The sequence below is a fragment of the Catenulispora sp. EB89 genome (assembly GCF_041261445.1).
In the GTDB taxonomy this organism is placed as follows: domain Bacteria; phylum Actinomycetota; class Actinomycetes; order Streptomycetales; family Catenulisporaceae; genus Catenulispora.
Genome location: NZ_JBGCCU010000021.1, coordinates 1 through 219,093, shown reverse-complemented (window position 1 = coordinate 219,093; position 219,093 = coordinate 1). Strand labels below are relative to the sequence as shown.

General features: G+C 70.6%; 187 protein-coding genes, 5 tRNA genes and 3 pseudogenes. 84 read left to right on the top strand and 111 right to left on the bottom strand.

Annotated features, from left to right (window positions below; translation table 11 throughout):
- Positions 1-632 precede the first annotated feature (632 nt).
- Positions 633-1,544 (bottom strand): LLM class flavin-dependent oxidoreductase, encoded by a 912-nt coding sequence (locus ABH920_RS35660; protein WP_370353660.1) that lies wholly within the window; start codon positions 1,542-1,544, stop codon positions 633-635.
- A 61-nt stretch (positions 1,545-1,605) separates the two neighbouring features.
- On the opposite strand from ABH920_RS35660, the gene ABH920_RS35655 reads away from it, so the two are divergent.
- On the top strand, positions 1,606-2,061 hold the full coding sequence (locus ABH920_RS35655; protein WP_370353659.1) for a MarR family winged helix-turn-helix transcriptional regulator: 456 nt from the start codon (positions 1,606-1,608) through the stop codon (positions 2,059-2,061).
- Between the two features lie 48 nt (positions 2,062-2,109).
- Here the strand turns inward: ABH920_RS35655 and ABH920_RS35650 are convergent, their stop codons facing one another.
- A complete protein-coding gene (locus tag ABH920_RS35650) occupies positions 2,110-2,781 on the bottom strand; it encodes an endonuclease V (RefSeq protein WP_370353658.1) in 672 nt (223 codons plus the stop codon).
- A gap of 100 nt (positions 2,782-2,881) precedes the next feature.
- Positions 2,882-4,906, bottom strand: coding sequence for a threonine--tRNA ligase (gene thrS / locus ABH920_RS35645; protein ID WP_370353657.1), 2,025 nt, complete (start codon positions 4,904-4,906; stop codon positions 2,882-2,884).
- A 171-nt stretch (positions 4,907-5,077) separates the two neighbouring features.
- Here thrS and ABH920_RS35640 point away from each other — a divergent pair, with 171 nt between their 5' ends.
- Complete coding sequence (locus ABH920_RS35640; RefSeq protein WP_370353656.1) at positions 5,078-6,385, top strand: hypothetical protein; 1,308 nt, start codon at positions 5,078-5,080, stop codon at positions 6,383-6,385.
- Positions 6,386-6,508: 123 nt separating this feature from the next.
- On the top strand, positions 6,509-7,600 hold the full coding sequence (locus ABH920_RS35635) for a slipin family protein (protein ID WP_370353654.1): 1,092 nt from the start codon (positions 6,509-6,511) through the stop codon (positions 7,598-7,600).
- On the opposite strand, the gene ABH920_RS35630 is transcribed toward ABH920_RS35635, so the two are convergent.
- Entirely contained in the window at positions 7,589-8,527 is a 939-nt protein-coding gene (locus ABH920_RS35630; protein ID WP_370353653.1) for a S1C family serine protease, read from the bottom strand. The genes ABH920_RS35635 and ABH920_RS35630 overlap by 12 nt on opposite strands.
- Before the next feature lie 107 nt (positions 8,528-8,634).
- Here ABH920_RS35630 and ABH920_RS35625 point away from each other — a divergent pair, with 107 nt between their 5' ends.
- Both ABH920_RS35625 and ABH920_RS35620 read left to right on the top strand, forming a co-directional pair.
- Positions 8,635-9,795 (top strand): acyl-CoA dehydrogenase family protein, encoded by a 1,161-nt coding sequence (locus ABH920_RS35625; RefSeq protein ID WP_370353651.1) that lies wholly within the window; start codon positions 8,635-8,637, stop codon positions 9,793-9,795.
- 168 nt (positions 9,796-9,963) lie between these two features.
- Positions 9,964-10,581, top strand: a complete 618-nt coding sequence (locus ABH920_RS35620; protein ID WP_370353650.1) for a hypothetical protein — start codon at positions 9,964-9,966, stop codon at positions 10,579-10,581.
- Here the strand turns inward: ABH920_RS35620 and ABH920_RS35615 are convergent.
- From ABH920_RS35615 to ABH920_RS35590, 6 genes are all read right to left on the bottom strand, one after another.
- Entirely contained in the window at positions 10,559-11,572 is a 1,014-nt protein-coding gene (locus ABH920_RS35615; protein ID WP_370353649.1) for a hypothetical protein, read from the bottom strand. The two genes, ABH920_RS35620 and ABH920_RS35615, sit on opposite strands and share 23 nt — an antisense overlap.
- A gap of 835 nt (positions 11,573-12,407) precedes the next feature.
- On the bottom strand, positions 12,408-12,968 hold the full coding sequence (locus ABH920_RS35610) for a hypothetical protein (RefSeq protein WP_370353648.1): 561 nt from the start codon (positions 12,966-12,968) through the stop codon (positions 12,408-12,410).
- Positions 12,969-13,018: 50 nt separating this feature from the next.
- Positions 13,019-14,392, bottom strand: coding sequence for an MDR family MFS transporter (locus ABH920_RS35605; RefSeq protein WP_370353647.1), 1,374 nt, complete (start codon positions 14,390-14,392; stop codon positions 13,019-13,021).
- Positions 14,393-14,634: 242 nt separating this feature from the next.
- Positions 14,635-14,706, bottom strand: a tRNA-Val gene (locus ABH920_RS35600).
- A gap of 55 nt (positions 14,707-14,761) precedes the next feature.
- Positions 14,762-14,832 (bottom strand) — tRNA-Cys (locus ABH920_RS35595).
- Between the two features lie 55 nt (positions 14,833-14,887).
- Positions 14,888-14,960 (bottom strand) — tRNA-Gly (locus tag ABH920_RS35590).
- A gap of 323 nt (positions 14,961-15,283) precedes the next feature.
- Between ABH920_RS35590 and ABH920_RS35585 the strand changes: the two genes are divergently transcribed.
- From ABH920_RS35585 to ABH920_RS35575, 3 genes are all read left to right on the top strand, one after another.
- On the top strand, positions 15,284-16,201 hold the full coding sequence (locus tag ABH920_RS35585; RefSeq protein ID WP_370353646.1) for a trypsin-like serine protease: 918 nt from the start codon (positions 15,284-15,286) through the stop codon (positions 16,199-16,201).
- A gap of 126 nt (positions 16,202-16,327) precedes the next feature.
- Positions 16,328-17,374, top strand: a complete 1,047-nt coding sequence (locus tag ABH920_RS35580) for a chorismate-binding protein (RefSeq protein ID WP_370353645.1) — start codon at positions 16,328-16,330, stop codon at positions 17,372-17,374.
- Positions 17,375-17,390: 16 nt separating this feature from the next.
- Positions 17,391-18,227, top strand: coding sequence for an aminotransferase class IV (locus tag ABH920_RS35575; RefSeq protein ID WP_370353644.1), 837 nt, complete (start codon positions 17,391-17,393; stop codon positions 18,225-18,227).
- 227 nt (positions 18,228-18,454) lie between these two features.
- Here the strand turns inward: ABH920_RS35575 and ABH920_RS35570 are convergent, their stop codons facing one another.
- Complete coding sequence (locus ABH920_RS35570) at positions 18,455-18,868, bottom strand: SsgA family sporulation/cell division regulator (RefSeq protein ID WP_012786429.1); 414 nt, start codon at positions 18,866-18,868, stop codon at positions 18,455-18,457.
- A 423-nt stretch (positions 18,869-19,291) separates the two neighbouring features.
- On the opposite strand from ABH920_RS35570, the gene ABH920_RS35565 reads away from it, so the two are divergent.
- Positions 19,292-19,363 (top strand) — tRNA-Val (locus ABH920_RS35565).
- A gap of 99 nt (positions 19,364-19,462) precedes the next feature.
- Here ABH920_RS35565 and ABH920_RS35560 read toward each other — a convergent pair.
- Entirely contained in the window at positions 19,463-20,101 is a 639-nt protein-coding gene (locus tag ABH920_RS35560) for an alpha-ketoglutarate-dependent dioxygenase AlkB (RefSeq protein ID WP_370353643.1), read from the bottom strand.
- A gap of 101 nt (positions 20,102-20,202) precedes the next feature.
- On the opposite strand from ABH920_RS35560, the gene ABH920_RS35555 reads away from it, so the two are divergent.
- Positions 20,203-21,840: an ABC-F family ATP-binding cassette domain-containing protein gene (locus ABH920_RS35555; RefSeq protein ID WP_370353642.1), complete on the top strand. Its 1,638-nt coding sequence runs from the start codon at positions 20,203-20,205 to the stop codon at positions 21,838-21,840.
- 23 nt (positions 21,841-21,863) lie between these two features.
- Here ABH920_RS35555 and ABH920_RS35550 read toward each other — a convergent pair whose 3' ends face one another.
- Positions 21,864-22,481, bottom strand: coding sequence for a hypothetical protein (locus ABH920_RS35550; RefSeq protein ID WP_370353641.1), 618 nt, complete (start codon positions 22,479-22,481; stop codon positions 21,864-21,866).
- 83 nt (positions 22,482-22,564) lie between these two features.
- On the opposite strand from ABH920_RS35550, the gene hrpA reads away from it, so the two are divergent.
- The 3 genes from hrpA to ABH920_RS35535 all read left to right on the top strand — a co-directional run bounded on the left by hrpA (position 22,565) and on the right by ABH920_RS35535 (position 30,351).
- Entirely contained in the window at positions 22,565-26,497 is a 3,933-nt protein-coding gene (hrpA, locus tag ABH920_RS35545) for an ATP-dependent RNA helicase HrpA (RefSeq protein ID WP_370353640.1), read from the top strand.
- A 77-nt stretch (positions 26,498-26,574) separates the two neighbouring features.
- Entirely contained in the window at positions 26,575-27,423 is an 849-nt protein-coding gene (locus ABH920_RS35540; RefSeq protein WP_370353638.1) for an SAM-dependent methyltransferase, read from the top strand.
- A 186-nt stretch (positions 27,424-27,609) separates the two neighbouring features.
- A complete protein-coding gene (locus ABH920_RS35535; protein ID WP_370353637.1) occupies positions 27,610-30,351 on the top strand; it encodes an FHA domain-containing protein in 2,742 nt (913 codons plus the stop codon).
- A 213-nt stretch (positions 30,352-30,564) separates the two neighbouring features.
- Here ABH920_RS35535 and ABH920_RS35530 read toward each other — a convergent pair whose 3' ends face one another.
- Complete coding sequence (locus ABH920_RS35530) at positions 30,565-31,053, bottom strand: ATP-binding protein (RefSeq protein WP_370353636.1); 489 nt, start codon at positions 31,051-31,053, stop codon at positions 30,565-30,567.
- A gap of 147 nt (positions 31,054-31,200) precedes the next feature.
- On the opposite strand from ABH920_RS35530, the gene ABH920_RS35525 reads away from it, so the two are divergent.
- Positions 31,201-31,677, top strand: coding sequence for a nuclear transport factor 2 family protein (locus ABH920_RS35525; RefSeq protein WP_370353635.1), 477 nt, complete (start codon positions 31,201-31,203; stop codon positions 31,675-31,677).
- Positions 31,678-31,748: 71 nt separating this feature from the next.
- Here the strand turns inward: ABH920_RS35525 and ABH920_RS35520 are convergent, their stop codons facing one another.
- The gene (locus tag ABH920_RS35520) at positions 31,749-32,819 is read right to left on the bottom strand and encodes a DUF475 domain-containing protein (RefSeq protein ID WP_370353634.1); all 1,071 of its coding nucleotides are present in this window, start codon (positions 32,817-32,819) and stop codon (positions 31,749-31,751) included.
- Between the two features lie 545 nt (positions 32,820-33,364).
- Between ABH920_RS35520 and ABH920_RS35515 the strand changes: the two genes are divergently transcribed.
- The 5 genes from ABH920_RS35515 (at position 33,365) to ABH920_RS35495 (ending at position 38,740) form a co-directional block, all read left to right on the top strand.
- On the top strand, positions 33,365-34,207 hold the full coding sequence (locus ABH920_RS35515; protein ID WP_370353668.1) for a carbohydrate ABC transporter permease: 843 nt from the start codon (positions 33,365-33,367) through the stop codon (positions 34,205-34,207).
- Entirely contained in the window at positions 34,204-35,034 is an 831-nt protein-coding gene (locus tag ABH920_RS35510; RefSeq protein ID WP_370353633.1) for a carbohydrate ABC transporter permease, read from the top strand. The genes ABH920_RS35515 and ABH920_RS35510 overlap by 4 nt, the downstream gene beginning before the upstream one ends.
- 53 nt (positions 35,035-35,087) lie before the next feature.
- A complete protein-coding gene (locus tag ABH920_RS35505) occupies positions 35,088-36,509 on the top strand; it encodes an ABC transporter substrate-binding protein (RefSeq protein ID WP_370353632.1) in 1,422 nt (473 codons plus the stop codon).
- Between the two features lie 170 nt (positions 36,510-36,679).
- Positions 36,680-37,780, top strand: coding sequence for a cytochrome c oxidase assembly protein (locus ABH920_RS35500; RefSeq protein WP_370353631.1), 1,101 nt, complete (start codon positions 36,680-36,682; stop codon positions 37,778-37,780).
- Positions 37,781-37,849: 69 nt separating this feature from the next.
- Positions 37,850-38,740, top strand: a complete 891-nt coding sequence (locus ABH920_RS35495) for an Ig-like domain-containing protein (RefSeq protein WP_370353630.1) — start codon at positions 37,850-37,852, stop codon at positions 38,738-38,740.
- A gap of 17 nt (positions 38,741-38,757) precedes the next feature.
- Here the strand turns inward: ABH920_RS35495 and ABH920_RS35490 are convergent, their stop codons facing one another.
- The 3 genes from ABH920_RS35490 to ABH920_RS35480 are packed head-to-tail and all read right to left on the bottom strand — an operon-like array spanning position 38,758 to position 40,013.
- Positions 38,758-39,498 (bottom strand): MBL fold metallo-hydrolase, encoded by a 741-nt coding sequence (locus ABH920_RS35490; RefSeq protein ID WP_370353629.1) that lies wholly within the window; start codon positions 39,496-39,498, stop codon positions 38,758-38,760.
- Positions 39,489-39,626: a hypothetical protein gene (locus ABH920_RS35485; protein WP_370353628.1), complete on the bottom strand. Its 138-nt coding sequence runs from the start codon at positions 39,624-39,626 to the stop codon at positions 39,489-39,491. The genes ABH920_RS35490 and ABH920_RS35485 overlap by 10 nt, the downstream gene beginning before the upstream one ends.
- A 54-nt stretch (positions 39,627-39,680) precedes the next feature.
- Positions 39,681-40,013 (bottom strand): YnfA family protein, encoded by a 333-nt coding sequence (locus tag ABH920_RS35480; RefSeq protein WP_194915700.1) that lies wholly within the window; start codon positions 40,011-40,013, stop codon positions 39,681-39,683.
- 313 nt (positions 40,014-40,326) lie between these two features.
- On the opposite strand from ABH920_RS35480, the gene ABH920_RS35475 reads away from it, so the two are divergent.
- A complete protein-coding gene (locus ABH920_RS35475; RefSeq protein WP_370353627.1) occupies positions 40,327-42,036 on the top strand; it encodes a YibE/F family protein in 1,710 nt (569 codons plus the stop codon).
- A gap of 47 nt (positions 42,037-42,083) precedes the next feature.
- Here the strand turns inward: ABH920_RS35475 and ABH920_RS35470 are convergent, their stop codons facing one another.
- Both ABH920_RS35470 and ABH920_RS35465 read right to left on the bottom strand, forming a co-directional pair.
- The gene (locus ABH920_RS35470; protein ID WP_370353667.1) at positions 42,084-43,520 is read right to left on the bottom strand and encodes a GuaB1 family IMP dehydrogenase-related protein; all 1,437 of its coding nucleotides are present in this window, start codon (positions 43,518-43,520) and stop codon (positions 42,084-42,086) included.
- A gap of 215 nt (positions 43,521-43,735) precedes the next feature.
- Positions 43,736-44,539, bottom strand: coding sequence for a L,D-transpeptidase (locus ABH920_RS35465; protein ID WP_370353626.1), 804 nt, complete (start codon positions 44,537-44,539; stop codon positions 43,736-43,738).
- A gap of 144 nt (positions 44,540-44,683) precedes the next feature.
- On the opposite strand from ABH920_RS35465, the gene ABH920_RS35460 reads away from it, so the two are divergent.
- Together ABH920_RS35460 and ABH920_RS35455 are read left to right on the top strand one after the other, a co-directional pair.
- Positions 44,684-46,399, top strand: coding sequence for a GMC oxidoreductase (locus ABH920_RS35460; protein ID WP_370353625.1), 1,716 nt, complete (start codon positions 44,684-44,686; stop codon positions 46,397-46,399).
- 153 nt (positions 46,400-46,552) lie between these two features.
- A pseudogene (locus tag ABH920_RS35455) lies at positions 46,553-47,365 on the top strand (glycosyltransferase 87 family protein); the annotation flags it as partial.
- 194 nt (positions 47,366-47,559) lie between these two features.
- Here the strand turns inward: ABH920_RS35455 and ABH920_RS35450 are convergent.
- Positions 47,560-48,222, bottom strand: coding sequence for an acyltransferase (locus ABH920_RS35450; RefSeq protein WP_370353624.1), 663 nt, complete (start codon positions 48,220-48,222; stop codon positions 47,560-47,562).
- A gap of 174 nt (positions 48,223-48,396) precedes the next feature.
- Between ABH920_RS35450 and ABH920_RS35445 the strand changes: the two genes are divergently transcribed.
- Positions 48,397-49,131, top strand: a complete 735-nt coding sequence (locus tag ABH920_RS35445; protein WP_370353623.1) for an MgtC/SapB family protein — start codon at positions 48,397-48,399, stop codon at positions 49,129-49,131.
- A 123-nt stretch (positions 49,132-49,254) separates the two neighbouring features.
- Here the strand turns inward: ABH920_RS35445 and ABH920_RS35440 are convergent, their stop codons facing one another.
- The gene (locus ABH920_RS35440) at positions 49,255-49,482 is read right to left on the bottom strand and encodes a hypothetical protein (RefSeq protein ID WP_370353622.1); all 228 of its coding nucleotides are present in this window, start codon (positions 49,480-49,482) and stop codon (positions 49,255-49,257) included.
- Positions 49,483-49,870: 388 nt separating this feature from the next.
- Here ABH920_RS35440 and ABH920_RS35435 point away from each other — a divergent pair, with 388 nt between their 5' ends.
- Entirely contained in the window at positions 49,871-50,650 is a 780-nt protein-coding gene (locus tag ABH920_RS35435; RefSeq protein WP_370353621.1) for an HAD-IIA family hydrolase, read from the top strand.
- Positions 50,651-50,769: 119 nt separating this feature from the next.
- Positions 50,770-50,931 (top strand): hypothetical protein, encoded by a 162-nt coding sequence (locus tag ABH920_RS35430; protein ID WP_370353620.1) that lies wholly within the window; start codon positions 50,770-50,772, stop codon positions 50,929-50,931.
- Between the two features lie 41 nt (positions 50,932-50,972).
- On the opposite strand, the gene ABH920_RS35425 is transcribed toward ABH920_RS35430, so the two are convergent.
- The 3 genes from ABH920_RS35425 to ABH920_RS35415 all read right to left on the bottom strand — a co-directional run bounded on the left by ABH920_RS35425 (position 50,973) and on the right by ABH920_RS35415 (position 53,870).
- Positions 50,973-51,302, bottom strand: coding sequence for a hypothetical protein (locus ABH920_RS35425; RefSeq protein WP_370353619.1), 330 nt, complete (start codon positions 51,300-51,302; stop codon positions 50,973-50,975).
- Between the two features lie 72 nt (positions 51,303-51,374).
- On the bottom strand, positions 51,375-53,390 hold the full coding sequence (locus ABH920_RS35420; protein ID WP_370353618.1) for an acetoacetate--CoA ligase: 2,016 nt from the start codon (positions 53,388-53,390) through the stop codon (positions 51,375-51,377).
- 75 nt (positions 53,391-53,465) lie between these two features.
- Positions 53,466-53,870, bottom strand: a complete 405-nt coding sequence (locus ABH920_RS35415; RefSeq protein WP_194916109.1) for a helix-turn-helix domain-containing protein — start codon at positions 53,868-53,870, stop codon at positions 53,466-53,468.
- A gap of 184 nt (positions 53,871-54,054) precedes the next feature.
- On the opposite strand from ABH920_RS35415, the gene ABH920_RS35410 reads away from it, so the two are divergent.
- Complete coding sequence (locus ABH920_RS35410; RefSeq protein ID WP_370353617.1) at positions 54,055-54,624, top strand: NADPH-dependent FMN reductase; 570 nt, start codon at positions 54,055-54,057, stop codon at positions 54,622-54,624.
- 89 nt (positions 54,625-54,713) lie between these two features.
- Here the strand turns inward: ABH920_RS35410 and ABH920_RS35405 are convergent, their stop codons facing one another.
- From ABH920_RS35405 to ABH920_RS35385, 5 genes are all read right to left on the bottom strand, one after another.
- Positions 54,714-55,970, bottom strand: a complete 1,257-nt coding sequence (locus tag ABH920_RS35405) for a damage-control phosphatase ARMT1 family protein (RefSeq protein ID WP_370353616.1) — start codon at positions 55,968-55,970, stop codon at positions 54,714-54,716.
- Between the two features lie 109 nt (positions 55,971-56,079).
- Entirely contained in the window at positions 56,080-57,099 is a 1,020-nt protein-coding gene (locus ABH920_RS35400; protein WP_370353615.1) for a carbohydrate kinase family protein, read from the bottom strand.
- A complete protein-coding gene (gene metK / locus ABH920_RS35395) occupies positions 57,096-58,331 on the bottom strand; it encodes a methionine adenosyltransferase (protein ID WP_370353614.1) in 1,236 nt (411 codons plus the stop codon). Before metK ends, ABH920_RS35400 begins: the two co-directional genes overlap by 4 nt.
- Before the next feature lie 6 nt (positions 58,332-58,337).
- Positions 58,338-59,387, bottom strand: a complete 1,050-nt coding sequence (locus ABH920_RS35390) for a methyltransferase (protein WP_370353666.1) — start codon at positions 59,385-59,387, stop codon at positions 58,338-58,340.
- Positions 59,388-59,495: 108 nt separating this feature from the next.
- Positions 59,496-60,560, bottom strand: a complete 1,065-nt coding sequence (locus ABH920_RS35385; RefSeq protein WP_370353613.1) for a methyltransferase — start codon at positions 60,558-60,560, stop codon at positions 59,496-59,498.
- Between the two features lie 101 nt (positions 60,561-60,661).
- Between ABH920_RS35385 and ABH920_RS35380 the strand changes: the two are divergent.
- A pseudogene (locus ABH920_RS35380) lies at positions 60,662-61,618 on the top strand (BTAD domain-containing putative transcriptional regulator); the annotation flags it as partial.
- A gap of 44 nt (positions 61,619-61,662) precedes the next feature.
- On the opposite strand, the gene ABH920_RS35375 reads toward ABH920_RS35380, so the two are convergent.
- The 4 genes from ABH920_RS35375 to ABH920_RS35360 form a co-directional block, all read right to left on the bottom strand.
- Positions 61,663-62,604, bottom strand: coding sequence for a BTAD domain-containing putative transcriptional regulator (locus ABH920_RS35375; RefSeq protein WP_370353612.1), 942 nt, complete (start codon positions 62,602-62,604; stop codon positions 61,663-61,665).
- Between the two features lie 101 nt (positions 62,605-62,705).
- A complete protein-coding gene (locus ABH920_RS35370; RefSeq protein WP_370353611.1) occupies positions 62,706-63,698 on the bottom strand; it encodes a methyltransferase in 993 nt (330 codons plus the stop codon).
- Entirely contained in the window at positions 63,695-64,882 is a 1,188-nt protein-coding gene (locus tag ABH920_RS35365) for a type III polyketide synthase (protein ID WP_370353610.1), read from the bottom strand. Before ABH920_RS35365 ends, ABH920_RS35370 begins: the two co-directional genes overlap by 4 nt.
- 67 nt (positions 64,883-64,949) lie before the next feature.
- Complete coding sequence (locus tag ABH920_RS35360) at positions 64,950-65,450, bottom strand: MarR family winged helix-turn-helix transcriptional regulator (protein WP_370353609.1); 501 nt, start codon at positions 65,448-65,450, stop codon at positions 64,950-64,952.
- A gap of 177 nt (positions 65,451-65,627) precedes the next feature.
- Between ABH920_RS35360 and ABH920_RS35355 the strand changes: the two genes are divergently transcribed.
- Complete coding sequence (locus tag ABH920_RS35355; protein WP_370353608.1) at positions 65,628-67,049, top strand: FAD-binding oxidoreductase; 1,422 nt, start codon at positions 65,628-65,630, stop codon at positions 67,047-67,049.
- An 85-nt stretch (positions 67,050-67,134) separates the two neighbouring features.
- Here ABH920_RS35355 and ABH920_RS35350 read toward each other — a convergent pair whose 3' ends face one another.
- Positions 67,135-68,382, bottom strand: coding sequence for a cytochrome P450 (locus ABH920_RS35350; protein ID WP_370353665.1), 1,248 nt, complete (start codon positions 68,380-68,382; stop codon positions 67,135-67,137).
- A gap of 303 nt (positions 68,383-68,685) precedes the next feature.
- On the opposite strand from ABH920_RS35350, the gene ABH920_RS35345 reads away from it, so the two are divergent.
- Positions 68,686-70,035, top strand: a complete 1,350-nt coding sequence (locus ABH920_RS35345; protein WP_370353607.1) for a hypothetical protein — start codon at positions 68,686-68,688, stop codon at positions 70,033-70,035.
- A 40-nt stretch (positions 70,036-70,075) separates the two neighbouring features.
- Here the strand turns inward: ABH920_RS35345 and ABH920_RS35340 are convergent, their stop codons facing one another.
- The 3 genes from ABH920_RS35340 to ABH920_RS35330 all read right to left on the bottom strand — a co-directional run bounded on the left by ABH920_RS35340 (position 70,076) and on the right by ABH920_RS35330 (position 72,661).
- Complete coding sequence (locus ABH920_RS35340; RefSeq protein ID WP_370353606.1) at positions 70,076-70,924, bottom strand: BTAD domain-containing putative transcriptional regulator; 849 nt, start codon at positions 70,922-70,924, stop codon at positions 70,076-70,078.
- A gap of 16 nt (positions 70,925-70,940) precedes the next feature.
- Positions 70,941-71,621: an O-methyltransferase gene (locus ABH920_RS35335; RefSeq protein ID WP_370353605.1), complete on the bottom strand. Its 681-nt coding sequence runs from the start codon at positions 71,619-71,621 to the stop codon at positions 70,941-70,943.
- 101 nt (positions 71,622-71,722) lie between these two features.
- The gene (locus ABH920_RS35330) at positions 71,723-72,661 is read right to left on the bottom strand and encodes an NADP-dependent oxidoreductase (RefSeq protein WP_370353604.1); all 939 of its coding nucleotides are present in this window, start codon (positions 72,659-72,661) and stop codon (positions 71,723-71,725) included.
- A 142-nt stretch (positions 72,662-72,803) separates the two neighbouring features.
- On the opposite strand from ABH920_RS35330, the gene ABH920_RS35325 reads away from it, so the two are divergent.
- On the top strand, positions 72,804-73,349 hold the full coding sequence (locus ABH920_RS35325) for a MarR family winged helix-turn-helix transcriptional regulator (RefSeq protein WP_370353603.1): 546 nt from the start codon (positions 72,804-72,806) through the stop codon (positions 73,347-73,349).
- Positions 73,350-73,381: 32 nt separating this feature from the next.
- Here ABH920_RS35325 and ABH920_RS35320 read toward each other — a convergent pair whose 3' ends face one another.
- The 6 genes from ABH920_RS35320 to ABH920_RS35295 form a co-directional block, all read right to left on the bottom strand.
- The gene (locus ABH920_RS35320; protein WP_370353602.1) at positions 73,382-74,605 is read right to left on the bottom strand and encodes a cytochrome P450; all 1,224 of its coding nucleotides are present in this window, start codon (positions 74,603-74,605) and stop codon (positions 73,382-73,384) included.
- A gap of 35 nt (positions 74,606-74,640) precedes the next feature.
- Positions 74,641-76,959 (bottom strand): BTAD domain-containing putative transcriptional regulator, encoded by a 2,319-nt coding sequence (locus tag ABH920_RS35315; protein ID WP_370353601.1) that lies wholly within the window; start codon positions 76,957-76,959, stop codon positions 74,641-74,643.
- Positions 76,960-77,121: 162 nt separating this feature from the next.
- The gene (locus tag ABH920_RS35310) at positions 77,122-78,249 is read right to left on the bottom strand and encodes an FAD-dependent monooxygenase (RefSeq protein WP_370353600.1); all 1,128 of its coding nucleotides are present in this window, start codon (positions 78,247-78,249) and stop codon (positions 77,122-77,124) included.
- A 1,791-nt stretch (positions 78,250-80,040) separates the two neighbouring features.
- Positions 80,041-81,198 carry an acyl-CoA dehydrogenase family protein gene (locus ABH920_RS35305; protein ID WP_370353599.1) on the bottom strand — a complete coding sequence of 386 codons (1,158 nt, stop codon included), beginning with the start codon at positions 81,196-81,198 and terminating at the stop codon, positions 80,041-80,043.
- 14 nt (positions 81,199-81,212) lie between these two features.
- Positions 81,213-82,769 (bottom strand): acyl-CoA carboxylase subunit beta, encoded by a 1,557-nt coding sequence (locus ABH920_RS35300; RefSeq protein ID WP_370353598.1) that lies wholly within the window; start codon positions 82,767-82,769, stop codon positions 81,213-81,215.
- A 78-nt stretch (positions 82,770-82,847) separates the two neighbouring features.
- The gene (locus ABH920_RS35295) at positions 82,848-83,906 is read right to left on the bottom strand and encodes an LLM class F420-dependent oxidoreductase (RefSeq protein ID WP_370353597.1); all 1,059 of its coding nucleotides are present in this window, start codon (positions 83,904-83,906) and stop codon (positions 82,848-82,850) included.
- A gap of 120 nt (positions 83,907-84,026) precedes the next feature.
- Here ABH920_RS35295 and ABH920_RS35290 point away from each other — a divergent pair, with 120 nt between their 5' ends.
- Together ABH920_RS35290 and ABH920_RS35285 are read left to right on the top strand one after the other, a co-directional pair.
- Positions 84,027-85,655 (top strand): Rieske 2Fe-2S domain-containing protein, encoded by a 1,629-nt coding sequence (locus ABH920_RS35290; protein ID WP_370353596.1) that lies wholly within the window; start codon positions 84,027-84,029, stop codon positions 85,653-85,655.
- An 87-nt stretch (positions 85,656-85,742) separates the two neighbouring features.
- Positions 85,743-86,627 (top strand): TIGR03619 family F420-dependent LLM class oxidoreductase, encoded by an 885-nt coding sequence (locus tag ABH920_RS35285; RefSeq protein ID WP_370353595.1) that lies wholly within the window; start codon positions 85,743-85,745, stop codon positions 86,625-86,627.
- 99 nt (positions 86,628-86,726) lie between these two features.
- Here the strand turns inward: ABH920_RS35285 and ABH920_RS35280 are convergent, their stop codons facing one another.
- On the bottom strand, positions 86,727-87,449 hold the full coding sequence (locus ABH920_RS35280; RefSeq protein WP_370353594.1) for an SDR family NAD(P)-dependent oxidoreductase: 723 nt from the start codon (positions 87,447-87,449) through the stop codon (positions 86,727-86,729).
- Positions 87,450-87,591: 142 nt separating this feature from the next.
- Here ABH920_RS35280 and ABH920_RS35275 point away from each other — a divergent pair, with 142 nt between their 5' ends.
- Positions 87,592-88,596, top strand: coding sequence for a sigma-70 family RNA polymerase sigma factor (locus ABH920_RS35275; protein WP_370353664.1), 1,005 nt, complete (start codon positions 87,592-87,594; stop codon positions 88,594-88,596).
- 70 nt (positions 88,597-88,666) lie between these two features.
- Here ABH920_RS35275 and ABH920_RS35270 read toward each other — a convergent pair whose 3' ends face one another.
- Positions 88,667-89,653, bottom strand: a complete 987-nt coding sequence (locus ABH920_RS35270) for an oxygenase MpaB family protein (RefSeq protein ID WP_370353593.1) — start codon at positions 89,651-89,653, stop codon at positions 88,667-88,669.
- Positions 89,654-89,680: 27 nt separating this feature from the next.
- On the opposite strand from ABH920_RS35270, the gene ABH920_RS35265 reads away from it, so the two are divergent.
- Positions 89,681-90,136, top strand: coding sequence for a pyridoxamine 5'-phosphate oxidase family protein (locus ABH920_RS35265; RefSeq protein WP_370353592.1), 456 nt, complete (start codon positions 89,681-89,683; stop codon positions 90,134-90,136).
- 8 nt (positions 90,137-90,144) lie between these two features.
- On the opposite strand, the gene ABH920_RS35260 is transcribed toward ABH920_RS35265, so the two are convergent.
- Positions 90,145-90,816, bottom strand: a complete 672-nt coding sequence (locus tag ABH920_RS35260; protein ID WP_370353591.1) for a DUF5336 domain-containing protein — start codon at positions 90,814-90,816, stop codon at positions 90,145-90,147.
- A 188-nt stretch (positions 90,817-91,004) separates the two neighbouring features.
- Here ABH920_RS35260 and ABH920_RS35255 point away from each other — a divergent pair, with 188 nt between their 5' ends.
- The 4 genes from ABH920_RS35255 to ABH920_RS35240 all read left to right on the top strand — a co-directional run bounded on the left by ABH920_RS35255 (position 91,005) and on the right by ABH920_RS35240 (position 96,133).
- Entirely contained in the window at positions 91,005-92,195 is a 1,191-nt protein-coding gene (locus ABH920_RS35255; RefSeq protein WP_370353590.1) for an acyl-CoA dehydrogenase family protein, read from the top strand.
- Positions 92,196-92,204: 9 nt separating this feature from the next.
- A complete protein-coding gene (locus ABH920_RS35250; protein WP_370353589.1) occupies positions 92,205-93,326 on the top strand; it encodes an acyl-CoA dehydrogenase family protein in 1,122 nt (373 codons plus the stop codon).
- Between the two features lie 10 nt (positions 93,327-93,336).
- A complete protein-coding gene (locus ABH920_RS35245) occupies positions 93,337-94,959 on the top strand; it encodes an acyl-CoA synthetase (protein WP_370353588.1) in 1,623 nt (540 codons plus the stop codon).
- Positions 94,960-95,152: 193 nt separating this feature from the next.
- Positions 95,153-96,133, top strand: coding sequence for an acyl-ACP desaturase (locus ABH920_RS35240; RefSeq protein ID WP_370353587.1), 981 nt, complete (start codon positions 95,153-95,155; stop codon positions 96,131-96,133).
- Positions 96,134-96,722: 589 nt separating this feature from the next.
- Here the strand turns inward: ABH920_RS35240 and ABH920_RS35235 are convergent.
- The 5 genes from ABH920_RS35235 to ABH920_RS35215 all read right to left on the bottom strand — a co-directional run bounded on the left by ABH920_RS35235 (position 96,723) and on the right by ABH920_RS35215 (position 101,530).
- Complete coding sequence (locus ABH920_RS35235; RefSeq protein ID WP_370353585.1) at positions 96,723-97,592, bottom strand: NADP-dependent oxidoreductase; 870 nt, start codon at positions 97,590-97,592, stop codon at positions 96,723-96,725.
- Positions 97,593-97,637: 45 nt separating this feature from the next.
- The gene (locus ABH920_RS35230; RefSeq protein WP_370353584.1) at positions 97,638-98,273 is read right to left on the bottom strand and encodes a Crp/Fnr family transcriptional regulator; all 636 of its coding nucleotides are present in this window, start codon (positions 98,271-98,273) and stop codon (positions 97,638-97,640) included.
- A gap of 119 nt (positions 98,274-98,392) precedes the next feature.
- Positions 98,393-99,286 (bottom strand): carbohydrate ABC transporter permease, encoded by an 894-nt coding sequence (locus ABH920_RS35225; RefSeq protein ID WP_370353582.1) that lies wholly within the window; start codon positions 99,284-99,286, stop codon positions 98,393-98,395.
- Positions 99,283-100,221 (bottom strand): carbohydrate ABC transporter permease, encoded by a 939-nt coding sequence (locus tag ABH920_RS35220; RefSeq protein WP_370353581.1) that lies wholly within the window; start codon positions 100,219-100,221, stop codon positions 99,283-99,285. The genes ABH920_RS35225 and ABH920_RS35220 overlap by 4 nt, the downstream gene beginning before the upstream one ends.
- A gap of 22 nt (positions 100,222-100,243) precedes the next feature.
- Positions 100,244-101,530 carry an extracellular solute-binding protein gene (locus tag ABH920_RS35215; RefSeq protein WP_370353580.1) on the bottom strand — a complete coding sequence of 429 codons (1,287 nt, stop codon included), beginning with the start codon at positions 101,528-101,530 and terminating at the stop codon, positions 100,244-100,246.
- Positions 101,531-101,853: 323 nt separating this feature from the next.
- On the opposite strand from ABH920_RS35215, the gene ABH920_RS35210 reads away from it, so the two are divergent.
- The 3 genes from ABH920_RS35210 (at position 101,854) to ABH920_RS35200 (ending at position 105,421) form a co-directional block, all read left to right on the top strand.
- Positions 101,854-102,471 (top strand): isochorismatase family protein, encoded by a 618-nt coding sequence (locus ABH920_RS35210; RefSeq protein WP_370353579.1) that lies wholly within the window; start codon positions 101,854-101,856, stop codon positions 102,469-102,471.
- A 4-nt stretch (positions 102,472-102,475) separates the two neighbouring features.
- Positions 102,476-103,384, top strand: coding sequence for a GlxA family transcriptional regulator (locus ABH920_RS35205; protein ID WP_370353663.1), 909 nt, complete (start codon positions 102,476-102,478; stop codon positions 103,382-103,384).
- A 150-nt stretch (positions 103,385-103,534) separates the two neighbouring features.
- Positions 103,535-105,421, top strand: a complete 1,887-nt coding sequence (locus ABH920_RS35200; protein WP_370353578.1) for a phosphodiester glycosidase family protein — start codon at positions 103,535-103,537, stop codon at positions 105,419-105,421.
- A gap of 203 nt (positions 105,422-105,624) precedes the next feature.
- Here the strand turns inward: ABH920_RS35200 and ABH920_RS35195 are convergent, their stop codons facing one another.
- The 8 genes from ABH920_RS35195 to ABH920_RS35160 all read right to left on the bottom strand — a co-directional run bounded on the left by ABH920_RS35195 (position 105,625) and on the right by ABH920_RS35160 (position 116,198).
- Complete coding sequence (locus ABH920_RS35195; RefSeq protein ID WP_370353577.1) at positions 105,625-106,230, bottom strand: hypothetical protein; 606 nt, start codon at positions 106,228-106,230, stop codon at positions 105,625-105,627.
- Between the two features lie 109 nt (positions 106,231-106,339).
- A complete protein-coding gene (locus tag ABH920_RS35190; protein WP_370353576.1) occupies positions 106,340-107,356 on the bottom strand; it encodes an FHA domain-containing protein in 1,017 nt (338 codons plus the stop codon).
- A gap of 84 nt (positions 107,357-107,440) precedes the next feature.
- Positions 107,441-108,763, bottom strand: a complete 1,323-nt coding sequence (locus tag ABH920_RS35185; protein ID WP_370353575.1) for a VWA domain-containing protein — start codon at positions 108,761-108,763, stop codon at positions 107,441-107,443.
- Positions 108,760-109,995: a protein phosphatase 2C domain-containing protein gene (locus ABH920_RS35180; protein WP_370353574.1), complete on the bottom strand. Its 1,236-nt coding sequence runs from the start codon at positions 109,993-109,995 to the stop codon at positions 108,760-108,762. The genes ABH920_RS35185 and ABH920_RS35180 overlap by 4 nt, the downstream gene beginning before the upstream one ends.
- Entirely contained in the window at positions 109,992-112,286 is a 2,295-nt protein-coding gene (locus tag ABH920_RS35175) for a tetratricopeptide repeat protein (protein ID WP_370353573.1), read from the bottom strand. Before ABH920_RS35175 ends, ABH920_RS35180 begins: the two co-directional genes overlap by 4 nt.
- A gap of 103 nt (positions 112,287-112,389) precedes the next feature.
- Positions 112,390-113,625 (bottom strand): hypothetical protein, encoded by a 1,236-nt coding sequence (locus ABH920_RS35170; protein WP_370353572.1) that lies wholly within the window; start codon positions 113,623-113,625, stop codon positions 112,390-112,392.
- Between the two features lie 57 nt (positions 113,626-113,682).
- Entirely contained in the window at positions 113,683-114,762 is a 1,080-nt protein-coding gene (locus ABH920_RS35165) for a glutamate ABC transporter substrate-binding protein (RefSeq protein WP_370353571.1), read from the bottom strand.
- Between the two features lie 20 nt (positions 114,763-114,782).
- Positions 114,783-116,198 (bottom strand): hypothetical protein, encoded by a 1,416-nt coding sequence (locus ABH920_RS35160; RefSeq protein ID WP_370353570.1) that lies wholly within the window; start codon positions 116,196-116,198, stop codon positions 114,783-114,785.
- A 168-nt stretch (positions 116,199-116,366) separates the two neighbouring features.
- Here ABH920_RS35160 and ABH920_RS35155 point away from each other — a divergent pair, with 168 nt between their 5' ends.
- The 3 genes from ABH920_RS35155 to ABH920_RS35145 all read left to right on the top strand — a co-directional run bounded on the left by ABH920_RS35155 (position 116,367) and on the right by ABH920_RS35145 (position 120,516).
- A complete protein-coding gene (locus ABH920_RS35155) occupies positions 116,367-117,620 on the top strand; it encodes an Ig-like domain-containing protein (protein WP_370353569.1) in 1,254 nt (417 codons plus the stop codon).
- 88 nt (positions 117,621-117,708) lie between these two features.
- Positions 117,709-119,595: a glycoside hydrolase family 15 protein gene (locus ABH920_RS35150; protein ID WP_370353568.1), complete on the top strand. Its 1,887-nt coding sequence runs from the start codon at positions 117,709-117,711 to the stop codon at positions 119,593-119,595.
- Positions 119,596-119,808: 213 nt separating this feature from the next.
- Positions 119,809-120,516 (top strand): HAD family hydrolase, encoded by a 708-nt coding sequence (locus ABH920_RS35145; RefSeq protein ID WP_370353662.1) that lies wholly within the window; start codon positions 119,809-119,811, stop codon positions 120,514-120,516.
- Positions 120,517-120,640: 124 nt separating this feature from the next.
- Here the strand turns inward: ABH920_RS35145 and ABH920_RS35140 are convergent, their stop codons facing one another.
- From ABH920_RS35140 to ABH920_RS35115, 6 genes are all read right to left on the bottom strand, one after another.
- A complete protein-coding gene (locus ABH920_RS35140) occupies positions 120,641-123,451 on the bottom strand; it encodes a hypothetical protein (RefSeq protein ID WP_370353567.1) in 2,811 nt (936 codons plus the stop codon).
- Positions 123,451-126,753 carry an FtsX-like permease family protein gene (locus tag ABH920_RS35135; RefSeq protein ID WP_370353566.1) on the bottom strand — a complete coding sequence of 1,101 codons (3,303 nt, stop codon included), beginning with the start codon at positions 126,751-126,753 and terminating at the stop codon, positions 123,451-123,453. The genes ABH920_RS35140 and ABH920_RS35135 overlap by 1 nt, the downstream gene beginning before the upstream one ends.
- A 92-nt stretch (positions 126,754-126,845) precedes the next feature.
- A complete protein-coding gene (locus ABH920_RS35130; protein WP_370353565.1) occupies positions 126,846-127,931 on the bottom strand; it encodes an ABC transporter ATP-binding protein in 1,086 nt (361 codons plus the stop codon).
- A gap of 40 nt (positions 127,932-127,971) precedes the next feature.
- On the bottom strand, positions 127,972-128,859 hold the full coding sequence (locus ABH920_RS35125) for a carbohydrate ABC transporter permease (protein ID WP_194909939.1): 888 nt from the start codon (positions 128,857-128,859) through the stop codon (positions 127,972-127,974).
- The gene (locus ABH920_RS35120; RefSeq protein ID WP_370353564.1) at positions 128,856-130,283 is read right to left on the bottom strand and encodes a carbohydrate ABC transporter permease; all 1,428 of its coding nucleotides are present in this window, start codon (positions 130,281-130,283) and stop codon (positions 128,856-128,858) included. The genes ABH920_RS35125 and ABH920_RS35120 overlap by 4 nt, the downstream gene beginning before the upstream one ends.
- A gap of 2 nt (positions 130,284-130,285) precedes the next feature.
- On the bottom strand, positions 130,286-131,698 hold the full coding sequence (locus ABH920_RS35115) for an ABC transporter substrate-binding protein (RefSeq protein ID WP_370353563.1): 1,413 nt from the start codon (positions 131,696-131,698) through the stop codon (positions 130,286-130,288).
- A gap of 212 nt (positions 131,699-131,910) precedes the next feature.
- On the opposite strand from ABH920_RS35115, the gene ABH920_RS35110 reads away from it, so the two are divergent.
- Positions 131,911-133,098: an ROK family transcriptional regulator gene (locus tag ABH920_RS35110; protein ID WP_370353562.1), complete on the top strand. Its 1,188-nt coding sequence runs from the start codon at positions 131,911-131,913 to the stop codon at positions 133,096-133,098.
- Between the two features lie 95 nt (positions 133,099-133,193).
- Here ABH920_RS35110 and ABH920_RS35105 read toward each other — a convergent pair whose 3' ends face one another.
- Positions 133,194-134,387, bottom strand: coding sequence for a lipid-transfer protein (locus ABH920_RS35105; RefSeq protein ID WP_370353561.1), 1,194 nt, complete (start codon positions 134,385-134,387; stop codon positions 133,194-133,196).
- 42 nt (positions 134,388-134,429) lie between these two features.
- Positions 134,430-136,637, bottom strand: coding sequence for an acyl-CoA dehydrogenase (locus ABH920_RS35100; RefSeq protein ID WP_370353560.1), 2,208 nt, complete (start codon positions 136,635-136,637; stop codon positions 134,430-134,432).
- 50 nt (positions 136,638-136,687) lie between these two features.
- Between ABH920_RS35100 and ABH920_RS35095 the strand changes: the two genes are divergently transcribed.
- Entirely contained in the window at positions 136,688-137,305 is a 618-nt protein-coding gene (locus ABH920_RS35095; protein ID WP_370353559.1) for a class I SAM-dependent methyltransferase, read from the top strand.
- Here ABH920_RS35095 and ABH920_RS35090 read toward each other — a convergent pair.
- Both ABH920_RS35090 and ABH920_RS35085 read right to left on the bottom strand, forming a co-directional pair.
- Entirely contained in the window at positions 137,283-138,608 is a 1,326-nt protein-coding gene (locus ABH920_RS35090) for an RNA polymerase sigma factor (protein WP_370353558.1), read from the bottom strand. The two genes, ABH920_RS35095 and ABH920_RS35090, sit on opposite strands and share 23 nt — an antisense overlap.
- 35 nt (positions 138,609-138,643) lie before the next feature.
- Positions 138,644-139,063 carry a YciI family protein gene (locus ABH920_RS35085; protein WP_370353557.1) on the bottom strand — a complete coding sequence of 140 codons (420 nt, stop codon included), beginning with the start codon at positions 139,061-139,063 and terminating at the stop codon, positions 138,644-138,646.
- Between the two features lie 171 nt (positions 139,064-139,234).
- Between ABH920_RS35085 and ABH920_RS35080 the strand changes: the two genes are divergently transcribed.
- Positions 139,235-139,954, top strand: coding sequence for a DUF899 family protein (locus ABH920_RS35080; RefSeq protein WP_370353556.1), 720 nt, complete (start codon positions 139,235-139,237; stop codon positions 139,952-139,954).
- A gap of 69 nt (positions 139,955-140,023) precedes the next feature.
- Here the strand turns inward: ABH920_RS35080 and ABH920_RS35075 are convergent, their stop codons facing one another.
- A complete protein-coding gene (locus tag ABH920_RS35075; protein WP_370353555.1) occupies positions 140,024-140,689 on the bottom strand; it encodes a Type 1 glutamine amidotransferase-like domain-containing protein in 666 nt (221 codons plus the stop codon).
- A gap of 11 nt (positions 140,690-140,700) precedes the next feature.
- The gene (locus ABH920_RS35070) at positions 140,701-141,180 is read right to left on the bottom strand and encodes a cupin domain-containing protein (protein ID WP_370353554.1); all 480 of its coding nucleotides are present in this window, start codon (positions 141,178-141,180) and stop codon (positions 140,701-140,703) included.
- 152 nt (positions 141,181-141,332) lie between these two features.
- On the opposite strand from ABH920_RS35070, the gene ABH920_RS35065 reads away from it, so the two are divergent.
- Positions 141,333-142,961 (top strand): protein kinase, encoded by a 1,629-nt coding sequence (locus tag ABH920_RS35065; protein ID WP_370353553.1) that lies wholly within the window; start codon positions 141,333-141,335, stop codon positions 142,959-142,961.
- A 107-nt stretch (positions 142,962-143,068) separates the two neighbouring features.
- On the opposite strand, the gene ABH920_RS35060 is transcribed toward ABH920_RS35065, so the two are convergent.
- The 3 genes from ABH920_RS35060 to ABH920_RS35050 are packed head-to-tail and all read right to left on the bottom strand — an operon-like array spanning position 143,069 to position 146,257.
- Positions 143,069-144,211 (bottom strand): prenyltransferase, encoded by a 1,143-nt coding sequence (locus tag ABH920_RS35060; RefSeq protein WP_370353552.1) that lies wholly within the window; start codon positions 144,209-144,211, stop codon positions 143,069-143,071.
- On the bottom strand, positions 144,208-144,936 hold the full coding sequence (locus ABH920_RS35055) for a class I SAM-dependent methyltransferase (RefSeq protein ID WP_370353551.1): 729 nt from the start codon (positions 144,934-144,936) through the stop codon (positions 144,208-144,210). The genes ABH920_RS35060 and ABH920_RS35055 overlap by 4 nt, the downstream gene beginning before the upstream one ends.
- 1 nt (position 144,937) lies before the next feature.
- A complete protein-coding gene (locus tag ABH920_RS35050) occupies positions 144,938-146,257 on the bottom strand; it encodes a glycosyltransferase family 4 protein (protein ID WP_370353550.1) in 1,320 nt (439 codons plus the stop codon).
- Between the two features lie 257 nt (positions 146,258-146,514).
- On the opposite strand from ABH920_RS35050, the gene ABH920_RS35045 reads away from it, so the two are divergent.
- From ABH920_RS35045 to ABH920_RS35035, 3 genes are all read left to right on the top strand, one after another.
- Complete coding sequence (locus ABH920_RS35045; RefSeq protein ID WP_370353549.1) at positions 146,515-147,198, top strand: TetR family transcriptional regulator; 684 nt, start codon at positions 146,515-146,517, stop codon at positions 147,196-147,198.
- Positions 147,199-147,452: 254 nt separating this feature from the next.
- Positions 147,453-148,577: a DUF6745 domain-containing protein gene (locus ABH920_RS35040; protein WP_370353548.1), complete on the top strand. Its 1,125-nt coding sequence runs from the start codon at positions 147,453-147,455 to the stop codon at positions 148,575-148,577.
- Between the two features lie 53 nt (positions 148,578-148,630).
- Complete coding sequence (locus tag ABH920_RS35035) at positions 148,631-149,101, top strand: hypothetical protein (RefSeq protein ID WP_370353547.1); 471 nt, start codon at positions 148,631-148,633, stop codon at positions 149,099-149,101.
- Here the strand turns inward: ABH920_RS35035 and ABH920_RS35030 are convergent, their stop codons facing one another.
- The 4 genes from ABH920_RS35030 to ABH920_RS35015 form a co-directional block, all read right to left on the bottom strand.
- Positions 149,102-150,136, bottom strand: coding sequence for a small ribosomal subunit Rsm22 family protein (locus tag ABH920_RS35030; RefSeq protein WP_370353546.1), 1,035 nt, complete (start codon positions 150,134-150,136; stop codon positions 149,102-149,104). It lies immediately after the preceding gene.
- Between the two features lie 74 nt (positions 150,137-150,210).
- Positions 150,211-151,182 carry a GNAT family N-acetyltransferase gene (locus tag ABH920_RS35025; RefSeq protein WP_370353545.1) on the bottom strand — a complete coding sequence of 324 codons (972 nt, stop codon included), beginning with the start codon at positions 151,180-151,182 and terminating at the stop codon, positions 150,211-150,213.
- Positions 151,183-151,276: 94 nt separating this feature from the next.
- On the bottom strand, positions 151,277-151,492 hold the full coding sequence (locus ABH920_RS35020) for a ferredoxin (protein ID WP_370353661.1): 216 nt from the start codon (positions 151,490-151,492) through the stop codon (positions 151,277-151,279).
- A gap of 24 nt (positions 151,493-151,516) precedes the next feature.
- A complete protein-coding gene (locus ABH920_RS35015) occupies positions 151,517-152,983 on the bottom strand; it encodes an aldehyde dehydrogenase (protein WP_370353544.1) in 1,467 nt (488 codons plus the stop codon).
- Between the two features lie 198 nt (positions 152,984-153,181).
- On the opposite strand from ABH920_RS35015, the gene ABH920_RS35010 reads away from it, so the two are divergent.
- The 3 genes from ABH920_RS35010 to ABH920_RS35000 all read left to right on the top strand — a co-directional run bounded on the left by ABH920_RS35010 (position 153,182) and on the right by ABH920_RS35000 (position 155,401).
- Entirely contained in the window at positions 153,182-154,234 is a 1,053-nt protein-coding gene (locus ABH920_RS35010; RefSeq protein ID WP_370353543.1) for an MBL fold metallo-hydrolase, read from the top strand.
- A gap of 86 nt (positions 154,235-154,320) precedes the next feature.
- Positions 154,321-154,848, top strand: coding sequence for an NUDIX domain-containing protein (locus ABH920_RS35005; RefSeq protein ID WP_370353542.1), 528 nt, complete (start codon positions 154,321-154,323; stop codon positions 154,846-154,848).
- 343 nt (positions 154,849-155,191) lie between these two features.
- Complete coding sequence (locus ABH920_RS35000) at positions 155,192-155,401, top strand: cold-shock protein (RefSeq protein WP_012786341.1); 210 nt, start codon at positions 155,192-155,194, stop codon at positions 155,399-155,401.
- Positions 155,402-155,697: 296 nt separating this feature from the next.
- Here the strand turns inward: ABH920_RS35000 and ABH920_RS34995 are convergent, their stop codons facing one another.
- Genes ABH920_RS34995 through ABH920_RS34980 form a run of 4 tightly spaced genes read right to left on the bottom strand, consistent with a single transcriptional unit; the run spans position 155,698 to position 159,734 of the window.
- Positions 155,698-156,531 carry a citrate/2-methylcitrate synthase gene (locus ABH920_RS34995; protein WP_370353541.1) on the bottom strand — a complete coding sequence of 278 codons (834 nt, stop codon included), beginning with the start codon at positions 156,529-156,531 and terminating at the stop codon, positions 155,698-155,700.
- Complete coding sequence (locus tag ABH920_RS34990; protein WP_370353540.1) at positions 156,524-157,357, bottom strand: CoA-transferase subunit beta; 834 nt, start codon at positions 157,355-157,357, stop codon at positions 156,524-156,526. The genes ABH920_RS34995 and ABH920_RS34990 overlap by 8 nt, the downstream gene beginning before the upstream one ends.
- On the bottom strand, positions 157,354-158,244 hold the full coding sequence (locus ABH920_RS34985; protein ID WP_370353539.1) for a CoA transferase subunit A: 891 nt from the start codon (positions 158,242-158,244) through the stop codon (positions 157,354-157,356). Before ABH920_RS34985 ends, ABH920_RS34990 begins: the two co-directional genes overlap by 4 nt.
- Positions 158,245-158,267: 23 nt before the next feature.
- Entirely contained in the window at positions 158,268-159,734 is a 1,467-nt protein-coding gene (locus ABH920_RS34980) for an aldehyde dehydrogenase (RefSeq protein ID WP_370353538.1), read from the bottom strand.
- Between the two features lie 439 nt (positions 159,735-160,173).
- On the opposite strand from ABH920_RS34980, the gene ABH920_RS34975 reads away from it, so the two are divergent.
- The 4 genes and pseudogenes from ABH920_RS34975 (at position 160,174) to ABH920_RS34960 (ending at position 164,593) form a co-directional block, all read left to right on the top strand.
- Positions 160,174-161,364: a 2-aminoethylphosphonate ABC transporter substrate-binding protein gene (locus ABH920_RS34975; RefSeq protein ID WP_370353537.1), complete on the top strand. Its 1,191-nt coding sequence runs from the start codon at positions 160,174-160,176 to the stop codon at positions 161,362-161,364.
- 115 nt (positions 161,365-161,479) lie between these two features.
- Positions 161,480-162,631, top strand: a pseudogene (locus tag ABH920_RS34970) (ABC transporter ATP-binding protein); the annotation flags it as partial.
- A 239-nt stretch (positions 162,632-162,870) separates the two neighbouring features.
- Positions 162,871-163,812, top strand: coding sequence for a 2-aminoethylphosphonate ABC transporter permease subunit (locus ABH920_RS34965; RefSeq protein ID WP_370353536.1), 942 nt, complete (start codon positions 162,871-162,873; stop codon positions 163,810-163,812).
- The gene (locus tag ABH920_RS34960; protein WP_370353535.1) at positions 163,793-164,593 is read left to right on the top strand and encodes an ABC transporter permease; all 801 of its coding nucleotides are present in this window, start codon (positions 163,793-163,795) and stop codon (positions 164,591-164,593) included. The genes ABH920_RS34965 and ABH920_RS34960 overlap by 20 nt, the downstream gene beginning before the upstream one ends.
- A gap of 57 nt (positions 164,594-164,650) precedes the next feature.
- Here the strand turns inward: ABH920_RS34960 and ABH920_RS34955 are convergent, their stop codons facing one another.
- Both ABH920_RS34955 and ABH920_RS34950 read right to left on the bottom strand, forming a co-directional pair.
- Complete coding sequence (locus ABH920_RS34955; RefSeq protein ID WP_370353534.1) at positions 164,651-164,905, bottom strand: hypothetical protein; 255 nt, start codon at positions 164,903-164,905, stop codon at positions 164,651-164,653.
- Positions 164,902-165,189, bottom strand: coding sequence for a hypothetical protein (locus ABH920_RS34950; RefSeq protein WP_370353533.1), 288 nt, complete (start codon positions 165,187-165,189; stop codon positions 164,902-164,904). The genes ABH920_RS34955 and ABH920_RS34950 overlap by 4 nt, the downstream gene beginning before the upstream one ends.
- A 124-nt stretch (positions 165,190-165,313) precedes the next feature.
- Between ABH920_RS34950 and ABH920_RS34945 the strand changes: the two genes are divergently transcribed.
- The 3 genes from ABH920_RS34945 to ABH920_RS34935 are packed head-to-tail and all read left to right on the top strand — an operon-like array spanning position 165,314 to position 169,373.
- Positions 165,314-167,047, top strand: coding sequence for an acyl-CoA dehydrogenase family protein (locus tag ABH920_RS34945; RefSeq protein WP_370353532.1), 1,734 nt, complete (start codon positions 165,314-165,316; stop codon positions 167,045-167,047).
- A gap of 29 nt (positions 167,048-167,076) precedes the next feature.
- Positions 167,077-168,822 carry an NAD-binding protein gene (locus tag ABH920_RS34940; RefSeq protein WP_370353531.1) on the top strand — a complete coding sequence of 582 codons (1,746 nt, stop codon included), beginning with the start codon at positions 167,077-167,079 and terminating at the stop codon, positions 168,820-168,822.
- 26 nt (positions 168,823-168,848) lie between these two features.
- Positions 168,849-169,373 carry a DUF4190 domain-containing protein gene (locus tag ABH920_RS34935; protein ID WP_370353530.1) on the top strand — a complete coding sequence of 175 codons (525 nt, stop codon included), beginning with the start codon at positions 168,849-168,851 and terminating at the stop codon, positions 169,371-169,373.
- 8 nt (positions 169,374-169,381) lie between these two features.
- Here the strand turns inward: ABH920_RS34935 and ABH920_RS34930 are convergent, their stop codons facing one another.
- Both ABH920_RS34930 and ABH920_RS34925 read right to left on the bottom strand, forming a co-directional pair.
- Complete coding sequence (locus ABH920_RS34930) at positions 169,382-169,774, bottom strand: SCO5389 family protein (RefSeq protein WP_370353529.1); 393 nt, start codon at positions 169,772-169,774, stop codon at positions 169,382-169,384.
- Between the two features lie 81 nt (positions 169,775-169,855).
- Positions 169,856-170,668 (bottom strand): LuxR C-terminal-related transcriptional regulator, encoded by an 813-nt coding sequence (locus ABH920_RS34925; RefSeq protein WP_370353528.1) that lies wholly within the window; start codon positions 170,666-170,668, stop codon positions 169,856-169,858.
- A 61-nt stretch (positions 170,669-170,729) separates the two neighbouring features.
- On the opposite strand from ABH920_RS34925, the gene ABH920_RS34920 reads away from it, so the two are divergent.
- Positions 170,730-171,566, top strand: coding sequence for an SDR family NAD(P)-dependent oxidoreductase (locus tag ABH920_RS34920; protein ID WP_370353527.1), 837 nt, complete (start codon positions 170,730-170,732; stop codon positions 171,564-171,566).
- 14 nt (positions 171,567-171,580) lie between these two features.
- Here the strand turns inward: ABH920_RS34920 and ABH920_RS34915 are convergent, their stop codons facing one another.
- The 8 genes from ABH920_RS34915 to ABH920_RS34880 all read right to left on the bottom strand — a co-directional run bounded on the left by ABH920_RS34915 (position 171,581) and on the right by ABH920_RS34880 (position 181,595).
- Entirely contained in the window at positions 171,581-172,501 is a 921-nt protein-coding gene (locus ABH920_RS34915; protein ID WP_370353526.1) for a carbohydrate kinase family protein, read from the bottom strand.
- A gap of 203 nt (positions 172,502-172,704) precedes the next feature.
- Positions 172,705-173,757: a LacI family DNA-binding transcriptional regulator gene (locus tag ABH920_RS34910; protein ID WP_370353525.1), complete on the bottom strand. Its 1,053-nt coding sequence runs from the start codon at positions 173,755-173,757 to the stop codon at positions 172,705-172,707.
- Positions 173,758-173,783: 26 nt separating this feature from the next.
- The gene (locus tag ABH920_RS34905; protein WP_370353524.1) at positions 173,784-175,442 is read right to left on the bottom strand and encodes a glycoside hydrolase family 13 protein; all 1,659 of its coding nucleotides are present in this window, start codon (positions 175,440-175,442) and stop codon (positions 173,784-173,786) included.
- Between the two features lie 79 nt (positions 175,443-175,521).
- Positions 175,522-176,472: a sugar ABC transporter permease gene (locus ABH920_RS34900; protein WP_370353523.1), complete on the bottom strand. Its 951-nt coding sequence runs from the start codon at positions 176,470-176,472 to the stop codon at positions 175,522-175,524.
- Positions 176,469-177,404, bottom strand: coding sequence for a carbohydrate ABC transporter permease (locus tag ABH920_RS34895; protein ID WP_370353522.1), 936 nt, complete (start codon positions 177,402-177,404; stop codon positions 176,469-176,471). Before ABH920_RS34895 ends, ABH920_RS34900 begins: the two co-directional genes overlap by 4 nt.
- Positions 177,405-177,502: 98 nt before the next feature.
- Positions 177,503-178,813 carry an extracellular solute-binding protein gene (locus ABH920_RS34890; RefSeq protein ID WP_370353521.1) on the bottom strand — a complete coding sequence of 437 codons (1,311 nt, stop codon included), beginning with the start codon at positions 178,811-178,813 and terminating at the stop codon, positions 177,503-177,505.
- An 853-nt stretch (positions 178,814-179,666) separates the two neighbouring features.
- Positions 179,667-180,458, bottom strand: coding sequence for a DeoR/GlpR family DNA-binding transcription regulator (locus tag ABH920_RS34885; protein ID WP_370353520.1), 792 nt, complete (start codon positions 180,456-180,458; stop codon positions 179,667-179,669).
- 66 nt (positions 180,459-180,524) lie between these two features.
- Positions 180,525-181,595: a class I SAM-dependent methyltransferase gene (locus ABH920_RS34880; RefSeq protein ID WP_370353519.1), complete on the bottom strand. Its 1,071-nt coding sequence runs from the start codon at positions 181,593-181,595 to the stop codon at positions 180,525-180,527.
- A gap of 32 nt (positions 181,596-181,627) precedes the next feature.
- On the opposite strand from ABH920_RS34880, the gene ABH920_RS34875 reads away from it, so the two are divergent.
- The 5 genes from ABH920_RS34875 to ABH920_RS34855 all read left to right on the top strand — a co-directional run bounded on the left by ABH920_RS34875 (position 181,628) and on the right by ABH920_RS34855 (position 186,923).
- Positions 181,628-182,440, top strand: coding sequence for a UbiA family prenyltransferase (locus tag ABH920_RS34875; protein WP_370353518.1), 813 nt, complete (start codon positions 181,628-181,630; stop codon positions 182,438-182,440).
- 106 nt (positions 182,441-182,546) lie between these two features.
- Positions 182,547-183,686, top strand: coding sequence for a type III polyketide synthase (locus ABH920_RS34870; protein ID WP_370353517.1), 1,140 nt, complete (start codon positions 182,547-182,549; stop codon positions 183,684-183,686).
- Positions 183,683-184,192 carry an isoprenylcysteine carboxyl methyltransferase family protein gene (locus ABH920_RS34865; RefSeq protein ID WP_370353516.1) on the top strand — a complete coding sequence of 170 codons (510 nt, stop codon included), beginning with the start codon at positions 183,683-183,685 and terminating at the stop codon, positions 184,190-184,192. Before ABH920_RS34870 ends, ABH920_RS34865 begins: the two co-directional genes overlap by 4 nt.
- Positions 184,177-185,226 carry an NAD(P)/FAD-dependent oxidoreductase gene (locus ABH920_RS34860; protein ID WP_370353514.1) on the top strand — a complete coding sequence of 350 codons (1,050 nt, stop codon included), beginning with the start codon at positions 184,177-184,179 and terminating at the stop codon, positions 185,224-185,226. Before ABH920_RS34865 ends, ABH920_RS34860 begins: the two co-directional genes overlap by 16 nt.
- 236 nt (positions 185,227-185,462) lie before the next feature.
- Complete coding sequence (locus ABH920_RS34855; protein ID WP_370353513.1) at positions 185,463-186,923, top strand: MFS transporter; 1,461 nt, start codon at positions 185,463-185,465, stop codon at positions 186,921-186,923.
- A 75-nt stretch (positions 186,924-186,998) separates the two neighbouring features.
- Here the strand turns inward: ABH920_RS34855 and ABH920_RS34850 are convergent, their stop codons facing one another.
- On the bottom strand, positions 186,999-188,009 hold the full coding sequence (locus ABH920_RS34850) for an LCP family protein (protein ID WP_370353512.1): 1,011 nt from the start codon (positions 188,007-188,009) through the stop codon (positions 186,999-187,001).
- Between the two features lie 419 nt (positions 188,010-188,428).
- Here ABH920_RS34850 and ABH920_RS34845 point away from each other — a divergent pair.
- Positions 188,429-188,501: transfer RNA gene (locus tag ABH920_RS34845), tRNA-Lys, on the top strand.
- Between the two features lie 69 nt (positions 188,502-188,570).
- Here the strand turns inward: ABH920_RS34845 and ABH920_RS34840 are convergent.
- Positions 188,571-189,260 (bottom strand): hypothetical protein, encoded by a 690-nt coding sequence (locus ABH920_RS34840; RefSeq protein WP_370353511.1) that lies wholly within the window; start codon positions 189,258-189,260, stop codon positions 188,571-188,573.
- A 275-nt stretch (positions 189,261-189,535) separates the two neighbouring features.
- On the opposite strand from ABH920_RS34840, the gene ABH920_RS34835 reads away from it, so the two are divergent.
- The gene (locus ABH920_RS34835) at positions 189,536-190,177 is read left to right on the top strand and encodes a hypothetical protein (protein ID WP_370353510.1); all 642 of its coding nucleotides are present in this window, start codon (positions 189,536-189,538) and stop codon (positions 190,175-190,177) included.
- Positions 190,178-190,289: 112 nt separating this feature from the next.
- On the opposite strand, the gene ABH920_RS34830 is transcribed toward ABH920_RS34835, so the two are convergent.
- Positions 190,290-190,637, bottom strand: coding sequence for a hypothetical protein (locus ABH920_RS34830; RefSeq protein WP_370353509.1), 348 nt, complete (start codon positions 190,635-190,637; stop codon positions 190,290-190,292).
- Between the two features lie 474 nt (positions 190,638-191,111).
- Between ABH920_RS34830 and ABH920_RS34825 the strand changes: the two genes are divergently transcribed.
- Positions 191,112-193,523: a lamin tail domain-containing protein gene (locus ABH920_RS34825; protein WP_370353508.1), complete on the top strand. Its 2,412-nt coding sequence runs from the start codon at positions 191,112-191,114 to the stop codon at positions 193,521-193,523.
- A 401-nt stretch (positions 193,524-193,924) separates the two neighbouring features.
- Complete coding sequence (locus ABH920_RS34820; protein ID WP_370353507.1) at positions 193,925-197,824, top strand: glycoside hydrolase family 3 C-terminal domain-containing protein; 3,900 nt, start codon at positions 193,925-193,927, stop codon at positions 197,822-197,824.
- Positions 197,825-197,912: 88 nt separating this feature from the next.
- Here ABH920_RS34820 and ABH920_RS34815 read toward each other — a convergent pair whose 3' ends face one another.
- The 3 genes from ABH920_RS34815 to ABH920_RS34805 form a co-directional block, all read right to left on the bottom strand.
- A complete protein-coding gene (locus ABH920_RS34815; protein WP_370353506.1) occupies positions 197,913-198,326 on the bottom strand; it encodes a hypothetical protein in 414 nt (137 codons plus the stop codon).
- Positions 198,327-198,360: 34 nt separating this feature from the next.
- Positions 198,361-198,537, bottom strand: coding sequence for a hypothetical protein (locus tag ABH920_RS34810; protein WP_370353505.1), 177 nt, complete (start codon positions 198,535-198,537; stop codon positions 198,361-198,363).
- 230 nt (positions 198,538-198,767) lie between these two features.
- Positions 198,768-199,208, bottom strand: coding sequence for an STAS domain-containing protein (locus ABH920_RS34805; protein WP_370353504.1), 441 nt, complete (start codon positions 199,206-199,208; stop codon positions 198,768-198,770).
- Positions 199,209-199,413: 205 nt separating this feature from the next.
- On the opposite strand from ABH920_RS34805, the gene ABH920_RS34800 reads away from it, so the two are divergent.
- Positions 199,414-199,746 (top strand): RNA polymerase-binding protein RbpA, encoded by a 333-nt coding sequence (locus ABH920_RS34800; RefSeq protein WP_370353503.1) that lies wholly within the window; start codon positions 199,414-199,416, stop codon positions 199,744-199,746.
- A 90-nt stretch (positions 199,747-199,836) separates the two neighbouring features.
- Here the strand turns inward: ABH920_RS34800 and ABH920_RS34795 are convergent, their stop codons facing one another.
- The 5 genes from ABH920_RS34795 to ABH920_RS34775 form a co-directional block, all read right to left on the bottom strand.
- On the bottom strand, positions 199,837-200,040 hold the full coding sequence (locus tag ABH920_RS34795; protein ID WP_194908594.1) for a cold-shock protein: 204 nt from the start codon (positions 200,038-200,040) through the stop codon (positions 199,837-199,839).
- Between the two features lie 245 nt (positions 200,041-200,285).
- The gene (locus ABH920_RS34790) at positions 200,286-201,446 is read right to left on the bottom strand and encodes a N(5)-(carboxyethyl)ornithine synthase (protein ID WP_370353502.1); all 1,161 of its coding nucleotides are present in this window, start codon (positions 201,444-201,446) and stop codon (positions 200,286-200,288) included.
- On the bottom strand, positions 201,439-202,545 hold the full coding sequence (locus tag ABH920_RS34785; RefSeq protein WP_370353501.1) for a glycosyltransferase: 1,107 nt from the start codon (positions 202,543-202,545) through the stop codon (positions 201,439-201,441). The genes ABH920_RS34790 and ABH920_RS34785 overlap by 8 nt, the downstream gene beginning before the upstream one ends.
- The gene (locus tag ABH920_RS34780) at positions 202,542-203,705 is read right to left on the bottom strand and encodes a glycosyltransferase (RefSeq protein ID WP_370353500.1); all 1,164 of its coding nucleotides are present in this window, start codon (positions 203,703-203,705) and stop codon (positions 202,542-202,544) included. Before ABH920_RS34780 ends, ABH920_RS34785 begins: the two co-directional genes overlap by 4 nt.
- A gap of 342 nt (positions 203,706-204,047) precedes the next feature.
- On the bottom strand, positions 204,048-204,488 hold the full coding sequence (locus ABH920_RS34775) for a DUF5994 family protein (RefSeq protein WP_370353499.1): 441 nt from the start codon (positions 204,486-204,488) through the stop codon (positions 204,048-204,050).
- Between the two features lie 262 nt (positions 204,489-204,750).
- On the opposite strand from ABH920_RS34775, the gene ABH920_RS34770 reads away from it, so the two are divergent.
- The 9 genes from ABH920_RS34770 to ABH920_RS34730 all read left to right on the top strand — a co-directional run bounded on the left by ABH920_RS34770 (position 204,751) and on the right by ABH920_RS34730 (position 212,087).
- Entirely contained in the window at positions 204,751-205,899 is a 1,149-nt protein-coding gene (locus ABH920_RS34770) for a lactonase family protein (RefSeq protein ID WP_370353498.1), read from the top strand.
- A gap of 248 nt (positions 205,900-206,147) precedes the next feature.
- Positions 206,148-206,945, top strand: a complete 798-nt coding sequence (locus tag ABH920_RS34765; RefSeq protein ID WP_370353497.1) for a hypothetical protein — start codon at positions 206,148-206,150, stop codon at positions 206,943-206,945.
- A gap of 6 nt (positions 206,946-206,951) precedes the next feature.
- The gene (locus tag ABH920_RS34760) at positions 206,952-207,677 is read left to right on the top strand and encodes a class F sortase (RefSeq protein ID WP_370353496.1); all 726 of its coding nucleotides are present in this window, start codon (positions 206,952-206,954) and stop codon (positions 207,675-207,677) included.
- Between the two features lie 20 nt (positions 207,678-207,697).
- Positions 207,698-208,255 carry a hypothetical protein gene (locus ABH920_RS34755; protein WP_370353495.1) on the top strand — a complete coding sequence of 186 codons (558 nt, stop codon included), beginning with the start codon at positions 207,698-207,700 and terminating at the stop codon, positions 208,253-208,255.
- Between the two features lie 13 nt (positions 208,256-208,268).
- Entirely contained in the window at positions 208,269-208,724 is a 456-nt protein-coding gene (locus tag ABH920_RS34750; RefSeq protein WP_370353494.1) for a cupredoxin domain-containing protein, read from the top strand.
- A gap of 10 nt (positions 208,725-208,734) precedes the next feature.
- On the top strand, positions 208,735-209,154 hold the full coding sequence (locus tag ABH920_RS34745; RefSeq protein ID WP_370353493.1) for a hypothetical protein: 420 nt from the start codon (positions 208,735-208,737) through the stop codon (positions 209,152-209,154).
- Between the two features lie 33 nt (positions 209,155-209,187).
- Positions 209,188-209,952, top strand: coding sequence for a YcnI family protein (locus ABH920_RS34740; RefSeq protein ID WP_370353492.1), 765 nt, complete (start codon positions 209,188-209,190; stop codon positions 209,950-209,952).
- A gap of 10 nt (positions 209,953-209,962) precedes the next feature.
- Entirely contained in the window at positions 209,963-211,660 is a 1,698-nt protein-coding gene (locus ABH920_RS34735) for a copper resistance CopC/CopD family protein (RefSeq protein WP_370353491.1), read from the top strand.
- A 61-nt stretch (positions 211,661-211,721) separates the two neighbouring features.
- Positions 211,722-212,087 (top strand): hypothetical protein, encoded by a 366-nt coding sequence (locus tag ABH920_RS34730; protein ID WP_370353490.1) that lies wholly within the window; start codon positions 211,722-211,724, stop codon positions 212,085-212,087.
- Here ABH920_RS34730 and ABH920_RS34725 read toward each other — a convergent pair whose 3' ends face one another.
- From ABH920_RS34725 to ABH920_RS34715, 3 genes are read right to left on the bottom strand one after another with little or no spacing between them, the layout of a single operon-like run.
- Positions 212,088-212,450 carry a phospholipase gene (locus ABH920_RS34725; protein ID WP_370353489.1) on the bottom strand — a complete coding sequence of 121 codons (363 nt, stop codon included), beginning with the start codon at positions 212,448-212,450 and terminating at the stop codon, positions 212,088-212,090.
- A complete protein-coding gene (locus ABH920_RS34720) occupies positions 212,447-213,838 on the bottom strand; it encodes a DUF4331 domain-containing protein (protein ID WP_370353488.1) in 1,392 nt (463 codons plus the stop codon). Before ABH920_RS34720 ends, ABH920_RS34725 begins: the two co-directional genes overlap by 4 nt.
- 50 nt (positions 213,839-213,888) lie before the next feature.
- Positions 213,889-214,185 (bottom strand): twin-arginine translocation signal domain-containing protein, encoded by a 297-nt coding sequence (locus ABH920_RS34715; protein ID WP_370353487.1) that lies wholly within the window; start codon positions 214,183-214,185, stop codon positions 213,889-213,891.
- A 313-nt stretch (positions 214,186-214,498) separates the two neighbouring features.
- Between ABH920_RS34715 and sigK the strand changes: the two genes are divergently transcribed.
- Positions 214,499-215,095 (top strand): ECF RNA polymerase sigma factor SigK, encoded by a 597-nt coding sequence (sigK, locus tag ABH920_RS34710; RefSeq protein WP_370353485.1) that lies wholly within the window; start codon positions 214,499-214,501, stop codon positions 215,093-215,095.
- Positions 215,095-215,895: an anti-sigma factor domain-containing protein gene (locus ABH920_RS34705; protein ID WP_370353484.1), complete on the top strand. Its 801-nt coding sequence runs from the start codon at positions 215,095-215,097 to the stop codon at positions 215,893-215,895. Before sigK ends, ABH920_RS34705 begins: the two co-directional genes overlap by 1 nt.
- A gap of 73 nt (positions 215,896-215,968) precedes the next feature.
- On the opposite strand, the gene ABH920_RS34700 is transcribed toward ABH920_RS34705, so the two are convergent.
- On the bottom strand, positions 215,969-217,924 hold the full coding sequence (locus tag ABH920_RS34700; RefSeq protein WP_370353483.1) for a heavy metal translocating P-type ATPase: 1,956 nt from the start codon (positions 217,922-217,924) through the stop codon (positions 215,969-215,971).
- A gap of 103 nt (positions 217,925-218,027) precedes the next feature.
- Here ABH920_RS34700 and ABH920_RS34695 point away from each other — a divergent pair, with 103 nt between their 5' ends.
- On the top strand, positions 218,028-218,381 hold the full coding sequence (locus ABH920_RS34695) for an ArsR/SmtB family transcription factor (protein WP_370353482.1): 354 nt from the start codon (positions 218,028-218,030) through the stop codon (positions 218,379-218,381).
- Between the two features lie 113 nt (positions 218,382-218,494).
- On the opposite strand, the gene ABH920_RS34690 is transcribed toward ABH920_RS34695, so the two are convergent.
- Positions 218,495-218,635, bottom strand: a complete 141-nt coding sequence (locus tag ABH920_RS34690) for a hypothetical protein (RefSeq protein WP_370353481.1) — start codon at positions 218,633-218,635, stop codon at positions 218,495-218,497.
- Between the last annotated feature and the right edge of the window lie 458 nt (positions 218,636-219,093).

The window sequence follows — 219,093 nt, the reverse complement described above, 5'->3', positions numbered from 1 at the left end:
TGCGCATACCTCACAACGACGACATAGCGCGCCGGCTACTGCATGTCAGCGTGGCGCACCCCAGCGAAACTCCCGAGCCGAGAACTCTCTAGCCGATCCCGACCGCTCCCACCGGCCGCGGCGGTTCTGCAGCGTTCCCCTATTTCGCACCGGCGACCGTGTCCGCCGCGAGATCCTTCACCCCCCCTGCCGCCATCCCACGCCCACCCGGCCCCGTCCCTCCGCGTCCGCTGACGGCCCGAGACTTCCCCTATCCGCTACCAATGCCCGCACTCACCGCCGCCCCAGTGACCCCTCCACTCCACTACCGGCATCCGTGCCCCACCGCCCCATCCCGCCACCGGCGCCGTGCATCTCACCAGTGCGGCCTGCCTGAGGCCTTTCCTACTGGCTGGCAGCACCCATGCCCGTCCCAGTGGAACCTTCTCCGATGCGACCCGTGACTGGCTGCCTCCCAATCACCGGCGCCAGGCGTTTGCTGGTCCCCCGCCGCCATCCATCCGCTACCGGAACCGCGTCCCTTCCCGCGGCCGCCGCCAGCTGCAAAACCAACCAGCGCACCTCCCCTCCACCGTCCAACCACACAACCCACCCAGCGCCGAACCATCTCCCCTGCCGGGCCTGATATCTCGTCACCCGCCCCCAACCTCATACCCAGGCCGTATCACCTCCTCCAACAACCACTTCATCCCATCCGCCCGATACATCCGCCATGACCCCACCACCACGTGCCGGAACCCCACCGCCGCCAAAGCCGCGATCGTCTCCCGCGCCTCGGCGGCGCCGTCCTCCGCCACGATCAGCTGCACCGACCGCTCCACCTCGGCCGGGTCCCGGCCCGCCGCCGCGCAGTGCCGGTCCAGCACTCGCGAGCGCTCCGCGAGTGACTCGACCGAGTTGTGCGGCGGCCCGGGTATGTTCCAGATGTCCGCGTGCTCCGCGACCACGCGCAGCGTCCGGTCGCCCCACGCTCCTATCAACAGTGGCGGGCCCGCCGGCCGGAGCGGCTTCGGGGCGTTCCGGTTGCCGACCAGCGTGGTGAACGGCCCCTCGTAGTCGAAGACGTCCTCGGTCCACATCTTCCGCAGGATGGTCACCGTCTCCACCAGCCGCGCTATCCCTTCGCGCGGGCTGATCAGCGGTATGCCATACGCGGCGTACTCCATCAGTCCGGGATTCTCGCCGGGCACGCCGCCGGCCCCTGCGGGCTGCACTGTGCCGCCCACGCCCAGCCCCATGACCAGGCGGCCTCCCGATATCACGTCGACCGTCGTCGCCATCTTCCCCAGCACCGCCGGGCTGCGGAACCGGTTGCTCGTCACCAGCAGCCCGAGGCCCAGCCTGGTCGTGCTCGCGGCCAGCGCCGCGAGCGTCGTCCAGCCCTCCAGGAGCGGGCCGCCGCGGTCGCCGACCAGCGGCATCATGTGGTCCCAGAGCCAGGCGTCGGCGATCTCCTCCATCTCATCAGCCTGCTGCCAAACCCGGTGGATGTCGTCGTAGGACACGTGCATCGGGGTGGTCTTGATGCCGATCTTCAACTCCATATCGTCACTGTAGCAAATCGTCAGTGCTGCTGACAATCAGTCGGCGGGTAAAGTAACCCGTATGGCCGACCTGCTCACCTCCCGACTCGGCTACCTGCTGAAGCACGCGCAACAGAGCTTCTCGCTGTCCGGCGCCCGGGCCCTGGAGTCACTGGGCATCAGCGGCCGCCAGCTGGCCGTGCTCGTCGTCCTCGACGCCGCCGAGCCCCTGTCGCAGCTCGACGCCGCCAAGGAGCTCGGCGTCGACCGCACGACGATGGTCGCCCTGGTCGACGAGCTCGAGGACAAAGGCCTGGTCGAGCGCCATCGCAGCCCCGACGACCGTCGCAAGAACATCGTCGAGCTCACGGCGCAGGGCAAGAAGACCCTCGCCGAAGGCGAGCGCCGCCATCAGGAGGCGGAGAAGGCGTTTCTCGCCGACCTCACCCCGATCGAGGCCGACCTGTTCGTGCGCATCCTGAAAAAGCTGGCCACCGACACCGAAGTGCATGGTGACCAGCCCGTAGAAACCCCGTAGAGGCCCCATGAAAGCCCCCGAAGAAACCCCCAAGGGGACCTGAAAGACCTACGCCCCCGCCAGCGCCCGCCGCGAAAGCTGGTCGGCCAGCCGCGTGGTCTCCGGCAGCCGGAACTTGGTCGCCAACCGCAGCGCCAGCCGCGTGGCGTCACCCACCGTGATCAAATGCCCGGGCGACACGTACACCGGCTTCGTCGAAAGCTGAGTCCGCAGCACCGCACCGACGACCTCCCCGTCGTGCACCAAGTCAGCAGCCTCACCGCGCTGAATCCCGGGCTCGGCGAACCGCCCCACGAAGGCCGTCTTCGCCACCCCCATCGCCGGTTTCCCGGCCAGCACCCCGAGGTGGCACGCCAGCCCGAACCGCCGTGGATGCGCGATCCCGTACCCGTCGCACACCAGCACGTCCGGCTCCACCGTCAGCCGCCCCAGCGCGCTGATCAGCGCCGGCATCTCCCGGAACGCCAACAGCCCGGACACATACGGGAACTCGACGTCCATCACCGCCGTCGCCATGTCCTCGACCGCGAGCGTGTCCGCGTCGAGCACCACGACCGCCCCCGCGACCCGCGAGGAGTCGATCGCATAGGCCACGTCCAGCCCCGCGACGTACCGGAACGGCGTCAGCGGCGTGGACACGTCCACCCGCCCCGCCAGCCGCGCCTGCTCCGCCTCGGCGTCCTGCGCCGTCCGCGGCCATCTCTCATGCGTGATCAGCACTGCTCATCCCCCTGCTTCCCCGTCCGTGTCCGGCCGGCTGACCGGGGCCCCCGTCGGTCCCGGTCGACCGGACACGCCACGCGGCGCCGCGGATCCGCGTTCAGATCCGCTCCTGCACCGCCTTCACGATCTCGGCGACGGCGTCGTCCACCGGCACCCCGTTGTTCTGCTCCCCACTGCGGTACCGGAACGAAACTGCGGCCTTCGCCACATCCTCGTCACCGGCCAGCAGCATGTAGGGGACCTTCTGCTTCTGCGCGTTGCGGATCTTCTTCTGCATCCGGTCGTCCGAGGAGTCGACCTCCACCCGGACGCCCTGCGCGCGCAGCTTCGCCGCCACCAGCTCCAGGTACGGCACGTGCGTGTCGGTGATCGGGATCCCGACCACCTGCACCGGCGCCAGCCAGGCCGGGAACGCCCCGGCGTAGTGCTCGGTCAGCACCCCGAAGAACCGCTCGATCGACCCGAACAGCGCCCGGTGGATCATGATCGGCCGCTGCCGCGAGCCGTCGGCGGCCTGGTACTCCAGGTCGAAGCGCTGCGGCAGCTGGAAGTCGAGCTGGATGGTCGACATCTGCCAGGTCCGGCCGATGGCGTCGCGCGCCTGCACCGAGATCTTCGGGCCGTAGAACGCCGCACCGCCGGGGTCCATGACCAGTTCCAGGTCCTCGCCCTCCGCGACCTCGCGCAGAGTCTCTGTAGCGAGTTCCCATTCCTCATCGGTACCGACGTACTTCTCCGGGTCCTTAGTGGACAGTTCCAGGTAGAAGTCGTTCAGACCGTAGTCACGCAGCAGGTCCAGCACGAACCGCAGCAGGCTGACGAGCTCGTCACGCATCTGCTCGCGCGTGCAGTAGATGTGCGCGTCGTCCTGGGTAAGCCCACGGACCCGCGTCAGTCCGTGCACCACGCCGGACTTCTCATAGCGGTACACCGTGCCGAACTCGAACAGCCGCAGCGGAAGGTCGCGGTAGGACTTCCCTCGGGCCCGGTAGATCAGGTTGTGCATCGGGCAGTTCATCGGCTTCAGGTAGTACTCCTGCTTGCCGTGTCCCTCGTCCAGAACCATGGGCGGGAACATCCCGTCCTTGTACCAGTCGAGGTGGCCCGAGATCTCGTACAGGTTCCCCTTAGTGATGTGCGGAGTATTGACGAACTCGTACCCCGCCTCTTCATGGCGCTTACGGGAGTAGTCCTCCATGACCCGACGGATGGTCCCGCCCTTGGGGTGGAACACCGGAAGACCGCTACCCAGTTCGTCGGGGAACGAGAACAGGTCGAGCTCCGCACCGATCTTGCGGTGGTCGCGCTTCTCCGCCTCGGCCAGGAACTCCAGGTGCGCCTTGAGCGCGTCCCGGGTCTCCCACGCAGTCCCGTAAATGCGCTGCAACTGCGGGTTCTTCTCGCTACCGCGCCAGTAAGCGGCCGCAGAGCGCATCAGCTTGAACGCCGGGATGAACCGGGTGCTCGGCACGTGCGGACCGCGGCAGAGGTCCTTCCAGCACAGCTCGCCGGTCTTGGCGTCCAGGTTGTCGTAGATCGTGAGCTCGCCGGCGCCGACCTCGACGTCCACGCCCTCGCCGGCGTCGTCGGCGGAGGCCTTGCCCTTGAGCCCGATCAGTTCCAGCTTGTAGGGCTCTGCAGAGAGCTCCTCACGGGCGTCCTCATCCGTCACAGGACGCCGCGAGAACAACTGCCCCTGCTTGATGATCGTCTGCATCCGGCTCTCGAGAGCCTTCAGGTCCTCCGGAGTGAACGGCCGCTCGACGTCGAAGTCGTAGTAGAAGCCGTTGCGGATCGGCGGGCCGATGCCGAGCTTCGCCTCCGGGAACGCCTGCTGCACGGCCTGCGCCAGCACGTGCGCGGTCGAGTGGCGGATGATCGCACGACCGTCCTCGGAGTCGGCGGCGACCGGCTCGACCAGGTCACCGGCCTTGGCCAGGGTGGCCAGGTCGACGAGCCGGGTCCCGGCCGGGTCGGTCAGGCGGGCGGCCACGACGGAGCGGTCGCCGGCGCTGTGTTTGACGTCGCCAGAGGCGAACAGGTCCGCCAGCGTCGTGCCGACCGTGACCGTCCGCTCGTCCCGGCTGGGGCCGTCGGCGATCGTCACTGCGAAGTCGGACACGGGGTGCTCCTTCAAAGGGGGTCAACAGGCGGGGCCGATCAGGAGAAAACTTTACCGACCGCCGCGGGTGCTTCGCGCGACAGTAGTCCCAGGGGCCGTCCGACCGGCCTGTTGAATCAACGTTCTACGTGACGTCGTCATCCGTTCACGAAGGGTGCCTACGGTGGTTCCGTGGGGCGGACAACTGAACGCAGGACACCGACCAGGCTGCAGCTATGGACCGGCGCTGTTGTAGTACTCGCGGCAGCGGCGCTGACCACGGGGACGCTCGCCGTGGCGGACACCCAGCACGGAGTGGCCCGGGTGGGGCAGGAGACCGCGCCGCTGGCGCAGTCCGCCTCCGACCTGTACTTCGCACTCAGCGACCTGGACTCGCAGACCGCGCGCGAGATCCTGACCATCGGCGACAGCGACCTGGACACCGAGCAGGGCGACGCGCAGGCCACCGTGAACAGCCGGGTCACCGAGATCGACGCCGACCTGCGCCAGGCCATCGGCGGGACTTCGGACAAGGCGGTCCAGGGGCAGTTCCAGACCATGCTGGACAAGGTCACCCTTTACCACGACCTGTCCTCTACGGCGCTCTCACTGGACCAGCTCTCCACAACTGCCACCAAGGGCCACCCGGACTCCGTCGCGCTGGCCTATTACAGCCGCGCCACGGACGTTATGCACTTCGACCTCCTACCGGCCGCCGCGCAGATCCGCGACTCCTATGCGAAGCAACTGAACGACTCCGCCAAGAACGAAAACGACGCCTGGACCCTCGACACCATCCTGGTGCTCGTCACCACGCTCCCCCTGCTCGCGGCACTGGTCCTGTTCCAGGTGGTGCTGTCCCGCCGGTTCCGCCGGGCGCTGAACCCGTTCCTGGCCATCGCGACCGTCGCCACGGCCGTCTTCCTCGTCGCCGGACTGAGCATGACCGCGCAGCAAAGCGACCGGATCCAGCAGGCCGTCGACAACGACATGACCCCGTACCTGGGCATCCAGCACGCCCGAGCGGTGTCCTACGACACGGTCGGCGCCATCGTCCGCTACACCGTCGCCCCGAACTTCGGCTACGACCACGGCTACGCCGCCGACCTGGTCTCGCTCAACGGCACCCCCGGCACTCCAGGCCTGCTCAGCACCGGTCTGGCCGGTACCGACCAGGCCCTCTCCCAGCGTGCCCAGAGCGATTGGACAACCGTCCAACGCGACGCGGGTAAAATCAAGAGCGAGGTCGACAGCGGCGACGTTGATTCCGCGCTCACCGAGGCGACCGGCATCGCCGGCGGCCAACTGGGCCAGGACTTCTACGCCCTCGACACCCACCTCGGCCAGGCCGCGGACAAGCAGCTGGGGGCCTTCCAGGCCACCATGGCCGACGCGCGGTCGGGCGCGTCGGGCTGGGCTGCCCTCCCGGCGGTGCTGTTCGGCGCGGTCATCGCGCTGACCTTGGCCGGAGTGTGGCGCCGGCTCGCCGAATACCGCTGAACCGCCGGTCGGCCGCACCGGGACAGGGTCCCCAACGATAAAGAAATTCGTATACTGATCGGCCAGGGTGCGAACGCCGGACGGCGGGGCACCGACATCGCGTCCTTTCTGGGAAGGACCGCCATGATCACTGCGATCGTGAGCGCCATCATCGCCGCCGCGGCGGCCGGGGCGGCGGGCTTCGGCGCCTCGCTCCGCACGGTGAAGCAATACGAGCGGGGCATCGTCTTCCGCTTCGGCCGAGCCCTCGACAGCGTCCGACAACCGGGCCTGACCCGGATCATCCCCGGCGTGGACCGGCTGCGCACGGTCAACATGCAGGTCGTGACCATGCCGGTGCCGGCCCAGGAGGGCATCACCCGGGACAACGTCACGGTGCGAGTGGACGCCGTCGTCTATTTCCGGGTCGTCGACCCGGCCCGCGCGCTCATCTACGTGCAGGACTACAAGTACGCGGTGTCGCTGGTCGCGCAGACCTCGCTGCGCTCCATCATCGGCAAGAGCCTGCTCGACGACCTGCTGTCCAACCGCGAGCCGCTGAACCAGGGCATGGAGCTGATGCTGGAGACCCCGGCGACCGGCTGGGGCGTGGAGATCGACCGCGTCGAGATCAAGGACGTGGCGCTGCCGGAGTCCATGAAGCGGTCGATGGCCCGCCAGGCCGAGGCCGACCGCGAGCGCCGGGCCCGGATCATCACCGCCGACGGCGAGTACCAGGCCTCGGGCAAGCTGGCCGACGCCGCGCGGATCATGGCCGAGACACCGGCGGCCCTGCAGCTGCGCCTTCTGCAGACGATCGTAGAGGTCGCCGCGGAGAAGAACTCGACGCTGGTCCTGCCGTTCCCGGTCGAGCTGCTCCGCTTCCTGGAGAGCGCCGGCGGCGGTGCCGCGACCACCGATGTGGTGAAGGCCGCCTATAAGGCGGTCGACACGGTGACCAAGAGCCAGCCCGACAAGGTGGACGCCGGGCCGGAGCACATCGCGATCGAGGGCGGGGAGTCCGACGACGTGGCCATCCCGCCCCCGGACGAGATCCCCGACGTGGAGCTGGCCTTCGACGAGGAACCTCCCGCCGACGCCATCGCCAGGCCGTTGACCGAACCGCTCATCGAGACGCCGCACTGGCGGGACATCTCGGATTCCCCGGAGCCCTCCTCATCGGAGTCCTCGGAGCCCTCGGAGCCCGCCAATTCCTCCAAGCCGTCAGACTCCTGACAGCTCGGCCAGCACGACCGTCACGTCCACCATCGCGCCGCGCCGGTGCAGGGTCATCGCGACCTGGGCCCCGGCGCGCCGCGCCAGCATGACCCGCTGCAGGTCCTGCGCGTTGTCGATCTCGCGGCCCTCAACGCTCAGCAGCACGTCGCCGACCAGTACCCCGGCCTGCGCCGCAGGGCTGCCCGGCACCACCTGCGCCACTCCGAACCCGGTGCGGCGGCCCAGCTTCCCGCCCAGCGCGGAGGGCAGCGGCGTGGTCGATCCGCCGACCCCGAGCCAGGCCCGACGCACCTTCCCGGCGCTGATCAGCTCGGACAGGATCAGGCGTGTGGTGGCGTTCATCGGCACCGCCAGGCCCAGTCCGACGCCGGCCACCGCGGTGTTCACCCCGACGACCCGGCCGAGGTGGTCGCCGAGCGCACCGCCGGAATTTCCTGAGTTGAGCGCGGCATCGGTCTGGATCACGTCGTCGATGATCGACTGCCCACGCTGGGTCCGGGTCGGCAGCGACCGGCCCAGCGCGCTGACCACGCCGGCGGTCACCGATCCGGCCAGCCCCAGCGGGTTGCCGACGGCGACCACGAGCTGGCCCACGCGCAGTGTGTCCGCGTCGCCGAGGATGGCGGCCTGCACCCGGCCCGGCGGCATGCGCAGCACCGCCAGGTCGGAGAGCCGGTCGCGGCCCACGACGTCGAATCCGTACTCGTCGCCGTCCGAAGTGACGGCCAGCCCCGCGCTCACGCCCTCTACGACGTGCGCACTGGTAGCCAAAAACCCGTCGCCGGTAAAGGCGACGGCAGAACCGGAACCCTCCCCCGTCCGCCCCCGAACCCGCACGCTGAGCACCGAAGGCCGCAGCGTGTCGGCGACGGAGACCACGGTCCGGGAGTAGTCGTCCAACCCGGCGTACATGTCCTCTGTCACAGTTGTCTCCTCACCCCGGCGGTCCCTGGAAACCCAGGCCCCACCGCCGGTGAAAAAACAAACAGGCAGGATTGTTTTTGCATTCCCGGCCTGGCAGGCTGGCAGACATGAGCTTCGTGGAGCCCGAGGAGCGCGTCGCGCTCCGCCAGGCGGTGCGCGACCTGGCCAAGCGGTACGGACCGGACTACGTACGGCGGCAGGCCAAGGCCGGCCTGAAGTCGACCGAGCTGTGGGACGAGGTGGGCCGGGCCGGTTTCCTCGGCGTCAACCTGCCGGAGGAGTACGGCGGCGGGGGCGGCGGCATGGCCGACCTGGCCGCGGTCGGCGAGGAGCTGGCGCGGGCCGGCTGCCCGCTGCTGCTGATCGTGGTCTCCCCGGCCATCTGCGGCACCATCATCAGCCGCTTCGGCACCGAGGAGCAGAAGCGGAAGTGGCTGCCGGGAATCGCCGACGGCTCGTTCAAGATGGCCTTCGGCATCACCGAGCCGGACGCGGGCTCCAACTCGCACAACATCACCACCACGGTGCGCCGCGACGGCGACGAATGGGTCCTGTCCGGGCAGAAGGTCTTCATCTCCGGCGTCGACGAGTCCGACGCGGTCCTAGTCGTTTCCCGCACCAAGGACGCGGCAACCGGCAACCTGAAACCGGCGCTCATGGTGGTCCCCACCGACGCCCCGGGCTTCACCAGAACCATGATCGAGATGGAGATCGCCGGCCCGGAGAAGCAGTTCCAGCTCTTCTTCGACGACGTCCGTCTCCCGGCCGACGCGCTGATCGGCGACGAGGACGCCGGCCTGCTCCAGCTGTTCGCGGGCCTGAACCCGGAACGGATCATGGCCGCGGCGTTCGCGATCGGCACCGCGAAGTACGCCCTGGAACGGGCCGCCTCGTACGCGAAGACCCGGACCGTCTGGCGCGACCGCCCGATCGGCACCCACCAGGGCGTCGCGCACCCGCTGGCCCAGGCCGCGATCCACGTCGAGCTGGCCAAGGTGATGACCCAGAAGGCGGCCTGGCTCTACGACAGCGGCGATGACCTCGGCGCCGGCGAGGCCGCGAACATGGCCAAGTTCGCCGCCGCCGACGCCGCGGTGGAGGCCGTCGACCAGGCGATCCAGACGCACGGCGGCAACGGCCTGGCGACCGAGTACGGCCTGGCCCCGCTGCTCGCGGCGACCCGGGTGACCCGGATCGCACCGGTGAGCCGGGAGATGATCCTGAACTTCGTCGCCCAGCACACGCTGGGCCTCCCCAAGTCCTACTAAGCCGTAAGAGTGACCGGGTTCCACTCCCCCACACCCCATCCCCGCACCTCAGAGCCCGAACACCAGCACACTTTCTCGTAACAGAATGACAGAAACCTCCCATAGTCGGCAATGTCCGATTACAGTGGATTCGAGCACGAAAGTTCGAATCACCCGGGAGGGAACCCCATGTCCACCATCAGCAATCTGCCACACCCCCGCGCCACGCTCCTCGGCCGCCCCGACGGCCCCGGTTTCGCAGACCTCACCGAACGGGTCGACGACCTCGACGCCCTGATCTGGACCGCGGCCCGGACCACGGACGACCCGCAACTGGCGGTCGTCCGGGCCCGGGAGTACGCCGAGTCCGTCTTCATAGGGCTCGTCCTGACCATCGGGAGCGGAGCGCACCGCCTCAACTGCGCGGTGCCGACCGCCGACGGCCCGGTCACCGCGGGCGAAGACCTCAGGATGGACATCGCCACCGAGATCCCGGCGGTCAGCCTGCCCGCATCCGGCGCCGAGCGGGAGCTGTGCGAACTGTTCGCACTGGCGCACGTCAGCGGTGCCGACGCGACGGTGATCCTGCGCTCGCGGCCGCTGCTGGAGCCGGACGCCGCCGACGGCACGCCGGGATACGTCGTCCGCGGCTGGCGCCTGTCCGGCGGCGCGACCACGCCGATCGACGCCGCCGGCATGTTCGCGTTCTGCTGCTCCGAGGCCAGCAGCGGCGAACCACTGCCGCTCGATCCCAACACCCGGTACAAGGACGCCCGAGCGCTGGTCACCCCGCCGGGGCCGGACTGAGCCAGTCGGCACGGTAGGCCGCCCAGTCGGCGGGGGTCGCGGCGAAGTCGACGTACAGGGCGACGCCGAACGGTCGGGCCGGCGGGTGCGCGCCGAGCCCCAGCCGAACACCGTCCAGCGCGGCCGGCATGGTCTCGGCCCGGGTCCAGTGACCGGGGTCCCGGGTGTGGAAGGCCGGGACCCCCATCAGGAGCTCGACGTTCTTGGGTACCGCGCTCAGGGCCACCTGAGTCTGCCGGGCGACATAGCCGCGGTAAGCCCACGCGGTGGGCAGGGAGGTGTCGTAGGCCATCACTGCCACCTGATCGCAGTACCCGGCGACCTGGCGCAGGTAGCTCTGAGACCACCACTTCGGATGCCCGGCCAGGAAGTTCCCGGGGATCCGAAAGCCGGACAGCGGCTCTATCTGCGGCACCGACGCCGACAGCAGAGCATGGTGGGCCCGAGTGACGGTACGCGCCGCACCCAGCACGTCCAGGAAGCCGGGATCGCCGTCGGGCACCGGCTCGAAGTCGAAGTGCACACCGTCGAAGCCCCGGTCCAGCGCGGCACTGACCCCGGCGACTATCCGCCCCCGGGTGGCGGCGTCGTCCAGGTGCAGGGCCTCCCCGCCGACGACCTGCCCGAGCCAGGCCTCGACCCGCACCCCGGGCAGCTCCCGATGCACGGCGTCGAGGAACCACTCGGCCTTCGGACTGCGCGCCGGGTCCAGCGAACCGTCCATCTCGAAGGGCCCGTCGTGCACAAACAGATCCTTGATACCTGAAGAGCGAACGAGAGCCACCAACGCCTGCAGGTCGGCATCGGTCTTGGGCCCACCAGCCACCCCGGCCTGCCATCCGACCCAGGCGTGGCCAAGCCACAAGGCGTCGTCGCCGGTACTGCGCGCGCCCGGCGACGGCGTCCCAGCCCCCTCCGCGTAGAGCGCCGCACCCATAACGCCGACCACCACCGCCAGCACACTGCACAGCGCCACCGCCGACGCCAGCACCCTACGAAGCCAGCGCGCCCGGCGCCGGTACCAGGCCACGAGCCGCCGGACCGGCTTACGACTGCCGCGCTTCCCCCCGGGATCAAATTCCCGCCCGAGCTCCGACTCGGGGCCCGGCACACGCCCAGACTCAAGCCCAGACTCCGGCACGCGCTCGGACTCGAACGCGGGCGCTGGCCCAAGCTCGGACTCCAGCGCACGGTCCGCCCAAGACGCCGGCCCCTTCTCGGATGCACCATCCGGCTTAAGCTCAGGCCTCGGCCCTGGCTCATGCACGCGCCCTGGCTCGGGCTCCAGCACTCGCTCAGGCCCCGACTCCGGCGCACGCTCGGACTCGAACGCGGGCGCTGGCCCTAGCTCGCACTCCGGCGCGCGGCCCGGCTTGAGCGCAGGCCTCAGCTCTGACTCAGGCACACACTCAAGCTCAGATTCCAGCACTCTCTCAGGCTGGGGCTCGGGCCCAGACCTCGGTGTACGCTCCGGCCCGAGCTCTGAACCCTTTCCGGGCGCGCAATCCGGCCCGAGCACAGACCTCGGCGCTGGCTCAGACAAGCGCTCGGGCTCGGATTCCAACACGCGCTCGGACTCCGACTCCCGCTCCAGCCCGGCCCCAGGCTCCGGCACGCGCTCCGGCCCAGACTCCGAACCCTTCCCGGGCGTGCAATCCAGCTCGAGCGCAAACCTCGGCTCTGACTCAGACTCCAGCACTCGTTCGAGCTCAGGCTCCGAACCCTCCCCCGACTCCGGCTCCGGCTCCGGCTCCGGCTCCGGCAAGCTGTCTTCCTTACGATCGCGGCCGAAACTCATGATCCCGGCCCGACCGGATGGCGGGCTATCAGGTCTGAACACCGCCGTCGTTCAGATAGGGACTCTGCGTCGGCAGCGAGGCGATGACATCGAAGTACCCGAGCACGGCGAGCACCAGGCCGACCAGTCCGAGCAGCAACGCTGCCTGCGCCGCCGGGCGCGACCAGCGGGCGTGCCGCTCCGCGCGCCAGCTGTTCACCACGAGGACGGCGACCACCACGGCCGCCCCTGCAAAGATTCCCTGTCCGAGGAAGCGGAGGTGGTTCACGTCGCGGAACGGTGCGTACTGGTCGGGCAGGCTCGAGCCGCTCACGTGGTGTGCGGTGAACGTGAGTTCGCGGTTCTGGCCCAGGATCTCGAACAGGCCGGAGGTCACCAGGCCCACCGTGGACACGGCCAGGGCGAACAGCGCCCCGCCGTCCACGCCGGGCAGGAAGCGCTCTCGGAGTTCGTCGCGGCGTCGGAGTCGTTCCTCCAGACTGTGCAGGTCGGCGTCTGTGAACTCGTCGTCGCTGAACTCGTCGTCGCCGTCCAGGACCAGCTCCATGACCGGCTCGTCCGAATGATCGAAGACTGTCTCGTCCGACATGGAGCCCCCTCGCTCAGACGACGGCGCGGCCGCCACACATGTCGGCGAGCCTAACGCAGCCGTGCGGCGGCTTCGGGACCGGTCGAGGACAGCGCGCACGGGGACGCCGGCTCGGGTGCCGCGTCCCCGACTGCCGCCAACGGCAGTACCGACAGAACAGCCATCGACGCTTCCAGCCTCGCCTCCTCGGCCCGCAAGGCAGCGACCCGCGCCCCCGAGCGTCGGTCAAGCACCAGCCACGCCGGCACCCCGGCCGCGCCGAGCGCCAGGCTGGCCCACAGCACGGCCGAAGCGCCCACCGCGCTCAGTGCCCAGCCGCCCACCAGCGGGCCGACGATGCCGGCCACGCTCCACGCCAGCGTCGACATGCCCTGATACCGCCCACGCAGGTGCGCCGGCGCCAAATCGGCGCCCAATGCCATCTGCGGCGGCGTGTTGCCGATCTCCGCGATGGTCCACACCACCACCGATGCCGCGTAGATCCCCATCGGGTGCCCTGTCACCGAGATGAGCAGCGGCACCGCGAACCCGGCGCCCATCAGCAATGAGGAGGCGGCCAACGCCGTGCCGTGCGTGTAGCGGCGCAACCAGGTCGTCAATGGAAGCTGCAGCACCCCGATGAGGATCCCGTTGAGCGCCGCGACCGCACCGTACGCGCCGGGCCCGAGACCGTCCTGGCCCATCATGATCGGCTGCACCGTCTGCGCCTGCGAATAGATGATCGCGCCCACCAGGACCGCGCCCAGGAACCCCAGGAAGATCCGGTCCCGCAGCACGTCCACGAGGCTGCCCGCCTGGCCGAAAGGCTCAGTGGCGGTGGCCGGGGATCCAGGGGCCGCAGACGCACCGGCATCGAGGACCGGCCGAGTCTCCGGCACCGTGAAGAAGACGACGACAGCGCACCCCAGATTCGCCAGCGCGTCGCCCACGAACAGCAGCGTGTAGCCATGCGACGCCACCGCCCCGGCAGACAGCATCGCCACCGCGAAGCCCAGGTTGATCGCCCAGTAGTTGAGCGAGTAGGCCCGCCCCCGATCCGCCGACGGCACGACGTCGGCGATGATCGCCCCCGTCGCCGGCCGCGTCGCATTGTTGGCCAGGCCCGCCAGGAACGCCAGCCCCGCGATCAGCGCCACCGAGTGCACCAACCCGAGCGCCACCAGCGTCACCGCCGAAGCGACCAGCGCCCCCAACAACGTCGCCCGCCGCCCGACCCGGTCGGCGAGCACCCCGCCCACCACCGCGGACACCGCGGCACCCCCCGCGTTCAAAGCGGCGACGAACCCCGCGAACGCCGCCGAATGCCCCAGCGACCGCGTCAAGTAGTACGAAAGAAAAGGCGCGACAAAAGCCCCCGTCCGCGCCACCAACGTGCTGAACCACACCCACCAGAAGACGCGCGGCAGCCCCCCGACGTCCAGCACGCGCAGCACTCTCGACCGCACAGCCCACCCCAGTCCAAGCCCGCCCCCGCCAAACGCCGGGTAATCACCGCAGCGCCGCGCCAGACATTACCGACCGCTCCTGACAGCCGCACGGGCTTTTCGAGGCCGGGAAAGCGTCTCCGAACGCTGACGGCCGTACGTCGGGAACACGCCACAGAACGCGCCACAGAGGACCAACGAAAAGGCCCCGGACCTTTTCAGGTCCAGGGCCTTTCTTCGTGTGGGCGATACTGGGATTGAACCAGTGACCTCTTCCGTGTCAGGGAAGCGCTCTCCCGCTGAGCTAATCGCCCGTGCTTTGTTTCGTTGTCGTACTGTACAGCTTTACCGCAGCCTTGCCGTCGTGCGAGGTGGTGACGGGATTTGAACCCGTGTAGACGGCTTTGCAGGCCGTTGCCTCGCCTCTCGGCCACACCACCGTGGGAGTGGGCTCGATCAGGCGTGGAACACGGTACCCGACCAGCCTTCCAACCGAGCGGATGACGAGACTCGAACTCGCGACCCTCACCTTGGCAAGGTGATGCTCTACCAACTGAGCCACATCCGCGTGTGCGCTTCCGGGGTGTTCACTCGGTTTCCCTCGTTGCGCCCCCTGGCGACACCATGAACTGTAGCGGATAGGGCCGGGGATCCAAAAACCATTCCCCTCAGGCGTCACAGAGTTGGGTTGAAATCGCCTCGAACTTGGGCAGAACGGTACTCATGGTCTCGGTCCGCGATCATGTCGCTACAATGAGTCGCCATACGTTCGGGTGGTTCGGCGGTCGCGGCGGGTCGTGGCGCCGGTCGGCGCGGCGACGATGGTGCGGGTCGGCGGGCGGGTCCGGCGGCCGGTGTGGGTTTCGGGTGTGAACGGGAAGAGGAGCGGGGATGGCGCGGCGGAGGCGGCGGGTCGCACGGATGGCGGCGTGGGGCGTCGCGGGAGTGCTGACCGTGGCGGGGGTGGCCGCGGCGACCGCGCTGGGGGCACCGGCGAAGCCTGCGACGCTTAGGCCGATTCCGCGGATCGTCGGCGGTGCGCCGGCGCCGGACGGGGCGTATCCCTTCATGGCCGCTTTGCAGCAGTGGGTCGGCAACGGGTACCTCACCATCTGTGGCGGGACGCTCATCGCGCCGGACCAGGTGCTCACCGCGGCGCACTGTGTGGATCAGTGGTCGGTCGGGCAGGCGGCGGCTGACGGGGAGCCCAAGGAGCGCATCATCGTCGGCCGGACCGTGCTGAGCGGCAGCGACGGCGCGATCCGGGTGCCCAACGCCATCCGCGTCGACCCGACCTGGGACTCGGCGACCGAGTCCGACGACGCCGCGGTGGTGCAGCTCGACTCGCCGATCGCCGGCATCGCCCCGCCGACCATGCCGACCTCCGGCAACCAGGCCTACGAGCAGCCCGGGACCCCGGCCCGCGCCATCGGCTGGGGCAGCACCCAGCCGCAGGGCCCGGCTGACGTCGGCGGCGGCGTGTACCCGGACGAGCTGCGCCAGGTGGACCTCCCGCTGGTCGGCGACACCCCTTGCCAGAGCGTGTTCGACGGCGTGCGCAACCCCGCGCTCTACCCGCAGGAGATGCTCTGCGCCGGCGGCGACGGGCACCACGACGCCTGCACCGGCGACAGCGGCGGCCCGCTGCTGAGCCCGCTGCCGGGCGGCACCTGGGAACTGATCGGCGTCACGAGCTGGGGCAACGGCTGCGCGGTCCCGGGCACGCCGGGCGTGTTCACCCGCCTGTCGGCGCCGGACATCCACAGCTTCGTCGCGACGGCGAGCGGCACCTCCGACTTCGGGCCGTGAAGTAGCCGCCAGCACGTGGACCTGCGCTAAGGCGACCCCCGAGCCGGGAGATCCCAAAGCGCGAGACAATGAGACGTGCCCTCCCCCGCCCGACACGCGCCCCTCATAGCCTCCGGCCCCGAGCCAATGGCCCACTTCGCGGGCCGGCTCGCGACCGGGCTGCGTGACGTCACCTCGGACCTGACCGCCCTGGACTCCGCCGGTTTCTGGGCCGTCGTGGGCACCTACGAAGGCGACTGGACCCTCGCGCGCTTCGACGACGTTCGGGACGCTCCGCTCCCCACGCCGGCGACCCCCTGGACCGGCCCCGATCGCGACGCCTGGATCTCCTCCATGGATCAGGACGCATACGTCGGCGCCGTCAAGGCCATCCGCGACGAGATCGCCGCCGGCGAGGTCTACCAGGTGAACCTCTGCCGAGTCCTGTCCTCGCCGATCATTCCGCAGGCCGAACCTCTCGCGCTCGCTGCGCGCCTCCGTATAGGGAACCCCGCTCCGTACGCCGGCATGGTGGACATCCCCGGAACCCGCGTAGTGACCGCCTCTCCTGAGCTCTTCCTGCGCCGCGAGAACCGCACCATCACCTCGGAACCTATTAAGGGCACCGCACGTACTGCGGAGGAATTCCTCCCGAAGGACACCGCCGAGAACGTCATGATCGTCGACCTGGTCCGCAACGACCTGGCCCGGGTCGCCGAGATCGGCACGGTCGAAGTCCCCTCCCTGCTGCGCGTCGAGCCACACCCGGGCCTCGTGCACCTGGTCTCGACCGTGACCGCCGAGCTCGTCCCTGACGCCGGCTGGCCCGAGCTGATCGCGGCGACTTTCCCGGCCGGCTCCATCACCGGGGCGCCGAAAAGCAGCGCCCTGCGCGTCATCGACGAGTTGGAGAACGCCCCGCGCGGCCCCTACTGCGGCGCCGTCGGCTGGGTGGACGCCGACCGGGGGGTCGGGGAGCTGGCCGTGGGCATCCGCACGTTCTGGTGGCAACGCGACCGGCTGTGCTTCGGCACCGGGGCCGGCATCACGTGGGGATCGGATCCGCAGGGAGAATGGGACGAGACCGAGCTGAAGGCCGCACGGCTGCTGGCGGTCGCGTCCGGTCCGGAGCCGGACCCGCGACCAGACCCACAACCAGACCCACAGTCAGCCCCGCAGTCGAACCCGCAGTGAAGGAGACTTGTGAGCCATGAGCACTGACAAAGTCTGGGTCGACTCCGGTCTCGTCGACGCCGCCACCCCGCACATCTCGGTCTTCGACCACGGCTTCACGGTCGGCGACGGCGTGTTCGAGGCGATCAAGGCGGTCGGCGGACGCCCCTTCGCGCTGACCCGGCACCTGCGACGGCTGGCCCGTTCGGCGGCCGGCCTCGGGCTGCCGCCGGTGGACGTCGACGCCGTCCGGCACGCCGTGACCGAGACCCTGCTCGCCAACGACGTGCCGCCGCTGGCCCGCATCCGGATCACCTACTCGGCGGGCATCGCGCCGCTCGGCTCCGAGCGCGGCGACCACGGCCCCACGCTCGTGGTGGCGGTCGGCGCGAGCCGGGCCCACGCCGAGACCACGGCGATCGCCACCGTGCCCTGGCCGCGCAACGAGCGCGGAGCCCTGGCGGGCATCAAGTCGACGTCTTACGCGGAGAACGCTAAAGCGTTGGCGCACGCACAGCGCGCCGGAGCGACCGAAGCGGTGTTCGCCGACACCACCGGACGCCTGTGCGAGGGCACCGGCAGCAACATCTTCGTGGTCCGCGACGGCCGTATCCTCACGCCGACCCTGGACACCGGCTGCCTGGCCGGCGTCACCCGGGCCCTGGTCCTGAAGTGGGTGCCCGGCGCCGAGGAGACGGACCTGCCGGTGGAGACCCTGCTGGACGCCGACGAGATCTTCCTGACCTCGACGCTGCGCGACGTGCAGGGCGTGCACCGCGCCGACGGCCGCGACCTCGCCGCGCCGGGCCCGGTCACCAAGGGCGCGATGGCCGTGTTCGCCGAGCGCTCCGCCGAGGACCACGACCCGGAGTGACCGAGCCCCTGGGCGAACGGGCCCCGGGTGAACAGACTCCGCGGTGAATACGTCCCGGAGTGACCACGACGCAGAGTGACCGCGCCCCGGATCGACCCGAGCCGGCGTGGTGACGGTGCCGGAAACCGAACCGCCCCCGCCGATGGTGATCGCATCGGCGGGGGCGGTTCGGTTCCGGGCTGCGCGCCTGAGCACGTACCTCAGTGGATGCCTTAGGAGAAGGCGCCTCAGTTGTCGGCGAACAGGTGCACGAGCTCGGCGTCCAAGTCGTAGAAGCGGTGCTCGAGACCGGGCGGGACGGCGGTGTTGGTGCGCTTGAGGAAGCTCTCCAGGGCCCGCGCGGGAGCCTCCAGGAGCGCCTCACCCTCCGGTGAACTGAGCGCCAGACACACGATCGCCTGCCCGCGGCTGCGCGAGGGCCACACCCGCACGTCGCCGGTGCCGGTGGGGCGGCGCAGCCCCTCGGCCAGCAACTCCCGGGCGAAGACCCAGTCCACGGTGTCCTGCCCGCCGGTGTGGAACGTGGCGTGCACGGCGTAAGGGTCGGCGGTGTCGTAGCGCAGGCCCGCGGGGACCGGCAGCGAGGAGTCGCCGGAGATGACGAGACGCAGCTGCAGCTCACAGGTGACCGATGAGCTCATGGCGGTCGGCCTTTCGCTAGGAGTGCGCCGAGGCGGGCGGTCCCGAACTCAGCGGTTCACACCCCCGCGTTCCATACGGTCCGCGTCGAGGGGCGCGAAGGAGGAATGCCACGGTCCGGTGGTCGGTAAACCCGTGTGCCCGGTATACGGCGATGTGCGTAGGCCATCAGGTCGAGGACAAGACCTTGACGTGCACGAGCAGGCGCCCCGGTGACCGGCGGCGCAATCCCCCGAATCGGGACAGAACCCACCGTATACCACCAGTGACACAGTGTGACGAATTCCACGCCTTTCCGGCGCGTCGCCGACCCTTACTCCGCAACACCGCGGACCCCTCGGAAAGGCGTGCGCGCGGCACCCTCGGGATGCGGTAAGGTTACGGACGTCGGAACGGCCCTGAAGGGGCACGCGACGATGAGGCACGGGCGATTAGCTCAGCGGGAGAGCACTGCCTTCACACGGCAGGGGTCACTGGTTCGATCCCAGTATCGCCCACACGAAAAATGGCCGCCATCTCAGATGAGATGGCGGTTTTCTCGTTTCCGCACAGTGGCATGGTGAACAGTTCGCACGTTCAGAGAACAACGGACTCCGTCACCGCACACCGCGCGGACGGAACTGAACACTGATCCGAGGCCCCAAGGGCCGCGCCGATTTCGGCACCGCGTGCTCCCACGTCCGTTGGCAGCTGCCGCCCATCACCAGCAGGTCGCCGTGGCCGATCTCGAAACGCAGCGGCGGAGTGCCGCCACCGCGCGGCCGCAGGGCCAGTGTGCGCGGAGTGCCCAGGGACAGGATCGCGACCATCGTGTCCTCGGACGAGCCGCGGCCGATGGTGTCGCCGTGCCAGGCGACGCTGTCGCGGCCGTCGCGGTAGAGGCACAGGCCGGCTGTGGTGAAGGGTTCGCCGAGTTCGGGGGCGTAGTGGTGATCGAGGGTCGCGCGCGCCTCGGTGAGCAGGGGGTCGGGGAGGTCCTCGCCGTCGCCGTAGAAGCAGAGCAGGCGGGGGACGGCGACCACGCGTTCGTACATCATCCGGCGTTCGGCGCGCCAGGGCACCGTCTCCATCAGGCGGGCGAACAGGTCGTCCGCTCCGGTGAGCCAGCCGCGGCGCAGATCCAGCCAGGCGCCGTCGGTCAGCGGCACGCGCTCCACCGCGGCGCCGAGGGCGCCGACGGACTCGGGCGTGTCGACGTCGAGGAGGGATCCCTGGAACCAGGCGTCGTCGAACATGTGTGCAATTCTAAGCGGAGCCGCTGACAGGGCCGCTATCGTCAAGACGCACACATCGCACGCCACCCCCAACGTCACCAGCACTCCAGGAGTCACGCCGCATGAGCGCCACGGTCGTCGCCAAGGAACTCACAGCCGGCCACGGCGACCGCGTCCTGTTCTCCGGCCTGGACCTCGTGGTCTCCCCCGGCGACGTGGTCGGGCTGGTCGGGGTGAACGGCGCCGGCAAGTCCACGCTGCTGCGCCTGCTCGCCGGGCTCGACCGGCCGGAGCACGGCAGCGTCCAGCTCAGTCCGCCGAGCGCCACGATCGGCCATCTGCCGCAGGAGCCCGAGCGGCGGCCCGAGGAGACGGTCCGGCAGTTCCTGGCCCGCCGCACCGGTGTGACCGCCGCACAGGAGGCGCTGGACGCCGCGACGGCCGGTCTGGTGGAGAGCGCGCCCGGCGCCGACGACGCGTACTCCGAGAGCTTGGAGCGCTGGCTGAGCCTCGGCGGCGCCGACCTCGACGAGCGCGCCGAGGCGGTGGCCGCCGATCTCGGGCTGGCCGTGGACCTGGACCAGGCGATGACCTCGCTGTCCGGCGGGCAGGCCGCGCGCGCAGGCCTGGCCTCGCTCCTGCTGAGCCGCTACGACGTCTTCCTGCTCGATGAGCCGACCAACGACCTCGATCTGGACGGCCTGGAGCGCCTGGAGCGCTTCGTCGGCGGCCTGCGCGCCCCGGTGGCCCTGATCAGCCACGACCGCGAGTTCCTGGCGCGCACCGTGAACCGCGTCGTCGAGCTCGACCTCGCGCAGCAGCTGATCCGGCAGGTCGGCGGCGGCTATGAGGACTTCCTGCGGGAGCGGGAGGTCGAGCGGCAGCACGCGCGCGAGGAGTACGAGGAGTACGCCGACACCAAGGCGGGTCTGGAAGCGCGTGTGCATATGCAGCGCAACTGGCTGGAGAAGGGCGTCAAGAACGCTCTGAAGAAGCGGCCGGACAACGACAAAATCCTGGCGAAGGCGCGCGCGGAGGGAACCGAGAAGCAAGCGGCGAAGGCCCGCCAGACGGAGCGGCGCATCGAGCGCCTGGAAGTCGTGGACGAGCCCCGCAAGGAGTGGGAGCTGCGGATGACGATCGCCGCGGCGCCCCGTTCCGGCGCTGTGGTGGCGACGCTAAGGGATGGCGTCGTACGTCGCGGGGACTTCACCCTGGGCCCGGTGAACCTGCAGATCGACTGGGCCGAGAAGGTCGCGATCACCGGCGCGAACGGCTCGGGCAAGACCACCCTGCTGGCCGCCCTGCTCGGCCGCCTCCCACTGGACGAGGGCAGCTCGGCCCTGGGCCCCGGCGTGGTGGTCGGCGAGGTCGACCAGGCCCGCGGGCTCTTCCTCGGCGAGCAGGCCCTGCTGCGGGCGTTCGAGGAGCAGGTGCCGGACATGGAACCGGCCGAGGTCCGCACCCTGCTGGCGAAGTTCGGGCTGAAGGCGGAGCACGTTCTGCGCTCCGCCGCGACGCTCTCCCCCGGCGAGCGCACCCGCGCGGCGCTGGCGCTGCTCCAGGCCAGAGGCGTGAACCTGCTGGTCCTGGACGAGCCGACGAACCACCTGGACCTGGCCGCGATCGAGCAGCTGGAGGCGGCGTTGGCGAACTACCCGGGAACACTGCTGCTGGTGACGCACGACCGGCGGATGCTGGAGGCCGTGCAGACGACGCGCCGGCTGAGCGTGGACGCCGGCAAAGTCACCGAGGTCTAAGAGGCTGAACTCAAGGCTGAGGCTCAGGCGTCCGCAGCCGCTGCCTTCCGCCCCAGTGCGAAGAACTCCGCAACTTCCTCGACAGTCTTTCCCAAAGGCTGCCCGGCCCCGAACGGCGCGTTCCAGAACGCCCCGGTGTGGGGCTTATAGGGCCCGACGTACATATACGGCTCGTCCAGGAAGTCATCCCCAAGAGACACGCCGTAGTTGACCTCATCGAGGCTCACAGCGACGTCGAAGTGCTCCGGCCACAGCACAGGCGTCAGCTGCGGAGCGAAGCGGCGCAGGCTCTGGTCGCCGAGATCCAGCGCGGCGAGAAGCGTCCGGGCCGTGCGCGGGTCCAGAACCGGGCTGTCCGACGGCAGCGCGCCGGAGCCGTTCTCGTACAACCCCTCGGGGGCGCCGGCGACCACCCCCAGACGGGAGCCGATCTCGGCGTAGGTGGCGCCGCGCACCTCCACCGCCGCGTCGTGCGTCCGCACCTTCAGGTGGTCGGCGCGCAGGTCGGGGGCCGCTATCGTGGCGATCGCGCCGGGCAGGACCCGGAGCCTGATCGTGCCGTGCTGACGGTACTGGGGCCCGGCGAGCAGCAGCTCGGCTATCCCGTGCAGGGATGCCCTGGTCGTCTGGTCGGAACCCATCACGTGCTCCCATCCGCCGGCGGCGTGGCCCCAGCGATAACCAGAAGAAGTAAAGCCCGCCGCCACCCTATCCTTGAACTGCCATGGACTCTCAGCTCAAGACGGCTCCGCTCGCCGAGCTCACCGCTCGCCTCGCGGAGCTGACGCCGCATGACCGCCGCCGTTTGTCGCGCCGCATCGACGGTGCCCGCCGCATCCGCAACCCGCAGGCGCTGCAGGCGGTGGCGGCGGAGATCGAGGCCGAGATCCAGGCCGCCTCGGGGCGGGCTCAGGCCCGCCGGGCGAGCATCCCGAAGATCACGTATCCGGAGAACCTTCCGGTCAGCGCCCGCAAGGACGACATCGCCGCGGCGATCCGAGACCACCAGGTCGTGGTGATCGCCGGCGAGACCGGGTCCGGCAAGACCACCCAGATCCCGAAGATCTGCCTGGAGCTGGGCCGCGGGGTCGCCGGGCTGATCGGGCACACGCAGCCGCGCCGCCTGGCCGCGCGCACCGTGGCCGAGCGCATCGCCGAGGAGCTGGGGCAGCCGCTGGGCGAGTCGGTCGGCTACAAGGTCCGCTTCACCGACCATTCGAGCGACAACACGCTGGTCAAGCTGATGACCGACGGCATCCTGCTGGCCGAGATCCAGCAGGACCGGACGCTGAGCCGCTACGACACGATCATCATCGACGAGGCGCACGAGCGGTCGCTCAACATCGACTTCCTGCTCGGCTATCTCAAGAACCTGCTGCCGCGCCGCCCCGACCTGAAGCTGATCATCACCTCGGCCACCATCGACCCGGAGCGCTTCGCCCGGCACTTCGCGGACCGGGACGGCAAAGACGCCCCGATCGTTGAGGTCTCCGGCCGCACCTATCCGGTAGAGGTCCGCTATAGGCCGCTGCTCCTGGACGAGCCCGACGCGGACGGCGACGCCGAGGACCGCGACCAGATCCAGGCGATCAGCGACGCGGTGGACGAACTCGGCCGGGAGGGCCACGGCGACATACTCGTGTTCCTCTCTGGAGAGCGCGAGATCCGCGATACCGCGGACGCCCTGAAGAAGCGCAATCTCCGCACCACGGAGATCGTCCCCCTTTACGCGCGCCTCAGCACTGCCGAGCAGCACAAGGTCTTCGAATCGCACGCCGGGCGCCGCGTCGTCCTCGCGACCAACGTGGCGGAGACCAGTCTCACCGTCCCGGGCATCCGCTACGTGATCGACCCGGGCACCGCGCGCATCTCCCGCTACAGCAACCGCACCAAGGTGCAGCGCCTGCCGATCGAGCCGGTGTCGCAGGCCTCGGCGAACCAGCGCAAGGGCCGCTGTGGCCGCACCAGCGACGGCATCTGCATCCGTCTGTACTCCGAGGACGACTTCCTGTCCCGCCCGGAGTTCACCGAGCCGGAGATCCTACGCACCTCCCTGGCCTCCGTCATCCTGCAGATGAGCGCGCTGGGCCTCGGCGACGTCGCCGCCTTCCCGTTCCTGGACCCGCCGGACGCGCGCAACATCCGCGACGGCGTGAACCTGCTCCACGAGCTCGGCGCGCTGGACCCCGAGGAGCAGGACCACCGCAAGCGCCTGACCCCGGTCGGCCGCAAGCTCGCGCAGCTCCCGGTGGACCCGAAGCTCGGCCGCATGGTCCTGGAGGCGGACCGCAACGGCGCGCTGAAGGAAATAATGATCATCGCCGCCGCGCTGTCGATCCAGGACCCGCGCGAGCGCCCCGCGGACAAGCAGCAGGCCGCCGCCGAGAAGCACGCACGCTTCAAGGAGCAGGGTTCGGACTTCCTGGCGTGGCTGAAGCTGTGGGACTACATCAAGGAGAAACAGAAGGAGCTCTCCTCGAACCAGTTCCGCAAGCTCTGTAAAGCCGAGTTCCTGCATTACCTGCGCATCCGCGAATGGCAGGACGTACACAGCCAGCTCAAGCAGATCGCCAAGCAGCTGGAGCTCACCCCGAACAGCACCGAGGCCGGCCCCGACCAGATCCACATCAGCTTGCTGAGCGGACTGCTGTCGCACATCGGTCTGAAGGACACAGAGTCCTTCGAATACATCGGCGCACGCAGTGCGAAGTTCGCCATCTCCCCCGGCTCTGTCCTCTTTAAGAAGTCGCCGCAGTGGGTCATGGCGGCGGAACTGGTGGAGACGAGCCGCCTATGGGGCCGCGTAGTCGCCATCATCAAGCCGGAATGGGCAGAGCCTCTGGCCCAGCACCTGGTGAAGCGCACCTACAGCGAACCCCATTGGGAGAAGTCCGCAGGCGCCGTCATGGCGTTCGAGAAGGTGACGCTCTACGGCGTCCCTCTCGTCGCCTCCCGCAAGGTGAACTACGGCAGCATCGACCCCGAGGTGTCGCGCGAGCTGTTCATCCGCCACGCCCTAGTCGAAGGCGACTGGCAGACACACCACAAGTTCTTCTCTGAGAACCGCAAGCTGCTGGCCGAAGTAGAGGAACTGGAAAACCGCGCACGCCGCCGCGACATCCTGGTCGACGACGAGACGCTCTTCGTCTTCTACGACGACCGAGTACCTGCCGACGTCGTATCCGCGCGGCACTTCGACTCCTGGTGGAAGAAGACCAGCCGCGACCAGCCGGACCTGCTGAGCTTCGAGAAGTCGATGCTCATCAACGACGGCGCGGGCGCCGTGGTGGAGCAGGACTACCCGGACTCCTGGCGTCAGAACCGCATGAAGTTCCGGCTGACCTACCAGTTCGAGCCGGGTGCGGACGCCGACGGCGTCACCGTGCACATCCCGCTGGCGGTCCTCAACCAGGTCTCCTCCGACGGCTTCGACTGGCTGATCCCGGGTCTGCGCGAGGAACTGCTGACCGCGCTCATCAAGGCGATGCCCAAGCAGCTGCGGGTGAACTTCGTGCCGGCGCCGAACTTCGCCCGGGCGCTGCGCCGGAGCCTGATCCCCAACGAGGGTCCGCTGCTGGACGCGATCGCCCGCGAGCTGCGCGCCGTCTCCGGGCACCGGGTCGAGCCGACGGACTTCGACCTGCAGCGGGTTCCCGAGCACCTGAAGATGACCTTCCGGATCATCGACGACAAGGGCCGCAAGCTCGCCGAGGGCAAGGACCTGGAGGCGCTGAAGCTCCAGCTCAAGGTCAAGACCCGCGACGTCATCAACGACGCCGCCGACGGCCTGGCCCGCGAGGGGCTGAAGACCTGGAGCGTGGGCACGCTGGCCAGGACCTTCGAGCAGAAGCGGCGCGGGCTGACGATGAAGGCGTACCCGGCGCTGGCCGACGCCGGCGACAGCGTCGCCGTCCGGCTCTACGACACCGCCGAGGACCAGCGCCGCGCGATGGCCGCGGGCACCCGCCGGATGCTGCTGCTGAACGTCAACTCGCCGATCAAGTACATCAACGGCCGGCTCAGCAACCCGGCGAAGCTGGCGCTGAGCCACAACCCCTACGGCAACGCCGTGGCGCTGCTCGAAGACTGCGTCGCCTGCGCGGCGGACCACCTGATCGCCCTGAACGGCGGCCCGGCCTGGGACGAGACGGGGTACCAGAAGCTGTTCGACGCGGTCCGTGCCGAGCTGGCCGACACCTCGATGCAGGTGGTGCAGAACGTCGAGCGCATCCTGTCCGTCTCGCACGAGGTGGAGCGCAGGCTCAAGGACACCACCAGCCGCTCCCTGCTGACCGCCCTGGCCGACATCCGCGACCAGCTCAGCGGGCTGATCCACAAGGGCTTCGTGGCCGAGACCGGCTTCGACCAGCTCCCGCACCTGGTCCGCTACCTGCGGGCCATCGACCGGCGCCTGGAGAAACTTCCGGACAACCCGAACCAGGACCAGCTCCTGATGTTCCAGATCCACGACGTCCGGGACGAGTACCAGCTGCTGCTGGACCGGCTGCCCGCCGGCCGGCGCGGCGACCCGGACGTGCGGCGTGTCCGGTGGATGATCGAAGAACTGCGGGTCAGCCTGTTCGCCCAGCAGCTCGGGACGCCGGAGACGGTGTCCGCGAAGCGGATCTACCGGGCCATCGACGCGGTCGAAGGCTGACAGGGACCACACCGGGCTCAACGTCCTCCCCCGTTCGTCGTATCAACACTCGTGCAGCGTCGGTAGAATCCGGCGCCATGAGCTCTGCCGCCGGGACCCCTTGGTCCAACCCCGTGACCCCCGCGTCCGCGAACGACAGCACCACGGACGCCGCGAGCCGGATAGACACCTCGAAGCCGCACCCGGCGCGGATCTACGACTACTGGATCGGCGGCAAGCAGAACTTCCCGGCAGACCGCGAGGTCGCCGAGAAGATCGCCGAGGCGGTGCCGATCATCTCCACACTGGCGCGGGCCAACCGGGCGTTCCTGGGGCGGGCTGTGAAGTACGCGGCCGAGCAGGGAGTGAAGCAGTTCCTGGACATCGGCGCAGGGCTGCCGGCCGCCGGGAACACGCACGAGATCGCACAGTCCGTGCACACCGATGCCTCGGTGGTCTACGTCGACAACGACCCGCTGGTCACCGTGCACGGCCGGGCTCTGCTCGCGGACGAGGCGCGCACCCGGGTCTTCGAAGGCGACCTGCGGGACCCGAAGGCGATCCTGACCCACCCGGACGTCACCGCGCTCATCGACTTCGATCGGCCGGTCGCGCTGCTGATGGTCGCGGTGCTGCACTTCTTCCCGGACGCCAACGACCCGGCCGGCGTGATCGCCACCCTGACCGAGAACCTGGCCCCCGGCAGCTTCCTGGTCATCTCGCACGCGGGCTCCGACCTGCTGCCGGCCGACCAGGAGAAATTGCAGGTCTACCAGAAGGCAGCCGAGGGCGCGGCCCGCGACCGCGCGCAGATCACCTCTTTCTTCGAGGGCTTCGACCTGATCGACCCCGGCGTGGTGCGGCTGCCCGCCTGGCGGCCGACCGGGGAGCTGCCGGCCGACATCGATCAGTACTGGATGTACGCCGGTGTCGGCCGGAAGCGGTGATAACCCCTAACAGGGTTCAGAGCTTTACGTCGTCTTACTGTCCCGACTGTCCCGGAACGCCCCGCCCTGGGACCGGCGCCGGGCCCGGACACACCGCGCAGACCTGCGACATCTCGCATGTCACAGGCACTTCACGGTTCCGGACCCGCGTTGCAGCGCGGGGGGCCGAGCCGAAATGATGGGCCCGTGTCCCAGCAACCGGAACAGGCCGCACCGCTGACCCTGCAGATCCTTCCCGACGGGAACGAGCGGGTCTTCGACGGGACCCGCCGGGTCGTCATCGGCCGCGACCCCAACCAGGCCGACGTGATCGTCGCCGAGCCGCGGGCGTCCCGGGTCCACGCCACGCTCTATGTCCAGGGCGGCGCGTGGATCCTCGAGGACTCGTCGAGTCAGGGCACGTTCGTGCAGAACACCCGCCTGGCGCAGCCGATGGCGCTGCCGGGCCCGGTGGTGGTGCGGCTCGGGCACCCGGTGGACGGCCAGGAAGTACGCCTCGTTCCCGGTGCGCAACGGCCCAATCTGCCGCCGCAGGGATACCAGCAGGGCGGTGCCCAGCCTGCCCAGCCTGCACAACCTGGTCCCGCGCCTCAGCCCGGGCTCGGGTATCAGGGACAGCAGGGACAGCCGTTTCCCGGTCCGCAGGGACAGCCCGGACAGCAAGGGCAGCAAGGGCAGCCGGGACAGCCCGGCCCGCAAGGGCAGCCGGCACAGCCTGGACCGCATAGCCAGCCCGCACCTCAGGGACCTGCGCCAGGTGCTCCGGTGTTCACTCCCATGGGCGCTCCCCACGCAGCCGCGCATATAGGCGGCGGTGTCCCGTCGCAGCAGCCCTGGGGACAGCAGCCCGGCGCCGTCGCGCAGGCCGTCCCGTACGTCCCCCAGCACAACCCCGCGCAGCAGCCGCAGCAACCGCGCCTCGGGGAGTACACCGGCGTCTATCAGGCCTCCAACACACTGCGAATAGGCCGCGACGCCGCCAACGACATCGTCCTGCACGACCTGCAGGCCTCCCGCTTCCACGCGGAACTTCAGTTCAAGGGCGGCCGCTTCGAGATCGTCGACAAGGGCAGCCACAACGGCACGTACCTGAACGGCGTGCGGATCAACCGCGCAGAGGTCCGCGAAGGCGCGATCATCGCTATAGCGCGGCACCTGCTGCGCTTCCACAACGGCGTTCTCCAGGAGTTCGTCGACACCGGCGGGATCACCTTCTCCGCGGCGAACCTCGGCGTGCTGGCCGGGCCCAAGGTCCTGCTGGACAACGTGAGCTTCGCCTTGGAGGGCGGCGACTTCCTGGCGGTGCTCGGCCCGACCGGCGCCGGCAAGTCCACGCTGATGAAGGCTCTGACGGGCAACCGCCCCGCGGACCGTGGCGCCGTCTTCTATAACGGCCGCGACCTCTATGCGAACTACGCAGAGCTCCGCAACCGCGTCGGCTATGTGCCGCAGGACGACATCCTGCACCCGCAACTGAAGGTCCGCGACGCCCTGCGCTACGCCGCGCAGCTCCGCTTCCCGCCGGACGTCCCGGCGGCCGAGCGCAACGCCCGCGTCGACGAGGTCATGGCCGAGCTCGGCCTGACCGAGCGCGGGGATCTGGCCGTGGAGAAGCTCTCCGGCGGCCAGCGCAAGCGCACCTCAGTCGCGATCGAGCTGCTGACCCGGCCCAGCCTGCTGATCCTGGACGAGCCGACCTCCGGCCTGGACCCGGGCTACGAGAAGTCCGTGATGGACCTGCTGCGCAGGCTCGCCGACGGCGGCCGCACGGTCATCACCGTTACGCACAGCATCCAGAGCCTGGACCGCTGCGACCGCATCCTGTTCCTGGCGCCCGGCGGGCAGACCGCGTTCTTCGGTCCGCCGCCGGAGACTCTGCAGTTCTTCAGCAGAAGCACCTACGCAGAGGTGTTCCAGGACCTGGACCGCGCCGCGCCCGGCTTCGCGCAACAGGCCTTCGCCGGTTCTCCGGCGGACCAGCAGTACGTCCAGGCTCCGCTGGGCGCGCAGCTGAACAAGGTGAACGCCACGGCCAACGCCCAGCAGGCCGCGGTCCCGGCGGCGAACCCGCACTGGGGCCATCAGCTGGCCACCCTGTTCAAGCGGTTCAGCTCGGTCGTATGGGCCGACAAGCGCAACACCGCGATGCTGTTCATGCAGGCGCCGATCCTGGGCCTGCTGATGCTCGCGGTGCTGGGCTCCCACGACCTGTCCACGACCGATCCGGTCGCCTCCCGCAAGGCCGGCTCGGTGCTGCTGGCGCTGGTGCTCGGCGCGACCTACCTCGGCGCCTCCAACTCGATCCGCGAGATCGTGAAGGAGAGACCGATCCTCACCCGGGAGAGAGCGATCGGGCTTTCGCCGTCGGCGTATGTGCTGTCGAAGGTGATCCTGCTGGGCCTGCTGACCATCGCCCAGGCCGCGGTCCTGGTGTTCCTGGGCATCGTGCGGCAGGGCGGACCCGGAAACGGCTCGGTGTTCTCCTCCGGCCAGCTCGAACTGTTCGTCGACGTCGCCTTGGCCGGTCTGGCCGCGATGGCCCTGGGCCTGCTGATCTCCGCGTTCGTGTCCAACGCCGACAAGGCGCTGACCATCCTGCCGGTCATCCTGTTCGCCGAGTTCCTGTTCACCGGCTCGGCCTTCCCGGTCAACAAGACCCCGGGTCTGGAGCAGGCCAGCTACCTGGCCTCGGCCAAGTGGGGCTACTCGGCGGCCGCCTCCACGGCGAACGCGGACGTGCTCCTGGGGACCGGCTGCAACGACACCTCTCCGCGCGGTCCGCTGCCCGGCGCCAAATGCGACGCGACGCAGGCCCACAAGGCCGGCACCTGGTACGGCGACATCGCCGCGCTCACCGCGCTGACCATGGTGTGCGTCGCGGGGGCGTGGCTGGCGATCCGGCCGGTGGGCCAGCCGAAGCAGAAGTAGCGCTGAGGTACTGGAACGCAGGGCTGGAACGCGGGGCTGGAAAGCCGGCCCTGCAGAACCGGCCCCTGGAGAACCGGCACTGGAAAGCTGGCATGACTGCTGATACGACAATGGTGCGCTTCCCGGAGAATCGGGGTGCGCACCATTCAGTTCGCTTCAGTTCAGTTCACTTCAGTTCGCTTCGCAGTGGGGGTTCCTATGAGGGAGGCCGACCTAAGCCGCCCCGACAGTACTCTCGAACTCCCAGTACCTGTTCGCGTGCAAAGGCAGCTCGACCCGTACTGTCTTCCCGCCGCCGTCCGGATCGGCCGGCACCTCGGTCCGACCGCCGACCTCCGCCGTCAGATCCCGCACCAGCTGCAGGCCCCAGCCGCCGCTGTCGTCGGGATGCGGACTGAGCAAGGCCTTCGGCCGATGCGGATGGCGGTCGTGGACGGCCACCGTCAGACAGCCGTACTCCAGCGCCAACGTCACCTCGGCCTGGCGGCACAACAGCGCCGCGTGCTTGGCGGTGTTGGTGACGAGCTCGCTGATGATCACGATGGCCGAGTCGACCATCGTCTCGTCCAGGTCCAGGCCCCAGTCGACGAAGACCTCGCGGGCCACCCGGCGTGCCGCCGAGGCCCCCTCGGACCTCGTAGGCACCGCGAAGGTGATCCGGTAGCCGTTCCTCGGCTCCCGCCCGACCCCGAGCACTTCCATCACCTCTCACGTTGTGGCGCGCTACGTTCCGTTTCGGAACGGCTCCCCCGCCGTCGGTACAGTTGCCCTGCTGTCCGTGCCTTGGCAGTCATGCCCCATGCACAACAGGTCTACTCCTGCGGATGCACGTTCATTTGGAGGTTTCCTTTGTACAGCGAGCGCGCTCTGGCCGACCGGTTCGCTCTCGACGACCTGCTTACGGCCTACGCGGTGGCGATCGACACCGACCAAGTGACCGAACTCACACGGCTGTCGACAGAGGACGCGGTCTTCGACTACCAGTCCAGCGGCGGTCCGCGCGGTTCCGTCGAGGACGCCCAGCAGTGGCTGGAGAAGTCCCTGACCCAGGTCCCGGTGCGGGCGCACCTCATCGTCAACCGGCGCTTCGACATCAACGAGGACAGCGCCTGTGCCGAGGCGCACTTCTTCAACCCGATGTCGGTACGGATCCCGGGGCAGAAGGGCGACATGTGGAACCCCGGCGGGGGCTACTACTCCGTCACCTTCCGCCGGACCGGGAAGGGGTGGCGCATTTCAGAGCTCGTCATGCTCCAGACGTGGCGGGTCGCCGTCGCTGTGCACAACGCTGGAAAGGCGGGCGGCGGGCACCACGCGTCCTCCTGAGGGCGCCGGGGTCGCGGCGGGCGGCTCGACGTCGGTTCCGGCGTCGGCCGACGCGCCGCGCGGCGCGTCCGTCAGGATTTCAACGCGCGGTGGTCGGCGCCCGCCCTTTCTTCCCCCTTCGCCTTCACCGCCGAATGGATGAAGGCCGCCACGATCATCGAGGTGCCGGCCAGCGAGGCCAGCCAGTCCGGCACATCCGGGCCGATCTCCACCAGCAGCAGCACCGCGAGCACGCCGATCGAGTAGTACGCGCCGTGTTCGAGGTAGACGTAGCGGTCCAGCGCCTTCTTGCGGACCAGGAACACCGTCAGGCTGCGGACGTACGCGGCGCCGATGCCCAGGCCGATGGTGAACAGCGCGATGTCGACGGTGACCGAGAAGCCGCCCATGACGCTGTCGAAGGAGAAGGTGGCGTCCAGGACTTCCAGGTAGATGAACAGCATCAGGGCCTGGCGGCCGTGCGGTGGTCGCGCGTCGGCCTCCTCGGCCAGCGCCTCGCTGCGGTCCGCCGCGGCCTCCGAGAGCCGTTTGATGGCGAAGTAGGTGACCAGCCCGATGATGCCGGCCACCGGGACGCCCACCGGATGGTCGGTGGCGAAGGTCCGGGAGGCGATCAGCAGGAAGAGGACGACGCCGACCACCTGGAACGTCTCCAGCGCCAGCGGCTTGAACCGCTCGCCGACCGCGGCCAGCCGCCGTTCGAAGAACGGCAGCCAGATCTGGTCGTGGCCGCTGAGGAAGAAGTCCATGAAGATCATCAGCAGGAAGACCCCGCCGAACGCCGCGATCAGCGGCTGCACGCCGAGGATCTCGTGCGCGTACCCGTTCGGATCACTGACCGATCGGCTCACCACGTGCAGCGGATCCTGCCGGGTGACGGCCACCAGGACCACCATCGGGATGATCAACCGCATCCCGAACACCGCGATCAGGACGCCCACGGTGAGGAAGATGCGTTGCCACCGTGCGTCGAACCGGCGCAACACTGTCGCGTTCACCACGGCGTTGTCGAACGACAGCGCCACTTCCAGCACGGCCAGCATCGCGACGACGGTGGCCGATTGGATCCCCCCGAGCCACAACGCGAGCACTAATCCCAGCAGCGTCGCGCCGTAGGCGACGCCGAAGTCCCGTCCGCGCATGTCAACGGCCCTTTCTGCAAAGCACGCAGCCGTCCCGGGAACGCCGGAAACCGACCGCGCCATCGTGATCGGGCCCGCTGACGCGCACCCACCGCCTGTACTTAGGATGCCCTACTCAGACTTCTAATACACGACGAGGGTTGCCGGAAAGGGCTCTCGTCCGTCCGCGCGCTACCACTGCTCGGGCGGGGAACCGGACGCCGGGTTTGGAAGATCCCTAAACATCGCCCCTTTCGGGCCCGCCCTGACAAGCGCACCGTCACGGACGGGATTCACGCGCCTTCTCCGGGGAACTTGTCGCCTGGGGTATTCCTCGGCGCAACCGATCGTTCGACAGCCGCCGCCACGCTGATCTGCGGAACGGGGATCCTCGGGCTGTCAACGGGTTCTCGATTCAAGCACTTGATCAGAGGGGTGGGGTTTTGACCGCGTTGGACGGGGCGTCACAGGACGCTGACGCGATACCGATGGTGACAAGGGGTGGAGGCGCCAGACGCCGGTCCGCTTTCCTGTCGCGCGACCACGGATTGGCCTGGTTGTTCCTCGTGCCGTCGCTCGCGGTATTCGGGATGTTCATCCTGTACCCGCTCGTGGAGTCGTTCGTCCTGAGCACCCACGGCAGCGACATCTTCGGGAACTCCTCGCGCTTCGTCGGGCTGAAGCACTTCCGCGACATGTTCTCCGACTCCGGGTTCTACAAAGTCCTCGGGACCACCGCGCTGTTCACGGTGATGACCGTGATCCCCGGCGTTCTCGGTGCGCTGGCGCTGGTCCTTCTGATGGAGTCGCGGATCCGCGGCATCCGGATCTTCCGCAGCGCGTTCGCCCTGCCCTTCGCCTTCTCCGCGGCGAGCGCCTCGGTGATCTTCGCGGTGATCTACAACCCGGCGGTCGGCATCGCGAACGGGATGCTCGCGCACTTCGGCACCAGGCCGGTGGGCTGGCTGACCGACCCCAGGTGGGTGCTGCTGTCCGTGGTGGTCGTGCAGGTGTGGATGACGCTCGGGTACAACGTGCTCGTGCTGTCCGCCGGCGTGGCGGCGGTCCCCGGCGACATCATCGAGGCGGCGCGCCTGGACGGTGCCACCGGCTGGAGACTGAACCGCTCCATCTTGGTGCCGCTGCTCTCGCCCCAGCTGTTCTTCCTCACCGTGGTCTCGACCATCAACTCCCTCCAGGCGTTCACCGCCATCCGGATCCTCGCTCCGGAGGGCGGCCCCGAGGGCAAGGCGATGACGCTGGTCTACGCCATCTACAACAAGGGCTTCGAGAACGGGAACAGCGACCTCGGCACGGCCAGCGCCTACGCCATCGTGCTGCTGTTCATCGTGCTGGTACTCACCGCGATCCAGTTCGGGGTGCTGGAGCGGAAGGTGTTCTACCGGTGAGCGCGCTCGTGAAGGACCGCATAGCGAAGGTCCTCGTATATCTGGTGCTTATCATCGCGGCGCTCGCGGTGGTGTTCCCGGTCTACTACGCGCTGGCCGGCAGCATCATGCCGACCCGGGACCTGATCAAGGCCCCGCCGGCGCTGGTCCCCTCCGGGATCCACCCAGGGAACTTCGTGGACGTCTTCCACGCGATCCCGCTGGCACGCCAGTACCTGAACAGCGTGGTCGTGGCAGTGATCATCACGGTCGCCCAGCTGGCGACCTCCCTGCTGGCCGCGTACGCGTTCGTCTTCCTGCCGGTGAAGTGGCGCACGGCGGTGTTCGGGCTCTTCCTGGCGACGCTGATGATCCCCTGGGAGGCGATCATCATCCCCAACTACAAGACGATCTCGAACGCGCACCTGGCGAACACCTACTTCGCGCTGGTGCTGCCGTTCCTGGCCTCCGCGTTCGGCACCTTCATGCTGCGGCAGTCGTTCCTGCAGTTCCCGATGGAGCTGCGCGACGCGGCCAAGATCGACGGCTCGGGGCACCTGCGGTTCCTGTGGCGGATCGTCGTGCCGGTGTCGCGGCCGACCATCGCCGCGATCGCCGTGTACTCGTTCCTGTCCGCCTGGAACCAGTACTTCTGGCCGCTGCTGGTGACCGACGACCCCAAGATGCAGACGCTGCAGCTGGGGATGTCGCAGCTGAACAACTCCGAGTCCGCCGACCCGCGGCTGATCCTGGCCGGCGTCGCCTGCTCGGTGCTGCCGACGCTGCTGCTGGTGGTGTTCGGCCAGAAGTTCATCGTCAAGGGCCTGACCAGCGGAGCCGTCAAGTAGCCGCTTCACCCACGCACCATCGCCACCTTCACCATCAACAGGGGAGAACCTCAATGAGGAGAACACTCCGCACGCGCTCGCTGCGTGTGGCCGCCGGCCTGCTGGCCGCCGGAGTCGCGCTGACGGCCTGCAGCTCGTCGTCTTCGAAGGGCGGCTCGTCCGCCGGGGGCGGCGTCCCCGGCGCCGACGCGCTGACCAACGCCAAGGGGGTCGTGAACCTGACCTTCTGGCACAGCATGCAGGGCACCAACCAGAAGGCGGTCACCGCGATCGTCGACGCCTTCAACGCCAAGTACCAGGGCAAGATCCACGTCACGGACAGCTTCCAGGGCTCGTACGACGACGCGATCGCGAAGTACAAGACGGCGGTGTCCTCGCACACCACGCCGTCGATCATGCAGGTCTACGACGTCGGCACCCGGTTCATGGTGGACTCCAAGCAGGCCGTGCCGGTCGCGGACCTCGCGGCCAAGGACGGCTACTCGCTGGCCGACCTGCAGCCGAACATCGCCAACTACTACACGGTCGGCGGCAAGCTGGAGTCGATGCCCTTCAACTCCTCGATGCCGCTGCTGTACATCAACGTCGAGGCGTTCAAGAAGGCCGGGCTGGACCCGTCGAACCCGCCGAAGACCCTGGACGAACTGGCCGCCGACGCGCAGAAGCTGACCGTCAAGGACGGGAGCGGCAAGACCACGCAGTACGGCTTCGGCGCCGCCGACTACGGCTGGTTCGTGGAGCAGCTGGCCGCCGAGTCCGGCTCGCTGTACTGCGACAACGGCAACGGCCGCACCGCGCCGGCGACCAAGCTGAACATCACCTCCGGCGCCCCGCTCACCTACACCAACTGGTGGTCCGGGCTGGTCAAGAGCGGCGAGGCGCTGAACACCGGCCGGCCGACCACGGACGCGCAGGCCGCGTTCAAGGCCGGCAAGGTGGCGATGAACCTGGAGTCCACCGGCGTGCTCGGCGGCTACGTGGACGCCGGTTCCAAGGCGTCCTCGCCGTTCACCGTGGCCACCGCGCCGTTCCCGAAGGTCTCGGCCTCCGACACCGGCGGCCCGATCATCGGCGGCGCCTCGCTGTGGATCGACCGCGTCGGGCACTCCGACGCCGAGGTCCGCGCGTCGTGGGAGTTCGCGAAGTTCGCCGCCTCGGCGCAGCAGCAGGCCGCCTGGCACCAGGCGACCGGCTACTTCCCGGTCAGCGTCTCGGCGCTGCAGGACCCGACGGACGTCGCCTACCGGCAGGCGCACCCGCAGTTCCAGACCGCGATCGACGAGCTGAAGGCCACCCAGCCGAGCGCCGCCACCGCGGGCTGCCTGCTCGGCGTGATGCCGCAGGCGCGGGCCGACCTGGAGCAGGCGATGCTGTCGGTGGCGACCACCGGCACGTCGGCGGACTCGGCGCTGTCCGACGCCTCGACGAAGATCTCGAAGCTGATCAGCGACTACAACTCGGCGGTGAGCGGCTGACGTCCGCTCGGAGGTGAACGCGGCGGGTCCGCGGGACCTGCCCGCCGAGACCGGGAAGCGCAGTCATAAAATGGCTGCGCTTCCCGTCCTTTTCAGGGCGGAACCACCACGCACGTCGATATGAGCAGGGGCCAGGACCCATGGTGACGCCAGCCTTGACGGCCGTTCCGATGCCCGCTCCGCTGGGCGGGGCCCAGGTGGGCTCGGCGTGGCGGCTGAACCCATACGTCGGGGCGATCCTGCTGGTCGTCGCGGCGCTCTACGTGGCCGGGACGGTCGTGGCGCGGCGCCGCGGCACGCGCTGGCCGGTGCACCGCACCGTGGTCTTCGTCATCGGGCTGGCGCTGTTCGCCTGGACGACGATGTCGTTCCTGGCGGTGTACCAACAGGTGATGTTCTGGCCGCGGGCCGTGCAGATCATCACCCTGCTCATGGTGGTGCCGCTGTTCCTGGCGCTCGGGATGCCGCTGACGCTGGCGATCGACGGCGGCCCGCAATGGCTGGCCGGCGCGGTGCGGCGGGTGCTGGCGACGCGGATCGCGGCCCTGCTGACGTTCCCGGCCGTGGTGTCGATCGTGTTCCTGGTGACGCCGTTCACCGTCTACTTCTCGCCGATCTACGAGGACACGCTGCGCTCGCGGGGCGCGGCGTGGGTCCTGAGCTTCGCGCTGAGCGCGCTCGGGTTCTTCTACTACTGGACGCGGCTGCGCCTGGACCCGGTGCCGAAGGAGTACCCGCACCTGGTGTCGGTGTGGATCACGTTCGCGGAGGCGATCGCCGACGGCGCGCTGGGCCTGACGCTGATGCTGGGGCACCACCTGGTCGCCGGGGACTGGTACACGGCGCTGAACCGGCCGGGCGGGCTGTCGCCGAGGCAGGACCAGGTGTGGGGCGGCGGGGCGCTGTGGCTGATCGGGGACCTGGCCGGGGTGCCGTTCCTCGGGGCGCTGTGGCGGCGGATGTTCGACGAGGACCGTGACCGGGCCGCCGAGGTGGACGCGGAGCTGGACGCGTTGGAGGCCGAGGGCGCGATCGTCTACGGGACCGCTTCGACGGCCGCCGCTGGTGTCGCTGCCACTGCCGCTGTCGCAGGCAGCGGAACCGGTGCCGAGACGGATGACGTAGACGCGTCCACGCCCGCGTCTATTTCTCATACTTCTCCGGCCACCGTCGGCGCGGCCGCCAGCGGCGAGGAGGCGAAGCGGACCCGCCCCTGGTGGGAGACCGATCCGGTGCTCGGCCGGCGGATGGGATTCCTCGACGAGGAGTGACCGGGCGGGCCCGTTGTCACCCGTTCGGCCTCGTCTGATCACCGCAGTCTGATCTCAGCAGGATGACGGATGTCCGGTTTGTGGATATCCGGGAGAGTTGTCCTCACCACCGGGAACCGCGCCGACGCCCCGTCGCCGGACCGGATGGTCACCGATCACCACGATCTGGAGGACATCATGTTTCGCACGACTTTGACCACATCCCGCACCCGCCGCTACTCGGGGGCGGTGGTCGCGGCCACAGCGGCCGCGATGGTGCTGACGCCGGGGGTGGCGTTCGCCGCCGGGCAGCCTGCGGGTCCGGGCCCGGGTTCCGGGCACTCCGGGACCACGGCCGGCAGCCACCGGAGTGGACACCCGGGACACGCGACCGGGCACTCCGGACACTCCGCCGGGCACTCCGCCGGGCGCAGCGGCACGGGTCACTCGGGCTCGGGCTCGCGCTCGCCGGGGCACACCGGTGCGGGTCACTCGGCTTCTCACGCGACCGGACATGCCGGCGGCAGCCGGTCCGGCGGGCACGCGGCCGGACACACCGGCTCCGGCTCCTCGACCACCTCGGGCCGGACTGCCGCCCATGGCGCGAAGGTCGCCTCGCACAGCACCGGGTCCGGTTCCTCCGACGGTCGGCAGGATTCCGGCTCCAAGACATCCTCGGCATCCTCTGCGGCCGGCATGTCCGAGACGGTCACCAGGCTGTCCGTATCCAACAGCGACGGCATCGTGACCATGTCGGCCCGGGTGTCGCCGGCCCACCGCGGGAGCGGCGCCTCGGCGGCCACCGGCAGCGTGACCTTCACGGTCGACGACGCCTCCTCCGGCCCGATCCCGATGTCCGCCGGAAAGGCCATGGTGCAGGTCGAGCTCGGCCCGGGCCGGCATACCGCCTCCGCGAAGTACAGCGGCGACGCCGAGCACGCCCCGAGCGATTCCGGGGCGGTGAGCGTGACAGCGGGTTGAGCAGGGCTGCGGCCCGGCTACGCGTCGAAGGACAGCCCGCCGCGCGCGACGTGGGTACGCCCGCCGTACTCCTTCGCCGCCGCGTCGAGGGACTCCCCCGGCTCTGAGCCCGGCCACAGGTGCGTCAGCACCAGCCTGCCGACACCCGCTTCCGATGCCTGCCGTGCCGCCTGCCGGGCGGTCGACAGGTAGGGGGCATCGCCAGCGGCCATCACCTCCGGATACGTGGCCTCGGCGATGAGTGCGTCCGCACCCCGCGCCAACTCGACGAGCGCGGGGTGCGGACCACAGTCCCCGGTGTAGACGACGGCGTGGCCGCCGGCCGCGGCCCGCACCCCCGCGTTGGGTACCCAGTGCGGCAGGAGCGAGGTGCGCAGGTCGAACGGCCCGACCGAGAACGACTCCCCCGGCTCGAAGTCGCGGCGTGCCACGGCGGCGTCGAGCATCCCCGGCCGGTCCAGGGCCAGTACGGCGTTCAGGGCGCCGTGCGGTGCGTAGACGGGCAGGGGGTCGGGGTCGGCGCCGCCCAGCGCCCGAGCTCGAAGCAAAGGATTGAGATCGGCACAGTGGTCGGGATGCCCGTGGCTGATGTAGACGGCGTCCAGCTGCTCCGCCGGCATCAGTTCCAGCAGTCGCGGCAGTACCGCGTAGCCCGCGTCGACCAGGATGGAGAAACCCTCATGAGTTAACAGAAACCCGCTGCACGCGTCGCCTGCCACCGGCCACGCCCCGCTGCCGCCCAGCACCGTCACCCGCATGCGTCGATGATGCCGCGCGCCGGCGCGCGGCGCGACGGAACCGCCAGGATCGCCAGGCCGGCCAGGCCGGCCAGAGCGGCAAGGGCCCGCAGGACCGGCGAAAGCACCGCCACCGACCTCACCGCCATGGCGCGTACATGCGGCAAGGGCCCGCAGGACCGGCGATAGCACCGCCGCCGACCTCAGCGCCGTGGCGCGTACATGATGATCGCCATGCCCACCAGGCAGACCGCCGCGCCGATGACGTCGAAGCGGTCCGGCCGGTAGCCGTCGGCGACCCAGGCCCACAGCAACGAGCCCGCCACGAACACCCCGCCGTAGGCGGCCAGGACCCGCCCGAAGTCCGAGGAGGGCTGCAACGTCGCGACGAACCCGTACAACGCCAGACTCACCGCCCCGCACGCCGTCCACCCCCAGCCGCGGTGCTCCCGCACGCCCTGCCAGATCAGCCACGCGCCGCCGATCTCCAGGACCGCCGCGACCACGAACAATGCGATGGACCGTGCGACCGTCACTGCACCCGACCTCCCGGCTCAGGCGCTCCCGGCGGACCGCCACCGCGCGCCAGCTTAGGGCGTGGTGACGTCGCCAGGCCCTACCGTACCGAGTGATAACACCACAAAGGCCTTTGTCCGACAGTGATTCCGGAGGTGTCCCAACCAGTCCGTAACCAGCCCACGACCAATATCGACACCAGTCAAAAATCCGCAAAGATGTTCACGCCGAAGCGTCGTTCTTACCTTCAGCCGCTATCGTGTGGCGGCAGCCCGGACCCACCTCCAGCGGGCTCCGAGCGCCGTCCCCGCACCACCGACCCACGGAGAGCCGATGGCCGTGAGCAGCCGCCGATCGAGGTCTGCGCAGGAGAGCTCCGGCCGGGGCGGGTCCGGTCACGGACACTCCCACGGGCACTCGCACGGCCACGGCCCGGCGACCCCGGCCTCACCCCGGCTGCGGACCCTGATCACCGCGCTGCTGTTGCCGGTGGCCGCGGCGGCGGTGGCCGGGCTCGTGCTCCTGTGGCCGTCGGCGGCGAAGTCGCCGATCCCGCCGCAGGTGTGGGTGCAGGGCACGGTGACGGCTTCGACGCTGGTGCAGCCCGGACCGAACGGCGGCACCGCGCCGCCGGCCGGCGGCAGCACCACCACCGCGCCGGGCGGGCTGGACACCACCAACGACCAGCTGACCATCCAGATCACCAGCGGGCCCACCAAGGGCTCGACCGCGACGGTGACCGTGGGCGTGGACCCGAGCACTCCCAAGTACTCGGTCGGCGACGGCCTGGTCCTCACCTACGACAAGAGCCAGCCGGCGGACGGCCAGTACAACATCAAGGACTTCCAGCGCGGCCCGCCGCTGATGAGCCTGGCGATCGCGTTCGCGCTGTTCGTCCTGGTGGTCGGGCGCTGGCGCGGGGCCGGGGCGATCGCGGCGCTGGCCGTGTCGTTCGGAGTGCTCGTGAAGTTCACGCTGCCGGCGATCGTCGGCGGCGAGAACTCGATCGAGGTCGCGGCGGTCACCGCGGGTGTCATCCTGTTCGCGGCGCTCTACGCGACGCACGGGGTGTCGGTACGGACATCCGTGGCCGTCCTGGGCACGGCGATCAGCCTGGCGCTGATCGGCGGGCTCGGAGAGGCCGGGACCAAACTGGCCCACCTGACCGGGCTCGGCGACGACAACGCCGCGACCGTCGCGGGCTACTTCCACAAGGTCGACGTCCAAGGGCTGCTGCTGGCCGGCATCATCATCGGCGCGCTCGGCGTGCTCAACGACGTCACCGCCACACAGGTGTCCTCGGTCTGGGAGCTGAAGGCCGCCGACCCGACGATGGGCGCCGCCGAGCTGTTCCGCGTCGGCATGCGCATCGGCCGGGACCACATCGGCTCCACGGTGAACACCCTGGTGCTGGCGTACGCTGGCGGCAGCCTGCCGCTGTTCGTCCTGATGACCACGTCCAGCCAGGGCTGGAGCGGCGCGGCCGGGGCCGAGGTGGTGGCCGAGGAGATCGTGCGCACCCTGGTGGGCTCGATCGGCCTGGCAGCGGCGGTGCCGATCACCACCGCGCTGGCGGCGTACTTCGCCGCCGGCGAGGGCGGGCACGAGGCCGGTCGCGAGAGCGGCCACGGCGACGAGCCGCAGAGCTCGCGCCTGACCTACCCGGACCTGCGCGAGCGCCGCGGCGGCCGGCGCAGCGTGATCGACGACCTCGCCGCGGACGACGCTCTCGCCGAGGACACGCTGCCCGGCGCGCGGCGCGGCGGGGGACGCGCCACGCCGGTCGCGCGCATGCCGGAGAGTCGGCGGAGCGGCGAGTGGAACCTGGACGGGACGCGCGCCGGCAGCGGTCCGCACCGGATGCCGCGTCCCGCGCCGTACCCGGCACCCGCACCGCCCCCACAGCCACAGCCACAGCCACAAACGCAACCTGTGGCGGATCCTTACGGACAGAACCCTTATGGGAGCGACCCGTATGGTGTCGATCCGTATGGAACCGATCCCTATCGTGGGCAGCAGCAGAACCCGCCTTACTACGGCTGATCCAGCACTGAGGTGCGTATCCATACGCACCTCAGTGCTATAGCGAACTACCAGCTGCTGTGCAGCGGCTTCCCTTCCGCGAATCCGGCAGCGCTCTGCACGCCGACCACGGCCCGCTCGTGGAACTGCGCCAGGTCCTTCGCCCCGGCGTAGGTGCACGAGCTGCGCACTCCGGCAATGATGGCGTCGACGAGGTCTTCCACGCCCGGGCGGTCGCGGTCGAGGTACATCCGCGAGCTGGAGATCCCCTCCTCGAACAGCGCCTTGCGGGCGCGGTCGAAGGCGGAGTCCTCGGCGGTGCGCAGGCGCACTGCGCGCGCCGAGGCCATGCCGAAGTTCTCCTTGTAGAGGCGTCCGTCGCCGTCGCGCACGGCGTCGCCCGGGGACTCGTAGGTGCCGGCGAACCAGGAGCCGATCATCACGTTCGACGCGCCGGCGGCCAGGGCCAGCGCCACGTCGCGGGGGTGGCGGACGCCGCCGTCGGCCCACACGTGCTTGCCGAGGCGGTGGGCTTCTGCCGCGCACTCGTAGACGGCCGAGAACTGCGGGCGGCCGACGCCGGTCATCATGCGCGTGGTGCACATGGCGCCGGGGCCGACGCCGACCTTGACGATGTCCGCGCCGGCCTCGATCAGGTCGCGGGTGCCCTCCGGGGACACCACGTTGCCGGCGACCAGCGGGACGCCCGGGTTCAGGGCGCGCACCGCGGTCAGGGCCTCGAACATCTTCTCCTGGTGGCCGTGCGCGGTGTCGATGACGAGCACGTCGGCGCCGGCCGCGAGGAGTTCCTTGGCGCGCGCCGCCACGTCGCCGTTGATGCCGATCGCGGCGCCGACGCGGAGCCGGCCCTGGTCGTCGACCGCCGGCTTGTACAGCGCCGAGCGCAGCGCGCCCTTGCGAGTCCACAGGCCGGTGAGGCGGCCGTCGGCGTCCACGACCGGCGCCAGGCGGTGCTTGCCGTCCAGGGCGTCGAACGCGGCCTCGGCGGAGGTGCCGTCCGGGATGGTGAGCAGGTCGCGGGACATGACGTCGCTGACGTTGGTGAACCGGTCGGTGCCGGCGCAGTCGGCCTCGGTGACGATGCCGGCCGGGCGGCCGTCCCCGTCCACCACGACCAGCGCGCCGTGCGACCGCTTCGGCAGCAGCGCCAGCGCCTCGCCGACGGTGCTGGTGGGCGCGAGCGTGACCGGGGTGTCGTAGACCGGGCTGCGGTCCTTGACCCAGCCGATCACCTCGGCGACCACGTCGAGCGGGATGTCCTGCGGGATGACCGCGATGCCGCCGCGGCGGGCGATGGTCTCGGCCATCCGGCGGCCGGCGACGGCCGTCATGTTGGCCACGACCAGCGGGATCGTGGTCCCGGTGCCGTCGGAGGAACTCAGGTCCACGGCCAGGCGGGAACCCACCTGGGATCGCGCGGGGACCATGAAAACGTCGTCGTACGTGAGGTCGTACGGAGGTGAGTACTGGTTGAGGAAACGCACGTAGTAAGACTGTATCAAAACGGTCACGGGCGCCTCCTCACCTGGTGACCGGAGTCACGACAGCAGGAGACGCCCGAACTGCGCGCTCAGTACCTCGTAGCCGAGATACCTCGGCGCCGAGGTATCTCGGCTACGAGGTATACCGCAGGCGCGAAGTGCTGCGGGTGCGAAGTGCTGCGGGTGCGAAGTGCTGCGGGTACGAGGGATCGCGAAGCTCAGTAAACGACCACGCTGTCCCCGAGCCGGGTGTCGGCGAACAGCTTCGCCACGGCCGCCCGGTCGCGGACGTTCACACAGCCGTGCGAGTGGTGCGCGTAGCCGTAGGTCGCGAAGTCGATGGAGAAGTGCACGGCCTCGCCGCCGCTGAAGAACATCGCATCCGGCATCGACGTGTGGTAGATCGTCGAGATGCAGTGCTCCATCTTCAGGTAGATGTCGAACTTGCCCTTGCGGGTCGGGTTGTTCTCGTCGCCGAAGCGGACGTCCATCCCGTACTGCACCTTGCCGTTGACCACCCAGAGCAGGGTGCGGGTGCTCATGTCGATGCAGATGACGCGGCCGGTCTTGCAGCGCGGGTCCAGGGCGCCGGGGGTGTTGTGGCCCAGCGGCACGCCGGACAGCCAGTTGGAGCCGGTGGTCTTGGGCGGCGCGGGCGTGGTCGGCGCCGTCGGCTTGGTCGGGTGCAGGATCGGCTGCGGCTTGGTCGTCAGCTTGGGCACCGGGTTGGTGTTCCGGGCCGCCGCCGGGGCGGCGCCGGGGACGGCCGCGGGACCGCTGTTCGCCGCGCCGCCGGCCGGCCGGTTGGGCACGGAAGACGTCAGATCGTCCGCGGCCGCGTGCGCGGCGGCCGGCGCCGACGACGTCCCGGCCACGGCCGCCGCCTGCTGCACCGCGTCAGTGGTGGAGGTCTTGCTCTCGCCCGAATTCGCGGAGTTCGACGCGCACCCCGTCACGCCGAGCGCCACCGCGCCGGCCACGGCGATCAAAGCGCCGCCCTTCCCCGCCCCTGAAGTCCTCATGCCCTTATCGACGCACAAAACCCGGCTCTCGTTGCGTCGGAAACGCCGCGAAAACCCACTCGTTATAGAAGCTCTCGGAGAAGCCGCCATCGAGCGGCCCGCTACTACTGGATCGGGTGTCAAATAGGGGCTACTCTACCCGCCATGGGAGCTGCGGTGGACTACGACGTGCTGGTCATCGGCTCGGGCTTCGGCGGTTCGGTGACCGCCCTGCGGCTCACCGAGAAGGGCTACAGGGTCGGGGTGCTGGAGGCCGGCCGCCGGTTCGCCGACGGCGACTTCCCCAAGACCTCCTGGCGGCTGCGCTCCTTCCTGTGGGCGCCGAAGCTCGGCTGCAAGGGCATCCAGCGCATCCACCGGCTCAAGGATGTCGTCGTGCTCGCCGGAGCTGGCGTCGGCGGCGGATCGCTCGTATACGCGAACACGCTCTACGAGCCGCTGGACCCCTTCTACGACGACCCGCACTGGCGCGACGTGGCCGACTGGCGCGGGGAGCTCGCGCCGTTCTACGACCAGGCCAAGCGGATGCTCGGCGTGGTGCAGAACCCGACGATGACGCCGGCGGACGTGCAGATGAAGGCCGTTGCCGAGGAGATGGGCGTCGGGGACACCTTCCACCTGACGCCGGTCGGCGTGTTCTTCGGCGACCCGGACGCCACGCCGAACACCACCGTCTCCGACCCCTTCTTCGGCGGCGCGGGCCCGGACCGCAACCCGTGTCTCCAGTGCGGCGCGTGCATGACCGGCTGCCGCCACAACGCCAAGAACACCCTCGTGAAGAACTACCTCTACCTCGCCGAGAAGCTGGGCGCCGAGGTCCACCCGCTGACCACGGTCGAGAGCGTGACCCCGCTCCCCGACGGCGGTGGATACCGCGTGACGACGTCCTCGACCGGCAAGTGGTTCGCCAAGGGCCGCCGCGCACTCACCGCCGAACACGTCGTCTTCAGCGCCGGCGCCCTGGGAACCCAGCGCCTGCTGCACAAGCTGGCCGGTGACGGATCGCTGCCGGCGCTGTCCCCGCGCCTGGGCGAACTGACCCGCACCAACTCCGAATCCCTCCTCGGCGCGATGGCCAAGAAGCCGCGGCAGTACGACTTCACGGAAGGCGTGGCCATCACTTCCTCCTTCCACCCCGACGAGCACACCCACATCGAGCCGGTGCGCTACGGCCGGGGCAGCGGCGCCATGGGGTTGCTGAAGACCGGGCTGACCGACGGCGAGGGCCGCACCCCGCGCTGGATCAAACTGCTCGGCATCGGCGTCAAGCACCCTTCCTGGGTCCCGCGCATGCTGCCCAGCCGCAAGTTCGCGGAGCGGTCGATCATCCTGCTGGTCATGCAGGCCCTCGACAACTCGCTGACCGTGTCCCGCAAGCGCGGCCTGTTCGGCAAGAACAAGCTCACCACCCGCCAGGGCCACGGCCTGCCGAACCCGACGTGGATCCCGGCCGGCAACGAGGCGGTCGCCCGCACCGCGGCCCGCATCGACGGCATCCCCGGCGGCACCGTCGGCGACCTGTTCAACATCCCGATGACCGCGCACATCATCGGCGGCTGCGTCATCGGCCGGGACCGCGACCACGGCGTGGTGGACCCCTACCACCGCGTGTTCGGGCACCCGGGTCTGTATGTCGCCGACGGCTCGACCGTCTCGGCGAACCTCGGCGTGAACCCGTCCCTGACCATCACGGCGATGGCCGAGCGCGCCGCGGCGTTCTGGCCGAACAAGGGCGAGCAGGACACGCGGCCCGCGATGGGGGAACCGTACAAGCGGATCCCGTATGTGCGGCCGAAACAGCCCGCCGTTCCGGAAGCGGCGCCGGGCGCGCTGCGGCTGCCGATCGTGGAGATCCGGTAGCGACCGGGTCATCGGGGAGACCAGCGCTGATCCCGTAAGGTCTCCTGCGTGGTGCGCCTCCCGGATCGACGACGACTCACCGTGCTGCTCGGCGTCTTCGCCGCCCTGAGCCTGGCCGGCTACCTCGTCATCCGTACGCTCGCGCACCCGACGATGATCGACATGGTCGTGTACCGGTTCGAGGGGCAGGCCGTCCTGCACGGCCGCGACCTCTACGGCGACGGGGTCGAAGTCGCGACGGCGGGAGGCAACCAGCTGCCCGCGACCTATCCCCCCTTCGCCGCCCTGCTCTTCGCCGCGATCAGCTGGATCCCGGTCGGCGTCCTGAAGGTCCTGGTGACCGCCGCCAACATCGCGTTGCTGGCGCTCGTCGTCCACCTGGCGGCGAAGCTCGTCGGCGGCTGGCTGGACCGGCCGACGTTCGCGCAGCGCTGGGCCCTGATCGCCGCGCTCGCCGGACTCGGGCTGTGGTTCGAGCCGGTGTGGACCACGCTGCGCTACGGCCAGATCAACCTCGCGTTGATCGCGCTGGTCCTCTTCGACCTCACCCGGGCACCGGGCAGCAGATGGCCGCGCGGCCTGGGCATCGGGCTGGCCACCGGCATCAAGCTGACGCCCGGCGTCTTCATCCTGTGGTTCCTGCTGGCCGGCCGGCGGCGCGAGGCAGCGGTCTCGGCGCTCAGCGCGGTCGGGACCATGGCGGTCGGTTTCCTGTTGCTCCCCCACGCGTCCGTGAAGTTCTGGCTGCACAAGGTCTTCGAGACCGACAAGGTCGGCAAGACCTACATCACCGACAACCAGTCGCTGTCCGGGATGATCGCGCGGATCACGCACATCGACGATCCCAAGGCGCTGTGGGCGGTCGCGGCGGTCGTCGTGCTCGCGGCGGGATTGTGGGTGGCCGCTCAGAACTCGAAGCGGGGCGACAACGCCCTCGGCGCGCTGACGTGTGCCGTCACCGGCCTGCTGATCTCGCCGATCAGCTGGTCCCACCACTGGGTGTGGGCGGTTCCGGTGGCGATGCTGCTCGCCGTCCGCGCGCCGAAGCTCGCGGTGGCGTGGTGCGCGGTGTTCCTGTCGTTCCTGATCTGGGCCGTCCCGCACAAGGTGGTCGGGCCCTCCCCCGACCTGAACCCGCTGCAGATGCTGCTCAGCTCGCTCTATCCGTTGGCGGGGCTGGCGTTCCTGGTCTGGGCCTGGAGCGAGTCCACCCGCGCCCAGCCGGTCTCGGCCTCGTACCGGCGCAGCATCCTGGCCGGGACGCCGCCGACCACGCAGTGATCGGGGAACTCCCCGCGGACCACGCTGCCAGCCGCCACGACCACGTTGCGGCCCAGGACCGTGCCCGGCAGGATCACCGCGTTGGTGCCGATCCAACAGCCGGGGCCGATGCGCACCGGCGCCTCGCTGGGCCACTGCTTGCCGATCGGGACGTCGGGGTCGTCGTAGCCGTGGTTCTGGTCGGTGATGTACACGTTGGGGCCGGTGTACACGTCGTCGCCGATGTCGATCGAGCGGTGGCCGACCACGTGGCTGCCGCGGCCCAGCACCACGCCGCTGCCGATCCGCACCAGGGTGTCCGGGCCGAGGTCCAGGCCGGGGACGAAGCCGGCGGAGATGGTGACGTTGGCACCGATCAGTACGTGCGCGCCGACGGATATGTAGCGCTCCCCGAAGACCGTGCCCGGCGGGAACGCCATCGTCGACCCCTCGCCGAACGCGGCGAAACGGCGGGCGGCCGGCGAGCCCGCGTGCACCTTCCCGGCCTTGGCCAGCCAGCCCCACACGCCGGCGGCCAGCCGGTTGCCCAGCGCTGACACCATGGCCGCTACGGTACCCCCTGCCTGTGATCTTCCAGCAGCGGTATCGTGCGGCATCGCGTTGCATAACTGTTCGATCACGGCCGGCAAGTGTTCAGACATCGGGTACCGGCCCCGGGCCGCGTACCTCTATCGTTCCGTTGGATCGGCAGAGGAAATCAGGGGAGGACGACAGAAATGCACGCAGTGGGGGCCGTCCTACTGGCGGCCGTACCTTCGGCCGACAACATCCACGTCCCGACCCACTGGGACGCGGTCGGCCGCATCGCCATGGCCTGGGTTCTCACCTTCGCGCTGGGCTTCGAGCGGCAGATCCGCGGCGCGATGGCCGGCGACCGGACCTTCTCGCTGCTGGGCGCGGCCACCGCGCTGATAGGCGTGCTGGCCGGCAACGGCGCCAGCACGATCCTGGCCGGCGCGGTCACCGGCATCGGCTTCATCGGCGGCGGGCTGTGCTTCCGGCAGACCGTCGAGGAGCACGAGGTGCTGCACGGCATCACGACCGCGGCGAGCATCTTCGCCTGTTCCGCGATCGGCGCCGCGTGCGGCCTGGGACTGGTGAAGGAGTCGATCGCGGCGACTGCGGCCACGCTGCTCACCCTGGAGCTGCGCCACATCCCGCTGATCCGCACGCTCGACGCCCGCCGCTGGGACGGCCTGGTGCACCACGACGAGCATGTGCACTCGCACTTCTTCCGGCACGGCACCGGGATCCCCTCGGAGCTGGTCGAGGCCCGGGTGGCGACCGCGGACACCGCGGACAGCGACGCGGTGGTGTTGGTGAACCCGGTGATCGCCGCGCAGCAGGCGGCCGCGGCCACCGCCGCGACGGTCGCGCCGGACGTGTCCGGGGCGGTGACCGACGTCTCCCCGGCCGACGCGGGCGTGCCGGCCCCGGCCGGGAAGCAGTGAACGGGCCGACAGGCAAAGCAGAGTTCTGACAAGCACGGCGGGGCCGGACGACGCGATGTCGTCCGGCCCCGGTCGTCCGTTGCGGTGGAAACCCCGTGACCCCTCAACGGATTCGGTCGGTTTTTAGAGGTTGATGCACAGGACCGGGCCGAGCAGGTCGATCTGGCACCAGGGCCACCAGTGCGGCTGGTGGACCGAGATCGGGGCACTCATCGGCACGGTGGCCGAGTGCGTCACGACGGCGGCAGGCGAGGTCGCCGCGGAGGCGGATGTGGCCGCTACCGCGCCGAAGCCGGCGAGCAGTGCGGTGGCACCCGCGGTCGCGGTGAGTTTCACGAGACGGCTCTTCATAGTCGTGCTCCTCCTGATACGGCCCGCGATGCGCGGGACACTTCAGTAGGTTCTGCAAGATCAACCCGGGGCGCGAACGGTCCTGCGCTGTTCGGTTGATCACGTTCGCGGCGATCGCCGTCCGCGGGCGTTTCGCCGGACCTGTTCAGCAACCCTGTGACCTGGCGCTTTGGACAATATGCTGATCGTCCGTGCTACCCTCGTGCTCGCCGGTGCGTAGAAGATGTCCCCGGGCCTCAATTTACGCCGTCGCGGAATACCGTTCGGCTGGAGCTGCGGCGAGCTTTCCGCCGCGAGGCGACACGCGCACCGGCGCTAAACCTTTTCACTTCTGGAATGATGGTCACCACCATCGCAATGTTCCCTTCCATTCCAGGAGCAGATCGAAGTGCATGACCGCAAGCCAGTCGAGTGCTGGATGACCGACATGGACGGCGTCCTGATCCGCGAGGGACACATGATCCCCGGCGCGGACGAGTTCATCCGCCGGCTGCGGGCCAAGGACCGGCCGTTCCTGGTGCTGACCAACAACTCCATCTACACCCCGCACGACCTGTCGGCGCGCCTGACGAACCTGGGCATCCCGCTGCCGCAGGAGCACATCTGGACCTCGGCGCTGGCCACCGCGCAGTTCCTGGACAACCAGCGGCCCAACGGGACCGCCTACGTCATAGGGGAAGCCGGGCTGACCACGGCGCTGTACGACGTCGGATACACCCTGTCCGAGGCCGAGCCGGACTACGTGGTCCTGGGCGAGACCCGGGCCTACAGCATCGACGCCATCACCCGGGCCATCCGCCTGGTGACCAACGGCGCGCGCTTCATCGCCACCAACCCCGACGCGACCGGCCCGACGCCGGACGGCCCGCAGCCGGCCTGCGGCGCGGTTGCGGCGCTCATCACAAAGGCGACCGGTGTGGAGCCCTACTTCGTGGGTAAGCCCAACCCGCTGATGATGCGCGAGGGTCTGAACCAGATCAAGGCGCACTCGGAAGTGACCGCGATGATCGGTGACCGGATGGACACCGACGTGCTGTGCGGCATCGAGGCGGGTCTGGAGACCTTCCTGGTGCTGTCCGGCGTGACCCAGGCCGACGAGATCGAGCGCTTCCCCTTCCGGCCCTCCCGGATCGTGAAGTCGATCGCCGACCTGGTCGACGAGGTCTGAGCAAGAGCAGGGTCCCGACGGTGAACACCTTCGTTCCCGCCGCACGTCGGCCGGAAGACAGTGGTTTGACAATGTATGAGAACAGCAGGGGCGGCGCCGGCAGGGCGGCCGCAGCATCCATGAGCGGTACACCGGTCTTCGACGCGCTGGTCGGCGAGTTCCGGGCCAACTTCCGCACGGTGCCCGGGGATCCGTGGTCGCCGGCGCCCGCGCCGCGGTTCGCCGAGCTCTCGGTGACCTCGGACCGGTACGGGCTGCCGGCGGGCCGCGGCGGGCTCTGAGAGCATCGCGCTGTAGACCGGGCTCATGCGTGAGACCGGGCTCATGCGTGCCGGCTGACCTCGACGGCCACCACGACGGTCAGCACCGGCAGCGGCACTGATGTCCACGCCCAGAACCAGCGCCACGCGCGCCGGCATCTGCGGTGCAGCGCCAGGACCACGGCCAGCGCACCGCCGAACCCCACGGCGCCGAAAAGCCAGCCCGCGTAAAGGCCGTTCGTCGTGAGGCCGCGGCCGCCGACGAGCACGCTCAGGACCGTCAGCGCGGTCGCGGGGATCCCGAGTGCCGCCGCGACGGCCAGGGCTCGCCAGGCGGCCGGGTCATGCTGCGGCGTGCTCTCGGGCTCCCGCTCGTCCCCTGTGTTCGGCATGGGACGAGCGTCCCGCCGCGGGGCTGCCGGCCGTATCCGCGCCGGTACTCAAGTGCCCGCCGACGCGGGTACTCAGTCCCCTGCGTCACGCTGCTTCGCGTACTCAACGAACCACGCGATCAGCGCCGGGTCGTCGACCGTCCCGAGGTTCACCGCCTTCGCCGGGTCGGCTCCGGTCAGCAGCCGCTTCACCGGGATCTCCAGCCGCTTGCCGGTGCGGGTGTGCGGGACGCCGGGGATCTCGACGAGTTCGTCGGGGACGTGGCGGGGCGTGAGTTCGGCGCGGATCGCGGCGGCCACGCGGGCCTTGAGCGCGTCGTCCAGGACCGCGTCGGCGGCCAGGTGGACGAACAGCGGCATCCAGTAGCCGCCGTCGGGGAGATCGACGCCGATCACCAGCGCTTCGCGGATCTCCGGCAGCTTCTCCACGACCTCGTAGATGTCCGCGGAACCCATGCGGACGCCCTGCTTGTTCAGCGTCGAGTCCGAGCGGCCATGGATGATGACGCCGCCGCGCTCGGTGATCGTGCACCAGTCGCCGTGCCGCCAGACGCCGGGGAACACGTCGAAGTAGGCGTCGTGGTACTTGTGGCCGTCCGGGTCGTTCCAGAACTTCACCGGCATCGACGGCGTCGGCGCGGTCAGGACCAGTTCGCCGACCTCGCCGACGTGCGGGTGCCCCTCGGGGTCCCAGGACTCCACGCGGCAGCCGAGCGCCCGGCACTGGATCTCGCCGGAGTAGACCGGCAGGAGCGGGTTGCCGGCGACGAAGGCGGTGCAGACGTCGGTGCCGCCGGACAGCGAGTTCAGCCAGATGTCCGAGCCCACGGCGTCGTAGACCCAGCGGAAGCCGGTCGGGGGCAGCGGGGAGCCGGTGGAGCCGATCGCGCGCAGGGCCGAGAGGTCCAGGTCGCGGCCCGGGTGCAGTTCCGCCTTCTGCGAGGCCATCAGGTAGCCGGCGCTGGTGCCCAGCAGGGTCGCGCCGGTCTTCTCAGCGAGCTGCCACAGTCCGCTGACGTCCGGGTAGGCCGGGCTGCCGTCGTAGAGGACGGCGGTCGCGCCGAGCAGGAGCGAGCCCAGGACGATGTTCCACATCATCCAGCTCGTGGAGGAGTACCAGAAGAACCGGTCGCCCTCCTCGACGCCCATGTGGAAGGCGATGGCCTTGTAGTGCTCCAGCAGGATGCCGCCGTGGCCGTGGACGATGCCCTTCGGCAGGCCGGTGGTGCCGGAGGAGTAGAGGATCCAGAGCGGGTGGTCGAAGGGGACGGCTGCGAAGTCCAGCTCCGGCTCCGGCTGCGCGCTCGCTTCGCCTTCCGGCCCGGCGACGGCCTCGGCCCAGCGGATGCTCTCCGCGCACGCCGGGCCGTCCGGGAACTGGTAGTCCACCCAGACGGTGTGCTCGACCGTCGGCAGCGCGTCGCGGCTTTCCATGCACTCGGCGCGGCGGTCGATGCGCTTGCCGCCGTAGCGGTAGCCGTCGACGCCGATGAAGACCTTCGGCTCGATCTGCGCGAAGCGGTCCAGGACGCCCTGGGTGCCGAAGTCGGGGCCGCAGGCGGACCACACCGCGCCGAGCGAGGCGACGGCAAGCTGCGCGACGATCGCGTGCGGGGTGTTGGGCAGGAAGGCCGCGACGGTGTCGCCGACGCCGACGCCCCAGGCGCGCAGCGTGGCGGCCAGTCCGGCCACCTGGCGGCGCAGCTCGGCCCAGGAGATCTCGGCCGGCTCGGCGCCCTCCTCGACGAACAGCAGGGCCGGGCGGTCGTCGGAGGCGGCGCGGAAGACGTGCTCGGCGAAGTTCAGGGTGGCGCCGGGGAACCAGCGCGCGCCGGGCATCGCGGCGTCGGGGAGGACGGCCGTGTAGGGGGTCGCGGCGTGGACGTCGAAGTAGCGCCACAGGCTCTCCCAGAACTCCGCCGGATGATCGACGGACCACTGCCAGGCGTCGGCGTAGGCCGGGAAGGGGCCGACGCCCTGCTTGGGGAGCCAGTCCAGGTACCGCTGGAGGGGCGAGCCCAGACGCTGCGCCTCGGTCGGCGTCCAGAGGAGTTCCCCGAACGCGGCGGGCTGGTCGGCTGCGGACATCGTCGTCCCCCAACTTCGCGGTGGCTGCTGCGTGCGGCCGGCTTGTGGCCGTGATCACGCCTGACAAGCGTCAGATTAGCGTCCCTCGCCGGGCTCCAAAAACGACTCCTGGCACTCGACGCCCTCGGGCAGCGGCGGGAGCTCGATCCACTTCTCGGCCCACTCCGCGAGCTGCTGGAACGCCGGCTCCAGCTCCGCGCCCTTCTGGGTGAGGTGGTACTCGACGCGGACCGGGGTCTCGGGGATCACGACGCGCTCGACGAGGCCGACCTGCTCGAACTCCTTGAGGCGTTCGGACAGGAGGCGGTCGGACAGCTTGGGGACGGAGCACGCGATGTCGGTGTAGCGGGTGGAGCCGGCCAGCATGGCCCGGAGGATCGCCCCGGACCAGCGTCGCCCGATGATCTCCACCGCGGTGTGGAAGCGCGGACAGAAGGAGCTCAGGTGCTCCTCGTGCTGCTTCGCGGTGTTGTCGGCCATGACCCCAGCTTACCTTCCGTAGGCAACTTGACAACCGTAAGCGCGCCGCCTACCTTCAACCTTACGAAAGGTAACCGGCTCACGCAGGGTTACCGACGTACTCCGATGCGGACCCTCCCCGGCCCGCGTCGGCCCAAGTCAGACGTGTAAGAACCCCCAGAACCCACACCCCGGGAGCTCAGAAGTGACCACCAAGATCCTCGCCTTCTCCGGCGCCCTCCGTAAGGCCTCCACGAACACCGCGCTGGTCCGCGCCGCCAAGCAGCTGGCGCCCGAAGGCGTCGAGATCGAGATCTACGACGGCATCGGCCAGCTGCCCTTCTTCGACCAGGACCTGGAGGCCGACGTCCCGGCGTCGGTGGCCGAGTTCCGCGCGAAGATCGCCGCCGCCGACGGCGTCCTGATCGCCAGCCCGGAGTACAACTACTCGATCCCCGGCGTCCTGAAGAACGCCCTGGACTGGGCCTCCCGCCCCTACGGCGAGTCGGTCCTGACCGGCAAGCCGGTCGCCGTCATGGGCGCCTCCGGCAGCGGCTTCGGCACCGTCCGCGCCCAGAACCACCTCCGCGACGTCTTCCACTGGCTGGACGCGAAGGTCGTCACCAAGCCCGAGGTGCACGTCGGCAACAACTGGGAGCGCTTCGACGGCGACGGCAACCTGGTCGACGAGACCTCGCGCAACCTGGTCGCCGGCCTCATCGCGGCGCTGGTGGTGCTGATCGAGGAGACCGAGAAGGTCAAGGCGAACGCCTGACGCTGAGGTTTTGAGGGTGGGCCCTGCCGCGGGTGCGGCGGGGCCTTTTTTGGTGCTCCGGGAGACTGCGCCGGCGGCCACGCCGCCGGCTATGGCCGCATCTGGATCAGGGCGTGCTCCCCGCTCGTCCGCCATGGGCTGCCGGTGGCGTCGAGCTTGGCGACGGTTTCCGGGGTGAGGCCGACGGCGACGTCGGACTTCAGGGTGCGGAGGGCTGCCACCGGTGATGGGAAGTAGGCGGTCAGTTCGGCGAAGGGGGTGGTCGGGGGCCAGGCTCGGTCGCCGATGAGGCGGCGGTAGTTCAGGTCGCCCTTCAGGATGGTCAGGGTTGCTGGGGACAGGTCGGCGGCCAGGTCGGGTGGCAGGTGGCGGAATGACAGGGGTGCGCACCAGAACGCGTGGGTGCGCAGGGTGATGGTGCCGTCTGTGAGGGCTTTCCAGAGGCGGTTGCCGGTGGTGGCTGCGGTGCCGGGGGCGGCGATGATGCGGCGGAGGACGGCTGCCACGTCGGAGCCGGTCGCGTCTGAGACGTAGTACGGCTGCGGCTTCACGTGGAGCACCACGCGGGTGGCGGTCCCGGTGGTCAGCAGGTGGTCGACGAGGATGAGGTCGGCGAGGAGTTCGCGGCCGGCGTTGTCGGTGATGATGTGCACGGTCGGGCCGGTCGGGCCGGTCGGCGCGGGCAAGCCGGTCGGCGTGGGCGAGGCAGCCGGCGCCGGCAAGCCGGTCGGCTCGGGCGAGCCGGCAGCCCCGCTCCCCCGAGCCGCGTCCAGCAGCGACCAGATCCGCGCGCTGTCGTCGGCCACCAGATCGGTCGCGGGGCCCTCCGGCGAGGCGGTGATCCGGAACCCGAGGTCGGCCCGGTTGCCCCACAGCGCCGCCGCCAGCAGTGCGCGCCGCTGCGCCGCGAGCGGCATCGCGGCCACGTCGTCCAGCGCCGCCAGCTCCGAGGCGACGACCGGCGTCGTCAGTTCCGCCTGCTTCGCCGGGCCGAAGGGGTCGACGCCGTGCCACGGTCCCGGGCGGAAGTAGCCGACCGCCTCCAGCAGCCTGCGGTAGAAGTACGACTCGGCCCACAGGAACGGCGCCGACAGCCACGAGCCGCCGTACCAGCCGCGGTCCCAGTCCTGCCAGAGCGCGTGGTCGTGCGCGTCGGGCGGCAGGCGCTCGATGTCGCCGGAGATCGTCTCCTGCAGCAGGGCCTCAAGCGCCCGCTGGATCTCCGCCGGGTAGGGGTACGCGTCGCGGATCTGCTTGATCAGGATCGGGTGCCGCTTGTTCCACACGCCCCACGCGAAAGACCCGGGCTGGTCCGACACGATCGCCGCCGCCGCACCGTTCGTCACCTGTGGGGCTCCTCTCGCAAGAGCGCCGGTCGGTCGAACCGGTGCTCCAGCAATGGAAACACCGAAACAGGTGCTCCCGCATCACAGCCTCAGCATCGCGCTCACCCCATCACACCCGCTGCGCCACCACCGCCAACCAAGGCTCCACCTCGGCCCGCGCCGCCACCCCGTACTCCGCACCGAACCGTTCCAGGAACCGCCGCCGGTCCACCTCGTACTCCTGCGGCCCCGTCGTCTCGACCACGACCGTCGCCAACATGCACCCCACCTGTGCGGAGCGCTCCAGCCCGAGCCCCCACGTCCGCCCGGCGAGGAATCCCGCGCGGAACGCATCGCCGACCCCGGTGGGATCGACCCGCGCGTCCTCCTTCGGACACGGCACGTGCAGCGGCGCCGCGTCGCCGGCCTCGATCCGGGCGCCGCGGGCGCCGAGCGTCGTCACCCGCACGCCGACCCGCGCCAGGATCTCCGCCGCCGACCATCCGGTCTTCTGCTCGATCAGCGCCGCCTCGTACTCGTTCGTGAACAGGTACGCCGCCCCGGAGACCAGCCGGCGCAGATCCTCGCCGCTCAGCCGCGCGGCCTGCTGCGACGGATCCGCGGCGAACGGATACCCCCGCTCGCGGCATTCATCCGTGTGAGCGAGCATCGCCTCCGGGTCGTTCGCGCCGATCAGCACCAGCTCCAGGCCGCCGGCCCGGGCGGCCAGCGGCGCGAGCGCGATGGCCCGCGCCTGGCTCATCGCGCCGGAGAAGAACGACGCGATCTGGTTCCCGTCGGCGTCGGTCGTGCAGAGGAACCGCGCCGTGTGCAGCGACGGCGAGATGTGCACCCCGGACGTGTCCACGCCCCGCTCGGCCAACCGGCCGCTGTGCGCCGCGAAGTCCGCCCCGGCCGCGCCGACCAGCAGCGGACGCACGCCGAGCGCGGCCAGGCCGACGCAGATGTTCGGCGCCACGCCGCCGGGCCGGATGTCCAGCGTGTCCACGAGGAAGGACAGCGACACCGCGTGCAGCTTGTCCGCGACCAGCTGGTCGGCGAACCGGCCGGGGAAGGTCATGAGATGGTCGGTCGCGATCGACCCGGTCACCGCCAGACCGGCAGTGCGGGTTCCCGTACTGCGATTCATGGTCCTGATCCCGGTTCGTAGCTCACACCTGCCGCCGCGGCCAGGGCCTCGGCGCGGTCGGTCCGCTCCCACGTGAAGTCCGGCAGCTCCCGGCCGAAGTGGCCGTAGGCCGCGGTCGCCGAGTAGATCGGCCGCAGCAGGTCCAGGTCGCGGATGATCGCGGCGGGCCGCAGATCGAACACCCGCAGCACCGCCTCCTGGATCTTGACGTCCGGCACCACGCCGGTGCCATACGTCTCCACGAACACCCCCACCGGCTCGGCCATCCCGATCGCGTACGCGACCTGCACCTCGCAGCGCCGGGCCAGCCCTGCGGCGACCACGTTCTTGGCCACCCACCGCATCGCGTACGCCGCCGAGCGGTCCACCTTCGACGGGTCCTTGCCCGAGAACGCCCCACCGCCGTGCCGGGCCATCCCGCCGTACGTGTCGACGATGATCTTCCGCCCGGTCAGGCCCGCGTCGCCCATCGGCCCGCCGACCTCGAACCGGCCGGTCGGGTTCACCAGCAACCGGTAGCTGGACACGTCGAGCCCGAGACCCGCCGGCGCCAGTCCCGCCAACTCCGGCTCGACCACGAACTCCCGCACGTCCGGCGTCAGCAGCCCGTCCAGGTCGACGTCCGCCGCGTGCTGCGTCGACACCACCACCGTGTCCAGCCGCACCGGCTCGGTCCCGCGGTACTCGACGGTGACCTGCGTCTTGCCGTCCGGCCGCAGGTACGGCAGCACGCCGTCCTTCCGCACGTCGGCCAGCCGCCGCGCCAACCGGTGCGCCAGCGCGATCGGCAGCGGCATCAGCTCCGGGGTCTCGCCGCACGCGTAGCCGAACATCAGCCCCTGGTCCCCGGCGCCCTGCCAGTCCAGCTCCTCCGGCACGATCCCGTCCAGCCGGGCCTCGTACGAGCGCGCCAGCCCGAGCGCGATGTCAGGGGACTGCGACCCGAGCGAGACCGACACCCCGCACGAGGAACCGTCGAATCCCTTCTTCGACGAGTCGTACCCGATGGAGAGGATCTTCTCCCGGACCACAGCCGTCAGGTCGGCGTAGCCCTCGGTGGTCACCTCCCCCGCGACGTGCACCTGCCCGGTGGTGATCAGCGTCTCCACCGCGACCCGCGAATCCGGGTCCTGTTTCAGCAGCTCGTCCAGGATCGCGTCGCTGATCTGGTCGGCGATCTTGTCGGGGTGTCCCTCGGTCACCGACTCGGACGTGAACAAGCGCGCGGTCATGCCGCGTCACCCGGTCTCGGCCGCGGAAGAGGCCTTGGTCGCGGAGAGGATGCCCTGCACCGGCAGCGCGTACCGCGGCAGGTCGGCGGGGTCCTTCGCGAGCGTCTGGGTGACCGTGAACCCGGCCTCCTCCAGCCACCCGCGGTACGTCGACAGCTTCTGCGGCCCGCCGTACCCCATCGAGCAGCCCAGGAAGAAGCTCGGGAAGAAGTCGATGGTGTAGTTGTCGGTGTCCGCGATGTTCTCCGGGTAGATCGGCACCAGGATGTGCACCTGGCCGCCGGCCGGCAGCGAGGCGTGCACGCCCTCGAAGATCCGCAGCACCTCGGCCTTGTCCCACATGTCGATGAAGTGCTTGATCAGCACCACGTCGAAGCCCTTCGGCACGCCGTCGAAGACGTCGCCGCCGATGAACGAGCAGTGCTCGGCCACCCCGGCCTCGCGGAAGTTCTTCAGGCACTCCTCCTCCCGCTCCGGGAGGTCGAAGGTGGTGACGCGCAGCCCCGGCGAGTTCTTGTGCTGGAAGGTGTGGATCGCGCCGAGGCCGGTGTTGCCGGCCAGATCCAGCACCTGCGCGCCGGCGGGGACGTCGATGTTCTCGAAGAACCAGGGGTCGATGCGCTGCGTCGTGGTGTTCATCGCCAGCGCCCAGGCCTCGCCGAGGTCCTTGTGCGTGGCCGCGGCCTCGTACAGCGTGCCGTCGAAGCCGTAGTACTCCTTCAGCCCGACCAGCGAGCCGGTCTGGATGCTCTCGGTCAGGTAGAACAGCTGGCGCAGGGTGACCGTCTTGATGAAGTGCATCAGGGCCATGACCCCGCTGAGCTGAGCGTCCGACAGCTCGGCGAGCGCGTCGAGCCGGTAGGCGCCGGTGGCCTCGTCGTAGGCGACGAAGCCCTCCTTGATCAGTAGGAACAGCAGCTGCTCGATCGCGTCCGGCTTGGCCCCGACCGCGGCGCCGAGGCCGGCCGCGGTCAGGCCGGGAGCGTCCCGGAGGGCGTCGACGACGCCGAGTTCGTAGCAGGACAGCAGGTTCATGAACCGCGTCGGTCCCACCATGTATTCACGGAACCGCGCGAGGGTGGTTTCGGAGCTCAAGGAACTGATCCCTTCGATTGTCGCAACCGGGTCAGGCGCGCTTGGCGGACATCAGGGGGCTGGCGGACGTCACGCGGGCTTGGCGGCGGTAAGGATGCCGTGCAGCGGAAGCGCGTCCGGCGGCAGCTCGGCGAGGTCCTGGGTGATCGCCTTGGTGACCGTGAAACCGCATTCGGCCAGCCAGGCGCTGAACGTCGACATCTTCTGCGGCCCGCCCTGAGCGATGGCCGCGCCGAGGAAGAACGCCGGGTAGTAGTCGACGGTCCGCGACTGCGTGAGGTCCTCGGTGTACACCGGCACCAGGATGTGGACCTGGCCGCCCGGCTTCAGCGCCGCGTGGACGGCCTGCAGGATCTTCACCGCCTCCGACTTGTCGAACATGTTCAGGAAGTGCTTGACCAGCACCACGTCGAAGCCCGTGGGCACGCTGACGAACACGTCGCCCCCGACGAACGCGGTCTGCTCGGCGACGCCGGCCTCCCGGAAGTTCTTCAGGCACTCCGCTTCCTTGTCCGGCAGGTCGAAGGTCGTGACGTGCAGCCCGGTGGCGCCGGTCAGCGTCAGCGTGTGGACGGCGCCGAGCCCGGTGTTGCCGGCCAGGTCCAGCACCCGCGATCCGGAGGGGACGTCGATGTTCTGGAAGAACCACGGGTCGATGCGCTCGGTGACCGTGTCCATCAGGCGCGACCACGACTCGCGCAGCTCGGCGTGCACACCCATGGCCGCGTACAGGTCGCCGTCGAAGCCGTACAGCTCGCGCAGCCCGACCACGGTCCCGGTCTGCACGCTCTCGGTGAGCCAGAACAGCTGCCGCAGCGTGGTGACCTTGATCTTGTCCATGAACTCCAGGACCCGGCGCAGATCCAGGTCCGTCAGCTCGGCCAGCGCGGCCAGGCGGTAGCCGCCGGTGGCCGGGTCGTGGCCGATGAAGCCCTCCTTGACCGGCAGGAACAACAGCTGCTCGATCGCGTCCGGCTTGGCACCGACCGCGGCGCCGAGGCCGGCGGCGGTCAGGCCGGGCTCGGCCCGCAGCGCGTCGACCACGCCGAGTTCGAAGCAGGACAGCAGATTCATGAACCGGGCCGGTCCCACCATGTACTCACGGAACCGGGCGAGCGTGGCTTCAGCGGACATGCACCCATCCCTTCCAAGTCTGTTCCGGCCCAGCGTCGGGCACCGGCCTTGGCCCGGACCCCGGCGCCCGCTTGGGATCGGCTTGGGGCGTGCCGGAGCGGATGGGCGAATCCTCGCGCCAAGCAAAGGTCAAGCACCTTGACGGCGCGATGAGCTGCGACTTAGTATCAGTACCCTCACATACTTCTCAGTACGGGTGGGCGCGGGCCGGTTCGATCCGCGCCGGCGACGGGGCACCGAAGAGCGCGGACAAACACACAGCGGACGGCACACCGGATCGCCTGTGGCGATCCGTGTTTCGGGGGACGCTTCTCCGGCACATGCCGTCGCACCGTGTGGTGCGCGCGCGTGACGAGAGGAGCATCAGCATGCGGGTTCGGCTGCTGGGGCCACTCCATGTCTCCCACGCGGGAATCGCGATCACCCCGGTGGCCCGGCGACCGCAACAGATCCTCGCGCTGCTTTTGCTCAACCACGCGCAGGTGGTCCCGCTGTCCACGCTGATCGACGAGCTGTGGGACGGCCACACCCCGAAGACCGCGCGCGCCGCGGTCCAGACCTACGTCTTCGAGCTCCGCAAGAAGTTCGCCCGGGCCACCGGCCGCAGCACGGACGCCGTCGGCGAGCAGATCCTGCGCACCACCCGCAACGGCTACGTCTTCGTCGCCGACCTGTCCCAGTTCGACCTGCGCGCCTTCCGCTGGCTGGAGCAGACCGGCGCGGTCGCGATGGCCGACGGCGACCTGGCCACCGCGGCCCACAACTTCCGCGCCGCGCTCGCCCTGTGGCAGGGCCCTGCTTTGGCCGACGTCGACCCGGGCCCGAGCATCCGCGCGGAACTGGCGGGGTTGCAGCAGTCCCGGGCCATGATGCTGGGCCACCGGATCGAGCTGGAGCTGCGCGCCGGCCGGCACCGCGAGATCCTGGGCGAGCTGGCCGACCTGGCCTCCCACGACCGGTTCAACGAGGAGCTCCAGGCGCAGTTCATCATCGCGCTGTACCGCTCCGGGGAACGGACCCGCGCGCTGGAGGCGTTCCACGGCCTGCGCCGGGAGATGGTCGGCAAGTTCGGCCTGGAACCCTCCCCCAAACTGCAGCAGTGCTACCAGGCGGTGCTCAACTCCGAGCCGCTGCCGGACAGGATGCCGGTGCTGCCGCTGCCCGGCGAGCCCAGCGTGCCGCCACCGCAGCGCGAGCTCTCCTGGGGGCCGTGGAGCACGTGGAGCACGTCGGCCTGATCGCCAGCCGCGTCGCCGTCCTCGTCCCCGGCCGCCGGATCGGCCGCCACCCGGGCCCGCAGCCGCGCGATCGACGCCGAGGGGCGCACGCCGAGGTCGTTGTGCATGTTCCGGCACAGCTCCTCGTACACCTCCAGGGCCCGGACCCGGTATCCCGACCGGTACAGGGCCAGCATCAGGCGGGCGTGCAGGTCCTCGTGGTGCGGATGGCGGACCACCAGGCGTGTCAGCTCACTGAGGATCTCGCGGTGCCGGTTCATGCTCAGCCGGGTGTCGAAGAACAGCACCAGCGTCTCCAGCCGGGCCCGGTCGAGCTCGGCGGCCGCGGCGTGCAGGAGCCGGCCGTGCTCGACGTCGGCCAGGACCGGTCCGCGCCACAGGCCCAGCGCCTCGCTCAGCACCCGGCTGGCGACCAGCGAGTCGCCGGCGTTGAGCGCGGCCTGCGCCATCGCCCGCAGGCGGTGGAACTCCGGCAGGTCGAACTCCGCGGCGCCCAGGGCGAGGCGGTAGCCGCCGTCGTGGGTCTGGAGCAGATCCCGGGCGACGGTGTCGCGGCTGACGCCGAGGTTGCGCGCGAGCTCTTTGCGCAGCTGGAGGACGTGCGTCTGCAAGGTGGTCATGGCCCGCCGCGGCGGCGCGTCGTCCCAGAGCTCGGTGATCAGCGACTTGGCCGACACCCGGTGCGGCCCGTTGATCAGCAGCAGGGCCAGCACCTGGCGCGGTTTGCCGATGGCGTGGACCAGCTCCGCACCGTCCTGCCGCACCGACACCGATCCCAACACCCGGAATTCCATGTCACCGCGCATACTCAGTACGGTGCACCACAGAAGTCCCGTGCGCCACTTTGTCAGCGGCCTGCGATGTGAGCGGTCCGCCGCCGGACGGAAACCCGTCCGGCGGTGCGGGGTCACCGGGCCAGGACGATGGTGGTCGGCGAGGGCGTCAGGTGGAAGGAGACGTCGGTGAATCCGGCCGCCTGGAGCCAGGCCGTGTAGTCGGCCCGCCGCCAGGTCCCGCCCTTCCGGCTCTTGAGCAGCATCTCCGAGGCGAAGGCGAGCGCGAAGGGCGGTCCGCCGCGGTCGTCGTCGACCACGTAGTCGCAGATGACCAGTGTGCCGCCGGGCTTGAGGGCGGCGCGCAGCTTCAGGAAGTTCGCGGCGTTGTCCTGCGGCCCTTCCTGGTGCGCGACGTGGGAGTAGACGATGACGTCGTACGCCGCGGCGGCGAGCTCGACGGTGTGGAAGTCGCCGTCGATGAAGTCGAAGCGGTCAGCCACCTCCGGCCCCACCAGGCGGCGCGCGATCGCGTTGATCGGCGCCCAGTCGAGCTGGGTGGCGTGCGCGGCCGGGTTCGCGGCGAGCCAGGTCCCGGAGAAGATGCCGGAGCCGCCGCCGACGTCCAGGATCGAGATCGCGCCGGCGTCGGCGAGCTTCAGCAGCTTCGCGGCCGTATGCGCGACCGGCACGGACTGCGCGGCGATGGCCGGGACGACGTGCTCCCAGTGCGGGTTGTCGACGACCTCGACCATCGGCTCGGTGAGCGGCCCGCCGCCGGAGAAGACCTCGGGCAGCACCGTCATCTTCACCATCTCGCCGAGCTTGAGCCCGGCGTAGCCGACCAGGCTCGCGGGCTCGCCGTCGACCAGGAAGGCGGACGCCTCGGGGCTGTTGCGGTAGCCGTCGCGCACCTGGACCAGGCCGAGCCCGACGAGGGCGTCGAGCAGCGTCTGGGTGCCGCGCTCGGCCAGGCCGGTCTTGGCGGCCAGCGCCTCGGCGGTGTCCACGCCGGCTTCGAGGTGGGTGAAGACCGAATACCGCGCCGCGACGCCGAGGACGCCGGTGGCCCAGTAGCCGTTCGCGATCTCCATGATCCGGTCGGGGCGCAACTGCTCGTCGCTCACGCTGTCTCCAAGGGCTGGACATGGTTCGGCTGGACGTGGGTGGGCCGGGAGTGGTTCGGCCGGCCGTGATTGGGCTGTCCGTGGTTGGGCTGCCCGTGGCTCGACTGGACACGCGCCGTCGAAACCGGCGGCGTCCCGGCCACGGACCACCGGCCCACCGCCATCTCCGCGGTGATCCCGGGGCCGAACCCGGCGATCACGCCGGTGGCGCCCGGCGACATCGACTGCTCCTCGAACAGCCGGCGCAGCGCATCGAAGACCACGGCGCTGGCGATGTTGCCGTACTCGACCAGGGTGGACCAGCTGTGCCGGAACATCTTGTCGTCGACGCCGAGGAACTTGCTCAGGTCGCCGAGGATCCGCGGACCGCCGGCGTGGATGATGTAGAAGTCGAGGTTCGCGATGTCCCAGCCGTGCGCGGTGGCCAGGCTGCTCAGCACCGGGGCGAGGGGTTCCATGGTGCCGGGCACGCGGCGGTCCAGCTGGAAGTGGAAGCCGGTCGAGCGCACCGCGTAGGAGATCCAGCTCTCCGTGTCCGGGATGAGGTAGGCGGCGTTGCGCTCCAGCCGCACCCCGACCCCGCCGCTGCCCCGGACCACGGCGGCCGCGACGGCGTCGCCGAACAGCCCGTCGGACAGCAGGTTGCCGACCGCGTCGTCGGTGGGCTGGTAGCACAGCGAGCACAGCTCGCAGGAGACGATCAGCACATTGCTGCCGGGGTAGGCGGTGCAGAAGTCCTGCGCACGGTTGATCGCGGCCCCGCCGGCGGCGCATCCCAGCTGCGCTATGGGGATCTGCCGGGTGTCGTAGCGGAAGCCCATCGTGTTGATCAGCCAGGCGGTGTGCGAGGGCATCAGGAAGCCGGTGCAGGACACGAAGATGATCGCGTCGATGTCCGGCGCCGTCAGCTCGGCGTTGGCCAGCGCCTCGGCGATGACCGGCGGAAGCATCCGCTTGGACTCGACCTCGAAGATGCGGTTGCGCTCCTCGAACCCGGGATGGCGCAGCGTGTCGGCGATCGGCTGGACGATGTGGCGCTTCTGCACGCCGGTGTTCCTGATCAGCCGCAGTGCCAGGCCCAGCTGCGGTTTGCCGGCGTGCGCCTGCTCGGCGAACGCGAGGGTGTCCGCCAGGGTGATGACATGTTCCGGCACGCTCACCGAAGGTTTGCAAAGCGTGGACATATGACAGCCTTCTGTCGAAGTTGTCTGCAAGGTGCTCGGACGACACCTTCGTCCATCCCGCTTGCCGTCAGCTTGGCGCGGACTGGTCTTCCCACCGGCCGTGTAACGCGATGATGTCCTGCACCGTGCGCCGCAGCTCGACGATGCGCTCCGCGCCGAGGTGCGCGGCCCATTCCTGTTCGATGCCGGTGACGATCGCCGCCGCCGCGGCCTGGCCCTGCGCACCGCGCTCGGTGAGCCGGATGATTTTCGCCCGGCGGTCGCGCGGATCCGGGGCCCGCTCGACGTAGCCGAGCCGTTCGAGCTCGTCGACCAGCTCGCCGACGGCCTGCTTGCTCAGCTTCGAGCGCTCCGCCAGCTCGGTCAGGCGCGAGCCTTCGGGGTCGATGAAGCGGAAGACGGAGCCGTGGCGGTAGCGGATGCCGGCGAATCCCTGCTCGGCGAGGCGGCGGTGCAGGAGCTCGACGGTGAGGTCCTTGGCCTGGGTCAGCAGGGTGGGCAGCGGCGGGCGGGGCTCGGCCTCGGCGCGGTCGGCCGTCTCGCCCGGGTCATCGGTTCGCTTCGTCACCTGGAGCGGCCTTTCTGCTCGACATCGGTGTGCTCGGTACCGGCGTGCACGCTGTGTGCTCGATATTGGTCAGGGTGCTTGACTATCAGGTGTCCGGGACGTACGGTTACCTTACTACTCTTCGTGATCACCCGGAACCGCGACAGTGCCGGCCACCCGGCACGGACAAGGGCAGCCATGAGCAGTGTGGACCGAGCCGCCACGATTGATCCGCCGATCGACCCCGAGACGGTCACGGAGCTGGCCACACGGATCCAGGGTCCCGTTCTGACCCCCGCCGACGAGGCATATGACGCCGAGCGCAGCGGCAACCAGACCGCACGCCGACACCACCCCGACCTCATCGTCGGCGCCACCGGCGCGGCCGATGTGCAGGCGGCCGTGACCTTCGCCAGGGAACACGGCCTCCCAGTCGCGGTCCAGGGCACCGGCCACGCCTCGGCCGCGGTCGCCGCCGACGGCGGTCTACTCATCACCACCTCCCGTATGCAGGGCGTCCGCGTGAGCCCGGGCACCGGCACCGCGTGGGTGGCCGCCGGGACGCGCTGGGACCAGGTCATCCACGAGGCCGCGGCCGCCGGCCTGGCCCCGCTGTCCGGCTCGGCCCCGGGCGTCGGCGTGGTCTCCTACACCCTCGGCGGCGGCCTGGGCCTGCTCTCCCGACGCTACGGCTTCGCCGCCGACCACGTGCGCAGCATCGACGTGGTCACCGCGGACGGCCGGCTGCGCCAGGTGAGCGCCGAGGCCGACCCGGACCTGTTCTGGGCGCTGCGCGGCGGCCGGGACAACTTCGGCGTGGTGACCGGCATCGAACTCGACCTGATGCCGGTCACCACGATCTACGGCGGCGGCCTGTTCTTCCCGGCGGACTCCATCACCGAGGTCTTCGACGCCTACGTCCGCTGGACCGCCCACCTGCCCGACGAGATGACCTCCTCGATCGCGATGATCGCCTTCCCCGACGCGCCGATGCTCCCGCCGCCGCTGCGCGGCCGCTACGTGGCCCATGTGCGCATCACCTACTCCGCCGACGACCTGCGTCCCGGCGCGGACCTGGTGGCCCCGCTGCGCGAGCTGGAGCCCTTCATCGACACGGTGAAGGAGATGCCTTACACCGCGGGCGGCACGATCCACAACGACCCCCCGGTCCCGGGCGCCTTCGAGTCCTTCACGGCCCTGCTGCACGACTTCGACAGCACCGGAGTGCACGCGCTGTTCGCGCTGGCCGGCCCGCAAGCCGCGGTCCCGCACGTCATCGAGCTGCGGCACCTCGGCGGCCGACTCGCGAACCCGCCGGCGGTCGGCAACGCGGTCGGCGGCCGGCACGCCCGGTACGCGATCAACGTCATCTCCCGCCTGGAGCGCGCCGAACTGAGCGAGATCCGGCCGGCGCACGAGCGCATCTTCGCCGCGCTGGAGCCCTGGGTCGTCGGCCGCACGCTGAACTTCCTGAACGGCGCGGACGACGCGAAGTACGTGCGCTCCGCCTACGAGCCGAAGGACTACCAGCGGCTGACCGAGATCAAGGCCGCGTACGACCCGGAGAACCTGTTCCGTCTGAACCACAACATCCCGCCCGCGGGTTCGCAGGGCTCATAGACCGGCGGGTGCCGCCGCCGGGATCGGTGGCCGCCTCTTGCGGGGCGGCCACCGATCCACTTGTTTCGGCGCTGTTTCAGCTGCTCTACGCCTGAGCCTGCGCCCCGAGGAACACCGGCAACCCGACCACCGAGTTGGAGAAGATCGACGGCACCGCGGTCAGCGCGTCGTCCTCGACCGCGAGCCGCAGCTCCGGGAACCGCGCGAACAGCGCCGGCAGCGCGATCGCCGCCTCCAGCCGCGCCAGGTTCGGGCCGATGCACACGTGCGGCCCGGCCCCGAACGCCATGTGCTTGCCGGCCGACCGGTCGATGTCGAACTGGTCGGCGTCCTCGCCGTAGCGCGCCGGGTCGCGGTTGACGCCGCTCCAGGGCGCGAGAATCGCCTCGCCCTTGGGGATCGTCACCCCGGCGACGGTGACGTCCTCGGTCGGGAAGCGGGCCGGGAAGTTCCCGACCGGCGAGTCGAAGCGCAGCGTCTCCTCGATGACCTTCGCCCAGACCTCGTCACCGCCCTCGTCGACCTTGGCGCGCTGCTCGGGGTGGGTGAGAAGAGCCCGCGTGGCGTTGACGATCAGGCTGATCGAGGTCTCGTGGCCGGCGCCGATGAGCATCCACAGCGTGTCTTCGAGCTCTTCGTCGGTGAGCGGCTCGCCGTCCTCGCCGTTGATCGCGAGCAGCGCGCTGGTCAGGTCGTCGGCCGGCTCGGCGCGCCGCATGGCGAACAGCTTCTGCCACAGCTCGTGCCGCTCCTGCTGCGTGGCCATGTACTCCTCGGCCGTGGTGTCGGCGCGCACCACGGTGTCGATCAGCTGGCGGAACCTCGGCCACCACTCCTCCGGCACGCCGATCAGCTCGCAGATCACCTGCATCGGGAACGGATAGGCGTAGTGCTTGCGCAGGTCGACGACGCCGTCGGCGTCCGCCAGCGCGGGCAGCTCGTCCAGCATCCGCGCCACGATCTCGCCGATCCGCGGCCGCAGCGCCTCGACCCGGTTCCGGGTGAACGTCCTGGTCAGCGGACGCCGCAGCCGGCGGTGCTCCCCGCCGTCCCGGGCCATCGCGTTGTTCAGCCGGATCATGCTCAGCAGCGGCCAGTCCTCGGGCACCTCGCCGCGGCTCAGCGCGTCCCAGTTGCGCCAGTCCCGGCCCACGCGCGGGTCGGCGGCCAGCTCGGCGAGCAGGCCGTAGTCGGTGATGACCCACATCTGCACACCGCCGGGCAGCTCGGCCCGGATCACCTGGCCGGCCTCGCGCATCCGCGCGGCCTCGCCGTGGCGGTCGGCCCCGGACGGATCGATGCGGATCACCGGCGGAACGGTCTCGGCGACCATGGAGTCGGACACGGGAACTCCTCCCCCGGGCCGGTTCGGCCATCGGCGGAGCCGGCCCATCAGATGTCAAGAGAAATGACGCCGGCAAGGCGGCCGACGGCTCACTGGAATACCATCACGGCACACTTGAGAATCGACTAAATACGGCTCATAGACCAGCTCAGAGCCATGACGCCTTATTATCATCGGGAATTCATGGTGTCCACCCCGCGCTATTTGCTAGCATCATCGCGAGCGGGTTTCCGATGATCGGTTCCGGTATTCACACATCGCATTTCACGCAATGATGGGGGTCGAGGCGAAATGAGCATTCCGGGCACCTCGCGGGCGCTGAGCCCGGCGGAGCGCTGGTACTGGATCATCGATCAGCTCTCCACGCTGAACGTCTGCGCGCGGGTCCGCGTCGAGGGCGCGGTGTCCACCGACGCGCTGCTCGGCGGGCTGCGCGCGCTCCAGGCCCGGCAGCCGTTGCTGCGCCTGGCGATAGCGACCGAGCCCTCGGGCATCGACCCGCGCTTCGTCCCGACGAGCGCGACGATCCCGCTGCGCGAGGTCACGGTGACCCGGCTGGAGGAAGAACGCTGGGCGCAGGAGATCGACGCCCACGAGTTCGCCGAGTCCGTCGACTGGCGGACCGGACCGCTGGCGCGCGCGGTCGTGATCCGGCAGCCGGGCGGGATCAATGATCTGATTCTCTCGGTCCCGCACTACATCTCGGACGGGACGACCGCGCTGGCCCTGCTGCGGCAGTGGGTACTGCTTGCGGCCGAGCCGGGCGCCGCCGACGCCACTGACACAACCGACACGGTTGAAGCTGCCGAAACGCCGATCCCCGTCCCGGTGGAAGACCTCTTCCCGGAACGTCACCGCACCACCGCCGGCGCGCTCCCCGACCGCGAGGCCGCCGACCCCACGGCGGACGAGTCCGCGGAGGCCGGTCGCCTCGAACCAGAATTCTTCGTCCCCTTCGACCAGCGCCGGACCCGGCTCCTGCACCGTTTCCTGCCCGCCGACGCGCTGGCGGACCTGACGGCGGCCTGCAAGCGCGAAGGCGTCACGCTGCACGGCGTGCTGGCCGCCGCGCTGGCCAGCGCGGTCGCCCGGGACGCCGAGGCGGCGCCCGGCTCGCACTTCGCGGTCGGCTCCCCGGTCTCCTTCCGCGACGAGCTCGAACGCCCGGTGTCCGAGGACGAAGTCGGCTGCTTCGTCTCGGCCGTGCACTCGGTCGTCGCCTACCAGCCCGACGACCTGTGGTCGATGGCGCGCTTCGTCAACCGCGACCTCACCGAGCGCCGCGAGCGCGGCGACCAGTACCCGGTGTTCGCGCTGCTGGCCACACAGGGCCCGGCCGGCATCGTCGACAGCGAACCGCTGGTCCGGTACATCGAGGAGCACGGCTCGTTCAACTTCTTCATCTCCAACATCGGCCGCTTCGACTTCCCGGCGCAGGCCGGCGGCTGGCAGCTGTCCGGAGCGCAGTTCGTCGGCGGCATCTCAGTGGTCGGATACCTGGCCTCGTCGGTCAGCACCAGCCACGGGCAGCTCTCGTGGAACTTCACGCACATCGCCGATGCGGTGTCCCGCGAGCGTGCCGAGCGCATCGCCGACGACAGCGTGAAGACCGTGCTCACCGCTGCTGTCTCAGGCTCCTGATCTGTCTGGCCGCCTGGCCGCCTCAAGAGCCTGATCCGGCTCAGAACGAGCTCGCCAGCGACGGCGCCTCCAGCAGGTCCGCTGCCGATCCCCGCGGCAGCGGCACCACTTCGGCCTCGTCGAGCACCGGATCCTGGGTCAGCACCGCCTGGTGGAACCTCTTGAGCTTGCCGGAGGGCTCCAGCCCGAACTCGGTGCGCAGGTTGTGCCGCACCTGGTGGAACGCTTCCAGCGCGCGGATGCGGTAGCCCGACCGGTACAGCGCGATGACGAACTGCGCGTGCAGGTTCTCGTGGAAGCGGTTGCGCGAGGTCAGCACCGCCAGCTCGCCGAGAATCTGGCGGTGCAGCCCCAGGCGCAGATCCAGCTCGATGCGGTAGTCCAGCATCGTCATCCGCGACTGTTCCAGCGCCGCCGCCTCGGCGCGGATCCGCGTGCCCGGCTCCACGTCGGCGACCGCGGGCCCGCGCCACAGGTTCAGGGCGTGCCGGAAGTCCCGGGCCGCCGAGTGGTAGTCCCCGGCGTCCATGGCCTTGATCCCCGTGCGCTGGAGCCGGTGGTAGACCTGCAGGTCCAGCTGGCCCTGCTCGACGACGAAGCGGTAGCCGTTGTGCACCGTCTGCAGCACGTGCTCGGACACCTCGGCCAGGGTGAGCCCGGTGGCCCAGGTCAGCTTCTTGCGGAGCTGGAGCACGTAGATCTGCAGCGCGGCGCGTGCGCTCTTCGGCGGCGCCTCGCGCCACAGCTCGTCCATCAGCACCGGCACGGGTACCACGCGCATCGCGTTCAGCAGCAGCAGCGCCAGCGCGGTGCCCGGCTTCTGGGCGACCGGGGTGGCCGCGGCGGCGCCGTGCTGGATCGACAGCGGACCCAGGACCTTGATGTCCATCGGCTCGTCAGGCGCCTCAGCCGAGCTTGAGGCACACCTGGACGCCCATGTGGACCGGGAGCCGCACGGAGAAGTACCCGTTGGCCGGATCGGTCACGTGGTCCAGGAACTCCTGGTAGACGCCGCGGCCGATCTCCAGGTCCACGTCGTCCACGACCACCAGCGCGCCGGGCCGCAGCCGCGGCGCGACCAGCTCCAGGATCGGCAGCCGCAGGTCCAGCCAGCCGTCCAGGAGCAGCAGGTCCACCGGCCCGGGCAGCTCGCGCAGGGTCTCGCGGGCGTCGCCGAGCCGCAGCTCGATCAGGTCGTCCAGGCCCGCCTCGGCGAAGTTCTTCTCGGCGGCGAGCGCCTTGTCGGCCTGCAGCTCGGTGGTGATGACGGTGCCGCCGCCGTTGTCGCGGACCGCGCTGGCCAGGTAGAGCGTCGATATACCGAAGGAGGTGCCGAACTCGACCACGGTGCGGGCCTGAGCCGAGCGTGCGAGCAGGTAAAGCAGGCGCCCGCCGTCCTGGCTCACCGACATGATCAGGTCTTTGGTGCGCTCGGCCAGCTCGTCGGCGGGCAGGTCGACCGGGTACTCTCCGGCCATGTCGACCCCGGCCGCCTTGAAGGCGGCCACCAGGTCCTGCTTCTCCTCGGCGGCCTGCAGCCGGCTCAGCGTCGCGGCGACCGCCTCGGAGGACAACGTCGAATGCATGGGGGGAACTCTCCTCAGGCTCGTGACGGCGAACTGACGACAGACGATCGGCGGAACGGAGAACCGGGCCGGCCACGGTACGGCCGGCCCGGCGGAGCGGGTCAGGGCACGAGGACGGTGCGGCCGGGCAGCCGGCCGGCGGCGGCGTCGTCGTGCACGGCGCGCAGCTCGGTCAGGGGGCGGCGCTGGGCGACGTGGATCTTCAGCTCTCCGGCGTCGACGCGCGCGGTCAGCTCGGCGAGCTGCGCGGCGTCGCTGCGCCCGAACACGACCAGGTTCCGCACGCCGCGCCCGATCTCCTTGCGCAGCCCGGGCGGCACGATGGTGGCGAAGACCCCGCCGTCGGCGACCAGCTCGGCCAGCGGTGCCAGCTCGGCCTCGCCGGCCGAGGCCACGACGTTCACCACCACGTCGAACTGCTCCCCGGCCAGCGCCTCGGTGACGGGTTCGACGGTGTAGTCGACGATCCGGTCGGCCCCGTAGGACTCGACGCGCTGCCGGCTTTCCGGGCTCGCGGTCGCGGTGACCACGGCCCCGGCGGCCGCCGCCAGCTGGACCAGGTAGCCGCCGACCGCGCCGCCGGCCCCGTTGACCAGGATGGTCTGGCCGGGCTTGAGCGCCGCGTGCTCGACCACGATCTGCAGCGCGACCAGCGCCACCGACGGCAGCGCCGCGGCGTCGGCCAGCTCGCCGGAGCTCGGGGCCGGGGCCAGGGTGTCGGCCTCGACCACGGCGTACTCGGCGGCCGCGCCGGGCGCCGGGATCGGCAGCCAGGCCACGACCGGGTCCCCGACGCTCCAGCCGGCGACGTCCGCGCCGATCTCGGCGACGGTCCCGGACAGGTCGTAGAGCGGGATGTGCGGCAGCACGATCGGGAACGCCTCGGTCACGAAGCCCTCGCGGATCGGCAGGTCGACCGGGTTGAACGCGGCGCCCGCCACCTTCACCACGACCTGGCCCGGGCCGGCCGCCGGGCGGTCCACGTCTTCGTGGACCAGGACGTCAGAGGCGCCGTAGGAGTGGAAGCGCACCGCTTTCATGATCAACCTCTCTCTCGCGTTCTTCGTCGCTCAGATGCTTCAAGATCGAAACAGATGCTTCGACCTTGAAGCTTCACTGTAGCTGCTTCGATTTCGAAGCACAACCGCTGTCCTTCTCGCCGGTTCCCTGTACGCTCGAGGAATGGACGGCTCGGATCCGGCAGACGTGGACGGCGTTCAGGGCCTCGAACCCCAGCAGCTCGGCGCCTACTTCGCGCTGATGGAAGCCGTCAGCGTGCTCCAGCACCAGGTCGCACGACAGCTGCGGGCCGAGGGCGACATCAGCTACGTGCAGTTCGAGGTGCTGGCGCGCCTGACCACCGTGGACGGCCCGCTGACCATGACGCAGCTCGCCGACGGCGTCGTGTACAGCCGCAGCGGCCTGACGTACCAGGCCGGCCTGCTGGAGCAGGCGGGCCTGATCACCCGCGTCCCGAGCCTGGACGACGAGCGCGCCACCCTGGTGTCGATCACCGAGGCCGGCGCCGCCCTGGTCGGCCGGGTGCTGCCGGGGCACGTCGAGGTCATCAGGCGGCTGCTGTTCGAACCGCTGTCCGACGAGGACGTGAAGCAGCTCGGCGACATCATGCCCCGGGTGCGCGACCACATGCGGGCTCAGCCGCCGCGCTCGGCGGCGCCGCGCAAGCGCCGGCGGGAGGCAGTGCCCGAGGTACCGCGGGAGTCCTGACCCGACCGCTGCCCCGGCGCCCGCCGATCTGTTCAGGACCGGGCGGCGAAACGCAGCGGCAGCTCGTTCGGGCCGTGGATCCCGGTCGGCGGCCGCCAGCTCACCGAGCCCGCCAGCGACGGCGGGCCCAGGCGCCGGGCGAGCGCGGCCAGCGCCTCGACCATCTCGGTGCGCGCCAGCGGGGCGCCGAGGCAGTAGTGCGGGCCCGCGCCGAACAGCAGCGGGGAGGGCAGTCCGGTCGCGGTGACGTCGAAGGTCGCGCCGGTGGCGAACACGCGCGGGTCGCGCTGGGCGGTCTGCGCGCACATCGTCAGGAACGTGCCCTTGGCGACCTCCAGGCCCTGATACTCGAAGTCCTCGGTCGCGCAGCGGTAGATGATCGGTGTGGAGGGGACCCAGCGGATGATCTCCTCGACCGCCTGCGCCGCCAGCTCCGGGCGCTCGCCGAGCAGGTTCCACTGCTCGGGATGGTCGGCGAAGACCACCATGGCGTTGGAGAGCTGGTGGCAGGTGGTGTCGTGCGCTGCGAACACCAGCGTGACCAGCAGGTTGCGCAGCTCCTCGGTGCTGACCTGGCCCTCGGTCCGCTGCGCGGTGACCAGGGTGGAGATCAGGTCGTCGCCGGGGTCCTTCGCCTTCTCCTCCATCAGGCCTGAGACGTACTCGTTGAGCCCCAGGACGCTCTTCTCCACCCGGTCCACGATGTCGCCGCCGTGCACCAGGCTGAAGACCAGGCCGATGTCGCTGGTCCAGAGCTTGAAGGTGTCGTAGTCCTCGGTCGGCACGCCGAGCAGTTCGCACATCACGGCCAGCGGCAGCGGATCGGCGAAGCTCTCGACGAACTCGTGCACCTCGCCGCCGGCCATCGCGTCGGCCATGCGCTCGGCCGCGGCGCGCACGAACGGCCGGACGCGCTCGATCATGCGCGGGGTGAAGGCCTTGGAGACCAGGTTGCGCAGCCGGCGGTGGTCCTCGCCGTCGTGGTTGTTGATCATCGGCACGAACCACTCGTAGATGGGGCCCGCGACCACGCCGCTCTGCTCCATGTAGCCGCGGCCGTTGTGGTCCAGGCGCTGGTCCCGCAGGAGTTCCTGGGCCTCGGCGTAACGCAGGACCAGAAGGCCGATCGGGCTCTCGGCGTACCAGCTCTGGTCCTGGGCCGCCATCGCCTGCGGCGAGCCGAAGTCGAAGTCGGGGTCCAGGACGTTCAGGAACGGGATGTCGGTGGATGTGGGTGAAGTGTTCTGGGCCGTCACCGTACTCACTTCCTTCGATCAGTCGTGGGGAGACGTCATCGGGCGCGGGCAATTGCGGTGATCGCCGCCGCGCGCCGCGGGCGGCACCCGGGGTTCGGCGCGGCGGCGGGGTCCTGGGGGAGCTGCGCGACGGGGTGCAGCGGTTCGGAGGGGTGCACGCGGGGATGCGGCCAGCGGACCGTCGGCGGATTGGGCGCCGACGGGTTGAGCGCTGGCGGATTGGGTGTCGGCGGATTGGGTGTCGGCGGATCGGGCGCCGGCAGGTTGGGCGCCGGCAGGTGGTCGGCCATCGCGCCGATCCGCCGGTGCAGCCGAGCCCGCCGCAGGTGGCCGGTGGTCTCGCAGAGCACCTCGGCGACCAGGGCGTGCGCGAAGCGGAACCAGCCCAGGCGCGTCCGGTCCTCCACGACCACGCCGGCCGCGACCGCCGCGTCCAGGAGCTCCAGCGCGGCGTCGATCTCGATGCCCAGCACCCCGGCCACGACCTCGATCTCGAAGTGCCGGCCGACCACGGCCGCCACGGACAGCGCCTCCCCCACCGGATGCGGCAGTTGCGCCACGCGTCGCAGCACGACCTCCCGGACCGAGGTCGGCACCGGCACCGCACCGGGATCTTCGAGGGCGTGCTCGGTGGTCAGGGCTTTGATGAACTCGCGCAGGAAGAACGGGTTGCCGTCGGTCCGGGCACACAACACCTCGGCGGCGCGCTCGCTGATGCCCCGCCGCAGGATCGCGCCGGCCATACGCTGCGCGTCCCGGGCGGTCAGACCGGCCACGGCGATGCGGGTGGTCTCGCGGCGGGCCAGCGCCGCCAGGGTCTCGGCCAGCACCGGCGCCTCGTCGGAGCGGTAGGACACGACCAGCAGCAGCCGGCTCGCGGCCACCGACTCGGCGAGGTGCGCAAGCAGCCGCAGTGAGCAGGCGTCGGCGCGGTGGAGGTTGTCGAGCACCACCACCAGCGGTTCGGTGCGGGTGGCGCCGGTCAGATAGTGGACGATCGCTTCGAAGCTGCGGAGGGTCGCGGTGGCTGCGACCTCCACGCCGTCGCTCTGGTCCGGCCCGTCGATCAGTTCGCCGACGAGCGCGGGTACCGGGCGTTGCGGGAGGGCGTCGGCGGTCGCGCGGAGGACCTGTTCCCAGGGCCAGAGCGGCGGCGCGGTGACGTGCTCGGGGCAGGTGCCCCAGAGGACCGGGACGCCGGCGAGGTCGGCGAGGTCGGCGAAACGATTCAGCAGCCGGGTTTTCCCGACCGCCGGCTCGCCGGACACCGCCGCGACCCGGCCGCGGCCGGCGCGGGCTGCGGCCAGGGCTTCGGTGAGTTGCGCGAGGAGCGGTTCGCGGCCGACGAAGACGTCGCCGTCGGGGTCTGTTTCGGGTGTGGGCTGTGGAGGATGCTCGGCGAAAGGCCGCTCGGGCACGGTCTCGGCGGGATCGGGTATCGCAGGAGGCTGTGTCGTAAGCGTTTGCGCCGACGGCACCAGCGACGGCGGCGGCGACGGCGTCAGCAGCGCCGTCGACGTCGACGGGATCGGCTCGGCGGCGGTAGGGCGCCGGTCCAATGTCGGGGCCTGATTCAGGATCTCGACCTTGAGCTGTTGCAGGTTCGGGCTGGGGTCCAGGCCCAGTTCCTCGGTGAGCTGGACCTCGATGGCCCGCAGCACGTCGAGCGCTTCAGCCTGGCGTCCCGAGCGGTACAGCGCGCGGCTCAGGAGTTCGCATCCGTACTCGCGCAGGGGATGCGCCTTCATGAAAGCGCCCAGTTCGGCCACGGCGCGCGCGTGCGCTCCGACCGCCAGCAGCGCCGCGCAGCGCATCTCGAAGACCGCCAGCTGGAGCTCTTCGAGGCGTGCCACGTCCGGTGCGACGCCGAGCGCGCCGGCCACGTCCTCGTACGCCTGGCCGCGCCACAGGGCCAGCGCGGCCTCGAACTCGCGCAGCGCGCGCCGCGGGTCGTCGCGGTCCCAGGCCTGCCAGCCGGCCGTGGCGTGCTCGGTGAAGCGGCTGACGTCGACGTCGACGACGCCGCCGTCGAGCAGGTAGCCGCGGGGCGAGGTGCGCAGGACGGTGGCGGGCGCGCGCGGCGGGCGGTCCGGCTCCAGAAGGCGCCGCAGGTTGGCGACGTACGCCTGGAGCGAGGCCATCGGCGAGGCCGGCGGGTGGTCGGCCCACAGCGTGTCCAGGATCAGGTCCACCGCCACCGGCTGGCCGACGCGGCTCACGAGCAGCGCGGCCAGCGCCCGCTGTTTGGGCGCCCCGAGGTCCACCGGGCGGTCGGCGACGGTCGCCTCGATGGGGCCCAACGCGCGGATCCGCACCGGATGCGAGGGGCCGACAGCTGACGCGCCGGTCGACATCGAGCCTCCCGATTCTCGTCGTTCTCATCGCCGCCCGTCACACTCCGAACACGGTCGGCGCCGGTTCGAATCTAGGAACGACTGCTCAAAATTCCCTTAACTCTCCCCCTGACACACGGGACATGTCATAGCCCTGAGTCAGTCCGCTGAGGCCGGCACGCCTCAGATGGGCTCGACGAGTTTGGCGAGCGCGCGCTCCACGACCGCCGTCTGCTCCTGCGGCGGCGCCTGCTCCTGCTCCAGCCGCCCGATCTCGATCGAGCTCTCGACGACGAACCGGCACCGCTCGCCGCGCCGCGCGGTGAACGCCGCGAAGACCTCGGCGACACTGCCGCGCGCGCCGACCTCCTCGCCGAGCACCAGCGCGTCCTCCACCGCCATCCCGGCCCCGGAGGCCAGCTGCGGCGTGGTGGGATGCGCGGCGTCGCCGATGACGATGACCCGGCCGACGTGCCAGGGGCTGGGCAGATGGAAGGACTCCAGCGGCCGGTAGACGATCGCGGTGGCCTCGTCGATCGACTCCCGGATCCGCCGCACGTGGCCGCCGTAGGGCGTGAGCAGATCGACCAGGCCGCGCCGCAGCTCAGAAGGCTCGCGCATCCGGCGCGGCGTCCGCTCGACCGCGAACAGGTACATCTGCGTGTCCGAGATCGGAGTCCACCCGACCTTCGCGACCCCACCGAGGAAGTAGTGGCGCTGATGCACCCACGACGGCCGCGGCACGATGATGCGGAACACGCTCTGCCCGGTGTACACGGGCCCGGGCGCGTCGGGCAGGATCTGCGCGCGGGTGCGCGAACCAATGCCGTCGGCCCCGACGACCATGGCGTAGCGGCCGGCGGAGCCGTCGTCGAAGGCGACGTCGACCCCCTCCGCGTCCTGGTCGAGACGCCCGACGCCGACCCCGAGGCGCGGCTTGACCCCGGCGGCGAGCACGCGCGCGGACAGGATGCCGTGCAACACCGGCCGCGCAATCCCGCCGGAGCCGCACACCCCGGAGCCGGGCGGCATCGCCGTGGGGACGTCGCGCAACGGCTCCCCGTCGACGCCACAGACCCGGATGCCCTCCCCGACATAGCCCTGCGCGGCGACCTCGTCGTAAACACCGAGCTGCCGAAACGCCCGCAACGTCGGCCCGGTAATGGTCAACCCGGCCCCGCTGACCTTCCACTCCGGATCGACATCGACCAGGTCGACCTCGGCCCCCACCCGCCGCAACGAGATCGCCGCCGCCATCCCCGCGATCCCCGCCCCGACGATCAAAACCCGACCCACCAGCTCGGACGCCATACGAGTCCCCTCAAGCTCGAGCAGGCCGCGCCCGGCGAATCCGGGTGTAGGAGGCAAGACGCGCAACCCGCACTTACGGTCGTTCTCGGCGCGGTCCAGCATAGCCAGTGAGTCAGGGGACGAAGTTGGTCGCGGGTAGCGAATCAGGTTACGTATATGTGTCGCGGGAGCGACGGGGAACTAAAGGGGCGCTCCTGCTTGATGTGTGGGTGTGGGTGTGGGTGTGGGTGTGGGTGTGGGTGTGGGTGGGCTGGGGTGTGGTGGGTGCGGTTTGTTGGTGGGTTTTAAGAGCTTTTTACGGCTTCGCCTAAGGTTTGGTGACCTCGCGGGGGGACGCAGTTCGGTGGTGCCCGGCTGGTTGCGCTGGCGGCCGGCGGGTAATGCTGGACACGACCGCGCACCGGTCCGAGTCACTGCGCACACGTCAGGTCGGCGGCTGGCGGCCGCGTTTGGTGGGCACCTGAAAGTCAAGAGCAGGCGCCTCCGGCGGGGGCACTCGAGACTCTGAGGGATCCCCAACCCCCCGCCTCGGCGGCGGTCCGAATGTTGGTCGCCTCGTCCCGGATCCCTCGTCGCTGTCGTCGCCCTAAAGGGAACCATCCCGGCCTGGCGGGGTAAAGCCGGATCGCACGCTGCTGTGGTCGGGTTTCGTTCGGCTTGACCCCGCCAGTCCGGGCCAATGCCGCGTAGTTAAGGAATCTGCGGCCCTGTCAACTAGGACAATTTGACCTCAACGCTCGTTCAATACGCTCGACTTGTCACAGCCTGGCGGCGGCGAGGGCACCGTATCCGAAGCCCACCTGGTCAAATTCAGCGCAGTTGACAACGGGCCAGAACTCTTAACTACGCGGCATTGCAGTCCGGGCTGGTTGTGCAAGCACCGCCGACAGCGACGAGGGATCCGGGACAACCCCACTGTGGTGTGGACGGGGTCCACTCGGGTGCGTGCACGTGCGGGTGGTGACGTGGCGTGCCCAAGACGAGGGAATCCTTCCCACAGGCGGGGTTGTCCCGGGTTCCCCGTCGCGTCGGCGGGCGTAGCCAAGCTGACCGGGCCGGTGGTGTCAAGTCGCACGGAACCCGACCCAAGCAGCGTGTGATCCGACTTGATACCACCGGACCGGCCCAATGCCGCGTAGTTAAGGAATCTGCGGCCCTGTCAACTAGGACAATTTGACCTCAACGCTCGTTCAATACGCTCGACTTGTCACAGCCTGGCGGCGGCGAGGGCACCGTATCCGAAGCCCACCTGGTCAAATTCAGCGCAGTTGACAACGGGCCAGAACTCTTAACTACGCGGCATTGCGGACCGGCCTGCTTCCGTGAGGCGACGATGCGACGGGGAACCCGGGACACAGGCGACCACAAGCAGCATCCGGCAGCAGACAGCGCGACCCCCCCTCCCCGGAGCGAGTGCCGCTCGCCGCGCAGGCGCCGCCGGAGGCCCTGTCTTTGACTTTCAGGCACCCACCAAACGCGGCCGCCACCCGCCCACCTGACGTGTGCGCAGTGACTCGGACCGGTGCGCGGTCGTGGACACGGACACCGCCGGCCGCCAGCGCCGCCCGCAGCACACCACCGAACTGCGCCACCCAGCGAGGTCACCAAACCTTAGGCGAAGCCGTAAAAAGCTCTTAAAAACCCACCAAAAAACCGCACCACCACACCCCAGCCCACCCACACCCACACCCACACATCAAGCAGAAGCGCACAAAAGGCGCCCCCCAGCCGCCGCCGATCGACTCGGCGGCGGCTGAGGACCGCCTTAGTAATCGCGCTCGACGTGAAGCCTCAGGCGTTGGGCAGCCCCATGTCCCGCGCGATCAGCATGCGCTGGACTTCCGAGGTCCCCTCCCCGATCTCCAGGATCTTCGAGTCCCGCCACATCCGCGCGACCGGGAACTCGTTCATGAACCCGTACCCGCCGTGGATCTGCGTCGCCTCGCGCGCGTTCGTGACCGCCGCCTCGGAGCAGTACAGCTTCGCCATGGCCGCTTCGGCCTTGAACGGCTCTCCGACCAGCATGCGGCTGGCGGCGTCGTAGTACGACAGGCGCGAGGTGTGGGCGCGCAGGCGCATGTCCGCGAGCTTGAACTGGATCGCCTGGTTGGCGCCGATCGGGCGGCCGAAGGCTTCGCGTTCTTGGGCGTACTTCACCGATTCGTCGACGCAGCCTTGGGACAGGCCGGTGGACAGGGCTGCGATGGCGATGCGGCCTTCGTCCAGGGTGCGGAGGAAGTTCGCGTAGCCGCGGCCTCGTTCGCCGAGGAGGTTCGCCGCCGGGACGCGGACGTTCGCGAACGACAGTTCGCGGGTGTCCGAGGCGTTCCAGCCGACCTTGCTGTACTTCGGGGCCACCGTCAGGCCGGGGGTGCCGGAGGGGACGATGATCGTGCTGATCTCCTTGCCGCCATTGGATTTCGTGCCGGTGACCGCCGTGACGGTGATCAGGCCCGTGATGTCGGTGCCGGAGTTGGTGATGAAGCACTTCGTGCCGTTGATCACCCACTCGTCGCCCTCCAGCACCGCGGTGGTGCGGGTGGCGCCGGCGTCGGAGCCGCCGCCGGGTTCGGTGAGGCCGAAGGCGCCGAGCATCTCGCCGGAGCAGAGGCGGGGCAGCCACTCCTGCTTCTGCTCCTCGGTTCCGAAGCGGTGGATCGGCATCGCGCCGAGCGAGACGCCCGCCTCCAGCGTGATGGCCACCGAGGAGTCGACGCGCGCCAACTCCTCCAGGGCCAGGCACAGGGCGAAATAGTCGCCGCCCATGCCGCCGTACTCCTCGGGGAACGGCAGGCCGAACAGGCCCATGCGGCCCATCTGGGCCACGATCTCGTAGGGGAACTCCTCGCGCTCGTAGAACGCGCCGATCTTGGGCGCGACGACGTCGTGGGCGAACTCCTCGACGGTGGCGCGCAGTGCTTCGTACTCTTCGCTCAGACGGTGATCCATGGGAGTTCCTCCGCTCAGACGGGGGTGACGCCGTGACGGCGGCGGGAGAAGAAACGGTCCTTGCCCTCGGCCGCGCGGTAGCGCGCCACGAGCGAGGACCGCAGGGCGGCCGGCTCGACGATGTCGTCGATCACCAGCTCGCTGGCCAGGCGCACGAAGTCGATGTCGGTCTCGTACTCGGCCCGCTTGTCGGCGACGAAGGCCTCGCGCTCGGCGGGGTCCTCGATGGCCGCGATCTTGTTCGCGTAGACGGCGTTCACCGCGGCCTCGGCGCCCATCACCGCGATCTTCGCGGTGGGCAGCGCGATCGTGGCGTCCGGTTCGAAGCCGGGGCCGGCCATCGCGTACAGGCCGGCGCCGTAGGCCTTGCGGACCACGACGCAGATCTTCGGCACGGTGGCCTCGGAGACGGCGGTGATCATCTTCGCGCCGTGCCGGATGATGCCCTGCTTCTCCACGGCCGTGCCGACCATGAAGCCCGGCACGTCGGACAGGAACAGCAGCGGCACGTTGAACGCGTCGCAGAGCTGGATGAACCGCGTGGCCTTGTCGGCGGAGTCGACGAAGAGCACGCCGCCCTTGAACATCGGGTTGTTCGCCACGATGCCGACCGGCTTGCCGTCCAGCCGCGCGAAGCCGACGGTGAGCTCCCGGGCCCACAGCGCGTGGATCTCGAAGAACGAGTCGGCGTCGACCAGGCCCTTGATGAAGCGCCGCATGTCGAACGCCTGGCGCTCGCTGACCGGCACCAGCGCCGCGAGGTCGATGTTCGCCGGCGAGTCGGCGGCCTCGGCCGAGGGCGCGTCCTGCTGCCAGTTCGAAGGCAGGTAGGACAGGTACCGCTTGACGGTGTCCAGCGCGTCCTGCTCGGTCTTGACCAGGAAGTGCCCGACGCCGGACTCGGCGCAGTGCACCCGCGCGCCGCCCATCTCCTCCAGCGTGGTCTTCTCCCCGGTCACCATCTCGACCATCCGGTCGCTGCCCAGGTACATCGAGGCGTTGCCCTCGACCATGACCACCACGTCGCAGAACGCCGGGATGTACGCCCCGCCGGCCGCCGAGGGCCCGAACAGCGCGCACACCTGCGGGATCGAGCCGGAGGCCCGGACCTGGGTGTGGAAGATCTTGCCCGCGCCGCGCCGGCCCGGGAACAGGTCCACCTGGTCGGTGATGCGCGCGCCGGCGGAGTCCACCAGATAGACCATCGGCACGCCGGTGCGGTACGCGGTCTCGATGATCCGGATGATCTTCTCGACGGTGCGCGCGCCCCAGGACCCGGCCTTCACGGTCGAGTCGTTGGCCATCAGGCACACCGGCCGGCCGGCGATCCGGGCGGTCCCGGTGACCACGCCGTCGGCGGGCAGGTCGCCGGCCATGGCGTTGGCGAACCGGCCGTCCTCGACGAACGACCCCTCGTCGACCAGCAGCGCGACCCGCTCGCGGGCGAACAGCTTGCCCTTTTTCTCGTTCGCCGCGTGGTACTTCTCCGCCCCGCCGCGCAGGATCTCCGCGGTCAGCTCGGGCAGGTCATGGTGCGGAAGGGTGTGCGGTGGCACGCCTGGTTCCGTCATATGTGGCAACTCCTTTGTTGCTATTTGTGCACGTGTGCGCAAGGACACGCTCGCATCAAAGATTCTGCCAGCGAGTCTCTACTTCGCTAGTGCCCGGATGGTGTGCTCGATCACACCTGCGTCATATGACTCCGGAAGCATCACGATCTCGTCGACCCCGGCCTGCCGGTAGTCCTCGAACGCCGAGCACACCTGGTTCAGGTCGCCGATCGCAGCGATGGAACGCAGCACGTCAAGCGGCATGGCCGCGAGCAGCGACCGCTCGTGGGCCCCGCCGCGCGCCAGGTCGATCAGCTCGCCGTGCCCGGCCTCGGCGAACATCCGGCCGAAGCCGTCCGCGTCCAGGTAGGGCAGCAGCGAGCGCCGGATCCAGTCCAGCGACTCGGCGTCGGGGTCGACGACGGTCGGCAGGAAGACGGCCAAACGGGGCACCGCCCGGTTCATCCGGTCCGAGGTCAGCGCCAGGCGCGCCTTGATCCGCGCGGCGTGCTCGACCGTGGCCAGCGGGACGGCCACCCGGTCGGCGCGGCCGACGGCGACCTCGCAGGCCTCCAGCCCGAAGGCCAGCACGGTCAGCGAGGCGTGCGAGGGCTCCAGCCGGGAGCGGAAGCCCCGGGAGCGGACCGACACACCCTGGAAACTGACCGGCTCGCCCCGGGTCAGCGGGCCCAGCACCGACAGGCTCTCGGCCAGCGCGGTCGCCGGATCGGTGCGCGGCCGGCCGTGCCAGTCCACGACCACCAGGCCGGTGGAGGCGGTCAGCGCCAGGCCGATGTCCCGGCCGGTGAGCGCGGCCACGCTGGCGGCGCCCCGGGCCGCGGTGACCGGGTCGCGGACGGCCGCGGGCAGCGGCCCGAGCGTGAGCGAGGCGCGCGGCCGGACCGGATTCGCGCGGTGGAACTCGCCGGCCGTGGCCGGGCTCGCGCCGGGCGGCCGGGCCCTGGAGCCGGCGTCCGGATCGGCCGACGGCAGCTCCCCGGCGGCCGCGGCGACCGCCACGGCCAGCGCGAAGGCGTCGTGCCCGGTCGACTCCCCCAGCCAGATCTCCTGGTAGCCGAGCTCGTCGGCGAGGCCGGCCAGCCGTACGGTCAGCGCCGGGTCGCTGTCCGTGCGGTTGCCGAGAAGAACCCCGTCCACGATCACTTGACTCACTGCCCCCTGGTGTAGCCCGCTATAGCCCGCTCGAGCCGACCGCCTATGATCCGCCCCGGTGGCAGAGTACCGTTCGGGGGTCTCGCGGTGCGATACGTTGGATCGATGCGCATCACGTCGATTGGTCACGCCGGAATGCTGGTGGAGACCGCCGCCGGCCGGATCGTCTGCGACCCGTGGTTCACCCCGGCGTACTTCGCTTCCTGGTTCCCCTTCCCGGACAACTCCGCCTTCGGCTCCCAGGCCGACCCGGCCGGGATCCGGGACGCCGAGTACCTGTTCGTCTCGCACCTGCACCACGACCACTTCGACCCGCACTGGCTGTCCGCCAACATGTCGAAGGACACCACGGTCCTGCTGCCCGACTACCAGGTCCCGGACCTGCGCGACGAGTTGGAGAAGCTGGGCTTCCGGAACTTCGTGCAGACCCGCAACCGCGAGGTCACCGAGCTCCCCGGCGGCCTGAAGATCCTCATCGACGCGCTGATCACCCCGACCGACGGCCCGCTCGGCGACAGCGGCATCGCCATCGACGACGGCGAGGTCCGCATCTTCAACCAGAACGACGCCCGGCCGGTCGAGGACGGCCCGGTGGCGGCGTTCGGTCCGTACGACGCGCACTTCCTGCAGTACTCCGGCGCCATCTGGTACCCGATGGTCTACGACTTCCCGGACCGGATGAAGGCCACGGTCGGCCGCCGCAAGCGCGAGAACGGCATGGCGCGCGCGCTGCGCTACGTCGAGCAGTACGGCGCCGGGCAGGTCTTCCCCTTCGCCGGCCCGCCCTGCTTCCTGGACGAGCGCGACGGCCTGTTCGCCATCAACGACTTCGACGACGACCCGACGAACGTCTTCCCCAGCCAGCTGGCGTTCCTGGAGTTCATGCGCGAGCAGGGCCACGACAACGGCCACCTGTTCGTCCCCGGCACCACCGTGGTCCTCGGCGCCGACGGCAAGTGCGAGATCGAGCAGGTCCCGCAGGCGCAGATCGACGAGATCTACGGCGACCGCCGCACCTACCTGACGAACTACCAGAAGCGCGCGCAGCCGCAGATCGACGCGATGCACGCGGGTCTGCCGCAGGACAAGTCCGACCTGGTCGCCCAGCTCAAGGAGTGGATCGAGCCGCTGCTGGAGTGGGCCGACCACACCTGCGCCGGGCTGAACGGCCGGATCCTGCTGGAGACCGCGGACCCGGCGAGCGGCGAAGTCGACGACCACATCGTCTTCGACTTCCTCACCCGCACGATCGGGACGTGGGACGGCGAGGCGGAGTGCCGCTACAAGTTCCGCACCGAGCGTCCGCTGATCGAGCACCTGGTGCGGACCCGGACCCCGGACTGGGTGAACGAGCTGTTCCTGTCCTGCCGGTTCCAGGCCTCTCGCAAGGGCCCTTACAACGAGTACATCTACACGTTCTTCAAGTCGCTCTCCGAAGAGCACATGACGTACGTCGAGGGGTACTACGCCGAGTCCAGCGACGTCACCGACCTGGCCCAGGCCGAGGGCTACGCGGTGCAGCGGCACTGCCCGCACCTGAAGGCGGACCTGACCCGCTTCGGGACGGTCGCGGACGGGGTGCTGACCTGCTCGATGCACGGCTGGCAGTTCGACCTGACGTCCGGGCGCTGCCTGACCAGCGACGACCGCAAGCTGGTGGCGCGGCCGCTGACCGCCGAGGACGGGGAGCTTCCGGAGATTCCGAAACAGACACAGATTCCCGCCGAAGTCTGAGCTCGCACGGGAACAGTGGCCCCCGGCGCGGTAGTTTGCATGACTGGTCCGGCGAACGGACCGTAGGCGAACGGAAGGAACAGGCCCGTGCGGCTGGGGGTCAACGTCCCGAATTTCGGACCGGCCACATCGGTGGACGTGTTGGAGCGCTGGGCGCACGTCGCCGAGGGTCTCGGCTTCGACCTGCTGATGGTGTCGGATCACGTGCTGGTCACTCCGGACTTCGCCGACCGCTATCCGGCGCCGTTCCAGGACCCGCTCACCACGCTGGCCTGGCTGGCCGGCCGCACCTCACGGATCCGGCTGGGCACCACCGTGCTGATCATGCCGTACCGGCAGCCGGCCCTGACCGCGCAGATGGCGGCGAGCCTGCACCGCCTGTCGCGCGGGCGCTTCGTGCTCGGCGTGGGCGTCGGCTGGTCCCGGCAGGAGTTCGCAGCGCTCGGCGTGCCGCATGAGCGCCGCGGCCGGCTGACCGACGAATACCTGGACGAGATACACCAGATCTGGGGCGGCGGCATCGAAGGCGTGGCTCCGGCCCTGCTGCCGGAGGAACTGCCCGGACCGCCGGTGTGGATCGGCGGCAACAGCGACGCGGGCATCCGGCGCGCGGTGGTGTCCGGCAACGGCTGGCACCCGCTGGGCTTCACGATGGACTGGATCACGGACGCGGTCGGGCGGCTGAAGGCGTTCGCCGACGAGGCCGGGCGCGCGGTGCCGACGCTGGCGCCGCGGATCAAGCTGCGGGTGACGGCCGAGGCGGTCGCGGACCCGGAGCGGCAGGCCGGGATCGGCAGCCTGGAGCAGGTGCTCGACGACCTGGACCGGCTGCGTGCGCTGGGGTCGGAGGTCGTGGTGCTGGATCCGTACCACGGGGATCCGGCGGAGTTGGAGCGGCCGGAGCAGGCTTGGCGGGACTTGGCCGTCGTGGCTGCGGCTTGGGATGACTTCTCTGCGGCGTCCGGCGCTTAGCGGCTTACGGCTTGAGCCATGTGTGCCGCACCGCCGCCCTCGGCGTGAAGGTCCGAGGGCGGCGGCGCGGCTGTTTCCAGCGGGTACTTCGGCTCAGGTTCAGGCCGCGATCATCCCGGCCAGCTCCCGCTGCAGGGCCGTGACCGGCGCGTCGAACCACCCCGCGGCCAGGGACGCGGCCAACGGGTCCGGGAAGATGTCCTCGACCCCGTCGGCCACCGCGGCCATGATTTCGGCCGCGACCGCGTCGGGCGCGGCCTTGGCGATGTCCAGGTCCTTCGACATCTCGGTGTCGAGCGGCCCGGCCAGCACCGCGTGCACCCGCATCCCCCTCGGTGCCAGCATCGCCCGCAGCACCTGCGTGAACGAGTACGCCGCCGCCTTCGAGATCGAGTAGGCCGGCATCAGCGGGACCGCCGCGACCGAGCTGGTGGACAGCACGTTCACCAGCGTGCCGCGGGAGGCGCCGAGCTGGTGCCGGAAGGCGTGCGAGACGTCGTACGGTCCGTAGAGGTTGACCGCGAGCAGCCGCTCCAGCTCGGCCCGGTCGTCGAGCGCGGCGTAGGAGGCGACGCCGGCGTTGTTGACCAGCATGTCCAGCTCCTCGACCGTCTTGGCCGCGAGCTCGATCTGCGCGGCGTCGGTGATGTCCAGCGCCAGCGGGACGACGCGGCTGTCCGGGTGCGGCACGGGCCGGCGCGCCCCGGCGTAGACACGCTTGGCGCCGTGCCCCAGGGCGGCGTTGACCAGGGCCCGGCCCAGGCCGCGGTTGGAGCCGGTGACCAGGACGGTCTTGTCGGTGAGGAAGTCGTTGGTGGTCATGGTGTCTCACTCCGATCGGAGTCGTTCTTTCGTTGACACCCCCACTGACACGGGCCCGGCCGGAAACTGGGTGCCCGCGGACCGCCCAGTTTCCGGGCCGCACGGTGTCGGATCAGAGTGAGAGGAGGTGGCGAGCATGGAGATGTCCGCCGATCTGCTGCACCGCGCCCGCTCCGGCGACCGCGACGCGTTCGCCGAACTGGTCGGGCCGTACCGGGGTGAGCTGCACCTGCTGTGCTACCGCATGCTCGGGTCCTTCCAGGACGCCGAGGACACGCTCCAGGAGGTGCTGCTGGCGGCGTGGCTCGGCCTGGCCGGGTACGAGGAGCGCGCCTCGCTGCGGACCTGGCTGCACCGCATCGCGACGAACCGGTGTCTCAACGCCCTGCGGTCGGCCGGGCGGCGGCCGCAGCCCACGGCGGGGTTCTCCCAGCCGGTGCCGGAGCCGTCGGGACGCAACGAGGTGCTGTGGCTCCAGCCGTACCCGGACCTGCTGCTCGACCGGCTGCCCGACGGGGAGCCGGGGCCGGAGGCGAGGTATGAGTCAGCCGAGGCGATCTCGCTGGCGTTCCTGACCGCGCTCCAGCTGCTGCCGCCGAATCAGCGCGCGGTGTTGCTGCTTCGGGACGTGCTCGGGTACCGCGCCGCCGAGGCCGCGGACCTGTTGGGGCTGACGGAGAGCGCCGTGACGAGTGCTTTGAAGCGCGCGCGGGCGACGCTGGACGCCACGGCGCGGGGGCCGAAGCGTCCGGGGCCGGTGCCCGGGAGCGAGGAGGAGCGGGAGCTGACCGAGCGGTTCGTCGCGGCGTTCACGTCGCACGACGTCGAGGCGCTGCTCGCGCTGATGACGGACGACATCTGGGTACGGATGCCCCCGATGCCGTTCGAGTACCACGGGATCGCGACCGTCCGGGACTTCTTCACGGCCATCGAGGCGCACCGGCGGGCGATCTGCCGTTTGGTGCCGACGCGCGCGAACGGCCAGCCGGCGTGGGGCGAGTACGCGCGGGACCGGATGACCGACCAGCTGCACTGCGTCGGGATCCTGGTGGCGCGGTACTGCGGGGACCGGGTCGACGAGCTGACGCACTTCGAGGCCGGGATCGCGGCGTCGTTCGGGTTGCCGCGGGTTTTGGGGGACGGGTGATTCGGAGTGACTATCGGTCGGTAGTCGATAGTCGGTAGTCGGGTGGTCGGTGGTCGGTGGTCGGTAGTCGTTAGTCGCGGGACGTGCCGGGCGCCGACCGCCACCCGAGGTGCTGGGGCGGCGGCGTCATGCCCATCCGCTCGTAGGCCGTGCCGACGATCTCCGAGGGCTGCAACGCCCACCGGATGAAGCGCCCGGCGGTCTGCGCGAGCGGACGGTCGATGAGGATGCGTACGGCGTCGGGGCGGCCCAGCCGCAGCGGCTCGCGGGCCCAGTCCGGGAGCAGCGCGGCGGCGCCGTTCATCAGGAGCCGGACCGCCGCGCGCTCCCCCGGCGTTTCGCCGTAGGTCCGGATGAAGTGGATGCCCTCGATCGCGGCCTCGGTGGCCTGGAGCTCGGGGCGCATGTCGCGCAGGTACCGCGCGACCTCCGACGCCGACTCCGGCACGTCCTCCGCGCCGAGCATGCGCGCCGGGACCGCGACCTCGCGGTAGTAGCGGTCGCGTTCGGCGGGGGTCAGCGGCGGCGCGCCGAAGCGCTCGTACCCGGCCAGGAAGCAGCGGACCTCGGCGACGTGGACCCAGGTCAGCAGGTGCGGGTCGGCGGCGCTGTAGGGGCGGCCGTCGGGGGCGGTGCCGTTGATGCGGGGGTGGACGCGGTCGCGGACGTGCGCGACCGCCGCCTCGGCCACTTCGGTGGAGCCGAAGCTCGTGGACATCACGTAGGCGGCGGTCCGGTTGAGCCGCGAGATCGCGTCGGTGCGGAAGTCGGAGTGCTGGTCGACGCCGGCCATCGCCAGCGGATGCAGCGACTGGAGCATCAGCGAGGCGAAGCCGCCCATCAGCATGCCCGGCGCGTCCGAGTGCACGCGCCAGGTCACGGAGCCCGGGCCGAACAGCCCCGGATCGCCGGGCGGGTTGGCGTAGCGCTCCTGGAGCCGGAGGCCGCGCGCGCCGTGGACGCTGGTGTTCACTTCGCGCCGGACGAACGCCTTCAGCCCGCGGGCCGGGTTGGGGACCGCGGGGCGGGCGGTGAGCGCGGTGAGCCTTGCCGTCATCAATCGAAACCTGTTCTACTTTTCCCCATGAGCCAGCGGGACCGCATCCGGATGTCCGATGATGAGATCGAAACCTTTTTCGCCGCCGCACGCAAGCTCCAGATCGCCTCGGCGAACCCCGACGGTACGCCGCACCTGGTGACGATGTACTACGCGCTACTGGACGGCGACCTGGCGTTCTGGACGTACGGGAAGTCGCAGAAGGCGCTGAACCTGCGGCGCGATCCGCGGATCACGTGCCTGCTGGAGGACGGGATCGCCTACGACGAGCTGCGCGGCGTCACGATCTACGGCGAGGTGGAGCTGATCGAGGACTTCGACCGGGTCGTGGCCTTCGGCATGCACCTCACGGCACGCTACCCGGAGGTCTTCGGCCCCGACGCCGAGGCGATGCGGCCCTTCGTGGAACAGCAGGCGGCCAAGCGCGTGGTGGTGCGGGTGCGGGCGAAGCGGACGGCGTCCTGGGACCACTCGAAGATGTGAGGTAGCGCCTACCGGCGCGCGCCGATGATGCCGACGTCGAACACATACGCCAACCAAGCGAGCACGAACTGCACGGCCCCGAAGACGAGGAACAGCGTCTGCAGGTCACCGGCCCCGTCGGAGCTGATCGCGGAGAGCACCAGCGTGACGAAGATGGCCGTGGTGATCATCGCCGGCAACGCCCCCGGCGCCCGCTCCCGAGGCAGGAACTCGCGCACCGCGACCAGCCCGGCGAGGAAGAACATGGTCGGCGCGAGCGCGTAGATGGCGACCCCGACCTTGTAGAGGTTCATGGAGTCACCGTCGCCCGCACTGACGTAGCCGAGGAAGAGGTTGATCACGCCGAGCGCCGCAACGCAGAGGTAGAGCATCTTGCCGAGCGGGACAGTGACGGCGGCGCGCGGGAGCGGGTGTTGGTGCGGCGGCTGTTGGTGGGGTGGCTGACCCGGCGCAGGCGGCGGCTGGGCATGCGGCGGCTGGCCTGGCACGGGCAGCGGCGCATGGTGCGGCCCTGATTGCGCGGGCTGGTGCGGTGGCGGCTGGCTCGATGCCTGCGGCTGCTGCGGCTGGCTCGGCGCGCGCGGCGGCTCAGGCTGCTGCGGCGGCTGATTCGCCTGCTGCCCCGGCGCGTCGGGCACCGAATCCTCGCCGTCCCCGCTGGCTCCACCCGGCATGCTCATCGGCGCTCCGTTTCCCAGCTCCGTTTCCCAGCTCGGCGGCCCGCCCGCCGCGTCCGCCGTCCCCTCAGCCGACCAGTGCGGCCGCATGATCGCCCTCGCCCGGCGCCGTTCGGGCGACCCGGTGTGCGAATCTGATGATCCATCAGAAACCCTTGCCATCGCACATGCAACACGTTCTAATTCACCTCATGCGGATCGCGTACACCGAGGCGCAGGCGCAGCTGCGCGACACACTCCGCTCCTACTTCGCCGAGCTGGTCACCCCCGAGGTCGCCGAGGAGATGTCCGGCGGCGAGTTCGGCGGGCCGCGCAGCCGGGAAGCGGTGCGGCGGATGGGCCGGGACGGGTGGCTGGGCGTCGGGTGGCCCGAGGAGTACGGCGGACAGGGGTTCACGCCTGTCGAGCAGTTCGTGTTCTTCGACGAGGCCCAGCGCGCCGGTGCCCCGGTGCCGTTCCTCACCGTCAACGCCGTGGGGCCGGCCATCATGCGGTTCGGCTCTGCAAAGCAGAAAGCAGAGATCCTTCCGCGCATCCTCGCCGGTGAGTGCATGTTCGCCATCGGCTACTCCGAGCCGGATTCCGGGACCGACCTGGCCAGTCTGAAGACCCGCGCCGTGCTGGAACCCGACGGGAAGCACTACGTCGTCAACGGCCAGAAGATCTTCACCTCGCTCTCCGACCACGCCGACTACGTCTGGCTCGCCTGCCGCACCGACCCCGGCGCCCCGGAGCGCACCGGCAAGAAGCACAAGGGCATCTCGATCCTGATGGTCCCGACCTCGGACCCGGGCTTCAGCTACACCCCGATCCACACCATCGGCGAGGCCTCCACCTACGCCACCTACTACACCGACCTGCGCGTCCCGGCGGAGAACGTCATCGGCGAGCCCGGCGAGGGCTGGCGCGTCATCACCACGCAGCTCAACCACGAGCGCGTCGCGCTGTGCTCCTCCGGATCCCTGGAGCGCCCCTTCACCGAGGTCGTGGAGTGGGCCCGGCAGACCAAGCTCGCCGACGGCACCCGCGTCATCGACCGCGAGTGGGTCCGCGTCCACCTGGCGCGCATCCAGGCCAAGCTCGCCGCGCTGCGCCTGTTCAACTGGAAGGTCGCCGCCTCCGCGGAACTGGACGTCGCCGACGCCTCCGCGACCAAGGTCTGGGGCACCGAGCTCTACTGCGAGGCGTACGGCCTGCTCCTGGAAGTCCTCGGCGCGGCCGGCGCGCTGAAGAAGGAGTCCCCCGGCGCCCTGCTCGCCGGCCGCGTCGAACGCGCCTATCGCGGCGTCCTGATCCTCACCTTCGGCGGCGGCACCAACGAGATCCAGCGCGACCTGATCGCCCTGTTCGGGCTCGACATGCCCCGCATCCCCCGCCACTAGGAGCCCGCCATGGATTTCGAGCTGACCGAGGAACAGCGGGCCCTGGTCGACCTCGTCGACCGGATCCTCGCCGACCACTGCGGCCACGAGCGCCTGGCCGAGCTGGAGAAGGACGCGCGCGGCAGCGGGATCGGCTCCGTGCACGACGCGCAGGCCTGGCGCGCGCTCACCGCCGCCGGAGCCGTCACCGCGCTGCTCCCCGCCGACGGCGACCTGGGGATCATGGGCTTGGCGCTGCTCGCCGAAGTCGGCGGAAAGCACACGGCCTACGTCCCCGTCGTGGCGGCGATCGCCCTCGGGGCCCTTCCGCTGGCGCGCTTCGGCGGCCACGAGGACCTGCTCGCCGACGTCGCCTCCGGCGCCAAGCTGGCCACTGCCGCCCTGGAAGAGCCCGGAGAACCCGACTCCCTCACCACTACTGCGCGCCGCAGCGAGGGCGACACCTTTGTCCTGGACGGCGCAAAGACGATGGTCCCGTATGGCGACCTGGCCGATGTCGTTCTCGTCCCGGCCGCTCTCGACGACGCGCCCGCGCTGTTCGTCGTCCCGCGCTCCGCTCTTAAGGTGACGCCGCTACTGGCCACCGGACGGCAGCCCTATGCGGAACTGGAACTAGACGCGGTAACCGTTCCTCAAGAGGCGCTTCTAGCGCGCGGCGCAGAGGCTCTGGACTGGCTCCGCGATCTGGGCACCATCGCCTACGCCGCCGAGGCGTCCGGCGTGTGTACCGAAGCAGTCGCCATGACCGCGCGCTACACCAGTACCCGCAAGCAGTTCGGCGAGCCGATCGCCTCCTTCCAGGCCGTGGCCCAGCGCGCCGCCGACGCCTTCATCAGTGCCGAAGCCCTCCGGCTGTGCATGCTGCACGCCGCGTGGCTCATGGACGACGCCGCGCGCGGAGGCCACTCCTCCACTCCTGCAGAGGCCTCTGCAGACGTCGCTATAGCGAAGTTCCACGCAGGGGACGCAGGCTCCCGCGTCCTGCACGCCGCGCAGCACTTGCACGGCGGCATCGGCGTGGACACGGACTACCCGCTGCACCGCTACTTCGTCCGGGGCCAGCAGATCGAGCAGACCCTCGGCACCGCCACCCGGCAGCTCCTCCGCATCGGCGCACACCTGGCAGAGTAAGGACTCCTCCATGCAGTTCAACCTCGCGGACCTGTTCGAGAGCGTCGTCGACAAGATCCCTAAGAAGGAAGCCCTGGTCGTCCCCGGCGTGCGGCGATGGACGTACCGGGAGTTGGACCGCGAGGCGAACCGGGTGGCGCACTTCCTGCTGGCGCGGGGGGTAGGCGTGGGCGACCACGTCGGGATGCACATGTACAACGGGTCGGAGTACGTGGTGGCGGTCCTGGGGTGCCTGAAGGTCCGCGCCGTGCCGATCAACATCAACTACCGCTATGTGGCCGACGAACTCCGTTACCTCTACAGGGACGCCGATCTGGTCGCCGTAGTAGTGGATGCGGAGTTCGGCGATCGGGTGCGCGAGGTCGCCGGCGACTCCCCGAAGCTCAAGACGATCGTCTCCGTCGGCGGCGCTATAGAGGATCTGCCCTCTGTCACTTATGAGAACGCTGTACGTGAGCAGTCCGAGGAGCGGGACGGACTACTCCCCCATGGAGAACGCTCTGCAGACGACCTCTACATCATCTATACCGGCGGGACCACAGGGATGCCCAAGGGCGTCATGTGGCGCCATGAGGACATCTTCTATGCGGGGATGGCAGGGGGACGCCCTTACGGCGAACCCATGAAGGATCCGGCCGAAATCGCCGACAGTATCGACCCTGCGGCGGGGCAGATGGCGACGTTCCCTATAGCGCCGCTCATGCACGGCGCCGCGCAGCTCGCCACCTTCATCAGCTTCAACATGGGCCAGAAGGTGGTCCTGAACCGGAAGTTCGACGCGCACGAGGTGCTGCGCACCGTCGAGCAGGAGAAGGCGAACGTCATCTCCATGGTCGGCGACGCCATGGGCCGTCCCCTCGCCGAGGCGCTGGCCGGGCCGCTGGCCGGGACCGACGTCAGCAGCCTGTTCGTGCTCAGCTCGGCCGGCGCGATCCTGTCCGAGGCAGTGCGCGAACAGCTCCAGGCGCAGCTGCCGAACGTGCTGATCCGCGACAACTTCGGCTCCACGGAGAGCGGCTTCAACGGCGACGCCGCGCCGGGCAGCGGTCCGGCCGGCGGGATGCGTTTCACCGTCAACGAGCGCACCACGGTGTTCCTGGACGAGGAGCACCGGCCGGCCACGCCGGGCGACGGCCGGGTCGGGCGGGTGGCGCAGCACGGGAACGTGCCGCTGGGGTACTACAACGACCCGGCGAAGACCGCCGAGACGTTCTTCGAGCACGACGGCCGCCGGTGGGTGCTGCTCGGGGACATGGGGACGCTGGAGGCGGACGGTTCCGTCTCGGTGCTCGGACGCGGGTCGCAGTGCATCAACACCGGCGGGGAGAAGGTGTTCCCCGAGGAGGTCGAGGCGGTGCTGAAGGCGCATCCGGGGGTCTTCGACGCGATCGTCGCCGGGGCACCGGACGAGCGGTTCGGGAACCGGGTGGCCGCCGTCATCCAGCCGCGTTCGGACGGCGACGACGCCCCGACGGACGGCGAGCTGGAGGAGTTCTGCCGTGGCAGACTTTCCGGTTACAAGGTGCCGCGCCTGCTGGTGCGGGTGTCGCAAATCCGCCGTTCCCCGAGCGGCAAACCCGACTACCCTTGGGCGAAAGAGCTGGTCACCGAAGCGGCCCGCGGCGAAAAGTGAGACGCGGGTCACACGAAAAGCTCTTGCGCCGGAAATCAGTTGACAGTCTGTCGGCGGCCACCACTGGACCTTTGCCGACCCGGTGTCTTACGCTACTTACGCTAACGTAACCTACGAACCCGTAAGTTTCGGGTCCGTAGGTCCGTCCCCCAAGGCCCGCTTCCCCAGGCCTGAGCGTGTAGGAGCCCGTCCCATGACCGTCACCGACCTGCCCCGGCAGAGCGCCCGCCCGACGAACGCCATGTCAGAGGCGGCCCTGCTCAGCGAGCTGGAGCAGGTGGTGGAGGAGAACCTGAACCGCCACCTGTCCACCGCCAAGGAGTGGTTCCCGCACGAGTACGTCCCGTGGAGCGAGGGCGAGAACTTCGACGGCGTCATGCAGGGCAAGCCCTGGAGCCCGGACCAGTCCCGGATCCCGGACATCGCCCGCACCAGCCTGGTCCTGAACCTGATGACCGAGGACAACCTGCCCAGCTACCACCGCGCGATCGCGGTGCAGTTCGGCCAGGACGGCGCCTGGGGCACCTGGGTGCACCGCTGGACCGCCGAGGAGGGCCGGCACGGCATCGCGATCCGCGACTACCTGCTGACCACCCGCGCCGTCGACCCGGTGGCGCTGGAGCGCGAGCGCATGACGCACATGTCGAACGGCTACAGCCAGCCGGACAGCTACGACGCCGTGCACTCGGTGGCGTACGTGAGCTTCCAGGAGCTGGCGACCCGCATCGCGCACCGCAACACCGGCAAGGTGTCCGGCGACCCGGACTGCGAGCGCCTGCTGGCCCGCGTCGCCCAGGACGAGAACCTGCACATGCTCTTCTACCGCAACCTGCTCAGCGCGGCCTTCGAACTCGACCCGGACCAGACCATGCGCGCGGTGACGAACGTGGTCCAGCAGTTCCAGATGCCGGGCTCAGGCCTGCAGGACTTCAACCGCAAGTCAGTCATGATCGCCAAGGCCGGCATCTACGACCTGCGCATCCACCACGACGAGGTGCTGATGCCGATCCTGCGCCAGACCCGCGCCCTGGAGCGCGACGACCTCGGCGCGGAGGGCGAGATCGCCCGCACCGAGCTGGCGGAGTTCATGGAGGGCCTGGACACCGCCGCGGCGCGGTTCTGCGAGCGGCGCGAGGCGCTGCTGGCGAAGCAGGCGGCGCGGCGCGAGAAGTAGGGCGGCTGCTGCTGCGCTGTCGCTGTCGAGCGGGGCTCGGTCGGCCGGGGTGGCGCGCACGCGCTGCAGGTACGGCCGGGGCGGCGCGACGCGAGAAGTAGGACGCTGGCGCGCTGTCGCTGTCTAGCGGGGCTCGGTCGGTGGCAGGGCTCGGTCAGCCGGGGGCGCGGCCCGCACGTGCTGCCGGTACGGCCCGATGCTGCCGGGGAGCGCCCCACGCGCCCGAAGCGAATCAGCTTCTTGATGTAAGAGGCGCGCGGTGCCGTGCGCGAAAAAAAGTGAAACAGAACCCTAAAGTCCTCCGGGCGATCTGCCGATACATCTAGTAAGCGGCCCGGCCCCGGCGTAGCCCGCGTTCCTGCCCTCCGCGAGCGCGCCGCCGCCGGACCCGCCTCCTGGTAGAAGGTCGCCGGCCGGTTGCCCCCCGGCCTGTCGGGGACCGGTTTCGACCGTGATGATCTGCGGAATCAGCACCCGCAGATCATCACGGCGTTACTTGGGGCGCGGCGAAGCCAGGGCAGGCGGTGGCGACATGCCCGCATCAGGACCCGCAGCCGCTGCCAGAGCAACCTCGCGCCGCATCAGCCCCTCAGGGCAGCAGCACCAGCTTCCCCAGCGCCCCTCCCCGCTGCATCCGTCGGTGTGCCTCTGCGGCCGAGGCCAGGGGCAGCGTCTCCGCGATGCGTGGCGTGAGCGTGCCAGCCTCCGCGAGGCGGGAGAGCTCTGCCAGGTCGCCGACTGCCTCGTTCACGAATACTGTCACCGGGTCGATTCCGCGCGCCGGGGTGAACTGGCCGCCGGGGATCCAGAACTCGGGGACGACCGTCGCGTAGCGGCCGCCGTCGCGGACTCGGGCGAAAGCCGCGAGTGCCGTCGCGCCTCCGGTCACGTCCAGTGCTGCGTCGACCGCCGCGCCGGAGGCGTCGCCGACGTCGGTCAGCACCTCGATGCCGCGCGAGCGCGCCAGTTCCACTACGAAGCCGCCGACTGCGCTGCCGGGGCGGTTCACCAGCAGGGTCTCCCCCGGGGCCAGTGCGAGGTGGTGCAAGGCGGTCTGGGCCGTCAGTCCTGCCAGGGGCAGTGCTGCGGCCTCGGCCCAGTCCAGCTTCGTGGGGGCCGTTGCGACGAGGCGTTCCGGGAGAGTTGTGTACTCCGCGTAGGCGCCGATCTGGGTCTGGGAGTGGGCCGTGTAGCCGATCACGGCCGTTCCCGGTGGGAAGGCGTCGGTGCCGGCCTCCACGACGCCGGCCAGGTCGTAGCCGGGTACCAGGGGCATTCGCACCGGGTCGGGCCAGGCGTAGCGTCCTTCGCGCATGCCGATGTCGGCGGGGTTCACGGCGGCGGCGCGGATGCGGATCAGGACTTCGCCGGGGGCGGGGTCGCGGAGGTCGAGCTTCGTTGGGATCAGGTTCTCGGCGGGCCCGAATTCGTGGACTGCCATGGCGTTCATCGTCGTCATGGCAGTGACGGTACGGTCGGTGCGCGGGGCGCGCCTTGACCTGGATCAAGCGGTGACCGGATGCCTGCGGCGGATGCGGCTCAGCGCCTCGGGTGTCACGCCGATGTAGGCCGCGACCTGGGACAGGGGGACGCGGGGTGCGATCGCCGCGAAGTCGTCGAGGAAGGTGCGGTAGCGCTCGGCGGCGTCGTCGAGGAGCAGCGTGCGGTTGCGGAGTTCCGCGGTGATGAACTTGTGCTCCGTCAGGCGCGCGGTGAGTTCGCGCCAGCCCGCGTGGCGTTCGATGAGGTCCGGGATCGCGCCCGGGGGCATCGCCAGGTACCGCGTCGGTTCCAGGGCCTGGATGGCCAGGTCGGAGATCTCGACCGTCAGCAGCGCGCGGTACGTGCACACCAGCGCGTCGTCGGAGGCAAACGTGTTGACGCGCTCGCGCCCGTCCGGGCCGACGAACACCTGCCGCACCAGCCCCCGCAGGATGAAGCTCGACCGCGAGTCCGAGTCCCCGATCCGCGCCAGGTACTCGCCTTTGGCGGCTTCGGCCACCCGGAAACGCCGCGCCGGCTCCAGCTCGGCGTCGGTCATCCCCGGAGCCCACCGCCGGGCGAAGGCGGCGAACTGCTCGAACGCGGCAGACGCAGCAGACGCGGCAACTGTGACGGACGTGGCCGGCGCACCAGACATCAAAGAGCCTCCTCCCCACTAAGAAGGCCCCGCCGACCGCCCGCGATTCCCACCGCGCAGCAGAAAGCCCGCCGACGCAGCTCAGGATGCGTCGGCGGGCTCCCACGAGCAGGCGAGAACTACTTGATCGACCCCGCGGTCAGCCCGTCGACCACCCTGCGCTCGATCAGCCCGAACAGCACGATCACCGGGATCGTCGCGATCAGCGTGCTCGCGAACAGGTGCCCGTAGTCGACGGTGTACTGCCCGATGTAGTTGTCCACCGCCACCGAGAACGGAGCCTTGTCCGGACTCGTCGTCAGCGTCAGGGCCACGATGAACTCGTTCCACGCCGCGATGAACGTGAAGATCAGCGCGGTCACGATCCCCGGCATCGCCAGCGGGATCGTCACCCGGCGGAACGCGCCGAGGCGCGTGGCCCCGTCGATCATCGCGGCCTGCTCCAGTTCGACCGGGATGGCCGCGAAGTACGCCGACAGGATCCACACCGCGAACGCCAGGTTGAAGCCCGCGTCCACGACGATCAGGGCCCAGACCGAGTTGATGCCGCCCAGGTCGCGCATCTCGCCGTAGATGCCGACCACCATCGCGGTGGGCTGGAACATCTGCGTGACCAGCACCAGCAGCAGGAACGTCTTACGGCCGCGGAACTTCTTGCGGGCCGTGTAGTACGCCGCCGGCAGCGCCACCAGCAGCACCAGCAGGGTCGCGCCGCCGGCGACCTCCAGCGTGATGCGCATGTTGGTGCCGAAGCTGGAGTCGCCGGAGAACACCGTGGTGAAGTTCGACCACTGCAGGTGCTTCGGGATGATCGTCGGGTCGGAGGTCTCGTTCACCGGCCGCAGCGCGGTCAGGAACATCTCGATGTAGGGGGTGATGAAGATCAGCGCGATCAGGTACGCGCCGCCGATCAGCGCGATCTTGCGCACGCCCGGCAGGCCGCGCGGCGGCTTCGGCGCGCCCGGCACGCGGTCCTGGCGCGCGGTCGGCGACGAGGTCGTGACTGCGGTCATGCGTCGACCTCACTGTTCCACTTACTCACCTTCAGGAAGGCGAAGACGATCACGATCACCAGCGCGAAGTTCACCACCGACAGGGCCGCGGACTCGCCGATGTTCTGGCGCTTGAGGATCCACATGAAGACCGTGGTGGTCGCGGTGTCGTAGCCCGGTCCGCCGTGCGTCATCTCCCAGATGATCGGGAAGCTGTTGAACACGTTCATCACGTTGATGACGGTGGCCACCAGCAGCGCCGGCCGCAGCAGCGGCAGCGTGACCGAGAAGTAGGTGCGCACCTTGGACGCGCCGTCGACCTTGGCCGCCTCGTAGACCTCGGCCGGGACGGTCTGCAGGCCGGCGATCACGGTGTAGCTGGCGAACGGGATCGACACGAAGACCGCGACGCCCATCTCCCAGATGAACCCGGAGGTGGAGTGCCCCAGCCAGTCCGCGGTGGCGCTGTTGCGGTCCACCAGGCCCAGGTCGCTCAGGATCAGGTTGATGAATCCGTAGCCCGGGTAGAGCATCCACTTGAAGATGATCGAGGTCATCATCACCGAGGCCGCCCACGGGGCGATGAGCGCCCAGCGCGCGACGGTGCGTCCCGGGAACTTCTTGTTGAACAGCTGCGCGACGCCCAGCGAGATCACCATCGTGGCGGTGACGACCACCACCACCCAGATCCCGGTGCGCTCCAGCACACCGTTCAGGTCCTGTTCCTTGAACAGCTTGTTGTAGTTGTCCGTCCCGTTGGAGCCCAGGTTCACGCCGTAGCGCGACCAGTGCGTGGTCGAGGACTGGACCATCTTCACCACCGGCCACAGCACGGCGAAGGCGATCAGCGCGATCGCCGGGCCGATCCAGGCCAGCGGGGCCAGGCCGGACAGTACCGACCTGGCGGAGGAGGGGCGGGACCGGGCTGGCCGGCCCCGCTCTGTGTGCGTCGTCATCGCTGGGACGTCCCGTACTGCCTTAGTTCTTCGCCGTCGCGACGGCCTGGATCTGGTCCAGGACGCCCTTCGGGTCGGAAGTCACGGCCTTGCCGACGATGTCCTTGACCTTCTGCGAGGCCGGGTCCCAGTTCGGGTCCGAGCTCGGGTACCAGGCGGCCGAGGGCAGCGCGTCGATGAACGGCTTCAGGGCCGGGTTCTGCGTCGACAGGTCGGTCGCCGCGTCCTGGGTGGCCGGCAGCAGGTCGTACTCGTTGTCGAACTGCTCCTGGTACTGCTTCTGCAGCGCGAAGTCCAGGAACTCGCCGATCGCGGTCTTGTGGTCCGGGTGGGTGTTGAAGGCCTCGATGAAGTCGGCGACGCCGAGCGGCGAGGTGACCGGGCCGGACTTGCCGGGGATCGCGGTGGCCTTCCAGTTGCTGCCGATGGTCCCCTCCTTGAGGATCGGGAGCAGCGACGGGGAGCCGTTGATCATGCCCGTGTTGCCGGCCGCGAAGTCCTTCCACAGGTCGGTGCGGGACTTGGTGGCCGGGTCGGACTCGGTCAAACCGGGCTTGACCAGGTTGTCGGTCAGCCACTGGAAGGTCTGGACGTTCTGCGGGGAGTTGATCGCCCACGCGCCCGAGGCGTCCTTGTAGCCGCCGCCGTTGCCCAGGAACCACAGGTAGGTCTCGGCCTGCGCCTCCTCGGAGCCCAGCGGGAGGCCGAAGCCGGTCTTGCCGATCCCCTTGATCTTGGCGGCGTCGGCGGCCACGTCGGCCCAGGTCTGCGGCGCCGCGGTGATGCCGGCCTGCTGGAACAGCGCGGTGTTGTAGAACAGCGCGCGGGTCGAGGTGGTGAACGGGATGCCGTACTGGGCCTGGGTGCCGTCCTGGCCCTTGGTCTGGCCGAGCTGGGCCACGTGCGGGATCAGGTTGCTCACGGTCTGCGGCGAGACGATGTCCGAGGCCTTGTACAGCAGGCCCTGCGCCGCGACGTCGGCGTAGCCGCCGCCCTCGAACAGGTCCGGGGCGTCGTTGTTCTGGACCGCCGTGGTCAGCTTGGTGGCCAGGTTGTCCCAGGTCGCCATCTGCAGGTCGACCTTGACGTTCGGGTACTTGGCCTGGAAGGCGTTGATGATGCCCTGCCAGTAGAGCTTGGTGTCGTCGGTCGGAGTGCTGCCGTAGTTCGGGGCGAGCAGCGTGATGGTGACCGGCTTGGAGGAGCTGCCGCTGTTCGAGCCGGACGACGAGGACTTGCTGGACGAGCAGGCCGACAGGGCGAGAGCCGCGGCCAGACCGGTCGCAGCGATAGTGGCGAGACGCTTCACCTGGGATCCACCTTTGTAGGAAGGGTGAGGGTTGGGGACTACAGGTCGTGACGCTGGGACACGCTAATCACGTTTGGCCCGGCGGTATAGACCAGACGGTCCTCAGGTATAGACCAGTTATCGAACCGTCACCTCGGAATGCCCACAAAACGGGATCAAATCGGGCGTAATCAAGGCCTTGAAAGCGACTTCACGATGAACCACTGTTGAGCCGCAGATGTTGATCGGGATCGCGGGCACCCCGGGCATCCTGACCGGATCGTTCCGCAGCTGGGCCGGAACGGGTCTGCCGCGCGCCCGGCCGGACCGCGATCGTAGAGGGCATGACACAGCGAGCCCTCATCGTGATCGATGTCCAGGAGTCCTTCCGTTCCCGCCCCCTGTGGGCCCTCATCGACAACCCCGACATCGCGGACGACGTCAACCGCCTGGTCGACCACGCCCGCGAGCAGGGCGACCTGGTGGTCTGGGTCCTGCACCAGGAGCCCGGCAGCGGCGGCGCCTTCGACCCGGAGTCCGGCCACGTCCGCTACCTGGACGGCCTGCGCGAGCCGGCCGCCGGCGAGCCCCAGATCCGCAAGACCTCCCACAACGCGTTCACCACCACCAACCTGCAGCAGCTGCTCACCGAGCAGGGCGTCGGCGAGCTGGCGATCTGCGGCATCCGCACCGAGCAGTGCTGCGAGACCACCGCGCGCCTGGGCTCCGACCTGGGCTACCAGGTGACGTTCGTGGTCGACGCGACCGCGACCAACCCGATCCCGCACCCGGACGCGCCGGAGGACCTGACCCCCGAGCAGCTGCTGGCCGACCCGCGCACGCTACCGGCCGCGGCGGTCGTGGAGCGCACCGTCTTCGCGCTCGCCAAGCGCTTCGCGACCGTCGCGACGGTGGACGAGGTGGTCGGCGCGGGCGCCCTGGCGGACAGCCGGGTAGGCTGACCGGATTGTGAAGGTCGTCTTCCTGCTCATCCCGCGCCTGCACCTGCTGGACCTGTCCGGTCCGGCCCAGGTGTTCTCCACCGCCGATGATCTCGGGTTCCCGTACGAGCTGCGGTACTACGCCGAGCAGGAAGACATCGAGACCGCGCAGGGCGTCCGGCTGCGCGCCGAGACCGACTGGCCCGGCGCCGGCCCGGAGGACCTCGTGCTGGTCCCGGGCTGGCGCTCGCCCACGCTCAAGGGCAGCCCGCGCCCGGGCCGCGAGCTGCTGGCCCGGCTGGTCGAGCACCACCGCGCCGGCGGCACCGTGGCCAGCGTGTGCTCCGGCGCCGACGTGCTGGGCCAGGCCGGGCTGCTGACCGACCGGCGCTGCACCACGCACCACGACCTGCAGGACGAGCTCGCCGCGCGCTACCCCCGGGCCCGCGTCGAGCGCGACGTGGTCTACGTCGCCGACAGCCGGGTGGTGACCTCCGCCGGCATCGCCAGCGGCATCGACCTCGCGCTGCACCTGGTCGCCGAGCGCCACGGCCCGGCCGCGGCGGCGCGGGTCGCCCGGGACATGGTGGTCTACGCGCGCCGCTCCGGCGAGGAGTCCCAGGACAGTGCGATGCTGCGGCACCGCTGGCACCTGCGCGACGCCGTGCACCGCGCGCAGGACCGGATCGACACGGATTTTGCCGAACCTTTGCGCCTGGCCGATCTGGCCCGCGCCGGCGGCGTCAGCGAGCGCACGCTGACCCGGCAGTTCGTGGAGAGCACCGGGATGACTCCGCTGCGCTACCAGCAGACGCTGCGCGTGGAACGGGCCGAACACCTGATCGGACATGGGGAGACGGTGGAAGCGGCGGCCCGCGCGGTCGGTTTCGCCGATGCCCGGATGCTCCGCCGGCTCCGTTCGCGCGTGATGTAGGACACGTCGCTTTCGCCCTCTTGCTCCGCAACCGCCCCGGGGTTGCCACGCGTCTGAGAAGCGCAGGGAATTGTTGGCAAGCTGGCGGTACCCATCAATGAATGGCCATACTCTGAGGCTGGATCGGGGACCGGACTGAGAGGATCGTGGATGACACCGGCACCGACGGGAAGGACCGGCGACGGCTATCCGGGACGCGGGGTTCCTCCGCGGCCGGACCGGCCGCAGGGACCGCCCCGCAGCCGTGATGTACCGCGGCCCCGGCCCCCGCAGGACCCCCGCCAGGGGCCCCCGGCGGAGCCGACGCCGTGGGACGACTACTCCAACCCTCAGGCCCCTCAGGCCGCTCAAGCTCCCCAGTACCCGCAGCGCCCGCAGGCCCGCGATCCGCGCGGCGGACAGCAGCGCGATCCGCGCGATCCGCGCGACCCCGGCCGGCCGCGCGCGCCCCGGGACCCGCGCGATCCGAGCCAGCAGCCACGCCCGGACCTCCAGCAGGGCGGATACCCGCAGCCCGGCTATCCGCCGCAGGCGGGGCGTCCGCAGGCCGGCTACGCGCAGCAGCCGCCGAGCTACCAGCAGAGCCCGAGCTTCCAGCGCGTGGACCGCGCGACGCAGGAGATGCGGACCGCCGAGGAGACCCACGTCCCGCGCGGGACCCGGCGCCGGGTCCCTCAAAACCCTGAGGATCTGCGTCCGGCCGGGGTCCCCGGCCCGCGGCCCCAGCCCAACGGCTACTCCCAGGGCCCGGACCAGGACGAGTTCTCCTCCAGCTTCCAGGAGGGCTACGCCGGGTACGACGGGGACGACGGCCCCGAGACCGACGACCCGGACGCCCTGGACGGCGAGCGCGGCGGCCGCGGCCGCCGGCGCGCGGGCAGCCGCCGCAAGGACCGGCTCTCCCCGGCCCAGCGCCGCCGCCGCAAGACGATCTTCCGCAGCGTCGCCGCGGTCCTGGCCGTGTTCGTCTTCATGACCAGCTACTCGCTCTACGGCGCGCTGAGCGCCCCGGGCAACATGAGCAACCAGGCGCGGGTGGCCGAATGGGCCCGCGGGCACGGCATGGGCTGGGCCGTGACCTGGATGGAGAACCAGCAGTACCAGAACAACAAGCCCAAGACCGGCGGCAACCTGTCCCCGCAGCAGCTGGCCGACCTGGCCCCGCCCTCGGCGACGCCGACGCTGGCCAAGAACGAGCACGTGCTGCCGCCGATGAAGCCGTTCGTGCCGAACCCGGCGCCCGGCGAGGGCGACTGGTCCCCCGCGGTCGTGGTGAACGGCGTGCCGGTGATCCAGACCGCGAAGCTGCGCTCGGACCCGCAGCACCTGGAGTACCTGTCGGCGGTGTCGTGGATGGACCAGAAGCACGCCAGCTTCGTCCTGCACCCCGGCTCCCAGCAGCCCGGCACGGCCGGCTACAACCAGACCGACCACCTGGCCGGGGACCAGCTCAAGAACCTGATCGCGACCTGGAACGGCGCGTTCCTGCTGAACCCGAACGACGCGCACGGCGGTTTCTACCTCAACGGCAAGACCTACGGCACGCTGGTGCCCGGCCAGGCCTCGGAGGTGTTCTACAAGGACGGCACGATGAACGTCGGGTCCTGGAACTCCGGCCCCGGCCTGCAGATGGACCCGAACGTGGTCGGCGTCCGGCAGAACCTGCAGCTGCTGGTGGACAACGGCCAGGTCAACCCGAGCGTGGACAGCGACGACAAGAAGCTGTGGGGCGTCACGGTCAAGAACGCCTACTTCGTGTGGCGCTCCGGGATCGGCGTCACCGCCGACGGCAACGTGGTCTACGCGATCGGCCCGGCCCTGTCGGTGCGCACGCTGGCCGAGCTGTTGCAGCGGGCCGGCGCGGTGCGCGGCATGGAGCTGGACATCAACCAGGAGTGGGTGTCCTACATGACCTACGCCGCGAACCCCAACGGCACCGGGGATCCGACCTCGACGAAACTGCTGGACTTCGCCCGGACCGGGCAGCGGTACTTCTCCACCGAGGAACGCGACTTCGTAGCCGTGTACAGCCGTTAACCGAAAGCTCGCTCGCTCTCCGACTCCCCTGTCGCTACCGTGGTTCGGGTAGCGAGAGGGGAGCGCTGTTTTTCATGAACGGGACCGTCTTCGGCATCATCCTGATCGTGCTCGCGGCGGCCGGAGGGGCCGTACTGTGGGTGGACACCGTCCGCAAGCGCGACAAGTGACAGCACACTGACAGCACCGACAGCACTGACGGCTCAGTAGCCGTAACCGCCGCCGCCGCTCCCACCCGAAGTGGAGGGGGCAGAAGGACTGGACGGGTTGGACGGCGTCGTGGTGCCCGGGCCGGCCCCGGTCGCCAGGGTCGGGGTGGCGACGTACCACGTGCCGCCGCTGCCCTCGCCGTTCGCCTGTCCGGCGGCGCTGTCACCGGTGAACTCGTACAGCGGGTGACCGTTATAGACCACCTGGCCGCTCACCACCGTCAGCGTGCCCTTGGCTGCGGTGGCCTCGGTGGGACTGGCCGCCGTCAGCGCCGGCCAGGTCGCGGCACAGCTGCCGGTACACGTCGGCTTGCCGCCGGCGGTGTCCGGGGTGAAGTAGTAGAGCGTGTGGCCGTCCGGTGCGGTGAGCACCATGGTCTGCGTCCCGTTGACACTCGCCGAACCGCTGTTCACGGTGGTGCCCGAGGTGCTGGACATGCTTGGCGAGCTGGACGAACCCGACGAGCTCGACGGGGCGCTCGACGACGGACTGCTGCTCTTTCCCGAGGAGGAGGAACAGGCCGCCGCCAGGGCGAGCAGCGCCACCGCCGACACGGCCCCGGCCACGCGGGCGGTGGGAGGGAATCCCGGCTTCGACATTTTCGTGCCCCTTTCGGCTCCGCGGAGGACTTTGTCCTCCACTGGTGGCACGTATCGGGGGCCGTCGTGGTTCGGCCGGGTTCCCTCCCGCTCGTCGCGGGCGCTGCTGTCAGGTGAGCTGGATCAGCGTGAGTGTCGTCCACACCCCGACATGGATGCGATACCCGGCCTCGACCGGGAAGGCCTGGTTCGCCGGGATCGGGGCGGTGTCGTCGTTGAGCACGGTGCCGTTCATCGACTCCAGGTCCACCACCTGCCAGCCGCCGTCGGGGCGGTGCTGGAGCACCGCGTGCAGGTGCGAGACGCCGGGGTCGCTCGGCGGGCCGGTCAGGTCGATGTCGACGGTCCCGCGCTTGCCCGAGCGGCCGATGCGCACCGTGTCGCCCTTGAGCTCGAACTGGCGTTCCGGGCAGTACGGCGGGAACGGGTAGGCGTTGGGGTCGATCTCGCCCTCGGCGACCACCGCGTCGTAGTACGCGCGGTCGGCGCTGGCGATGGCGATCCACTGGACCGCGGTCGAGGCGCCGCCCGGGTCGGAGGTGACGGTCCGGGCCAGCGGGTCGGGGTCCGCGACGACCTGCGAGCCCTGATTCGCCGGGCCGCCCTGGCCGCCCTGGAAGCCCTGGCCGCCCTGAACCTGGCCGTTCTGCCCGGTCGAACCGGTCCGCCCGCTGCCCGGATCGGTCTGCGAGCCCTGATTCGCCCCGGTGGCTACACCGCGCGCGACCGGGCCGGTCTGGCCGCCCTGGCCGCCCTGAACACCCTGACCGCCGCCGCCCCGCGCCGCCGCCTCGCGCGCCGCCTCCTCGGCCGCCCGCTGGGCCTTCTCGGCCTTGCGCAGCTCGGCCTCGATGTCCAGCTCGGGCTCGTCGAGCGTGTCGCTGCTCTGTTCCTCGTCGAACGGGAAGCCGCAGCCCTCGCAGAACGTGTCGCCGTCCTGCCGGGGCATCAGGCACTTCGGACACGGCTCGCCGGCCGCGCCGAAGGACGGCGAGCCGTGCGCCGCCGGCCCGCCGGCCGGGGCCGAGTTCCCCGGCGCCGCCAGCGGCGCGCCCATCGACAGGCCGCACTCGTCGCAGTAGTCGGTCGCGACCGACTGGTGTCCGTCCGGACATGTGGCCATCATCGTCCACCCGCCTCAACGCCGGCCGCGGCAGCCCGCCGCGGATTCCGCACCCTCGCCATGCTCATTGCCTACCCCCCGCAGGTGTCAGTTCCGCTTGGCCCGCACGGTCTTGGTGGAGACCATGTCGAGCTCCATCGCGTCGCCCTTGTCCACCTTGGCCTTGGCCCGCACCTTGGAGGTGGCCGGGTCGACCTCGGTGACCTTGCGCAGCATCTTGACGGTGTCCTCGTGCCCGGACTCCACCGCCAGGTCCATGGCCCGGCCCAGGCGGGCGGTGGCGGTGTCCAGGTCGCCGGAGGCCTGGGCGTCCAGGCCCTCCTGGATGGCCGCGGCCATCTCGGCCTGGCCGGTGTAGTGCGCGACCCGGCCGTTGATGCGCGTGGACAGGTCGGTGTCCTCGGTCCACACCGCGCGGATCTTGCCCTCGCCGAGCAGCGTGGCGCCGCCGGCGTCCTTGGCCACCAGCTGCACCCGGCCGGCCAGCTTCTCCTGGCCGATGTTGCCCGGCTCGACCTCGACGCAGATGTGGTACTCGCGGTTCTCCGCGCCCCAGGCGCCGGTCGGGTAGTCGCCGGTGAGCGGGTTGTCGCCGGGCACGCGCATGCCGGACAGGTCGGCCAGGTTCGGGCTGACCTGCTTGACGTAGCGGATCGTGGCGCCCTTGGGCGCCCACAGCCGCAGCGCGACGTCGGCGATCTCCTTGCCCATGGAGTTCACGGTCATCTCGCGGAAGTCCTCGGCCAGCCGGGCCGGGTCGCGGACGATGCCCACGGTGCCCAGCAGCGCCTCGGAGATCTTGCGCAGCTCCTTGGGCTCCCAGTCCTCGCCGATGCCGCGGCAGTCGGCGGTGAAGTTGCCGATGCTGGCCTGGATCGCGCGGGCCAGGTCGGCCGGGGTCTCCGACTCGTCCTTGCCGTCGGTGAGCAGGATCGCGTGCTTGATCGCGTGCGGGTGGGTGTCGAAGATCCGGCCGGCCTGGGCCAGCCAGCGGCCCATCGCGGTGCCGCCGTTGGCGTGCAGGCGGCCGACCGCCTCCTTGGCCGCCGCGCGGCTCTGGTAGTCGGCGCGCAGCAGCTGCCCGCCGGTCGGGTAGACCACGCGCGCGCCCTCGGTGCCGGCGACCACCGCGAAGTAGGCGCCGTCGGACAGCGTGTCGATGGCGACCTTGGTGGCCTCCTTGGCCGCCATCATCTTGGTGCGCGGGTAGTCCATGGACCCCGAGCAGTCGATGATGATGACCTCGACGTTGTCCTTGCCCGAAGCCGGGACGCCGCCGCCCGACGGAGCCGGCGCGCCGCCGACCGCGGCCGTCGCGGTCAGCGTGACCACCGCGTGCACCTCGCGCTGGCCGGCGGCCAGGTACTCGTTCTGGTTGATCTCGAAAGCGAAGTCTGGGTACTGGCTCATGGCTGCTGACTTGCTCCTGTCTGGCCGGCGGCGCCCTCCGCGGGCGCCTGAACGGGATAGGGGACGAGCACGGCGGTGATGTTGTCGTGGCCCCCGGAGTCCAGGGCCTTCCGGACGAGCCGGGCGGCCGCGTCGAACGGGTCCGTCAGGGCTGCGGGCAGGGCGAGGGCGGCCAGGTCCGCGGCCTTCTCCACGTAGTTCCACAGGCCGTCGCTGCACACCAGGACGGCGCCGGGGCCGTCCGGGGTGAAGCGCGCCAGGTGCGGTTCCGGGGCGCCGGAGTCGGCGCCGAGCCAGGCCTCGATGGCGTGCGAGCCCTCGGCGGCGTCGTCCCGGGTCAGCGCGCGGGAGGTGCCGCGCTCGTCGAGCCAGTAGGCCCGGCTGTCGCCGAGCCAGGCCACGGTGACCTCCTCGCCGACGATCGCCGAGACGTAGGTGCAGGCCGGCGGGTTGCCGTGGTCGGCGTCGCGGGCCAGGTCGGAGACCGCGCGGTCGGCGTCGGCGACCGCGTGCCGGGAGATCAGGCCCAGATCGGCCGGGCCGATGACGACCGCCGCGCCGGGTTCCTCGGCGGCGTCGTCGGGCTCCGTCTCGATCTCGGCCTGGAGCTCCATCACCGCGGTCTGGACCGGATCGACGTGCGCCGGCGCCGGTTCCGGCACCGGCTCGGCGACCGGCTCCGGGGTCCCGGCCGCGATCGCGGTCAGCAGCAGCTTCGCCGCCGCCGCGACGGCCGCGGCCGAGGCCTCGTCGGGCCGCTCGGAGGTGGACACCCCGTCGCAGACCACGGCGACGACCAGGTTCCGGCCGTCCAGCCCGACCGCCGGGCGCAGCGCCATCGAGTCCTCGTTGCGGTGGTGGCGCAGCCCGCGGTCGCTGATCCCGGCCACCACGCCGAGGTCGACCTCCATCCGGTCGCGGCGGCGCGGCTGCAGGTCCCCGCAGTCGGTGCAGTAGCCCTCGGCGTCGATCTCGGTGCCGCCGCAGGAGACGCACGGCTTGGGGCCCTGGAACTCCGAGGGCTCCTCCTCGCCGGTGACCGGCTCGTCGACCCCGTAACCGCAGGCCTCGCAGAACCGGGCGCCCTGCTCCATCACCAAGTCGGTGGCCCCGCAGTTCGGACACGTCAGCTGTAGCGGCATCTGCTGATCCGCCTCCTGTCCGGCCTCGGCGGCCTCGGCGATCACGGCGGTCCCGGTGGTCCCGGTGGTCCCGGTGATCTCGACGGTCATATCAGGGTCCTGGGGCGCACCGCGTTGGCCTGGTCGACCAGCTCGATCCGCTTGCCGCGGTCGGTGGCCAGCCGGGCCAGCGAGCGGTAGACGTGCTCCATGCCCAGGCGCAGCGAGCGCTCGTCGACCTCGCGGTTGATCAGCTTCTGGCCGGGGCGCAGGTCGTTCGGCTTCTGCACGGTCAGCCGGGTGCCGGCGGTGGTGAACACGTCCAGCGCCAGCCAGTTCGCGTGCTCGGAGTCCAGCCGAGTCGCCAGCCAGGCGTAGCGGGCGTCGATGTCGGCCAGGTCGGCGCCGGACAGGTCCCGGTCGCGGTCCACCAGCAGCGCCCGCAGCGCGGCCTCGGCGGCGGCGGTGTGGTGGGTGGAGGTCTGCGGCACGGCACCGAACGCGCGCACCGCCGCCTCCCGCTGCCCGGTGCGCAGCAGCGCACGGGCCAGACCGAACGCGGCGCTGACATAGCCGGGGTCGGTACGCCAGACCATGTCGTAGTAGCGGCTCGCGGTCGCCGAGTCGTTCATCAGCTCCGCGCAGGCGGCCAGCGCCAGCTTCGGCGCCGCCTCGCCGGGCAGCGCGTCGTAGACCGCGGTGAACATCCGCGAGGCGTCCTGGAGCATGCCGGCGGCCAGCTGGATCAGGCCGCGGTACCAGAACGTGCGCCAGTCGCCGCCGTTGGCGTTCTCGAACTCGTCCAGCAGCCGGATGGCCGTGGTGAAGTCGCCCTCGGCCGTGGCCACCAGCACCAGCCGCAGCTGGATCTCCTGGGAGGTGGCCAGCAGCGGCGAGTTCTCCAGCGCGAAGCGCTGCTCGACCAGGTCCACGGCGCCCAGGCCGGCCAGGATCTGCGCGCCGGGGTCGTCGCGGTCCACCAGCGGGACCGGCAGCGCGCGCACCACCTCGCGCAGTTCCGGGACCTGCGCGGTGGTGCTCGGCACCCGCACCTCGGGGCCGAACATCACCGAGGCGCCGGGGTGCGGCTTGTCCTCCTCCAGCGACAGCACCTCGCGCAGCACCGCGGTCAGCTGCTGCGCCATCTGCTCGGCGGACCCGAACCGCATGTCCGGGTCCTTGTCCGTGGCGCGCTGCAACAGTTTGTAGAACGACTCGTGCCGGGCGAACAGCGGCACCTCGGTCGGCGCGGGCAGGGCGTCCAGGTAGGTGGTCTGGTAGGCCCGGGAGTCCAGGCTGGTCAGCACCGCCAGGGTGCGGCCGACGGTGTACAGGTCGGACTCGACCGACGGGCCCTCGTCCGCGATCTCCGGGGCCTGGTACCCCTTGGTGCCGTAGATCGCGGAGTCCTCGTCGTCCATCCGGATCACGCCGCCCATGTCGATGAGCTTGAGCTGCTCCTCGGACTGGATGATGTTGTCCGGCTTGAAGTCGTTGTAGACCAGGCCCAGGCTGTGCAGGTAGCCGAAGGCGGGCAGGATCTCGATCGCGTAGGCGATGGCCTGCGCCACCGGCAGCGGGCCGGTCTTCCCGGCCGGGTCGCGGTAGTCGGAGCGGATCTGCTTCAGCGAGCTGCCGCCGACGTACTCCATGACGATGTAGCCGACCGGCGCGCCGGTGGTGGCGTCCGGGTGCTGCACGAAGTTCAGGATCTGCACGATCGAGGGGTGGTTCACCTCGGCCAGGAACTTGCGCTCGGCGGCCGCGGCGGCCATCGCGTCGGCGTCGCCGGAGTCCAGCAGGCCCTTGAGCACCACCCAGCGGTCCGAGACGTTCTGGTCCTTGGCCAGGTAGATCCAGCCCAGGCCGCCGTGCGCGATGCAGCCGAGCACCGCGTACTGCCCGACCGTGTCGCCGGCCTTCAGCTTGGGCTCGAAGGAGAACGCGGTCCGGCACTTGCGGCAGAAGCCCTCGGTGCGGCCCGGGTTCCCGTCCCGGCCCCGGCCGACCGGCGCCGAGCAGTTGGAGCAGTACCGCTTCCCCTCCGGCACCTGCGGGTTGACCATGATCGCGGTCATCGGGTCCTGGTACGGGATCGGCGGCACCTCGATCAGCCCGGCGCCCAGGTTGCCGCGGCGCGAGCGGCCGGTGCTGCCGCCCCGGGAGCCGCGGGTGCGGCTGGAGACGGAGGTGGAGTTGCGGCTGGAGGCCGACGTGCCGGTGGAGCGCGTGGCGCTGGTGCGCGAGGACGTCGCGGTCCCGGTGCGCGTCGAGGCCTGGCCGGCTCCCACGCGCGGCGTGCCCTGCTGCGCCGCCGCCGGAGCGGCGGCGGTCCCGCAGGTGTCGCAGTAGCCGTCGGCGTCGATGGTCCCGTCGCAGCCCGGCTCAAGACAGGCGGTCACTGGTCTTTCCCTCTCCCCTGTGTAAAACCCTTGTGGAACCCGGTGTGGATCCTCGGCGGGTCTGGTCGGCCCGATCGGCTCTCGTCATCAGTGGACACCAGACCTATGACATGCTCGGCAGCGCGGCGCCGACCGCTGCCTGGTAGTGGCGGACGGCGGCCTCGGCACCGGCCAGGTCGCACGGCGCGGACCACAGCAGGTCCCGCGCCAGCCCGTGCGCGGCGGCCAGCGCCGGGGTCTCGGCGACCCCGTGCCGGGCGGCGCGCGCCCGGTAGGCCTCCAGCAGCCCCCGCAGTTCGTCCCGGCGGTCCAGCGGGGCCCGGATCTGCCCGACCCGCTTCTGCGCGTTCTCCAGGATCACGCGGCTGTTCTTCTCCAGTGCCGACAGGTTCCGGCCGAGCAACGTCCAGGACTGTCCGGAACGTTCCCGCTGGAGGTCGGCGACCTTGGTGCGCAGGTGCTCGGCGGCCGCCGAGGCCGGCGGCAGCTTCGCCCGGGAGATCTTCTCCCGCACCTCGCCGCGGATCCGTTCGGCCTCGGCCTCGGCCCGGGCGATCAGCACGATGACGTCCTGCACCTCGGCCAGCCGCTGGTCGAACTCCTCGCGGGCGGTCAGCGCCTGGTCCAGCTCGGTCTGCACGCCGGCCAGGTCCGCCAGCAGGTGCGCCACCCGGGCCGGGGTGGCGGCCCCGCCGCCGGCCGCGGTGCCGAGCGGATCGGACAGCGCCCGGCGCCGCAGGTCCGAGGTCTGGGCCTCGATGCCGGCCAGCCGGTCGAAGACCGGATCGGCACCGACCCCCACCCGGTCCGCGGTGCCGCGCGCGGCCCGGGCCTTGGCCTGGAGCTCGTCCAGCGGCTCCAGCAGCCGGTTCCACGCGTTCTCGGCGTCGACCGCGACCTTCTTTACCAGGTCGTAGGTCCGGGTCATGGACTCCACGGCCTCGTCCAGGGTGAGCAGGTCCTGGGTGCTGGCCGGATCCAGCAGCCCGCGCCGCTCGAACGGCACGGCCTGCCGGGGCAGCGCCACCGAGCGGCCGGTGAGCAGATCGGCCAGGGCCGCCAGCTCGCGGTCGCCCAGCCGGGTCTTGGGGCCGCCGCGCATCGCCGCGACCCGGTCCAACACCTGCTGGTACGCCTCGAACACGGTCCACAGCCCGGCCAGCTCGGCCGAGGCCTGCGCCCAGGCCTGCGCCGTGCTGCCGGTCAGCTGCGCGCCGTCCAGCAGCCGCCGGCCCGGATGGTCGTCCAGTTCCAGCAGGCCCGCCGCCACCCCCGAGCGCTCCTGGGCGCGGCGGTCGATCGCGGCGTCGATCGCCTGCCGGGTCCACATGGTCGTCACGGTCGTGCTCTTGCTCCCCCCATGCCCGTCTGACTGGCTGTCGCCCGTTCCATCAGCTCAGCTACCCAGAGGATAGTGCTGGGGGATCTGTGGCAGCGATGTGGGCGGGGAACCCAAATCATTTGCAAACAGTGAGCGCCAGCCGGTCGGACCGGTGTCCTGGATCAGGTTCGCCAGGGCGGCGTTCACGAACGGGGTCAGATCGTTCGTACCGCTGGCGGGATGGTTCGTGACGATGCCGTATGGCTGTTCTTCCTCGGGCGGAGCGGTGGTCATCTTGACGTGCGGGTCCTGGCTCTCCATGCCCCGCAGGAGGGCGTCGTCGGTGTAGACCGCGCCGACCAGACCTTGTTGCAAGTCTGCGAGGCAGTCCAGGGCGTTCGCGGCGGTGAAGGTGCCCGCCTTGCCCAGCACCTGCAGGATCTCGGCGGCCGACGTGGAGTTGAGCGTCGCGCAGACCTTCACCTGGGAGCCGTCGGCGGTCTTGACGCCCTTCAGACTCGCCAGGGACGCGGACTGGGGCTTGCCGTCGTCGCCGAGCGGCATCAGGAGCTTCAGTTCGGCGGTGTAGTAGGGGTTGGAGAAGTTCAGCGGTGTCGGGCTCTGCATCCGCGCGCAGGTGATGGTCGTGGTCTGTACGACCAGGTCCACGTTGCCCGCGTGCAGCTGCGCGTATTCACCGGTCTTGGGGTCCCCGAGGGTGACCACGCGGAACTGGATGTGGCCGTCGGAGCCGAAGATGGCGCGGGCCATGGCCCGGGCGATGTCGACGTCGAAGCCCTGGGGGTTGTTGTCGTGCTGCGGGTCGTAGCCGAACAGCTCCGTGTTCAGGTCGATGCCGGCGATCAGGAAGCCGCGCTTGCGGATCTTGTCCAGGGTGCCCCCGGGCGTCACCGGGTCCTTCGGGCCCGGCAGCGGGTTCGCGGTCGCGGCGGTCGCCTCCGGACCGCACTGCTTCGGCGTGAACGGCGCGCCGCTGGGGACGCCGCCCGGGCCGATGCCCTGGCCGGCCCGCGGCACCATGACGCCGCCCGCGGAGCTCTTGTTCTCCGCGCCGCAGGCGGCCGTGAGCCCGACCGCCGCCACGACGGCCGCGGCCGCCCATGTCCGGACCCTGATGTGCTGTTTTCCGTCCATCCCGGTCATCCCCGCCCCCCTCATTGGTATTCCGCGATCCGGCGGCCCAGCCCCCGGACCACCGCCGCCGCCATCGCCAGAGCCAGTACCCCGAGCCCGATCTCCAGTCCGGCCAGCGCGCTCGCGCCGCTCGCGGCCTCGGCCTGGAAGGAGGCCTCGGCGTACTTGATGGCCTGGTCCAGGTCGCCCTGGAGCGCGGTGAACGACGTCGCGGCGCTGGGCTTCGGCGCGGCGAAGTCGTGCTGGCCCAGCGCCGAGTCCACCGCCTTCTGGTACTGGTTCTGCGCATCCGAGGCCCGCAGCGCCAGGTGCTGGGTGTGCCAGGCGCCGGCGTCGGCCGCGGCCTGGTTCGCGAGCTTCCGGCCGGCGTCGTCGGTCGCGAGCTGGGAGGCGTTCTGCAGCTCGGTGGCCAGCGCCTCCTCGGTGCCCGGGACGTGCGAGCCGTCCGCCGCGGTCACGCCGGCGTAGTCGGCCTCCTTGTCGTCCGCGGTGCCGCGGCCGACCAGGGTCAGCATCTCGTCGGTGCGGGCCTGCAAGGACAGGATGCGGGCCGTGGCCAGCGCGCTGACCTGATCCGAACCCCGCGTCCTGGCGTCGTTCTCATGGCTGTTCTGCACCGTCATGTCGACCCCGGCCCAGGCAAAGGACACCACCAGCGCGACCGTGGCGCCGAGCAGGCCGACGTTGAACATCCGGTTCGTCCGCCGCGACTCGCGCACCTGCACCAGTACGAGAGCCGCCAGCAGCAGGACGCCGGCCGCGGTCATCAGCACCGGGAACTGCGTGGCCGTACTCTCCGCCGAGGCGAGGTTCTTCGCCTCGGTGTCGGTGAGCGCCTGGGCCCACGGCAGGATCCCGGTCGGCGGACTGCTCGCCGTGCCGGGGGTCCCCTGCATCAGGTTCGAGGCCTGAAGCAGGTAGCGGAACCCGACCGGGTAGCCGAGCAGGTTGTTCGCGGCCGCGGTGGCGTTGAGCTTGACGTACTGCGGCAGCTGGGCGGCGACCTGGTTCAGCGCCTTCATGGCCGCGGTGTCGCCGCCGGCCTCGGCGGTCGCCGTCAGCAGCGCCGCCTGCGCCTTCTGCAGGTCCGTGTTGTAGGTGTTCAGCAAGTCGATCGGCGCCTCGCCGACGTGCAGGTACATCGTCGTCGAGGTGGCGTCGGCGTCCGAGAGGCTGTGGTAGAGCACCTCGGCCTGCTGGATCATGACGCCGCTGTGCGCCTTGGCGTCGTCGGCTCCGTCGGCGCGCACCTGGACCCCGACGATCCCGACCGCACCGAACACCAGCGCCCCGGCGGCCAGCGCGGCCCGGATCCGCCCCAGTCTGCGGTCCGTGCGCTGCCCCGCCGGTCTGGCCGGTCCGGTCGGCACCGCGGGTGCCCTGCCCGCCTGTGTCGTCAGGACCTGGGTCGGCGCGTTTGGTGTGGCGATCGTCATCCAGGAGCCCCCCTTTGGATCTGTAGCGTGTCTCGAGCCCGCCCCGATGGGCTCCTGCCTTGCCTTCTCCTGTGCCTCTGCTCCGGTTAAGGAAAACCTAACGGTTCACCAGCAGGCTGCGGTGCCATTGGTACCAGCCAGTTATAGGATCGAGCACGGGAGGCGATTATGCGCAGACTGCACAAGCTCGCCGTCGCGGTGGCCGTCGCAGGGCTGACCGCCGCTTGTGGCGGGGGCGGTAACTCGGCGAAATCGGCGACGGTGGCCCCGGTGGCGAACGGTTCTTCGCCCTCGTCATCAGCGGCTTCGGGCGGCGGCTCGACACAGAGCTCTGGCACGAGCGCCCCGTCGAGCTCGGCCCCGGCCAACACCTCCCCGGCACTGGTGGTGATCAAACCCGCCGCGAACTCCTCGGACGTGGACCCCTCGTCGCAGATCTCGGTGAGTGTTGCCAACGGGAAGCTGACGTCGGTCACGGCGCAGCAGTCCGGCGGCAGCACCGTGGACGGCACGCTGGACTCCTCCGGAGCCTCCTGGACGTCGGCCGACCCGGTCGGGATCGGCCACACCTACAAGGTCACCGCGGTCGCGGTCGGCGACGACGGCAAGCAGCAGACGACGACCTCGCAGTTCAGCACCGGCACCCCGGGCAACACCTATGCGGGTACTTACACACCGGACCCCAACACGACTTACGGCATCGCGCAGCCGGTGTCCATAACGTTCGACAAGCCGATCACGGACCGGGCCGCGGTGGAGAAGCAGCTGACGGTGACCACCAGCCCGCCGGTCGCAGGCTCCTGGCACTGGTTCGGCTCGCAGCGCGTGGACTACCGCCCGCCGTGGTACTGGGCGCCGGGGACCAAGGTGACGCTGCACATGCGCCTGGACGGCGTGAAGAGCGGCGACCTGTACGGCAAGCAGAACCGGGACGTCACCTTCACCGTCGGCCGGGCCCTGACCGCCACGATGGACGCGAACACGCACCGGATGACGGTGACCACCGGCGGCAAGACCACGACGCTGCTCACCAGCTCCGGCAAGCCCGGCTTCGAGACCTGGAACGGCACGATGGTGGTCCTGGAGAAGGACCAGGACATCAGCATGAACTCCTCGACCGTCGGCATCTTCGGGGTGAACGCGTACGACATCCCGGACGTGTACTGGGACGTGCGGCTGACGCCCTCCGGGACGTTCGTGCACGCCGCGCCGTGGAACGCCGGCAAGTTCGGCAACGTCAACGGCAGCCACGGCTGCATCGGCATGTCGACCTCGGACGCGCAGTGGTTCTTCAACCAGGTGATCCCCGGCGACCCGGTGACGGTCGTGAACTCCAAGGACACGGTGCGTGCCGACAACGGCTTCGGCGACTGGAACCTGAGCTGGAGCCAGTGGATCGCCGGGAGCGCGCTGCCGCACTGAGGGGCCCCGCCGGCGGGGAAAACCACCGTTCCGAGCCCCGCCGCGGAACCTGTCCGAGGCGGGGCGCGCGGGAATGTAGGGTCTGCGCATGACCTCGACCACGTTCCCCTACCCCGCGATCGACGACCACGGTCTGATCGGTGACCTGCGGACTTGCGCGCTGGTGGCCGGCGACGGCACCGTGGACTGGTTCTGTCCGGGACGGTTCGACGCGCCGAGCGTGTTCGGCGCGGTGCTGGACCGCGAACGGGGCGGGGCGTTCCGGATCTGGGTCGAGGGCGCGACGTCGAGCCAGTCCTACGTACCGCGCAGCGCGGTGCTGGTGACCCGGTTCGAGACCGCCGACGGCGGCGTCGGCGAGGTCGTCGACTTCATGGTCCCGGACGAGGCGCGCGCCACGCAGAGTCCGGCCGAGAGCGTCCTGTACCGGATCGTGCGCGCGGTGGCCGGCGACGTCCAGTTCTCCGTGAACTGCCTGCCCCGCTTCGACTACGCCCGCTCGGTCGGCGACCGGGTGCGGCTGGTGCAGCGCGGCGCCACGCAGGCCGTGGTCTTCTCCAGCCTGGACCGCACGGTGAGCCTGCTGTCCTCCGCGCCGCTGGCCCTGGCCGACGACTCCGGCGCCGCGGTCGCCGAGGTCCTGCTCGGCGCCGGCGAGGCCGCCGCGTTCGTGCTGGCCACCGATCTGGACGAGCCGGACGAGTGGCAGCCTGACGTCGCGGCCGACGTGGAGCGCGCCCTGGAGGAAGCGCTCATCTTCTGGCACAGCTGGCTCGCGCGGAGCACCTACCGCGGGCGCTGGGCCGACACCGTGCACCGCTCGGCGATCACCCTCAAGCTGCTGACGTACGCGCCGACCGGCGCCTTCCTCGCCGCGGCCACCACCGCGCTGCCCGAGGAGATCGGCGGCGCCCGCAACTGGGACTACCGCTACACCTGGGTCCGCGACGGCTCCTTCTCCGCCCGCGCGCTGTCCGACCTCGGCTTCCACGAGGAGGCCGAGGCGTTCGCGCGCTGGGTCACCGACCGCCTGGCCGAGGGCCCGAACCCGCTGGGCGAGCCGCTGGACATCATGTACCGCGTGGACGGCACCACGGATCTGGTCGAGGAGGAGCTGCCGCACTGGGAGGGCTACCGCGGCTCCTCGCCGGTCCGCATCGGCAACGGCGCGGTCGAGCAGCTCCAGCTCGACATCTACGGCGAGTTCCTGTACTCGCTGGCCGACACCGAGCACCTGCACAGTGCCGAGGGCCAGGCCGCGGTCGGCAAGCTGCTGGACTGGCTGGTCGAGCACTGGGCCCGGCCGGACGAGGGCATCTGGGAGACCCGCGGCGGCCGGCGCGACTTCACCTACAGCCGGCTGATGTGCTGGGCCGCCTTCGAGTACGGCCTGCGCATCGCGCCGACGCACGAGAACGCCGGCATGTGGGCCGTGATGGCGCACTCGATCGCCGGCGAGATCCGCACCCGGGGCTGGGACGAGACGCAGCAGGCCTACGTCCAGAGCTACGGCGACGGCGCGCTGGACGCCTCGGTCCTGTTCATGCCGGTCGTGGGCTTCACCTCCGCCGACGACGAGCGCTGGCGCACCACCCTGTCCGCGCTCGAGCGCGGCCTGGTCCACGACGGCCTGTGCCACCGCTACCACCTCGGCGAGTTCAGCGACGGCATGGAGGGCGACGAGGCGAGCTTCGACCTGTGCACCATGCTCTACTACGCGGCGCTGGCCGGCAGCGGCGCCGTGGAGCAGGCGCAGAAGCTGTTCCAGGGCTTCCTCGACCACGCCGGGCCGACCGGCCTGTTCGCCGAGGAGCTGACGCCGGACGGGCAGCAGCTGGGGAACTACCCGCAGGCCTTCACGCACCTCGGGGTGATCTGGGTGGCGCTGGCTCTGGACGCCGCTCTGGACGCCGCCGCCGATCGCGCGGCGGCCGATCGTGCCGGTTTCGCCGGCGATCCCGTCGCGGCGCGTTAGGGTCGGCGGCGCGCGGGCATCGGGTCCCGGGAAACGCGTTCACGCCACCCCTACGCCGTAACCCGTTGGCATGACTTTCCGATAGTGGAACCACCTAACTCAAAGACTTTCTCTACAATCGCGATCGTCACTGCCATCGCCGTCCCTCGGGCACTGCTTGGAATGGGGAGCTGTCTGACGCTGACGCAGCGTCCCGTGAGAGGAACTCTGGGCATGCAGATCCCGGGCAAGTCACGCACCATCGACGCGGTCGTCTTCGACGTCGGGGAGACGCTCGTGGACGAGAGCATCGAGTACCACAACTGGGCCGACTGGCTGGGCGTCCCACGCCACACCTTCTCGGCCGTCTTCGGCGCCGTCATCGCCGCGGGCCGACCGCACCTGGAGGCCTTCGAGTACTTCCGGCCGGGTTTCGACCTCGCCGCCGAGCGCCGGGCGCGGACCCTCGCGGGCCGCCCCGAGGGCTACGGCGAGCGCGATCTGTACCCGGACGCGCGCCGCACCCTGGCCGCCCTGAAGGAGGCCGGCTATCTGGTCCTGATAGCCGCGAACCAGACCACGGCGTCCCACCGCATCCTGGAATCGCTCGACCTGCCGGTGCACCTGGTCACCACCTCCGGCATGTGGGGCGACCTGGAGAAGCCCGACCCCGCTTTCTTCGCCAAGGTCGTCGAAGTCTGCGACACCGTCTCGCGCGCCGAGGGACGCGGCCCGCTGCGCGGCGCCGGAAGCGTCCTGTACGTCGGCGACCGCCTCGACAACGACCTGCGCCCGGCCTGGGGCGCGGGACTGCGCACCGCCTTCATCCGTCGCGGCCCCTGGGGCACGGTCCACGGGGACGACCCCGATCTGGTGGCCAAGACGGACTTCTATCTCACCGGCCTGGACCAACTGCCGGGGATGCTCGCCGACGAAGTCTGACCCCGGGCCCCGGCGCCGCGATCGGCATGGATCGCGGCGCCGGGGCCCGGCCGTCATCGAGGAATCATCGCAAGACTCTGTCTCACAGCCGCACCATAGCCGCTCCTTCCCCCCGGAAGATCCGTCATTCGAACTCGGCGGCCCGCAGGCGCACCGAGACTTGCTGCCGGGGCCGCAAGGCGGCCTCCAGCGCGACCCCGCCGACGACGCACAGGGCGGCCACGCCGATGACGGGTACCAGCCACCCGTCGCTCGGCGCGCCCGGAACCTGGTCGCCGAGCAGCGGCGCGAGCGCCGCCCCCATCGCCAGACCCCCGGCCGCCGCCAGGATCGACAGCGGCAGCGTAACGGCAGGACCGAGCAGTCGGCCCCCTGTTTCAGAAAGACCTAGGACTCGAAGCAGCAGAGCACTGTCATGGGCGGCCCGGCGGCTCCCGGCCATCGTCTGCACGAGGCACAGCACGCCGAATCCGATCGTCAGCAGCTCGGCCATGCGCAGCACGGCGTGCGCGGCGGAGGTGCGGCCGTCGGCGTATCCGGCGGCGGAGACCTGCGCGGAGGAGACGAACGGGAAGTACGGCTGGACGCCGGGCAACGCTCGCAGGGCTTTGACATCGGGGTGCCCGGTGATCCACACCGCGTCCGGCGGCAACGCCTTGGCACCCATCTGGTCGGCGGGCAGCACGACGTATCCGGGTCCGTATTCACCGGCGATCACCGACGCGGTGGGCAGATCGGCGGTCGCGACGAAGTCCACCTCGATCAGTTCAGTAGGCAGGGCGAGGGTGGCGTGTGTCCCGACCAGTCCCCCGAGTCCCGGAGAAACCAAGGCGGTCACCGTACCGGGACGGCTCGGTTGCTCCGGCCAGTCGTTCGGCACCCGCCCCGAGCGGCCACCGGACTCGCTCGCGGCACGTTGCGTCAGCATCCGCAGCTGACCGGAGTCCGCGGCGAGCACCGCGACGTTCGCCGGGGCCGAGGCGAGGCCGGAGATGCCCGCCGGCCCCACGTACGCGCTCATGACCTGTCCGGCGCCCGGCACGGCCGCGGCCTCGGCGGCGAACCCGGCCGGCAGCGACACCGCGGCGCCGTGATCGAGCACGATCGTCGAGGGATCGGCGATCGCCTCGACGCGCGCCCCGGCGCCGACCGCGTACAGCGCGTCGTCCCGGACCCCTTGCGTCACCGAGGAATCCAGCCGGGCGGCGAACGTCGCGGCCGCGATCGCCACCACCAGACCGGCCAGCGGCGCGGCCAGCACCCGGACCCGGCGCCCGGCCAGCGCGGCGGCGACGAACGACACCGTCGCGCGCCGCCGCCGGGCGAGTATGAACGGCACCGACCACAACAGCGGGACGGCTCGCACCACCGCCAGCGCCGCGGCGAAGGCCAGCAGGGCGGGCGCCGCGACCGCCAGCCAGTCGACGGACCCTGATCCGCTCTGCGCGCCCCGGGTCCGCATCACGGCGACGGCCGCGGCGGCGCCGAGCGGGACCGCGATGTCGCGCACCAGCCGGGGGATCCGGGCGTCGGCGTCGGTCTCGGTCGGCTCGCGGCGGGCCGAGCCGGGCCGGTCGCTGTGGGCCGCGACCCGGCCGAGAACGGAGACGAACCCGGCGAGCGTCACCAGTGCGGCACCCGGCCAGGCCCGGACAGTCCCGCCCGCAGCCACGCCGGCCGCCGTCGCGATCACCACTCCGGCCACCGCACCGACCGCGACCACGAGCCCTGATTGCGTCGCGAACCGCAGCGCCAGCCGGCCCGGCGCCGCACCGCGCGCCTTGCACAGCACGATCTCGGCCGAGCGCCGGGTGACGACGGTGCGCAGCATCAGGAAGAACGCCGCGAGCGCCGAGGCCAGCGCCCCGCCGAGGACGACGTAGTCCAGCAGGCGCGCCTGCCGCTCCACGGTGAGCGCGTGGCCGGCGAGGATGTCGAGCCGGGTGCTCGCGGCCAACGGGAACGGACGGCCGTCGGGGTCCTGCAACGACAGGCCTTGTCCCCCGACCACCAGGCGGTGCACCGCGTCCTGGAGGACCGCCAGATCCGAGACCCGGACCCGCGCGGGGTCGACGACGAACTCGATCGCCGTGCTGCTTTGGCCGATCGCGGGGACCATGTCCATCGCGTCCACGTCGGTGACCGAGGGCAGCAGGAGGTCCATGCGCCAGACCGCCTGCGGCTGCCCGCACCTCGGGTCGCCCACGTACCCCAGAACGGGGTCGTCGGCGCCGCAGATGCTGCCGAGGCCGAGACCGCGGGCGTTGTCGGCGTAGCGCCAAAAGACCGCGCTGGAGGAGTCCTGCGGATCATCGGGGATGTAAAGGCCTGAGATGGTGTAGGTGATGTCCTCGCGTCCGCTGGTGTTCCCGGCGGTCGTGTGCAGCACCGAGCCGACGTGCAGTCCGAGGGCGTCGGCGGCGGCCTGGCTGATCGCCGCCGATTCCGTGATGGTGACGTGCCGCGGCTGGCCGGCGGCTTCGACGTCGTGGATGCGGGTCGGGGTGGTCGGCGCGGCGCCGGCGACGAAGCGGACGTGCTCGGCCGAGCCGGGCAGGGCGGCACCGCGCAGGTGCACGAACATGCCCTTCGGCCCCTTGAAGCCCGTGATCGGGAACTCGCCGGAACTCAGGACGCTGATGTCGGTGTCGGTGATCAGCCCCGACAGCTGGGCCGGCATCGCCGCCTTCGAGGTGGCCGCGACGGATTCCATGAAGGCGTCGCTGTACTGGTCGATGCTCGGGGCGACCAGGGAGACGTCCCGGTCCTGGGTGCTCGCGCCGCCCACCGCGTCCTCGACGATGGCCCGGTCGGACCGGTTCATCTGGTACGGCACCGCGGCCGCGAAGGCCGCCGTGGCCGCCGCGAACACTGCGAGCAGGACCAGCACGCCGCGCACCCGCTCGGTCTGGCTCCACCACCGCGGGCGCCGCATCAGCTGACCTCCGCTCGGAACGAGGCGCGCTCGCTGAGGGCGTAGCTGAGCAGAACCGCCAGCGCCCCGAACACCGCCGCGGCAGCCCCGGCCAGACCGAGCACCGGCCAGTCGTAGACCCGGACCGGCGGCGGCGTCGGCGGGGCGCCGGAGGGTGTGAACACCATCAGCTTGAACTCCGATCGCAGGGCCAGGGCGCCCAGACCGAGCCCGGCCAGGGCGCCGAGCAGCGCGACGCCGGCCTGTTCGGCCAGCAGCAGGACGGCGGCGCGGCGCCGGGTCAGGCCGAGCGCGGCCAGCACCGCCAACTCCCGGGCCCGCTCGCGCAGCGTGGACACGGTGTGCAGGGCCAGGCCGAGCAGGACGAAGGCGAGCGCGGCCAGGGTGCCGAGCTTGAGGGTGAGGCTGAAGCCGGCGGCGAAGGGGTAGTCGCGCAGCGCCTGCTCGGCGGTGGCGCGGTCCTCGACGGTCGCGGGCTGCGCGAGGTGCGCCGCGGTCAGGGTGCTGCGATAGCGGCCGGCGAGGCCGGACCCGGACGTTCCGCCGCCGGCGTCGGCCCACCATTCGCCGGCGAGCGGGGCGATCTGCTGCCCGGTCGCGCCGCCGCCGGCCGCGGCGCGCTGTGCTTCGCGGTCCAGGAGGCCGATCGGGACGATGAGGGCGTCCTGGCTGTCGGCGGCGGCGCCGCCGGAGCCGGAGCCGGAGCCGGGAGCCGCTTTGATCGCGGCGACGAAGCGCAGAGTCACCGGCTGGGAGAAGGCCCCCGTGGCGAAGGTGTCGCCGACGTGCTTGTCCAGGGCGGCCAGGAGATGTTCGGTGGCGATCGCGGGGACTGTCAGAGTGCTGCCGTCGCCGCTCTTGGTGAGCTCCAGGATCTGGACCGGCTGCGAGGCGGTGAGGCTCTGCGTCACGCTGGCGTTCGTCGCGGCGAGATCGGCGTCGGTCGGGACCGGCGGTGCGGTGAAGGCCATGCCGGCGGGGATGGTCACCGGCTGGTCGTCGGCGCGCAGGGCGGCGACTTCGAGGGTGCCGATCGGGCAGGACGCGGCGGTCGAGGTCTCCGACAGGGCGCTGATACTGATGGGGTAGGAGATGTTCTTTCCGGCACCGACCAGGGTTCCGGTCAGGGTGTGGTCGGCGCCGTCGGGTGCGTCGATGGCGCCGAGGGGTGCCGAACCGGGGAAGCCGTAGGCGTCGGTGAACTGCGCGGTCAGCTGGAGCCGGCCCGGGTTGCAGCTGTTGTTCGGGCTCGGGCGGTAGGTGAGGTCGGCGGACAGCCGGGTCGGCGTGCCGGGCAGCGGGACGCCGACCGAGCCGTGCCGGTCCCAGCCGTCAGCGGTCAGCAGGGCGCTGATTTGCGGCCAGCTCCTGCCGCCGGCCAGATCATCGCGCAGCACCAGGACGCCGTCGGAGCGTTGCGGGTCCAGGCCGAGGACGGCGGCGGTCGGCGTGGTCTGGTCCGTGCCGTGGGTGGTCGCGGCCTGGTCGGCGCGGATCATGCGGTAGGGGGCGCGCAGGGCGACGAAGGCGGGGCCGGTTCCGGGCGTCGCCGCGAGCGCGCGGACGGTCTCGGGGCCGGTGGACACGAGCCCTGCGACGTGCATATCGGCGCCGACGGCGAAGCCGGCCTGGTCCGCGTCCGAGCGATCGGCCGAGGACAGCAGGACACTGGCTTGCACGCCGATCGCCACCGCGAGGACGAGCAGCGCCATCGGCAGCGCCTGGGTGCGGGCCGCGCGGCCGAGGCGCCAGCCGACGAGGGCCGCGAGCACGCCCTTGCCGTGCGCGGCGAACCGGCCGGCCGGGGCCGCGACGAACGGCAGGAGCCTGAGAACGATGAGCGCCCCGGCGGACAGCAGCACCGCGGGCGCGACCACCTGCGGCCAGGGCAGCGCGCCGGTGCGCGCGGAGTCGTCGCCGGCCTGGAACAGCTCCCAGAGCGCGGCGAGGGCGAAGGCGAGCACGGCCAGGTCGATGGTCGCGCGTTGCAGGGCGGTGCGCAGCGTCGAGCGCCGGCGGACGCGGGCGACGGTGCTGTAGCTGAGCGCGGAGCGGGTGCCGACCGTGCCGAGCAGGACCGCGGCCAGCACCGCGCCGATCAGCGCGACCACCCACTGCGCGGTCTGGAGGCGGTCGGTGCCGTCCACGACCCCTGCGATGCCCGAGTCGTGCCGCGCCCACGACGCCCCGATCCGCTGCTCCAGCCACCGCGCGGCCCACGGCGCCAGCAGCGCGCAGGGCACGGCGAGCGCGAGCCCTTCGACCACCTGGACGCGGCCCAGCGCGCCGACGGAGGAGCCCCGGGCGCGCAGCAGGCCGTCCATGGCGTGGCGGCGGTCGGCCAGCGCCCGCGCGATCTGCGCCAGCGCCGCCAGCGACAGGACCCCGAGCTCGGCGGCGACCAGCCACTCCAGGCGCACGCTGACCGCGGTGACGCCGACCAGGACGCTCATGCGCGGTTCGAGCTGGTCGTCGAGCGCGGCGGTGAAGTCGCCGTCCGGCGAGGAGGTGGTCGGCACCCACGCGTCGAACGCGGCGAGCTGCGCGGTGAACTGCGGCAGCCGATCGGCCGGGAAGCCCGCCGGATCCGGCGCCGCGGTGACCGCGGCCTGCGTGAGCAGGATGTCGGGCCGCGCGGTGACGGAGGCGTCGACGAGGACGGGAGCCTGGTCGCCGTCGTGGCGCCAGAACCGGTCGGCGGGATCGACCGGCTGGTAGACGCCGACCACGCGGAACGTCAGGGCACTGCTGGACTGCCAGCCGGAGCGCGTGGCGATGGTGTCGCCGACGCGCCAGTGGTGGCTGGCGAGGGTCTGTTGGGAGACGACGCCCGGGAAGGCTGCGCTCGGATCGGCGCCTGCGGCTCCCGTCCCACTCGGCCACGCGCCCTCAACCAGCCGCGCCTTGTCCTTGAGCGAGTCGCTGGACCAGAACGCGACGGCGTCGGTACTGGAGGCGCCGGAGCCGAGCAGCACATAGGGCCCCGACACGACCGTGGTGTCGACCTGCGCCCCGACCCCCGCGAACGCCGCACCGACCCGACCGTGCAGCTGCGCGAAGAACGCCACCCGCTGATCCGGCGTCGCCGCCCACTGTGTCCCGGACCCGTAGACGACACGCACCGTCCGCGCATCCGGCGCCATCGCCCCCAGCGCACTCCGCACCGAAGCCGCCCGCACCGCCGAAGCATGCAACCCGATCAGCGTGACCAGCACGAGCGCCGGCATCAACACCGCCACCGCGGCACCGAGCATGCCGCGCTGGTAGACGGCCCGACGGAGCAGGAGGCGGGGTGCGGTCATGCGGGTAAGGACGGGCTGCGGTCGGCCGGGCGTTGCGGGTGTTACCGAACGGTGATCAAGACAGAGGGCTCACATGGTGCACCGCCCGCACCTCAATCCGGCAGCCGGGCCCCGCTCCCGGCATCGAACAAATGCAGCGCCGCCCCGGCCCGCACCCCGAGCACCACGCTCTCGCCCTTCGCCGGCACCGGTCCTCCGCTGTGGCGGATCACCAGATCGCTCTCCTCCCCGTCGACCACCGTCCGGGCCGTCACCAGGTAGTCGCGGCCGGTGTCGCGGACCAGCACCGCGGTCGCGCGGACACCGTCGGCCTCTGCGCCGATCGACAGGTCCTCCGGCCGGATCCCGATCACCACGCGACTCCCGGTCAGCGCTGAGGATTGCGTTGAGCTCAGCCCGACCGCCAGGCCGCCGAGGCGGGCCACGCCGTCGGCGGCGATCGCCGTCACCAGGTTCATGCCCGGTTCGCCGAGGAACTGGGCCACTGCGATGGTCGCCGGTTTGCTGAAGACCTCCGTCGGGGTGCCGACCTGTTGGATCCGGCCGCTGTCCAGGACCGCGATGCGGTCCGCGATCGACCAGGCGTCCACCGAGCTGCAGGTCGCGTACAGGGTCGTGATGCCCAGTTCGCGCTGGAGCGCCGCGATCGGCGAGCGGCCGCGCATCATCAGCGGGACGCCCGAGCCGGCCAGCGGTTCGTCCAGGCAGACCACGTCCGGCCTGCGGACGATCGCGCGGGCCATGGTCGTGCGCTGGCGGACGTCGTAGCCCACCGAGTCCGGTTTGCTGTTCAGGTGGTCCGCGACGCCGCAGAGCTCCGCGACCTGCTGGACGCGCGCCGCCGCCGACTTCGCCGAGTTCTTGCGCATCGTCAGGGGCAGCGCGATGTTCTCGCGGATGGTCTGGTTCGGGAACAGGGCGAAGCCCTGGAAGATCATCGAGACGCCGCGCTTGTCCGGCGCGGTGCGCCCGATGTCCCTGCCGCCGATCAGCACGCTGCCGCGGTCCATCGGCTCCAGCCCCGCGAGCATGCGCAGCAGAGTGCTCTTGCCGCTGCCGGAGGGGCCGGTGAGGACGAGGAGCTCGCCGTCGCGGACGTCCATGCTGACGCCGTCGACGGCGGGCCGCCACGCCCCGTGGAACACCCTCGTGGCGTCGAGGAAACGGACGTCCGCCACGGTCGCGCGCTCTCCTATTTTCTTTCGTCGCCTGGTGCTGCTAACCCTTGACCGAGCCGGCCATGAGTCCTTGGACGAAGTATCGCTGGAAAGCGAAGAACACGACGAGCGGTACCGACAGCGACAGGAACGCCCCGGGCGCCAGGATGTCGATGTTGCTGCCGAACTGGCGCATGTTGGACTGCAGCGCCACGGTCAGCGGCTGCGTCTTCGCGTTCGAGAACACCAACGCCACCAGCAGGTCGTTCCACACCCACAGAAACTGGAAGATGGCCAGCGAGGCGATGGCCGGCAGCCCCAGCGGCACGATCACCTTGCGGAAGATCGTCCACTCGCTGCCGCCCTCCATCCGGGTGGCCTCCAGCAGCTCGCGCGGGATCGCCGCGAAGAAGTTGCGCAGGAGGTAGATCGCGAACGGCAGGCCGAACCCGACGTGGAACATCACCACGCCGAGGATCGTGCCGAACAGGTGCAGGTTGCGGTACAGCGCGGCCACCGGCAGCAGCGCCACCTGGATCGGCACCACCATCAGCCCGACCACCACCACGAACAGCCAGTCCCGGCCGCGGAAGTCGATCCAGGCGAAGGCGTACGCGGCCAGCGCGCCGAGGAACACCACCAGCACCGTGGCCGGCACGGTGATCATCACCGTGTTCCACAGCGACTGGATGATGCCCTTGTTGGCGAATAGGTTCGTGTAGTCCTTGAAGGTGATCTGCGCCGGGTGCGTGAAGACCGTCCACCAGCCGCTGCTGCTGATATCGGAGGCCTTGCGCAGGGAGCTGATGAACAGCCCCAGCGTCGGGATCAGCCAGACGACGCCGACCGCCAGCACGATGAGGTACACCGCACCGCCGCTGAGGCGCTTGGCGATGCGGGTGCCGACCGGGACCTGGCCCGGCACTGCGACGGGACGCGTGACGCTCATCGCCCCTCCTTCCTCTCGTTACGCAGGCGGCGGATGTTGAAGTACATGGCCGGCAGCACCAGCACGTACAGGAACACCCCGATCGCGCTGCCCAGACCCTGGTCCGCACCGCCGCCGAAGGAGACGTTCCACATCTGCACGGCGAGCACGTTCGCGTTGGGCAGCGTGGAGCCCGGAGCGATGACGTAGACCAGGTCGAAGACCTTCAGGACATTGATGATCTGGGTGACCATCACCACCAGCAGCACCGGAGCCAGCAACGGCACGGTGATACGCCAGAACACCTGTCTGTCGTTGGCTCCGTCGACCCGCGCCGCCTCAAGCAACTCCCGGGGTATCGAGGCGAGCCCGGCGGCGATCAACACCATCGCGAAACCAGCCCAGATCCACAGATACGAGGCGATGATCGCCGGCGTCACCAGAGACGGCCCCAGCCACTGGATGCCCCGGTACGGCTGCGCGAAGTTGCTGCCCGGCAGCTCCAACCGATAGGTGCCCCCGGGTTTCAGGCCCTTGATGGCGAACGTGCCGTCGTTGTGCGCCGAGGCCGATCCGGCGCTCTTCCCGGTCGCGACGTCGATCGCCTTGACCGAGACCCCCGGCATGCCCTTCTTCCCGGCGTCGATGTGGTTCGGCGTGCCGCCGCCGCCGTAGATGATGTCCAGCCAGACGGTGCCCTCGATCTCGTCCGGAGTCGGCTCCGCGGTGGGTGCCGCGGCCTGCGCCGCCTTGCCCGGCAGGCCCGCGGCCTGGATCCCGACCAGCGGCAGCGGGGCGACCGTGCCGGCCTGGAAGGTCTGCACCGAGGTGAACGACCCGGCCGTGCCCGCCTTGCCGGTGGCCGGCCGCGGGTGCGCGCCGGGGTACTTCGAGGACGGCGCGAAGGTGTCGTGGACGCCGACCGCCACGGCGTTGGCCACGCCCTGGTTCGGGTCCTGCTGGTAGACCAGCTCGAAGATCACGCCGGCGGCCAGGAACGAGATCGCCATCGGCATGAAGATGACCGCCTTGAACGCGGTCGACCAGCGGATCTTCTCGGCCATCAGGGCGAACATCAGGCCCAGCGCGCAGGCCACGGTCGGCGCGCAGACCACCCAGATGATGTTGTTCTTCAGCGCGGTGAGCGTCGCGGAGTCGGTGAACAGGGTGTGGTAGTTGTGCAGCCCGACCCACTTGGAGCCGTCGGCGTTGTGCAGGCTCAGCCAGACCGAGTCGACGGCCGGCCAGATGATGATCGCGGCCAGCACGATCGCGGCCGGGATCAGGAAGCCGAAACGGACTCGGACCGGGATTCGCAGAGGGCTGCGACCGTGGTCGGCCAGGGGGTGCGGCGCGCGCGGCCCCGGGTGGGAGGGGTTCTCGGAAGGCGGCCGCGCCGCCGGGACGGACCCGGCGGCGGGCGACGCGGACAGGCTCTCGTCCATGGCTACTGCCAGGTCTCCTTCGCCGCGTCCTTCTCCAGCTGCGCGGCGGTGCCGTTGACGTCGCCGCTGCTCAGGAAGTCCTGCAGGTCCTTCCATTCCCCGGCGCCCTTGGTGCCGCCGAACCCGACCGGAGCCTGGTCGGACATGTCGAAGCGGAAGCCGTCGCCGGCGCCGACCAGCATCTGCGCCTCGGCGCGCGTGGTGTCGTCCGGGTAGGAGGACATCGGCACGTTCTTGTTCGGCGAGACGAAGCCGCCGGCCGAAGCCCACGCCTCGGCGGCGTCCGGCGAGGCCAGGAACTGGATGAACGCCATCGTCGCCGGGTTGTCGTTGGTGGCCAGCGCGGCGTCGCCGCCGCCGTCCACGAAGTTGGTCAGCGAGCCGGCCGCCGGGAACGGGAAGAACTTCGCGTCGGCGCCCAGCTTGGCCGAGGTGGTCGAGGTGATCACCGAGCCGGAGAAGTCGCCCTCGTAGACCATGGCCGCCTTCGGCGGGCTCTTGAAGGTCTGGGTGACCGAGTCGTTGAACGAGGTCTGCAGCGCCCCGGACTTGCCGCCGGCCATGAACTGGTCGTTGCCGAACAGCTGCTTCAGCGTGGTCAGCGCCTGGATCACCGTCGGGTCGGTCCACGGGATCTGGTGGTGCGTGAGCTTGTCGTAGTTGTCCGGGCCGGCCTGGGACAGGTAGACGTTCTCGAACCAGTCGGTGAGCGTCCAGCCGTCCGCGCCGCCGACCGAGACCGGGGTGATGCCGGCGTCGGAGAGCGTCTGGCAGTCCTTCAGGAAGTCCGCCCAGGTCTTCGGCGGCGTGACGCCGGCCTGCTGGAACTGCGCGGTGTTGTACCAGAACGTCGACTTGTTCGCGGCCTTGAACATGATCGAGTAGACCTGGCCGTTGACCGTGCCGAGCTTCTTCCAGCTCGGGTCGTAGTTCGCGTCGATCTCGGCGATCACGTTCGCGCCCAGCGGCTTGATCTGCCCGGCCTTGGCGAACTGCGCGATGGCGCCGGGCTGCGCCAGCAGCGCCACGTCCGGGGCGCCGCCGCCGGCCAGCTTGCTGCGCAGCACGGTCGGCGTCTGGTCGCCGGCGCCCTGGTAGCTGACCTTGGCGTGGGTCTTGGCGGTGAAGGCGTCGATCACCTTCTGGAAGTCCTGCTGCTCGGTCCCCGACCACTCGGCCAGCACCTGGATCGACTTGCCGGACAGGTCCGGCAGCGCCGGTCCCGGGGCCGCCGAGCCGCCGGCCGAGGACGAACTCGACGACGAGCCGGCCCCGGAGGCGGACGTGGAACCCGCCGACCCCGAGGTGCCCGCCGAGGGCTTGGAGGAGCTGGAGGAGCAACCGGCCAGTGCCAGGCCGGAGGCCAGTCCCACGGCCAGGACAACCGTGACGGACCGGTGGGAGCGTGCACCCATGATCAGCCTTCTTTCATCGACTCGAGTGAGGGACCTGTCGTTTTTGAAGTGGGGCGGCGTTGCGGGAAACGTAAAGGCGACGAAATGGAGGCGTCAAGCATGTTGCGATTCCGTGATGGACGAACAAATTCCACCGAACTAACGGGGGCTTCAACCCCTGAATTTGTTTGATCCTTGACTAATGACGCCCGATCGCAGCATCCTTCAGAACCATGAGGACGCCCCCGACGGAGTCCCGCGCCGAGCGCAGCCGGCTGGCCGTGGTCCGGCTGCTGCGCGAGCGCGGCACGATGAGCCGCGCCGACATAGCCCGCGCGGTCGGCCTGTCCCGCTCGACGGTCTCCGGCATCATCGCCGCCCTGGTCGCCGACGACCTGGTGGTCGAACTGGACGCCAAGCTCACCCCGGCGGGCGGCGGCGCCGGCCGCCCGGGCGCCGCCGTGATGCTCAACCCGGCCAGCGGCGAGGCGATCGGCGTCGACTTCGGCTACCGCCACGTCCACGTGATCATCGCCAACGTGGCGCACGCGGTCCGCATCGCCAAGTCGGTCCGCCTGCCCGTCGGCTACGACCCGGGCCAGGGCTTCGACGTCGCCGCCGACCTGGTCCGCACCGCGATCGACGAGGCGGGCACGGACCCCAGCCGCATCCTGGGCGTGGGGGTGAGCGTGCCAGGGCCCTTCGACACCGCCCGCGGCGTCCCCAGCTCGGGCATGCCCTCGCGCTGGGCCGGCATCCCGGTCGCGGCCGAACTCGGCGCCCGCCTGAACCTCCCGGTCCTGGCCGACGGCGACACCAAACTCGGCGCCCTGGCCGAACGCCGCTGGGGCGCGGCCCGCGGCTGCGACGAGTTCGTGTACATGAAGCTGCACGGCGGCGTCGGCGGCGCGTTCGTCTCCAACGGACAGCTGACCCGCGGCGTCAACGGCGGCGCGGGCGAGATCGGCCACCTGGTCGTGGACGCCACCGGGCCGCTGTGCCGCTGCGGCAACCGCGGCTGCCTGGAGACCTTCGTGGGGCTGCCGGTCGTCATGCGCGCACTGGAACCGGCCTACGGCGACCGCCTGACCCTGCGCAACGTGATCACCATGGCCTGGCAGGGCGACCGCGGCTGCATCAGGGCCCTGTCGGACGCCGGCACGATGGCCGGCCGCGCGGTCGGCATGCTCGGCAACATCCTGAACCCGCAGAGCGTCATCATCGGCGGCGCCCTGTCCGCGGCAGGCGAGCTGCTGATGGGGCCACTGCGCGAGGCCGCGGCGACGGCGTCGCTGCCGCTGGCCGGCGACGCGATGACGATCCAGGTCGGTTCGCTGGGCCCGCAGGCGTGCGCGCTCGGGGCGGTGGCGATGGTGCTGGGTGAGACGGACGAGAAACTGTTGGCGGCTATGGGGTCCTAGGCTTCTCGCCGCAAAGCGTCAGGACACACCCTCGGCCGCCGCTCTGGTGCGGCATCGGCCCGGCGGCTCGCGGGAAACGCCGCCGGGTCTGTCTCTCACGCCTTCCGGAAGAGCGTCACGACCGCCGCGCCGCCGAGCCCGATGTTGTGCGCCAGCCCGACCCGCGCACCTTCGACCTGCCGCTCCCCGGCCAGCCCGCGCAAGTGCCAGGAGATCTCAGCACACTGTGCCAGTCCGGTCGCCCCGAGCGGATGGCCCTTGGAGATCAGCCCGCCGGAGGGGTTCACGACCCAGCGGCCGCCGTAGGTCGTGGCGCCGTCGGCCACGAGCTTGCCGCCCTCGCCTTCCCCGCACAGCCCGAGCGCTTCGTAGGTAATCAGCTCATTGATGGAGAAGCAGTCGTGCAGCTCGATCACGTCGAGGTCGTCCGGCCCCAGCCCCGAGGCGTCGTAGACCTTGCGCGCCGCGTCCCGGCTCATCGGCCGCCCGACCACGTCGATGCAGGTCCGCGTGTCGAAGGCCTCGGTCGTGTCCGTCGTCATCGCCTGCGCGACGATCTCCACCGCCTGTTCCCCCAGCTCGTGCTCCTCCACGAACCGCTCGCTCACCACCACCGCGGCGCCCGCGCCGTCGGAGGTCGGCGAGCACTGGAGCTTGGTCAGCGGCCGGTGGATCTCCCGGGCGTCCAGGATCTCCTGGACCGAGTACTCGTCCTGGAACTGCGCGTTCGGGTTGTGCACCGAGTGCCGGTGGTTCTTCGCGGCGACCATCGCCAGCTGCTCGGCGGTGGTGCCGTACCGCTCCATGTGCTCGCGCGCGGCGTTGCCGAAGATCTGCGCGGTCGGCGGCGTGGCCTCGAACTCGTGCAGCTCGGCCATCAGCGTGTAGTGCCGGGCCAGCGGCGAGGCGGCGAAGTCGTCGTTGTTCATGCCGCCGCCGAGCGCCCCCTTCTTCATCTGCTCGAAGCCCAGCGCCAGCACGCACTCGTTGAGCCCGCCGCCGACCCACTGCGCGGCCATCAGCAGCGCGGTCGAGCCGGTCGCGCAGTTGTTGTTGACGTTGTACACCGGAACGCCGGTCAGCCCGAGCTCGTACGCCGCGCGCTGGCCGCACGTCGAGGGGCCGAAGACGTAGCCGGCGGCCACCTGCTCCACCTGGTCGTACCCGACGCCCGCGTCGGCCAGCGCCGCGGAGCCGGCCTCCCGCGCCATGTCGAAGTAGCGCCACTGCCGGGTCTCGGGCTTCTCGAACTTCGTCATGCCGACGCCGACGACGTAGACCTTGTTCACCGTTACGCCCCTTTTATCAGAGTTCAGAGTCAGAGTTCGGTTTCAGTCACGGGGAAGACCGAGGATCCGCTCCCCGATCACGTTCAGCTGGACCTCGGTGGTGCCGCCGGCGATGGTCAGGCAGCGGCTGGACAGGAAGGCCTGCGTCCAACCGGCCGCGGCCCCCGCCTGCTCGGTGGCACCGGCGGCGCCCAACAGCTCCAGGCCGAGCTCGGCGACGTCCTGCGCCAGCTTCATCGAGATCAGCTTCCTGATGCTCGCCTCAGGACCCTGCTCCATCCCGGACAACTGGCGCAGGGTCGTCCGCAGCCCGAGCAGCGCGGCGGACTGCCCCTGGCAGATCAGCTCGCCGAGCTTCTGCGCGACCACCGCGTCGAGTTCGTCGCCCGCCGCCACCGAGCTCAGCAGCCCCTCCAGCGAACCGCCGAGGACCGGCCCGGAAGCGAGCGAGACCCGCTCGTTCCCCAGCGTGTTCCGCGCCAGCGGCCACCCGCCGTCCACCTCGCCGACCACCAGCTCGTCGGGCACGAAGACGCCGTCGAGGAACACCTCGTTGAACATCGAGGCGCCGGTGATCTCCTTCAGCGGCCGCACGTCCACCCCCGACGACTTCATGTCGACCAGGAAGTACGTGATGCCCTCGTGCTTCGGCTTGTCAGGGCTCGTACGCGCGATGCAGATGGCCCACTGCGCGAAGTTCGCGACCGACGTCCACACCTTCTGCCCGTCCAGCCGCCAGCCGCCCTCGACGCGCGTCGCGCGGGTGGTCAGCGCGGCGAGGTCGGACCCGGCGCCGGGCTCGCTGAACAGCTGGCACCAGATGATCTCGCCGCGCAGCGTCGGCAGCACGAAGCGCTCGCGCTGCGCGTCGGTGCCGTATTTGACCAGCGTCGGGACCACCCAGTTGCCGATGACGAGGTCGGGCAGCCGCACCTTCGCCGCCGCCATCTCCTGCGCGATGACGATCTGCTGGACCGGTCCGGCCGACAGGCCGTAGGGCTTGGTGAGGTAGGGAGCGGCGTAGCCGGTCACGGCGAGCGCCTTGCGCTGCTCGGCCGGGGTCAGGTCCCTGACTCCCGCGAAGGCCTCGCGCGCCGCCTCCCGGTAGGCATCGGCCTCGGCGGGGAGCTCGACCTTGAGCTCGCGGCGGCGGCCGGCGGCGGTGAGTTCGGCGACGCGGGCACGCCAGCGGCTGGTGGGGCCGTGGACCTGACGGAGAGTAAGGGCCCTGCGGAGGTAGACGTGGGCGTCGTGCTCCCAGGTGAAGCCGATCCCGCCGAGGACCTGGATGCAGTCCTTGGCGCATTCGACGGCGGCGTCCAGGGCGAGTGCGGCGGCGATGGCGATCGGGACCTTGACGTCCTCGGCGCCCTCGGCGGCACCGGCGACGAAGGCGGCGTCCCAGACCGCGCTGCGCGCCTGCTCCATGCGCGCGACCATGGCGGCACAGCCATGCTTGACCCCCTGGAACTGGCCGATCGGCTTGCCGAACTGGACTCGGACCTTCGCGTACTCGGCGGCCGTACGCGTGCACCAGTCCGCGATGCCGACCGCCTCGGCAGACGCCAGAAGCGCCGCGATGCGGTCGAGCGCCGCGGTGCCGCCGACGATCACCCTTTCGCGCGCGACCACCACACCGTCGACCGAGACCTTGGCCACCCGCCGCGTCCGATCCAGCGAAACCAGCGTGCTGATATCCAGAACCCCCGCCGGGACGAGCGCCTGGATCTCGGAACCGTCGGACCGCCGCGCCGTCAGCACCAGCCAGTCGGCGAGCGCCGCGCCGATAACCGGTTCTACCGACCCGCTGAGCCGATAGCCGCCCTCGACGGGTTCGGCGACCATCGCCCCGGCGCCGATCGCCGCGGCCGCGATCACGCTGCCCTCCGCGATCCCCCGCACCACGTCGGCGCAGCCCTTCCCGCCGCTCTCGGCCAGGAACACCCCGGCGATCGCGGTCGGCAGGAAGGGTCCCGGCGTCGCCGCGCGTCCCATCTCCTCCACCACGACGGCCAGCGTCAGCAGTCCCGCACCGGCGCCGCCGGCCGCCTCCGGCAGGTGGTCGCCGAGCAGGCCCTGTTTCGCCAGATCACCCCAGCCCTCCGGGCGTTCCTCCTGGTCGGCGTCGAGCGCGGCGCGCACGGCGGCCGGTGGCACGGCGCGTGCCAACCACCCCCTGACCGCCTCGGCAAGCTCGCGGTGCTCACTGGTGATCCCTATGGAGCCGATTCCGGCGGTCACTGATGCCACGTGCCGGATAGTAGAACACGTTCCAGTTATCCGGAAGATAGAGTGACGCCATGGATCATCAGCTGCGCGCCGCCGCCGAAGCCGCCCCCGGCTTCATGCCCGCCGACGAGGGCCTGGCCCTGTACGAGGCGGCCGAGCGCGCCGCGAAGATCGGCGACCTGCTGGAGATCGGCACGTACTGCGGCAAGTCGACCATCTACCTGGCCGCGGCCGCCGCCACCGCAGACCGTGTCGTGGTCACCGTCGACCACCACCGCGGCTCCGAGGAGCAGCAGCCCGGGTGGGAGTACCACGACCCGACGCTGGTCGACCCGGAAGTCGGTCTGATGGACACGCTGCCCACGATGCGCCGCACCCTGCACGCGGCCGGCGTCGAGGACCGCGTCGTGGCCGTCGTCGGCCGCTCCCCGGTGGTGGCCCGGTTGTGGAACACGCCGGTCGGCCTGTGCTTCATCGACGGCGGCCACACCGACGAACACGCGCAGGGCGACTACGAGGGCTGGGCCCACCACGTCGCGCCCGGCGGGCTGCTGGTGATCCACGACGTGTTCCCGGACCCGGAGGACGGCGGCCAGGCGCCGTACCGGATCTACCTGCGGGCGCTGGAGTCGGGGGACTTCGTCGAGGATTCGGTGACGGGTTCGCTCAGGGTGCTGCGTCGGGTCTAGCGGCCGGATCGGGTCCGGCATCCAGGTCGGCGAGCTTCCCGCGCAGCACCGCCTGTTCCCGCTCGTTCCCGCACAGCTTGATCGCCTGCTCCAGCTCTCCGCGCGCCTCGTCGAACCGGCCGAGCCGGATGAACAGCTCCCCGCGCACGCTCGGCAGCAGATGCGAGTTCCCCAACGCCCCGGCCGCCGCCAGCTCGTCCACGATCGTCAGCGCCGCGGCGGGACCGTGGGCCATCGAGACCGCGACCGCGCGGTTCAGATCGACCACCGGCGAAGGCGCCAGCAGGCGGAGCGCGTCGTAGATCACGACGATCCGTTCCCAGTCCGTGGCCTCGACCGAGGTGGCGACCGCGTGGCACTCGGCGATCATCGCCTGCAGCCCGTAGGCCCCCAGGCCCCGGATGCTCTGCTGCGCCCGCGCCAGGGCCGCGCGGCCGCGCCGGATCGCGGCGTGGTCCCAGCGCCGGCGGTCCTGGTCGGCGAGCAGGACCGGTTCGCCGTCCGGGCCGACGCGGGCCGGGAAGCGCGCGGCGGTCAGCTCCATCAGCGCCAGCAGGCCGTGGGCCTCCGGTTCGTCGGGCACGAGGCGGGCCAGCATGCGCGTGAAGCGCAGCCCCTCGGCGGCCAGGTCCTGGCGGATCAGCGCGTCGCCCGCGCTGGCCGACGAGCCCTCGGTGAAGATCAGGTAGACCACGGTCAGCACCGAGCCCAGCCGCTCGGCGCGCTGCTCCGGCGGCGGCACCTCGAAGGGGACGCCGGCCGCGGCCAGCGTCTTCTTCGCCCGCGTGATGCGCGCCTGCACGGTGGCCGTCGGCACCAGGAACGCCTTGGCGATCTCGTCGCTGCTCAGGCCGCCGACCACGCGCAGCGTCAGCGCGACCCGGGCCTCGCGGGAGAGCACCGGGTGGCAGGAGACGAACATCAGGGCCAGCAGGTCGTCGTCGATCTGGTCCGGGTCCCACAGCACGGTTTCGCCGTCGCGCTGCGGGTCGGCCGGCGCGCCGCCGGCGGCCGCACCGCCCTCGCCGAGCTCCTGGGCGAGGACGGCGTACTTGCGGTCCTGGACCGCGTGCCGCCGGAAGTGGTCGATCGCGCGCCGCCGGCCGACGGTGAGCAACCAGCCGGCCGGCTGCCGCGGGACACCCTCGCGCGGCCAGGTGACCAGGGCCTCGGCCAGCGCCTCCTGCGCCACGTCCTCGGCCAGCGCGAAGTCGCCCGTGTAGCGGGCCAGCGCGCCGACGATGCGGGCGGACTCGATGTGCCACACCGCCGCCACGGCGGCCCGGCCGGTCAGGTCAGTCATGGTTCACAGGCTCACGTGCGCACAGGCTGACGTGCTCACAGCTGCCCGGTGGCCTCGCGCCACGCACGCTCCTTCTTGACCCACTCGTTGTCCTGCGGCATCTCGTCGATCGAGGTCACCCGCCGGATCTCGGTCCGGAACCCGGGACCGGTGATCGGCGAGCGCTTGGCCCACTCCACGGCCTCCTCCAGCGAGGCGACGTTGAGGATGTAGAAGCCGTTGAACAGCTCCTTCGTCTCCCCGTACGGACCGTCGGTGACGACCGGCGGCTCGGTGGAGTAGTCGACGACGACGCCCTCCTCGGGCCCGGCCAGCCCCTCGGCAGCGAGCAGCACACCGGCCCGGATCAGCTCGTCGTTCATCCGGCCGACCTTGTCCATCATCTCGGCGAAGTCGGTGGTCGCCATGGACTCCAGGGCCTTGTCGTCGGCACGGAAGATCAGCATGTACTTCATGGTCGCTCTCCTTCGGTTCGTGCGGGCCCGGTTCGGTCCCGCACCCTTAGGTCGAACGGCGCTGGGCCCGGATCGACACGAGGTCCACACTTTAAGCTCACCCCGATGAGTTCGCACCGCGCGGATCGTCTGAATCGAGGCACCGATCCCCAAACCGATCCGGAGGCACGCATGACCGACCACACTCCCCCGCTGCCGCAGGTCACCGACCGCCAGAGCTGGCAGGCCCAGATCGACGAGCTGGCGATCCGCGAGAAGGCGCACACCCGGGAGGGTGACAAGCTCGCGGCGGCCCGCCGCCGGCTCCCGATGGTCGAGGTGGACCCGACCACCCCGGTCGTCGGCGAGAAGGGCGCCGTCCCGCTCCTCGACGTGTTCGAGGGCCGGCGCATGCTGACCGTCTACTACGCGATGTGGCACGACGGCCGCTCCCCCAAGGACCAGTGCGAGGGCTGCACCTTCTTCACCGCCGAGGTCCGAGAGCTGTCCTACCTGCACTCCCGCGACGTGACCTACGCGATCTTCTCCCAGGGCCCCTACGAGCAGAGCCGCGCCTACCACGACTTCCTGGACTGGGACGTCCCCTGGTACTCGGCCCGCGACTCGGCCGAGCAACTGCTGGCCGACCGCTGGTTCGGCATGCGCGTGAGCTACCTGCGCCAGGACGACCGCGTGTTCGAGACCTACTGGACCACCGGCCGCGGCGTGGAGCGCGCGGCGCCGAGCTACGCGATCCTGGACGAGACCGTCTACGGCCGCCAGGAGACGTGGGAGGACTCGCCGGAGGGCTGGCCGAAGGAGTTCGGCGTCACCGGCGACCAGTTCCGCGTCGAGGGCCGGCCGACGGCGCAGTGGGTGCAGCTCACCGCTGGAAAGCGGGAACCGTTCTGACGATGACGCGGCGGATCATGCCGGCGCGCTTCCTGAGGCCGGCATGATCCGCGTGATCCGTCCTCGTGGTCAGCGGTCGAAGAGCTTCCAGTGCCCCTCGGAGACGACCTCGACGACGCCGTCCACCACCTTGATGGCCGTCTCGTCATCGACGGCGTACCCCGGAACCGGCACGCGTGCGGCCCACTTCTCGGCGTCGGCCATGGTGTTCTCCGGGCACATCACGTTGTCCAGGTGCGGGAAGATCGAGAACCCGACCATGCCGAACGCGCTGTCGCCGCCCGCGGCCGGCTTCCAGCCGACGAACTCCTGTCCGACGTGCGGGGCCATCACCATGCTGCCGACGGTCAGTCCCACGTAGACCGTCTCACTCAGCGACGGGAACAGATCCGCCAGACCGGAGGCGCGCATCCAGTGGTGCAGGTACAGGACGTCGCCGCCGCACACCAGCAGGGCATCGGTCTCCCGGACCAGCGGAACCCAGTTCTCCGCGTCGATGCTGGGCAGCGCGGTCAACTCCAGCATCCCCACGGACTTCCACCCGAGCTCGACCAACGGGGTACTGGTCTGCCCGGCAATCTGCCGCCACGTCATGACGGCGGTCCCGGGCATGCCGTACATCGCGGTGGGGATGCACAGGGCCGTGGACTCGGCGATGGGCTTGCCCAGCATGTCGACCAGAGCAGCGCGGATGCTCTGGTTGCTGACACCGCCGGAGGTGAGGAGAAGCTTCATGGGACCGTCTGTCAGTCCTTGACGTTGTACTGGTCGTGCTCCAGGAAGAACGCCTGCCCCGCCGTGTTCTGCAACCCCTCCACCAGCCCGCGGAAGTAGTTCTCGCGCGGCGCGCCGGGGGCGAACATCAACAGCATCGAGGCGGGCTCGCCGGACTCGTTGCGGAACGCGTGCAGGCCGCCGGGCGGCACGAACAGGTAGTCGCCGGGCGTGGCCTCCACCCACTTCTCGCCGTTGAACAGGCGCACGGCGCCCTTCAGGATGAAGAAGGCCTCGCTCATCGTCTTGTGGAAGTGCGTGCCGGGGCCGCTGGGCGCCGCGGCGAAGTCCCAGCGGTAGAGCCCGTACAGGCCGTCGGTGCCGTCGGAGGTCGACAGTAGGCTGCAGGTGCCGCCGGAGGCGAAGGCGATCTCCGGCTCGGCATCGGCCGGTCGGAACGTGGCGCTGACCTCGCCGGTGTCGGCGAAGTAGCGCGGGTCCGGGTAGGACATTTACGCATCCCTTCCTGAGTACTTCGGCGGATGTGATCAACACGCCGCTTCCGTAGTCTGTCCGATGTCGGAAACACAGTAGACCCGGGGGGATCTTGTGGGGGACGTCGTTCGTGTGAGCGATACAGATGTTCTTGTGATGGGTACGGATCATGGCTGAGAACTCACAGCCCGGCCGCCTGGTCGGCGGCCGGTATCGGCTGGTCGACCGGCTCGGCTCGGGAGGCATGGGCCGCGTGTGGCGCGCCCACGACCAGACGTTGGGCATCGACGTGGCCATCAAAGAGGTCTCGCTGCCCTTCATGCTCTCCGAGAAGCAGCTCGCCGAGCGCCTGAGCCGGGCCGAGCGCGAGGCCCGCAACACCGTCCGGCTGCGCGACCAGCCGGGCATCGTGACCGTGCACGACGTCGTCATCGACGACGACGCGCCGTGGATCGTGATGCAGCTGGTGACCGGCAGCTCGCTGGACGAGCACCTGACCGAGCACGGGCCGCTGAGCGTGGAGAACGCGGCGAAGGTGGCCGACACCATGCTGCGCGCGCTGGCCGCCGCGCACGCCGCGGGCATCGTGCACCGCGACGTGAAGCCGGCGAACGTGCTGCTGGCCAAGGACGGCCGGGTCCTGCTCACCGACTTCGGCATCGCCCAGGCCGAGGGCGACAGCTCCCTGACGATGACCGGCGCGGTCATCGGCTCCGCGGAGTACCTGGCCCCCGAGCGGGCCCGCGCCGAGGATGCGGGTCCGGCCTCGGACCTGTTCTCCCTCGGCGTGACGCTGTACCAGGCGGTCGAGGGCGTCTCGCCGTTCCGCCGCGACTCGCCGACCGCCACGATGACCGCCGTGCTGTTCGAGCAGCCGGCGCCGCCGAAGAACGCCGGGCGGCTGACCGCCCTGCTCGGCGCGTTGCTGGCCAAGGACCCGAATCAGCGCCCGACGGTCCAGGCCGCGCTGGCGATGCTGAACGACCGCACCACCGGTGGCACGAGCGCCGCCGGCTTCGGTTCCGGCTTCGCCGCCGCCGGCGCCACCACGCCGACGGCGCTGGCGACGCCGACCCCGCCGGTGCCGATGCCGGGGATCCCGTCGGCGAACCCGATGAACCCGTCCGGCCCGACGAGCGCGTCGAACCCCACGCCCTACCCGGCACTGGGACCGCAGCCGACGCCGTATCTGGCCAGCCAGGCGCTGAACCCGCCGCCGCCGCGCAAGGGCAGCGGGGCGAAGATCGCCGCCGTGGTCGCGGCGGTCGCCGTGGTCGCGGTGCTGGCGACGCTCGGCGCCACGCAGCTGATGCACCACAGTTCACCGACGGCCGGACCGACGAACACCACGAGCTCGACGAACTCCACGACGTCCACGACCTCCAGCACCGGCAACCCGACCGGCTCGCCGTCCACGTCGGCGCCGACGACCGACTCCGCCGCCCCGTCGGACCCGACGCAGGACACGACGACGTCCAGCGGCCCGCCGAGCCCCGGCGGCGTCAAGGCCGGCTGCGCGGAGGCCAACAGCGACCTGAACGCCTTCAACGCCTCCAACCCGGCCGGCACCGGCGACAAGACCTACCAGATCAAGGCCGACCACGACCTGGCCGACAAGCTGGACGCGGACGCCGCGCTGGCCACCGACCCGGCGGTGAAGACCGCGATCCAGAACGAGGCGTCGAGCTGGAACACGTTCGCGGACGACTACGCCAACAACGACACCAGCGGGATGAGCCAGACGATCCCGCAGACGACCAAGGACATCGCCGCGGTGAACACGGCCTGCAACAGCTGAGCCGGCGGTATTAGGGCTTATCAGGGAGTGCCGGGAGCACAGGGAGTATCAGGGCACGTCGCAGCTCGCTCGTTCGAGCTGCGACCGGCTACTCAACCGCGCCGCCCTCAGGCCGCCACGCACTCCGCGACGGAGCACGCGACCGGCAGCCCCTCGGGCAGCCCGTCCCCGCCGAACACCGCGACCGTCGCCTTGTCCTCGGCGAGCACCGCGAGCGCCAACAGCAGCGCACCGGCGGTCCAGGCGGTCTTCTCCTGTGGCCAGATCGCCGGCGGATTCCCATCCTTGTCCGGCTCGAAGACGCGGCCGGTCCAGTACATCCCGTCGGCCTCGTCGCGCAGGTGCTGGATGTCACGCAGCAACGTCCGCGCACGCTCCACATCGCCGATCGCCCACAGCGCCAGCGCCAACTCGCAGGTCTCGCCGCCGGTGACCCAATCGTTCGGCGTCACGCACCGCACCCCGTACCCCGGCACCACGAAGGTTTCCCAGCCCTCTGCGATCCGCCGCTCCGCCGCCGCGCCGCGCAGCGCCGTCCCGAGCACCGGGTAGTACCAGTCCATCGAATACGTGCCCTTGTCCGCGAACCGCTCCGGATGGCCGGCCAGCGCGTGGCCCAGCCGCCCGCAGGCCAGCTCCCAGTCCGGCCGTCCGTGCCCGACCTGCTCGGCGACCGCCAGCGCGCAGCGCAGCGCCTGGTACATCGACGAGCAGCCGGTCAGCAGCGCCTCGTCGGCCTCGCGCTCCTGCTCGTCCTCGCACCACACGATCTCGCCGCCCGGGGTCTGCAACCGCAGCACGAAGTCCGTCGCCCGGCGCACCGGCGGCCACATCTCGGCCAGGAACTCCTCGTCGCCGGTGACCAGGAAGTGGTGCCAGACGCCGACCGCGATGTAGGCGGTGAAGTTGGTCTCGCGCAGCCGGTTGGTCGCTTCGGTGACGCCCTCGGGGGCGTCGGCGTAGGCCGCGTACCAGGAACCGTCAGCGTTCTGCGACGCCGCCAGCCAGCGGTAGGCGGCCAGCGCCCGCTCCGGCAGCCCGGCGACGTCCAGCGCCATCGCCGCCTCGATGTGGTCCCAGGGGTCCAGGTGGCCGCCGTGGAACCAGGGGATCGCGCCGTCGGGCCGCTGGAGCGCGGCGATGCCCTCGGCGGTGGCGCGGACCTGGCCGGCGCTCAGCACGCCTTCGCCGGCCAGCAGTTCGACCGCGGCGGTGAGCCCTTCGGCCGCCGGTGCGGACCCCACCGTCATGCGGCGGGGGAGGTGGCGGCGGGCTTGGTGGCGTAGACGACCAGGCTCTTGCCCAGCACCGGGTTCAGCAGCGTCTCGCTGACGCGGGTGATCGCCGGGGCCTTGATGATGTCCCACTCCAGCAGCTTCTTGTACGCCTTCACCGGCGCGTTCTCGGTGTCCACGCCGACCGCGCACTTGAGCCACCAGTACGGCGCGTGCAGGGCGTGCGCGTGGTGCAGCTCGCTGGGCACCACGCCGGCCTCGCGCAGCTTCTCGACCATCTCGCGCCGCTTGTAGATCCGGATGTGGCCGCCCTCGACCTCGTGGTAGGCGTCGGACAGCGCCCAGCAGACCTTCTCCGGGAACCAGCGCGGCACCGTCACCGCCAGCCGGCCGCCGGGCTTGAGGACCCGGACCAGCTCGGACATCGCCAGCCGGTCGTCGGGCAGGTGCTCCAGCACCTCGGCGGCGACGATCGCGTCGAAGGTGGCGTCGGCGAACGGCAGGCCGTAGGCGGTGCCGCGGACCGCGATCGCGCCGGCCCCGGCCGGCACCTCGCCGGCCAGCTGCATCGCGCCGAACCACTTGGTCACCTCGGCGACCTCGTCCTGGCTGTAGTCCAGGGCGACCACGTCAGCCCCCTGACGCAGCAGCGCGAAGGCGTGCCGGCCGAAGCCGCAGCCCATGTCCAGCACCTTCTCGCCCTTGGCGATCGGGAACTTCTCGAAGTCCACGGTGAGCACGTCAGACCCCTGCCTTTCTTCCACGGAGCCTGTCGGCGGCCATGCGGTCCCAGTCGACCGGATCCCGGCCGGCCTCGATGAGCGCCCGGTAGCGCTCGGCGGTGGCGATCGCGGCGGCCCGCCACGTGAACTTCTCCAGAACACGTTCCCGTGCCGCGGCGCCCAACCGGGCCCGCAGTTCCGCGTCCCCCAGTACCCGGGTCAACGCGGCGGCAAGCGCCGACGGATCACCCGGCGGCACCGCCAGCGTGGTCTCGCCGTCCCGGCCGGCCACCTCGGGGATCGCCCCGCCGGTGGTGGACACCAGCGCGGTGCCGCAGGACATGGCCTCGACCGCGGGCAGCGAGAAGCCCTCGTACAGCGAGGGCACACAGGCCACCTCGGCCGAGCGGATCAGGTCGACGAGTTCGGCGTCTGATATGCCGTGCACGAAGCGCACCGCGCCGCCCAGGCCCAGGCGCTCGATCGCCTTGGCGACGACGCCGTCCTCCCGGGCCTTGCCGACCACGACCAGATGCGCGTGCTCGACCTCGACCCGCACCTTGGCCAGCGCTTCGACCAGCGGCAGCAGGCCCTTGAGCGGCACATCGGCGCTGGCGGTGGTGACGATACGCCCCGAGACCTTGGCCACCGAGGGATCCGGGGAGAAGGTGTCGGTGTCGGCGCCGATCGGGATCGTGCTGATCCGCCGCTGCGGGACGCCGAGGTACTGCCCGATCTCCGCGGCGGAGGACGACGAGACGGTGATGATCTCCGGCAGCCGCCGCGCGACGCGGGTCTGCATCTTGGTGAAGGCGTACCAGCGGCGCACCGAGGCGCGCTTGCCCCTGGTCGGCGCCGCGGCCAGCTCCAACTCGCGGTCCACCTGGATCGGGTGGTGGATGGTCGCCAGCGTCGGGAAGCCCAGGCGCGGCATGCCGAGCAGGCCGTAGCCGAGGCACTGGTTGTCGTGGACCACGTCGAACTCGCCCTTGCGCCCGGACAGGTGGCGCAGCGCGCGCAGCGAGAAGGTCAAGGGCTCGGGGAAACCGGCGGTCCACATGGTCCCGACCTCCAGCATGTCCACCCAGTCGCGGTACTCGTCACGCTTGGGGGTGCGGAAGGGGTCGGGCTGGCGGTACAGGTCGAGGCTGGATATCTCGGTCAGCTTCACGCCGGGTTCGGGGTCCAGCACCGGATACGGCTGGCCGGCCAGCACTTCGACGGTGTGGCCCAGGCGGGCGAGCTCTCGGGAAAGGTGCCGGACGTAGACGCCCTGACCTCCGCAGAAGGGGTTCCCTTTGTACGCGAGCAAGGCTATGCGCAGTGGCGTGTTTGCCATGCTCTATCACCTCGCTCCGTAAGTCCGTGTCCCGCCTTCACGGCTTAGACGGCGTCACGAGCGGGTCAACGGAGCATAATCCGTGGCGCTAATCTAGAACAAGTTCCTACTTCGCCCGCGCCGCAGGTGGCAGAGTTGGGACGTGACACAGTTCACAGACGGTTCACATCCGGCTACCACGGCGAACACCGTCCGTGAACCGCTGTGGCCAGGATCGGAACCGCGTTCGCAGAGTCTATCGAGGTTGAGGAAAGCCCATGTCGGTTGACGCGTCGGCCCCCGCCGGCCCCCCCGCTTCGGCGCCGTCGCCGGTCCCGGCCCTGACGGAGCGTCAGGAAGCCCGCCGCCAGCGCATCCTGCGCGCCACCCAGCAGCTGGCGGCCCGCGGCGGCTTCGACGCGGTGCAGATGCGCGAGGTCGCCGAGCTGTCGGAGGTGGCCCTGGGCACCCTCTACCGCTACTTCCCGTCCAAGATCCACCTGCTCGTGGCCACCATGCAGGACCAGCTGGAGCAGCTGCACGACCAGCTGCGCCGCAAGCCCCCGGTGAGCGCCGACCCCGGCGAGCGCGTGGCCGAGACCCTGATGCGCACCTTCAAGGCGTTGCAGCGCGAGCCGCACCTGGCCGAGGCGATGATGCGCGCGCTGACGTTCGCCGACCGCTCGGTGTCCGCCGAGGTGGACTCGGTGAACCGGCTGATCACCGACGTCATCGCCGACGCCATCCACTCCGGCCGGCCGCTGACCCGCGCCGAGTTCGCGGCGGTGCGCGTGGTGACGCACACCTGGCACTCGACGCTGATCACCTGGCTGTCCGGGCGGGCTTCGATCTCGCAGGTGAAGGCGGACATCGACACGGCGTGCACGCTGGTTTCGCAGGCTACTGCGACGAGTGAGGCCGCCGGGGCCGCCGGCGCGGCTTCGGCCGCCGCCGCGGAGTGACGGCGCGGGGCGAAAAACCCTTGCGCTGAAAAGCGATCGTCACCCTTCGCGATCCCCTGTCACCATCGGGTCGCGAAGGGGGTGACGACATCGGGATCCAGAGTTCCGAGCTCGGGGACTGGCTGCGCGGCCTGCCGGCGGTCCGGCAGGAGTGGCTGGACGTCCAGGCGTGCACGAAGCCGGCCGACCGGTACGAGGCGGAGTTCGGGATCGCCCTGGCGTACGAGACCGCCGGGCTGGAGCCGCCGCGCACCGTGGTGTGGGCGCCGGATCCGGCGCTGGGCGCGGTGATCGCCACGGTGGTCTCCGGCTTCACGCCGCGGGCTTCGTCCCCGGTGTGGACCGAGGCGCGGCAACGCGCGCGGCGGGCGACCGGACACACTCACAAGAACCGCCACTGGCAGCTGGCCGAGGCCGGGACGCGATTCCCGGAGCGCGAGCGCGTGGACGCCGCCATCCGCTCGGCGGCGCTGGGGCTGGCGTTCACCACCCGGAACGCCAGGACGCCCGAGGCCGACGGCCTGACGCCGGCCGAGCGGCGGATCGAGGGGGCCCGCGCCAAGGCGTCGATGGAGGTGTGGGGGCAGCACGCGTTCTGGAGCCACGGGGCTCTGGGACAGCGCCGGCTCGGCGTGCGGATGGCTTTGGACGCGCTCGGCGCGTCGGCGGCGCAGGAGTACGAAGACGCGCGCCGCCGCCATACGCCGTCCTACGGCAAGGTGCGGGCGACCCTGGCCTGGGCCCGGAACCAGCGCGAGGGGCTGCAGGAGCTGGCGTTGCTCGACGCGCTGGCCCGGATGCACGCGCAAGGTTCGGTGGCCGGTGTCGAAGGGCTGGTGCGCGTGGCCCGCTCGGCCGGGTGGTGGTGGCCGTTCCGGGACGTGGCAGTGGTCTGCGACCGTCCGGCGCTGCGCGAGGTCGACCGGGAGGGGCGCCCGCACGCCGAGGACGGCCCGGCGCTGGCGTATCCGGGCGGGTTCAGCGCGTACTTCTGGCACGGACGGATCGTGCCGCGGTGGGCGGTGCTGGAGCCGACGGTCGCGCGCATCGCGGCGGAGCAGAACGTCGAGGTGCGGCGTTGCGCGATCGAGGCGCTGGGCTGGTCGCGGTTCACCGCGGAGGCCGGGCTGAAGCTGGTCGACGAGTGCGCCGATCCCGGCAACGGCGGGCAGCAGCTGGCTCTGTACTCGGTGCCCGGAAAGCTGTGGGGGACGGCGGCGAACGTGCTGGTGTGCACGAACGGCACGGAGGATCTGGGCGGCGGGCGGCACACGTTCGGGCTGCTGGTGCCGGCGACGGTGCGGGCCGCGCTGGGGGCCGCGGCCTGGGGTTACGGGCTGACGGCGGAGGAGTATGCGGGGCTTGAGCGGCGTGCGTGAGCCGCGTGCTTGAGGCTTCGGGCGATACGGAAACGATGGGGAGATCACGGAGAATGAAGACTCTCGGCGAGGCGATCGAGGTCCACGGCATCGACGTGGACGAGCATCTCGATCGGCAGATGACGATCCCGGTGCTGACCGGGCTGCAGGCGCAGGGCGACGTGATGGTCGTGCCGCGTCCGGCGCTGGGACCGGCGACGGCGGCGATCCCGCGCGCCGGGCTGCCGGTGGTGCGCGGCGAGTTCGGCGGGCACACGCACACGCTGCTCGCGGAGGGCGCCGCGGCGTTCGATGCGGCGAGCGAGGACGGCGAGGGCCTGGACCTCGGGACGCTGACGGTTTCGGAAGGCTCGGTCGCGTACCTGGCGCATCCGGAGCACGCGTACTCGGGCATCGGGCCCGGGACGTACGTGCTGCGGCGGCAGCGGGAGCTGGACACGTCGCGGCCGGACGCCGAGGCGGTGACGGAGCGTGCGGTGGCGGCGGCTCGGGAGCGCGAGCGGGTGCGGTACGTGCGGGACTGATCAGTCCGCCGACGTTTGCGGGCCTTCCGACGCGGCCGGCCCCTCGTAGTTCTGCGCGCCGCCCCACTCATCGCCCCAGTCCGCATCACGCGCCGCGCGGTACGTGTCGCCCTGGCGCTTGGAGACGAGCGTCTGGGCGACCGAGCCGTCCGGCTGGCAGAGCTGCATCATGACCAGGCCCTTGCGGATCTGCGGGTGGCGGAGGATGCGGGCCCGGGATGCCGCCGGGTCCGGGACCGGCAGGCGGGTCGCCACGACGTAGGCGTACTTCTCGTCCTCGTGCCCGAGGTCCGCGCCCTTGAGGCGGCGGTGGAGCGGGCTGCGGTGGATGCGTGAGGCGAAGTGGCACCAGTCCCGGGTGCCGAGCAGGGGGCAGGTGTCGGAGTGCGGACACGGCGCGGCGACCCGCAATCCCATGCCGACCAGCACATCGCGCGCGGCCATGATGCGCTGGTAGCCGTCGGGCGTCCCGGGCTCGACCACCGCGATGGTCTCGGCCCCGGCGGCCGAGGCGCGAACCAGCGCCTGCTGCGCGTCCGGCGCCAGCTCGCTGAGGACGTACGAGACGGTCACGAGATCCGCCGCCGGCACCTCGGCCGGGAACCGCACCTGCCGCCACTCCGCGTGCCGCAAAGCACCCGCGAAGGCATCGCGCGCCAACCGCCGGCCCAATTCCAGCGCGTCCGGCACCTGATCGAGCACGGTGACGTCGCGGAGCGACCCGCCGAACACCCCGGCAGCAGCCCAAGCCGCCGCCCCGGACCCACCCCCGACATCCACCAGACTCACCGGCGCCAACCCCTGCACCCGAGCCCCCGCCGCCGCAAGCGCACCCCGCACCGCACCCCACGTCGCCGGCATCCGGTACGCGGCATACGCCGCGGCATCGACGCGCCCGGCGAGGATCGGACGGTCAGCGCGGCCCGGCGCCCGATAGCGGGCGATCAGCCGGTCGACCGACGCCTCCAACTCACGCAAAGGGATGTCGGCGGTGGCGGCGTCGAGCGCGGCGGCAAGGTCGGTGGGGAGGTCCATGGCGGCACCATCCTGCCATCCGGCGGAGGGTGCCTCGCGGAGGGCGGGCCGGTGGCGCGCGGGAGGCTTGGCGTCTACCCCAGCTCCAGCCGCCACTCCTGCTCGACCAGGTGGTGCCCCCACATCTCGACCGCCGCCTGGTGCGTGATCTCGAAGCCGAGGGTGTGGTAGATCTTGTGAGCTGCCGTCAGGCCGTCGACGGTGTACAGCATCATGCGCCGGTAGCCGGCCTTGCGGGCGAACTCCACGCACTCCTCGACCAGCCGCCGGCCGACGCCGAGGCCGCGGGCCGTCGGCTCCACCAGCAGGATCCTGAGTTGCGCGGTGTCCACGCCGTCCTCTGTCGGGCGGCGCACGCATGCCACGCAGCCGACGCGGCGGCCGAGCGCCTCGGCGATCCAGAAGGCTTCGCGCTCCGGGTCGTGGGAGCTTGCGTAGTCCGCGACGATGCGGGCCACGTCCGCTTCGAAGGTCTCGTCGAAGGCGCGCTCGGTCGCGTAGAGGGTCCCGTGGCGTTCCACCACCCAGCCGTAGTCGCCGGCGCGCGGGGGTCGCAGAGTCACGGCGTTCTTTGATGACGTGCCCGCGCCCGCACCGCCGACCCCCGCCTCGAAGTCCAGCAGCCCGCCGATCTGCCCCATCGCCTCGACCAGCCGCCCGCGGTCCCCCGCCCCGAGTCGCGACAGCCAGGCCGCGACCTGCTCGCTCGACCGCTCGTCGAGCCCTGAGAAGACCGCGCGTCCGCGCTCCGTCAGGGCGACGGTCCCGCGCCGTGCGTCGCTCGGCGCGCGCCCCTTCACCGCCAGGCCCTCGCCGTCGAAGCGGGCCAGGATGCGGCTCAGGTAGCCGGCGTCGAGGCCCAGGTCCTCCCGTATCCGGGCGACGCTCGCGCCGTCGGGGCCGGCGTGCGCGATCTCGAACAGGACTCTGACTTCGGTCAGGGTGTAAGGGCTCTTCAACAGCCCCTCGTCCAGGACGCCGATGACCTTCGTGTAGCTCCGGTTGAACGAACGGACGGCCGCCACCGCGGGCGCGAGATCCACCATGCGGCCATGCTAGGCAGCATTACTTGACTGAGTCAATGACTCAGTCAAGTAATGCGGAGCGCGAAGAAATCCCGCGCGCAGTGAGGAAGGCCCCCTAGTCAGCCGGCGGAAAAACTGCCGCCCCACTCCCCTCCTCCACGATCGTGATCGCCTCCACCGGGCAGTTCTCCGCCGCGTCCAACACCGCGTCCGAAACCCCCATCGCCTCGTGCCGAGGACACGACTGCCGCGCCGCGTCCAACTCGAACCCCTCCGGCGCGCGCAAGACGCACCCCCCGGACCCGATGCACAAGCCCGTATCGACAGTCACACGCCACTTGGTCTCCGACACCGCTCAAAACCCTTCAGGGGTGTACCCGCTCGGCAGGTGCATGGTCTTCGTCTCCAGATATGCCCGCAACCCCTCGGGCCCGAACTCCCGCCCGAGCCCCGACTGCTTGAAGCCGCCGAACGGAGAGTTGAACTCCATCCCGAACGTGTTGATCCCGTAGTTCCCGGTCCGCACCCGCCGCGCCACGTCCAACCCGTGCTCGACGTCCGACGACCACACCGACCCCGACAGCCCGTAGTCGGAGTCGTTGGCGATGCGGACCGCATCCTCCTCGTCCGTATAAGGAATCATCGCCACGACCGGCCCGAAGATCTCCTCCTGCGCGATCACCATCCGGTTGTCCACGTCGGCGAACAACGTCGGCTCGACGAACCACCCCTTCGGCAGATCTGCCGGACGCCCACCGCCGACCACCACCCGCGCGCCCTCGCCGACACCCTTGGCGATGTACGACTCCACCCGATCCCGCTGCCGCTCCGCGACCAGCGGCCCGACCTGCGTCTCCGGATCGAGCGGATCCCCGACCTTCAGTCCCCTGACAGCCTCTGCCATCGCCTCGACCGTCTCGGCGTACCGGTCCCGCTGCACCAGCACCCGCGTCTGTGCGACGCACGCCTGCCCGTTGTTCATATACGCGTTCGGCAGCAGCCCGGGAATCGCAGTACCCAGATCCGCGTCCGGCAGGATGATCGCCGCCGACTTCCCGCCGAGTTCCAGCGTCACGCGCGTCAGGTTCTGACCGGCGGCGGCCAGAACCGCTTTACCGCCGGCCGTCGAGCCGGTGAAGGCGATCTTGTCCAGTCCCGGATGCGCCGCCAGATAGGCACTGTTCTCGCGCCCCGCCGGCACGATGTTCAGCACTCCCTGCGGCAGCCCCGCCTCGATCGCCATATCAGCCAACAGATACGCGTCCAAAGCCGTCTCCGGCGACGGCTTCACCACCACCGCGCACCCCGCGACCAGCGCCGGCGCGATCTTGCTCACCGTGATGAACTGCGGCACGTTCCACGCCACGATCCCCGCCGCCACCCCCACCGGCTCGCTCCGCACCACCGTCGGCCCGAGCATCCCCTGCCGCAGCTCCTCCCACGGATAGTCGGCCGCCATCCCCAGGAAGTAGTCCCAGATCACGATCGGCGCCCAGACCTGCCCCAGGATCGACCACGAATACGGCGACCCGGTCTCGGCGCTGATCAGCCGCGCGAGCTCGTCCGCCCGGGCCTCGTACCGGTTCCGGAGCCCGCGCAGGATCTCCACGCGCTCGGCCACGCTCATCCGCGGCCACGGCCCGGCGTCGAAGGCCTGCCGTGCGGCCGTCACGGCGCGGTCCATGTCCGCCGGCGCCGCCTCGGGCGTGCGGCCGAACACCTCCTCGGTGACCGGCGAGATCATCTCCAGCGTGGCGGTCGTGGCCGGATCGACGTAGGTGCCGCCGATGAACAGCTTCCGGTGCTCGGTCACGGTGCCCATGCGTTCACCTCTCCGTGATACTGACGGCCCGTCAGAAGGCGGTCCGTTAGAACAGATATCAGTTCCACCGGACGACCTCAATGAGCGTCTGACTGCGCGGGGCGCCAGCAAACCTTTCGCCTCGCTAACTAAGCATGAGAACGTGTTCTCACCACCGCCGACCGCGCCGCTCGGCGCCGTGATCGAAGGAGCACCACCATGACGGACGCCCCGCCCGCCGAGGACAGTCCCGCCAAGGACAGTGCCGAGCAGCCCGACGCGAACGCCCCGGTCGCGGAGGCACCCGGCGTCTGGTCGATCCGCGTGCCCTTCCCGGACAACCCCCTCGGCTACACCCTCGTGTACGCCCTGGAGACGAAGGACGGCGGCCCCGTGCTCGTCGACGCGGGCTGGGACGACCCGGTCTCGCTGGCGGCCCTGGAGCGCGGCCTGGAGGCCGTCGGCACGTCGGTGTCCGACGTCCGCGGCGTCCTGGTCACCCACCACCACCCCGACCACCACGGCCTGGCCGGGCGCATCAGGGAACTGAGCGGCTGCTGGGTGGCGCTGCACGGGGAGGACGCGAAGGTCGTCGACATGGTCCGCACCGCCGAGCGCGAGCCCTGGACCAAGCGCTACAAGAGGCTGCTGGAGCTGTGCGGCGCACCGGCCGAGGCGGTCGCCGGCGCCGCGGCCGCGATCCCGTCCGGCGCGAAGCCCGCGGTGCCGGACATCCTGATCGGGGACGGCGCGCTGATGGACGTCCCGGGCCGCGCGGTGCGCGCCGTCTGGACGCCGGGCCACTCCCCCGGCCACACCTGCTTCCACCTGGAGGACACCGGCGCGCTGCTGACCGGCGACCACGTCCTGCCCGGCATCACGCCGGCGGTCACGGTCTACGACGACCACGTGGTCGGCACCTCCGACCCGCTGGGCGACTTCCTCGCCTCGCTGGAGAAGGTCGCACGGCTGAAGACCACGCGGGCCCTGCCAGCGCACCGCGCGCCCTTCGACGACGTCCCCGGCCGGGCCGCGGAGATCGCCGAGCACCACGCCCGGCGCCTGGAGCAGATCGAGGGGCAGCTGGCCGCCGGGCCGAAGACGTTGTGGAGCATCACCGAGCACATGGAGTGGAACAAGGGCTGGGAGCGGCTGGACACCTTCGCGCGGCACCTGGCGCTCGGGGAGGCCGGTTCGCATCTGCGGCACCTGGTGCTGACAGGACGCGTGCGGCTGGCGTCGACGGAGCCGATCGAGTTCTCGCTCGCCTGAAGAAGCGTCTGAGGGGGCGCCTGCGGAGACTCGTTCAGGGGAGCCGACGGTTCACTCCGTGAAGCGTCGGCGTACGCTGATGAACCATGCCGGTTCACAATTCGCACTGCTCCTACTGCGGTACCGCCTACGCCGAGGGCTCCCCGTGGCCGCGCACGTGCGCGAACTGCGGCGAGACCACCTGGGTGAACCCGACGCCGGTCGCGCTGGTGATGATGCCGATCATCGGGAAGGACGGCGGGACCGGCCTGCTGATGGTGCGCCGCGGCATCGAGCCGCAGCTCGGCGAGATCGCCCTGCCCGGCGGTTTCATCGAGCAGGGCGAGAGCTGGCAGGAGGCCGCGGTGCGCGAGCTGTGGGAGGAGACCGGGCTGCGCGCCGAGGTGGACGAGGTGGAGCTCGCCGACGTGCTGAGCGCTCCCCGCTACGTGATCCTGATCTTCGGCCGGGTCAAGCCGCGGCCGATCGAGGATCTGGCCGGTCTGACGCCCGAGCGCGTGCGCGAGCTGTCCGCCGGCGAGACGCAGGAGCTGGTCGTGATCGACCACGCGCAGCCCCTGGCTTTCCCGCTGCACACCGACATGAGCGATCGGTTCTTCGCCGGGCTCGGCTGAACCGGGGCGGCTCCGCACACGCCTGCCACACGCCTGCCGCAAGCCCCCGACACCTCCGGCCACCACGCCCGGAACGGCCCCGAAAGGCGCGCGAGACGCGCACAAGTGGGTGGATCTGTCCGCCACGAGAGTGACGATAGGGTGACGACACGGCGCCCACCTTGCCGTTTCACCTATCGCCGCCGAGCTGGTAGTGCTACCGTGACGCACGGTCGCACTGGGCAGTCGGTTCATGAAGCACATCCGGACTCACTCCAAGCTCGACCGGTATCGGCGCGACAGGCGCTGGTACCCACCACCGGTCCCGCTCACAGCGGGAGTGATTTCCGAGGTAGAACGCAGCATGGCAACTGGCACGGTCAAGTGGTTCAACGGCGAGAAGGGCTACGGCTTCATCGCTCAGGACGGCGGCGGCCCGGACGTCTTCGTCCACTTCTCGGCCATCGAGGGCTCCGGTTACCGGAACCTCGAGGAGAACCAGCCGGTCGAGTTCGAGATCACCCAGGGCCCGAAGGGCCCGCAGGCGGAGAAGGTGCGGGCTCTCGCCCAGTAACCCGACCCAACACTCACAGAACCCCCGCGACAACCTGTCGCGGGGGTTTCTCGGCCTCTGGGGGCCATGTGGGGGACCACGGCGGGTACGAGTTTCCAAGAACGTCGGTCCGGGGCCCTGGAGGGCTGTGCGGGCCGTGAGAGCCGTGGGAGCCGTACGAAAAGCGCAAGAAAACGCGAGCGCGGACGGCATCGAAGCCGCCCGCGCCAAGCAAGCGATAGATCGGCGATCACCGCCGGTCCGGTCGAGCCCCGCAAAAGCTCCGCAGAGCCCCAGCAGACCCGACAACCACTCAGCTACTCAGCGAACGCCGCCGGCAGCTCCCGGTCCCCCGGACCGTCGTACCAGTCCGGCCCCTGCATCTGCAGCGACAGCGGCTGCACCATGTCGGAGTTCTCCGACGCGCGCCAGCCCTTCTCCCGCGTCGACTCCTCGATCGAGTGGGCGCACAGCGAAAGCGTCCGCGCGGTGATGAACATCGCCTTCATCTCCAGCGGGGAGTAACCGGCGTCGAGGCCGATGCAGCCCATCGCGCCGGGGCCGTTGATCCACAGGCGGCGGCCGAAGACGCCCTCGGTGGCGTCCTCCATGGCACGCGCGATGGCGACGTAGGTGCCGCTGATGCCCCACTTGTCGCTCAGCTCCAGCAGCCGCACCGTGCGCGGGTCGCGGATGTGCTGCGCGTGGTGGTAGCCGGGCATGTTCTCGCGGCGGGCGCGCATCTCCTGGACGGTCAGCGCGGCGGCCTCTTCCATCGGGATGCCCTCGTCCTCGGCGCGCTTCTCCACGCCGATGAACATGTTCGCCGGGCGGTCGGCGGTGCCGTGCAGGCGGCCGATCGCCGCGACGCCGGCCGAGACCGCGCCGTTCAGCTCGGCGCCGCCGGAGGTGGCGAAGCGGACGGTGGCCGAGGAGGGCGACATCGCGTGCTCGGCGAGGGAGACCATCATCGCGTTGGTGATCTTCGCCTGCGCCTCGGTCGGCAGCTCGCCCTTGAGCACCAGGAACAGCATCTGGCCGAAGTCCAGGTTGCCGGTCAGCTCATTGACGTCGTAGCCGCGGACCACGATGCGGTCGCGGTTCTTCCACGCGATATTGGACTTCCAGTGGAAGGGGGTCTTCTCAGTCATGGGTGACTCCGTTCTTCAGTCGTTCCGGAAAATAACGGGACTCGGGGTCGAGCACGTCGCGCAGCAGCGCCAGGTGCTCGGCGGAGGGGGCGGCAACCACGTCGAGGTGGTCGGCGACGCGCGGCGTGAAGCCGGTGTTCGCCAGCACGTCCTCGATCGAGACACCGGGCATCAGGGCACTGACCGTGAGCTCGCCCTCGGTGTCGTCGCCCTCCATCACGCACAGGTCGGTGACCACCTTCACCCGCACCGGGTTCAGCCCGGCACGGCGGCGCGCGCCGGGGCCGTCGAGGAAGCCCGGTGAGGTGATGTAGTCGCAGCGCTCCGGGAAGCGGCGCTTCTCGTGGCTGGTGAGCACCACGATGGTCGCGCAGTGCGAGGCGATGTCGTTGGCGCCGCCGCTGCCCGGCAGCCGCACCCGCCCCGACCCGCGCTCGATCCAGGTCGAGTTGATGTTGGCGCGGGCGTCGATCTGCGCGCCGCCCAGGAACCCGGTGGCCACCAGGCCGCGCTGCACGAAGCCGCCGAGCGACTCGATCAGCGAACCGAGCTTGGACGGCGCGTGCATGATCCGCGGGTCCACCACCGACAGCGGCGTGGGCACCACTTTCGGGAACACGACCCCTGATTCGATCAGCAGCCGCGCGCTCGGCGCGTGCGTGCGCTGCGCCACCAGGCCGGCCAGCAGCGGCAGGCCGGTGCCGGCGATCACGCAGTCGCCGTCGGCGATCTGCCGCGCGCCCTCGAACACCAGCAGCTCGCGGGGCAGCGCGCCGGCCGGCTCCAGGCCGCCGGAAGGGGCCGCGGTGGGTTCGGTGACGGTCACAACAAGCTCCGCATCTGTTCGGCCATCGCCGTCCGCGCCGAGGCGCCGGGGTCGGTCGCGGCGAGATAGCCGTCGAAATCGGCGTGCGCCGTGACGTGCTCGGCGAGGAACGCCCGCGGGCCCTCGTCGCCGGCCTTGGCGCTCTTCTGGTAGCCGTCGATCTCGGATTCGTAGTAGTCGTAGCGGCGGTAGACGCTGGTCGGCCAGGCGCCCCAGGGCTGCTCGACGACCGCGCTGATGTAGGCCCCGGAGATGGTGACGCGCTCCGGCTGGTCGTCGAACGCCCCGGCCGGCAGCACCTCCTCCACCGAGACGATGACGTGCCGGGAGGCCCGGACCATGTCCACCTCGTGGCTCGTCACGCCGTCGATGACCACGTTGCCGTCGGCGTCGGCGGCGTTGGCGTGGATCAGCGACACGTCGGGGGTGCAGGCGCGCACCAGCACCACCGGCTCGCCGCTCCAGGGGTCGGCGGTGACCACCGCGTCCTCCTCGGCGACGAGGCGTTCCAGCACCGAGGAGCCGAGCAGCGAACGCACCGGCATGAACGGCAGGCCCATCGCGCCGGCCAGGAACCGGGAGGCCATCGACAGGTGCGAGTAGTCGCGCACCTCGATGCGGTTCGCCTCCACCGCCCGGCGCCAGCTGAACAGCGTGCCGAACTTCTCCAGGTTGCCGCTGCCCTGCTCGGTGCGGACCACCAGGCCGGCGGCGACCAGGTGGTCCAGCGGCAGCGACAGGTTGCAGCCGACGACCGTCAGCTCGCCGACGTCCTGCCGCACCACCTCGTGCACCAGCGCCATCGGGCAGCGGTTGATGTTCTGCCCGCCCAGGCCCAGCACCGCCCCGGGCTCGACGAAGGCCTGCACCGCTTCAGCGGCGGACATGACCCTCGCCTGGCCCAGCGGGTTCAGAAGCTGATGCACGCCGACCGCCATTCGGTGTAGAAGTCCCAGACCTCCGGCGAGCACTCCGGCGCGCCGTACTGCGACTGTTTGGCGCCCATGTGCGGCAGGTGCGCGTAGGCGCCGACGCCGGGGCGGTTGACGTGCAGCATGCCGGCCTCGAAGCGCTCCAGCGCCTCGAAGATGTGCGCCGGGTTCTGCGTGAAGATGGTGCCGGACATGCCGTACTTCACGGAGTTGGAGATGCGCATGGCGTCGTCGAAGCCGTCGCAGTCGATGACCGAGAGCACCGGGCCGAAGATCTCCTCCTGCGCGATCTCGCAGTCCCACGGGACGTCGCGCAGCACGGTCGGCTCGACGTAGTAGCCGTCCGGGACGCCGTCGGTGAACCGGTGTCCGCCGACCGCGACCTTCGCCCCGACTTCCTGGGCCTTGGTGATGGCCGCCAGGCAGGCGTTCATCCGGTCCTCGTTGACGACCGGGCAGACGTCGGCCTCCGGATCGAAGGGGTTGCCGACCTTCAGGGCGCTCACCTTCGCGACGACCTTCTCCAGCAGCGCTTCCTTGACGCTCACGTCGACCACCACGCGGGAGGTCGCCGAGCACCGCTGCCCGGCCTGGCCGAACGCGCCGAACACGATCGCCGCCGCGGCCTTGTCCAGATCGGCGTCGGCCAGCACCAGCACCGCGTTCTTGCCGCCGAGCTCCAGCTGCGTCTTCAGCAGCCGGCCGGCGCCGGCGGTGTGGATCGCGCGGCCCACCGGCAGCGAGCCGGTGAAGGAGATGCCGGCCACCCGCGGGTCGTTCGTCAGCGCCTCGCCCGGCTCCCGGTCGCCCTGCACCAGGTTCAGCACGCCGGCCGGGACCCCGGCGTCGGCGAAGGCCTGCACCAGCAGCGCCGAGGAGTAGGGGGTGAACGGCGAGGGCTTCAGGACGGCCGTGCACCCGGCCACCAGCGCCGGCGCCACCTTCCAGATCGGGATGGTCAGCGGGAAGTTCCACGGCGTGATCAGCCCGACCACGCCGATCGGCTGGCGGAACGTCATCGCGACGGTCCGCGGCTCCTCGGCCGGCGTGGTGTAGCCGTTGAGCCGGCGGCCCTCCCCGGCGGTGAAGTCCAGGATCGCCATCCCGCGCCGGACCTCGCCGAGCGCCTCCTTGTAGAGCTTGCCCTGCTCGCGGCTGATGGCGCGGGCGAACTCGTCCTCGCGCTCGCCGATGATCCGCTCCGCCCGGCGCACGAACTCGGCCCGCTTGACCGGCCCGAGCGCCCGCCAGGCCGACAGCGCGGTCTCGGCGGCGTCCACGGCGCGCACCGCGTCGGCGGCCGTGGAGTCGGCGAAGCGGCCGAGGACGTCGGAGGTGTCGGCGGGACTGACGTCGGCCCGGGTGCCGCCGGCCGCGGCCGGGCCCCACACCCCGCCGACGAAGTTGCCGAGGTGTTCGGGGCGGACAGGGAGATGATCAACCATGGTTCCTACCTTGGGATAAGCGCGGGCATCCGCCAAGACCGCTCTTCGGCATGGAAGTGATAGCGGCACGCTATGCGGCGGCGTGCGCATCGAAGCACGGTCCCGTGCGGTTCGATGAACAGTGCGTGAACCGGAGGGTGACTCGGCGCCCGGGCCTGGGACGAGGCCTTCCGCTATAGCGGCCATAGCCCGGCAGGCGGTTGGCGGCCTCCGCGCGCGAAGGAAAACTGCGGTTCACGGAGCACCTGCGACGACGAGCGGTTTCGGCAGCAGGCTTGCGGATGCCAGGGGTCTGACGCACTATCGCGAACGCTGATTGTTCACCTGGCAACTGCCTGTCAGTCACTTGCAGCGCGGGACCGCGCCACCAGGAACCACGAAGGTCTGGCTCCGAGTCACACCAAACCCGGAGATACCCATCCAGAAGGGCTCACCACCAATGTCGCAAGTACTGTCCCGCCCGCGCACCCGCCGTGTCGGCGTCCTGATCGCCGTCGGCGGACTGGCGCTGACCGGACTGACGGCTTGTGCTTCCTCTGCCCATGACACCCCCGCCGCCGTCAGCGGTACCTCCCCCGCGGCCGCGTCCTCCTCCTGCCCGGCGCTCGGCGCCGCGGCGCCGACCGCGCCGGCGAAGGCCGACGGCTCCGGCGGACAGGTGACCATATACAGCGCTGACGGTCTCTACGACGCCAAGGACGACAACAACTGGTACAACCAGGAGTTCAAGAAGTTCACGGCCCTGACCGGCATCCACGTGAACTACTCCGAGGACGGCTCCGGCGGGGTCGAGACCAAGGTCGACTCCGAGAAGTCGAACCCGAAGGCCGACGTCATCGTCACCCTGCCGCCGTTCATCCAGAAGGCCGAGGCCTCCGGCCTGCTGCAGCCGTACAGCCCGGTCTGCGTGGACAAGGTCGACCCCTCGCTGGTGGACAAGAACGGCCAGTGGGAAGCGGTGATGGGCGACTACCTGTCCTTCATCTACAACACCAAGATGCTGCCGGCCGGTCCGCCGAAGACCTGGAGCGACCTGCTGGACCCGAAGTTCGCCAAGAAGCTGCAGTACTCCACCCCCGGCGTGGCCGGCGACGGCACCGGCGTGATGATCGCGGCGATCCACGCCTTCGGCGACGACCGGAACGCCACCTGGGACTACTTCAAGAAGCTGCAGTCCAACAACGTCGGGCCGTCCAAGTCCACCGGCGCGCTGGAGAGCAAGGTCAACACCGGCGACCTGTGGGTGGCCAACGGCGACGTGCAGATGAACTACGTCGACAGCACGACCCAGTACCCGAACAACAAGATCTTCTTCCCGGCCGGCAACGACGGCAAGCCCAGCACCTTCTCCCTGCCGTACATGGCCGGCCTGGTCAAGGGCGCGCCGAACGCCGACAACGGCAAGAAGCTGATCGACTTCCTGCTCTCCGAGGGCGCGCAGCTGGACGCCTCCAAGGTCGCCTACGGCTTCCCGACCCGCACCGACATCAAGCCCACCGACAGCAACTACGCGGCGCTGACCGCGCTGATGCAGGGCGTCACCGTGTTCCCGGTGGACTGGAACGAGGTCGCGCAGAACTACAACAGCGACGTCAAGGCGTGGGACGGCGCCACCGGCACGCCGAGCTGACCGAGCCGATCGTGCCGACCCGCCAGGTGTCCCGCCCGAATTACCGGGCGGGACACCTGGCCGTATCCCGAAGCACCTACCGTTCTCGCACGTATTTCCTCGACCAGGAGCAAGCATGGCCGCCACCGAAGCAGACCCAACGGCCCGACGATCATCAGGACGCGGATCCGGGGGCATCCGCTTCGAGGAGGTGACGGTCGCCTACAACGGCACCGTCGTCCTCGACTCCTTCTCGCTGGAGGTCGCCCCCGGCGAGGTGGTGGCCCTGCTCGGCCCCTCCGGCTCCGGCAAGACCACAGCCCTGCGCGCGGTGGCGGGCTTCGTCCGTCCGGCGTCGGGCCGCGTGTACGCCGGCGGCCGGGACGTCACCGACCTCCCGCCGTACAAGCGCGGCCTGGGCATGGTGGTGCAGCAGTACGCACTGTTCCCGCACATGCGCGTCGAGCAGAACGTGGCCTTCGGCCTGAAGGCCCAGAAGGTCGCCAAGTCCACGATCCCCGCCCGCGTCGCCGAGGCACTGCGCATGACCGGCATGGCGCAGTACGCCAAGCGCTACCCGCGCGAACTGTCCGGCGGCCAGCAGCAGCGCGTGGCGATCGCGCGGGCGCTGGCGATCGAGCCCTCGGTCCTCCTGCTGGACGAACCGCTGTCGGCCCTGGACGCCCAGCTGCGCAGCGGCATGCTCGCCGAACTGTCGCGGCTGCACCGGGAACTGCCCGATGTCAGCATCCTGTATGTCACACACGACCAGATCGAGGCCCTGACCCTCGCCGACCGCATCGCGGTGATGAACGACGCCCGCCTGGTCGAGGTGGGAACGGCGCGGGAGCTGTACAAGCGCCCCGGAACGGAGTTCGCGGCAGGGTTCGTGGGCAACTCGAACCTGCTGCCGGTAACGGTGACGGAGTGCGCGCCGCAGGCGGACGGGTCGTTCCGCGCGACGGTGCGGATCGCGGCGGAGGCCGACCCGGTGATGGCGACATGTATGGAGCCCGCGAGCGCCGGAGAGCAGCGCACGCTGTGCCTCCGGCCGCACTTCCTCGGCCTGACCGCCGCGGAGCACCACGACAACGCGTTCGCCGGGACGGTGACCGAGGTGCAGTGGCGCGGCTCGGCACACCGGATCTTCGCGGAGGTGCACGGCCACGAGGTGCGGCTGGACACGAACGAGCTGCGGAATCCCCCGGTGATCGGGGATGAGGTGTGGCTGCACTTCTCGACTGAGGACGCGGTGCTGATACCGGCCGCAGCTTCCGGGCCCGCGCCTGCTGGTGCTCGGGCTTCGGCCGCGCAGCCCGCCGCGCCGATCGCATCGCCGACGCCTGCCGCGCCCGGCGCCGAACCGGACGACTCCGCCGAAGCCTCGGCCCGCGTCCTCGCTCCCACCGCGCCGACCGCCACCGGCGAACCGGCCGATTCCATCGAGCCCGAAGTCACAGCCTCTACCGCCGCCGAACCGGCCGAAGCCTCCGCAGCCCTGCCCGCTCCCGCCGACGGCGCCGCCCGATGACCGCCGTCACCGAACTCCCGCCCGCCGCACCGGCGGCGCCCGGCGGCCGGCCCGGCGCGAAGGCCAACAAGCCGCGCCGCTCCACCGCGTGGCTCTGGTCCACTCCCCCGGTTCTGCTGCTGGCCGCAGCCTTCCTCTATCCGCTCTACCTCGTCGTCAAGCAGGCGATCGAGGGCAGCCCGCCGGATCCGACCAATCCCTTCAAGGTCACCACGTCCTTCTCGGACACCCTGAAGGACCCGGGGACCCGCACCGTCATCAAGAACACGATCGAGATGGCCGTCTACTCCACCGCTGGGTGCCTCGTGCTGGGCTTCCTGCTGGCGCTGATCATCGCGTTCGTGCCGTTCCCCGGTGCGAAGGCGGTGTCCCGCTTCATCGACGTGTTCCTGTCGTTCCCGTCGTTCCTGATCACCGTGTCGATCATGTTCCTGTACGGCCGGGTGGGCATGGTGAACCACATCGCCTCGGCGCTCACCGGCGGGCGGCATGACACGCCGGTCAACTTCATCGAGTACTCGCCGTGGGGGATCTGGCTGGCCGAGCTGATCTACTTCACGCCGTTCGTGATGCGCCCGCTGCTGACCGCGTTCTCGCAGATCGACTCCGGCCAGCTGGAGGTCGCCGCCTCGCTCGGGGCCCGCGCCGGGCGCGTGGTCTGGCAGGTGATCCTGCCCGAGGCGCTGCCCGCGGTGTTCGCCGGCGGCTCGCTGGTGCTGATGCTGACGATGAACGAGTACGGCATCGTCTCCTTCACCGGCGCCAAGTACCAGACACTGCCGGTCCTGATCGAGAACTTCGCCAAGGAACAGACCAACTACGCCGGGGCCTGCGCCCTGGCCGTCATCAACATCGTGCTGTCGCTGGCGCTGTTCGCCGGCTACCGCGTGCTGCTCGCCCGGATGTCTGGAGGCCGTCGTGCTGCTGTACACGCGTAGATCGCAGAGGATCGCGTGGGCGGTCTTCGGCTTCTTCTTCCTGCTGCTGTTCGGCCTGCCGTTCGGCGTCCTGGTCCTGGCGGCGTTCACCCGGCAGTGGAACGGCGCGTTCCCGTCCTCCTACACGTTCTCCAACATCACCGCGGCCTTCCACACCGACCCTCTGGACGGCCTGGAGACCTCGCTGATCACCGCGTTGCTGTCGAGCGTGATCGCACTGGTCGTCGGCACCTGGGCCGCACTCGCCCTGGACGCGGTCCGCAACCGCGCCGGCAAGACCCTGATCCAGACGGTCTTCATGCTGCCGATCGCCGTCCCCTCGGTGGTCGTCGGCCTGGCCCTGCTGGTCGCGTTCTCACAGGGCCCGGTGCTCCTGAACGGCACCAACACGATCGTGGTCATGGCGCACGCGATCCTGGTCACCGCCTACGCCTTCCAGCAGGTCTCGGCAGCGGTCACCCGCCTGGACCCGGCGTTCGAACAGGCCGCGGCCTCGCTCGGGGCGCGGCCGTACTACACGCTGCTGCGGGTGAAGCTGCCGCTGCTGCTCCCGGCGCTGACCGGCTCGCTGGCGCTGTGCTTCGCCCTGTCGATGGGCGAACTCGGCGCGACGGCGATGGTCTACTCGGCGGACTGGACGACGCTCCCGCTCCGCATCTACGCCCTGGACGACCGCGGGCACCAGTTCGTCGCGGCGGCGGTGACCGCGGTGATGATGACGATCACCCTGGCGGTGCTGCTGGTGTTCTCGCGGATTCGGACACGCGCGAACTATCGGTGAGGTCGGTGAGAAAAGAGTCGAGGGCCCGGGTCGCCACCGGGCCCTCAGAACTCCTTTCTAAATCATGCTTATAACGCTGGTGAGGGTAACCACACCGTTGATCTCATCGACCTCATATTCGATAAGACCCATAGACCCCACCGCCCGAGTACATGTCGTCAGCGCGCCTGCCGTCTTGTAAACGACCGTGTCCCCTGCGTAGGGGGCGCGGCCGATGGCCAGACACTCCAGCGTGAACAGCTCGTGCGGAATCTCAGGCATTGCGGCGATAGCCTCGGTCACCGCAAGTCCGATGATCAGGCTGTACCTCATGCAGCACGAAGGCCTTGCTGCCGCTCCCAGCGCTCCCGGTAGCCGGGAAACGCTTCATCGAAGGGAATGCCGTCGCCTGTCGCGTGGCTGATCCCGGCCTTGATGTCCGCGAGCAGGCCGGCCTTCTGCAGAACGGCGCGGTGGAACCAGCGCTCGAAGGTCTGCCGCCACTCGTCGGCCTCGGTCGTCTCCATGGCCGCGTTGAACTCGTCGACCTCATCTTCCGGTAGCGCTTCGCGGACCGCCGCAATAGTACGGTCCAAATGGACCTTGATGAGTGCCATCCATGTTCCTTTCCTGCCGATCCGCAGCCACCTCCACTGTGACACCCGCAACACCGCGCTGTCCTCTTTCTGCCGCATCGCGCCGGTACAGCACGGGAAAGTTACCCGCTGGTAGCATGCCTCCATGACTCACGCCCCGGCCGCGCTCTTCAACCCGCGCACCCTCGACTTCTCGCAGTTCGACGAGGAGACGCAGCGCCTGCTCACCGCCGTCGTCGACTGGTTCGAGGGGCGCGGCAAGCGGCGCCTGCTGGCCGAGGACCTGGACCGGGTCTGGTACGCCGACTTCCTGGAGTTCGCCGCGAAGGAGAAGCTCTTCGCGACCTTCCAGACCCCCGCCGCCGACGCTTTCGGCCCCGCCGCGCCGGCGCAGCGCTGGGACACCGCGCGCAACGCCGCGCTGAGCGAGATCCTCGGCTTCTACGGCCTGCCGTACTGGTACACCTGGCAGGTCACCGTTCTGGGCCTGGGGCCGGTCTGGATGTCGGAGAACGCCGCCGCGCGCGAGCGGGCCGCGCGGCTGCTCGACGAGGGCCACGTCTTCGCCTTCGGCCTGTCGGAGAAGGAGCACGGCGCCGACGTCTACTCCACCGACATGATCCTCACCCCCGACGGCGAGGGCGGTTACACCGCCACCGGCGGCAAGTACTACATCGGCAACGGCAACGTCGCCGGCCTGGTGTCCGTCTTCGGCCGCCGGTCCGACGTCGAGGGCCCGGACGGCTACGTCTTCTTCGCCGTGGACAGCCGGCACGAGAAGTTCGAGCTGGTCCAGAACGTCGTCGACTCCCAGATGTTCGTCAGCGAGTTCAAGCTCCACGCCTACCCGGTCACCGACGCCGACATCCTGCACGCCGGCGCCGACGCCTTCAGCGCCGCCCTGAACACCGTCAACGTCGGCAAGTTCAACCTGTGCACGGCCTCCGTGGGCATCGCGGAGCACTCCTTCTACGAGGCCATCACGCACGCCCACAACCGCATCCTCTACGGCCACCCGGTCACCGACTTCGGCCACGTCCGCGCCTCCTTCGTCGACGCCTACGCGCGCCTGATCGCGATGAAGCTCTTCAGCGCCCGCGCCGTCGACTACTTCCGCACCGCGAACCCCGACGACCGCCGCTACCTGCTGTTCAACCCGATCACCAAGATGAAGGTGACCTCCGAGGGCGAGCGCGTCGTCGACCTGCTCTGGGACGTGATCGCGGCCCGCGGCTTCGAGAAGGACACCTACTTCAACGGCGCCACGCACTACATCAGGGCCCTGCCGAAGCTCGAGGGCACGGTCCACGTGAACCTCGCCCTGGTGCTGAAGTTCATGCCGAACTACCTGTTCTCGCCGCAGGAGTACCCCGAGGTCCCGACCCGCACCGACGCCGCCGACGACACCTTCCTGTTCCACCAGGGCCCGGCGCGCGGCCTGGGCAAGGTGCGCTTCCACGACTGGCGCGCGGCCTACCGCCAGGCCGCCGGCGTGCCGAACGTCGCGCGATTCACCGAGCAGGCCGAGGCGCTGACGCAGTTCCTCGCCACCTGCCCGCCGGACGAGGCGCAGCAGCAGGATCTGGACTTCCTGCTGAACCTCGGCCACCTGTTCACGCTCGTGGTCTACGGCCAGCTGGTGCTGGAGCAGGCCCGCCTGACCGGGCTGGAGGACGAGGTCGTGGACCAGATCTTCGACTTCCTGGTCCGCGACTTCTCCGAGTACGCCGTCGCCCTGCACGGCAAGCCGTCCTCGACCCCCGAACAGCAGGCCTGGGCGCTGTCCGCGGTCCGCAAGCCGGTGGTGGACGCCGAGCGGTTCGGCCGGATCTGGGAGCGGGTCGCGGATTTGTCGGGTGCTTACGAAATGCGTCCCTAGAATTCACCGCAGACCTCTACCATCCCTCTATGGGGGACTTGTTCATCGTCGTAGGTGGCAACGCCCTGGCATACCGGCTCACCGTCGAGCTGACCAGGCAGTACGGCGTCCGAACGGCCGCGATCATTCCGGCCCAGGAGACGCCGTACACCATCCAGATCGGCAAGGCGCTCGGCCCGGAGAACACGATCGCCGACGCCTACGTCTCCGAGGAAGCCCTGCGCGAAGCAGGGATCGACCAGGCGCAGGCGATCGCGTTCGTCGACGGCGACGACCGGACCAACATCCACGCCGCGATGCGCGCCGCGGCGCTGCGTCCGGGTATCAGGATCGTGATCCGCATGTACAACCAGCGGCTCGGCGTGCACATCGCGCAGCTGGTGGACAACTGCACGGTGCTCTCGGCCTCGGCGACCGCCGCGCCGGCCTTCGTCAACGCCGCGCTGCAACGGCCGCACTCGGTCAGCGCCGGCGGCCGCACGCTGCGGATCGCCATCGGCCAGGACATCAACATGCGGCAGACGCCGTTCCTGATCGCCGACGCCATCGACCGGGACCGGCAGTCGGAGATCGAGGTGCTGCCGGTGGTCGCGGCGCGGAGCCGGACCCAGGAGTGGATGCTGCTCATGCAGCGCTCCCCTCGGCACGCCGCACTACAGTTCCTCGACGTGTCCGACGCCGTCGCGCCAGGGCACATTTACCGCGCCCCGCTCGCGGCCCGGCTGCTGTGGCGCGCGTCGGACACGATGAAGTTCTTCACCAGCGCCAAGCTGCGCACGATCCTGATGGCGTCGGTGGCCACGCTGGCGGCGTCGTTCGTCGGGATCTGGCTGTTGGCCCGGCCTCTCGGATGGGCGTTGTACGAGACGCTGCTCGACGTCGCCGGCTCCGCGGTTCCCGACGTCTACGGCCAGCCGAGCTCGGTCGGCGGGAACCTGCAGCGGCTGTTCCAGGTGGCGATCACGCTGTCCGGCGTCGTGCTGATGCCGGTGGTGACGGCGGTGTTCGTCGAGGGCACGGCCGCGCGCCGCGGCGTGCGCACCCGGCAGCCGAGCGCGGGCCTGCGCGAGCACGTGGTGGTGGTCGGCCTCGGCAACGCGGGCACCCGGGTCATGAGCCTGTTCCGCGAGCTCGGCGTGCCGGTGGTCGGCATCGAGCGCGACGGCGACGCCCGCGGGATCGCCGTGGCACGCAACCTGGACGTCCCGGCGGTGGTCGGCGACCGGCCGCTCGACGACGCCCTGCGCCGGGCGCAGATCGCCCGGGCCCGCGCGGTCGTGGCGGTGACCGGCGACGACGTCACCAACCTGGAGGCGGTGATGGAGGCCCGGGCCATCAACCCCGAGGTCCGGGTGGTGGTGCGGCTCTTCGACGACGACTTCGCCGCGCACGTCTACAAGGAGTTCGGCAACACCGCCTCCCGCTCGGTGTCCTACCTCGCGGCCCCGGCCTTCGCCGCCGCGATGATGGGGCGCGAGGTGCTGGGCACGCTGTCGGTGTACCGCAAGGTCCTGCTGATCGCCGAGGTCGCGGTGGAGGAGGGCTCGGAGCTGGCCGGACAGGAGCAGCGCGACCTCGACAAGCCCGGCCTGACCCGGGTCCTGGCGGTGCGGCGCACCGGCAGCACGGCGTTCGACTGGTCGGGGGCCGACCGCGGCCGGGTCCTGCAGACCGGCGACCGGCTGATCGTGGCCGCGACGCGCGCCGGCTTCGGAGGGCTGGCCGGGCGCATCGGCGAGGGAAATACTGAAGGCGACCCGGTATCGGGAGACTGACGTGGACGAGGGGGGATGTGCCACCAATGAGTGACACTTCGCAGGGCGGATGGGATTCGGGTCCTGAGGGATACGGCCCGGGGTTCGGCTCCGGAGGATTCGCCGCGCCCGACGGCGGCTTCGTCCCTCCGTCGAGCGACGCGCCGCCCACGCAGGCCGCGATGCCGGTGCCGCCGCAGTATCCGCAGGGCTCCTATCCCCCGCCCAACTATCCGCCGTCCAACTATCCGCCGTCCAACTATCCGCAGGGCTACGCACCGCAGCTGTATCCCGGCGGGTACTACGGTCCGCCGATGTTGCGGCAGCAGACGAGCGGTATGGCGGTCACCGGCATGGTGATGGGGATCCTCAGCCTGGTGTTGTTCTGGGCTTCCCTGCTGGGGCCGCTGCTGGCGCTCCTGGGGATCGTCTTCAGTTCAGTCGGACTGTCGCAGAGTTCGAAGCCGGGCTTCACCGGCAAGGGGATGGCGATCGCCGGACTGGTGTGTTCGCTGATCAGCATGGCCTTCTGGGTGCTGTTGGCGATCGCCGTCGCATCGTTGCTGGCTTAGGCCCTCGTTCAGCAGTCCCGCAGCCCGGGCGACTGGTTGAGGATCTGCGCACGCTCCGACGTGAAACGCCGGTACGTCTCCGAGCCGACCGCCTCGGACCGGAACACCGCGACCCGGTGGCAGTTCTGGAACGCGAGCTTCACCGCGAAGCGCCGCTCCAGGCTGCCGCGGATGGCGTCGGAGGCCAGCGCGCGCAGGAGTTCGGCGCGCTCGGCGTCGCTCGGGGCGAGCTGGTTGTCGGCGAACTGCCGGGCCGGGTCGGCGTGCAGTTCGGCGGCGAGCTTCTCGACCAGGGTGTGCGCATACGGGAGCGAGGCCGCGACCGTATCGGCGAACTCGGTCTCGTTCACCTCGCCGACTTCGGCCTGCTTGAGCAGGTGCGGTGCGACGTCCAGGGACATGCGGGACTTCCTCTCGATAATGAATGTCGTTTTCACCAGGAGGGTAGACCCGGGCGCCGCCCGGACGACTCGAGATCAAGGTCAGACCGGCGTGTCGCGGGAGGTGAACAGCACCGCGAGCTGCGTACGGCTGCCGCAGGAGGTGGCGGCCAGGACCCGCGTCAGGTGCTTCTTGACCGTGTCCACGCCGATGAACAGGCGCGCGGCGATCTGCCGGTTCGTCAGGCCCTGCGCGGCGAGGTCGGCGACGTCCCACTCGCGCGGCGTCAGGTCCCAATCGGCCCGGGTGGCCTGGCGCGAGCGGTGCCGGGCCAGCTGCTCGACGGCCAGCGGCGTCAGGTGCCGGCGCAGCACCCGCAGCACGGCCAGGTCGCGGTCCGGGACCTTGGGCACGCCGTCCGGCACGGCCAGGCCGACCCACAGCACCCCGGCCGGCGCGGCGTCGATGAGCATCGCGGCCTTGTCGGCGATGCCGCGCGGGAGCAGGAACCGGTCGCGGAAGCGCGCGCCCTCCGCCCCCTCCTCGATGTCGGTCAGCCGCGCCACCCCGACCTCGGCCAGCCGTCGCAGGAAACCCTGGTCGCGGAACGGATCCACGCGCTCCCAGCCGCCGGCGGCGTAGGTCTCCAGGAACTCGGCCGAGTACCCGGCGAGCACGCCACAGCCGTTCTCGACCGCGTCGACCGCGGTGTCGCCGTGCAGGACGGTCACGCCGTTGTAGCCGAACCACGTCCGTAACGCCGTGACCAGCAGCTCCCGGAACTCGGCGAGATCCCCGGCGTGGTCCACGGCCTCCACCACGCCGACCACGCGCCGGTAGTCCTCCGGACTCAGCGGCTCGTCGGCGGGCAGCGGTCGGGGGCGCGGGGCGGGTCCGGGCAGGGCGACGGTCACCCTCCGATGTTCCACCTTCGGGCCATACCGGAGCCACCCCGCCCCGGCGCAAGATGAAGGCATGACAGATGGAACCCCCACCCCGCGCCGCTGGTTCGTCACCGGGGCGAACAGCGGCTTCGGCCTGGCCCTCGTGCACGCCGCCCTGGCGGCCGGCGACGAGGTGGTCGCGGCGGTCCGGCGCCCGGACACGATGCGCGAGCTGGCGGCGGCCTCCGGCGGCCGGTTGTCGGTCGTCGACCTCGACCTCCGCGACCACGACCGGCTCGGCGCGGCCGTCGAGGCCGCCGGACGCATCGACATCCTGGTGAACAACGCCGGCTTCGGCCTCGTCGGCGCGATCGAGGAGACCGGCGAGGCCGAGCTCCGCAGCGCGATGGAAGTGATGTTCTTCGGACCGCTGGAGCTGACGCGGCTGGTGCTGCCGCAGATGCGCGCTCGCCGCTCCGGCGCGATCGTCCAGCTGAGCAGCATGGGCGGGATGCTGGCGTTCCCGGGCGTCGGCGCGTACTGCGCGGCCAAGGGCGCGCTGGAGCTGGCGAGCGAGGCGCTGGCCGGGGAGGTGGCGCCGCTGGGAATCAAGGTACTGATCGTCGAGCCGGGCGCGTTCCGCACGGGCTTCGCCGGCCCGGCGTCGTTGCAGGCGGTCGAGACGCGGATCGCGGACTACGACGGCACGGCGGGCGCCACGCGCAACGCCCTGCCGACGGCGCACGGCACGCAGGAGGGCGATCCGGCGAAGGCCGCGGCGGCGGTGCTGGAGGTGCTGGGGTGGAAGGAGCCGCCGTTGCGCCTGGCACTGGGGAACGACGCGGTGGACGAGATCCGGGCGAAGCTGGCGCGGGTCGGCGCGGATCTGGACGCCACGGAGGAGCTCGGGCGGGCGATGACGGTGTGAGGTAGGACTCTGCCTCAGCCGAGATCGGCTTCGGTGGCGAACCGCTCGGCCGTCCCGTGGACGGTGCAGGCGAAGGCGCCGGACAGCAGTCCGCGCCGCATGCACTCCTCGGGAGCCGCGCCGCGCAGGACCCCGGACATGAATCCGGACACGAAGGCGTCGCCGGCGCCGTTGCTGTCGACGACCGGCGCCGCCGGTATGACGGCCGGGAAGTGCCGGATGCCCTCCCCGCGCACGGCCAAGTAGGCACCACGCGCGCCGTCCGTGGCCACGACGGTCCTGGCCCGACCGCGTGCCAGCACCTCGGTCAGGACCGCGTCGCGCCGGCTGCCGAGGTTCGCGGCGCTCAGGAAGACGTGGTCGGCGGCGTGGGCGAAGTCCTTGTGGTGGTCGTCGGCGCCGTCCCAGTCATGGAGGTCGGTCGAGATGGTGACCTGGTGGCGCAGCGCGACCGGCAGGACGTGCCGCGCGTAGTCGGCTATGACCACGTGCACGTGCCGCGAGCGAGCGAGCCAGCCCTCATAGAAGTCCTCCGGCATCCGCCGGCCCGGCACGCCGCGCGGGTCGTAGAACGACATGCGGCGGCCGTCGGCCGAGACCAGGTTCACGGCGCGCACCGTGCCGGCCGGCGACGGCAGCCAGGAGAAGTCCAGCCGCTCGTCAGCGAACCGGCGCCGGACCAGGTCGCCGAAGGTGTCCTCGCCGAGGAAGTCGACGAACTTCACGCGCAGCCCGAGCGACCGCACGCCGAGGGCCACGGCCGTCCCGGTGTGCGCGACGTAGGACTCGATGGGCTCCACGAGCACCGAATCCGCGTACGGCACCGGCAGCTCCGGCACGCGGACGATGGTGTCGATGCCCGCGCCGCCGACGACGAGCACGTCGAACTCGCTCGCTGACTCAGCATTCTGCGCCACTGCCCCGACCTCCGCCATCGCCGAAACGAACCCCGACGCGCCTCATGACCGCCGAGGGGGCCCTGGACCTCCGCCGCCACATCCGCCGCGCCGAAGCCCGAGCTTCTGCCTGCGCTTGCCCAACCGCCGTACCTCATGACCACCGAGGGCGCCCCGGACTACCACCGCACCCCAGCGGCACCCGTGCCGAAGCCGGAGCCCAAGCCTCCGCCCGCGCTCCCCTACCGCCGCACCCGCGGCCCCGACCCCGTCGACCCCCGCACCACCAACTCCGGCGCGAACACGAACTCGGTGTGCGGCGCGTGCCCGCCGCCGACCTCCTCCAGCAGCGCGCGCACCGCCGCCGCCCCCATCGCGGCGACCGGCTGGCGCACCGTCGTCAGCGGCGGGTCGGTGTAGGGGATCAGCGGCGAGTCGTCGTAGCCGACCACCGAGATGTCGCCCGGGACCGCCATCCCCCGCGCCCGCACCTCGGCGATCGCGCCGAGCGCCATCATGTCCGAGGCGCACACGATGCCGGTGCAGCCCTTGTCCAGCAGCTTCGCCGCCGCCGCGCGGCCGCCTTCGAAGCCGTACAGCGAGTACTCCACGAAGTCCGCCGGGTTCTCGACGCCGAGGGTGTCGCGCAGCGCCGCCGTGAAGCCCTCTATCTTGCGGATCACCGGCACATAGCGCTTCGGCCCGACGGCCAGCCCGATCCGCTCGTGCCCCAGGTCGGCCAGGTGGTTCACCGACAGCCTGGCCGCCAGGGCGTCGTCCGGGCTGATGAAGGGTGCTGCGATGCCGTCGGCGTAACCGTTGATCAGGACGAAGGGCACGCCGCGGTCCGACAGCCGGTGGTACCGGTCGCGCGAGGCGGTGGTGTCGGCGTGCAGGCCGGAGGCGAACACGATGCCCGCCACCCCGTGCTCGATCAGCAGCTCGACCAGGTCGTCCTCGGTCGCGCCGCCCGGCGACACGGTCGCCAGCACCGGCGTGTAGCCGTGGTGCGTCAGCGCGCGCTCCACCGCCTGCGCCATCGCCGGGAAGATGGGGTTGTCCAGCTCCGGGATGATCAGCCCGATCAGCGCCGCGGTCCGCTGCCGCAGCCGCGTGGGCCGCTCGTAGCCCATGACGTCCAGCGCCGCCAGCACCGCCTGCCGCGTGGCGGCGGCCACCCCCGGCTTGCCGTTCAGCACCCGGCTCACCGTCGCCTCGCTCACCTTCGCCTGCGCGGCGATGTCCGCGAGTCGTGCGGTCGATGGCAGTGAAGCGTTGTCCGTCATGGCGCCCATTCTTTCGCTCCCGGTCCTGGAAATGGCTAGATCCGCCACCAGGCGGCCGAGTCCTCCGGCAGTTCGACACGGTCGGCGGTCACCGACACAGGAGTGGAAGCCAGCAGCAACGCGCCTGGAACCGGCAGCGCGACCGCCGCCGCCCCGGTGTTCACCGTGCACACGAACCCGTCCCCGCGCCGGAACGCGAGCACGCCGTCCGGCGCCGGCAGCCACACCAGCGCCGTCTCGTCGGTCTCCGCGCCGAGGTCCGGCAGCTCCCGCCGCAGCGCCAGCGCCGAGCGGTACAGCTCCAGCATCGAGCTCGGGTCCCCCGACTCCGCCGCCACCGACAGCGCGCCCCACGACGGCGGCGCCGGCAGCCACGAGGCCGTGGACCCCTCCGGCCCGAAGCCGTAGGTCGGAGCGACGCCCGACCACGGCAGCGGCACCCGGCAGCCGTCCCGGCCCTTCGACGGGTCGCCGGACTGGATGCCCTGCGGGTCCACCAGGAACTCCACCGGGATGTCCAGGACCTCGGGCAGCCCCAGCTCCTCGCCCTGGTACATGTACGCCGACCCCGGCAGCGCCAGCATCAGCAGCGCCGCGGCCCGGGCCCGCGCGAGCCCCACCGCGCCGCCGCCGTAACGGGTCACGTGCCGCTTCATGTCATGGTTCGACAACACCCACGTCGACGGCGCGCCGACCGAGCCGGCGGTGGCCAGCGAGTGGTCGATCGCCGTGCGCAGCGCCTCGGCCTCGAAGGGACGGCCCAGGAAGTCGAAGTTGAACGCCTGGTGCAGCTCGTCCGGCCGCACGTAGTTCGCCAGCCGCTCCGGCGTCGGCGCCCAGGCCTCGGCCACGCCGATGCGCTCGCCGTCGTAGGAGTCCAGCAGCAGCCGCCAGGCGCGGTAGATCTCGTGCACGCCGTCCTGGTCGAAGAACGGCAGCACCGCGTTGCCGATCATCTCCACGTGGTCGGCGTGCCCGACGTCCGGCAGCCCCGGCGCCTTGACCATGCCGTGCGCGACGTCGATCCGGAAGCCGTCGACGCCGAGGTCCAGCCAGAACCGCAGGACGTCCAGCATCTCCGACCGCACCTCCTCCAGCTCCCAGTTCAGGTCCGGCTGCGCGGGCGCGAACAGGTGCAGGTACCACTGCCCGGGCGTGCCGTCCGGGTTCACCGTCCGGGTCCACGCCGGGCCGCCGAAGACCGACTCCCAGTCGTTCGGCGGCAGCTCGCCGTGCGCGCCGCGGCCCTCGCGGAAGATGTAGCGGGCCCGCGCGGCACTCCCCTCGGGTGCCGCGAGCGCCTCGACGAACCACGCGTGCCGGTCGGAGGTGTGGTTCGGCACCAGGTCGACGATCACGCGCAGGCCCTTGGCGTGCGCGTCGACCATCAGGGCCCGGAAGTCGTCCAGCGTGCCGAACACCGGGTCCACGGCCCGGTAGTCCGCGACGTCGTACCCGAAGTCGGCCATCGGCGAGGAGTAGAACGGCGTGATCCACAGCGCGTCCACGCCGAGCTCGGCCAGGTACGGCAGCCGGGAGCGGATGCCCGGCAGGTCGCCGACCCCGTCGCCGTCGGAGTCGGCGAAGGAGCGGATGTAAACCTGGTAGATCACCGCGTCGCGCCACCAGTCGGTACGGCGGGCGCCGGATTCGCGGGCCAGCTCGGCTTCGACGGTGAGTGTCTCGGTTGTCATGAACTCAGTTGCCCCAGAGGTAGTTCGTACGGTCGGCCGGGTCGGCGCCGGGTCGGGCGGGTCCGCCCGAGGCCCGGGCTCAGCCCTTGGCGCTGCCGGAGGTCAGGCCGGCGACCAGGTTGCGCTGCACGAGCAGGAACATCACGCCGGCCGGGATCGCGATCAGCACCGAGGCCGCGGTCATCAGGCCCCATTCGCCCTTGTACTGCGAGACGAAGGTGCGAAGGCCCACGGCGAGCGTGTACTTGTCCGAGCTCTGCATGAAGGTGTTGGCGAAGGCGACCTCGGCCCACGCCGTCAGGAAGGAGTAGAAGGCGGTCACGGCCAGCCCCGGCCGGGCCAGCGGCAGCACCAGGCGCCAGAAGGTGCCGAACGGCGAGAGCCCGTCGACCTTGCCGGCCTCGTCGATGTCGATCGGGATGGTGTCGAAGTAGCCCTTGAGCATCCACGCGCAGTACGGCACCGCGGTGGTGCAGTACACGAGGATGAGGCCGCCGAACGAGTTCACCAGGTGCAGCTTCGACATGATGTTGTACAGCGGCACGATCAGCACCGCGATCGGGAACATCTGGACCACCAGCAGCAGCCACATGGTGGCCCGGAAGCCCGGGAACCGCATGCGCGAGACGGCGTAGCCGCAGGTGGCCGCGATGAACACGGCCAGCGCCATGGTGCCCACCGAGACGATCAGCGAGTTGCGGAACCAGGTGAGGAAGTCGGTGTCGTTCAGCACCTGGCTGTAGTTGCCGAAGTTGAGATGGCTGAAGTCGCCGGGGTGGGCCCACTGGCCGTCCTTGGTCTTCAGCGAGGTCAGCGCCACCCAGACGATCGGGAAGATCGCGATGAAGGAGGCGGCGATCAGCGTGGCGTGGATCGCGACGGACGCCAGCGGGGAGCGCCTGGTGCGCGAGTACTTCTTGCCGGGCTCGGCGACGGCGCGGCCGGCTGCCTGGCCGGTCGCGCGGCCGGTTGCCCGGCCGGCCGCCCGGCCCGGCGTCGTGGGATTCACGGACTCGGTGGCCGCGCTCATGCCTGCACCTCCAGCTTGGCCTGCGACCGCCGGTAGACGGTGGCGAAGACGAGCAGCATCGACAGGATCACCACTCCGTAGGAGGCGGCCTCGGCGTACTGCCGGATGTTCGCGAACGCGACCTGGTAGGCGTGGGTGACCAGGATGTCGGTGGACCCGGCCGGGCCGCCCTCGGTGACCAGGAAGATGACGTCGAACTTGTTGAACGTCCAGATGACGCCGAGCAGCGTGACGGTCATCATCACCGGCCGCAGCCCCGGCAGCGTCACCATGCGGAAGCGCTGCCAGGCGGTCGCGCCGTCCATCTCGGCGGCCTCGTAGAGCTCCTTGGGGATGGTCTGCAGCCCGCCGAGGAAGGAGACCATCATGAACGGCACGCCCATCCAGACGTTGACCGCGATCACCGCGATCTTCGCCGACGTGGGCTGCGCCAGCCACTGCACGCCGTGCATCCCGAAGTACTTCAGCACCGCGTTGAACACGCCGTTGTCGTTGTAGAGCAGGCGCCACGCGAACGCCGCCACGAAGCCGGGCACCGCCCACGGCAGGATCAGCATCAGCCGGTAGCCGCCGCGGAACCGGATCTTGCGGTTCAACAGGACGGCCAGCCCCAGGCCGATGGTGATGTGGAAGAAGACGTTGACGAAGGTCCAGATCAGGGTCCACGTCAGGGTGCTGTAGAAGTGCCCGTCGTTGCCGGACAGGATGTCCCAGTAGTTGTGCAGCCCGACGGAGTGGTAGCTCGGCGGGATGTGGTTCACGCCGATGTCGTGGCCGATGTTGGACTCGTCGGCGTTGGTGGTCGACAGGTACGCGCCCCAGATGAAGGGGTAGCCGACCAGGACGAGCATCACGATGACGACCGGGGCCGCCATGGCCCAGCCGTACCAGTATTTGTCGAACGAGCGGCCCAAGCGCTTGAGTGGACGCATTTCCATCCTTCGGACCCTGTCATGCCGTCTTCGGTGGTGAGCCGCACGGGAGGGGGACCCTCACTTCCCACCTCCCGCGCGGCCGGCTTACGCGGATGTCAGCTCTTGCTGAAACCCGGCAGGATCTGCGCGAACTGCGTCGCGGCGTCATTCAGCGCGGCCTGCGGCGACTTCTGTCCGCCGAGGATCGCCTGGTAGTCGGTGTCCAGCGGGGTGAACAGGTCCGAGGCGCCGGCGACCGGCGGACGGCCGACCGCGTTCTTCAGCGGGCCCTCGAACGCCGACAGGATCTTGTTGTTCGCGACCTGCGGGTCGGAGTAGGCCGAGGTGCGGGTCGGCAGCACGTTGTTCTTGGCGGCGATGGTGGCCTGGTTCTGCGCGTCGTTCAGGTACGCGATGAACAGGTAGGAGGCGTCGAGGTTCTTCGAACCCGCGTAGACCACCAGGTTGTGGCCGCCGACCGGGGCGCCGGCCTTGACCGAGCCGGCCGGGACAGTGGCGATGCCGAGGTTGTCCGCGTTGCTGAACGCCGACCCCTTCAGATCGTCGGCGGTGGACCACGGACCGTTCACGACCATGGCGACCTTGCCGTCCTTGAAGGCGGTCTGCATGTTGTTGTAGCCGTCCTTGGTCACGTCGGTGACCGCCGCGCCGGACTTCACCAAGTCCTGCGCGATGCCCACGGCCTTGAGCGCGGTGGCGTCGTTGACCGTGATCTTCTTAGCCGAGGCGTCGATGATGTCGCCGCCCTCGCCGTAGATGAACGGCAGCAGATAGTAGGACGCGGCGTTCAGGAACGTGCCGTCGACGCCGGTCTTGGCCTTGATCTGCAGGCTGTCGGTCTTCAGCTCGTCCCAGGTCTTCGGCGCGGTGGTGATGCCGGCCTTGGCGAGCAGGTCCTTGTTGTAGAGCAGCGAAAGCGTGTCAGTGACCTGCGGAACACCGTAGATCTTGCCGTTGTAGTGGTCCGAGGCATACGGGCCCGGCATGTAGTCGGAGTCGTTCGCCAGCGCCGGGGTGCCGTCCAACGGCTGCAGGTAACCGAGCTGCGCGAAGGCCGGCGTCCAGCCGACGTCGGCGCGCAGCACGTCGGGCGCACCACTGCCGGACTGCGCGGCGGTCTTGAACTTGTCCTCGGCGTCGGAGAACGGCACGTTGACGTAGTTGACCTTGATGTTCGGGTACTTCGCCTCGAACGCCTTGATGATCGGCTGGTAGTTCGGCGCCTCATTGGTCGCGTCAGAGGTGTCCCACCAGGTGACCGTGCCCTTGACCGACGCCGGGTCCTTGGCGGCCGAACCGCTCGCGGAGCCACCGGACTTGCTGCTGCTGCAAGCACTTGCAGCAAGTGCCAGGACTGCTATCGCCGCGATACCGGCGCCGCGCTTGGCGGCCGTGCTGCGTCGCATCGAAGACTCCTTGAAGGATGACTTTGAGGGGATCTGCGCTGCTGTGTGCGCGGCGCGGGTGCTGACGCTAGCAAGGGGCGGGGCAAGGATGAAAGGCTTTGCTGCAAGATTTCTGCAACTTGCGGATAACGATGCGGCAACGTGGGCTTTACGCAGGGGGATCCCTCAGAGCCTGGAGGGCTCAGACACCCAAGTGGACCCCGTCCACACCACAGGTGGGGTTGTCCCGGATCCCTCGTCGCTGTCGGCGGTGCTTGCACAACCAGCCCGGACTGGCGGGGTCAAGCCGGACGAGACCGGACCACAGCAGCGTGTGATGCGGCTTTACCCCGCCAGGCCGGGATGGTTCCCTTTAGGGCGACGTCAGCGACGAGGGATCCGGGACTCGGCGACCAACATTCGGACCGCCGCCGAGGCGGGGGGTTGGGGATCCCTCAGAGTCTCGAGTGCCCCCGCCGGAGGCGCCTGCTCTTGACTTTCGGTGCCCACCACACGCGGCCGCCAGCCGCCGACCTAACGCGTGCGCAGTGACTCGGACCGGTGCGCGGTCGTGCCCAGCAACACCGCCAGCCGCCAGCGCCACCCGCAGCACACCACCGAACTGCGTCCCCCAGCGAGGTCACCAAACCTTAGGCGAAGCCGTAAAAAGCTCCTAAAAACCCACCAACAAACCGCACCCGCCACACCCACCGCACCCCAGCCACCCGCACCCGCACACCAAGCAGGAGCCCCCGAAAATCGCATGTACCCAGCAACCGACCACAGCCGACCACAGCCGACCACCATCAAGCCGAACCAAACCGAACCAAGCCGAACCAAACCGAACCAAGCCGAACCAACCAACCCGCGAGCCCTACTCCCCCCGCTCCGCCAGCACCAGCTCCCCGACCTCCTCGACCAGCACCTCCCGCGCCTCGCGCGGCAGCCCGTCGTCGGTCACCAGCACCGCCGCGTCCCCCAGCGCGGCGAACGCCGACAGGCCGACCACGCCCCACTTCGTGTGGTCGGCGACGACGACCAGGTTGCGGGCCGCGGACACCAGGGCCCGGTTGGTCTCGGACTCCATCAGGTTCGGGCTGGTGTAGCCGGCGGCGGCGTCCATGCCGTACACGCCGAGGAAGACCTGGTCCAGGTGCAGGGTGCGGATGGCCTGGACCGCTATCGGGCCGACCAGGGCCTCCGAGGGGGTGCGCATGCCGCCGGTGAGGATCACCGTCTGGTTGTTGCCGGGGTTGGCGCTCTCGTGGGCGTGCAGGACGTCCGCGACCCGCAGCGAGTTCGTCACCACCGTCAGGTCCGGGACGCCGACCAGGTGCCGGGCCAGGGTGTACGTCGTGCTGCCGCCGCTGATGCCGATGGCGGTGCCGGGGCGGACGAGCTCGGCCGCCTGGCGGGCGATCGCGTCCTTGGCCGGCTGCTCCATCTCGGCCTTGACCGTGAAGGCCGGCTCGTCGGTGGATCCGGCGCGGCGCACCGTGGCGCCGCCGTGGACCTTCGTCAGGAGTCCGCGCGAGTCCAGGACGTCCAGGTCCCGGCGCACGGTCATGTCCGACACGCCGAGCAGGCGCGTCAGATCGTTGACCCGCACGCCCCCGGTCCGCTGGACCTCCTCGAGGATCCGCGCCTGCCGCTGCGCTGCCAGCATCGGATGTCCCTGTCCCCTTCGTGCCGCCCGATCAGCCTGGTACCGACTGAACGCACGGTAACACGCTCACCAACTCTTACAGGCCTGGTAGAGCGCCAGACCGGGGATCCGGGCGGAACGTACCCGGCGTGCCGGGTCGAATCCGGCACCGCGCAGCCAGCTCTGGAGCTCCGCCGGCGTGTACACGGTCGATCCGGACGTCAGCCGGACGAACAGCGCCAGATGCGTGGCGGCCGCGTTGGCGCGGCCCCGGCCCCGAAGCCGGGCCGGGCGCGGCGGGTCGGCGAAGGCGTCCAGGACGGCCAGCGTGCCGCCCGGCTTCAGGGCCTTGGCGGCCCGCGCGAGCAGCGCCGGGATCTCGCTCTCGGTGAGGTGGTGCAGCAGGTTGAAGCACAGCACGGCGTCCTGGCCCTCGGGGAACTCCGCGTAGCGCGCGTCGCCTTCGACGAAGGTCACCCGGTGCGCCAGGCCGGCGGCCTCGATCACCTCCCGCCCGACCCGCACGCTGCCCGGCAGGTCCAGCACGGTCGCGGTGAGCGCGGGGTGCCGACGGCACAGCGTGGCCGAGTACCAGCCGTGGCCGCCGCCGACGTCCAGGACGCTGCCCGCGCTCGAAGGCAGCACCAGCCGGCGCGCCACCTCCGACGCCGACAGCCGCGCCAGGTCCAGCTGGCCCAGGACGTAGCGGCGCCAGTACGGATCCTCCGGACCCCGCTCGTGGTGCTCGACGGAAGCACCGGTCTCTATCAACCGGTCCAGATCCCGCCACCAGTCGAAGTAGTCGCCGCAGGCGTTCACGAACCGCGCCACGCCGACCTCGGACTCCGGGTCCAGCCACCGCCGGTCGCGCCGCGCCAGCCGCACCGTGCCGTCCCGGTCCCGGCGCGCGTGCCCGGCGGCGATCAGGCAGTCCACGAGCAGCCGGGTCGGCGTCGGCGCCAGACACAGGTCGCGCGCGATCTCCTCCGTCCTGGCCGGCGCACCAGCCAGGCGCGCGACCACCCCGGTCCGCACCGCCGCCACCAACACGCCAGAGGCCGCAATACCTCCCCATGCCTCGGCGGCCGGAGTCGGGACTAGGTTGGCGCGCAGGGCCGCGCGCTCCAGAGTGTTGTCGCCACGCAGCGCCAGTCGCATGGTCCTTGCTTACCCCCGTCGAGGAGAACTTGATGCCGATCCTCAAAGCCCTGTTCCGTACCTGCCATCCGCTGCCCTCGTTGGCCATCACGGCGATGTTCGCGGCGTTGATCGCACAGGCCGCCCCGCACGGTCTGGGGCCGGCCGCGGCGATCCCGGCGGTGCTGCTCGGCGAGATGTCCATCGGGTGGTCGAACGACTACTTCGACGCCCCGCGCGACGCGATGGCCCGCCGGACCGACAAACCGATCGTCTCCGGCGTCATCTCGCAGCGCACGGTGCTCATAGCGGCGATCATCGCAGTCGCGGCCTCGATCGTGCTGGCGTTCTCGATCAACACGGCCTGCGGGACCGTGGACGTCGTCCAGATGGCGGCAGGCTGGTTCTACAACGCGGGGCTGAAGATCACACCGGTGTCAGGGCTCGCTTACGCGGTCGGCTTCGGGCTGATCCCGGAGTTCGCGACGAGCACCGCGCCCGGCGTGCCGGCGGCCCGGACCGGGGTGCTGGCCGCGGCGGTGCTGCTGGGCGTCGGCGGCCACCTGGCGAACGCGCTGCCGGACCTGGAGGGCGACCGCGTGGCCGGGGTGCGGGGGCTGCCGAACGTGCTGGCGGAGCGCTTCGGCGCCGGAACCGTGCGGATCCTCACGGTCCTGCTCCTGCTCGGCGCCTCGGGGTTCCTGGCGATCGCCGGATCCCCGTGGCTGTGGCTGGGCTTCGCGGTCGCGGCGCTGCTGGCCTGGCTCGGGATCAGCGGCGAGGGCCGCGCGCCGTTCTTCGCCGCGCTGGCGATCGCCGGGATCGACGTGGCGATGTTCGTCCTCGGCGGAGTGCCGCTGTCCTGACACACCGCATTCATCAAGACGTGCGCATTATTCGGCCCGGCCGCGGGTACCGGGTAACCTGACGCGCCCGCGTCAGCAGTTCCGTGCGACCGGACAGGGAGTAAGGGTGTCCCGCATCGCGGCAGTCACTACGGCTCTCCCGTCCCATCGTCACAAACAGGATGAATTGGCCGCGGCCACGGCGGAGCTGTGCGCGCTGCCGCCGACCCGGCGGGCATTGCTGGACCGGTTGTCCGCCAACGCCGGCGTCCGGACCCGGCACACCGTGCTCCCGCTGACCGGCTACCGGCGGCTGGACGGGATCGACAGCGTCAACGACACCTATATCGAGCACGCCACCGAGCTCGGCGAGCGGGCGGTCGAGGACGCCCTGCGCCAGGCGGGGGTCACCGCTGAGGACGTGGACCTGTTCGTCACCACGTCGGTGACCGGCGTCTCGGTGCCGTCGCTGGACGCCCGGCTGGTGCCGCGGCTCGGGATGCGGCCGGACGTGAAGCGGGTCCCGATGTTCGGGCTGGGCTGCGTGGGCGGCGCGGCGGGGCTGGCGCGGATCCACGACTATCTGCGGGCGTGGCCGGACCACACGGCGGTGCTGCTGGCGGTCGAACTGTGCTCGCTCAGCGTGCCGCTGGTCGACCCGACGGTGCCGGACCTGGTGGTCAGCGCACTGTTCGGGGACGGCGCCGGGGCGGTGGTGGTGCGCGGGGCGGAGCGGGCCGAGCGCGCGGAACGGGCCGATCGGGACGGGTATGCCGAGCGTGCCGAGCAAGCCGAGCATGCCGCGGGCGTCGAGCAGGCAGCCGCGCCGACCGTCCGGATCGTCGCGACCCGCAGCGAACTGTGCCCGAACACCCACGACGTCCTGGGCTGGCACCTGGGCCCGCAGGGCTTCCGCATCGTGCTGACCACCGAGCTCGCCGAGGTCGTGGAACGGGAGCTCGGCGGCGTGGTCAAACGGTTCCTGGCCGACCACGGATTACAGGTCCCTGACGTGGTCGCCTGGGTCGTGCACCCCGGCGGCCCCAAGGTGATCGACGCGGTGCGCGACTCGCTGGAGCTGCCGGAGGCCCGCGTCGCCACGGCCCGCGCGGCGCTGGCCGAGGCCGGCAACATGTCCTCGGCCTCGATCGTGCAGGTGCTGGGCAAGGAACTGGCCGCGCCGGACGCAACACCGGGCCCGATCGTGATCGTGGGCCTCGGGCCGGGCGTGAGCATCGAGCTGCTGTTGCTGGAGCGGCGCGGATGATCGTCTACTACGCGCTGGTGATCGCCACGTGCTTCGAACGGCTCGCGGAACTGGTCGTGGCCAAGCGGAACGCGGCGTGGAGCCTGGCGCGCGGCGGGGTGGAGAGCGGACGCGGGCACTATCCGCCGATGGTGGTGCTGCACACCGGGCTGCTGGCCGGGTGCCTGATCGAGCCGGCCGTCGCGCACCGGTCGTTCGTCCCAGCGCTCGGGATCCCCATGCTGGTGCTCGCCGTCGGCGCGCAGGGGCTGCGGTGGTGGTGCATCAGGACCCTGGGAAACCGGTGGAACACCCGCGTGATCGTGGTGCCGGGGCTGCCTTTGGTGGACACCGGGCCGTATCGGTGGTTCGCGCACCCGAACTACGTGGCCGTCGTGGTGGAGGGCTTCGCGTTGCCGCTGGCCGGGTCGGCGTGGGTGACGGCGCTGGTGTTCACCGCGCTGAACGCGTGGTTGCTGACCGTGCGGCTGCGGTGCGAGATCAGAGCCCTGTGCGCGACACCGTGAGCTCCGGGTACGACGTCGACGTCCTCGTCGTCGGCGGCGGCCCGATCGGGCTCGCCACGGCGTGCTACGCGGCCGAGGCGGGGCTGTCCGCGGTCGTCGCGGAGCCCCGGAGCGGGCCGATCGACAAGGCGTGCGGCGAGGGCCTGATGCCGCCCGCCGTGGCCGCCCTGCGGGCCCTCGGCGTCGATCCGGCGGGTCGGCAGCTGCGCGGGATCCGGTATCGCGACCCGGGGCACAGCGTGGACGCGGAGTTCCGCAGCGGCCCGGGGCGCGGCGTGCGCAGAACAGTGCTGCACACGGCGCTGGCCGAGCGGGCCGAGAGCGCCGGGGTCAAGGTGGTGTCGGAGCGCGTCACCGAGTTCCGCCAGTCCGCCGGCTCGGTGGAGGCCTCGGGGATCACGGCCCGCTACCTCGTGGCCGCCGACGGCCTGCACTCCCCGATCCGTCGGGTCTGCGGCCTGGAGCCGGCACCGGCCCGGCACGCGCGCTACGGGCTGCGCAGGCACTACCAGAGCGCGCCGTGGACCGACTTCGTCGAGGTGCACTGGTCGGCCGGCGCGGAGGCGTACGTCACGCCGGTGGACGACGGCCTGGTCGGCGTGGCGATCCTCGGGCCGCCCGGCGCCGGCTTCGAGGACCGGCTGGCGGAGTTCCCGGAGCTGGTCGACCGGCTCGCGGGCGCGACCGCCGGCCCGGTGCGCGGCGCCGGGCCGCTGCGGCAGGCCGTACGCCGCCGGGTCGCGCCCGGCGGCAGGGTCCTGCTGGTCGGGGACGCCTCGGGCTACGTCGACGCGCTGACCGGCGAGGGCATCAGCGTCGGGCTGGCCCAGGCCCGGGCGCTCGCGGCGTGTCTGGCGGACGGGCGGCCCGCCGACTACGAGCGCCGGTGGCGCCAGGTCTCGCGCCGCTCGAACCTGCTGACCGCCGGGCTGCTGGCGGCCCGGCGCAACCCGGTGCTCGGCCCGCGGATCGTCCCGGCGGCCGGGGCGCTGCCGGCAGTCTTCGCCGGGGCGGTACGGCTTGTCACGGGCTGAGCGTCCACCCCCGGGTAAACACTGAGCTCACAGGCGCTGTCAAGGAAGTTCACCCGGACGGGTGTTCACTGGTGATCACCGAAGAGTTCACAAGAACCTGCGGTGAGAGTACATTGACGTACCGTGGCACGCCCGGTCACCGAGTGTCACGAGAATGAGCGTATTGACACGACGCCGATCGACACGAACCGGCGGAGCTCGCCGAGGCTCGGCGTCGACAGCGGGGGATGGGGAGCATGGCCAAGCCTGACAAGGATCCCCTCCCCCGGCATTTCTGGGTGTACCTGGCCGCCGGGGCGGTGTCCTGGCTCGGGGACGGCCTGATCGTCGTCGGGTTCCCGCTGCTGGCCGCCGGGCTCACCGGCTCGCCGCTGGGGATCGCGGCGGTGATCGTCACCCAGCGCCTGGCGCCGATGCTGCTGTCGCTGCCGGCCGGGGCGCTGGCCGACCGCTGGAACGCCCGGATCACGGCGGTGGCCACCAACGTCGCGCAGGCCGTGCTGTTCGCCGTCGCCGCGGTGCTGGTCGCCGGGAACCACCTCGGGCTGGTCGCGCTGATCGTCATCGCGTTCCTGGCCGACGCGCTGGGGACGCTGTTCACCTGCGCGAACGGCGCACTGCTGGCCGACGTCGTGGAACCCGAACACTTCGGGCCCGCCAACACCTGGCTGCGGGCCAGCAACACGGTGATCGCGTTCGTGATCGGACCCGGCTTCGGCGGCCTGCTCTACGCCACCGGCCGGCAGCTGCCGCTGATCATCGACGCCGGCTCGTTCGCGGTGGCGGCCGCGGTCCTGGCCGTGCTGCGGCTGCCGAACGCCCGCCCCCGCCCCGAGCCCCAGCCCGACCGGCGCCTCATCACCGAGGTGAAGGACGGCGTCCGCATCTCCTTCAGCTCCGGGCCGATGCGGCTGATGGCCGGGATGATCGGCACGATGACGGTGGCGCAGGCCGGTTCGGTCGCGGCGATCGTGGTGCTCGGCACGCACACTGTCGGGCTGGACAAGACCGCCTTCGGCTGGACGCTGGCGGCCGGGAACGTCGCGGCGGTGGCCGTGATGCTGTCCATCGGCCGGGTGGCCACGCTCCGGACGTCGTCGGCGGTGCTGGTGAGCCTGGTCTTCGGCATCATCGGCGAGCTGCTGCTGGGCACCGCGCACAGCGGCCCGCAGATGTCGGTCGGCCTGGCGATGGACGCCTCCGCGGTGCTGATCGTCAGCGTCAGCCTGACCACGGCGCGCATGCGCCTGGTGCCGCGCGAGATGCTCGGCCGGATGACCGGCGGCTACCAGACGGTGATGTTCGCCGCCGGGACGGTCGGCACGCTCATCGGCGGGGCGCTGGCCGAGTCGAGCGGGCGGCTGCCGTACCTGGTGTGCGCGGCGGTGTACGCCGGGGTGCTCGCGACGTCGTTCCGGCGGGTGCGGGGGCTGGACGCGACGCCGGAGCCGGCCGCGGCGGCTGCTGCGACTGCTCCGGCGGCTGCTGCGGCCGCTGGGACTGCTCCGGCGGCCACGACGGGTGCGGGTGCGGGTGCGACTACGGCTACACCGGAGACCGGCGCGGCGGAGGCGATCGCGGCGCCGGTCGTCATCCCCGCACAGGGGTCCGCGAACGGCGCCGGAGTCGGCGACGGTGCGAGCACCGTCGCCGTCGACACGGAGAGCGGGGTCACGGCCGGCGAGGTCGTGGACTGATCCGGCGGCCCGCCCCGAGCCTGCTCCGACCTTGCCCGAGCCTCCGACCTTGCCCGAGCCTGCTCCGGCGGTCCGTCACGTCGCCGGGAGGTTCGGCATCGCGGTGTCGTTGATCACCGCGCTCCACAGCTGGGCGGCCTTGGTCTTGTCCCACAGGATGCAGGACCCGACCCCCGGCACGTTGTAGTTGTCGGTGGCGATCGGCACCACGACGGTGTGGCCGCTGCCGTCACTGACGCCCTTCATGTGCTGGAACATGTCGTAGAGGTCGCCCAGGCTGGTGCCGTCGTTCACCTTGAACGCGGCCAGCGAGTTGTCCAGCACCGGGACCAGCTTGAAGGGGTTCAGCACCACTCCGGCGGAGGACACCTTGTGCGCCAGGGCCGCCAGGAAGGTGCGCTGGCGCTGCATACGTCCGATGTCGCCGAGCGGGTCGGCGTACCGCTCCCGCACGTAGGCCAGGGCCTGGGCACCGTTGAGGGTCTGGCAGCCGGCCTTCAGGTTGGCGCCGGACAGCTGGTCCTGGATCGGCTTGTCCAGGCACAGGTTCACCCCGCCGACGGCGTCGGTGACCTTCACGAAGCCGCCGAAGCCGACCTCGGCGAAGTGGTCGATGCGCACCCCGGTGGTGACCTCGATGGTCTTGATGAGCAGCGGCGCGTCACCGAAGGCATAGGCGGCGTTGAGCTTGTTCTTCGACTCCTTGTGCTGCTTGCCCTTGCTGTCGGTCCAGGCCGGGATGGTGACATAGGAGTCGCGCGGCAGGCTGATCAGCGAGTTCCCGTTCGCCCCGGAGTGCAGGATCATCATCGAGTCGGTCCGCGACGTGTCACCGGTCACCGCCCCGGTCCCAGTGTGCAGCGCGTCCTGCTGGTCCTGCGTGAGCCCTTCCCGGCTGTCACTACCGACCAGCAGCCAGTTCGTCCCCTTGCCCTCGGCAGGCCGCCCCGGGTAGTCGGAGATCACATTCTCGTGCTGGATCTGCCCCGAGGCATGGAAGTAGAGCCACGTCGCGTACCCCCCGACCAGCAGCACCAGCACCACCGCACCGGCCAGGATCCGCTTCGGCCAGCTGAACCGCCGCACCTTCGGCGGCCGAGGCCCGTCCGACCCACCCGGATACCCGGGCCCACCCGGATAACCAGGACCCCCCGGAGCACCCGAAGCACCCCCGTCCCGCCGGCCCCCCGGCAACCGCCCCCGCAGCCGGTCCCACCCCGAAGGCGGACGCAGCTCGACAGTGGGTTCGGGCTCCTGCGGACTCCAGTTACCGGGTTCCTGCGGGGTCCAGCCACCATATGCACCACTCATGACACCGACCATGCCACCTGCCCGCCCCCAAAGCGCCAAGGACGGGTAATAAGTCGGCAACGGCCCTGTTACACCCCGCGCACCCCCACGGTGGCCACGACGTGGCCGAACCCCCGACGCCCGGTTAACGATTTCGGGCCACGGCAGGAGGTCTGCTAATGTTTCACCCGTCAACGCGACACCAGCAAGATCAAGCGCCGCTAGCTCAATAGGCAGAGCAGCGGACTCTTAATCCGCGGGTTCGGGGTTCAAGTCCCTGGCGGCGCACCCGTAGCAGGACCCCAGCTCAGGCTTCTGAGCTGGGGTCCTGTGTTTTGCCCGAGAGAACGGCACCGGCTAGTTCTCAAACACCGGCGGGTTTCCGGCCACGCTCGAGTCCACCACCGGCTGGTAGGTGAACGACAGGAACTGGAGCGGGCCGCCGCAGGGGCCGGCGGGGCCGCCGACGAGCTGGATCTTCTGGTTGGCGACGATCAACCGGTTTCCCGGGTTCGCGTAGTTGCCCTGGTAGATGCCGCCGACTGGTTGCCACACGCAGTTGAACACGGCGCCGGGGACGGATTCCACGATGGTGAGCTGGACCGGTGCGCCGGCCGGGACGAACTGGACGGGGAAGCCGGCTGCGTCGTTGAACAGGACGTTGTTGTTCGGGAGGTTGTTCTCCGTCACGCTCAGGACCGTCGATCCGGGGATGGTGGAGACGCAGGCGCCGAAGCCGAGGGCGACCAGTTTGGTCACCGCGACTCCCGGCGCTGCCGGGTTGGCCAGGACCTGTACGCCGATGTTCGACACCGTGCAGGCGGTGCCGACGGGGCCGCCGGGGGCGGTGAAGAAGGTGGCCTTGGTGCCTGGCTGGAGGTTGCCGGTCAGGACGTGGCCGGGCGGGACGTTGGGGCCGCCGGGACCCGGGGCGCCGAAGGTGAGGACGCTGACCGGCGCGGCGGCCGCGGCGGCCGGTCCGATCGCCGCGACGCCGGCCAGTACGGCGACGGCTGCCGCCGCGACGAGTGTCTTGAGACTGTGCATGTGCTTCTACCTCTTCCTGGAGGGAGCTCCGCACTTGCTTCGAACCGAACGGTTCATCAGTATTCTGATTCACTCTCGGCCGATTGCCCATCGGTCGGCGCCCGGGGCCGGGAAAACCCGCCCCCGGGCGGGGCGTAACGCACGTGTTTCCACGGATTCAATCGTGTTCGGCCGCTCCTAGCGTGGTTTCCGTAATCGCCTCGTCGGGCTGCGGGGGACGCTGCGACGGACTCGGTTCCGCATGAGGCCGACGACCCATCCACAGGGAGTGAATCGTGAAGGGTTTCACGCGTATCGCGCTGGCCGTCTGCACGGCCGGGATCGTGCTGAGCGGCGGCGTCACGGCGGCGGTCGCCGCGTCGGGCGGCACCGCCGAGGCGGCGACCGCGCCGCACGCGGCGGGGGTCGCGCGGGCCGCGGCCGGCCTGTCCTGCTCGGGGCTGGACCAGGTGTTCCAGTCGCCGCAGACCGGCGGCAGCTATCCGGTGACCGTCGTCAGCAACCAGCCGGACGGGATCGTCGGCTTCGGCGGCACGCCGTACGGCTACGGCGGCTCCGACGGCGTGCCGGGCCGGTTCAGCGGGGGCCAGCTCAGCGGCAGCACCGGCGGCTACCTGTTCAGCGACCGGTCCACCTTCATCCCGTCGGGGGGCGGCGGGTTCGGCGGGTCGTACCAGCCGTTCTCGGTCAGCTCCCTGGTGCCGCTCACCTACACGCTGACCCGGAACGGCGCCGGCCAGTACACGATCGGGCTGAACTTCGGGACGGGCATCAACCGCCAGTTCTCCTTCTCCGCGCAGTGCATCGGCGAGTCGCTGGTCGGCTACACCAATGCGATCGGCAACAACGAGTGGACGGATAACGCCACCTACGTCGTGACGATCGGCAACTTCGTCCCGGACCCCGTCATCCACTAGGCCGCGCGGCGGGCACCACGTGTTCCCCCTCCACGACAGCCGGCCGGAGCCGCGATGCACCAGAGAGTGTTCGCGCTCTGATCCAGCGGTTTTCGGGAGGGGGTCACGCGTTTCAGACCGGCCCGCCGCCCCGACACGTGAACTGCGTCTGCCCGCTGTAGCCGACGCCTGCGATCGTCCACTTGACCGTGATGTAGTACGGCAGCGAGCCGCCGACGCAGGTCCCGGTGATCGAGCTGGTGCCCTGGCCGTGCGTGATGGGAGCGCCGCTCCACGTCAGGTACGTGGCGCCGGGAGCGTATTCCTCGCAGTCGAAGTAGTAGATGTTCCTCTGGGGCGTCGCGCCCCCTTGCTCACAACTCGGTCCGTCCGAGGCCCGTGCGGCCGACGGTGCGAGGACCGCCAGGCCGGCGGTCGCCAGGACCACGAGTCCCGATGTGATCGTGCTTCTCCCACGCATGCCGCTCCCCGGAAAGTCGTTACCCGCGCCCGATACTTCAGCGGGTGCACATCAACGTAGCAAGACATAAGGCCACGTCAAGGCCGATATTCGCCAAGTTCTAAGGGTATTCGAGCACTGCGTTACCCGAGGTCAGCCAAGGTGCCGGCCCCGCAGGACGATGACATCGAGTAGTCGGCTACGCGGCGGAGGACTCGCGCAAGGAGATCAAGCTCTTCGGCAATCCACTGGGGATCAACAACTGGGCGCTCGCCAAGCACGCCGGCCGCGAGTGGATCTCCGACTGGGGCCCGGGAGCCCAGCAGATGCCGCCTGCCACCAGCTGAGAGCGGCCGAGAGCGGACGCCGCGCACTGTGGCGGACACGCTATCGGGCGACCCCACATCAGCACTTGTTGTCCTTGTCCAGGACGCTCACGGTTCGCGAAGATGCCGAACACTGTGTGCCGATTGAGACCCCTGACGAGGAGAGCCTGTGCCAAGGACCCGTGTACTGACCGCGGCCGCGATCTCGGCCAGCACCGTCGCCGCGCTGCTCGCACTACCCGCAGCGCAGGCGACGGTGTCGAACGACGTCGTCGTGAACGAGGTGTACGGCGGTGGCGGCAACTCCGGTGCCACCCTGAAGAACGACTTCATCGAGCTGCGGAACAACGGCACCGCGCCGGTCTCGCTGGCCTCGTGGTCGGTGCAGTACATCTCGGCGGCGCCCGGGGCCACCACGACGTGGCAGGTCACCAACCTGACCGGGAGCATCGCCCCCGGTAGGACCTATCTGGTCGCCGAGGCCGCCGGGACCGGCGGCACCGCCGACCTGCCGACCCCGGACGCCACCGGCGCGATCAACCTCAGCGGCACCTCCGGCACGGTCGCGCTGGTCACCTCGCAGACCGCCCTGACCTGCAAGACCGCCGCCGACTGCGCCGCCGACACCAGCATCAAGGACCTGGTCGGCTACGGCACCGCGGTCGTGCACGAGGGCTCCGCCGACGCCCCGGCCGCGTCCAACACCACCTCGGTGGCGCGCGACGCCGCCGGCACGGACACCGACCAGAACGGCGCCGACTTCACCGCCGGCGCCCCGACGCCGACCCCCGGCGGCTCCGGCACCGGCAGCGGCACCCCGGTGCCCGGGCCGCTGCGGATCCACGACATCCAGGGCGCCGGCTGGGTCTCGCCGGTCAACGGCCAGAGCGTGACCAACGTGCCGGGCATCGTGACGGCGCTGCGCACCAGCGGCTCCAAGGGCTTCTGGATCCAGGACCCGACCCCGGACGCCAACCCCGCGACCAGCGAGGCGCTGTTCGTCTACACCGGCTCCGCCCCGACCGTCGCGGTCGGCGACTCGGTGCTGGTCTCCGGCAAGGCGCAGTCCTACTACCCGCTGGCCTCCGGCGACACCGTCGCCACCACCTCGAACCTGTCGGTCACCGAGATCGGCACCCCGACGGTCACCGAGGTCAGCAGCGGCAACGCGCTCCCGGCCCCGATCGTGCTGTCGGCCGCGAACGTCCCCGCGACCTACGCCCCGGACCTGGGCGGCGCGAACATCGAGAGCACGCCGGTCGTCCCGACCCGCTCCGTGCTCGACTTCTACCGCTCGATCCAGGGCATGCGGGTCGAGGTCGACGACGCGCGCGTGGTCGGCCCGTCCGACAAGTACGGCGAGCAGTACGTGACGGTGAAGCCGAACGAGGCCGCCACCTACCGCGGCGGCTCGGAACTGCTCGGCGACAACCAGTACCCGTCCGGCCGCCTGGAGGTCGTCGCCAACGACGGCAGCAACCCGCACGTGAACGTCGGCGACGTCCTCACCGGCGCGACCGTCGGCCCGCTGGACTACTCGCAGTACGGCGGCTTCCTCGTCGCGGCCTCGACGATGGGCACGGTGCAGAACAACCACCTGGCCCCGGTCGTCGCCGCCGCGGACCCGGCCAAGGAGCTGTCGGTGGCCACGTACAACGTGGAGAACCTGGCCCCGTCGGACCCGGACGCCAAGTTCCAGCGCCTCGGCGCCGGCATCGTCACCAACCTCGCCGCCCCGGACGTGGTCTCGGTCGAGGAGGTCCAGGACAACAGCGGCGCCACCGACGACGGCACCGTCGCCGCCGACCAGACCCTGACCAAGCTGACCGCGGCGATCGTGGCGGCCGGCGGCCCGCAGTACGCCTGGCGCGAGATCGACCCGGCCAACGACCAGGACGGCGGCCAGCCCGGCGGCAACATCCGCACCGTGTTCCTGTACAACCCGGCCCGGGTGAAGTTCGTCGACGCCGGTCCCGCGAACGTCAACCGCACCACCACCGGCACCCAGGTCGTCAGCAAGCACGGCGACCCGGCCCTGACCCTGTCCCCGGGCCGCATCGACCCGGCGAACCCGGTCTGGACCGCCAGCCGCAAGCCGCTGGTCGGCGAGTTCGAGTTCCGCGGCAAGGACGTCTTCGTCATCGCCAACCACTTCGTCGCCAAGCTCGGCGACCAGAACCAGGACGGCCGCTTCCAGTACCCGGCCCAGTCCTCGGCCGTGCAGCGCGCCGGCCAGGCCCAGGTCGAGCACGACTTCGTGCAGAAGCTGCTGGACGTCGACAAGAAGGCCGACGTGGTCGTCCTCGGCGACCTGAACGACTACCAGTTCAGCCCGTCCCTGAGCGCCCTGCGGACCGGCACCTCCGACGGCAGCGGCCAGCCGATCCTGACCGACCTGATCAGCACCCTGCCGACGAACGAGCAGTACACGTACGTGTACGACGGCGTCTCCGAGGTGCTCGACCACATCCTGGTCAGCCGCGGCGTCAAGGACCTGAGCTACCAGGTGGTGCACGTCAACGCCGAGTTCTCGGACCAGGCCAGCGACCACGACCCGCAGGTGGTGCGGTTCAAGGTCTGAGCCGGCGCCAGTGGCGGGGCGGGCCGCTGCCCGCCCCGCCGAGCCGTCAAGATCGCCCGGAACCGGTAACGGATGCGGTTCCGGGATCGGTTCCGGAACCGGTTCTTCATTGACAGTGGTTAACCCGCGCGCAATATTCAAGCCGAACGAGGGCGCCCTCCCTGATTACGTCACACGGATAACGCACCAGCCGATGGCTGCTGCCATCTGTGGGATCTTCCGGGACTGAAGGGACTGCAATGAGGCTCCGCACACCCGCGCGCTGGTCCACGCCCGCACGCGGTCGACCAGGGTCGTCCAGACTTTCGAGATCGTCCAGACTTTCCAGATCATCCAGCCCACGGCCGGTTTTCCGGACGCTGCTGGCGGCCGGGGCGTTGTTCGCCGCGTCGCTGGCGGGTTTGCCCAGCCAGGCGCACGCCGCCGCCGGAACGCCTTTCGGCGGGACAGCGGCGGCTCTGCCGGGTCTGGTCGAGGCTGCGAACTATGACACCGGCGGGCAAGGTGTCGCCTACAACACCGCCGCCGGAAACGGCACCGCCAACAGCTACCGCACCGATGGCATCGACTTGGAAAGCACCGCCGACACGGTGGGCACCAGCCCGGCCGGTGGCGGCTACGACATCGGCTGGACCACGCCGGGACAGTGGTTCAACTACACCGTCAACGTCGCTACCGCCGGGACCTATAGCGTTGCGTTCAGGCTGTCCTCGCCATACGGCCTGACCGATGCGCTGCACATCGCCGACTCCTCCGGCGCCAACCTCACCGGCTCGGTCGCCGTCCCCAACACCGGCGGCTACGAGACCTGGACCACCGTCACCGCCAGCCTGGTTCTGCCCGCCGGAACCCAGACGCTGACAGTGAAGCAGGACTCGAACGGCTTCAACTTCCACAACATGTCGTTCACTCTCACCACCAGCGGTGGTGGCGGCGGTAGCGGCGACAAGCCGTTCGGCGGTACACCGGCGCCGGTGCCCGGCACCGTCCAGGTCGCCAACTACGACACCGGCGGGCAGGGCGTCGCCTACAACACAGCGGCGGGCAATGGCACCGCCAACAGCTACCGCTCTGACGGCATAGACCTGGAGAACACCGCCGACACCCAGGACACCAGTCCGCCCGGCGGCCCCTACGACCTGGGTTGGACCAACCCCGGACAGTGGTTCAACTACACAGTTCAGGTGGCCACCAGCGGGATCTACACCGTCAGCTTCCGGGTGTCCGCGCCGGCGGCGGTCGGCGACGCGCTGCACATCGCCGACTCCTCCGGCGCCAACCTGAGCGGCGCGGTCGCCGTGCCCGCGACCGGCGGGTATCAGACCTGGACGACGGTCACCGCGAACGTCACACTGGCGGCCGGCGCGCAGACGCTGACCGTCGCTCAAGATGCGGGCGGCTGGAACCTGCACTTCCTGTCCTTCGCGCAGGGGTCGAACAACGGCGGCGGGGGCGGCGGCCCGACCCAGTACTGCGGCTACCAAGACCTCGCGCTGGACCAGCCGACCACGGCGTCCTCGACGTACTCCGCCACCGGCAACCTGGCCTCCGCGGCCACCGACGGCGACCCCGGCACCCGCTGGGAGAGCGCGTACAGCGACCCGCAGTGGCTGGAGGTCGACCTCGGCTCGCAGACCTCGATCTGCGCAGCCGCGCTGTCCTGGGAGGCGGCCTACGCCTCGGCGTTCCAGATCCAGGTGTCGACCGACAACGCGAACTGGAACACGGTCTACTCCACGACCACCGCGACCGGCGGGAGCGAGTCGTTCACGTTCTCGGCGACCGCTCGGTACATCCGGGTGAACGCGACGAAGCGTGCCACGCAGTGGGGCGACTCGATCTTCGAGTTCGACGTCTACGGCCTGACCAGCATGCCCCCACTCTCCGGCGGTAACGGCAGCGGCGGCAACGGCGTCTGCCCGTGGGTCAACTCGACGGCTCCGGTCGCGCAGCGGGTCCAGCAGATCCTGAACACGATGGACCAGTCCGAGGAGTTCACCCTGCTCTCCGGCGACGGCGGCTCGTCGTACATCGGCCAGGTCGCCGGCATCCCCAACCTCTGCATCGCGCCGATGAACATGCAGGACGGCCCGACCGGGGTCGGCGACGGGACCGGCGGGGTCACCGCCTACCCCGACGGCGAGTCCGCGGCGGCCACCTTCGACCCGGCGCTGATCCAGCAGGAGGGCACCGCGATGGGTGCCGAGTTCGCGGGCAAGGGCGTGAACGTCTCGCTCGGCCCGACGACGAACATGGTGCGCGACCCGCGTTGGGGCCGGACGTACGAGACGTACGGCGAGGACCCGTTCCTGGCCGGGCAGATCACCTCGGCGCAGGTGCGGGGTCTGCAGAGCCAGGGCGTCCAGGCCATGGTGAAGCACGTCGCGGCCTACGACCAGGAGACGTACCCGAACGGCGGCAACAACGAGACCGTGAGCAACCAGGCGTTGCAGGAGCTGTACCTGGCTCCGTTCGAGTCGACCATCGCGCAGTCCGCGCCGGCCTCGTTCATGTGCTCCTACGCGGTCGTCAACGGCAGCGCCTCATGTCAGAACTCGTACATGCAGATCAAGGGTCTGGACAACGCGGCGAACTACGGCGGCTACATCACCTCCGACTGGGGCGGCGACTACAACAACGTCGCCTCCGAAGTCGGCGGCATGGACATCGGGATGCCGTTCCCCGGCTCGATCCCGACCGACCTGGCCAACGCGGTCAAGGCCGGGACGCTGAGCCAGTACGCGGTGAACGCGGCGGTCAGCAGGATCCTGACTCAGGCGTTCGCCTTCGGGCTGTTCGACAACCCGGCGTCCGGTTCGTTGTCCAACACCGTCACCACCGCGGCGCACCAGCAGACCGCGCTGCAGCTCGGTGAAGAGGGCACGGTCCTGCTGAAGAACAACGGCATCCTGCCGCTGAACCCGAACCCGACCAGCGCGAAGTCCATCGCGGTGATCGGCACCGACGGCGGCGCCGGCGTCGAGATCGCCGGCGGCGGCAGCGGGACCGTGACGAGCGCCAACACGATCTGGCCGCTGACCGGGATCCAGAACGCGGTCGGGCCGAACGTGAAGGTCACGTACACGCAGGGGAACGACAACGGGACGGCGAACATCCCGCAGGCGGTGGCCGCGGCGCAGGCCGCGACGGACGCGATCACCTACGTCAACGCGCCGGAGGGCGAGGAGAGCGACCTGAAGACGCTCGACTTGTCCACCACGGACGAGACGATGATCGCCGATGTCGCCGCCGCGAACCCGAACACCATCGTGGTGATCAACAGCGGCTCGCCGGTGGTCATGCCGTGGCTGAACTCGGTGGCCGGCGTCTTCGAGAACTGGTACGGCGGCGGCGAAACCGGCGCGGCTGTCGCAGCGCTGATCTTCGGCCAGGCGAACCCGTCGGGCAAGTTGCCGGTGACGTTCCCGTCGTCGTTGTCGCAGGTTCCGGCGCAGACCACGGCGCAGTGGCCGGGGACGCCGACGGGGCCGATCTACAGCGAGGGCGTGAACATCGGCTACCGCTGGTATCAGTCGCAGAACATCACGCCGGCGTTCCCGTTCGGTTTCGGGTTGTCGTACACCAAGTTCGCCTTCTCCAACCTGGCGGTCGGCGGGTTCAACGCCAACGGCCAGGCCACGGTGACCGCGACGGTGACCAACACCGGCTCGGCGGCCGGGGCCGAGGTGGCGCAGATGTATGTCGGCGACCCGGCAGCCAGCCAGGACCCGCCGAACCAGCTGGCCGGGTTCCAGCGGGTGATGCTCAACCCGGGGCAGAGCACGCAGGTCAGCTTCCCGTTGACGGTCCACAACCTGGCCTCGTGGTCCGGTACCGACAACCAGTGGGAGGCACAGGCCGGGACGTACGCGATCCGGGTCGGCGACGCCTCCAACAACCTGCCGCTGACCGGTTCGACTTCGCTGGCCAACACGTTGACCGGTCAGGTCGCCGCCGGCGCCTCCTATGCGGGGGTGTCGTCGGCGAACACGGCGGTCAGCGCGAACGTCACACCGAACTCGGGCGTCCCGGGCGCGGAGACGGTCGGCGTGGTCAACCCCTTCGGCTACAGCAGCCCGAAGGGCGCGGCGGTGTCCTTCCCGATGCAGGCCGTGGACTCGAACAGCGCGCAGACCCTCAGCTACACGGCAACCGGGCTGCCCCCGGGCATCTCCATCAGCAACGGCGGCACCTTCAGCGGCGCCGGCACCACGCTGGGGACGTACACCGTGACCGTGACGGCCAAGGACAGCGTGGGCGTCTCCGGCACGGCGACGTTCGTTTGGTCGGTGGTGCAGTGAGCTAATGCGGTCCTGAAGTAGGTGAGGGCCTTCCGGCTCGGTGGCGACCAGACTCGCACGCCGACCGCCGGAGGGCCCTCACGCTCCCTTACGGCTGATAGTGCCTTTCGTAGTGACCGCGGAAGTCGAAGAACCCAAGGCCTTCGATCGTGAAGCCACTCTCGATTTCTTGCAAGGTCCAGCAGTGGTCGGAGTAGTCGTCGACGGCGACGCCGCCGTCTTCGAGGACCCGCCCGAGGAAGTCGCGGATCTCGGGGGTGCCGTCGACGCGGCCGGATACGTCGGCTTGCACGGCCCAGGTGGGGCGGTAGCCGAGGACGGACTCGATCCGGCGGATGTCGTCCGGTTCCCAGTCACTGAAGAGGTAGCCCTCTTGCTCGTCGGCAAGGCTGACAAACAGGTTCCCGTCAGTCCACTGGCCGTTGCGGCCCGGCATCATCCGGTCGAGCAGCTCGGTCGTGACGGCCAGCGAGCTGGTCGGGAAGGCGAAGACGGTCCGCATGGACGGAGCTTAGGCGCTGGTTCCCGCGAACGCGTCAAGCCGGCCGGCCTCCCTCCCGCGCCCACTGCGCGTCATCCCACTCGAACAGCTGGACGTCGTCGAGGTCCAGCGCCCGCACGATCGCGACCACCAGGTCCAGGTTCAGCCGCCGCCGCCGGGACTGGAACACATCGGCGACAGTGGACTGCGACACCGCCTGGGGCGGCCGCATGAAAGGCCCGATCCGTTTGGCGAGCGTCCGATACGACGGCGACCCCGCCCAAACCCGCAAGTGTCCCAGCATGCTGATGAACCCGGCGAGGTCGACAGCCTCCGCCGGATCCGGGCCCCCGACTCCATGGTTGCAGCATATATACCCGGATCTGCCCGGGATATCAGCCGACCACAAGTCCCACTGCAAGTCCGACAACGAGCCCGACAACAAGTCCGACTACAGGTCCGCTACGGCCGGGACTCCGCACGGCCTCCCGGCGCCACATCGCTGAAAGCGTCCGCGGCGCTGGCATAGCAGCGCAGCATCGGAGCCAGACCCGTGATTCGCAGAACCTTGTGAAACGTCGCCCCGGCCCCGCACAAGCGCAGCCAGCCGTCCGACTTCTCCGCCAGGCGGTGGATGTGCAGCAGTGTGTTCAAGCCCGTGCAGTCGCAGAAGGACACGTGCTCCAGATCGGCGGCGACACGCTGGTCGACGGAGCCGCGCAGCACCTCGGTGCAGGCCGCCTTCAGCATCGGCGTCGTCGCCAGGTCGAGGTAGCCGGCCAGCTCGACGACCGGGCCCTTCGCCGTGTCCTGGATGGTGATGCGCAGGCTGTCCGGCGGCGTGCTCCGCAGCGTCGGGAAGTCCCGCGTCTGCGGCTGCTGCGGCAATACGGATGTGTTCACATTGCTCCTGGAGGTTCTGCGGCAGCCGCGGGATTCGGCGGCCCGGCGGCCCTGCGCGGGCTCGGCGCAAGCTCGGTATGCGCCGATGCGATCACGATCGACTCGATTCCTGACCAGCGGTGCCGTGGAGGCGTACTGTTCGTCTCAGCGGAACGGTTCGCTCAGCTGAGCTCAGGGCCGGCCGCGGCTAAGGAGGCTCCAAACAATGGGACGCAGCGGAATTCGCGGGAGCAGAATCGGAGCAGGGCCCAGAGGCGAGAGCGAACGAGGACCACTGGCGACGCGGGTGGCGGTGACCTTCTGGTGCGCGATCGGCCATTCCACGAGCCCCATCTTCGCCGCGACCGCCGATGTCCCCACGACCTGGGACTGCAACGCCTGCGACCGTCCCGCCGGCCTGGACCCCGACAACCCGCCGGCGCTGGCGCCGACCGGCCCGTTCAAGTCCCACCTGGCCTACGTCCGCGACCGGCGCAGTCCCGCCGACGCCGACGCGATCCTCGCCGAGGCTCTGACGAAGCTCCGCGCGGCCGCGTAGCACGCGAACCACGAAGTGCGGCCCGGTACCTGATCAGGTACCGGGCCGCACTCAGGAATCATCCGGAATTCCGGGCGTCCTGCTCGGCGATTACGCCGGGACGATGTTCGCGGCCTGCGGGCCCTTCTGGCCCTGCGTGACCTCGAAGCTCACGCGCTGGCCTTCCTGGAGCTCGCGGTAGCCCTCGGCGGCGATGTTCGAGAAGTGGGCGAAGACGTCCGGGCCGCCGCCGTCCTGCTCGATGAAGCCGAAGCCCTTTTCCGCGTTGAACCACTTCACGGTACCGGTAGTCATACTTTTTCCTCCTTGTGTGGGGAACGAAGGGATTTCCGCACCGCGCGGAGTCCCGGCCGCCGAAATGTCCCCAACCGGAGGTCCTCCGGTAAAACAAAAGACGCCTGAGCCGCAAAGCATCAGGCGCGCACTAAGTTCATGGGTACCACTACTGCAACAAGATCACTGTAGCACAGATCCGTGGGGAAAACCGCCCCAGCTGAAATCCCCACGGATCCGTCCCCGGAAAACCTGCGCCGAAATCATCAAACAGCCTGCGCCAGGTGCGGATACTCCCCCGACCGGTGCTGGAACGCGAGAATGGCCGGGTTCTGGATCCTGCCGTCCCGGATCTCGATCGCGCGCTGAATCGTCTCGTCGGCGTCCCAGGCATCCGGGCCGTCCAGAACCGGCCGCAAGAACGGAATCACGGCCTCGCTGTTCTCCCACGTCGCGGAGTTCCACAGATAGGACGGGCTGTGGTCGACGCCGTAATAGTGCACCCCGTCGCCGACGGTGAACATCGGCTCGGTGAACGTCGTCGGGCGGGCCCAGCTGAAGCCCATGCCCTCGTCGCAGGACACGTCGATGACCAGCGTCCCGGGGTTCAGCGTCGTGAGGTCCTCGTCGATCAGGAAGGTCAGCGGCGCGGCGGTGTCCTGCAGGACACAGTTCACGATGATGTCGTGCTCGGCGAGGAACTCCGCGAGCGGCTGGCGTCCGCTCTCGGTGAGGGCGTGGCTGCGGCGCGGGTCGTCCGTGTCATCGGCGTCGTCGTGGTCGAACTGGACGATCCGCGCCGAGTGGATCGGCGAGGCGACGGCGGTGACGCCGCGGCCGGTAAGGACGTCGACGTCGTGGACCCCGAGCGCGTTCAGCGCCGTCACCGCGCCGCGCGCCGTCGCGCCGAAGCCGATCACGACCGCGCGCAGCCGCCGGCCGTAGTCCCCGGTCGAGCCCCGCAGCTGCATCGCGTGCAGCACCGAGGAGTACCCGGCCATCTCGTTGTTCTTGTGGAACACGTGCAGGTTGAACGAGCCGTCGCCGCCCCAGTGGTTCATCGCCTCGAAGGCGATCAGCGTCAGCCGCCGGTCGATGGCCGTCTGGGTCAGCTTCGTGTCCTGCACGCAGTGCGGCCAGCCCCACAGGATCTGGCCTTCGCGCAGCTCCGAGACGTCCTCGAGCAGCGGCTTGGCCAGCAGTATGACGTCGCACGCGGCCACGAGCTCGGCCCGCGGCCGGATCCCGGCGACGAACGGGGCCAGCTGGCTGTCCGGGACCCCGAAGTGCTCGCCGTAGCCCTGCTCCAGGTGGATGCGGGCCCGCAGGTCGGCGTCGATGCGCTCGAAGTGCGCGGGGTGGATGGGCAGCCGGTGTTCGTTCTCCTTGCGGGAGTGCGCGACGATGCCGAGTTCGAGGTTACGCAAAATGCCCCTTCGTTGGTGTGCGGGTGTGCTGTGTGCGGCTGTGCTGTTTGCGGCCGAGCTGATTGCGGCTGTGCTGATTGCGGCTGTGCTGGAAAGTCGAGATCAGCGCGAGCGTCGATTCCGCGCCCTGGTTCTCGTTGCGTCCGTCGCGCTCCAGGCCGTCGCAGCAGCCGCCGGTGCTCTCGTCGGCGAGCGGGACGCCCGAGTCGTTCATCCCCAGGAACCAGGCCATCGCCAAGGCCAGGCCCGCCTCCCAGCGGTCGGCCCCGGTGACGGCCAGGGCCCGGGCGCAGGCGTCGGCCAGCGCGGCGGCCTCGATCGGCTGCTGGTCGAACCCGGGGCCGGTCCAGCCCCGGCCGTGGCCGCCGGCCGGGGTCAGGGACAGGTGCCCGTCCCGGGTCTGCTCGTCCAGCAGCCAGCCCAGCAGGGCCAGGCCGTCGGCGAGCAGGCGCTCGTCGTCCAGCAGGTGGCCGGCCGCGATCAGGACCTCGGCGGGGGCGGCGTTGGCGTAGCTGAGCAACGGCTCGGGCCAGGGCCAGGCGGGGTCGGCCCGCGGCGCGCCGACGAGTTCGGCGGCGTCGGCGAGCAGGTCCCGGGCGATCGCGTGGTCCGGATCGGCGGCCAGGATCTCCGCCGCGCCGAGCGCCGCGAAGGTGTTGCTGCGCGACCAGGGCGAGCGCAGGACCGCGCTGGTGTCGAACATCGTCAGCGCCGCGCTGCGGATCCAGGGCGCCGGGCCGCGGACCGCGGCGGTGCCCAGGCCCCACAACGCACGTCCCCACCAGTCGCCCACGGCGGGTTCGTCGTGCCATAGCCGGTCGAAGCCGAGCCGGTTGTGGAACGCCCCGTCAGGGTCCTGAGCGTGGGCGACGAAGGCCAGGTAGGTCTCGGCGAGAGCGATCAGGCTCGCGTCCGGCTTGTGTTCGGGTTCAGCTTCGGGTTCGGGCTCCGGTTCGCGGCAGATGACGAGCAGGCCGCGGGCGACGTCGTCGAGGCAGTATCCGTGCTCCCGGCGCGGCACGGCGCCGCGCGCGTGCTCGAACAGGCCGGTGTCGTCGCTGAGCCGGCGCAGGTGCGCGAAGGAGACCTCGGGGTTCATGCCACGGCCGGGACCGGGGCCTGGAGCAACGACTCGGCCAGAGCACGGTAGGCGTCCGCGACGGAGGACCAGGCGAGGTCGGGTGCGAGGCGGGCACTGGCCTGCGTCATGGACTCGGCCAGGGCCGGCTGGGTGAGCACCTTGCGCAGCGCCTCGGTCATGGCCGGGACGTCGTGGTGCGGCACCAGCAGCCCGGCGCCGTCGGCGAGCAGTTCCTCGGCGTGCGGGAAGCGGGTCGCGATGATCGGCCGGCCGGCGGCGACCGCCTCGATGAGCACGCCGGAGTTCGCCTGCTCGGTGGTGTCGTACGGCAGGAGCAAGGCGTCGGCGCTGCGCACGAGGTCCATCAGGACTTCGGGATTGCGGAATTCGGGATCGAATTCCACGTCGGCCGAGACGCCGAGCTCTTCGGCGCGGGCCCGCAGGGAGTCGCGGTAGGCCTCGCCTTCGCGTGCCAGAACCTTGGGATGCGTCTGGCCGGCGATCACGTACCGCGGCTTCGGATCCAGGTCGCCGAGCCCGGCGAAGGCCTCGATCGCCCGCTCGATGCCCTTGCCCGGCCCGAGCAGGCCCCAGGTGAGGATGAGCGGCCGCAGCGGGGCGACCGGCGCCGGCGCGGCGAACGGGTTGTGGGACGCGAGCGGCGACATGCGCCGGCTGGGGTACGCGCCGTGCGGGATGACCGAGATCTTGGCGGCGTCGACGAGGTAGCCCTCGCGCAGCCGGTCGGCAGCCGTCCGGGACATCACCACGACCGCCGCGGCGGCGTCGGCGACCCGTTCCAGGACCTGGCGCTGGTGCGCGGTGGGGTCGGCCAGGACGGTGTGCAGCACGACGATCATCGGCTTGGACGTCTGCGCCAGCACCCGGAGCACGTCCTCGCCGTCCCGGCCGCCGTAGATCCCGTACTCGTGCTGCACGATCGCGATGTCGCACCGGTTCAGCACCGCCGCGGCCGTGGCCGGCCCGGTCGGCGAGCCGTTGACCAGCTGCGCGACCACACCGGGATGGACGGCCGGCTGCGCGGCGTCGACGACCCGGACCACCCCGGCCCGGTCGCCGGAGTCCTGGCCGGTCAGGTGGCGCAGCAGGGCCGCGCTGAACGTCGCCAGGCCGCAGCGGGTGGGCGGGTAGGTGCTCAGAAAGCCGAAGCTGGTCATGGCGGAGCCCTCACTTCGTCGATCGGCGGGAAAGCGGGCAGGCGGTATCGCGGCTGCTCGCGGAGAAAGCAAGAAAAAGCAAGAAAAACCATTCGAGACGGTCGCGTTGTGCGGGGCGACCACGACCCTGACCGGGGACCAAGACGCGGAGCAGGTGGCTGCGCTGTGCCGGTGGGCTGCACCGTCACTGGACGACGGTGTCCCTGTCGACAGTAGCAGCAGGTTCGCTCGCGGGAGACGAACCGCGGCCGGCCCCGGGCTGTACCTGGGCCGTACCGGGACCGTACGCGGCCGGTATAAGAGCTCGGATTCAGTCGCCGGGGACGGGCTCCGGCCGCGCTGTCACGGCAGGAGTTCGGCGGCGGTCGCGTCGTTGTCGCGCCCGGCGGCCTCGGCCATGGCCGTCCGCGCCGTTCCGGGGCCGGTCGTCGGCGGGACGACCAGGAGCAGGAAGTGGTTCTGGAAGCCGAGGCTGAGGCTGATGGTCCGCTCGCTGCCCGGGAACCAGCTGATCCTGATCACCCGGCCGTCGACGGTGACGCTGCGCGGGACGTCGTCCCAGGCGTCGGCGTCGAGACCGACGCGCACGATCCGGCCCAGATGCACGGTCAGCGCCGTGATCAGGTCCGGCAGCTCCGCCATGACGTCGTTCGAGCGCGGCCACCAGGCGCCGTCGAACACTCCGGTCTGCGACAGGGTCGGCTCCAGGACCAGCCGCGGCAGGAGCGGGGCACCGCAGGAGTCGCCGCGGAGAGGTGGAGGGACGAACGTGGGAAGCGTCACGCCAAGCCGCCGATCCGGTCCGCGAGCGGACCTGTCATCACCCAGGGGCGACACCAGCGCGGATGTTAGTGCGAAAACGCTTCCTCGGATGGCCTCATTCTACTCCTGCTTCACGAAAAAGGCGCCATTGCGGATAAAAAGTATCAAATCCTTGTCTACTCTCATAGGGCTAAGCCGCCTGATACCGCGTTGTGCCTGCACAGATCAGAGTCATCACTGCCATAACCTCCGTGGAGCCAATCGGTTCCACGGAGGGATTCCCATGCAGAACGTCATGCGTTTCGGGGCCGCGGCCGCGGCGCTCCTCGCGGCGACGAGCGTCTCGGCCGGCCCGGCCTCGGCCGCGGCGCACGGCCGGCCCGGCTTCCACCGGGGTGCCGGCGGGGTCGTGTTCGCGCAGACCGACGCCACGACCGGCAACCAGGTCGTCGTCTACCACCGCGGCGACGACGGCCGCCTCACCCGGCTCGCCGCCTACGACACCGGCGGGCTCGGCGGCGTCCTGGACGGGTCGATGGTCGACCACCTCGCCTCGCAGGGCTCTTTGACCTTCGACCGCGAGAACAGCCTGCTCTACGCGGTCAACGCCGGGAGCAACACGGTGTCGGTCTTCGCCGTCCACGGGGATCGGCTGCGGCTGCGGCAGATCATCCCGTCCGGCGGCACCTTCCCGGTGAGCGTCGCCGCGCACGAGGACACGGTGTACGTCCTCAACGCCCTGAACGGCGGCTCGGTCCAGGGCTACACCGTCGAGGACGGTCGTCTGCACCCGCGCCACGGCTGGAACCGGCCCCTCGGGCTGGACCCGAACGCCACGCCGCAGTTCACGAACACCCCCGGTCAGGTCGGGTTCGCCGACTGGGGCCACAAGCTGGTCGTGACCACCAAGGCCAACGGCAACGATGTCGACGTCTTCGCCCTCGACGACGACGGCGCCCCCGCGCCGGCCCCGGTGGTGACCAACCTTCCGAACGCGGTGCCGTTCGCCTTCGTCACCGACCCGGCCGGCCGGACCCTGTACCTGACCGAGGCCGGCCCGAACGCCGTGGCCTCCTTCACCGTGAACCACGACGGAACACTCACGCCCCGGCAGACCGCGGCCACCGGCCAGCAGGCGACCTGCTGGATCACCGCGGTCGGCGATCTGCTGTACGCCTCCAACGCCGGCAGCGCGACCGTCAGCATCTACCGCGCCGGCGCGGGCGGTGCGCTGGCGCCGATCGGCACCGCGGCCACCGACCCGGGCACCGTCGACTCCGCGGCTTCGCGCGACGGCCGCTTCCTGTACGTGCAGACCGGAGGCCAGGGCATCGTGGACGAGTACGCGATCAACCCCGACGGCACGCTCAGCCCGATCGGCTCCGAGACCGTCCCGGACGCCGTCGGCGGCGAGGGCGTCGTCGCAGTCTGAAAAACCGGGCCCCACCAGGGCATCGGCCCGGCGGCCCAGCGGCTCGCCAACCATCCTCCAGCCAGCGGTTCAGATCCTCCACCAATCCGATGTACCGACGTCTCCGAATCACCCCCTGAAGGTCGAGCCGATGCGCTCCCGGACCCCCGACGCACATCGTCCTTCAGTCCCTGCTCCTCGTGGGCGATCGCCCACCCGCAGATCAGAGACGTCATCCGGAGCTGAACCGCTAGCTGGAGGAGAGCACGATGACGCACCCGAAGAGAACCACCAGGATCCTGGCGCTGGCCGCCGCCCCCGCGGCCCTGCTGGCGTTTCCGCTGGCCTTCGCCGCCTCGACGGCCAGCGCGCAGACGTCCGGCACCGCCACCTACATGGCGACGCTGAACCCGCTGAACCACGCCACCGGCTCCGGGACGCTGATGCTTCAGCTGAACGGTGACCAGGCCGTCATCACCGAGAACGTGCAGGGGCTGGCCACGACCTTCATGGGCGCGGCCTATCCGCACGTCCAGCACATCCACATCGGTGCCGCGGGCACCTGCCCGACCGCCTCGGCCGACAAGAACGGCGACGGCGTGGTCAGCACCACCGAAGGCGCCTCGTTCTACGGCGGGATCGGTACCACGCTGAGCGTCAGCGGGGACACCAGTCCGGCGGCCGGCACCGACGTGAAGATCGCGCCGTCCGGCGGATCGTACAGCTATTCGCGCACCATCACCCTGGACTCGGCGACCGTGTCCTCGATCGAGGCCGGCAAGGCCGTGATCGTGGTCCACGGCCTGGACCCGACGACCCTCAGCGCCCAGGCGCAGGCCGAGCCCAGCGACCTGGTTCCGTCGCTGCCGCTGGCCGCGACCTCGCCGGCGCTGTGCGGCCCGCTCCAGGTGTCGCAGATGTCTTCGGTGCCCGGCGGCGGGGTGAACACCGGCGGCGGCGGGACCTCGGGTCTGCAGCAGCCGTGGATGTTCGCCGCGAGCGCGGGCCTGGCGGCCACCGCTGGTGGCGCGCTGTACCTGCGGCGCCGGAACGCCGTCCAGAAGTAGGCAGTCATGTCGGTCATGTCCTTGCTGACAAGGCTGTTCGGTAGTGGCCGCCGGCGTCTGCTGGCGTCGGCGGCTGCCGTCCTCCTGCTGGCTTCGGTGGGGACGCTGGTCCTCGGGCTCTCCGCGCAGCACCATCCGCCGCAGCCGCCGGCCTCGGCCGCGCTGCCGGCCTCCAGCATGTCGACAGCGCCCACTGTGCCGCCGTCGACGACACCGCCTTCGACGACGTCGCCTTCGGTAACACCGACGACGCCCCAGAAGTCGCCAGCCCCGGCGGCCACGCCGACCGCGATCAGCATCCCGGAGATCGGCGTGAGCCACACGCTGATCCAGCTGGGCCAGAACTCGGACGGCAGCATCCAGACGCCGCCCCTGACCGCACCCGAAGTTCCGGGCTGGTACCGCTACTCCCCGGCTCCGGGCCAGATCGGACCGGCGGTCATCGTCGGCCACATCGACGGCACCACCGGTGCCGAGGGCGTCTTCTACAACCTGGGCGCGCTGCGGCCCGGCGAGACGGTCGACGTGACGCGCAGCGACCACACCGTGGCCGTGTTCCGGATCGACGGCGTCAACAAGTACGCCAAGAGCTCGTTCCCGACCCTGACCGTCTACGGCAACACCACGAACCCGCAGCTCCGGCTGATCACCTGTGCCGGACCGTTCGAGAACCAGCACTACCTGGACGACATCGTCGTCTACGCCACCCTGACCGGGACGCACCCGGCCTGACCGCCAGAGAGGAGGACATCATGAGGGGACTGAGACTCCTCGCCGCCGTCTCCGTGACGGCCGCGATGGCCGGCTGCGCGTCGGCGAAGGCCGCCACGCCGGCCGCCCCCGCTCCGAGCACGTCGTCCGCTGCTTCAACGGCGGCCGGGCCCTCCGCGTCCGCGCGAATGGTCTGCGACACGGAGATCCAGACCGCGGTGGAGACGATCCTGGCTGCCACGCCGGCCCCGACCACCACGGCCACCTGGACCGACCACCTCTACACCTGCACGTATCACCTGGGGTCCAGCACGCTCGTGCTGTCGGTGAAGGAATCGCCGGACGCTCCGTCCGCGAACGCCTACCTCGCGGCGCTCAAGCACCAACTGGGCTCCACCACGCCGCTCACCGGCAGCGAGGGCCTGGGCAACCCCGGGTTCCAGAACGCCGCCGGGCACGTCGTCGTCCTGAAGGACGACAAGACCCTGCACGTCGATGCCACCGGCCTGCCGGCGACATCCGGCGCGAGCAAGCTCAGCCGCGCCGATGTGGCCTACGAGGTCACCACCGACATCCTCGGCTGCTGGACCGGCAAGTAGAAGGGAAAGCGCCATGACCAGAACCAGAACCCTGCGACGCGTCGCGGTCCCGGCCGCCCTCGTGATCCTCGCGGCCGCCGGCTGCTCCTCGACGACGAGCAAGAGCAGCACGCCGCCCGCGACGGCGCCGAGCTCCCCCACCGCGCCCTCGACGACCACGGCCCCGAGTACGCCGGCGCCGAGTACCGCACCAAGCACGGCACCGAGCACAACGGCCGCCGCGCAGATCGTCATCGACAACTTCGCGTTCAGCCCGGCGAACCTCACCGTGCACCCTGGGCAGACCATCACCGTCGTGAACCACGACTCCGTGACCCACACCCTGACGGCCAGCTCCGGCGCCGCCTTCGACACCGGCGCCCTCAACCCCGGCAAGTCGGCGACGATCACCGCCCCGACCACTCCCGGCGCGTATCCGTACGTCTGCACCATCCACGCCTCGATGCACGGCACCCTAACGGTCGGATAGGAGGCCCCTGATGACGGTCATCCCTGTCGCTCTGCGGGCGATCGCAGCCGCCGGCCTGGTAGTGGACGCCTACATCCACCTGAAACTGGCGCACCGCTACGACCCGATCAGCTCGTCGGTCGTCAGCCAGGGCACGCTGTTCCGCATCGAGGCGGGCGCCGCGATCCTCGCCGCCGTGCTGGTCGTGCTGTGGCGGCGGCGCGCCGGAGACGCCTTCGCCTGGCTGACCGCGGCCGCGGGCCTGGCGGCGATCCTGTTCTACCGCTACGCGAACCCCGGCGCGATCGGGCCGCTTCCGAACATGTACGAGCCGCTTTGGTACGCCGACAAGGTCTGGGCTCTGATCGGCCAGGGTGCGGCCGTGGCGGCGCTGACGCCGCTGATCATCAGGCCACGCCGAAGCCGCGCCAAAGCTCCGGCCGCCGGCTGACATCCACGCCGGGCCGTGGAAAGGAGAACCGTGATGTCTGGTCATCAGAGATCGTCGCGAGGTGGAAAGCCGCTGGCAGCAGTCCTCGCCGGCACGGCGCTGTTCGTCTTCGCTTCAGCAGGCCTGGCCTCGGCACACGTCACCATCGGTCCGGACACGACCGCCAAAGGCGGCAGCGATGTCGAGCTGACCTTCCGCGTCCCGAACGAGGAAGTCGCGGCGAACACCACGAAACTGGAGGTCGTCTTCCCCACCGACCATCCGATCACCGGCGTGCTGCCGGAGCCCACTCCCGGCTGGACGGTCGCGGTAACCAACGCCACGCTTCCCAAGCCCGTCACCACCGACGACGGCACGGTCACGCAGGTCGTCTCAGAGCTCACCTGGAGCGGCGGCGCGCTGGCGCCGGGGCAGTACCAGGGATTCCACGTCATGCTGGGCAAGCTGCCCGATGACACGAACCAACTCGTGTTCAAGGCCGTCCAGACGTACTCGAACGGCGATGTGGTGCGCTGGATCGATCTGGCCCAAGCCGGCCAGCCCGCGCCGGACCACCCGGCTCCGGTCCTGGCCCTGACCGGCTCCGGTTCGGCGTCAGGTTCGCAGGCCTCGGATACCGCGGCCACCGCGCTGTCGGTCGCGGCCGGCCCGGCGGCGGCAAGTCCGGCCGGCAGCGACACCACCGCGCGGACTCTCGGCGGCGTGGGTATCGCGGTCGGCGTGGCTGGTCTGGGGGTCGGCGCGTTCGGCATCTCCCGGGCCCGCCGCAAGTCTTCCGACGCCGCGCCCTCGGACTGAGGCGGTCCCCATGCTTCGTCGGCTGCTCGTTCTCCCGGCTCTGGTCATCTGCCTGATCGTGCTGACGGCGCAGGGCGCCTTCGCGCACGCCACCGTCGTGGCGACCTCGCCGAGCGACGGCCAGACCGTCGCCGCGGCCCCGCATCAGGTGTCGGTGACCTTCGACGAGCCGGTGGCGCTGCAGTTCGGCGCGCTGCGCGTCTTCGCGCCGTCCGGCGCCCGAGTCGACGAGGGCAGCCCCACACATCCGCCCGGCCACGCCGACGAGGTCGCCGTCGATGTCGCGTCCGGACTGAATCAGGGCACGTACACCGTCGCGTGGCGGGTCATCTCCGCGGACTCCCATCCGGTGCAGGGGGCGTTCACCTTCAACGTCGGCCAGGCCTCCGCCTCCACGGTGAACTCCTCGACCCTGAATCCCTCCGGCAGCAAGGCGGTCGGTGCGCTCTACGCGGTGGCACGCTTCGTGGCCTACACCTCCTTCGCCGTCCTGGTCGGCGCGGCGCTGTTCGTGTTCGCCTGGTGGCCCAAGGGCGCGCGCACCAAGGCCGTGCGGATCCTCCTGGTGTCGGCGTGGAGCGGGCTCGCCGTAGCCACCGCCGGCGTGCTACTTCTCCAGGGCCCTTATGGCGCCGGCTTCGGGATCGGCCGCGCGCTGGACACCGGCGTGCTGCGCACGACCTTGTCGACGCGCCTCGGCGAGGCGCTGTGGATCCGGCTGGTCCTGCTGGCCCTCGCCGCCGCCTTGCTGGCCTGGCTTTTCACCCGCCTCCAGGACGCCTCGCGGCGGGCCCGCACGCTGGCAGCGGCGGTCGGCGGCGTCCTGACCGTGGGGATCGCCGCGACGTGGGCCTTCTCCGGACACTCGGACACCGGCATCCAGGTGGCCCTCGCGCTGCCGGTCGACGTCACCCACCTGTGCGCGATGGCCGTCTGGCTCGGCGGACTGACCATGCTGGGCGCGATCGTCCTGCGCCGCGGCGGACAGGGGACACCGGGCGAGCGGGCCGAGATGGTGCGCAAGTTCTCGCCGGTCGCGCTGTCCTGCGTGATCGTCCTCGTGGGGACCGGCACGTACCAGAGCTGGCGGCAGGTCGGTTCGTTCTCGGCGCTGACCGGCACCGCGTACGGGAAGCTGCTGCTGCTCAAGCTGCTCGGCGTCGCCCTGCTGATCGGCTTGGGCTACCTGGCCCGATCCTGGATCGCCCGACACCGCGAGGACCGGAACCCGGGGACCACGGACCGCGCCGCGATCTCCAGGCTGCGCCGTTCCGTGGCCGGCGAGGTCAGCGTGGGGATCTGCGTCCTGGCACTGACCGCGGCACTGGTCAACGCCCCGCCGGCCCGCACCGCGCACGCGGCGTCCGCCGGACCGGTCAGCGGCTCGGCCGCGTTCGACACCGGCGGCCCCGGCGGGACCGGCACCGTCCAGGTGACCGTCGACCCGGCGAAGACCGGCGCCGACACCGTCCACCTCTACACCCTCGGCCCGACCGGCAAGCAGGAGCAGGTGCTGCAAGTCCAGGCGTCCTTCACGCTCGCCTCCCGCGCGCTGGGCCCGCTGCCGGTGACGCTGCGCACCGCGGGAGCCGGCCACCTCATCGGCGACGCCTCGCTGCCGCTGTCCGGCACGTGGCGGCTGGCCGTCACGGTACGCACCGACGACGTGGACGAGACGACCGTGCAGATCCCGGTCGCCATCCACTGAGCGCCCGGATCCAATCCGGAACCCGGCCGGGACCGAATCATGGGAGGAAGGGAACGCGACGATGTGCCATCTGCGAAGAACGATCCGTACCCGCAAGGCGGCCTCCCGCAGCGCGCCGAGCCGGTTGGTCCGGGAAGCCGAGGCCATCGTCCACGGCGCCTGGATCGCCCAGCTGGCCGAGCGCCGCGAGGAGATGGAGGCGGCGCTGCGGCGCGCAGCTGCGCGCTGCGACGACGCTCAGCAAAGCCTTACTGCCGCTCAACACAGCGGCGACCCGCAGCAGATCGCCAGGTCCCACCGCGATCTGGCGAAAGCCGTGGAGGCAGCCCGCAAGACCTCGCTCGCCTGGGAACGGACATGCCATGTCCTCGGCGTCGAGGCCGGACTGTCTCCGCGCCGAGGGGCGGACCCCCGGCGCGGAGAGTGATCAGCTCTGCTCCGCTCCCACTGCGCGCGAGAACGTGTGGGTGGTGATCTGTCCCCCGACGACGGTGATGGTCGCGTCGGGGGTTTCGGCGTCCCGCCAGATCGTGTAGCGGCCGGCCTCGAGGTCCGGGTAGACCGCGTCGTAGCGGGGGTTCGGGACGGTGTGGCGTTCGCGGACCATGCTGTGCGTGCGGTGAGCGTGCACAGCGTGGTCACCGGCACCGGCACCGAGGTCTGCCCGGCTGATCTCGATCTCAGCACCGAGCAGGCTCGCGTCGGCCTCCAGGATCAGCGCGCCGATGTTCGCCCCCAGATTCAGCACGACGCTGCCGGCCGGGGAGGGACCGTGGATCTGCTCGCTCACTGGACGCTGTAGCCGCTGTAGGGGACGCCGAGGTAGGGGAACGTCGGCAGATACGCCGGCAGACCCGGCACCGGCGGGTTGAAGTCGGTCACGAGGCCCGCTGCCGCGTCCGGGGTGTAGGTGGCGACCAGGGCGTAGGTGACGCCGGCGATAGCGCGCAGCTCGATGGTGACGACGTCGTCAGCGACGCGCCGGCCGTTGGGGAATCCGGCGAGGTCGCCGCCGAGCAGGCCGAGGTTGTTGGGGGTGGCCGAGGGCTTGATCGCGGTGTTCAGGCGGAGCATGTCGGCCTGCACGGTGCCGGTGTTGTTCTGGAAGCCGGGGATGACGCCGGAGGGGATACCGGTGAGCAGGATCGCCAGCAGGTCGGCCCGGGCGGTGCCGGCGGCGTCCAGCGCGGCCAGGTTCGGGAACACCCCCGGGTACAGGGCCGGCAGCAGCGAGGCCAGTTCGGGGTGCGCCACGTACTGCGCGAAGCGCTTGTCGTCGGCCGGCGGCAGCGCGTTCCACTCGTCCTTGCGCGCCATCGGCACCAGGACCTCGTTGAACAGCGGGCTGCCCAGCCGGGAGACCTGGACGAACGGGCCGTTCTCGTCGTCCCGGCCGGCCTCGATCTCGCGGACGGTGACCTTGCGCCGGGACGCCGTCGTCCACACGCCGACCACCGCGCGCGGGTCGGCGACGTTGGTTCCGTGCCAGCCGTCGCGGGTCAGGTCGGTGATCGGCACCTGGATCGCGATGCTGTGCACGTTGAGCTGCGCGGTGCTGTTGACGCCCTGCTGCGCGTTCAGCGTCAGGCCGGGGATGTTGAAGGTGGTGTGCAGGTTCTGGAACGGCCGCAGGTCGCCCAGGTCGAAGATCGACCCGAGGTCGACGTAGAAACCCTCGGCGCGCTGGCCGGCGAAGACCGTGCGCCCGCCGCCCAGGTTGTGCACCGCGGCCTGGGCCAGGCCCGGGTAGTCGGGCGTGGACAGCGGCCCGATGTTGCACGGCGGACAGGCCAGGCCCTGGCCCAGCATGGTGCAGCGGCCCCAGGCGTCGACGCGGGTGACCGAGTAGGTCTGGCGGCGGTTCCAGTTGGCGCTGTCCAGCGAGGTGATCGGGCCGGTGTTGTACAGGAACGTGTTCGGGTTGTGGACGGTGGTCGTGAACCGGAACTGGTAGGTCACGTCCGGACGGCCGTCGCCGGTGTTGTCGATGTGGATCTCGTACAGCACGTCGTCGCCGAACTCGTAGAAGTTCGGGCCGGCGGCCGGACCCTGCAACGGCAGGTAGTTGGCGATCAGGGTGACGGTGTCAGGCGCGTTCGGACTGACGAAGGCGTACAGGTCGGTGCTGTCGGCGACCGAGTCCTTGGAGATCTCGGGAGCTTCGCGGTGGGAGGACATCAGGGGAGCCTCGATTACTGGGCGGAGTGGACGTGGGGAGGGGTCGTCGACTAGCGGGCGGCGGCGATGAGACGCGCGGCCAGGTCCTTGTCGCGGACCTGGACGTGGCGCTCGCCGACGTAGATGTCGAGCAGCCCGGCGCGCGCGTCGCGCACGTGGACCGTCATGGTCTCCTCGATCACGGGATGGACCGGCCCGCGCGCGCCGGGGCGGGCCGGCGCGGGCGCCGTCTCGGCCTGCGCGGTGCGCGGGGAGGCCAGCGTCACGGCGCCGACGGCCGCGGCGCCGGCCGCGCCTTTCACGACACCTCGACGGGACACGCCGGTCTGCTGCATGCCTGATTCCATGCCTGCCTACTTCCTGGGGAGGATCTGCGGGATATCTGTACCTTGTCAAAGAGTGACTGAGCTGTGCGGGAGGACGCGCTCGACTGCGGCGCCCCAGCAGGCTCCGGCGACGTCGCGACGTGCTCCGGGCCAAGCTCCGGACCAAGGTCCCGGTTCGAGGTCACGGGAGTTCTCCTTCGCGGGGATTCGGGACAGTGTCCGGGTCCTGATGACGGTGCTTGTTCGGAGCCGGAGCGGATTCGGATTGGTCGGTGTTTTTCGTGAATCACCCGTCCGCACCAATCCGGCCGCGGCTCCGCTCCGAATACCGGACGTGAGTCGAGAATCGGGAGACGCGACGCTTAGTCCGGTACCGGGGGCGACGCCGGCGGCGACGCTGGAGTCGCACCTGCACCGGGTGGCCCTCGGCGAGCGCGACGCGTTCGACGCGGTCTACGCGCAGCTCGCCGGCCCGATCCTGGGCGTGGCGCGCCGGGTCCTGCGCGACCCGGCCCAGGCCGAGGAGGTCGCGCAGGAGGTGCTGGTGGAGATCTGGCGCACCGCCAGCCGCTTCGACCCGGCCCGCGGCTCGGCCCGCGCCTGGGCCCTGACCATGGCGCACGCCCGGGCCGTGGACCGCGTGCGCTCCGCCGACGCCGCCGCGCGCCGGGACGCCCGGGACGCGCAGCTTATGGTGGACGCACCGTTCGACCAGGTGGTGGAGGCCGTCGAGGCGCGGCTGGACCGGCAGCGCGTCCGGCACTGCCTGGGCGGCCTGACGGAGCTGCAACGCCAGTCGGTGACGCTGGCCTTCTACGGCGGCTACACCTATTCGCAGGTGGCGCAGCTCCTGGACACCCCGCTCGGCACTGTGAAGACCCGTCTGCGCGACGGGCTGGCCCGACTCCGCGACTGCTTGGGGGTGGCGTGATGAACACGATGGACCCGGAGGTCCACTCCCTGACCGGCGCCTACGTCTGCCACGCGCTGGACCCGGCGGAACGCACCGCGTTCGAACGCCACCTGGCCCGCTGCCCGGTCTGCGCGCAGGAGGTCGCCGAGCTGCAGGAGACCACCGCGCTACTGGCCTCGGCCGTCGCCGAGACCGCGCCGCCGCGGTTGAAGGCCGCGGTCGACGCACGGGTGGCCGTCACCCGGCAGATCGCGCCGGTCCTCGCTCACGCGCCGACGCGACACACCGCGCCCCGCCCCGCGTGGCAGACGTCGCGGCAGCCGTCGCACGGCCCCAACCCCCGCCCCCGCCGCCGCTGGTTCACCGCGCTCGGCTGGGGACTGGCCACGGGGCTGGCCGCGGCCGTGGCGGTCCTGGGCGTCCAGTCGGGCGACCAGCAGCACCAGCTCGACCAGGCGCGGCAGCAGAGCACTGGCATCACCGCACTGCTGTCCGCACCCGACGCCCGGACCGACACCGCAAGCGTCCGCACCGGCGGGGTCGGGACGGTGCTCGTGTCCCGCTCGCACGACGCGGCCGCGATCACCGTCGACGGACTCGCGAAGCTGCCGCCGGGCAAGGCCTACCAGCTGTGGATGATGGGGCCCTCCGGGACCCGCTCGGGCGGGCTGCTGGCCGCCGGCGCCGACGGCTCCACCGGACCGGTGCTGGCGCACGGCCTGGGCGACGCACAGACCATCGGGCTCACGGTGGAGCCGGCCGGCGGGTCGGCTCAGCCCACGACGACACCGGTCATGCTGCTGCCGATGCCTGCCTGAGCGCGTCGCGAGCGGATCGACGAACGCCGCGCCGCGTGTTCGCCCTCGGCGCGGCTCACGCCGTTCACGCCGTTCATGCCGCGGTGCCTGCGTTCAGCGCCTTGTCCCACACGCTCTTGCGCAGCAGGCGCAGACCGTTGAGCCCGACGATGACCGTCGAGCCCTCGTGCCCGAGCACGCCGAGCGGCAGCGGGAGCGTGCCGGCCAGATCCCACGTCACCAGGCCGGCGATGATGGCGCCCGCGATCACCAGGTTCGCGACCACGACGCGGCGCGCGGCCCGGGACAGCGCGATCGCCGCCGGCACGGTCGCCAGGTCGTCGCGCATCACGACGGCGTCGGCCGTGTCCAGCGCGAGGTCCGAGCCGGCCCGGCCCATGGCGACGCCGGTGTGCGCGGCGGCCAGCGCCGGGGCGTCGTTGACGCCGTCGCCGACCAGCAGCACCCGCTCTCCTGCCGCCTCCCACTCGCGGACCGCGCTCACCTTGTCCTCGGGGAGCAGGCCGGCGCGGACGTCGGTGATGCCGACCTCGGCGGCCAGGCGGCGTGCGGCGGCGGCGTTGTCACCGGTGAGGACGATCGGCGCGGTGCCGATCAATGCTTCGATCCTGGCGACCGTGCGGGCGGCGGCCGGACGGACGCGGTCGGCGATGCCCAGCAGCCCGGCCGGCGTGCCGTCGATGCGGACGACGGTGGCGGTCTGGCCGGACTCTTGCATGGCGGCGATGGCGTTCTCGGTGATGGCGTTCTTGGTGATGGCGTTCTTGGTCGCGGCACCGGTGCTTACCGCACCAGTGTCCTCGGCGAGCAGATACGCCGGACTCCCGACCTCGACGCGCCGACCGTCGATCAGGGCACTGACACCGCGTCCTGGCCTGGCCACGAAGTCCTCGGCGTGCGCCAGCTCCAGTCCGGCGTCCTTCGCCGCAGTCACAACCGCGCGCGCCAACGGATGCTCCGAAAGGTTCTCAGCGGCGGCGGCGAGTGCCAGGATCTGCTTCTCGTCGAACTCGCCGCCGGGCAGGACCGTGATCTCGGCCAGGCGCGGGCGTCCCTCGGTCAGCGTCCCGGTCTTGTCGAAGGCGACGCGGGTCGTGGTCCCGAGGTGTTCCATCACCACCGCGGACTTCACCAGCACGCCGTGGCGCCCGGCGTTGGCCATCGAGGCCAGCAGCGGCGGCATCGTGGCCAGCACCACCGCGCACGGTGAGGCGACGATCATGAAGGTCATGGCGCGCAGCAGGCTCGGCTGGAACGCGGCGCCGGCCAGCAGCGGGACGGCGAACAGCAGAAGCGTCGCGGCGACCATGCCGATCGAGTAGCGCTGCTCCACCTTCTCGATGAACAGCTGCGTCCTGGCTTTGGTGGCCGAGGCCTCCTCGACCATCGCGACGATCCGCGCCACGACGGTGTCCGCGGACGCCCGGTCGACCCGCACGGTCAGCGCACCGACGCCGTTGAGCGTCCCGGCGAACACCTCGTCGCCGGCGTTCTTCGCCACCGGCAGCGGCTCGCCGGTGATCGTGGCCTGATCCACGTCGGAGGCGCCGCGGACCACCTGGCCGTCGGCGGCGACGCGCTCGCCGGGCCGGACCAGGATGGTGTCGCCGACCCGGAGCGCGACGGCGTCGACGACGTCTTCGGAGCCGTCCGCGGCGATCCGGGTGGCACGCTCGGGCGCCAGGTCCAGGAGCCCGCGCACGGCCTGCTCGGTGCGGTGGGTGGCGACCGCCTCCAGCGCGCCGGAGGTGGCGAAGATGACGATCAGCAGGGCACCGTCCAGCACCTGGCCGACGGCCGCCGCGCCCAGCGCGGCGACCACCATCAGCAGGTCGACGTCCAGCGTCTTCTCCCGCAGCGCCCCAAGCCCGGCCCAACCAGGCTCCCAACCGCCGGTCACATAGACCACGGCATACAGCGGGGCCCAGGCCCACGCGGGCGCCCCCGTCAGCTGCAGCGGCAGCGCGACCAGGAACAGCACCAGCGCGGCGGAGGCCCACCGGACCTCGGGCAGGGTGAAGGGAGACATCAGCGGCGAATCCTTGGTCACGGCACGCCGGACGGTCCGACGGCCCCACCCTACAGGAACAAATGAATAATGGTTCATGCGTTCGCGCAGGTACACTTCGACCATGGGTCATGGAGCTCCCCCCGCCGAAGCCGTACCGCGCGTCCGCCTGGACGCCGCCAGCGCGGCCCGGGTGGCGACCACGCTCCAGGCCCTGGCCACCCCGTCGCGCCTGCTGATCCTGGCCCGGCTGCGCGAAGGACCACTGGCCGCGACCGCCCTGGCCGCCGAGGTCGGCATGGAGCAGTCGGCCTGCTCCCACCAACTGCGCCTACTGCGGAACCTCGGCCTGGTGACCGCCGAACGCCGCGGCAAGTCGATGATCTACGCGCTCTACGACAACCACGTGGCCGAACTGCTCGACCAGGCCATCTACCACGCCGACCACCTGCGGATGGGCGTCACCGACCCGGCGTGACGGCAGAACAGCACGTCGGCGCCCCCGAGAAGGGAGACGCCGACGGTATGGCGCGGTCCGGCGGACCAGCGGCCTGACGGACCAGCGGACTAGCGGACTAGCGGACTAGCGGTCTACCACGGGTAGCAGGTAGTCCCCTCGTGGCAGGCCGGCTGCATCACGCCGGCCGACGCCGGGGCCGCGGTGACGACCGCGACCGCGAGCGCCGACGCGAGGACCATGGCGGCTGCGAACTTGCGGTAGCTCTTCTTCATCAGGTTCTCCCTTCTCGGTGGCTGCATAGGGCACGATCCACGGTTGTGTCAGGGTTCGAACTTACGCGGGGCAATACGCGGTATTACGTATCGGGCGCTGGACGTGATGATGGCCAAGAGGGGTGCTCCTGCTTGAGGTGTGGTGGGTGTGGTGGGTGCGGTTTGTTGGTGGGTTTTTAAGAGGCTTTTTACGGCTTCGCCTAAGGTTTGGTGACCTCGCAGGGGGACGCAGTTCGGTAGTGTGCCTGGCGTCGCGTTGGCGGCCGGCGGTGTTGCTGGACACGACCGCGCACCGGTCCGAGTCACTGCGCATGCGTTGCGTAGGCGGCAATCGTCGGGCGTGGTGGGCACCTGAAGTCAAGAGCAGGCGCCTCCGGCGGGGGCACTCGAGACTCTGAGGGATCCCCAACCCCCCGCGTCGGCGGCGGTTCGTGTGTTGGTCGCCGAGTCCCGGATCC

What these genes read in the sequence shown, in the direction of transcription:
- ABH920_RS34910 (WP_370353525.1), bottom strand. Translation starts at nt 173,757, where the DNA reads ATGGGCGCCATGACGGACAACGCTTCACTGCCATCGACCGCACGACTC.
- ABH920_RS35385 (WP_370353613.1), bottom strand. Translation starts at nt 60,560, where the DNA reads ATGTCCGCTGAAGCCACGCTCGCCCGGTTCCGTGAGTACATGGTGGGA.
- ABH920_RS34885 (WP_370353520.1), bottom strand. Translation starts at nt 180,458, where the DNA reads ATGCTGGCAGCGCAGCGGCAGGCGCGGATCCTCGAGGAGGTCCAGCGG.
- ABH920_RS35260 (WP_370353591.1), bottom strand. Translation starts at nt 90,816, where the DNA reads ATGAGCATGCCGGGTGGAGCCAGCGGGGACGGCGAGGATTCGGTGCCC.
- ABH920_RS35340 (WP_370353606.1), bottom strand. Translation starts at nt 70,924, where the DNA reads ATGGACATCAAGGTCCTGGGTCCGCTGTCGATCCAGCACGGCGCCGCC.
- ABH920_RS34955 (WP_370353534.1), bottom strand. Translation starts at nt 164,905, where the DNA reads ATGAGGTACAGCCTGATCATCGGACTTGCGGTGACCGAGGCTATCGCC.
- ABH920_RS35555 (WP_370353642.1), top strand. Translation starts at nt 20,203, where the DNA reads ATGAGCGCCACGGTCGTCGCCAAGGAACTCACAGCCGGCCACGGCGAC.
- ABH920_RS34855 (WP_370353513.1), top strand. Translation starts at nt 185,463, where the DNA reads ATGGCCAAGCCTGACAAGGATCCCCTCCCCCGGCATTTCTGGGTGTAC.
- ABH920_RS35180 (WP_370353574.1), bottom strand. Translation starts at nt 109,995, where the DNA reads ATGACCGTCGAGATCACCGGGACCACCGGGACCACCGGGACCGCCGTG.
- ABH920_RS34905 (WP_370353524.1), bottom strand. Translation starts at nt 175,442, where the DNA reads ATGACAACCGAGACACTCACCGTCGAAGCCGAGCTGGCCCGCGAATCC.
- ABH920_RS35000 (WP_012786341.1), top strand. Translation starts at nt 155,192, where the DNA reads ATGGCAACTGGCACGGTCAAGTGGTTCAACGGCGAGAAGGGCTACGGC.
- ABH920_RS35620 (WP_370353650.1), top strand. Translation starts at nt 9,964, where the DNA reads ATGTCCACCATCAGCAATCTGCCACACCCCCGCGCCACGCTCCTCGGC.
- ABH920_RS35415 (WP_194916109.1), bottom strand. Translation starts at nt 53,870, where the DNA reads ATGGCCGACAACACCGCGAAGCAGCACGAGGAGCACCTGAGCTCCTTC.
- ABH920_RS34840 (WP_370353511.1), bottom strand. Translation starts at nt 189,260, where the DNA reads ATGCACAGTCTCAAGACACTCGTCGCGGCGGCAGCCGTCGCCGTACTG.
- ABH920_RS35060 (WP_370353552.1), bottom strand. Translation starts at nt 144,211, where the DNA reads ATGACGGTGGGGTCCGCACCGGCGGCCGAAGGGCTCACCGCCGCGGTC.
- ABH920_RS34930 (WP_370353529.1), bottom strand. Translation starts at nt 169,774, where the DNA reads ATGTCCCTGGACGTCGCACCGCACCTGCTCAAGCAGGCCGAAGTCGGC.
- ABH920_RS35235 (WP_370353585.1), bottom strand. Translation starts at nt 97,592, where the DNA reads ATGACGACGATGAACGCCATGGCAGTCCACGAATTCGGGCCCGCCGAG.
- ABH920_RS34975 (WP_370353537.1), top strand. Translation starts at nt 160,174, where the DNA reads ATGTCGCAAGTACTGTCCCGCCCGCGCACCCGCCGTGTCGGCGTCCTG.
- ABH920_RS35585 (WP_370353646.1), top strand. Translation starts at nt 15,284, where the DNA reads ATGGCGCGGCGGAGGCGGCGGGTCGCACGGATGGCGGCGTGGGGCGTC.
- ABH920_RS35045 (WP_370353549.1), top strand. Translation starts at nt 146,515, where the DNA reads ATGTCGGTTGACGCGTCGGCCCCCGCCGGCCCCCCCGCTTCGGCGCCG.
- ABH920_RS35530 (WP_370353636.1), bottom strand. Translation starts at nt 31,053, where the DNA reads ATGGAAGTGCTCGGGGTCGGGCGGGAGCCGAGGAACGGCTACCGGATC.
- ABH920_RS35540 (WP_370353638.1), top strand. Translation starts at nt 26,575, where the DNA reads ATGAGCTCTGCCGCCGGGACCCCTTGGTCCAACCCCGTGACCCCCGCG.
- ABH920_RS34950 (WP_370353533.1), bottom strand. Translation starts at nt 165,189, where the DNA reads ATGGCACTCATCAAGGTCCATTTGGACCGTACTATTGCGGCGGTCCGC.
- ABH920_RS35050 (WP_370353550.1), bottom strand. Translation starts at nt 146,257, where the DNA reads ATGGCAAACACGCCACTGCGCATAGCCTTGCTCGCGTACAAAGGGAAC.
- ABH920_RS34865 (WP_370353516.1), top strand. Translation starts at nt 183,683, where the DNA reads ATGATCGTCTACTACGCGCTGGTGATCGCCACGTGCTTCGAACGGCTC.
- ABH920_RS34940 (WP_370353531.1), top strand. Translation starts at nt 167,077, where the DNA reads ATGGGGGACTTGTTCATCGTCGTAGGTGGCAACGCCCTGGCATACCGG.
- ABH920_RS35305 (WP_370353599.1), bottom strand. Translation starts at nt 81,198, where the DNA reads ATGGATCACCGTCTGAGCGAAGAGTACGAAGCACTGCGCGCCACCGTC.
- ABH920_RS34810 (WP_370353505.1), bottom strand. Translation starts at nt 198,537, where the DNA reads ATGCGGCCGCCCCAGGCGGTGTCGCAGTCCACTGTCGCCGATGTGTTC.
- ABH920_RS35390 (WP_370353666.1), bottom strand. Translation starts at nt 59,387, where the DNA reads ATGGTGGGACCGACGCGGTTCATGAACCTGCTGTCCTGCTACGAACTC.
- ABH920_RS35080 (WP_370353556.1), top strand. Translation starts at nt 139,235, where the DNA reads ATGACCGACCACACTCCCCCGCTGCCGCAGGTCACCGACCGCCAGAGC.
- ABH920_RS34890 (WP_370353521.1), bottom strand. Translation starts at nt 178,813, where the DNA reads ATGCGACGCAGCACGGCCGCCAAGCGCGGCGCCGGTATCGCGGCGATA.
- ABH920_RS34770 (WP_370353498.1), top strand. Translation starts at nt 204,751, where the DNA reads ATGCAGAACGTCATGCGTTTCGGGGCCGCGGCCGCGGCGCTCCTCGCG.
- ABH920_RS35220 (WP_370353581.1), bottom strand. Translation starts at nt 100,221, where the DNA reads ATGACGACGCACACAGAGCGGGGCCGGCCAGCCCGGTCCCGCCCCTCC.
- ABH920_RS35655 (WP_370353659.1), top strand. Translation starts at nt 1,606, where the DNA reads ATGGCCGACCTGCTCACCTCCCGACTCGGCTACCTGCTGAAGCACGCG.
- ABH920_RS35425 (WP_370353619.1), bottom strand. Translation starts at nt 51,302, where the DNA reads ATGCCGAACACAGGGGACGAGCGGGAGCCCGAGAGCACGCCGCAGCAT.
- ABH920_RS35430 (WP_370353620.1), top strand. Translation starts at nt 50,770, where the DNA reads ATGAGCGGTACACCGGTCTTCGACGCGCTGGTCGGCGAGTTCCGGGCC.
- ABH920_RS34760 (WP_370353496.1), top strand. Translation starts at nt 206,952, where the DNA reads ATGTCGGTCATGTCCTTGCTGACAAGGCTGTTCGGTAGTGGCCGCCGG.
- ABH920_RS34695 (WP_370353482.1), top strand. Translation starts at nt 218,028, where the DNA reads ATGGGTCATGGAGCTCCCCCCGCCGAAGCCGTACCGCGCGTCCGCCTG.
- ABH920_RS34740 (WP_370353492.1), top strand. Translation starts at nt 209,188, where the DNA reads ATGTCTGGTCATCAGAGATCGTCGCGAGGTGGAAAGCCGCTGGCAGCA.
- ABH920_RS35400 (WP_370353615.1), bottom strand. Translation starts at nt 57,099, where the DNA reads ATGAATCGCAGTACGGGAACCCGCACTGCCGGTCTGGCGGTGACCGGG.
- ABH920_RS34755 (WP_370353495.1), top strand. Translation starts at nt 207,698, where the DNA reads ATGAGGGGACTGAGACTCCTCGCCGCCGTCTCCGTGACGGCCGCGATG.
- ABH920_RS35225 (WP_370353582.1), bottom strand. Translation starts at nt 99,286, where the DNA reads ATGACCGCAGTCACGACCTCGTCGCCGACCGCGCGCCAGGACCGCGTG.
- ABH920_RS34720 (WP_370353488.1), bottom strand. Translation starts at nt 213,838, where the DNA reads ATGTCCTCCCACCGCGAAGCTCCCGAGATCTCCAAGGACTCGGTCGCC.
- ABH920_RS35145 (WP_370353662.1), top strand. Translation starts at nt 119,809, where the DNA reads ATGCAGATCCCGGGCAAGTCACGCACCATCGACGCGGTCGTCTTCGAC.
- ABH920_RS35085 (WP_370353557.1), bottom strand. Translation starts at nt 139,063, where the DNA reads ATGAAGTACATGCTGATCTTCCGTGCCGACGACAAGGCCCTGGAGTCC.
- ABH920_RS34745 (WP_370353493.1), top strand. Translation starts at nt 208,735, where the DNA reads ATGACGGTCATCCCTGTCGCTCTGCGGGCGATCGCAGCCGCCGGCCTG.
- ABH920_RS35440 (WP_370353622.1), bottom strand. Translation starts at nt 49,482, where the DNA reads ATGAAGAGCCGTCTCGTGAAACTCACCGCGACCGCGGGTGCCACCGCA.
- ABH920_RS35420 (WP_370353618.1), bottom strand. Translation starts at nt 53,390, where the DNA reads ATGTCCGCAGCCGACCAGCCCGCCGCGTTCGGGGAACTCCTCTGGACG.
- ABH920_RS35375 (WP_370353612.1), bottom strand. Translation starts at nt 62,604, where the DNA reads ATGCGCGGTGACATGGAATTCCGGGTGTTGGGATCGGTGTCGGTGCGG.
- ABH920_RS35065 (WP_370353553.1), top strand. Translation starts at nt 141,333, where the DNA reads ATGGCTGAGAACTCACAGCCCGGCCGCCTGGTCGGCGGCCGGTATCGG.
- ABH920_RS35315 (WP_370353601.1), bottom strand. Translation starts at nt 76,959, where the DNA reads ATGTCGACCGGCGCGTCAGCTGTCGGCCCCTCGCATCCGGTGCGGATC.
- ABH920_RS35190 (WP_370353576.1), bottom strand. Translation starts at nt 107,356, where the DNA reads ATGATGGCCACATGTCCGGACGGACACCAGTCGGTCGCGACCGACTAC.
- ABH920_RS34965 (WP_370353536.1), top strand. Translation starts at nt 162,871, where the DNA reads ATGACCGCCGTCACCGAACTCCCGCCCGCCGCACCGGCGGCGCCCGGC.
- ABH920_RS35030 (WP_370353546.1), bottom strand. Translation starts at nt 150,136, where the DNA reads ATGGACCTCCCCACCGACCTTGCCGCCGCGCTCGACGCCGCCACCGCC.
- ABH920_RS34780 (WP_370353500.1), bottom strand. Translation starts at nt 203,705, where the DNA reads ATGACCAGCTTCGGCTTTCTGAGCACCTACCCGCCCACCCGCTGCGGC.
- ABH920_RS35520 (WP_370353634.1), bottom strand. Translation starts at nt 32,819, where the DNA reads ATGCGCGGACGGGACTTCGGCGTCGCCTACGGCGCGACGCTGCTGGGA.
- ABH920_RS34945 (WP_370353532.1), top strand. Translation starts at nt 165,314, where the DNA reads ATGACTCACGCCCCGGCCGCGCTCTTCAACCCGCGCACCCTCGACTTC.
- ABH920_RS35245 (WP_370353588.1), top strand. Translation starts at nt 93,337, where the DNA reads ATGCAGTTCAACCTCGCGGACCTGTTCGAGAGCGTCGTCGACAAGATC.
- ABH920_RS35355 (WP_370353608.1), top strand. Translation starts at nt 65,628, where the DNA reads ATGAGCAGTGTGGACCGAGCCGCCACGATTGATCCGCCGATCGACCCC.
- ABH920_RS35475 (WP_370353627.1), top strand. Translation starts at nt 40,327, where the DNA reads ATGGCCGTGAGCAGCCGCCGATCGAGGTCTGCGCAGGAGAGCTCCGGC.
- ABH920_RS34895 (WP_370353522.1), bottom strand. Translation starts at nt 177,404, where the DNA reads ATGCGTCCACTCAAGCGCTTGGGCCGCTCGTTCGACAAATACTGGTAC.
- ABH920_RS35025 (WP_370353545.1), bottom strand. Translation starts at nt 151,182, where the DNA reads ATGGTGGATCTCGCGCCCGCGGTGGCGGCCGTCCGTTCGTTCAACCGG.
- ABH920_RS35005 (WP_370353542.1), top strand. Translation starts at nt 154,321, where the DNA reads ATGCCGGTTCACAATTCGCACTGCTCCTACTGCGGTACCGCCTACGCC.
- ABH920_RS34880 (WP_370353519.1), bottom strand. Translation starts at nt 181,595, where the DNA reads ATGCGACTGGCGCTGCGTGGCGACAACACTCTGGAGCGCGCGGCCCTG.
- ABH920_RS35135 (WP_370353566.1), bottom strand. Translation starts at nt 126,753, where the DNA reads ATGACCGCACCCCGCCTCCTGCTCCGTCGGGCCGTCTACCAGCGCGGC.
- ABH920_RS34875 (WP_370353518.1), top strand. Translation starts at nt 181,628, where the DNA reads ATGCCGATCCTCAAAGCCCTGTTCCGTACCTGCCATCCGCTGCCCTCG.
- ABH920_RS35450 (WP_370353624.1), bottom strand. Translation starts at nt 48,222, where the DNA reads ATGGTGTCAGCGCTGGGCAACCGGCTGGCCGCCGGCGTGTGGGGCTGG.
- ABH920_RS35570 (WP_012786429.1), bottom strand. Translation starts at nt 18,868, where the DNA reads ATGAGCTCATCGGTCACCTGTGAGCTGCAGCTGCGTCTCGTCATCTCC.
- ABH920_RS35560 (WP_370353643.1), bottom strand. Translation starts at nt 20,101, where the DNA reads ATGTTCGACGACGCCTGGTTCCAGGGATCCCTCCTCGACGTCGACACG.
- ABH920_RS35240 (WP_370353587.1), top strand. Translation starts at nt 95,153, where the DNA reads ATGACCGTCACCGACCTGCCCCGGCAGAGCGCCCGCCCGACGAACGCC.
- ABH920_RS35635 (WP_370353654.1), top strand. Translation starts at nt 6,509, where the DNA reads ATGATCACTGCGATCGTGAGCGCCATCATCGCCGCCGCGGCGGCCGGG.
- ABH920_RS34705 (WP_370353484.1), top strand. Translation starts at nt 215,095, where the DNA reads ATGAACACGATGGACCCGGAGGTCCACTCCCTGACCGGCGCCTACGTC.
- ABH920_RS34730 (WP_370353490.1), top strand. Translation starts at nt 211,722, where the DNA reads ATGTGCCATCTGCGAAGAACGATCCGTACCCGCAAGGCGGCCTCCCGC.
- ABH920_RS35270 (WP_370353593.1), bottom strand. Translation starts at nt 89,653, where the DNA reads ATGACGGCAAGGCTCACCGCGCTCACCGCCCGCCCCGCGGTCCCCAAC.
- ABH920_RS35250 (WP_370353589.1), top strand. Translation starts at nt 92,205, where the DNA reads ATGGATTTCGAGCTGACCGAGGAACAGCGGGCCCTGGTCGACCTCGTC.
- ABH920_RS35015 (WP_370353544.1), bottom strand. Translation starts at nt 152,983, where the DNA reads ATGGGCACCGTGACCGAGCACCGGAAGCTGTTCATCGGCGGCACCTAC.
- ABH920_RS35265 (WP_370353592.1), top strand. Translation starts at nt 89,681, where the DNA reads ATGAGCCAGCGGGACCGCATCCGGATGTCCGATGATGAGATCGAAACC.
- ABH920_RS35160 (WP_370353570.1), bottom strand. Translation starts at nt 116,198, where the DNA reads ATGACGATCGCCACACCAAACGCGCCGACCCAGGTCCTGACGACACAG.
- ABH920_RS34800 (WP_370353503.1), top strand. Translation starts at nt 199,414, where the DNA reads ATGGGACGCAGCGGAATTCGCGGGAGCAGAATCGGAGCAGGGCCCAGA.
- ABH920_RS34920 (WP_370353527.1), top strand. Translation starts at nt 170,730, where the DNA reads ATGACAGATGGAACCCCCACCCCGCGCCGCTGGTTCGTCACCGGGGCG.
- ABH920_RS34995 (WP_370353541.1), bottom strand. Translation starts at nt 156,531, where the DNA reads ATGACTGAGAAGACCCCCTTCCACTGGAAGTCCAATATCGCGTGGAAG.
- ABH920_RS34715 (WP_370353487.1), bottom strand. Translation starts at nt 214,185, where the DNA reads ATGGAATCAGGCATGCAGCAGACCGGCGTGTCCCGTCGAGGTGTCGTG.
- ABH920_RS35495 (WP_370353630.1), top strand. Translation starts at nt 37,850, where the DNA reads ATGTCCGGTTTGTGGATATCCGGGAGAGTTGTCCTCACCACCGGGAAC.
- ABH920_RS35350 (WP_370353665.1), bottom strand. Translation starts at nt 68,382, where the DNA reads ATGGTCGCCGAGACCGTTCCGCCGGTGATCCGCATCGATCCGTCCGGG.
- ABH920_RS34935 (WP_370353530.1), top strand. Translation starts at nt 168,849, where the DNA reads ATGAGTGACACTTCGCAGGGCGGATGGGATTCGGGTCCTGAGGGATAC.
- ABH920_RS35500 (WP_370353631.1), top strand. Translation starts at nt 36,680, where the DNA reads ATGCCCGCTCCGCTGGGCGGGGCCCAGGTGGGCTCGGCGTGGCGGCTG.
- ABH920_RS35095 (WP_370353559.1), top strand. Translation starts at nt 136,688, where the DNA reads ATGGATCATCAGCTGCGCGCCGCCGCCGAAGCCGCCCCCGGCTTCATG.
- ABH920_RS35210 (WP_370353579.1), top strand. Translation starts at nt 101,854, where the DNA reads ATGACACAGCGAGCCCTCATCGTGATCGATGTCCAGGAGTCCTTCCGT.
- metK (WP_370353614.1), bottom strand. Translation starts at nt 58,331, where the DNA reads ATGACCGCGCGCTTGTTCACGTCCGAGTCGGTGACCGAGGGACACCCC.
- ABH920_RS34690 (WP_370353481.1), bottom strand. Translation starts at nt 218,635, where the DNA reads ATGAAGAAGAGCTACCGCAAGTTCGCAGCCGCCATGGTCCTCGCGTCG.
- ABH920_RS35300 (WP_370353598.1), bottom strand. Translation starts at nt 82,769, where the DNA reads ATGACGGAACCAGGCGTGCCACCGCACACCCTTCCGCACCATGACCTG.
- ABH920_RS35140 (WP_370353567.1), bottom strand. Translation starts at nt 123,451, where the DNA reads ATGCGGCGCCCGCGGTGGTGGAGCCAGACCGAGCGGGTGCGCGGCGTG.
- ABH920_RS35110 (WP_370353562.1), top strand. Translation starts at nt 131,911, where the DNA reads ATGAGGACGCCCCCGACGGAGTCCCGCGCCGAGCGCAGCCGGCTGGCC.
- ABH920_RS35230 (WP_370353584.1), bottom strand. Translation starts at nt 98,273, where the DNA reads ATGTCTGGTGCGCCGGCCACGTCCGTCACAGTTGCCGCGTCTGCTGCG.
- ABH920_RS35035 (WP_370353547.1), top strand. Translation starts at nt 148,631, where the DNA reads ATGAAGACTCTCGGCGAGGCGATCGAGGTCCACGGCATCGACGTGGAC.
- ABH920_RS35150 (WP_370353568.1), top strand. Translation starts at nt 117,709, where the DNA reads ATGACCTCGACCACGTTCCCCTACCCCGCGATCGACGACCACGGTCTG.
- ABH920_RS35330 (WP_370353604.1), bottom strand. Translation starts at nt 72,661, where the DNA reads ATGAAAGCGGTGCGCTTCCACTCCTACGGCGCCTCTGACGTCCTGGTC.
- ABH920_RS34980 (WP_370353538.1), bottom strand. Translation starts at nt 159,734, where the DNA reads ATGGTTGATCATCTCCCTGTCCGCCCCGAACACCTCGGCAACTTCGTC.
- ABH920_RS35365 (WP_370353610.1), bottom strand. Translation starts at nt 64,882, where the DNA reads ATGTCCACGCTTTGCAAACCTTCGGTGAGCGTGCCGGAACATGTCATC.
- ABH920_RS35445 (WP_370353623.1), top strand. Translation starts at nt 48,397, where the DNA reads ATGCACGCAGTGGGGGCCGTCCTACTGGCGGCCGTACCTTCGGCCGAC.
- ABH920_RS35345 (WP_370353607.1), top strand. Translation starts at nt 68,686, where the DNA reads ATGAGCATTCCGGGCACCTCGCGGGCGCTGAGCCCGGCGGAGCGCTGG.
- ABH920_RS35610 (WP_370353648.1), bottom strand. Translation starts at nt 12,968, where the DNA reads ATGTCGGACGAGACAGTCTTCGATCATTCGGACGAGCCGGTCATGGAG.
- ABH920_RS35185 (WP_370353575.1), bottom strand. Translation starts at nt 108,763, where the DNA reads ATGAGCCAGTACCCAGACTTCGCTTTCGAGATCAACCAGAACGAGTAC.
- ABH920_RS35280 (WP_370353594.1), bottom strand. Translation starts at nt 87,449, where the DNA reads ATGACCACCAACGACTTCCTCACCGACAAGACCGTCCTGGTCACCGGC.
- ABH920_RS35275 (WP_370353664.1), top strand. Translation starts at nt 87,592, where the DNA reads ATGTCCGCCGATCTGCTGCACCGCGCCCGCTCCGGCGACCGCGACGCG.
- ABH920_RS34700 (WP_370353483.1), bottom strand. Translation starts at nt 217,924, where the DNA reads ATGTCTCCCTTCACCCTGCCCGAGGTCCGGTGGGCCTCCGCCGCGCTG.
- ABH920_RS34830 (WP_370353509.1), bottom strand. Translation starts at nt 190,637, where the DNA reads ATGCGTGGGAGAAGCACGATCACATCGGGACTCGTGGTCCTGGCGACC.
- ABH920_RS35070 (WP_370353554.1), bottom strand. Translation starts at nt 141,180, where the DNA reads ATGTCCTACCCGGACCCGCGCTACTTCGCCGACACCGGCGAGGTCAGC.
- ABH920_RS35155 (WP_370353569.1), top strand. Translation starts at nt 116,367, where the DNA reads ATGCGCAGACTGCACAAGCTCGCCGTCGCGGTGGCCGTCGCAGGGCTG.
- ABH920_RS34735 (WP_370353491.1), top strand. Translation starts at nt 209,963, where the DNA reads ATGCTTCGTCGGCTGCTCGTTCTCCCGGCTCTGGTCATCTGCCTGATC.
- ABH920_RS35290 (WP_370353596.1), top strand. Translation starts at nt 84,027, where the DNA reads ATGCGCATCACGTCGATTGGTCACGCCGGAATGCTGGTGGAGACCGCC.
- ABH920_RS35075 (WP_370353555.1), bottom strand. Translation starts at nt 140,689, where the DNA reads ATGAAGCTTCTCCTCACCTCCGGCGGTGTCAGCAACCAGAGCATCCGC.
- ABH920_RS35310 (WP_370353600.1), bottom strand. Translation starts at nt 78,249, where the DNA reads ATGGCGTCCGAGCTGGTGGGTCGGGTTTTGATCGTCGGGGCGGGGATC.
- ABH920_RS35580 (WP_370353645.1), top strand. Translation starts at nt 16,328, where the DNA reads ATGGCCCACTTCGCGGGCCGGCTCGCGACCGGGCTGCGTGACGTCACC.
- ABH920_RS35660 (WP_370353660.1), bottom strand. Translation starts at nt 1,544, where the DNA reads ATGGAGTTGAAGATCGGCATCAAGACCACCCCGATGCACGTGTCCTAC.
- ABH920_RS35195 (WP_370353577.1), bottom strand. Translation starts at nt 106,230, where the DNA reads ATGTCGAAGCCGGGATTCCCTCCCACCGCCCGCGTGGCCGGGGCCGTG.
- ABH920_RS35485 (WP_370353628.1), bottom strand. Translation starts at nt 39,626, where the DNA reads ATGGCGGTGAGGTCGGTGGCGGTGCTTTCGCCGGTCCTGCGGGCCCTT.
- ABH920_RS35460 (WP_370353625.1), top strand. Translation starts at nt 44,684, where the DNA reads ATGGGAGCTGCGGTGGACTACGACGTGCTGGTCATCGGCTCGGGCTTC.
- ABH920_RS35090 (WP_370353558.1), bottom strand. Translation starts at nt 138,608, where the DNA reads ATGACTGACCTGACCGGCCGGGCCGCCGTGGCGGCGGTGTGGCACATC.
- ABH920_RS35465 (WP_370353626.1), bottom strand. Translation starts at nt 44,539, where the DNA reads ATGAGGACTTCAGGGGCGGGGAAGGGCGGCGCTTTGATCGCCGTGGCC.
- ABH920_RS34750 (WP_370353494.1), top strand. Translation starts at nt 208,269, where the DNA reads ATGACCAGAACCAGAACCCTGCGACGCGTCGCGGTCCCGGCCGCCCTC.
- ABH920_RS35550 (WP_370353641.1), bottom strand. Translation starts at nt 22,481, where the DNA reads ATGGGTTCCGACCAGACGACCAGGGCATCCCTGCACGGGATAGCCGAG.
- ABH920_RS34795 (WP_194908594.1), bottom strand. Translation starts at nt 200,040, where the DNA reads ATGACTACCGGTACCGTGAAGTGGTTCAACGCGGAAAAGGGCTTCGGC.
- ABH920_RS35255 (WP_370353590.1), top strand. Translation starts at nt 91,005, where the DNA reads ATGCGGATCGCGTACACCGAGGCGCAGGCGCAGCTGCGCGACACACTC.
- hrpA (WP_370353640.1), top strand. Translation starts at nt 22,565, where the DNA reads ATGGACTCTCAGCTCAAGACGGCTCCGCTCGCCGAGCTCACCGCTCGC.
- ABH920_RS35505 (WP_370353632.1), top strand. Translation starts at nt 35,088, where the DNA reads ATGAGGAGAACACTCCGCACGCGCTCGCTGCGTGTGGCCGCCGGCCTG.
- ABH920_RS35490 (WP_370353629.1), bottom strand. Translation starts at nt 39,498, where the DNA reads ATGCGGGTGACGGTGCTGGGCGGCAGCGGGGCGTGGCCGGTGGCAGGC.
- ABH920_RS35120 (WP_370353564.1), bottom strand. Translation starts at nt 130,283, where the DNA reads ATGGACGAGAGCCTGTCCGCGTCGCCCGCCGCCGGGTCCGTCCCGGCG.
- ABH920_RS34985 (WP_370353539.1), bottom strand. Translation starts at nt 158,244, where the DNA reads ATGTCCGCCGCTGAAGCGGTGCAGGCCTTCGTCGAGCCCGGGGCGGTG.
- ABH920_RS34915 (WP_370353526.1), bottom strand. Translation starts at nt 172,501, where the DNA reads ATGGCGGAGGTCGGGGCAGTGGCGCAGAATGCTGAGTCAGCGAGCGAG.
- ABH920_RS34815 (WP_370353506.1), bottom strand. Translation starts at nt 198,326, where the DNA reads ATGCGGACCGTCTTCGCCTTCCCGACCAGCTCGCTGGCCGTCACGACC.
- ABH920_RS35125 (WP_194909939.1), bottom strand. Translation starts at nt 128,859, where the DNA reads ATGAGCGTCACGCGTCCCGTCGCAGTGCCGGGCCAGGTCCCGGTCGGC.
- ABH920_RS35115 (WP_370353563.1), bottom strand. Translation starts at nt 131,698, where the DNA reads ATGGGTGCACGCTCCCACCGGTCCGTCACGGTTGTCCTGGCCGTGGGA.
- ABH920_RS35325 (WP_370353603.1), top strand. Translation starts at nt 72,804, where the DNA reads ATGGACGGCTCGGATCCGGCAGACGTGGACGGCGTTCAGGGCCTCGAA.
- ABH920_RS35575 (WP_370353644.1), top strand. Translation starts at nt 17,391, where the DNA reads ATGAGCACTGACAAAGTCTGGGTCGACTCCGGTCTCGTCGACGCCGCC.
- ABH920_RS34785 (WP_370353501.1), bottom strand. Translation starts at nt 202,545, where the DNA reads ATGAACCCCGAGGTCTCCTTCGCGCACCTGCGCCGGCTCAGCGACGAC.
- ABH920_RS34900 (WP_370353523.1), bottom strand. Translation starts at nt 176,472, where the DNA reads ATGAGCGCGGCCACCGAGTCCGTGAATCCCACGACGCCGGGCCGGGCG.
- ABH920_RS35010 (WP_370353543.1), top strand. Translation starts at nt 153,182, where the DNA reads ATGACGGACGCCCCGCCCGCCGAGGACAGTCCCGCCAAGGACAGTGCC.
- ABH920_RS35200 (WP_370353578.1), top strand. Translation starts at nt 103,535, where the DNA reads ATGACACCGGCACCGACGGGAAGGACCGGCGACGGCTATCCGGGACGC.
- ABH920_RS35165 (WP_370353571.1), bottom strand. Translation starts at nt 114,762, where the DNA reads ATGGACGGAAAACAGCACATCAGGGTCCGGACATGGGCGGCCGCGGCC.
- ABH920_RS34765 (WP_370353497.1), top strand. Translation starts at nt 206,148, where the DNA reads ATGACGCACCCGAAGAGAACCACCAGGATCCTGGCGCTGGCCGCCGCC.
- ABH920_RS35625 (WP_370353651.1), top strand. Translation starts at nt 8,635, where the DNA reads ATGAGCTTCGTGGAGCCCGAGGAGCGCGTCGCGCTCCGCCAGGCGGTG.
- ABH920_RS35335 (WP_370353605.1), bottom strand. Translation starts at nt 71,621, where the DNA reads ATGCATTCGACGTTGTCCTCCGAGGCGGTCGCCGCGACGCTGAGCCGG.